Genomic DNA, 224,614 nt, shown 5'->3' on the forward strand with positions numbered 1-224,614 from the left:
CACACCTGGGTGCGCTTGCCGTTGAGCCGGACGGTGAGCGGCTTGGCGTGCCGCAGCGTGCGGGCCAGCGCGATCGCCGCCGAGGGCCACTTGGGGTGCTTCTCCTGCAGCTTTTCGCGCAGCCGCACCATCTCCGGGTACCCGCCGAGGCTCGCGGTGTTGACGAACCAGCGGTGGGCTTCGCCGTCGCCGCCTTCGACCTCGACCTCGCCCAGGTCGATGCCCACGGCGTTGCCGACCTCGGTCGCCGCGTCGGCGTCGGGCATCGAGCGGACGCCGACGTCGCGGGCGAAGTGGTTGAGCGTGCCGGCCGGGATCAGCGCCAGCGGCAGGCCGCGTTCGGCGGCGACCGACGCGACCGCGGCGACCGTCCCGTCACCGCCCGCGACGCCGAGCGCGCGGACCGTGCCCCGGCTGTCGATCTCGGCTTCGAGCTGGGCGTGCAGGTCCTGACCCGGGTCCGGGTTGATGATCTCGGCCTTCGGCCAGGCGTGCCGCGCGTCTTCGGTCGGGTCATGGCCGTCGACCCCGGAGTTCGGGTTGACCAGCACGAGCATGTCGTCGCCGTCGACCATCTCGGGGGCTTCCGCGTCGTGGGCGGTGCGGGCCGGGACGTCGTCGTGCAGGGGCCACCAGTGCCGCGTCGCCAGGCCAACGCCGACGCCGATGCCCAGCCCGACGCCGACGTCCGAAGGCCAGTGCACACCCGTGTGGACGCGCGAGTAGGCGACGGCCAGCGCCACCGGGATCACCGCGAGCCCGGCCCGGGGCGACTCCATCGTGACCGCCGTCGCGAAGGCGGCCGCGGACGCCGAGTGTCCCGACGGGAACGACGAGGACGTCGGCCGTTTCCGCAGGCGGCGGTGCATCGGCACCTCTTCTTCGGCGGGACGGCGGCGCGGGAACAGCGGCTTGCCGATCAGGTTGGCCGCCGCGCTGGCCCCGGCGATGGCGACGACCCCGCGCAGTGCCCCGCGGCGGGTCGCGCCTTGCTGCGCGGCGAGCACCGCGGCCACGCCCCACCAGAGGCGGGACTTGTTCGCCGATCTGGAGAGCGCCATCAGCGCGTCGTCGGCTCTCGTGGCCGGGAGGGCGGCACTGCGGCGCATCAGGGCGCGGTCGGTGCGGCCCACCCGCCGGAAGGCCTGGATGAGCTGGTGTGTCAAGGAGTCGCCTTCCCCGTGTCGTCAAGAGCAGTGCTCCAATCGTGCCTGAATCGGGGAGTTTTCACCGTCTGTGGCAGACCGGGGGCGTGTCGACGCCCGAACGGCGCACCGTCGGAGGGGGTGCAGCGCCTACTCTGGGGGGATGCAGCGGCGGATCTTTGGCATCGAGACCGAGTTCGGGGTCACGTGCACCTTCCACGGACAGCGCAGGCTCTCGCCCGACGAGGTGGCGCGCTACCTCTTCCGGCGAGTCGTGTCCTGGGGACGCTCCTCCAACGTGTTCCTGTCGAACGGCTCCCGGCTCTACCTCGACGTCGGCTCGCACCCCGAGTACGCGACGGCCGAGTGCGACGACCTGGTCCAGCTCGTCACGCACGACAAGGCCGGGGAGCGGATCCTCGAGGACCTGCTCGTCGACGCGGAGCGGCGGCTGGCCGACGAGGGCATCGGCGGCGACATCTTCCTGTTCAAGAACAACACCGACTCGGCGGGCAACTCCTACGGCTGCCACGAGAACTACCTGGTGACCCGCGCGGGTGAGTTCTCCCGCATCGCCGACGTGCTCCTGCCGTTCCTGGTCACCCGGCAGCTCATCTGCGGCGCCGGCAAGGTGCTGCAGACCCCGCGGGGCGCGGTCTACTGCCTGTCCCAGCGGGCGGAACACATCTGGGAGGGCGTCTCCAGCGCGACCACCCGGTCCCGGCCGATCATCAACACCCGCGACGAGCCGCACGCCGACGCCGAGCGCTACCGGCGGCTGCACGTCATCGTCGGCGACTCGAACATGGCCGAGCCGACGACGATGCTCAAGGTCGGCACGGCGAACCTGGTGCTCGAGATGATCGAGGCCGGCGTCCAGTTCCGCGACTTCACCCTGGACAACCCGATCCGGGCGATCCGCGAGATCAGCCACGACCTCACCGGCCGCCGCCAGGTCCGGCTCGCCGGCGGGCGCGAGGCCTCGGCGCTCGACATCCAGCGCGAGTACCACGCCCGCGCGGTCCAGCACGTCAAGGACAACGGCACGACCCCGGCGAACGAGCGGGTCATCGAGCTGTGGGGCCGGGCCCTGGAGGCGGTCGAGCAGCAGGACTTCAGCAAGATCGACACCGAGATCGACTGGGCGATCAAGCACCGGCTGGTCGAGCGCTACCGGCACAAGCACGACCTGGACCTCTCCAGCCCGCGCATCGCGCAGCTCGACCTCGCCTACCACGACATCCGCCGCGGCCGGGGCATCTTCGACCTGCTCCAGCGCAAGGGCCTGGTCCGCCGGGTCACCGACGACGGCGAGATCGAGGCGGCCAAGGACACCCCGCCGCAGACGACCCGGGCGAAGCTGCGCGGCGACTTCATCGCCGCGGCCCAGGCCGCCGGGCGCGACTTCACCGTCGACTGGGTGCACCTGAAGCTCAACGACCAGGCCCAGCGCACCGTGCTGTGCAAGGACCCGTTCCGCTCGGTCGACGAGCGCGTGGAACGGCTGATCAGCTCGCTCTAGTCCGGCCCCGCCCGCCCGGTGTTCCCTACGAAAGTCGCCGGGCGGGTGCGGCAGGATCTCCCGCATGCGTGTCGTGCTGCTCGTGCTCGCCCTGCTGGTTGCGGTCGCGGTTCCGGCGTCGGCGGGAGAGCGCCTGGCTCAGTGGGACCTCAAGCCGACTGGCGTGACCGCGCAGTTCCGCGGCCTGTCCGCGGTCAGCTCGCGGGTGGCGTGGGTCAGCGGCACCCAGGGCACGGTTCTGCGCACCACCGACGGCGGGGCGAGCTGGCAGGCCGTCGGCCCGCCCGGCGCGGAGACGCTGGAACTGCGCGACATCGAGGCGTTCGACGCCGACCACGCCGTGACCCTCTCGATCGGCCCCGGCACCGACTCGCGCGTGTACCGGACCGAGGACGGCGGCCGGCACTGGCGCCAGACGTTCCAGAACACCGACGCGGCCGCGTTCTACGACTGCCTGGCGTTCTTCGACCCGTGGCGCGGCCTCGCGATGAGCGACCCGGTCGACGGGAAGTTCCGCGTCCAGGCCACCTTCGACGGCGGCCGCAGCTGGCGGCCGGTGCCCGACAGCGGCTTCCCGCCCGCCCTGCCCGGTGAGGCCGGCTTCGCGGCCAGCGGGCAGTGCATCACCACCTCGGGTCCGTTCGACGCCTGGCTCGCCACCGGCGGCGGCGCGACCGCCCGCGTCCTGCACTCCGGCGACGGCGGCCGGCACTGGAGCGCGTCGGCCACGCCGTTGCCGAGCAGCCCGTCGGCCGGCGTGTTCGCGGTCGCGTTCCGCACCCCGCACCAGGGCGTCGCCATCGGCGGTGACTACGCGAACCCGACGGCGCCCGGCCCGGCCGTCGCGCTGAGCCGGGACCGGGGCCGCACCTGGAGCACCCCGGGGCAGTACCCGGCCGGCTACCGCTCCGGGCTGGCCTGGCGCGGCGGCACGGTGCTCGCGGTCGGCCCCGGCGGCAGCGACCTCAGCCCGGACGGCGGCCGGCACTGGACGTCGTTCGACACCGGCAGCTTCGACTCCGTCGACTGCGCCGGCGCGGCGTGCTGGGCCAGCGGCGCGCAGGGCCGCGTCGCACGCCTGAGCCGCTAGAGCACCTGGCCGGTCGGGCGGACCATGATCTCGTTGACGTCCACCGAAGGCGGCTGCGAGAGGGCGTAGAGCACCGCGCGGGCGATGTCGTCGGCGTGCAGGTGGGGCTTCTTGCGCTGTTCGTCGGTGAGGATGTCGGTGTCGGTGATGCCGGGGTTGATCAGGGTGACGCGCACGCCGGTGCCGACGGCCTCCTCGCGGATCGCCCCGGCCATTCCGGTGACCGCCCACTTCGTCACCGAGTACAGGCTCGCGTTGCGGATGTAGCGGCCCGCGACCGAACCGGTGAGCAGCAGGTGCCCGCCCGACTCCCGCAGCGCGGGCAGCGCGGCGCGGGCGGTGAAGGCCGCGCCGAGGACGTTCGTGCGGACCATCTCCTCCCACGCCCGCGGGTCGGGGTCGTCGTCGCCGAAGAACGACGTGCCGACGCCGATCCCGGCGTTGGCGAAGGCCGCGTCGAGCCGGCCGAACCGCTCGACGGCCCGGTCGACGGCGCCGGAGATGCCCGGCCAGTCGCCGACGTCGGCGCCGAGCGCGAGGGCCCGGTCTTCGCCCAGCTCGGCGGCCAGCGCCGCGACGGAATCGGCCTTGCGGGCGACGAGGGCGACCTTGAACCCGGACGCGGCGGCGAGGCGCGCGGTGGCGGCGCCGAGGCCGCGGGAAGCACCGGTGACGAGGAGAACGCGATCATCCATGCCACCCAGGCTAGGCAGGATTCCCCACGCACGCGCGGGGAGCTACTCTCCAACGGGAAGCACGGCAGGGGAGGTGGTCATGGCGGAACCGGAGCCCTACGACGCCTATCTCGCCGCCTGCCCCACCCGGAAGCTCCTCGACGAGATCGCCGGCAAGTGGGTCAGCCTGATCCTCGTCGCGCTCGGTGACGGCCCGCGGCGCTACAGCGACCTTTCGCGACGCGTCGCCGGGGTCAGCCAGAAGATGCTCACCCAGACCCTGCGGGTACTGGAACGCGACGGCCTGATCCACCGCGAGGTGACCGCGGCGGTGCCCGTCCGCGTCGACTATTCCCTTACGCCACTGGGGGAAAGCCTGCGTGCGCTGATGGCCGGGGTGAAGGACTGGGCCGAGGCCAACTTCGACTCCGTCGACGCCGCGCGGGCCGATTACGACGCGCGCACCCCGGACCTCACGATCGGGCCGGGCGGCGCGGGCTAGGCTCTACCGGGTGTCCACCGCACGCGCCGAACGGCTGGTCAATCTGGTGCTGGCCCTCCTGTCCACCCGGCAGTACCTCACTGCCGAGCGGATTCGCGCCATCGTGCCCGGATACGGCGACGCGGCCAGCGACGAGGCCTACTTCCGGATGTTCGAGCGGGACAAGACCGAGCTGCGCGAGCTCGGCATCCCCCTGGAAACCGGCCGCAACTCCGCCTTCGACGCGATCGAGGGCTACCGCATCGCCCGCCGCGACTACGAGCTCGGCGAGATCGACCTCGCGCCCGACGAAGCCGCCGCGGTCGCGCTCGCCTCGCGGCTGTGGGACTCGCCGGAGCTGACCGGGCAGGCCCAGGGCGCGCTGGTGAAGCTGCGTGCCGCCGGCCTGGAGGTCGACGACCAGGCGCCGACCGTCGTCGAGCCGCGGGTGCGCGCCGAACCGGCGTTCGGGCCGCTGCTGGCCGCGGTGCAGAACGGCCAGGCCGTGCGCTTCGAGTACCGCCGCAGCGGCTCGCCGGAACGCATCATGCGCACCCTGGAGCCGTGGGGCGTGGTGTCGTGGCGGGCCCGCTGGTACGTCGTCGGGCACGACCGCGACCGCGGCGCCACCCGCTGCTTCCGCCTCTCCCGCGTCACCGGCCAGGTCCGCCCGGTCGGCAAGCCCGGCGCGGTCCAGCGGCCCGAAGGCGTCAACCTGCTCAAGCTCGTGTCGGTGACGGGGGAGTCCGAGCCGGCGCCGGTGACCACCGCCCGGCTGTGGGTCGCCGACGGCCGGGCCGCCGGTGTCCGCCGCCGCGGCACCGTCCTCGGCCGGTCCACGATCGACGGCGAAGAAGGCGACCTCGTCGAGATCGGCCTCTACTTCCCGGAGTCGGCGGCCGACTGGATCACCGCGCAGGGCCCGGACGTCGTCGTGCTCGAACCCGACGTGCTGGCCAAGACCGTCCAGGACCGGCTCGAAGCCGTCGTGGCCCGGCAGGGGAGCAGCCGGTGAGCGGGTCGACCGACCGGATGCCGAGACTGCTCGCGCTGGTGCCCTACCTGCTGGCGCGCCCGGGCGTCCGCGTCGACGACGCGGCGCACGACTTCGACGTCTCGCCCAAGCAGCTGCGCAAGGACCTCGAGCTGCTGTGGATGTGCGGGCTGCCCGGCTACGGGCCCGGCGACCTGATCGACCTGTCCTTCGAGGGCGACACGATCGTCGTCACCCACGACGCCGGGATGAGCCGCCCGCTGCGGCTCACCGGCGGCGAGGCGACCGCGCTGCTCGTCGCGCTGCGGGCGCTGGCCGAGACGCCGGGCGTGGTCGACGGCGACGCCGTCCGCCGCTCGATCGCCAAGATCGAATCCGCCGCCGGGCAGGCCCAGCCGGCCGGGGTGGTCGTCGGCGGCGGGGTGCGCGAGGGCAAGAAGACCGCGCGGACCCGGGCCGAGGTCGCCCAGGCCCTGCAGGACGGGCGGGCACTGCGGATCCGCTACTACACGGCGTCGAAGGACCAGGTCACCGAGCGCACGGTCGACCCGATGCGGCTGCTGATCGTCCAGGCGGTCGGCTACCTCGAGGCCTGGTGCCGCCGCGCCGAGGGCGTCCGGCTCTTCCGGCTCGACCGGATCGACGAGCTGACCGTGCTCGACGAGCCGTCGCGGCCACCCGCGCACGCCCACCCCACCGACATTTCCGATGGCGTCTTCCGGGAACGTCCCGACCAGCGGGAGGCCGTGCTGGTGCTCGACCCGGACGCACGCTGGGTAGCCGAGTACTACCCGTGCGAGGAGCTCGACGAGCTCGACGGCGGCCGGCTCCGGATCCGGATGCGCTACGCCGACCAGTCGTGGATGGTGCGGCTCGTGCTGGGGCTGGGCGGAGAAGCGCTGGTCGAGAGCCCGGCGGACCTCGCGGCCGACGTCGGCCGCCGAGCCGCCGACGCGGTGGCCCGAGCCCGTCACCTTCCGTCAACCTGCGACCACTAGGCTGAGCGCGTGCCGTATTTGCCCACCATCGTCCTCCTCGCCGCCGGGCTGGTGCTGCTCGCCATCTTGCTGGTGCGGACCACTCGGGTCTTGCGTGGTTTCCGGCAGACCGCAAGCATGGTGGCTACGAACACCCAGGACCGGGCGGGGTTGCTCCGCGCTCGGTCGGCCGCGCTGCGCGTCGCGTTCGCGCAGCGCCGCCGGAAGCCGGAAAACCAGTAACATCGCTACGAGACGCAGATAGGAGGCCATCTTGTTCGCCAACGGTTTGCAAGGATGGCATTTGATCATCCTGGTTCTTCTCGTCGTCCTGCTGTTCGGGGCCAAGCGGCTTCCCGACGCGGCCCGGTCGATCGGCAAGTCCATGAAGATCTTCAAGGCCGAGACCAAGGACCTCGCGGGGGAGAACAAGCCCGCCGCGGAAGACGCCGTGGACGCCGAGACGAAGCAGATCACGCCGAAGCCCGCCGCGGCGCCGGCCACCGACCAGCAGGTCGCGGACCTGCAGCGGCAGCTCGACGAGCTGAAGAAGCAGCAAGCGGCCGACCAGCCGCAGAAGAACGCCAGCTGAGCGGCTAGCTCGCACCCGGTCCCTGGTCCACGGAGCGCGCCGAGCCCGGCGCGCTCCGCCGGACACCGACGAGAACGGAACATCCCGTGGCGGAACCCGCCTCCGGAAACGGTGCCAGCCGCCGGTCGAAGCGGCGCAAGCGCAGCCGTCGCATGAACCCCGACGGCACGATGACGCTCATCGAGCACATCTACGAGTTCCGCCGCCGGCTCGGCTACGCGCTGCTCGCCATCGTGATCGGCGGCATCTTCGGCTTCTTCTGGTTCGAGACGAAGCTCGGGCCGATCCCGTCGCTCGGTGACATCATGATCGGGCCGTACTGCCAGATCCCCTCGCAGCAGCGGCTCGCCGGCATCGACGGCTGCCGGTTGCTGCAGACGGTGCCGTTCGAGTCGTTCATGATCCGGTTGCAGGTCGGTGTGGCCGCGGGCGCGGTCCTGCTGTCCCCGGCCTGGCTGTACCAGATCTGGGCGTTCATCGCGCCGGGTCTGTACTCCAAGGAGCGCAAGTACGCGCTGACGTTCGTCAGCTTCGCTTCGGTGCTGTTCGCCGCCGGCGCGGTGCTCGCCTACCTGCTCGTCCCGCACGCCCTGGCGCTGCTGACCAGCTTCGGTCAGGACCAGTTCGTCACGGCGCTGACCGCGGACAAGTACATCTCGTTCATCATGTCGCTGCTGGTGATCTTCGGCGTCAGTTTCGAGCTCCCGCTGCTGGTGGTGATGCTCAACCGCGTCGGCGTGGTCAAGTACCGGCAGCTGAAGAAGTGGCGGCGCGGCATCGTGTTCGCGCTGTTCGTCTTCGCCGCCTTCGCCACGCCGGGCTCGGACCCGTTCTCGATGCTGGGCCTGGCCGGCGCGTTGACCGTGCTGTTCGAGGTCGCCATCCAGCTCGCCCGCCTGCACGACCGCAAGAAGGGCCGCCTGGCCGAGGACGAGGGCTGGGACAAGCTGGACGACGACGAAGCGGCGCCGTTCAACTACACGCCGAGCACGATCGACGACGAGCCGTCCACCCCGACCGCGTCCGGTGGCCGCTCGTCCGGCACCGACGACATCACGTAGTGGGGATCCACGCCGCGCTCGCCGTGCACCCGGCGTCGGGCCACGGCGCGGCGGCCCGCATCGCCGACACGGTCGCCGAGCGGCTCCGCACCGCGGTCGACCGCCTCGACGTCCTGGTCGCGAACACGGTCGAGGAGTCCCGCGAGCTGATGCGGACCTCCCACGACGCGGGTCTCGACGTCCTGATCGTCCTCGGCGGCGACGGCGCCGCCCACCAGGGCGTCCAGTTCTGCGCCAACCACGACGTCGCGCTGGGCCTGGTGCCGGCGGGCACGGGCAACGACTTCGCCCGCGCCCTCGGCGTGCCCGGCGAGCCGCTCCCGGCGGTCGACGCGCTGGTGGCGGCCTTGCGGTCCGGCGCCCGGCGGCGCATCGACCTCGGCCGCACCGGCGAGACGTGGTTCGCGACGGTGCTGTGCGCGGGGTTCGACGCGAGCGTCAACGAACGCGCCAACCGGATGCGCTGGCCGTCCGGCCCGCGCCGCTACGACGCGGCGATCCTCGCGGAGCTGGCGGCGTTCCGCCCGCGCCCGGTGGTGGTCGACACCGGCGCCGAGCGCCTGGAGCTGACGGCAACCCTGGTGGCGATCGGCAACACCCGCTTCTACGGCGGCGGCGTCCCGGTCTGCCCGACGGCCGACCCCGAGGACGGCGTCTTCGACGTGACGGTGGTGGGGGAGATGACCCGCCGCGGCCTGATCCGCATGCTCCCCGGACTGCGCACCGGCAAGCACCTGACGCACCCGGCGGTCCGGACGCTCCGGGCCCGCTCGGTGTCGCTGACGGGCAACAGCTGGCCCGCGTACGCCGACGGCGAGCCGCAGGGGGCGGTGCCGGTGACCGTCGAGTGCGTTCCGGGCGCGCTGACCGTCCTGGCCTGACGCTCGGGGGCGTTCAGCGCCGCTCGCAGCGGGCGGCGACCTGGCGGCGCCGAGGCCCGCCGGAGTTCCGGGCGTGCTGACCGTCCTCGCCTAACGCTCGTAGCCACCCGCCCGCGCGACCAGCTGCCGGAAGTGCGCCGGCGTCAGCAAGCGGCCCGCGTCGGTGAAGTACACGCCGCCGCAGCGGTGGCAGAACCAGCCCTGCTCCCACACCTGCTGCGCAGCCGGGACCCCTCGGCGCTGGCGGCGGTGCGCCCGCACCCGCCGGACGTACAGCCAGACCAGCACACCCGCGGCGACGTAGACGCACAGCGACGGCAACGAGATCAACGCGATCCCCAGTGCCTGCGACGCCGCGCCACCGGGCGGCGGGTCGTCGAACGACGACAGCGGCAGCGCCAGGAAACAGCTCCCCACCAGCGCCAGCGCGATCACCGCCGCCAGCAGGCCGCCGCTGCGGCGCGGGGGAGGGAAGGGGTCCAGCGACCGCGCCACCGCCGTCACCGAAACCCCGCTCACCTGACTGCGCGTGTACACCACCGCGTCCCCGGCCGGCACCGCCACCATCGGCCCCTGACCCCGGTAGAACGCGTGCCCGCCGTGGTACACCGCCGGCACGTGCTGCACCTGGTCGAGCTGCCCGCACTGCGGACACGGTCCGGTCATGCCCCTCCGACGCCGCCACCCCGGAACCGGTTCCCGGTGTATAACGACCTATACTGCGGCCGAGCGTGATGATCATCACGCCGGGACACAAGATCCCGAAACTGCGGGGACGGTCACGCCGCGTGCGAACTGTCGGGGGCATGTGGAACCCTGACGAGGTGGCCAGTAGCCCTTCTCCCTCCCCGGCCGAGGCCTATGCGGCCTCCTCGCGCCGTGGGAAGTACCCCCAGCTGACCCGCTTCGCCGCGGAGGCGTCCTTCGAGTTCGACGAGTTCCAGCTCCGCGGGTGCGAGGCCCTCGAAGGCGGTCACGGCGTGCTCGTCTGCGCCCCGACCGGGGCCGGCAAGACCGTCGTCGGCGAGTTCGCCGTGCACCTGGCGCTGGCCGAAGGCCGCAAGTGCTTCTACACCACGCCCATCAAGGCGTTGTCGAACCAGAAGTACGGCGACCTCGTGGCCCGCTACGGCGCCGACGCCGTCGGCCTGCTCACCGGGGACACCTCGATCAACGGCAACGCCCAGGTGGTCGTGATGACCACCGAGGTGCTGCGCAACATGCTCTACGCCGGGTCCTCGACGATCACCGACCTCGGGTACGTCGTGATGGACGAGGTCCACTACCTCGCCGACCGGTTCCGCGGCGCGGTCTGGGAAGAGGTGATCCTGCACCTGCCCGAGCACGTCCGCGTGGTCGGGCTCTCGGCCACCGTGAGCAACGCCGAGGAGTTCGGCGAGTGGCTCGTGGAGGTCCGCGGCGACACCACGGTCGTCGTCGACGAGCACCGGCCCGTGCCGCTGTGGCAGCACATGCTGGTCGGGAACCGGCTGCTCGACCTGTTCGCCGGCGAGGACGTGCACGCGCCGGGCGCCGAGCTGCGGATCAACCCGACCCTGCTGCGCCGCACCGAGGAGATCGGCCGGCAGTACGCGCCCGCGGGTTTCCGGAGCCCGCGGGGCCGCCGGGGCGCGCCCCGGATGCCGCGGTTCCGGCCGCCGTCGCGGGTCGAGGTCGTCGAGCAGCTCGACCGGGCCGGGTTGCTGCCGGCGATCGTGTTCATCTTCTCCCGCGCGGGCTGTGACGCCGCGGTGGGCCAGTGCGTGCGGTCGGGGCTGCGGCTCAACGGTCCCGGTGAGGTCGAGGAGATCCGCCGGGTCATCGAGGAGCGCACGGCCGACCTGCCGGAGGGCGACCTCGGCGTGCTCGGCTACTGGGAGTGGCGTGAGGCGCTCGAACGCGGCATCGCCGGGCACCACGCCGGGCTGTTGCCGGCGTTCAAGGAGACGGTCGAGGAGCTGTTCGTCCGGGGGCTGGTGAAGGTCGTGTTCGCGACCGAGACCCTCGCGCTCGGCATCAACATGCCGGCGCGCACGGTGGTCCTCGAGCGCCTGGTCAAGTACAACGGCGAAGCGCACGTCGACCTGACGCCGGGAGAGTACACGCAGCTCACCGGGCGGGCGGGCCGGCGGGGCATCGACGTCGAGGGGCACGCGGTCGTCGCGTGGCAGCCCGGGGTCGACCCGAAGCAGGTCGCGGGGCTGGCGTCGACGCGGACGTACCCGCTGCGGTCGTCGTTCCGGCCGGGGTACAACATGGCGGTCAACCTGGTGGCCCAGGTCGGCGCCGCGCAGGCTCGTGAGCTGCTGGAACAGTCGTTCGCGCAGTTCCAGGCGGACCGGTCGGTGGTCGGCACCGCGCGCCGGATCGAGCGGAACAAGGAAGCGCTCAAGGGGTACGCGTCCGCGGTGACGGGTGACTTCGAGGAGATGCTGGAGTACGTCGAGCTGCGCGCGAAGATCTCGACGCGGGAGAAGGCGTTGTCGCGGCAGAACACCGCGGTGCGCCGGGCCGGCACCGCCGAGTCGCTGGAGAAGCTCCGCAAGGGTGATGTGATCGCCGTGCCGGCGGGTCGCCGGGCCGGGCTCGCCGTGGTCGTCGACCCGGGGCTGGACCCGATCCGCGAGCCGCGTCCGGTGGTCGTGACCGAGGACCGGTGGTCCGGACCGCTGTCGGTGGCCGACTTCCCGGCGCCGGTGGAGGCGCTGGGCCGGATCAAGCTGCCCAAGCACATCGAGCTGCGGTCGCCGAAGACCCGCCGGGACATCGCTTCGACGTTGCGCAACGCCGGGATCTCGTTGCCCGGTCGGCAGAAGCGGCGCTCGGGGGCGAACGAGGACGGCGAGCTCGCCGCGCTGCGGCGGGCCTTGCGGGCGCACCCGTGCCACGGTCTGGCGGAGCGGGAGGCCAACCTGCGCTGGGTCGAGCGCTACCAGCGGCTCGCCGCGGAAACCCAGCAGCTGGAACGGAAAGTCGCGGCGACGACGCACTCGCTGGCGCGCGCGTTCGACCGGATCCTGGCGCTGCTGGGCGAGCGCGGCTACCTCGGGCCCGAGTCGGCCGGTGACGGCGAGGACCGCGTCACCGAGCACGGCCGGCGGCTGACCCGGCTCTACAGCGAGTCGGATCTGCTGGCCGCGGAGTGCATCCGCCACGGCGTGTGGGAGGGGCTGGGGCCGGCCGAGCTCGCGGCCGTCGTCTCGACGCTGGTCTTCGAGGCGCGGCGCGACACCGCGGGTGAGCCCCGGCTGCCCGGTGGTGCGGTGCCGGAGGCGTGGCAGGAGACCGCGCGGTTGTGGGTGGAGCTGACCGAGGACGAGCGGCGTCACCGGCTCGACCGCACCCGCGAGCCCGACGCCGGGTTCGCCTGGCCGGTCTACCGGTGGGCGCGCGGCGAGTCGCTGGAGAAGGTGCTCACCGCGGCGGAGGCCAACGGCCAGGAGCTGTCGGCGGGTGACTTCGTGCGCTGGTCGCGTCAGGTGATCGACCTGCTCGACCAGATCCGGGACGTGCTGGGCAAGGCCGACCCGGTGGGGGCGACGGCCGCGGAGGCGGTCAAGGCGCTGCGGCGTGGGGTGGTGGCCGCGGGTGCGGCGTGAACTCTCTGTTAGGCCTGCTCCAGACGGTGGAGGCAGAGCGCGTGGACACGTGTGCTCGGGTCCGACCTGTGGTTGGATCGCCTCGACACCGTGCGTACGCGGCTTGACGGCGGTTTCGGGGTGGAAAGCGACATGATCGAAGCAGGCGGAGGCAGACGATGAGCACGCCGTATGGCGGCAACGACCCACAGCAGCCCCAGTACGGGCAGCAGCCGGGCGGCGCGTATCCGCCCAGCGGCCCGCAGGAACAGCCGCAGTGGGGTCAGCAGCAGCCGCCTTCGTACGACCCGAACCAGCAGCAACAGCAGTGGGGCCAGCCGCAACAGCCGCAGTACGGGCAGCAGCCCGGCGGGTACACCCCGCCGCAGCAGCCGCAGTGGGGTCAGCAACCGCCGCCCTACGGGCAGCAGCCCGGTGGTGGCTACCCGCAGAGCGGCCCGCAGCAGCAGCCCCAGTACGGGCAGCAGCCGGGTGGCGGATATCCGCAGAGCGGTCCCCAGCAGCAGCCGCAGTACGGGCAGCAGCCGCCGCAGGGCCAGTACGACTACGGCCAGCAGCAGCAGTTCCCCGGCGTCGGCGCCCCGGAGGGGGAGAAGCCGGCGAAGTCCAAGAAGGGCCTGCTGATCGGCGTCATCGTGGTGGTCGTGGTCGTCGCCGTGGTCGGCGTCCTCGGCTTCGTGACGCCCGGGTTCTTCAAGACGCAGGTCTTCAACAACACACAGATGCAGACCGACGTGCAGAAGCTGCTGACCGAGACCTACAAGATCGAGGGCGTCACCAGCGTCACCTGCCCGGCCGAGCAGAAGGTCGAGGACGGTGCGAAGTTCGAGTGCACCGCGACCATCGCGGGCAAGCCGCAGCAGATCCCGATCACGGTGAAGGGTGACGGCGGGAACTACGAGGTTTCCCCGCCCGCGGCCAAGTAGCTCACCGCGAGATCCGGTCGCCGGGGATATCCGGTGGCCGGATCTCGGCGTTTCCGGAGATGATCCGAGGTATGAGCGACTTCGAGATCCGGACGCTGCGTACCGACGAGCACCGCGCCGCGAGCGACCTGTTCCGCACCACCGTGCACGCCCGGCCGAGCGACGACGCCGAGTGGGAACGTTTCGCGGGTGTGTACCAGGCCGGTTGGGCCGTCGGCGCGTTCGACCCGGAGCTCATCGGCACCGCCCGCTCCTTCGACGCCGAGCTGACGGTGCCCGGCGGCGCGCGGCTGCCGACGGTCGGGGTGACCGGCGTCGGTGTCCGCGCCGACCGGACCCGCCGTGGTGTCCTGCGCGCGTTGATGACCGCTCAGCTGGAGGACTTCAAGGCCCGCGGGGCGGTGTTCTCGAACCTGCTCGCGTCGGAGGCTTCGATCTACGGGCGGTTCGGCTACGGCCTGGCCACGCGGTGCCGCACCTACAGCGTCGACCGGCACCGCGCGCGGCTGCGCCCCGACGTCCCCCTGGACGGCGAGGTGGAGCTGCTGGAGCTGGAGCGGGCCCTGAAGGTCCTGCCCGATGTCTACGAGCGGATCGGGCACCGGCCCGGGATGATGACCCGGCCCGAGGTGCTGTGGCGGCTCTACGGGAACCACGCCCGGAAGGACCACCCGACGCTGAAGGCGCTCGTGCACCACGGCGCCGACGGGCCGGACGGCTACGCGACCTACCACGTCAGCGGTCAGCACACCTACCCGTGGACCAAGCAGCTGGAGCTGGTGGACATGTTCGCCGGCACGCCGGCCGCGTTCGCCGGGCTGTGGCGGTTCCTGCTGGGTGTCGATCTGGTCGACACGATCGTCGCGGAGGAGCGGGCGATGGACGAGCCCATCGAGCTGCTCCTGGCCGACCACCGGCGGTGCACGGTCGACCGGTTCGCCGACGAGCACTGGCTGCGGCTCGTCGACGTCGAGAAGGCGTTGCGCGGTCGCGAATACGGCCACGCCGACCCGGTCGTCGTCGAGGTCACCGACCCGCTGCTGCCGGCCAACAGCGGCGCCTACCGGATCACGCCCGATGGCGCCGAACGCACCGGCGAGCCCGCCGCGCTGCGCCTGGACGTCACGACGCTGGCGATGGCCTACCTCGGCACCTGGCGGCCCTCCGCGCTCGCGGACGCCGGCCGGATCGAGGTGCGCGACCCGGCGGCGGCGGTGGCCGCGGACCGGCTCTTCGCCACCCGCGTCGCGTCCTGGTGCGGCACGCACTTCTAAAACGGGATGCCCCGGGCCGGGACCAGACGGCAGGATCGGCGCCATGACCGACTTCGACGTCCGCCTGATCACCGACGAAGAGCGCCGCAGCACGTTCGACCTGCTCGGCCGCGCGCTGCACAGCAACCGGGTGAGCGACGAGACCTGGGCGCGGGTCGGGGACTCCTGGCCCGCGGCGCACAAGTTCGGGGCGTTCGACGGCGACGCGCCGATCGGGGTCGCGAGCTCCTTCGACACGGAGATCGCGGTGCCCGGGGGAGCGGTCGTGGGAGTGGCCGCGGTCGACGGCGTCGGCGTGCGCGCGGACCGGACCCGCCGCGGGGTGCTCACCGCGTTGATGGCGGCCCAGCTGGCGGACGTCGCCGCGCGCGGGGTCGCGCTGGCGGTGCTGCACGCGAGCGAGCCGACCATCTACGGCCGGTTCGGGTACGGCTCGGCCGCGCTCGGCAAGACGGTGCGGGTTGCCCGCCCGGCGGCGCGGCTGCACGAGCGCGTCCCGGCGAGCGGGGACGTCCGGATGCTGACCCCGGACGAGGCCGTCAAGGAGATCCCGGGCCTGTACCGGCGGATCGGGCTGCACCGGCCGGGCATGCTCGGCCGGCCCGACCTGTGGTGGCCGATCGCCCACGACCGGCACGTGGGCCCCGCGGGCAGCCACGTCGTGGCCGTCCACAGTGGACCTGACGGGGACGACGGCTTCGTCGTCTACGACACCGTCGAGCACCGGTCGTTGGACGCGCCGGACGAGGGCGCGGTGCTGAAGGTGCGCGACCTGCAGGCGGCCGGCCCGGTGGCGCGGGCGGCGCTCTGGCGGTTCCTGCTGTCGGTGGACCTGGTGTCGGCGGTGCACGCCCGGCACCGGCCGGTCGACGAGCCCGTGGCGGCGATGCTGACCGACCACCGGCACGCCCGCAGCCTCGACGTCGAGGACGACCTGTGGCTGCGGCCGGTCGACGTCGCCGCCGCGCTCGGCGCCCGCACCTACCGCACGGTCGGCCCGGTGGTGCTGGCGGTGACCGACCGGACCCTGCCGGCCAACACCGGGCACTACACGGTCGGCCCGGACGGCGCGGCCCGCACGGACACCGCGGCGGACCTCGCCCTCGACGTCGACACGCTGGGCATGCTCTACCTCGGGCAGTGGAGCGCGACGGCGCTGGCCCAGGCGGGTCGCATCGAGGTCCGCGACCCGGCGGCGGTGGCCCGGGCCGACGAGCTGTTCACCACGGTCGCCGCGCCGTGGTGCGGGACGCTGTTCTAGGCGCCGGGCAGGGCCTTGAGGAGCCGTTCGACCGAGTTGCCGAGGTTCCAGCGCTCGGCCAGCTCGGCGACGCGGTCCGGGTCCGCGGGGGTCGCCGGGACGGTGTCGGGGCGGGACTGCTCGACCGGCGCGTCCACCGCGACGCGCACGACCGTCGGTGCGACGGCCAGGTAGTCGGCCGCGTCGGCCAGGCGCAGGCGCGTCTTGAGCGGGACGCGGTTGTCGCTCGCGGCGGAGGCCTCCAGCAGTGCGTCCAGCGAGCCGAACTGGGTGATCAGCTTCGCCGCGGTCTTCTCGCCGATCCCGGCGACACCGGGCAGGCCGTCGGACGGGTCGCCGCGCATCACGGACATGTCGGCGTAGGCCGGGCCGGCGGTTTCGCGGGGCAGGCTGTAGCGCTCGGCGATCTCGGCCGGCCCGAGGACCTCGGCCTTCGCCCAGCCCTTGCCGACGTAGATGACCGACGCGGGGGAGGGCTCGGTGCGGACCAGCTGGAACAGGTCGCGGTCGCCGGTGATCACCTCGACCGGGATCTTCAGCTCGCGGGTGGCGAGGGCGCCGATGACGTCGTCGGCCTCGTAGCCGGCCGCCTCCGCGGTGGCGAACCCGAAGGCTTCGAGCAGCTCGAGGATGATCGGGACCTGCGGGGTGAGGGTGTCGGGCACCTCTTCGACGTCGGGGTCGCCGCCGCCGGTCTCCTCGGCGACGCGGTGCGCCTTGTAGCTCGGCAGCAGGTCGGTGCGGAACTTCGGCCGCCAGTCGGCGTCGAGGCAGCACACGAGCCGGGAGGGGCGCCGGTCGGTGAGGATCCGCGCGATGGTGTCGGCGAACCCGCGCACGGCGTTGACCTGCGTCCCGTCGGCGGCGCGCATCGAATCGGGCAGGGCGAAGAAGGAACGGAAGTACAGGCTCGCGGAGTCGAGCAGGGCAAGGGGTCCGGTCACCCGCACAGCCTGCCACGGCGGGCGGGCGCCGGCGGGCAAGCCACGCTAGGGAGGGGAGCGGTCGCCTGCTTCCGGTGGCAGCCGCGTCACCCGGCCCGGCATGTCGTGGCCCCACGCCGACGGGCTGCCACTCCCGTCCTACTAGGCTCGCCCTCATGTCGCGCCGTTCCCTCCACACGCCCGCCCCCGATGCCGCCGCTCTCCGTGCCCGCCTGGACCGGGCGCGTGCCGCCGCGGCCGCCGCGGACACCGACGCCCTGCTCATCGCGCCCGGCTCCGACCTGCGGTACCTGATCGGGCAGGCCGGTGGCTCCTTCGAGCGGCTCACCACCCTCGTGGTCCCGGCCGACGGCACGCCCGCGCTGGTGGTGCCGAAGCTGGAGGCGCCCGGGTACGCCGACGTCCCGGCCGAGGAGCTCGGCGTCGAGCTGCTGACCTGGGTGGACGGCGACGACCCGTACCAGCTGGTGGCCGACCGGCTGGGGAAGCCGGGCCGGGTCGCGGTCAGCGACTTCACCCCGGCGCTGCACGTCCTGGCGCTGCGTGCCGCGCTCGCGACCGCCGAGCAGACCCTGGCCGGCCCGGTCGTGCGGGAGCTGCGGATGCGCAAGGACGCCGCCGAGATCGCGTCGCTGCGGGACGCCGGCGCGGCCATCGACCGCGTGCACGCCCGCGTCCACGAGTGGCTGCGGCCCGGGCGGACCGAGGCGGAGGTCGGCGCCGACATCGCCGCGGCCATCGTCGAGGAGGGGCACGTCCAGGCGGACTTCGTGATCGTCGGCTCCGGCCCGAACGGCGCCAGCCCGCACCACGACGTCTCCGACCGCGTCATCGAGAAGGGTGACGTCGTGGTCGTCGACATCGGCGGTCCGCTGCCGGCCGGCTACAACTCCGACTCCACCCGCACCTACGCCGTGGGCACGCCGCGCGACGCCGACGTGGCCGAGACCTACGCGGTGCTGCAGCGCGCCCAGGCCGCCGCGGTGGCCGCGGTCGAGCCGGGTGTCACCGCCGAGGCCGTCGACGCCGCCGCGCGCGACATCATCGCCGAGGCCGGCTTCGGCGAGTACTTCATCCACCGCACCGGGCACGGCATCGGCCTCGACGTGCACGAGGAGCCCTACATCATCGCCGGCAACGCGCTGCCGCTGGAGCCGGGCATGGCCTTCAGCGTCGAGCCGGGCATCTACCAGCCGGGCCGGTGGGGCGCCCGGATCGAGGACATCGTCATCGTCACCGACAGCGGCGTCGAGTCCGTGAACAACCAGCCGCACGACCTCGTCGTGCTGGACGCATGACCCCCGGCGGCCTGGAGCCGCTGGACCAGGCCATCGTCCAGGAGCTCGCGGCCGACGGGCGGCGCAGCTTCACCGACCTCGCCGAGCGGGTCGGGCTGTCGGTGTCGGCGGTGCACCAGCGGGTGCGCCGCCTCGAGCAGCGCGGGGTCATCCTCGGCTACACCGCGCGGCTCGACGGCGAGCAGATCGGCCTGCCGCTGACCGCGCTCATCTCGCTGACGCCGAACGACCCGGCCGCGCCGGACGACTACCCGCAGCGGATCCAGCACATCAAGGAGATCGAGTCCTGCTACTCGGTCGCCGGCGACGAGTCCTACATCCTGCTGGTGCGCGTCCAGTCGCCGCTGGGGCTGGAGGACCTGCTGCGCCGGATCCGGGAGGCCGCGAAGGTGTCGACCCGGACGACGGTGGTGCTCTCCACGCCGTTCGAGGGACGTTCGCCGACGTTCTGACCCCGGCCGCACGCTGGTGTCAGCACAAGGGCACTGGTACGGTAAAAGGTATGGCAACACGTAAGGTGACTCTTTCGCTGGACAGTGGCGCCCTGGAATTCGCAGAGCGCGCCGCGAAAGCCCACGGAATCTCGGTCTCCTCCTGGCTGTCGAAGGCGGCCAGGCGCGAGGCGGTTCGCACCGGTTACACCCCGCAGCGGCCGGAGCCGGCCGTCGCGGACTCGGACGAGGCCGAGCGCGCCGCGGCGGAAAAGGATCTGCGTGCGCAGGGGTGAAGTCTGGACGTACCACCCCCCGACCGAACCGGCCCGGCACCGCACCGTCGTGCTGCTGTCCTCGGACGGGGTGAATGAGTCCGAGCGCCCCTGGCTGCTCGGCACCGAACTCCTCGAACGCGACCCGCAGGACATCCTCGGCGTCGCCATCGACGCCCGCTACTGGGTCTCGACGCTCAACCTGACCCGGCTCTACCGGCCCTGGTTCGACGAGCGGATCGCCGAGATCGACCAGGACGTCCAGGAACGCATCGACATCGCCCTGCGCGCGGCACTCGATCTTTGAGTGTATAACGCCCTATACCGCCCGGCGATGGTGTAAAAACACCAGTCCCACAAGCAAAACTTCCGCTTCAGAGGAGCGGAGGTTCAGCGGGCCACGACCTCCGGGGCCGCGTGCAGCTTCCCGTCGGCGCCCGCGAGGCAGGACGCGTTGCCGTCCTGGGCCGCGATGAACTCCGTCAGGCAGTTGGCGATGGCCGCGTGGCCGGCCGCGTTGGGGTGGAACGACTCCTGCAGCGCGTGGCCCGCCCGGTCGGCCTGGCCGAGGTCCGCCAGCTGCAGGGTGAGGCGGGTGAACCACTCCGTCGCCGGGTTCGCGCCGCCGCTGCACGCCTCGTGCTTCACACCGGCCTTGGCGAGGTCCAGGAACCGGGCGCCGGTCTCCCGGGCGGCCGTCTTCAGGCCGCCCGAGAGGATGCCGATGCCGGTCTGGGAGATCCACCGCAGGTCTTCGACGCGGAACGGGCAGCCGTTGAGGCTGCGCAGGTCTTCGGGTAGGTCCGGGCCGATGGGCGCGGCGTAGGACTGCAGGATCAGCTGGTAGTCCGCGGGCACGTACCCGGCCTGGGCGAGGACTTTCTTGACGTCCAAGACGGCCTTGGCGACCTTCGGCACCATCGCGTCCACTTTGGACTGCCAGGACTGCTTCAGCGCGGTGCTGCACGGCGGGCCGCCCGGGTTGAACCAGGCTTTGAAGCAGTCGGTGACCTGGTTGGAGAACTTGGGTTCGTCGTTGGCGCCGACGGCGATCACGACGGCGGCGACGCGGTGGTCCTTGACGAGTGCGGCGAGCTGTTGGGCCTGGGAGCCTTCGGTCCACTGCTTGACGTCTCCGAGGGCGACCTGTTCGGCGGGTGCGCCGGAGCAGGCGAGGTTGACGTGGGCGGTGATGCCGGGGGTGGCGATCTTGTCGACGAAGGCGTTGGGGGAGCGGTGGCACCAGTTGCCGCCCTGGCCGTTGGTGGTGGCGGTGTACTGGCCGGCGCCTTCGCCGGAGACGGTGCTGTCGCCCATCGCGACGACGGTGAGGGGGCCGGTGCCGGGTGGGCCTTGCCGGGGTTGGGGGCGGCCGGTCCGGCTTTCGGAGCCGAAGAAGACGAAGAAGCCGACCAGCAGGGCCACGCACGTGAGGACCAGTGCTCCCCAGTACCACCGAAGACGTCGCATCGCCGTCGATTCTACGGATGGGGTGCTCGGGTCAGGCGCCGATCTTCTTGATCAGCTCCGAGAGGTCCGCCACTTGGTCGGCGGGTGGTGCGGTGATTTCGACGGGGTCGCCCCAGTCGCGGTAGTCGGTGGTGCCCTTGACGGCCGCGTCGGCGGCCGCGGGTGGGAAGCCGGGGCTGAGGTCGATGGTGAAGCGCGCGGGGCGGTCGGCGGTGTCGAGCCAGAGTTCGGCGGGGAGCTTGGCGGTGACGGGTGGGGCGGGTTTGCCGTCGACGGGTGGCTGGGCGAACTCGGGGAAGAGGTCGGGTGCCCGGGCGGCGTCGATTTCGAGGCGGTAGTGGTTGGCGGGCTGGTCGCGCAGGGTGGTCTGGTTGGCGGAGACGATGCGGCCGGCTCGGTCGATTTCGGTGAGGGCGCGGCCGAGGTCGGGTAGTTCGGCGAGCAGGGGCACGGCAGCGGCGGCCATCTGGGCGTAGATGTCGGGGTTGTCGGGGTCGGTGCCGAGCCAGGGTTTGCCGGGGATCGCGGCTTGGCGGGGGTGGGTGTAGGTCTTCTTGCCGAGGACGCGGATTTCGGTGCCGTCGAAGGTCATCGTGAGGTTGCAGGTCTGGCCGTCGAAGCTGAGTGCGCCGGTGGAGCTCTTGCCGGTGGTGCCGAGGCTCGCGTCGATGGTGAAGGTGGCCGATGGTGCTTGGGCGATCGCGGTGCGGATGGCGGCGACGAGCTGTGCGGTGTCGGTCGCGGGGGCGGTGAGGGTCGGGCTGGGTGGGGGTGTGGGGCCGGGTGCGGGATCGCACGCGGTCAGCAGCAGGGCGGCCAGTGCGATGGTCGGTGCGGCTCTGCGCATGCGTCCCCTTCGGTGTCGGGTCCGGGGGACGGTAGCGGGCGGAGGTCACGTTCCGGGTGTGGTGTCCAGCCAGGTGCGCAGGAGGGCGACGAGGGACTTGGTGAGGGCGGTGGGGGCGAGTTCGCGGTCGTGGAGCCAGTGGCGGACCTGGTCGGCGGAGAGGGCGGCGAGCAGGACGTCGGCGGCGATTTCGGGGTCGGGTGCGCCGCCGGTTTCGAGCAGGTGGTGGCAGTGGCGTCGCCAGAGCGTGTGGGCGCCGGTGCGGAAGCGGGCGCCGGTGGTGGCGGTTTCGGAGAGCAGGACGAGGTCGAGGTGGTGGGTGAGGAAGGTGAGGTAGGCCTCGGTGAAGGCGGCGAGGCGGTCGGCGGGGGGTGCGCCGGGGCCCAGGGGTGGGGGTCCGGTGAGGAGGCGGTCCTGGAGTTCGCGTTCGCGTTCGTCGAGCAGGGCCATGGCGAGGCCGCCTTTGTCGCCGAAGCGGCGGTAGAGGGTGCCTTTGCCGACGCCGGCGGCGGCCGCGACGTCGTCCATGGTGACGGCGTCGACGCCGTGTTCGGTGAAGAGGGTTTCGGCGGCGGTGAGGGCGCGGAGGCGGTTGCGGGCGGCGTCGGCGCGTTCGCGGACGGGGGCGCCGAGGAGGGGGAGTTCGGTCGGCGTTGACGAAGCGGACTTGGGTCCGCTACGGTTCGAGGACATAAGCGGACTCTAGTCCGATTCTTGGTCCGGCGGAAGCCGACACCCTCTCGAGGAGCCTCGAAATGCCTGATCTGCTGCACATTTCCGCGTCGCCGCGCGGCACGGACTCCCAGTCGCTGCGCCTGGCAGCTACTTTCCTGGACACCTACCGCACCATCCACCCCGGCGCGGAGGTCGAGGAATGGGACCTCTGGGACGGCACGCTGCCGGCGTTCGGGCCGGCCGCGGCGCGGGCCAAGATGACCGTCTTCGGCGGCGGCACCCCGCAGGGCGAGGAAGCGGCGGCGTGGCAGGCCGCGCGCGACACCTTCGCCCGGTTCGACGCCGCGGACCGGGTGCTGTTCAGCGTCCCGATGTGGAACACCGGCGTGCCCTACATCCTCAAGCAGTTCATCGATGTCGTGTCCCAGCCCGGCCTGGTCTTCGGTGTCGACGCGGTGTCCGGGTACGAGGGCCTGCTCGCCGGTCGCGGCAAGCGCGCGGCCGTCGTGTACACGAGCGCGGTGTGGGGGCCGGGCCTCGGGCCGGAGTTCGGCACGGACTTCCAGGCGCCGTTCTTCACCGGGTGGCTGAACTGGACCGGCATCGACGACGTCACCGAGGTCCGCTTCCACCCGACGCTGACCGGGGACGCCGAGGAGCTGTCGCGGATCGCGCACGAGGCGGCTCGCGACGCGGCGAAGTCGTTCTAGCTGTATTGACCCGTGAGGTCGGGGACGCGGCTGGTGGGTGGTTTGCCGCGTGGTCGCGGTAGCGGGTGGCGGTGGTGACCGAGACCTGGAATCGGTCCGCGGCTCGCCGCCACGGCCACCCTTCGTCGAAACGTGTCGCGCTCCGTAGCAAACTTCGTGGTCAATACCTCTAGCCGGCTTCGGTGAGGTCGGTGGTGGCCGCGAGCCCGACGGCGAGGTCCACGAGTGCCGGCACGGCGGGGTTGTCGTTGCCCGGCAACCAGACCAGCTCGGTGCGGGCGACGTCGTGCTCGAGCGGGACGAACGCCACGCCGGTGCGTCGCAGGCTGTGGGACGAGCGGGTCAGGCGGGTGATGCCGACGCCGGCGGCGACGAGGCCGAGCAGTCCCTGCACGGTCGCGGCGCGTTGCACGACGTGCGGGGTGAAGCCGGCTGCGGCGAAGTCGGCGTCGTAGCTGCGGTGCCAGGGTTCCCAGCTGGTGCGCGGGGTGAGCACCCAGGGTTCGCCGGCCAGGTCGGCGAGGGTGAGCGAGGCGCGGGTGGCCAGGGGGTGCCCGGTGGGGAACACGGCGCAGACCTCTTCGGTGAGCAAGGTCCGTGACGTCAGGCCGTCGACCAGGGGTGGCCGGGTGAAGGCCAGGTCGAACCGGCCTTCGCGCAGGCCGTCGACGAGTTCGGCGATCGAGGCTTCGGCGGTGCTCACCTCGAGGTCGGGCAGCTGCTCGCGGACCGCGCGGACGACCGGTGGAAGCAGGTAGTTCGCCGTCGTGGTGAGGAACGCGAGGCGGACGCGGCCGATTTCGCCGCGCACGGCCCGGCCCACCGTGGCGACGGCCGCTTCGGCGCGGGCCAGGACCGCGCGGGCTTCGGGGAGGAACAGCTCGCCCACGGCGGTGAGACGGGCGCCGCGGGCGTCGCGGTCGAACAACCGTGCGCCGAGGGTGCGTTCGAGCACGGTGATCTGCTGGGAGAGGGACTGCTGGGCGATGTGCAGTCCGGCGGCGGCGCGGGTGAGGCTGGTTTCGTCGGCGACGGCGACGAAGTAGCGCAGCTGCCTCAGCTCGGGGGTCACAGGCTCCGACTGTAGCCCTGGGAGGAGATCGGTGTTGGCGGGCCGGTGGTGATCATCTGCAGGATAGGGGCAGGAAACCACTGGGAGGAACCCGAAGATGAGCAGGGTCTGGTTGATCACCGGCTGTTCTTCCGGCTTCGGCCGGGAGATCGCACTCGCGGCGCTGGCCGCGGGTGACCGGGTGCTGGCCACCGCGCGGCGGCCGGAAGCCTTGGCGGAGCTTCAGGAACGCGGCGGGGACCGGGTCCGCGTCGCGGCGCTGGACGTCACCGACGCCGGGCAGGTCGACGCGGCGGTGAAGAGCGCGCTCGAGGAGTTCGGGCGGATCGACGTCGTGGTCAACAACGCCGGCAACGGCTCGGTCGGCGCGGTCGAGGAGCTGACCATGGACGAGCTGCGGGCGCTGATGGAGGTGATGTTCTTCGGCGCGGTCGCGGTGACGAAGGCGGTGTTGCCGCACCTGCGGGCCCAGGGCAGCGGCACGGTGGTGCAGATCAGCTCGATGGGCGGGCAGCTGTCGCCGCCCGGGTACGGGGCCTACTGCGCGACGAAGTACGCGCTGGAAGGGATTTCCGAGGCGCTGGCGGCGGAGGTCGCGCCGTTCGGGGTGCGGGTGCTGATCGTCGAGCCGGGCGCGTTCCGGACGGAGTTCGGTGGTGGCCGCATGCACCGCTCCCGCACGATCGACGCCTACGCCGCGTCGACGTCGGGCACCCGGGACGCGGTCGAGGCGATGGACGGCACCCAGCCGGGCGATCCGGCGAAGGCGGCCGCGGCGATCGTGCGGGCCGTCGGCAGCGCGGACGCGCCGCTGCACCTCGCGCTGGGCGCGGACGCGGTGGAGGCGATCCGGGCCCAGCACGAGTCCCTGGCCGCCGACCTGGCGGCGTGGGAGGACATCAGCCGTGCGACGGCGCTGGGTTAGGCGGGGTCCTGCAGCAGGCCGAGGACGTTGCCGTCGGCGTCGGTGAAGGTCGCGACCAGGCGCCCGTTGCCGACGTCCTTCGGCTCGTCGGCGACCTTCGCCCCGGCGGCGGTCACCTCGGCGAGCTTCGCCTGGATGTCGGCGACCTCCCAGTAGGCGATCGGCGAGGTCATGCCGGAGTTCGGCACCAGCCCGATGTGCTGGCCCCCGGCGTCGTAGCCGACGTAGTAGGGCGAGTCGGCCTGGGGTTCGATGCCGAGCAGGGCGGTGTAGACGGCCTTGGCGGCGGCCAGGTCGGCGACGGGGTGCAGGACGGTCTTGATCCCCTGGGTGCTCATCGGTGCTCCTGAAGTCGGTGGTGCGGTACGCCGTTGACGGTATTCGCGGCGCGCTGACCAGCGCTTCTCGATTCCTGATCGGTTAGTCGAGCAGGGCGGTGAGCACGCCGTCCAGCAGCCGGACGCGGCGGTCGGCGATGCGGTGGACCTCGTCGTCGTGGGTTGCGACGATCACCGCGGCTCCTTCCTCCGCGCAGCGGCGCAGCAGCCGCAGCACGCGGGGTGTGCTGCCCGCGTCCAGGTGTGCCGTCGGCTCGTCGGTGAGCAGCACCCGGGGGCGGCAGGCGACCGCGCGGGCCAGCGCGACCCGTTGCTGCTGGCCGAAGGACACCTCCAGGGGGTAGCGGTCGCCGAGATCGCCGATGCCGAGTTCGTCCAGCAGGCCGGTGACGCGGTCGGCGATCTCGGTGCGGGACGGGCGTGGGACGTCGGAGCGCAGCCGCAGCGGGAGGGCGACGTTCTCGGCGATCGTCAGCTCGTTGGCGAGCCCGAGGGCCTGGGGCAGCACGGCGCAGGTGTGCCACGGCGGCGCGCCGCTGATCGGGACGCCGTCGAGCAGGACGCAGCCGGAGTCGGGGGAGTCGAACCCGCACAGTAGCGCCAGCAGAGCGCTCTTGCCCGAGCCCGAGCGGCCGGACACGGTGACGAGCTCGCCGGCGCCGACACGCAGCTCGAGCCCGCGCAGCACTTCGATGTCGCCGCTGGGGTGGGCGAAGCTGCGGCGCAGGCCGACGGCTTCCACGAGCGACTCGGTCATGGGCGCGGCTCCCGTTCTTCGATGCCTTCGAGGGTGCCCTTGTGCAGCCGGGCCACGCGCGCGCCGAGGTCGATGAGGCGGTCGTCGTGGGAGGCGACCAGGACCGCGAAGTCCTGGTCGACCAGGTACCGCAACGTGTCGAGCACGAGGTCGGCGGAGGCTTCGTCCAATTGGGACGTCGGTTCGTCGGCGAGGATCACCGTGGAGCGGGCGGCGAGGACGCAGCCGAACGCGAGGCGCTGCTGCTGGCCGCCCGAAAGCGCGGAGATCTTCCAGTCGCCGGTGCCGTGCAGGCCCAGCTGGCCGAGGATGTCCTCGGCGTTGCAGTCGGTTCCCGCGGCTTCGGCGGCGGCGCGGAGGTTTTCGGCCACCGACAGGTACCCGAGCAGGTTGTCGGCCGGGTTCTGGAACACCAGCCCCAGGTGGTGGCGGCGCAGCGCGCGTCGTTCGCGGTGCTTGAGCTTGCGGACGTCGGCGCCCTGGAAGGTCAGGGTGCCGCGGGCGGGCTGTTCGAACAGGCCGAGCACGCGCAGCAGCGTCGACTTGCCGGAGCCGGACGGCCCGGCGAGCACGGTCATGCCGCGGGCGGGCACGTCGATGCTGACGTCGTCGACGCCGGTGACGACTCCGGCCGGGGTCTGGTAGTCGACGCCGATGCCGCGCAGGGTGAAGATCGGTTTCTCAGGCACGGATCAGCTCCGCGGTCCGGGCGGTGCGCACCGAGCGCACCGCGATCCAGCCGGCCAGGCCCACCACGAGCACGCCGATGGCCAGCACGGTCAGCACGAACGGCAGCGGGTCGGGCAGTTCCGAGCGGGGCGCGAGGAACGTCGCCGGGTCGAACCGCGGCACCGACAGGCCCGCGACCGACAGCCCGCAGACCACGCCGACCACGATCGCCAAGCCGCTGAGCGCGCCCAGCTCCATGAGGTGGCTGGCCAGCAGCGTCCGCGGCCGCATGCCCATGCGCAGCACCAGCGCGCCGGCGAGGGCGTTCTGCCGCCGCCGGACTTCGACCGCGACGAGCAGAGCGAGGATCGCGACGACGCCGAGGACCGCGCCGAGCAGCGCCACGAAGGAGAACGTCCACGACACGACGAAGAAGGGCAGGCCGTCGAGGGCGGTTTCGCGGCTGACGCGGTTCGGGATGAACACGCCGGCGTTGCGCAGTGCGGTGGTCGCCTCGGCCATCGGTGCGGTGGTCAGCACGCTCCACTTGGGAATCCGGTCGAGCTGGGCGTGGGTGAGCGCGGTGCGGGAGACGACGTAGCCGGGTGAGGTGCCGATCATCGGGAACACCGAGACGTCGCCGACGACGTCGGCGTCACGCAGCCCGCCGGGCAGCTGAGTGGTCTGCTTGGCGGTGTGCCCGACGCGGATCACCGGGGTGCCGCGCGGGTCGGGCTGGGCGATCTTGCTCAGCAGGGCGTCGACGTCGCCGGTCGGGACGTGGTCGACCGCGGCGGCCGTGGCGAAGGTGGCCGGGTCGATCACGAGGACGACGCTGCCGGTGCCGGTCAGCTCACCCACGACGGTGCTGTTCCCGGCCAGTGCCGTGGGCATCGCGACGGTGCCCATGCCGATCGGGCTGTCGGTGTCGAGGCGGGCGTTGCTGCCGACGAAGATGGCCGACTTCGTGTCGAGGGCTTCTTCCTGGCCGCGGGCGATGCCGATGCCGGTGGCCAGCGTGCCGATCGCGAGGGTGCCGATGACGAGCACCCCGGTGACCGGGGCGCGGGCGCCGGCCAGCCGCCGGATCGCCAGCTGCAGGGCGGGGCGTGACCAGAAGCGGGCGCGGTGGGAGGCGTGCAGGGCGAGCCAGGCCAGCCGCGCGGTGAGCAGGCCGACGGTGAGCACGACGAACACCGGGTAGGTCAGGGCGAGCGGGTCGACCTGGGGTAATGGATTTCCGAGGCGGGAGCCGGTGCTGTAGTGGGCCAGGCGGGTCCAGCCGAGCCAGGCCATCCCCGCGGTGGCCAGCTCCCACGGGAAGTACGCGAGCAGCCGGACCCGGTTGCCCTTGCGCCGCACGCGGCCCAGTTCGAACTCGCGGTGCGCGCGGACCGCGACGACCAGCGCCAGCAGTCCCAGCGACACCAGCAGCACCGCGGCCGCGACGATCCCGGCCCGCAGTTCGGCCGCGGGGTCGGGGGCGCCGGGTGGGCCGTAGACCCCCAGCAGCAGCCGGGCCGCGGCGGCGCCGGCCACGCCGCCGAAGAGGATCGGCAGGCCCAGTTCGGCCACGGCGAGGCCGCCGAGTGCGCCCGGGCCGCTGCCGCGGGCCGAAAGCAGCCGCAGCTGCGCGTACCGGCGCTGGTACCACTGCAGGGCGACGGTGCCGAGGCCGGCGCAGCCGACCAGGACGCTGATCAGCGCCAGCGGCAGGATCGAGACGAACACGTTGTTCTCGGCCTGGTGGGCGATCTGCACCGAGCGCTCGAAGGTCGGGACGTCGGCGGCGACGAGGTTGCCGAGGCCCTGGGCGGTCAGGTCGGCGCGGACGTCGGCGACGAGGTCGTGGGAGCGCTGCAGCAGGTCGTCGGCCGCGCTGAGGGTCGTCGGCGCGGGCTCGTAGAACGAGATGTGGAAGTACTGCATTCTCGGCAGCCCGATGGCCTTGATCGCGTCGTCGAAGGTCTTCTGGTCGGTGGCGAAGACGATCGAGTCGATCGGGTCGTTGGCGAGGCGGTCCACGACCGCGCCGGACTGCTGCGAGCACCAGAACCGCGGCGGCGGGTCGAGCAGGTCGTGGTAGACGCCGGTGACCGTGCCGGGCAGGGCGACGCCCTGGATGCTCGGGTGCGTGCCGAGCTTGACGTGTTCGCCGTCGGCCAGGACGTTGCCCAGCCACCAGCCCGGCGCGCGGGTGCCCTGCTCCAGCGCCAGGTTGTCCAGGCCCACCTGGTCACGGGAGGCGAGCCGGACCTTGTAGCCCGGGCCGCCGTCGAACTTGGCGCCCAGGAACACGTTCGTGTACTGGCCGACGACGGGCGTGCCGAAGCCGTGCGCCGGCGCGTGGCGCCGGACGGCCTGGGTGAGTGCCGGGATGTCCTGGACCGGGATGTTGCCCTTGCCGAAGACCGGGCCGTAGCTGTCCGGGCAGGTGATCCCGCTCTGGTACGCCACCGTCGCGCCGCCGGCGGCCGAGGCCTGCAGGACCGCGGCGGTTCCGAGGAAACAGGCGAGCAGGGCGGTCACGGCCGCGACGATCAAGGTCAGCGGGCTGGATAGGGCGGCCTTCGGGGCCGCCCGCCACGGCTTGGTCACTCTGCGTTGTCCAATCTTCCCCCACATCACCCGCATGGACGCGCACGCTACCGGCAGACCCCAGTATGCGGCACGGGTTGGTGACGATCGTTGCTCACCCGCAGTATCCGGCGGCCCGCGCGCGGGGCGAGCAACCGCTGCGGCCATCCGGCCGGTTTAGTGGTCTAGACCTTGACGCATGGATTGGTCTGATCCAATCCTGAAGTCGTTCTCGCCGTGCACCGCCGCGGCACGGCCACCCGCCGGCACTGGAGCGCAAATGCGTCGACGCAGACCTTTCTCCCGATTGTCCGTTTTACTGGCCCTGACCGCGGTTTCCGCCGGAACCGCGGTCGCCGCGGCCGGCCCCGCCGCGGCCGCCACCCCGCTGCCCACCCACGTCTTCGCGCCCTACTTCGAAGCGTGGACCGGCGAAAGCCCGGCCGCGCTGGCCCAGCAGTCGGGCGCGAAACACCTGACGATGGCGTTCATCCAGGCCGCCACCAAGGGTTCCTGCACCGTCTACTGGAACGGTGACACCGGGATGCCGATCTCCAACGGCGTCTTCGGCTCAGACATCGCCACCATCCGCTCCCGCGGCGGCGACGTCATCCCCTCCTTCGGTGGCTACACCGCCGACAACACCGGCACCGAAATAGCCGACAGCTGCACCAATGTGGACTCCATCGCCGCGGCCTACGAAGCGGTGATCACCACCTACGACGTCCCCCGCCTCGACATGGACATCGAGGACAACTCACTCACCAACTCCGCCGGGATCGACCGCCGCAACAAGGCCATCAAGAAGGTCCAGGACTGGGCCGCGGCGTCCGGGCGGTCGCTGCAGATCTCCTACACCCTGCCCACCACCACCCACGGTCTCGCCGACAGCGGCCTCGCCGTCCTGCGCAATGCCGTCACCAACGGCGCCCGCGTCGACGTCGCCAACCTCATGACCTTCGACTACTACGACAACGCCGCCCACCAGATGGCCACCGACACCCAGACCGCCGCCACCGGCCTGGTCGGCCAGCTCGGCGCGCTCTACCCGGGCAAGACCCAGGCCCAGCTGTGGGCGATGGTCGGGGTCACCGAGATGATCGGCGTCGACGACTTCGGCCCCGCCGAAACCTTCACGACGTCCGACGCCGCCACCGTCTACAACTGGGCGGTCGCCAAGGGCATCAACGAAATCTCGTTCTGGGCCCTGCAACGCGACAACGGCAGCTGCCCCGGTGGGGCCGCCGCGGACAACTGCTCCGGCATCGCGCAGGACACCTGGTTCTTCAGCCACGCCTTCGAGCCGTTCACCGGCGGCACCAGCGTGCCCGGCAACGACTTCTCCCTCGCCGCGAACCCGTCCTCGGCCGCCCTCGACCCGGGCGGCTCGACCACCGCGACCCTCAGCACCGCCGTCACCTCCGGCTCGGCCCAGCAGGTGACCCTCTCGGTCACCGGCGCGCCCGCCGGCGTCACCGCGTCGGCCAGCCCGGGCACGGTCACCGCGGGCGGCACCGCGACCCTCTCGGTCAGCACGACGTCCGCGGCCGTCCCCGGCGTCTACCCGCTCACCGTGACCGGCGCCGCGGCCTCCGGCAGCCACAGCACCACCTTCACCCTCACCGTCAAGGGCACCCCGCCCGCGGGTGGCGTGGTCAACGGCGGCTTCGAAACCGGGGCGCTGAGTCCCTGGAGCGCCACCGGGGACGCGGTCGTCGCGTCGCCGGCGCACTCGGGCACGCACGCGCTGCAGGTCGTGCCGACGGCCTCGGCCACCCGTGAGGCGGCGCAGAACGTCACCCTCGCCCCGAACCACGCCTACACGCTCAAGGCGTGGGTGCAGGGCAACTACGCCTACCTCGGGGTCCGCGGCGGCGCCAGCGCCAGCACCTGGACCTCGAGCAGCGGCTGGACCCAGCTGTCGGTGCCGTTCACGACCGGGGCTTCCGGCGCGGTGACGGTGTACGTCCACGGCTGGTACGGCCAGAGCGCGCTCTACGCCGACGACTTCACCATCGGCTGATCGGTTACGACGGATGGCGGTGGCCCGGCTGCGCAACGTGGAGGTTGGCCGGGCCGCCGCGACCCGAAACACTCGCGGGGAGGATCTTTCGGTCGCCGCGCGAGGAGTCATCGATGCCGCACATCCCGCTGCACCCGGACCTGCCGGGCATCAGCGCCCTGTTCGACTACCGGCCCGAGACCGCCGTCCCGCTCGGACAGCTGGCCGAGGTGCTGCTGCGCGGCCCCAGCACCCTGACGGTCGGGGAACGCGAGCTGATCGCGGCGGTCGTGTCCAACGGAAACGAGTGCCGGTTCTGCACGGGCAGCCACGCCGCCACGGCGGCCGAGACCATCGAGGGCGGCCGCCCGGTCGTCGACGCGGCGTGTGCCGGGGTCGACGACGCGCCGGTGTCGGCGAAGGTCAAGGCCCTGCTGCGGATCGCGCTGGCGGTGCGCGAGAGCGGCCGCGCGGTCACCGACTCGCTCGTCGAGGCGGCCCGCGCGGACGGCGCGACGGACGTGGAGCTGCACGACACGGTGCTCATCGCGGCGGCGTTCTGCCTGTTCAACCGCTACGTCGACGGGTTGGGGACGGTGGCGCCGGAGGACCCGGCGGCGTACGTGGAGATCGGCAAACGGCTGGCGGCGGGCGGGTATGCGGGGATGGCGGGAGGGGAGTAGACCGCGTGGCCGCGGCTCAGGGCACCAGCACGATCCGGCCACCTGCCGACCCTTCGCCCTGCCGTGCCCACGCCGCGCCCGCCTCGGCCAGCGGGACGCGCTCGTAGTCGACCGTCAGCTCTCCCGCGATCGCGTGGCCCACCACCGTCAGCAGAGCCTCCCGGCGCTGGGCCGCGGCCAGCTCGTTGTTCGTGTAGCCGAGGATCCGCAACGACCGGCTGCGCAGCGTCGCCGAGTCCACCGGGCACACCTCGCCCGCCGAACTGCCCAGGTTCACCAGCCGGCCGCCCGGGCGCAACGTGCCCAGCGCCGCCGCGGCCGGGGCGCCGAACACCGGGTCCACGACCAGGTCCACCGGGTGGCCCGCCGCGTCCAGCAGGCGCTGGGTGAGCGTGTCGCCGTCCGGTTCGAGGCGGACCACCGCGTCCGCGCCCAGCCGGGCCGCCCGCTCCACCGCCGCCGCCGAACGGGCGCACGCGATCACGCGGCCGGCGCCGGCCAGCCGGGCCAGCTGCACCGCGGCCTGCCCGACCACCCCGCCCGCGCCCAGCACGAGCACCGTCTCGCCCGGCGCGAGCGTTCCTTTCCACGTCAACGACATCCACGCCGCCACCGCCGACAACCCCAGCGCCGCGACCAGTGTGTGGTCGGCGCGGGGCGGCAGGACCACCAGGTCGTCGGCGGCGACCGCCGCGTGCTCGGCCATGCTGCCGTCGCCCGGGAGCATGCCCGCGGTCGTGGCGAACCAGACCGGGGTGCCGGCCGGGCGGGTCGGCGTCGGCCGGGTCAGCACCCCGACGCCCTGGACGCCCGGCACGTACGGCGTCGCCGGCTCCCCGAAGTACGACGTGCCCGACGCGCACAGCAGGTCCAGCGGCGTGATCGGCGCCGCCGTGACGCTCACCGCGACCTCGCCGGGCCCCGGTTCGGGCTCAGGCCGGGCGGCCACCACCGGGACCTGCCCGGCCGCCCGGATCTCCGCCGCGCGCACCGCGGGTCACACGGGCTGCAGGACGAAGTCGTACCGCGCCTCGAGCCACGGCCCGGCCGACTCGCCGCCGTCGGGGGTCGGGCCCGGCTCGCGCGGCTCGAACGTCACCACCAGCTCCTGCTTGGTGCCGAACACGACGTCGCTGTCGAGGTACTGCGCGCCCTCCTGGAACAGGTGCGTGATCAGCGGCTCGTAGCCGGCCGCGTTGATCAGGAAGTGCACGTGCGCCGGCCGGAAGTGGGAGATGTCGGTGCCGCGGATCAGGTCGCCGACCGGGCCGTCCATCGGGATCGAGTAACCCTTCGGCGCGATCGTGCGCAGGCAGTAGGACCCGTCGGCGCGCGTCGCGTACTTCGCGCGCAGCCGGGCCTCGTCGATGTCGGCGATCTGCGACTCGTACGCGCCGTCCTCGTCGGCCTGCCAGACGTCGAGGATCGCCCCACCCACCGGCGAGCCGTCGAGACCGCGCACGGTGCCGGTGACGTAGAGCGGTGTGCCGGGCAGGCCGTCGGACATGTCGCCGCCGAACTCCAGCTCCGGCGAGCCGTCGATGTGGAACGGGCCCAGCACCGTGGCCGGGGTCGCCTTCGCGTCGAACGCGTGGTTCATCTGCACCACCAGCATGCTCAGGCCCAGCACGTCGGAGGCGAGGATGAACTCCTCGCGCTTGGCGTCGCTGATCTGCCCGGTGTCGGTGAGCCACCGCATCGCGGCCATCCACTCGGTCTCGCTGAGCCGCACCTCGCGGGCGAACGCGTGCAGGTGGCGCACGAGCGCGGCCATGACCTCCGCCGTGCGCGGGTCGTGCGCGCTCGACCAGCGCGCCGCGGCGAGCTCGGTGATGTTGTCCTCGGTGACCAGCTGCATCGGCGTTCCTCTCACGCTGGCGGGTCCGGCGGGACCGGCCGGTTGTTCAGGTCGACGGACAGGAAGATGTCGTTCGCGACCGGGTGCCGCAGCTCCTCGGCCAGCTGCCCGATCAACCCGGCCGTGCGGGCCAGCAACGCGAACCCGCGCAGCAGCTCCAGCGGCAGCCCGAGGTCGGCCAGCGCCGCCCCGCAGACCCCGGCGCCGTTGAGCGGCAACGTCTTGCCGAGCACCCGCGGGTGCACGCGGCCGATCGCGGCGAACAGCTCCAGGTGCGGGCCGCGCAGGCCTTCTTCGGCGGCGATCTCGAACAGCCGCCGGGTGCGCGGGTCGCCGTCCTTGTGCACGTGGTGCCCGAGCCCGGGGACGAACTTCCGCTCCGCGCGGCGGTTTTCGACGGTGGTGAGCGCGAGCGCGTCCCAGCCTTCGTCGTCGGTCGGCGGGGTGTCCACAGTGGTCAGGACGTCGTGCAGGAACCGGCCGCAGTCCTCGGTGACGCCCAGGAACCGCGACCCGCCACCCAGCAGCCCGGCCGCGAGCGCGCCCTGCACCGAGTCGGGGGCGGAGAGGTAGGTCAGCCGGGTGACGATCGCGGTCGGGGTGAACCCGTGGTCGGCCAGCGCGGCCAGCACCGCCTCGAACACCCGCGTCTCGCCCTTGCTCGGGCGGCGCTGGGTGGCCAGCCAGAACGCCAGCTCACCGAACCCGACCGTGCCCATCACGTCCTCGGCGAGGTCCTGGCCGAGCAGGGTGATCTTGTCCTTGGTGGACGATCCCAGCGCGGTTTCGTAGGCGTGGTCGGTCATGGCCCGTCCTCCGTCAGCCACGCGCGCAGCTGCGCGCCGTGTTCGTCGAGCTCCGGCGGCGGCAGCCGGTAGGTCGCGGGCGTCGCGGAGAACCGGATCGGGTGCCGTGTCGTGGGTACCGCCCGGTCGCCCTCGCCGACCTCGACGACCGGGTCGAGCCCGAAGCGTTCGGCCATCGCGAAACCGCCGTCGATGGTGTTGATCGGTCCACACGGGACACCGACCTCGGTCAGCGCGTCGAACCAGTCGACCGCGGTCCTGGTCTTGAGCCGCGCCACCAGGATCGGCCGCAGCTGCTCGCGGTTCTCCGTCCGGTCGGCGTTGCGGGCGAAGCGCGGGTCGGCCGGCACGTCCGGCAGGTCCAGCACCTCGCAGAGCCGGCGGAACTGCCCGTCGTTGGCCGCGGCGACGATCAGGTCGGCGTCCGCGGTGGGCAGCGGCTCGTAGGGGAAGACGCTCGGGTGCGCGTTGCCCATCCGGTAGGGGACCACACCGCCGGCGGCGTAGGCGGAGCTGTGGTTGACCAGGCCGGTCAGCGCCGAGGACAGGAGGTTGACCTCGACGTGCTGTCCTTCGCCGGTGGCGTCGCGGTGGCGCAGCGCGGCGAGGATGCCGATCACCGCGTGGTTGCCGGCCATCACGTCGAACACCGAGATCCCAGCCCGGTACGGCGGGCCTGCCGGGTCGCCGGTCAGGCTCATCAGCCCCGAGACGGCCTGCACCATCAGGTCGTAGCCCGGCACGTGCGCGCCCTCGCCGGAGCCGAACCCGCTGATCGAGGCGTACACCGTGGCGGGGTTGGCCTGGCGGACCGCGGCGAAGTCGAGGCCGTACTTGGCCAGGCCGCCGGGCTTGAAGTTCTCGATCACCACGTCGGCGCGGGTGGCCAGCTCGCGCGCGAGGGCGGCGTCGGTTTCGTCCCGCAGGTCGAGGGCGATGGAGCGCTTTCCGCGGTTGACGCCGAGGTAGTAGGTCGAGACGTCCCCGCGCACCGGCGGCATCCACGTGCGTGTCTCATCGCCCTGGGGTCCCTCGACCTTGACGACTTCGGCGCCCAGGTCGGCCAGCAGCATCGTGGCGTAGGGCCCGGCGAGCACCCGGGAGAAGTCCGCGACCAGCAGCCCGGACAACGGGCCGGCTGCGCTGTTGTCCACCCGGTTCCTCACTTCCTGTCCGTCTGACGGACGCTCGTCCGCAGTCTCCTCCCGCGTGTCCCGGTGGTCAAGACACCGCGGGCACGGTGACGTGCGGGACGGTGTCCAGCCGCGCGAAGTCCGCGCTGATCTCCCCGGCGGTCTGCAGCAGCAGCGGCAGGTGGTGCTCCAGCAGCCGCTCCACCGGCGTCTCCGCGGCGTGGCAGTTGACGTTGACCCCGGCGATCACCCGCCCGGACCCGTCCCGCAGCGGGGCGGCCACCGACCGGATGCCCAGCGCGAGCTGCTCGTCGGTCAGCGCCCAGCCGCGGGCGCGGACCTCACGCAGCTCGGCGTCGCGCTCGGCCCGCTCCGGCCGCCACCGCGGGACCAGGCCCGAGCGGGTCGGCTGGGCCAGCACCGCGTCCAGCTCGGCCGGCCCCAGCGCGGCCAGCTGGACCTTGCCCAGCGACGTCGGCAGCGCCGGGAACCGGGTGCCGATCTGCACCGTGAGCGCCACGATCTTCGGCACCGCCACCCGGGCGACGTAGACGATGTCCGAGCCGTCGAGCTGCGCGATCGAACACGACTCGTTCGTGCGCGCGACCAGGCGTTCCAGGTGCGGGCGCGCGACGTCCCACAGGCCCATCGAGCGCACGTAGGACACGCCGAGGTCCAGCACGCGCGGGGTGAGCGCGTAGCCGCGCCCGCCCGCGCGGACGTAGCCGAGCTCCTCGAGCGTCAGCAGGATCCGCCGCGCGGTCGGCCGCGCCAGGCTCGCCGCGGTGGCCACCTCGGCGAGCGTCATCTCCGGCTGCCCCGGCCCGAACGCGGTGATCACCTCGAGCCCGCGCGCCAGCGCTTCGATGAAGTCCGGGCCCGTTCCCTCGCGTGGCATGCGCGACCTCCCTCTCCCGTGGTCCCGCCCGCAGCGTAGCGGCGGGGATTGACACCGGCGCGGCGCTGGGCAAAGGTGACTCGACCCCACGAGTGTCCGTAGAGCGGACGAGTGTACGCAACCGGAGGCAGCCATGTCCGGATCGATCGTCCTGCGGGGCGGCACGGTGCTGACCCTCGACGACGCCCACCGGGTGCTGCCCGGCGAAGACGTCCTGGTCACCGGCGGCGAGATCGCCGCGATCGGCCCCGCCCTGGAAGTGCCCGCGGGCACGGAAGAGATCGACGCCGCGGGCGGCATCGTCATGCCCGGCATGATCGACACCCACCGCCACCTGTGGCAGACGGCCATGCGCGGCTATGGCGCCGACTGGACCCTCACGCAGTACTTCGTCTGGTACTACCTCGAATGGGGCAAGGTGTTCCGCCCCGAAGACATCTACGCGGGCAACGTGCTCGGCGCGTGGGAAGCACTCGAAGCGGGCGTCACGACCACGGTGGACTGGTCCCACGGCCTGCGCACCACCCAGCACGCCGACGCCGCGGCCGACGCGCTCGAAGCCGTGCCCGGCCGGTTCGTGCTGGCCTACGGCAACATCCAGGACGCCCCGGCGAACTGGACGGCCACCCCCGAGTTCCGCGACTTCGTCGCCCGCCGCACCGGCGGCGACCTGGGCTTCCAGCTCGCCTTCGACGTCACCGGCGACCCGGCCTTCCCGGAGAAGCCGGCCTTCGAGGTGGCGCGCGAGCTCGGCGTCCCGGTGACCACCCACGCCGGCGTCTGGGGCGCGACCGGTGACGACGGCATCCGGCTGATGCACGAGCACGGCTTCATGACCCCGGAAACCGTCTACGTGCACAGCGCGTCGCTCTCGGCGGACTCCTACCACCGGATCGCCGCGACCGGCGGGTCGGCGTCGGTCTCGACCGAAAGCGAGCAGAGCGCGGGCCAGGGCTACCCCTCCACCTGGGCCCTGCGCCAGTACGGCATCCCGGTGTCGCTGTCGATGGACACCTCGGTCTGGTGGAGCGGCGACCTGTTCTCGGCGATGCGCACCACCCTCGGCGCCGACCGCTCACGCGAACACCTCGAAGCCCACGCCAAGGGCGAGACCGTGACCCACGCGGCGCTGCGCGCCGAGCAGGTCGTGGAATGGGCCACCCGCGGCGGCGCGGCCGCGTTGGGCCGCACGGACATCGGCAGCCTCGAAGCCGGCAAGAAGGCCGACGTCGTGCTGCTGAAGAACGAGCACTCACCGGTGTCGTTCCCGCTGCTGAACCCCTACGGCCACGTGGCGTTCCAGGCCCAGCGCGGCGACGTCCACACCGTGCTGGTCGGCGGCGAGGTCGTCAAGCGCGACGGCCGCCTGGTCGGCGCCGACCTCCCGGCGGTCCGCCGCCAGGTGGAGTCGACGGTCGAGTACCTGCGTGCCCAGCTGGGCGAACAGGCGTGGCGGCAGGGGATGAACCCGGACGTCCCGGAGACGAAGATCCTCGACAACCCCTACACCTACACCGACTACCAGAGCGACTCCACCCACGGCGGCTGAGCCGCCGGCCTACCCCGGCTCGGCCAGCGGCTGGTCCCGGTAACTCGCCCCGAGACCACCGAGGGCCTGCACGTAGGCGTCACTGCCGAGCAGCCGGAAGCCGTCGTCGTCGGCGACGTCGTCGGGATGGCTCAGCGGCCAGTCGACGGTCTTGACGTTCCACTGCGCCTCCTCCACCTCGTCGCGCTCGCGGTTGTTGTACCGCCGTTCCGCCGCGGCCGCGGCCAGGTAGTCGCGGCTCTGGCGGCTCAGCAGAACGCCACCGAGCCACCGCGTGAAACCGGTCTTGGGCATCGCAACCTCCGTCAGGGTTCGGTCGAAGCCATGGCCAGGGGCCGGGTGCTGCCCACCGGCCGCACCGCCAGCCGCCGGTAGATCGCCGCCCGTTGCCACCAGATCGCGCAGATCGCCGCGGCGTGCAGCAGCGCGAACGCGACCAGCACCGACCACGGCCCGTCCGCGGTCCCGAACACGAACAACGGCACCGGGTGCTGGTGCACGACGTGCGAGGTGGTCAGCAGCAACAGGACACTGGCGAACATCGACAGCAGGAACGTCACCAGCGACGACAGCCGCGCGGTCAAGCTGCCTTCGAACAAGTGCGCCGACTTCGCCTCGAACCCCAGCCACGCCGCGGCCAGCCCCGGGAAAGCCAGCAGGAACGCGGCGATCTGCGTGTCGATGTCGTCCACATCGGACACCTTCGTCACGGTCCAGCCGACCGCGGCCACGATCGCCAGGCAGGCCAGCGCGGCGATCCCGGCGTGGCCGAGGGAACCGGGTGGCACCTCGAAGAACTTGACCTTCACCGTCAGCTTGTCGGCGTCACCTTGGCGCCCCAGCACCCGCAGGTCCCGGGTGTGGAAGTGGAAGTAGTGCTGGCCCCGCCGGCCACGCACCCGCCAGTGCGGCTTCTTCCGGCGCACCGCCGACGCCTCGGCGTCGATGTGGTCGGTGACGGCGGAGATGTCGAAGTCCCCGACGTAGAGGTTGCTGGCGGCGTTGATCGCCAGGTGGTAGCTCTGGCAGTAGGCGGCGTTGCGCGCGCTCACCGACAGGAACACCGGCCGCGTGCCCATCAGGAAGTGCAACCGGCTGCGCAACCCCCGCCGGCCGGTGACCTTGCCCAGCTCCAGATCGGGGATCAGGGTGTAGCCGTACTTGACGACATACCGGGCGCCGTCGCCGGGGATGGCCACCACGACCGCGTAGTTGAGCGACAGCTTCGAAACCAGCTCGACCGCCAGCCGCAGGAACCGGCGATCACCCCCGGGCGGGATCGCCAGCCCTTCGATCCGTTCGAGCACCTCCCGCCGGTGCGTCAGGTGGGCGGCGAACCGGCGCCGGAACGCGGCGTCGCTCTCCTCGCGTCGCGGCTCCGGCAGCCCGAACCGGACGATCTCCTCCAGCCCGTCCCGCTCGGCCCGCCGCGCCGGTTCGGACAGGTCCCCGGTGCCGAACGCGGCCAGCAGCAGCGCCCGCAACGTCTTCGCGACCAGGAGCCGGTACTCCACCTGCAACAGCCGGGGGATCGGCGTGCCCGAGGCGTCGGTGATGGTGAAGTGGTCGTACAGCTGGCCCTTCTTCGGCAGCGTGATCGCGACCAGCGCGCCGTCGCCGTGCGCCGCGGAGTGGCCGTTGCCGCTGACCGGCCACTGGTGGAACCGGCGGTCGAAGGAGAACTCGATCGACACCGACTTGCGCAGCGTCCGGTGGTCCGGGGTGTACTCGTCGGTGACCCCGCCGGCGCACCGCCGCCGGGGTCAGCAGCGACCACGCGAACTGCTGCAGGTGCTGGCCCGAGATGCCGTCCAGGTCGTTGCGCAGGTGCTTGGCCAGCTGCTCGACCGCACCCGCCTCCACGGTGCCGCCGAGGTTGCGCTTTCCCTTCGCCTCGGCGCTGCCGAGCTTGGTCGTGAACTGGTTGAGCAGCACGCCGGCGTAGAGCAGGACCGCGAACCCCAGCAGGACGAAGTAAAGCGGGCCGGGCAGGAGCTCGCGCCAGATGCCCAGGAAGACGACCAGCGGCCACGAGAAGAGGAAGAGGTAGCCCAACGCGCCCAGCAGGTGCGAGCGCGGGGACTCCGTCCGTCTTCGGTCCCCGGCCGGGGGTTCCGGTTCGGCCGGTTGCTCGCCGGCGTGCTCTTCGATCGGTGTCGTTGCCGTCATGCTCACCCTCCCGCGGATCGCGTGGGTCTGATGACGCCCGCGCCGGTGTGCTTGTTACGGTGCGCGGTCTCGGCCTGATCTCCGCCTGGCGGCTACCCGGTCACGTGCCAGTTTCGGGCAGCCCGCACTTGTTCCCGTCCTCCTCGACCGGCGCACCGCCGATGCCGCGATCCTCGGTTGGCACGCGCATCCGGATGGGCTCGTGTGACGCCTGCGGATCTTCCCCGGGTGCCGGTTGGCCGCGGCGGCGAGCGCGTGACGCTTCGAAGCGACCTCGTCGGGCACCACCGGTGACCGGACGGGCAGCCCGTTCCGGTGGTCGCGGCGGCCCGCACGCACGTCTCGACCTACCGGGCGGGGCACTGGTTCGGCGTCTCCTGGTCGTCCACAGTGGACCAGCGGCTCGAGGTCGACGACGAGCACGTCTGCTACTACTCACCCCTCGGCACGATCCTCGTCTACCCCCGCGGCGAGGGCACGCAGCTGCCGGTGGAAGGCGCGCGCTGGCGCTGGGGCTGATGAACTGCGGCACCACCTCGCAGTCCGCGGGTGGCGGGGACGCCCCGCCGACCCCGAAGGCCGGGCACGACGCCGGCAACACCGGCGGCAGCGCGGCGAAGCCCACGCCGCCCCCGGTGCCGCCGCGGAGCTCGAAACCGAAGATCACCCCGAAGCCCGGCGGCAAGCCGCCCGTGCCTCCCAAGCCGGGCGCGAAGCCGGGCAACACGGCGCCGGCGAGCAGCAAGCCGGCCCCGCCGCCGGTGCCGCCGAGGGACACGAAACCGAAGATCGAACCGAAGCCCGACACTCCGACCCCCGCGCAGCCGAAGCCCGATGCGGGCGGCGCGCCGGGCACCGCGGGCAACCCGGCGCCGAAGCCACCGGCAGGCAAGGCCGACTTCCACCAGCCGGGCCCGGGTGCGCCGAACAAGCTGCAGGGGGAGTACACGTTCAAGCCGGAGCCGCAGAAGATCGGCGGCAGCCAGTACGGCGACGTGACCCCGATGCAGGAGCACATCTTCCAGGGCGTGATCGACGACAAGATCGCGAAGTGGAAGCAGGACGGCCTGATGAACACCCCGGTGGACATCAAGGTCTACTACCCGCCGGGCTCCAACCAGCTCAAGCTGGCCGGCGACGGCCACCACACCTTCGCCGCGGCGATGGAGAGCGGCCGCCCGGTCAACCTCCAGCTGTGGAAGCAGCCCGGCGGCGGGTTGCCCAACCCGCAGACCAACTGGGCGGACACGACGCCGCTGCCGGGCAAGCCGACCGCCGGGCAGTGGCAGAAGTAGGGTCGCCGCGTGGCTCAGGTGTTCATCCAGCCGTCCTACGGCACCCCCGAGGCACGCCGCTACGGCGCCGCGACGCTCGACCGGGCCGTGCCGTTCCGGGACGCGCCACCGGCGGACCGGGTGCGGCTGCACCAGCTGCACCCGGACGGGCGGGCCCGGTTCTGGGGAGCCACGGAGAAGCACGACAAGCGGATGGCCACCGTGGCCACCGGCGACGTCGTCCTGCTCACCGGCGGCAAGCACGTCCGGGCGGTCGGCGAAGTGGGGCACAGCTTCCGCGCACCGGCCTTCGCGCGGCGGCTGTGGCAGCCGGAGCCCGGCAAGTGCGTGTGGAGCAACGTCTACAGCCTGCGGCGGTACCGGACGGTGGCGGTGCCCTACGAAGCGATCTGGGCGTTGCCCGGCTTCACCGAAGGGGACAACTTCATGGGGCTGCGGTTCCTGGACCCCGCCAGGTCCGCCGCCGTCCTGGCGCTGCTGGGCTGAACCGCGGCCGCGCCGGCTCAGCGGGAACCCGTTACCCCAGTTCCTTCAAGACAGCCTTCAACGGATCGTGGGGGAGCCGTCCCGGGTAGGTGGCGGCTTCGACCACGTCCGTGGCCTTGACGACCTTCACCTGGTCGAGCGGGACCCAGTAGACGCTCACCCAGGTCTTCGCCTCCACGTACCGACCACCACCCGACGGCTTCCTCGCGCTGAGCGGGACGATCTGCACAGCGGCCGAACCGTCGATGCTCAACCCGGTCCGGAGGATGACGACCTTCTTGTGCTGGTGCTTCATGATCTTGCCGACACTCATCGCTGCCATCAGGCGCCCCCTCCGGGTGGGATGAATCTCGCACCCTAGATTCACGCCGAGTGGTCGGCGAGGCCTGAATGGGGGAACCGTCACCGGTTCGAGGAGTGATCCGGGGTGGTCGAGACCGCCGGCCTCGACCACCCCACGGGCATCAGGGCCGGGGCTGGCCGGCCCACCAGGTCTGCCCGGCCTCGGGCAGCGTGGAGATCGGGTCGTAGTACGGGTACCGCCGCTGCAACGCCTCCGGGTCCTCCAGCTCGATCCCCGTCCGGTAGTTCTTCGTCCAGTAGGAGATCCCCAGCTCCCGGTCGTAGTCGGCCAGCTGGTGCACCCACCGCTTCCCGACGTAGGGGACGTCGCAGACGATGCGCGGCGTCGCGTATCCGGGCAGGTAGCCCATGATCGCGTGCTGCAGCTCCTGCGCCTCGTGCACCGAAACGCGCCAGTGCTCCGCGTTCGGGATCATGTCGCACATGTAGAAGTAGTACGGCAGGATGTTCGCTTCCCCCTGCAGCGCGAAGCACAGATCGAGCAGCGCCGCCGGCGTGGCGTTCACCCCGCGCATCAGCACACCCTGGTTGCGCACGTCGCGCACACCCACGTTCAGCGCCGTCTGGGCCGCCTCCGCCACCAGCGGCGTCACCGACTGGGCGTGGTTGACGTGAGTGTGGATCGCCAGGTTCACCCCGCGGCGCTGGGCCGTCACGGCGACGCGCTCGAGGCCCTCGACGACCTTCGGCTGGAGCCAGTGCTGGGGCAGCGCCGCCAGGGCCTTCGTCGCCAGGCGGATGTCGCGGACGGTGTCGATGTCCATCAGGCGCATCAGGAACGACTCCAGCTGCGGCCACGGCACGTTCGCCACGTCGCCGCCCGACACCACCACGTCGCGGACGCCCGGGGTCTTCTTCAGGTACGCGATCATCGCGTCCTGACGGTCGACCGGCTTGAGCGAGAGCTTGTGCTTCTCGACGGTTTCGGTGGAGTTGCCGACCAGGTCCATGCGGGTGCAGTGCCCGCAGTACTGGGGGCAGGTCGAGATCATCTCGGCCAGCACCTTGGTCGGGTAGCGGTGGGTCAACCCCTCGACGACCCACATCTCGGCCTCGTGCAGCGAGTCGCGCTCCGAGTGCGGGTGGCTCGGCCACGTGCCGTCGCGGTCGCTCTTCACCGGCAGCATGTAGCGGCGGATCGGGTCGGCGTAGAACGCCTCGGTGACCTTGGCCGGGTCCGTGCCGGCCGTCGGGGCCATCGTGTTGATCATCTGCGGCGGCAGCAGCATCGACATCGTCGCCAGCTCGCGCTGGTCGGCGAGCAGGTCGTCGTAGAAGCGCTCCTCCAGCAGGTCGCCCATCAGGGCGCGCAGCTGCTTGACGTTGCGGACGCAGTGCACCCGCTGCCACTGCGCGTCACGCCACTCGGCGTCGGTCACGTCGTGCCAGCCGGGGAAACGGCGCCAGTCGGGTTCCACCAGCTCGGCGCGGGCGTACTCGTAGGGCTGGTCGAAGGCGGCGGCAGGCGTCACAGGTTCCTGGATCGCAGTCACTTGTACTCCTAGTCGTCGGGAACGCGTAAAAATATCCTGTCATAACGTTCTCACGGAGTAAATCTTCCTGCGCGCTGGCGGGTCTTCCCCCAGGTGCAGTACGCCCGGCACGCGAGGGCAAACTCGGGGGTGTGACGGACGAACACACGACGCTCCTGCTCGGCGGGCGCATCTACACTCCCGCCGGCCCCGACACCACGGCCATGGCGGTCACCGGCGGCACCGTGGTCTGGGTCGGGCAGGACGCCCCGGCCCGCGCCCTGCACCCCGGCGCCGAGGTCGTCGACCTCGACGGCGCGTTCGTGGCGCCCGCGTTCGTCGACGCCCACGTCCACGCCACCGCCACCGGCCTGCACCTGACCGGCCTCGACCTCACCGGCGTCCACAGCGGCGCCGAGCTGCTGGCCCGCGTCCGCGACGCCGTCGTTCCCGGCCAGGTCCTGCTCGCCCACGGCTGGGACGAAAGCGCCTGGACCGACCCCCGGCTGCCCAGCCGCACCGAGCTCGACGCCGCCGCCGGCGGGGCCCCCGTCTACCTCAGCCGCGTCGACGTCCACTCGGCGCTGGTCTCCACCGCCCTGCTCGAGCTCGCCCCGGCCGCCCGCGACGCCGACGGCTTCGCCCCCGAGGGCCCGCTGACCCGCGCCGCCCACCACGCCGTGCGCGCGGCCGTGCGCGCCGCCATCACCCCCGAGCAGCGCGAACGGGCCCAACGCGCGTTCCTCGCCGAAGCCGCCGCCCGGGGCATCGTCAGCGTCCACGAATGCGCCGGCCCCGACATCTCCGGCCACGACGACCTCGCCGCCCTGCTCGACCTCGCCGGCCCGCACACCGCCGAGGTCGTCGGCTACTGGGGCGAGCTCGGCGCCGTCGAGGCCGCGAAGCAGCTCGGCGTCCGCGGCCTGGCCGGTGACCTGTTCGTCGACGGCGCCCTCGGCTCCCACACCGCCGCGCTGAGCGAGCCCTACGCCGACCACGACGGCTCCGGCGCGCGCTACCTCGACGCCCACCGCATCGGCGAGCACCTGGCCGCCTGCACCGAAGCCGGGCTGCAGGCCGGCTTCCACGTCATCGGCGACGCCGCCGTCACCGAAGTCGTCGAAGGCTTCCGCCTCGCCGAGAAGGAGGTCGGGCAGCGGGCGCTGGCCGCCCGCCACCACCGCCTCGAGCACCTGGAGATGGTCACCGCCGAGCAGGCGAAGCTGCTGGCCGGCTGGGGCGTGACCGCCTCGGTGCAACCACTGTTCGACGCGCTGTGGGGCGGCCCGGAAGGCATGTACGCCGAACGGCTCGGCGCGGACCGCGCGGCCGGGCTGAACCCCTTCTCGACGCTCGCCGCCGCAGGCGTCGTGCTGGCCTTCGGCTCCGACGCCCCGGTGACCCCGCTCGACCCGTGGGGCAGCGTCCGCGCGGGCGCCTACCACCGCACCCCGGGCGCGGGCCTGTCGCCGCGCGCGGCCTTCACCGCCCACACCCGGGCCGGGCACCGCGCCGCCGGCGTCAACGACGGGATCACCGGCAGCCTGGTGCCCGGCGCGCCCGCGCACTACGCGATCTGGGACGCCACCGACCTCGTCGTGGCCACCCCCGACAGCCGCGTCCAGCGCTGGTCGACCGACCCGCGCGCCGGCGTGCCGCCCCTGCCGCGCCTCGAGCCGGACGCGGCGTTGCCGGGCTGCCTGCGCACGGTGCGCGCGGGTGAAGTCCTCCACGACGCCATCACCTAGAGTTCTCAGGCGTGGCAGTCACCGTGGCGGACCCCGAACCGGGCGCCCCGCACCAACCCGCCCGCGTGCGGCGGTTCCCCCGTGCCTGGCTGCTGCGGCTGGCCGCGGCGCTGGTGTCCGGTTTCGCCTACTACCTGAGCTTCGCGCCGCGCCCGCTGTGGTGGCTCGCGCCGCTGGCCTTCGCCGGCTTCGCCTGCGTCCTGCGCGGGCGCACCTTCCGGGGCGCGTTCGGCTACGGCTTCGCGTTCGGGTTCGTCTTCTTCCTGCCGCTGCTGACCTGGCTGCTGGATTTCCTCGGCCCGGACTTCGGCCCGTGGCCGTGGCTGGGCCTGTCCTTCGCGCTGGCGCTCTACTACGGCCTCGCCGGCGGGCTCATCACCTGGGTGGCCCGGCTGCCGCTCGCGCCGCTGTGGGGCGCGCTGGTGTTCATCGCCCTGGAGACACCCCGCGCGTGGTTCCCCTTCGGTGGCTTCCCGTGGGGCCGGGTCGCCTTCAGCCAGCCCGAAGGCGCGTTCCTGCCGCTGGCCTCGATCGGCGGCGCACCACTGGTCGGCCTCGCCGTCGTCCTGAGCGGCTTCTGCCTGGCCGCGGTCGCCGCACGGCTCTGGAACGGCCGTGCGGCGCTCACGGCGGCCCTGCGGGCCCGGCGGACCGTGTTCGCCGCGGCCGGCACGCTGCTGCCGGTCGTGGCCGGGCTGGCGCTGTGGCCGACCATCGGGACCGGCGCCCAGGACGGCGAACGCACCATCGCGACCGTCCAGGGCAACGCCCCCGACATCGGCCTCGCGCTGCAGGGCGAGCGCGAGCTGCTGCGCCGCAACACCATCGCCGAGAGCGAGCGGCTGCTCGACGCCATCCACGCCGGCCAGGTCCCGAAGCCCGACCTGGTGCTGTGGCCGGAGAGCGCCACCACCGTCACCGGCCCCGACCCGCAGGTCGACCAGCTCGTCGCGAGCTTCGGCGTGCCCGCGCTGATCGGCGCGCTCTACGAGCTGCCCGACCGGCACCTGCAGAACTCCGTCATCGCCTGGGACCCGCACACCGGCCCGGGCCAGCGCTACGCGAAGCAGCAGCTGGTGCCCTTCGGCGAGTACGTGCCCGCCCGCAAGGTCGCCGAGCTCGTCACCCCCTTCCTCGACTCCGAGACCGTGGACATGGTCCCCGGCGACGGCGCGAACCAGGCCATCGCCATCGCGGGCACGAAGGTCGGGGTGTTCGTCTGCTACGAGGCCGCGTTCGACTACCCGGCCCGCGACGCCGTGCGCGACGGCGCCGAAGTGCTCGTGGTGCCGACCAACAACGCCTGGTACGGCGAGAGCGAGATGAGCCTGCAGCAGCTGGCGATGTCGCGGCTGCGCGCGGTCGAGCACGGCCGGGCCGTCGTGGTGTCCGCGGTCTCCGGGGTGAGCGCCGTGGTCGCCCCCGACGGGACGGTTACCAGCTCAACGGGCCTTTTCACCGCGGATTCCCTGGTCGGGCGCGTGCCGCTGCGGACGCAGACTACGCTGTCGGATCGACTCGGTGCGTGGACGGAGTACGGCTTGCTGGCACTGGCGATCGCCGGGGTGGCCGGCGGGCTCGTGCTCCGTTTTCGCACTCGGCGCGCCAGCGCCGGCACGGCAGGGGACACGGCGGACTGACCGCCGGGGATATCGGAGGAAACACGGATGTCGCAGGCGCCGCGGGGGGCCCGGGAAATCGAGCCGGTGCTGGTGGTGATCCCGACCTACAACGAGCGGGAGAACCTCGGCCCGATCTTGGATCGCCTGCACAAGGCACTGCCGGACGTGCACGTGCTCGTGGTGGACGACGGCAGCCCGGACGGCACCGGTGAGCTCGCCGACGAGCGCGCCGCCGCGAACGACCACGTCCACGTCATGCACCGCACCGAGAAGGCCGGCCTGGGCGCCGCCTACATCGCCGGGTTCCGGTGGGGGCTGGCGCGGGAGTACAACACGATCGTCGAGATGGACGCCGACGGCTCGCACGCGCCGGAGGACCTGCCGCGGCTGCTGGACGCGGTCGGCGACGCCGACCTGGCCATCGGCTCGCGGTACGTCCCGGGCGGCAGCGTGGTGAACTGGCCGCTCAAGCGGCAGGTCCTCTCGCGCGGCGCCAACCTCTACTCGCAGCTCGCGCTGGGCATGCGCACCCGCGACATCACCGCCGGGTTCCGCGCCTACCGCCGTCCGGTGCTGGAGAAGCTGGCGCTGGACGAGGTCAACTCGCACGGCTACTGCTTCCAGATCGACCTGACGCTGCGCACGGCCGACGCCGGGTTCGAGATCGTCGAGGTGCCGATCACCTTCACCGAGCGCGAGATCGGCGAGTCGAAGATGGACGGCTCGATCATCCGCGAGGCGTTCCTGCGGGTGGCCACCTGGGGTGCGGAGCGCCGCTGGCACCAGCTGCGCCGGCTGGTCAAGCGGGGCTGACCCGCGCGGTCACGATCGGCGAACGCGCCGCCCTGTGCGGCTTCGCAGGGGGACTCGCCGGGCGCACCTCGGCGTCGAACCGCGCCGCCGGTGTTCACTCATGCCGATTTCTCCTGTTCTCGGCCATCATGGGGCCGATGACGACCATCGTGGCCCTCCACGCCCACGCCGACGACCCCGTGCTGCTCAGCGGCGGCACCCTGGCCCGCGCGGCGGCCGACGGGCACCGGGTGGTGGTCGTCGTGGCCACCGACGGCATGTCCGGGGAGCACCCGAGCGCGCGGTGGGCCGAGCTGGAGGCCAGTGCCGCCATCCTCGGCGTCCGGCGCGTCGTGCACCTCGGGTACGCCGACAGCGGCCACGGACCCGAGCTGTACCCGGATCCGCCCGGCCGGCAACGCTTCGCCCGCGCGGATACCGAGGAGGCCGCGCACCGGCTCGCCGCGATCCTGCACGAGGAGAAGGCCGACCTGCTGCTCGGTTACGACGCCAACGGCGGCTACGGCCACCGCGACCACGTCAAGGTGCACGAGGTCGCCCGGCGCGCGGCCCGGCTGACCGGGACGCGGCTGCTGGAGGCCACGCTGCCGCGTGACTTCGCGTTGCGGTTCGTCCGGATCCTGCGGGCGCTGCGGATCCCGTTCGACTACGACGCCGAAGCGCTCGAGCACGCCTACAGCCCGGCGGCGTCGGTCACCCACCGGTTCGACGTGCGGCGATTCGCCGGGCGCAAGCAGGCGGCGCTGGCGGCGCACGTGTCCGACGTGCGGGGGAGCGGGCGGCTCGCGGCGGTGCTGCGGCTGCTGGTGTGGCTGCCGTCGCCGCTGTTCGCGGTGGTGGCGGGCCGGGAGTGGTACGTCGAGGTCAGGCCGGCAGGATCGGCACGCGCTCTGCAAGTTCCTGCACGTTCTCGGCGTCGGTGAGCACGCCGGCGACGTCACCGAAGGGCAGGACGCTGAAGCGGGACGCGGCGCCGATCTTCTCGGCGCTGGCCAGGACGTAGGTGTCGGCCGCGCGCCGGGCCAGCGTGCGCTTCATCGCGGCTTCGTCGGCGTCCCCGGTGGTGAGCCCGGCTTCGGGGTGGACGCCGGTGACGCCGAGCAGGAAGACCTCGGCGCTGATCGACTGGGCGGCCTCGGCCGCGGCGGCGCCGCAGGTGACCGCGGAGTGCCGGAACAGGCGGCCGCCGAGCAGGAAGACGTCGATGCCCGGGTGCTCGAGCAGGGCGACGGCGACGGTCGGGCTGTGCGTGACGACCGTGGCTTCGAGGTCTGCGGGCAGGGCTTTCGCGACGGCGAGGGTGGTGGTGCCGCCGTCGAGGATGACGGTCGAGCCGGGCCGGACCAGCTGCGCGGCGACCCGGGCGACCCGGTCCTTGCCGTCGACGGCGATGGCCGTGCGGCTCGCGTAGTCGGCGACGGCGGGGGAGACCGGCAGCGCCCCGCCGTAGACGCGCTGGCAGAGCCCGGCGGAGGCCAGGTCCCGCAGGTCGCGGCGGATGCTGTCTTCGGAGACGCCGAGTTCGGCCGCGACGTCCTTCGCCAGCACCTTGCCGTCGGCGGCCAGCCGGGCCAGCAGCAGTTCACGGCGTTCCCCAACCAGCATGCACGATCCTCCTTGTTGTTGCCGAGTCATGCACATTATGGTCGCGGCATGACCTCTTCGACAAGCCTGGACCGCAACCCCCGCGTCCGGATCACCGACGTCGAGCTGCTGTCGTCGGCCTGGTACGTCCTGCGCCGCACGACGTTCGACTACCAGCACCGCGACGGCACCTGGACGACCCAGCAGCGCGAGACCTACGACCGCGGCAACGGAGCCACGGTGCTGCTCTACGACCTCGCGGGCGGCACGGTGCTGCTGACCCGCCAGTTCCGCTACCCGGTCTACGTGAACGAGCACCCGGACGGCATGTTCCTCGAGACGGCCGCGGGCCTGCTGGACGCCGAGGACCCGGAGACGGCGATCCGCCGGGAGGCGGAGGAGGAGACGGGCGTGCGGATCGGCGCGCTGCAGCACGTGTTCGACGTGTACACGAGCCCGGGCTCGGTGACCGAGCGCCTGCACTGCTACGCGGCGCCGTACGACCCGGCCGACCGCGGCGCGGGCGGCGGCATCGCGGCAGAAGGCGAGGACATCGAGGTCCTGGAACTCCGGTTCGACGACGCGCTGAAGATGATCGAGACGGGCGAGATCGCCGACGCGAAGACGATCATGCTCCTGCAGTGGGCAGCACTGCACGGCCCGTTCCGCCCGACGCCGGGCTAGCACCCGGAGGGTCGGCTCACGTACCGGAAGGGTCGGCTCGCGCACCTGGACGGTCGGCTCACCAGCCGACCCCCTGGGCACGCCAACCGACCCTCCGGGTATGTGAGCCGACCCTCTGAGTACGGAAGAACCCCCGCGGGGGGAGGTCGCGGGGGTTCTTCGCGGTGGGAGCGTTGGCTACGGGCCGACGCTGGAGCGGGTTACGCGGACCGGGAGGTCCGCCGGCCCTTCAGCTCGGCGAGACGTTCGTTGAGCAGGTCCTCGAGCTCGGGGATCGTGCGCCGCTCGAGCAGCATGTCCCAGTGGGTGCGCGGCGGCTTGACCTTCTTCTGCTCGGGCTGCCCACCGTCGACGATCTCCGATTCGCTGCCGTGCAGCCGGCATTCCCAGACCGTCGGGATCTCGGCGTCGTCGGAGAACGGCACCTCGAACTCGTGGTTCTTGGGGCAGGCGTAGCGCACGGTGCGGCGTGGAGCGAGGTCGTGGTTGCGGTCGGTCTCGTAGCTGACCGCTCCCAGCCGGCTTCCACGAAGAACACGGTCGGCCATGTCGGGGGTCCTTTCAGTCAGCTCCGGGGTGGAGCCAGGGTGATGCTCACCCTATGCAACGACTTGGGGCCCCCGAGGATTCCCGGGACACCATGTCGTTGCTCACGATGAGCTGCGTCACCCAACGGCATCAGCTTCCTCTAGTAGGAGGCGTTTCGCGCTCCGGCGTGACGTCAATACGGCCTTCTTAGTGCTGATATCCCCCGGATGGGCTACTGGCACCGTCGTCAGGTCAACCGTAACTGACCGTGACGACCAGTTACGGGGCCCAAGTCACCCGATCGGAAGTGGCGGCGACACAATACCTGATAACGCACAGTAGCGTTTTCAGCCTCAAAACCGGCCAAAGCTGAAGATTCAACTACGGATTGTTCGGTATCTGCCACCACAACGGTGTCACCCTCACGCACCACCTCACCCTCGACGACCCGCGCGTTGAACCGCCCGGGCACCCCGCACCAGCACAACACCTCGACCTGAACCGGCTGCAACTCGTCCGCCAGTTCGAACAGGCGAGCGGCACCCGGGAACAACCGGCTCCGGAAGTCCGTCGCGATCCCGAAGCAGTACACGTCGATCTCGACCTCGTCGGCCAGCTCCGCCAGCTGGTCGACCTGCCCGGGGGAGAGGAACTGCGCCTCGTCCACCACCACGTAGTCCACGTGCTGCCCCCGCGACCACTCCTGCCGCACCAGCTCCCGCACGTCGGTGTCCTCACCGACCTCCACCGCCTGCCGGCTCAACCCGATCCGGCTCGAGATCCGCGGCGCACCCGACCGGTCGTGCCGCACCAGCACCAGCCCCCGCCGGCCCTGCCGCGCGTGGTTGTGGTCGATCTGCAACGCCAGGGTCGACTTCCCGCAGTCCATCGGCCCGTAACAGAACTTCAGCCTGCCCACCGGCGGCGTCCCGCGACGCGAACCGGCCGCGGGAACCGACGAGAGCGCATCGGTGGGATCAGGGCCGGCGGCCCGGTCGTTCAGCAAGGTCACGACGCCCGACCCTATCGGGGGGCCTACAGGACCTCCGGCGGGGTGTTGCCCGCGGCCACGATCGCCCGCCGCACCGGCACCAGCCACACCAGCACCAGCCCCGCCGCGAAGAAGATCACCAGCGCCACGATCGCCAGCCGGAACGACCCCGTCGCCTGCCCGACACCCGCGAACAGCAACGGCCCCAGCCACGACGTCCCCCGCTCACCCACGACGTAGAGCGAGTAGTACTGCGCGTCCTTGCCCGCCGGGATCATCTGGCTGAACAACGACCGCGACAACGCGTTCGTCCCACCCAGCACCAGCCCGATCCCCACCGCCACCGCCAGGAACTGCACCAGCTGCTTCGGCTGCACGAAGTACGCCCCGGCCAGCACCACCACCCACAGCACCAGGCTGCCCATGATCGTCTTCTTCGCCCCGACCCGCCGCGCCGCCAGCCCGTGCAACGTCCCACCCAGGTACGCCACGAACTGGATCACCAGGATCGTCACGATCAGCACCTCGTTGCCGAACCGCAGCTCGTCCTTCCCGTACTGCGCCGACACCGTCACCACCGTGTTGATCCCATCGGTGAAGACCAGGTAGCTGCCCAGGAAGGCCAACGTCAACGGGTACGCCTTCGCCGCCACGACCGTCTGCTTCAGCTCCGCGAACCCCGCACGCAGCACCGACCGCCCCGCCACGACGTCGACCGGCGTGTGCCGGCGGGGGAGCGCCCGCACGGCCGGAACGGTGAACGCCGCCCACCACAGCCCCGAAGTCAGGAAGCAGATCTGCACCGCGAGCCCCTGGCTCACTCCGAACGCGTCGTGCCCCAGGTAGAACCCCAGCTGCAACGCCAGCGCCAGCCCGCCACCCAGGTACCCGAACGCCCAGCCCTTCGCCGAGATGTCGTCCCGCTCGTCCGGCCCGCCGATGTCCACCAGGAACGAGTAGTAGACGACCAGCGAACCGCCGTACCCGATGTTCGCCACGATGAACAGCACCACGCCCAGCTGCCAGTCCGACCCAGCGAAGAAGAACATCGCCGCCGCCGCGACCGCGCCCAGGAACGCGAACCCACCCAGGATCCGCCGCTTGTTGTGGCTCCGGTCGGCCACCGCACCCGCGATCGGCAGCACCAGCACCTGCACCACCGTCGCCACCGACAGCAGGTACCCCCACACCGAACCGGCGGGGAAGTGCAACCCGAACAACGACACGTCGCAGTTGTTCAGCGTGTCCACGTGACCCGCCGCGTCCAAGCACGCACGGTCCCCGTTAAGGGTGATGTTCGACTTCGCGTCCTCGGCCGCGATCGAGCTCATCGACAGCGCGCCGAACACCGTCGTCGTCGACGAATAGAACGGTGAATTCGCCCAGTCGTAGAAATACCAGCCCCACCGCTCGCGCTTCGTCGAGCGCGTCCCGGCCAGCGTCATCCACGGCTCCTCGGTGTCAAGAACGTGCAGGTCAGCGCGGAGACTACTGGGCCGCCGCAGCCGCCGTGACCACACCACCGAAACCGTGTCCGGTTCGTCGCTTCGTGATCATCCGCCACTTCCGGGCGAATCACGGTCCGCCCCGCCCGGCGTGTCGCTGACAAAAGTGAAAGGTGTTTCGTGTGAGACTGGAGAGCGCAGTGTGTCCCTTGTGGTCAAAGGGACACACTCCTACTGTGCACGCATGATCCATTACCGGAGACGCACCGTCGCGAGAGCCCTGCTCCTCGCCCTCGCCGCCATGGGTCTGCAGCTCACCGTTCCCACCGCCGCCTCCGCCGACCCCGCCTCCAACGCCTGGGCCAAGCTCCGCATGTGCGAATCGAGCGGCCGCTACGCCACCAACACCGGCAACGGCTACTACGGCGCCTACCAGTTCGACCTCCCCACCTGGCGCAGCGTCGGCGGCGCCGGCCGCCCCGACCAGGCCGCCCCCGCCGAACAGGACTACCGCGCCCTCTACCTCTACCGCATGCGCGGCTGGCAACCCTGGCAGTGCGCCGGCATGCTCAAGCTCACCGGCGACGCCGACGCCCGCAGCAAGCGCGTCCCCAGCTACGCCGACTCCGCCTACATCGGCGGGGGACCGGCCCCCGCACCCACCCCACCCGCACCCGGCGGCCCCATGCCCGCCTGGCCCGGCGTCGTCTACGCCTACGGCGACTGCGCCGCCCCGCTCAAAGCCTTCCAGCTCCGCATGAACGCCTACGGCTACGGCTTCACCGGCACCGGCTGCTACTACGACAAAACGAGGACCGCCGTCCTCGACCTCCAACGCGCCAACGGCATCAAGGACAGCGGCCTGCTCGGCCCCAAGACCTGGACCGCCGCCTGGCAGGGCAAACCACCCCGCTGACCCCTCGTGAGTGGTTAGGGCGGTTAGAACCGCCCTAACCACTCACGAGGCCTGCGACTGCCCCCACTTGCCCCGCTCGAGCAGCACCTCACGCAACAGGTCCGGCCGATCCGTCACGATCCCGTGCACCCCCAGATCCAGCAACATCCGCATCTCCGCCGGATCATCGATCGTCCACGTGTGCACCTCGATGCCCGACCGCCCCGCCATCGACACGAACGCCTTGTCCACCACCCGCAACGCACCCTGCCGCACCGGCACCTGAGCCATCGCCCCCAGCACGAGCCGCCCCAACGGCAGCAACGGCAGCTTCCCCCGCACCCACAACGCGAACGCCGACCGCGGCCCCATCGCCGTCACCAGCTTCGGCCCCGCCAGCTTCCGCAACCGCACCAGCCGCGCGTCCGAAAACGCCGCCGCCGCCACCCGGTCGTGCGCACCCATCCGCTCCAGCACGTCCACGAACGGCTGCACCGCCCGGTCCGCCTTCACATCCACGTTGAACCGCGCGCCCGGCAGCTCCTCCAGCACGTCCTCCAACCGCGACAGCGGAGCCTCACCCCCGACCTTCACGTGCTTCAGCTGCGCCCACGTCTGCGACGCGATCAGCCCCGACCCGTCCGTCGTCCGATCCAAGCTCGGGTCGTGGTGCACCACCACCACACCATCCGCCGTCGCGTGCACATCCGTCTCCAGGTACCGGTACCCCTCGGCACACGCCCGACGAAACGCCGGCAACGAGTTCTCCAACCCCGCCAGCTCATCGAGGTGCCACCCCCGGTGAGCGAACGCACGGGGGAGCGGATCGGCCAAGTACGGGAACACCTGCATCCCCCAAGTGTGCCCTTCCGCTATGACCCCGGCATGAGCAACCGGTGGCCAGCTAGGGTCACCGGGGTGAGGGAAGCCGCCGAACTAGCCCAGCCCGCGCCCGTCGAACTCGTTCCGGGCCGCCGAGGCGCACCCCGCCACTGCGGCTGGTGCGGCCGCCGCCTCCCCGAAGGCGGCAACGTCGGCCGCCGACGCCGCTACTGCGGACAGTCCTGCCGCCAACGCGCCTACGAACGCCGCACCGCCCTCCAGCGCAGCGGCCTGCCCGAAGACGCCGTCGTCCTCTCCGACACCGAAATCGCCGCCCTCCAGGACCGCCTCTTCCAGCTCCGCTGCGCCGCCGAAGACATCGTCACCGCCACCCACGACGGCGCCGACCCCACCGAACTGCGCACCCTCGCCGACGAAATCGCCCGCGCCGCCAAGGACCTCGAACAACTCCGCTGACCCTCACCCCAACCCGTCCAACGCCCGGTACGTCCGGTTGCTCGCCGCCGCCGCACGCTGCTCACGACCCGTCGCCTCGATGTAGTTCTGACTCGTCGCCAAACTCGCGTGCCCCAGCAACGCCATGATCTCCGACGCCGTCGCGCCGTCCTCCGCCAACCGTGTCGCGAACGTGTGCCGCAACGCGTGCAGATTCGCCCCCACCGGCACCCGGTCGTGCAACCCCGCACCCCGATAACACGACTTCACCAGGTACTCCAGCGCACCCCGCCCGATCGGCTCACCCGCCCGATCCAGCAACAACGGCGAACCGGGGGAGAACCGCACACTCGGAAACCGCACCCGGCACGACTCCCGGTACCGCTCGATCAGCTCCGCCAGCACCGGCTGCACCGGAATCGACCGATCCCGGCTGCCCTTCCCCTTCACGTGCAACCGCAGCTCACCCGCACGCCCCACCAGCGACCTCGACGTCAACGCCCGCATCTCCGCCGCCCGCAACCCCGCCACCAACCCCAGCGCGATCACCAGCACATCCCGCTCCGGCCACGGGTCCCGCGCACGCCGCGACCCCGCGGCCGCCGCCGACAGCAGCTGCTCCGGGGTTTCCTCACCCCGCAACGGCTTCGGCGTCAACGCCGGCGTCCGCGGCCGCGCCACCGCACCCATCGGATTGCCCGCCAGCAGCCCGTCCGCCACGCAGAACGTCAGGAACTGGTTCCACGTCGACCAGGCCCGCAACACCGAGCTCTTCGCATGACCGTCCGCGAACACCCCGAACGCCGACCGCAGCGCCGGCCCGGTCAAGTCGGCCACCTCGAGGTCCTCGGCCGGACGGCCCAGCTCCGAAACCAGGAGAGTGGTGATCCCGGCCAGGTCCCGGCGGTAGGCGTCGGTGGTGTGCGGCGAGTCCTTGCGCGGCCGGCGCGCGGCGAAGAAGGCTTGCTGGGCCTCGGAAACCTTCATGTGGATCTTGTACCGCACAGCACCGACAGTTTTGCTCGCCGGGGTCCGTGACATTTCATGCATAATGGCAATTATGCATGAAATGTCGGTTTAGCCTGGTTTGGCCCTTCCGGGGGATCCAAGACTCCTGCGGAGCCGATTTCGGGCCCCGAGCCCCGCGGGTACGCGTCCGGCAGGGATGCGCACAGGTGTTCGAACGCCTGGATCGGCCATATGCGGGCGTCCGCCGAGGGGTGCTCGATGACATCCGTGAGCGAAACCTTGTCAGCCGGCCCGTGCGGCGGCCGTCTTGCGAACTCTAGTTTCGTCACCGTGACGTTTTTAGGTCGGGTGGCAGGGCGTCTGGTCGACGGCTCCAGGGGACGCTCCTGCGGCTCCCGGAAGGCATCCCCGGAGGCCTTTGACGCCTAGTGCTGGAGGAGGCTGCCGACAAACCTCAGGAGAAGCCGTTCTGGCGAAGCCGGCGAACGGACACTTCTACCGTCAGGCACGCCTTCTGTCACCCCTCTCGGCGTCTCGCTGCAGCGTGTCCCCAAGTGCCGATAATGTACATTATGTCAAGTAACGTCAGTGCCAGTCGCTGATCATCACGTCCCGCGGCGCCGGGGCACCCTCCCCGGTCTCCAGGAGCTGCTTGAGGCTCATCAGGTAGATCGCCCACTTCGTGCTGCAGTGGTGCATGAACTCGCCGGCCTCGCGCCAGCCTTCGTGCTTGAACAGGACGATCGTGTGGTCCGCGCGCTGTTCGATGTCCCACCGGATCGTCGTGCCGATCCACTCCGGTGGTCCGTCGACGACCTCCCAGCGGACGAGCCGGCCCGGGGCGAGTTCGGTGACCTTCATGTCGAAGCCGCCGGGGATGAAGCGGAACGCGATGACGCCGCCGGGTTCGGTGCCCCCCACGGTCTTTTCGGTCCACCAGCCGGAGAGGCCGTCGAGGGTGGTGAGTGCTTCGTACACCTGGTCCGGTGTGGACTCGCGGATGCCGATGCGGTGCAGGATGTCCATTTTCAGTCCTTCTTCTTCCGTTCGATGGTTTCGGCGATGCGCTTGATGCGCTGGAGGCGGGCGTCCCAGGTCTTGCCGACGTCGGCGAGCTGGGCGGCGGCGCGGGCGAGCTGGGTTTCGTCGACGTGGAACTGCTTTTCGCGTCCTTCGGGCCGGGCGTGGACGAGGCCGGCGCGGTCGAGGACGGCGAGGTGTTTGGCGACGGCTTGGCGGGTCACCGGGAGGTGTTCGCTGAGGCTGGTCGCGGTTCCCCCGCCTTGGCTGAGGAGCAGGTCGAGCATGCGGCGGCGGGTGGGGTCGCCGATGGCGGACCAGAGGTCGTCGTCGACGGCGGTGGTCACTGGCGGGCTCCCGCCTTGGCGGTGGTGGCGGGGATGCGGGGCAGGAAGTGGTCCCAGCCGCTGACGTGGTCGGCGTATTCGGCGGCGATCTTGGCTTCGTCCCAGCCGCGTTCGCGGAAGCCGGTTTCGGTCATCCGCAGGCGGGTGCCGGTGGCGGTGGGTTCGAGTTCGAAGACGACGAGGAACGAGTTGTCTTGGGTGGCGGTCTCCCCTTCGGCGTGGGTCCAGCGGAAGGAGAAGAGTTTCGGCGGGGTGGCGTCGACGACGGTGAACCCGACCCAGTTGCCGCCGAAGGCGATGCGGCCCGCTCCCCCGGGTTCGGCGGGGTATTCGGCTTCGTCGGGCCACCATTCGCGGACGTGTTCGGGGTTGCTGACGACGTCGAAGACGACTTCGGGGGGTGCTTCGATGTGGATTTCGCGTTCGAGTGTGCTGTGGTCCATGGGTGCTCCTCGTGCAACGTTTGGTTGCTCGTTACGGTAGCCGCGGTGACGGCGATGCGCAACCATCGGTTGCTTGAAGGTCGCGCTGGACCCACGCGACGTCGCGCCACTGCCCGTGCTTCCAGCCCACCCGCCGGTAGACGCCCGCGGGTGCGAAGCCGAGGGCGCGGTGCAGGCCGGCACTGGCTTCGTTCGGCAGGGTCATGCCGGCGAAGGCGCGGTGGAAACCCTGCTCCCGCAGTCGTTCGAACAACGTCTCGTACAGCGCGCGGCCGGCGCCGGTGCGGCGGCGGCCGCGTTCGAGGTAGATGCTCGTCTCGCAGGACCACTGGTAGGCGGCGCGGGTGGCGAACGGGTGGGCGTAGGCGAAGCCCGCCACTCGTCCTTCGTCTTCGAGGACGAGCCAGGCGTGGGCGCCGGTGATGCGGTGCGCCATGGTGTCGGCGGTCGGTGGTTCGGTTTCGAAGGAGATGACGGTGTCGGTGACGTATGGGGCGTAGAGGGCGGCGCAGGCCGCGGCGTCGCGTGGGGTGGCGTCTCGGATCATGGCTCATATGGTAGCCAAACCGAGTCGTATAGTATCCCGGGTTATGACCGATCCCCTGACTGCTCGCTTGGCCGCCACCGTGCACGCTGCCCGGACCGCACGGGGTTTGTCGGTGGCGGTGCTGGCCGAGCAGTCGGGGGTGTCGCGCGCGATGATCGGCAAGATCGAGCGGGGTGACGTGCAGCCGACGGCCGCGTTGCTGGCGAGGCTGTCGGCGGCGCTCGGGATGACGTTGTCGGAGCTGATCGCGCGGGCCGAGGGTGACGAGCGGCGGCTGGTGCGGGCTTCGGAGCAGCCGGTGTGGGTGGATCCGGACTCCGGGTACCGCCGCCGGGCGGTCTCCCCCGCGGGTGGCCGTCCGCTGGAGCTGGTGGAGGTCGAGCTGCCGGCGGGTGCGGAGGTGGCGCTGGCGGCGGGCACGTACGCGTTCCTGCACCAGCAGATCTGGGTGCTCGACGGGCACTTGCGGTTCGTCGAGGACACGGTGGTGCACGAGCTGGACGCCGGGGACTGCCTGCAGCTGGGGCCGGCGGCGGACTGCGTGTTCGTGAACCCGGGGCCGCTCCCCTGCCGGTACCTGGTGGCGTTGGTGAAGCGGGCCCCCTGAGCGGGTGATCCGGGGTGCCGTCGCGCGTGGGGGCGGTTAGCTTCGCGCGGTGCGTCGTCTGCGGAGGTTCTGGTACCAGTGTGCGGAGTTCCTGCTGGTGCTGCTGGGGTTGGGGTGGCTGGTCGCGCCGGAGGACACCGGGCTGGACGTGGTGTTCCTGCTGGCGTGGGACGTGCTGGCGGTGGCGGTGATCGTGACGCGGTTCCTGCGGATCCGGCGGTACCGGCTGGTGGGTGAGGGCGAGCCGACGTGGTTGCCCAGCCTGCTGGGCCGCCGGTCGAGTTTCGCGGCGACGGTGCTGGTGAGTGTCGTGGGGATGTCGGCCGGGGCGTTGATCCTGGTGGCGAACGGGATTGCCGAGGAGGACGACGAGTACGCGTTGGTGCTGCAGGTCTGTGCGGTGCCGGCGGTGCTGGCGGCGTGGATCCTGTTGCACTTCGGGTACGCGGACCGGTACGCGCACCTGCACTACCGGGCCGCTCCGGAGCCGGGGTTGCGGTTCCCGGGCGCGGAGCGGCCCAATCTGCTGGATTTCGCGTATTTCGCGTTCACCGTGGGGACGTCGTTCGCGACGTCCGATGTGGAGGTCCGGGCGCGGCCGATCCGGTACACGGTGCTGACGCACAGTGTGGTGGCGTTCGTCTACAACACGGCGATCCTGGGGATCGCGGTCGGTGTGGTCACCGGGAAATAGCGTCGACGCCGGTGAGTTCGGCCGAGAGGGTCCAGAGGCGGGCGGCTTCGGCCGGGTCGATGGCGTAGGCGCGGACGCCGGTGTCGCCGTCGGTGGTGACTTCGGCGATGTCGCAGTTCTCGAGGTAGACGCCGCCGTGGCCGTCGAGCTGGGGTGAGGTGGCGGCCCAGACCTGGGTGGCGGCGCCGGCTTCGGGGGTTTTGAACAGGTCGCTGGGGGTGCCGTGCTCGTCGATCCAGCCCTGGGCGATGAGCTCTTCGCGGGCGATGTGGCGGCCGAGGTTGGTCATGATGGCGCCGGGGTGCAGGGCGAAGGCGCGGATGCCGCGGTCGCGGCCGAGTGCGTCGAGGTGGACGGCGAACAGGACGTTGGCGGTCTTGGCCTGGCCGTAGGCGAGCCACTTGTCGTAGCCGGTGCGGAAGTGCGGGTCGGCCCAGCGGATGGGTGAGAAGTGGTGGCCGTTGGAGGCGACGGAGACGACGCGGGCGCCGTCGGCGATGGCCGGCCAGAGGTGGTTGACCAGGGCGAAGTGGCCGAGGTGGTTGGTGGCGAACTGGGCTTCCCAGCCGGGGCCGACGCGGGTTTCGGGGCAGGCCATGACGCCGGCGCTGTCGACGACGAGGGCGAGGCGGCGGCCGGTGGCGAGGAAGCGGTCGGCGAAGGCGCGGACGCTGCCGAGGACGGCGAGGTCGAGTTCGTCGATGGTGGTGTCCGGGATGCCGTCGAGTGCTTCCTCGGCGGTGGCGCGGCGGCGGGCCGGCACGAGGACGTGGGCGCCGGCGCTGGTCAGGGCGCGGGTGGTTTCGAGGCCGATGCCGGAGTAGCCGCCGGTGACGAGGGCGAGGGTGCCGGTGAGGTCGATGCCGTCGAGGACCTCCGCGGCGGTGCTGGTGGCTCCGAAGCCGGAGCCGAGCTTGTGCTGGGTGGTGGTCATGTCTTCGACGGTAGGAGCTGGAGTGCACTCCAGCGCAAGCCGGCGCGAGGGTGGAAAGGCGGTCCTCAGCGGAGGTTCAACGTCGCGACGGCGGAGTCGAGCCAGGCGGTGAGGAAGCGGTCCGGGGTGAGGTCGCCCGGGGTGTGTCCGATGAGGACGTCGAGGATCGGGTGGTAGGTCAGGGAGGCGACGAGCACCGCGGCGGTCGCTTCGGGGTCGGTGATGGTGGTCCTCCCCTGGTCTCGCAAAGTCGTGAGCCATTCGGTGCCGCGGCGGTAGACGGTGGCGAGGACGCCCTGCCACATCTGCTCGAACAGCTCCGGGAAGCCGGTGAACTCGCGGATCATCAGGCGGATGAGGTCGCGGTCGGCGGCCATGAAGGCCCAGACGACGTCGGCGAGGACGCGGAGGGCTTCGCGGGGGTCCTCGGGAAGCGATGTGGTTTCGGCGGTGCGGGCGGTGAGGCGTTCGAGGTTGTCGTGGACGGCGGCTTCGAGGAGGGCGGCTTTCGACGGGAAGTGCTTGTAGAGCGCGCCGGAGCCGGGGTGGAGGCCGCACGCGGTTTGGATGTCGGCGACGGAGGTCGCGTCGTAGCCGCGGGTGGCGAAGAGGTGGACGGCTTCGTCGAGGATGCGGCGTCGGGTGACGCCGGGGGTTGTCCGTGCCATAAGTGAGAGACTACTCTCTTTCTATGGTGGAAGTGACCGTGGAAGAGACCGTGTCGTGCTCGCCGGACGCCTTTCTCGCGCTGGTCATGGACCCGCGGCGGTACGCGGAGGTCGACCGCAAGCTGGGCCCGGTCGACTGGGTGCGCCGGGACGGCGACGTCACCGAGTTCCGGTTCCGCTCGAAGCTGCCGGGGTTCGGACCGGGGCCGAAGGTCGTGTCGCGGATGACGCTGACGCCGGGCGAGCGCGTGGACGTGCGCATCCCCGACCGGCGGGAGAACCGGCTGGCCCGGCGGCTCTCGACGTTCGAGGCGCGGTTCTCGTGCGTGCCGGTCGAGGGCGGGATCCGGGTGACGCGGTGGATCGCCTTCGGGTTCCCCGCTCCCCTGCGCTGGCTCGTGGAGCCGGTCCTGCGGCGGAAGCTGCCGGCTGACGTCGAAGCCGAGATCCGGGGCGTGAAGCGGCTGCTGGAGCGTTGACTGAAGCAATGAATCAGTGCTTCACTTCTTGACGTGCCCTACCGCCGCACCGCGAAGGTGCAGGAACGCCTCGACGCCCAACGCGAGACGATCGTCGCCGCCGCGACCGAGCAGCTGGCCGAACACGGCTACAGCGGCTGTTCCGTCGCCGCGGTCGCCGAGCGCGCCGGTGTCGCCGTCGGGAGCGTCTACCGGCACTTCCCCACCAAGGCCGACTTGGTCGTGCACGTGTTCCGGCAGGTCGTGACCCGCGAGGTCGAAGCGGTCCGGGCGGCGTCCGCGCGGCCGGGTGCACCCGCCGAACGGGTCCTGGCGGTGTTCGAAACGTTCGCCCAGCGCGCCCTGAAGGCGCCGAGGCAGGCCTACGCCCTGCTCGCCGAGCCGGTCGACGCGCTGATCGACGCCGAACGGCTCGAGTTCCGGCGGGCGTTCACCGAGGTCGTCGCCGAGCACGTGGCCGACGGCGTGCGGCAGGGCGCGCTCCCGGCCCAGGACGGCCGGCTGACCGCCGCCGCACTGGTGGGGGCCGCCGCCGAAGTCTTGATCGGCCCGTTGACCAGCGGCAACGCCGGTGATGTCGCCGAGCTCCGCACATTCGTCGTCCGCGCTCTAGGAGGTTCCGATGCCCGCCACGCATGAGGTCACCAACCAGGTCCCGCCGTTCACCGGCCACGACTTCGCGGACGACCCGGCGCTACTGGCCGGGCTCGAGCGAGCCGGCGCCGGCTGGGCCGCGGAGGAGGTGCACGAGCTGGGCCGGCTGGCCGGGAGCGAGCGCGCGCAGGAGTGGGGCCGGCTGGTCAACGAGAACGAGCCGGTGCTGCGCACCCACGACCGCTACGGGAACCGGATCGACGAGGTCGAGTTCCACCCGCACTGGCACGACCTGATGGACGTCGCGGTCTCCCACGGCCTGCACGGCACGCCGTGGCAGGACCCGCGCGAGGGCGTGCACGCGGCGCGGGCGGCGAAGTTCTACGTCTGGGGTCAGGTCGAGGCCGGGCACAGCTGCCCGATTTCGATGACGTACGCGGCGATCCCGGCGCTGCGGGCCAACCCGGAGCTAGCGGCGCGGTACGAGCCGCTGCTGGCCGCGACCGAGTACGACTTCGGGCTGCGCGAGCCGAGCACCAAGCGGGGCCTGATCGCGGGCATGTCGATGACCGAGAAGCAGGGCGGGTCCGACGTCCGGGCCAACACGACCACGGCGACGCCGAGCACCGAGGGCAGCTACACCCTCGTCGGGCACAAGTGGTTCACCTCGGCGCCGATGTCGGACATGTTCCTGACGCTGGCCCAGGCGCCCGGCGGGCTTTCGTGCTTCCTGCTCCCCCGCGTCCTGCCCGACGGCTCGCGCAACCCGATCCGGCTGCAGCGGCTGAAGGACAAGCTGGGCAACCGGTCCAACGCGTCCTCGGAGATCGAGTACGACAACGCCGTCGGCTGGCTCGTCGGCGAGGAGGGGCGCGGGGTGCGGACCATCATCGAGATGGTCAACAACACCCGCCTGGACTGCACGCTCGGCAGCGCGTCCGGGATGCGTCTCGGCGCGGTGCGCGCGGTCCACCACGCGACGCACCGGTACGCGTTCGGCAAGGCGCTGGTCGACCAGCCGCTGATGGCCAACGTGCTCGCCGACCTCGTCCTCGAGTCCGAGGCGGCGACGACGGTGGCGATGCGGCTGGCCGCGGCCGGTGACCGGCGGGACGACGAGCAGGAGCAGGCGTTCCGCCGGCTGGGGCTCGCGGTGTCGAAGTACTGGGTGTGCAAGCGGGCGCCGATGCACGCGGCGGAGGCGCTGGAATGCTTCGGTGGCAACGGCTACGTCGAGGAGTCGGGCATGCCGCGGCTCTACCGGGAGGCGCCGCTGTCGTCGATCTGGGAAGGCTCGGGCAACGTCGCCGCGCTGGACGCGTTGCGGGCCATGGGCAAGCAGCCGGAGTCGGTCGCGGCGTTCTTCGCCGAGGTCGAGCAGGCCGCCGGGGGTGACAGCCGGCTCGACGACGCGGTGGACCGCCTGCGCAAGGAGCTGACCGACCTCGACGCGATCGAGTACCGGGCGCGGCGGGTGGTCGAGGCGATGGCGCTGGTGCTGCAGGGCTCGCTGCTGGTGCGCCACGGCCACCCGGCGGTCGCGGACGCGTTCTGCGCGTCGCGCTTCGGCGGCGACTGGGGTATCGCGTTCGGCACGCTGCCGGCCGGGGTCGACACCGCGGCGATCATCGAGCGCGCGGCGGTGCGTTAGCGCCCGAGCGCGTCGAGGGCGCCGTCGACCGCGGCGGTCCTGAGCTCTTCGAGCGGGGCGTCGGGGAACTGCATGCAGACGTCCTGGAGGCCGCCCAGCGCGAGTACCGCGCGGGCGGCCTGGTCGAGCGTCGGGTCGGGGCCGCAGATCAGTTCGGTGAGGCGCTTGCGCCAGCCCAGCACCTTGTCGATGAGCCCGAGGTCGGCCAGCGTCGGCATCTCCGCCAGCAGCATGATCACGGGCGCGCGGTGGCGGTAGTTGAAGTCGAAGAACCCCTCGATGAGCTCCCGCACGGGGGTCTCGGCGCGTGCCTCCGCGGCGAGGATGAACTTCTCGCCGTCGTCGAGCAGTGGCTGGATGATGCTGCGGACGAGGTCCTCGCGCGACGGGAAGTGGTAGTAGAGCGCGGGTTTGGTGATGCCCAGCCGGTCGGCGATGTCCTGGAGGCTGGTGCGCTGCACGCCTTGGGTCGCGAACAGGTCGCGGGCGGCGTCCAGGATGCGTTGCTTGGTGTCGGAGGGCTTCGGCACGCGCCCAGCATAACTGACTTAACGATAGGTAAGGAATCGTGGTACAACTTACCTACCGTTAAGTCAGGGAGGTACTCATGCGGATTCTCGTCTCGGGCGCCAGCATCGCCGGTCCGGTGCTGGCCTATTGGCTGACCCGGCACGGCTTCGACGTCACCGTGGTCGAACGCGCCCCGCGGCTGCGCAAGACCGGCGGCCACGCCGTGGACCTGTTCCGGCCGGCCATGGACATCACCGAACGGATGGGCGTCCTTCCCCGCGTCGAAGCCGTCGCCACCGGCTCGACCAGGCTGACGCTGCACCGGGAGGGGGCACGCGGGCCGGTGCGGGTGGACCTGGCGAAGATCTTCCAGGCCGTCTCCGACCGGCACGTCGAGATCATGCGCGACGACCTCAGCGAGATCTACTACGACGCCGGCCGCGACGACGTCGAGTACCTCTTCGGCGACTCGATCACCGCCCTCTCCCCCGACGGCGAAGTCACCTTCGAGCACTCCGCGCCCCGCACGTTCGACCTCGTCGTCGGCGCCGATGGGCTGCACTCGAACGTGCGCCGGCTGGTGTTCGGCGAGGAATCCGGACTCACGAAGTTCATCGGGGCCTACCTGGCCGTGCTGTCGCTGCCGGACACGATCGGCCTCGCCGACGGCGAAACCGTCATCCACCTCGGCGCCGGCCGCACCGCGGGGTTCTACACCGCCCGCCACATCAGCGACGCCCGCGCGGTGTTCCTGTTCCGCCGCGACGAGCAGCTCGACTACGACCACCGGGACGTCCCGCGGCAGAAAGAACTGCTGCGGGAGGCCTTCGCCGGCATGCACCCCCATGTCGACGGCTGGCTGGCCGAACTGGCCGGGCCGGGCCCGTTCTACTTCGACTCGATCACCCAGCTGCAGCTGGAAAGCTGGTCACGCGGCCGAGTCACGCTGGTCGGCGACGCCGGCTACTGCCCCGGCCCGGCGGTCGGGGGCAGCACCAGCCTCGCGGTGCTGGGCGCCTACGTCCTGGCCGGCGAGCTGGCCGCGGCCGGCGGTGACCACGAACGCGCTTTCCCCGCCTACGAACGGGAAATGGCCGACCGGGTGCGCAAGAGCCGCGCCTTCGCCGAAGGCGCGGCGCGAAGCCTGATCCCGGCCACCCGCACCGGCGCCTGGGCGTTGGCCGGCGGCGGCCGGCTGATCTCGGCCCTGCCCGCGGGCCTGAGCCGGGCGTTCGCGAAGCTCACCACCAGCGGCGGCGCCCGGATGCACGACTCGATGCGGGTCAAGGACTACGCCGTCACACCCGTGGGCTGAGCCCGTCGGCGAGGACCGCGACCATCCGCTGGTTGAACTCCAGGTCCTCGCCGCGCACCGGCTGGCAGAGCAGGGCCACGGCGTGGAGCAGGTCCTTCGCGCTGACGTCGGCGCGCACCGCCCCCGCCGTGGCCGCCGCGCCGAGCAACGCGGCCAGGACCGGCTCCATCCGCGCCATGAAGTAGCCGGGCAACGCGTCGAACGCCGGGTCGCCCGAGTGCAGGGCGGTGGCCAGCCCGCGCTTGGTGCCCACCAGCGCGGTGTACCGCAGCAGCCACTTCCGCAGCGCGTCCCCGGGCCGGTGCTCGGCGCTCAACGCCGGTCCGGCGTCGGCCAGGACGTCGATCTCGCGCTGCAGCACGGCCGCGACCAGCTCCGCGCGCTGCGGGAAGTGCCGGTAGAGCGTGCCGACGCCGACTCCCGCCAGGTCGGTGATCTCCTTCGCGGGCGCGTCCACCCCCGAGGTGGCGAAGACGCGCTTGGCCGCTTCGAGCAGGGCGTCGACGTTGCGTTGCGCGTCGGCCCGGCGGCGGCGCGGGGCGGCGTTCTCGGTCACGACCCTCCTCGGCAGTTAAGCGGAAAGCCTTTCCGTATAGTTGTGGAAAAGCTTTCCGCTTAACTTTACCCGAGGAGCCCCCATGCGGTACCGCACCCTGGGCCGGACCGGCATCCAGGTCAGCCCGTACGCCCTGGGCACGCTGATGTTCGCGACCTCGATCGGCAACGCCGACCCGGCGGACTCCGCCCGTGTCCTCCACCGGGCCCTCGACGCCGGCCTCAACTTCGTCGACACCGCCGACGCCTACGGCGACTCCGAAGACGTCGTCGGCCAAGCGCTCAAGGGACGCCGCGACGACGTCGTGCTCGCCACCAAGTTCGGCCGCCCGGCCGGCCAGGACCCCAACCACCAGGGCGCCTCCCGCCGCTGGATCGTCACCGCGGTCGAGAACTCCCTGCGCCGCCTGGGAACCGACCACATCGACCTCTACCAGCTGCACCGCCCCGACCCCGGCACCGACATCGAGGAGACCCTCTCCGCACTCACCGACCTGCTGCGCAGCGGCAAGGTCCGCGCGATCGGCGCGTCCGGCACCCCGGCCTCCGGCATCGTCGAGGCCCAGTGGACCGCCGAACGCCGCGGGCTCACCGCCTTCCACACCGAACAGCCCGGCTACTCGCTGCTCAACCGCGGCATCGAGCGCGAAGTCCTGCCCACCACCCAGCGCTTCGGCATGGGCACCCTGGTCTGGGGCCCGCTCGGCCAGGGACTGCTCACCGGCCGCCGGCCCGCCGACCTGCGCCGCGCCGGCCTGGTCCGCCACCTCGGCGACGAGCACCGCCACGAGGTCGCCGGGAAGTTCGCCGCGCTCGCCGCGGAAGCCGGCCTGCCCCTGACCCACCTGGCGATGGCGTTCACCACCGCGCACCCCGGCGTGACCAGCGCCCTGCTCGGCGCCCGGACCCTCGCCCACCTCGAGGACCTGCTGGCCGGCGTGGACGTCACGCTCTCCGACGACATCCTCGACCGGATCGACGAGATCGTCCCGCCCGGCACCGACGTCGGCGTCCTCGACCAGGCCTACCAGCCCCCGGCCATGACCGACCCCGCGTTACGTCGCCGACGCGCCGCCTAGGACACCCGGTGCCGCTCGGCGGCCTCCTGGATCCCCGCGACGTACCGCGTCCACCACTCGGTGTCGCCGATGTCGTCATGGTCCTTGCCGGAGCGGCCGTCGATCAGCTCGCGGACGATGTCGGCGTGGCCCGCGTGGTGCGCCGTCTCGGCCGTCACCCGCACAAGCAGTGAGCCGAACGTCGTGGTCCGGCGCTCTTGCGGCCACCACGGGACCGACGCCGGCGCGTCCAGCGGCAGCTGCTCGATCGACTCGTCGGTGTGCCGCCACGCCGCCCGGTACAGCTCGACCAGCTCCTCGCGGGTCTGCTCCGCCGTCGCCCACATGTCCGCGCTGTCCCAGATCGAGCCGTCCGCCACCCACGGCAGCCGGATCGCCGACCGGCGGCCGACGCAGTCGCCGAGGTAACCGAACTCGCCACCGGCGACGTGTTTTACCAGGCCCAGTAGGTTGGTCCCGGTCGGTGTCATCGGACGGCGGACGTCGTACTCGCTCAGCCCGGACAGCGACGCGAGCAGGCTCTCGCGCCCCTCCTGCAAGTACCGGCGCAGATCAGCGGCAAGGGGTTCCATGCCCGCAAGCTAGCGGCGGGCACTGACAAAAATCGGCACCGACAAGAACCGGGCGGGCGCGCGGGGGAAGAGCCCTCGCGCGCCCGCACCCCCAGTGTCCCGGCGCGAAGCCGCCGTCACGGGTCAGGAGGCGGCAAGCCCCGCGCTGGATACCGCGGGTTTCAGCCCAGCAGCAGACCCGGGTCGGTCTCGGGCGGGCCCGAGGGCCACCACTGCCCGTCCTCCCGACGGTACGGGTGCCATCGACCGTGCCGATCCAGCCGCAGCTGCACGTCGCCGAGGGTGCAGTGGTTGCGCTCGAACACCGGTTCCTCCTCGGCCAGCGCCGCCCGGGCCGCCGCGATGACCGGCTTCGGCGGCGTCCACGCCGAGTCCAGGACCTCGAGACCCGCACGCCCACCGTGCGTCCACGCCGCGACCGCGCGCTCGAACTCGGCTCCCTCACCCAGCCGCGACGCCGCCTCGGGAAACGAAGCGGCCAGCCGGACGGTGTCGGCACGCCGCCCCGGCCACGGCTCGCCCGCCAGCACCGCCCGGGCCTGCGCCGCGGCATTGGCCGCCAGCACCGCGAAAGCCTCGGCCGGCACGCCGGGCGCGGCCGGGATCGACGGCGCCCCCGAAGGCCGGAACCCGGCCAGGTCCGGCAGCTCACCGGGCGTCCGGTCCCCGACCACGACGTCCTCGCGCGGCGCGGTGCGGCTTTCCAGCTCATCGAGGATTTCCCGTTCCCCCAGGCCCCGCATCAGCAACAGCACGAACGGGTCGGCGTCCAGCAGCCACGACGCCTGGAACGACAACGCCGCCGCGTGCTTGCACGGCAGCTCCCAGCCCGGGCAGTCGCACTCCGGGTCCAGGTCGCCGATTCCCGGCAGCAGGTGGACACCGGCGTCGTCGGCCGCGGCCACCAGGTCCGGCGGCATGTCCCGGTCCAGCAGCGCCGCCAGGTGCCCGGCCCGGGAAGCGACCCGGTCCAGGAACCGCGTCCAGTCCACTTCGGACAGCTCCGCCAGCCGCAGCTCGGTCCGGTACGGGCCGCCGTCGACGTCGTCGACCACCGCCGCGATCCGGCCCGGGCTCACCGTGATCGGCCCGACCAGCCCCGCCGCCGCGTACCGGCGCCCGGCCTTGAGCTGCCGCAGGTCCAGCGCCGTGTCCTCCATCGCGCTCAGCCACGCCCGGCCCCACCACGACTTCGCGAACCGCCCCCGCGCCGCGGCGGCCCCGAACGCGGGGAACCCGCGCACCCGCTCGTCACTCATCCGCGGCTCCTCAGCTCGACGAGCTCCGCGAGCTCGGTGTCGGTCAGTTCCGTCAACGCCGCCTCGCCACCGGCCAGCACCGCGTCCGCCAGCGCCCGCTTCTCCCGCAGCATCGCCGCGATCCGGTCCTCGACCGTGCCCTCGGCCACCAGCCGGTGCACCTGCACCGGGCGGGTCTGCCCGATCCGGTACGCCCGGTCGGTCGCCTGGTCCTCGACCGCGGGGTTCCACCAGCGGTCGTAGTGCACGACGTGGTCCGCGCGCGTCAGGTTCAGCCCCGTCCCGGCCGCCTTGAGCGACAACAGGAACACCGGCGCCTCGCCGTCCTGGAACCGCCGCACGAGCTCCTCGCGGCGGGGCACGGGGGTGCCGCCGTGCAGGAAGAGCGTCGCGATCCCGCGCGCGGCGAGGTGCTTCTCCAGCAGCCGGGCCATCGCGACGTACTGGGTGAACACCAGCACCGCGCCGTCTTCGGCCAGGATCGTGTCCAGCAGCTCGTCGAGCAGCTCCAGCTTCCCCGACCGGCCACCGGGCTCCTTGAGGTACTGCGCCGGGTGGTTGCAGATCTGCTTGAGCGCGGTCAGCAGCTTCACGATCCGCCCGCGCCGCGCGATCCCGTCGGCCGCGGCGATGCCGGCCATCATCTCCCGCACCACGGCCTCGTACAGCGCCGCCTGCTCCGGGCTCAGCGCCACCGGCCGATCGGTTTCGGTCTTGGCCGGCAGCTCCGGCGCGATCCCCGGATCGGACTTGCGCCGCCGCAACAGGAACGGCCGCAGCAACCGCGACAACCGCTCGGCCGCCGCGGGATCCCCGGCTTCGATCGGCTTCGCCCAGCGCCCCCGGAACTCGCTCAACGAACCGAGCAGGCCCGGCGCCGACCAGTCGAGGATCGCCCACAGCTCCGAAAGCGAGTTCTCCACCGGTGTGCCGGTCAGCGCCACCCGCGCCGCCGCCGGCACCAGCCGCAGCGCCTTCGCCGTGCCCGAGCGGTGGTTCTTGACGTGCTGGGCCTCGTCGGCGACCAGCAGCCCCCACCGCACCGCGGCCAGCGGCGCCGGGTCGGCGCGCAGCGTGCCGTAGGTGGTGAGCACGAACCCGGCCGGCTCCTCGAGCGAGCGGGCGGTGCCGTGGAAGCGCCGCACCGGCACCCCCGGCGCGAACTTCGCGATCTCACGCTCCCAGTTGCCCAGCAGCGAGGCCGGGCACACCACCAGCGTCGGCCCGGCCGCGCGGTGCAGGTGCAGTGCGATCAGCGTGACCGTCTTGCCCAGGCCCATGTCATCGGCCAGGCAGCCGCCGAGGCCCAGGCCGGTGACCGTCGCCAGCCACTGCAGCCCACGCAGCTGGTAGTCCCGCAGCGACGCGGCCAGCCCGGCCGGCGGCACCTCGGGCTCCGGCGGCGCGGACAGCCGGTCCTTCAACCGCGCCAGCCAGCCCTCGGTGACCACCTCGACCGGCTCGCCGTCGACCTCGGTGCTTCCGGTCAGCACGGCGCCCAGCGCGTCGACCGGCGTCAACGGCTTGAGCGTCCGCTCCCGCGCCTTCGCCGCCATGGCCGGGTCGACCAGCACCCAGCGGTCCCGCAGCCGCACCACCGGACGACGCGCCTCGGCGAGCGCGTCCAGCTCCGCCGCGGTCAGCACCTCACCACCCAGGGCCAGCTGCCAGTCGAACTCCAGCGCCCGGCCGCCGCCGAAGAACGACGGCAGGTCACCGGGCGCGTCACCACCGTTGACGACGGCGCGCGCGGTCAGCGAACCCGCCAGCTCGCCCGGCCAGTGCACGTCGATGCCCGCCGCCGCCAGCCGCGGGGCCGCGGCCGCGACCAGCTCGGTCACGTCGTCCTCGCCCAGCGTCAGCTCATCGGGCACCGCCGAGGTCAGCAGCGGGCTCAACGCCGGCCACACCTGCGCGCCGCGGCGCAACGCCAGCACGACGTCGATGCGCGCCCGCGGCCCGAACCGCCCGGTCTCCCACAGCTCCGCCGCGTCGGCGACCTGCCCCGGATCGGCGAGGCTGTGTACCTGCACCACGGCGTGGAAGCGACCGGTGTCGAATCCGTCCGGAGCTTCGACGCGCAGCGACACCCGGATGCCGGAGTCGAGCCCGGCGGCCAGCTCGTCGGCCCAGTCGCGCATCGCCTCGGCGCGCTGCGGCGCGACGGCGGCGAACAACCGCGTCCCGGCCGCCTTCGCCGCCGCCGGCGTGCGCGGCAGGGTGTCGGCGACGGCGTCGAGGAACGCCCGCAGCAGCGGCCCCGGCGCTCGCACCTCGGCCGGCATCGCGGCGGCGAGGTCCCGCAGCCACGCGGCCTCCGCCGGCTCCAGCGGCCCGACGCGCCAGGCGTCGTGCCCGGCCTCGGTGACGCCGGGCAGCAGCCGGCCCGCCTCGACCAGCCGCAGCGCGGCCCGCGCCGCGACCGCCCAGAACTCCTCCGGCCCGCTCAGCAGCTCCGGCAACCCGTCCACCAGGGACAGCTCGCGGCCGTCGATGACGAGACGGCCCGCCCGCGGCGGCTCACCCGGTGCGAAGTCGATGTTCAGTTCCCCAGCCTCCTGTATCGGCGCACGGACAGCGGCACGAACACCGCGAGCAGGACCAGCGGCCACACCACCGCCATCAGCACCGGGTGCGCGCTCACCCAGGACGTCCCAGCCGCCCCGGGGTTGCCGAACAGCACCCGCGCCGCCGTCACCGTGGAAGACAACGGGTTCCACTCCGCCACGGTTCCCAGCCAGGCCGGCATCGTCGAGGTCGCCACGAACGCGCTGGAGAGGAACCCGAACGGGAACTCCAGCGTCTGCGCGAGCGTCACCATCGCCGGGTCCGAGGTCAGCAGGCCCAGGTAGATCCCGGCCCACACCAGCGCCGTGCGCAGCAGGAGCAGCAGGACCAGCGCCGTGAACGTCTCGGCGAGGCTGCCGTGCGGGCGCCAGCCGACCGCGAACCCGCAGCCCAGCAGCACCGCCAGCGCGAGGACGGCGTTCACCAGGTCCGCGGCCACCCGCCCGGTGAGCACCGCCGAAGGCGCCATCGGCAGCGACCGGAACCGGTCGGTGACCCCCTTCGCGGCGTCGTCGAGCACCGCGATCATCGTGCCGGACAGCCCGAAGGCCATGGTCATCGCGAACATCCCCGGCATCAGGAACTCGCGGTAGGAGCCACCGCCCGGCACGCTCATCCCGCCGCCGAGCAGGTAGGCGAAGATCAGCACCATCAGGATCGGGAACGCCACCACGGTGACCAGCCGGGCCGGGCGCCGGGCGAGCTGTGCGAGGTAGCGCCCGGTGAGCGTCCAGCCGTCTTCCAGGGCCCATCTCATCGTGTCACCTTCCCGGTCAGCTCGAGGAACACTTCGTCCAGCGTCGGGTGCCGCAGCGCGACGTCGGCGAACGCCAGCTCGGTCGCGGCCAGCTCGCGCACGACGTCGGTCAGCGCCGAAGGCTCGGCCGGGGCGCTGACCCGCAGCTCGTCGGTGACCGGCTCGGCCCCGGTGACCCGGGCGAGCAACGCCGCCGCCGCGCCGAGCGCGTCCGGGTCGGTCAGCACCAGCTCGATCCGCGTCGCCCCGAGCGACCCCTTCAGCTCCGCCGGCGTGCCTTCGGCGATCACCCGGCCGTGCTCCACCAGGGAGATCCGGTCGGCCAGCTGATCGGCCTCCTCCAGGTACTGGGTGGTGAGCAGCACGGTCGTGCCGTCGGCGACCAGCGACCGGACCGCCCGCCACACCTCGGCGCGGCTGCGCGGGTCCAGCCCGGTCGTCGGCTCGTCGAGGAACAGCACCCGCGGGGTGGCCAGCAGCGAGGCGGCCAGGTCCAGCCGTCGTCGCATGCCACCGGAGTAGGCGGAGATCGGTTTCGACCCGGTGTCCGCGAGGCCGAAGCGCTCCAGCAGGTCGTCGGCCCGGCGGGTGGCCTCGCGGCGGCCGAGGTGGTGCAGCCGGCCGAACAGCACCAGGTTCTGCCGCCCGGACAGGACCTCGTCGACGGCGGCGTGCTGCCCGACCAGCCCGATCGAGGCGCGCACTTTCGCTGGTTCGGTGGCGACGTCGAACCCGGCCACGCGAGCGAGGCCGCCGTCGTGGCGCAGCAGGGTGGAGAGCACGCGGACCGCCGTGGTCTTGCCCGCGCCGTTGGGTCCCAGCAGGCCGTGCAGGGTGCCGGCCGGGACGGAGAGAGCGAACCCATCGAGGGCGTACGCGTCGCCGTAGCGCTTGCGAAGTCCCTCGGCGTGGATCTGCGGAGTCATCCCGCTCCTTATCTCTGTACTGTGTACGAAGAAAAGGTTAGCACAACTCTGTACAACGTACGGAAATTGGGTGGGCAGAATGACCGGCGTGGAGAACACCAGCGGCGACCCGCGCCGGACGATCGAGCTGCTCTGGGGTGTCTCCGGACCGCCGAGGCGTGGCCCGAAACCGAAGCTGACCACCGCCGACGTCGTCCAGGCCGCGGTCGCCCTCGCCGACGCCGACACCATCGACGCGGTCACCATCCGCGGCGTCGCCGACCACCTCGGCGTCTCCCCCATGTCCCTCTACACCTACGTGCCGGGCCGGGCGGAGCTGCTCGACCTGATGATCGACCACGCCCACGGCGAGCTGCCGGCCCCCGAACCCGGCCTCGGCTGGCGGGACGCGCTCACCGCGATCGCCCAGGACCAGTGGGAGCTCTTCCACCGCCACCCCTGGCTGCTGCAGGTCACCACCAGCCGCTCCGCGCTCGGCCCGCACAGCTTCGCCAAGTACGAACACGAACTGCGTGCCCTCGACGGCATCGGGCTCGACGACGTCGAGATGGACGCCGCGGCCGGCCTCGTGACCAACCTCGTCCGCGCCACCGCGCGCAGCTCGATCGACGCCGCCCGCCTGGTGCGCACCAGCGGCCTGACCGACGCCCAGTGGTGGGAGCGCGCCGCGCCGGTGCTGGCCGGCATCCCGGCCGCCGCCGCGGAGCACTACCCCATCGCCTCGCGGGTCGGCCAGGCCGCGGGCGAAACCCACAACGCCGCGGAAGACCCGGCCTACACCTTCCGCTTCGGCCTCGCCCGCGTCCTGGACGGCATCGAAGCGCTGATCTCAGAGCGTCAGCAGTAGCTTCGCCGGCCGCCACGTCCCGCCGTCGGGCGCGCGCGGCACGTCCCCGGCCAACGCCAGTTCCGGGAACCGCGCGAACAACGTCGAGAGCGCCACCTCCGTCTCCACCCGGGCGATCGACGCGCCGAGGCAGAAGTGCGGCCCGTGCGAGAACCCCAGCTGCGCCGGCCCGGAGCGCGTGACATCGAGACGGTCGGCGTCGGGGAACACCCGCGGGTCGCGGTCGGCGGCCACCATCGCCGCCGTCACCCGCTCGCCTTCGCGGATCACCGACCCGCCGATCTCGACGTCCTCACGCGCGAACCTCGGCGTCGTCAGCAGCTGCGGGCTGCAGAAGCGCATCAGCTCCTCGACCGCGCCCGGCCACAACCCGGGATCCGCGCGCAGGAGAGCGAGCTGGTCCGGGTGGCGCAGCAGGGCCTCGACGGCGTTGGCGATGAGGTTGACCGGCGTCTGCCCGGCCAGCACCAGGTGCCAGACCAGGGTGACCAGTTCGGTGTCGGTGAGCCGGTCGTCGTCCTCGGCCCGCACGAGGTCGCCGATGAGGTCGTCACCCGGCTCCTCGCGGCTGCGTGCCACGGCCTCGCGCGCCCCGTCGATGATCGCCGGGATCGCGGCGGCGAAGTCCGGGCCGGCCCCGCCGGCGACCGCGGCGCCGTACTCACGCCACTGTGGACGGTCGGCTTCCGGGATGCCGGTCAGCTCGCAGATGACGTCCATCGGCAGCGGCCGCGCGAAGTGCGGGATCAGGTCCACGACGCCGCCCGTGGGCAGCTGGTCGAGCAGCCGTTCGGTGAGCGTCACCAGCCGCGGGCGCAGCTGCGCGGCGCGCTTCGGGGTGAACGCCGGCGCGACCAGCCGCCGCAGGCGCAGGTGCTCGGGCCCGTCCTGCTCGGCCATCGTCCGCAGGTACTCCAGGCAGTGCTCGGGGATGCCCGGCGGCCGCAGGAAGCTCTCGGAGCGGACCTCGAAGCGGGGGTCGTTGAGCATTCCGCGCGCCTCGGCGTAGCGGGTCAGCGCCCAGAACGGGCCGAAGCCGGGGATCACCAGCTTCGCCACCGGGCTCACCTCGCGGGCCCGGTCGTAGGCCGTGAACGGGTCGGTCAGGACCTTGACGTCGGTCAGGTCGATCTCAGGGATCATCCAGCACTCCAAATGCTCACATCAGATGTTCTAATCATCTCAGTGGTCACGGTATCTTGATCCGCGACACCGCGGCAAGGAGGACGATGGTCAGGCTCAGCAGGGCGGAAACCCAGGAACGCAACCGCGCGAAGGTGCTCGCCGCCGCCCGCGACGAGTTCGCCGGCCGCGGCTTCCGCGACACCAAGGTCGACGTCATCGCCGAACGCGCCGAGCTCACCCGCGGCGCGGTCTACTCCAACTTCCCCGGCAAGCGAGCCCTCTACTTCGCCGTCCTGGCCGACCTCGCCGAACGCGCGCCCCGGCCCGCCACCCCGCCACCGGACCCCGGCGCCGCGGACGTGCTGGCCGCGTTCGCCCGCGCCTGGGTCGCCCGGCTCCCGCTGGCCACCGACAGCGAAAGTGAAGAGGCCCGCCTCACCCGCGACCTGCTGCCGGAAATCCTCGCCGACGAACACACTCGCCGGCCGTTCGCGCAGCTCATGCGCGTCAACGCGATCCTGCTCGGGCTCGCCCTCGAACGCCGCCGCCCCGGCCGCCGCCTGGTCCGTGTCGCCGAGGCCGCCCTCACGACGTTGCACGGCGCGAGCCAGCTCGCCGCGGCCGCGCCCGGCTTCGGCGAGCCCTTCCACATCGTCACCGCCTGCGCCGCCCTGCTGGAGCTGGACCTCGACGACGACTGGCCGGCGACCCCGCCGATCACCAGCCAGGCCCGGCCCGTCGCCGAGCCGTGGCGCCCACCCGAGGCGACCGACCTGCTGACCGGCCGGCCGTTCGCGCCCGGCGACGGCGTCATCACCGTCCTGGGCCTGCACCGCGCGTCGGCCTTCGAAGAAGCCGTCCGCGCCGGCGCCGACGTCACCACCGTGCTCGTCACCAGCGACCCCGGCGAGCTCGCGCCCCTGGCCCGCCTGGCGATCGCCGACCTGCGCACCTGCCTCGACCAGGCCGGCGCCCCCGACCCGCGGCCCCGGCTGCGGATCGCCGTCGACCCCACCGGCGAGCTCGCCGCGGCCGCCGGCGTCACCGCGGTCAGCGACGCCACCGAAACCGCCGTGCGCGTCGAAGGCGGCCGGATCGTCGCCCGCGCCGAAGGGTACGGCGCGTGTCACGCGGTGGCTGTCGGTCCCGGGCCCGGCCGTTCGTCGGGTGGGTGAACCGGCGGAAGGAGCAGCGGTGGACGTCGAGACCGCGGTCGCCGCGGCGTTCCGGGACGAGTGGGGCCAGGTCGTGGCCACGCTCATCCGGATCACCGGCGACTGGGACCTGGCCGAGGAGTGCGCCCAGGAGGCGTTCGCCCTCGCCCTGCGCACCTGGCCGCGCGACGGCGTCCCCCGGCGGCCCGGCGCGTGGCTGACCACCGCCGCCCGCAACCGCGCCACCGACCGGCTCCGCCGCGACGCCCTCGGCGCCGCCAAGCTCCGGGAGGCCGCCCTCATGCACGTCCCCGACGACCCCGCCAGTGACGACAGCGGTGTGCCGGACGACCGGCTGCGGCTCATCTTCACCTGCTGCCACCCGGCGCTGGCCACCGAAGCCCAGGTCGCCCTCGCCCTGCGGACACTGGCGGGGCTCTCCACCGCCGAGATCGCCCGCGCCTTCCTCGTCCCCGAAGCCACCATGTCCCAGCGGCTCGTGCGGGTGAAGCGCAAGATCCGCCACGCCGGCATCCCCTACCGCGTCCCGCCCGCGCACCTGCTGCCCGAACGCACCGCCGCCGTCCTCGGCGTGCTGTACCTGACGTTCAACGAGGGCTACTCCGCCAGCGCCGGACCCGACCTGCAGCGCCCCGACCTCGCCGCCGAAGCCGTCCGCCTCGCCCGCGTCCTCGCGCGGCTGATGCCCGACGAACCCGAAGCCCTCGGCCTGCTCGCGCTGATGCTGCTGCAGCACGCCCGCCGCGAAACCCGCGTCGGCCCCGGCGGTGCGCTCGTCCCGCTCGAAGAACAGGACCGCACCCGCTGGGACGCGAGCGAAATCGCCGAAGGCACCCAGCTCCTGGAGACGGCGCTGCGCCGCCGGCGCCCCGGGCCCTACCAGGTCCAGGCCGCCATCGCCGCCTGCCACGCCACCGCCACCCGGCCCGCCGACACCGACTGGGCCCAGATCGCCGGCCTCTACGGCGAGCTGCGCAAGTTCGTCCCCAGCGCCGTCGTCGAGCTCAACCGGGCCGTCGCGGTCGGCATGGCCGACGGCCCGCTCGCCGGGCTCGCCCTGCTCGACGCGCTGACCATGGACGGCTACCACCTGCTGCCCGCCACCCGCGCCGACTTCCTCCGCCGCCTCGGCCGCCACGCCGAAGCCGCCGAGGCGTACGCGACCGCGCGCGAGCTGGCGCCCACCGAAGCCGAACGCGCCTACCTCACCCGAAGAATCTCCGAGGTGGTGTCGGTCCCGGCCGGGCCCGTTCGTCGGTCGGGCGAACCACGATCTCCGGAGGAACGCCCATGACCACCCTCGCCGTCCCCGGCGCCCAGCTCACCTACGACGTCACCGGCCACGGACCCACGCTGCTGCTGGTCCCCGGCGGCCCCGCCGACGCCGCGGTGTTCACCGCGATCCGGCCGCTGCTGGCCGAAGACCACAGCGTCGTCACCTTCGACCCGCGTGGCCTCGGCCGCAGCCCCCTCGACGGCGAACCCACCGGCGACACCATCCGCGACCACGCCGAGGACATCCACCGCCTGCTCACCGAAGTCGGGCCGGCCGACGTGTTCGCCAACAGCGGCGGCGCCGTCACGATGCTCGAGCACGTCGTCCGCCACCCCGGCGACGTCCGCACGGTCGTCCTGCACGAACCCCCGGTCACCCGCTACGCGCCCGCCGGGGTCCTCAACGGCCCCGATATCCCGGCGTTGTTCCGCGACCAGGGCCTCGCCCCGGCCTTCGCCGCGTTCATGGCCACCCTCGGCATCGACCCCGCGCCGCCGCTGGACCCGCGCGCCGAAGGCAACTTCGCCTACTTCTTCGGGCACCTGATGGCCGCCACCGGCGCCTACGAGCCGGACCTCGACGCGCTCCGCACAACGTCCGCGCGGCTGGTCGTCGCCGTCGGCGCGAAGTCCGCCGGGCAGCTCGCCCACGAAACCGGCCGCGGGCTCGCCGCCGACCTCGGCCTGCCGGCCGAAGAGTTCCCCGGCGACCACGGCGGCTTCATCGCCGAACCGGACGCCTTCGCCGCGCGGCTGCGCGAAGCACTGGAAGGACACTGATGCGCTACCTGCTGATGATCGCCGGCGACGAAAACGCCGAAGAACACCAGTACGACGGGTGCGACGGCTGGGGCGAAGACCTGGCCCGCCGCGGCAAGATCCTCGGCGGTGGCGGCCTGCGCCCGCCCTCGGAAGCCACCACCATCCGCGTCCGCGACGGCGAGGTCCTGCTCACCGACGGCCCCTTCGCCGAAGCCAAGGAGCAGATCGGCGGCTACGTCGTCCTCGACTGCGAAGACCTCGACGAAGCCCTCGAGATCGCGGCCAAGCACCCCGCCGCGACCTACGGCAGTATCGAGGTCCGCCCGATCTTCGTCCCGGAGGAACCCTGATGCCGTCCATCGTGGACCGCCCGGCCCAGCCCTACGTCGCCGAACGCGCCACCCTCGGGATCGAGGAGTTCCCGCGCATCGCCGACCGGCTGCCACCGCTCATCGGCGCCCTCGCCGGGCACGGGATCGTCCCGGCCGGCGCGCCGTTCTTCCGCTACCGCGTCCTGCACCCCGGCATGCGGTTCACCGTCGAAGCCGGCGTCCCGATCGACGCCGGCTTCAGCCCGGAAGAGCCGGCCTTCCTCGGCGAGGTCCCCGGCGGGAAGTACGTCCTCGAAACCTACGTCGGCGCTCCCGACGGCCTGGCCGCCGCCACCGCGGCCGTCCTCACCTGGGGTGCCGGCGAAGGCCTCGCGTGGGACGTCACCGAAGGCCCCGACGGCGAGCAGTGGGGTGGCCGGCTGGAAGTCCTGCGCACCAACCCGCTCGAAGTGCCCGACCCCACCCAGTGGGTCACCGACCTGCTCTTCCGCCTCGCCGACTGATCAGCGGCGGGCGAGCACGGCCGCGACCAGGCAGCCGAACCCGGCCGTGCTCACCACCGCCCGCAGCACGTTCCAGCGCACCCAGACCGCCTCGAACGCCGCCCGGACCGCCGCGTAGTCGTCACCGCCGCTCTCGAGCGCGTTGTTCAGCGGGATGTTCACCGCACCGGTGATCACGATCATCGCCACCAGACACGCGAACCCGGCGATCACCCACGGCCGCGGCCCCGGGTTGAGGAAGATCGCCACCCCCGCCAGCACCGGCGCACCCAGGAACGTCAGCATGAAGACCGGGTTGACGATCGCGACGTTGATCCCGCGCATGCCCTCCACGAACGTCTTGTCGTCACCGCGCGCCAGCCCCGGCATCACCGAGCACGCGTAGGCGTAGAACAGCCCCGCGATCAACCCCGCCGCGACCAGCGCGGCCACCAGCACCACCGTCGACATCGGCCTCTCCTTCCCCGTCACCGCGCCCAGACCCCGGTCGCGGCCGCGTCCCGGGCGAAGTCGGCGAAATCCGTCGCCGGCCGGCCCAGCACCCGCTCCACGTCGTGCGTCACCGACTCGTTGCGCCCGTCGAGCACCCGGCCGAACAACTCCGTCAGCGCCTCCGCCTCGTCCTCGGGCACCCCGTACTCGACCGCCGCGGCCGCGTACTCCGCCACGGAAACCGGAACATAGCGGACATCGCGCCCGGACGCGGCCGAAATGTCGGCCGCGGCGTCGGCGAAGCTCAGCAGCCGCGGCCCGGTCAGCTCGTAGAGCCGGCCGGTGTGGCCGGGCTCGGTCAGCACCCGCACCGCGACGTCGGCGATGTCCCGGACGTCGAGGAACGGCTCGGTCACCGTGCCCGCCGGCAGCGCGACCTCGCCGCCGCGCACCGCGTCCAGCAGGAAGTGCTCGCTGAAGTTCTGCGCGAACCAGGCACACCGCAGCACCGTCCAGCCGGTGCCCGCCGCGGCCACGATCCGTTCGCACGCCTCGGCTTCCGGTTCGCCGCGCCCGGACAGCAGCACCAGGTGGCGGATCCCGTGCGCCACCGCGAGTTCGGCGAACGCGCGGATGTCGTCGGCCGCCCCGGGCACCACCAGGTCGGGGTAGTAGGTCAGGTAAACGGCGTCGACGCCCGCCAGCACCGGCGCCCACGTCGCGCGGTCGGCCCATTCGAACGGCGGCGTCCCGCGCCGCGACGTGATCCGCACGCCCAGGCCGCGCTCCCGCAGCCGATCCGCCACGCGGCGCCCGGTCTTGCCGGTGCCGCCCACCACCAGGAAGTTCGTTGTCATGCCAGAGAGTCAACCGGCAACCGGTGAGACTCTCCATAGTTCAGAGGCTCGATAGCATGTTCCATCGTCTACACTTGCTCGCATGGACCCGCTCGCCACGCTCCTCGACGGACCCCGCGCCCACGGCGCGTTCCTGCTGCGCTCGGTGCTCACCCCGCCCTGGTCGCTGCGCATCGAAGACCAGGCGCCGCTGACCGTCGTGTCGGTAGTGCGCGGGGAAGCGTGGATCGTGCCCGACGGCGGCGAAGCCGTGCTGCTCGGCGAAGGCGACGTCGCGATCGCCCGCGGCCCGGACCCGTACCTGGTCGCCGACCACCCAGCGACGCCACCGCAGGCACTCATCCTGCCCGGCCAGGAGTGCCGCACCCCCGACGGCGGGCACCTGTCCGCCTACGCCGACCTCGGTGTGCGCACCTGGGGCACCGGCGGTCCGGTCGTGCTGCTCACCGGCACCTACGGCATGGACGGCGAGGTCAGCAAGAAGCTCCTGGCCGCGTTGCCGGCCCTGATCGTGCTGCGCGCCACCGACTGGCCGACCCCCCTGGTCACGCTGCTCGCGGCCGAGATCGGCAAGGACGTGCCCGGTCAGGAAGCCGTCCTCGACCGGCTGCTCGACCTGCTGCTGATCGCCGCGCTGCGCGCGTGGTTCGACCGGCCCGACACCCACGCGCCCGCCTGGTACCGCGCCCACGACGACCCGGTCGTCGGGCAGGCGCTGCGGCTGCTGCAGCACCAGCCCGCCGAGCCGTGGACGGTCGCCAAGCTCGCCGCCAACACCGGCGTCTCCCGCGCCGCGCTGGCCCGCCGCTTCGCCACGACCGTCGGCGAGACCCCGATGGCCTACCTCGCCGGCTGGCGCCTCGCGCTCGCCGCGGACCTGCTGCGCCAGCAACCCGACGCCACCATCGGCGCGGTCGCCCACCAGGTCGGCTACGGCAGCGCGTTCGCACTCAGCACGGCGTTCAAGCGCGAGTTCGGCGTCAGTCCCCAGCGGTACCGGACGAGCTGATCGCGTCCAGCCGCGCGATCGCCTCGGCCGGCAGCGCCAGCTCCGCCGCGGCCAGGTTGTCCCGCAGGTGTGCCCGCGACGACGTGCCGGGGATCAACGCCAGCACCGGCGACCGCTGCAGCAGCCACGCCAGCGCCACCTGCTGCGGTGACGCGCCGAGCCGCGCGGCCACCGCGTCCAGCGCGCCGGCCTGCACCGGGGTGAAACCGCCGAGCGGGAAGAACGGCACGAACGCGATGTGCTCCCGTGTGCACCGCTCCAGCAGCGCGTCGTCCTGCCGGTGGGCCAGGTTGTAGAGGTTCTGCACGGTGACCACCGGCGCGATCGCCTGTGCCTCGGTCAGCTGCGCTGCCGACACGCCGCTCACGCCCAGGTGCCGGATCAGGCCCTCCTGGCACAGATCCGCCAGCACACCGAACATCTCCGCGATCGAGTCGCCGGTCGGCGTCTCGTGCCCGGGGGCACGCAGGTTCACCACGTCCAGCACGTCCACGCCGAGGTGTTTCAGGTTGTCGTGGACCTGGTCGATCAGCTGCTGCCGCCCGAGCGCCGGGAGCCACGCGCCGTCGGCGCCCCGGACCGCGCCGACCTTCGTCACCAGGTGCAACGATTCCGGATACGGGGAAAGCGCTTCGCGGATCAGCTCGTTCACCACGGCCGGGCCGTAGAAGTCGCTGGTGTCGATGTGGGTCACGCCGCGCTCGACCACCTCGCGCAGCACAGCGATGGCTTCGCCGCGGTCGCGCGGCGGGCCGAACACGTTGGGGCCGGCCAGCTGCATGGCGCCGTAGCCCAGGCGGGTGATCGTCAGGTCGTCGGCGAGGGTCAGGGTGCCCCCGGAAATGGCTGTCGTCATGACTCCAGCCTCGGCGCGGGCGCGGCGCGACGGGTACGTCCCGCTCATCCTGGGACTCGCAGGACCACCTCACGCACGCGAGCGCGTCGCTAGCCTGAAGCGGTGGAGAACGCACTGGGCGAATACCTGCGCGCCCGCCGCGACCAGGTGCGTCCCGAAGACGTCGGACTGGTCGCCGGCGACCGCCGCCGCGTCCCCGGCCTGCGCCGGGAAGAGCTCGCCCTGCTCGCCGGCATCAGCTCCGACTACTACCTGCGCCTCGAACAGGGCCGCGACCAGCACCCCTCCACACAGGTCCTCGACGCCCTCGCCGAAGCCCTCGGGCTCGACCCCGACGCCACCGCGCACCTGCACCAGCTCGCCCACCCCCGGCCCCGCAAGCCGCGGCCCCGCACCGAACGCGTGCCGGCCGGCATCGGCCAGTTGCTGTCCCAGCTGCCGATGCCCGCCTTCGTCACCGGCCGCCACCTCGACGTCCTCGCCGCGAACCCCCTGGCCATGGCGCTCTCACCGACGTTCGCGCCGGGCCGCAACGTCGTCCGCGGGCTGTTCCTCGACCCGGCCGACCGCGCACTGCACGTCGACTGGGACCGCGCCACCGCCAGCCTCGTCGGCGGCCTGCGCGAAAAGGCCGACCCCACCGACCCGCGGCTGACCTCGCTGGTCGGCGAGCTCTCGATCGGCAGCGACCGGTTCCGCACGCTCTGGGCCCGCGCCGACGTCGGTCACCGCCGAGACGGGACCAGCCACCTGAACCACCCCCAGGTCGGCGAGCTGCACCTGCGGCGCGAGAAGCTCGACCTCGCCCAGACCGAGGGGCAGCAGCTGGTCGTCCTGCACGCCGAACCCGGCTCGGACTCCGCCCGCGCGCTCGCGCTGCTCGGCTCGTGGGCCGTGACGGTCTAGGGCTTCAACGGCACAGAACTGTGCTCGTGCACGATCTTCCAGCCGGCCGCGGTCCGGCGGAACCCGGCGGTCGAACGCACCCACATCTCGACTTCAGTGCCGTCGACCATGGTGCCGCGGACCTCGAACAGGTAGTGCGCGAAGCCGACATCGCCGTCGGCCACCACTTCGAGGTCGCGGATCCGCAGCCCGATCTCGGACCGGTAGGCGTCGAACCACGCCGCCAGGCGCGCCCGCTCGGCGTCCCGGCCGGACTCCCGCACCGGCCCGAGCGCGTCGAACAGCGCCACGTCTTCGGCGAACTGCGCCACCAGCGCCTCGACGTCCTTCGCCGCCACGGCCGCGACCCGGGCTTCGATGACGGCGGCGATCTCGGCGGTCATCGCAGGGCCTCGCCCAGCCGGTCCAGCCATTCGCCCGTGCCCTGCTCCCGCCACGCCGGTTCCTCGGCGCCGTCGAGGAACGTGCCCTGCTCGGTGAGGACCAGCCGGGTCGCGTCGCCTTCGCCGACGAGCTCGACCGTGGTGACCGAGACCGTGGCGAGCGTCTTGCCGCCGCTGAGCGTCGTCGAGTAGACGATCCGCTGCTCCGGCACGATGTCGTGGTACGTGGAGACGACCGCCAGCGGCGTGCCGCCCGGGCCGGTGGCGTCGACGGTTTCGCGGCCGCCCACGCGGAAGTCCAGCTCGTGCTCGCCGGCGGGGACGAACCAGCGCCCCTTGGCCGCCGGGTCCGCCCAGACGGCGAACACCCGCGCCGGCGGGACCGGATAAGTGCGTTCGAGGGTGAAGGTGGCGTGCCTGACGGTCATGTCGTGCTCCCTTCCGAGGTGCCGGGCGGCTCGGCGAGGAAGTCGCCGAGCCGGTCGAGCCTGCTTTCCCACGCGGTGCGCTGACGACCCAGCCAGTGCTCACCGGCGCGCAGCAGCTCCGGTTCGAGCCGGCAGGTCCGCACCCGGCCGACCTTCTCCGAGCGCACGATCCCGGCGGCTTCGAGCACCTGCAGGTGCTGCACCACTGCCGCCAGCGACATGGTCAACGGCTCGGCCAGCTCGCTGACCGACGCCGGGCCACGCACGAGCCGCTCCACCAGCGCCCGCCGGGTGCGGTCGCCGAGGGCGCGGAACACCAGGTCCAGCCGCTCATGGTCAAGCATGTACTTAAGTATGCGCGGACCGGCCTAATAGTCAAGTAGTTACTTGAGTAATGCCGTGACCTGCGCCGGAAGCTCGGGAATGTCCCGCAGCACGGCGACGACCTTGGCCAATTCGCGCTCGGCGACGTCGGCTCGCGCCGTGCAGCCACGGAGTTCGGCACCCAGGTTCGTGGCGGTCTCGTGCATGGACCGCACGGTCTGTTCGTGCCCGGCCTGCAGCTCGACCAGCCGCTGGTCGAACCCGGCACGGGCCTGATCGAGGGCGGCTCGGTGGGCAGTGGCTGCCTCGGTCAGCTCCACACGCGCCGCGTCGAGCTTGCCGCCGGCGCTTTCGGCCCGAGCTTCGGCCGCGTCGAGCCGGCTTGCCGTCGCCTCGGCCCGCGCCTCTGCCGCCTCGGCCCGCGACGTCGCTGCCCGGCTGCGGCCCCGTTCGTCCTCCAGAGCCTCGCGGGTGGCGGCGAGTTCGGCGGTCACGGTGGCCAGCGCCGTCGCCCGCTCACCGGCGAGGGCGGCGGCGGTCTCGGCTCGCTCGGTGACGCGGGCGAGCTCGTCCCGGATCGCGGCCAGCTGCCCTTCGACCCGCTGCCGCTCCTGATGCGCCTCCCGCTGGGCACCCCGGGCGGCGTCCCGTTCCCGGACGGCCGCGGTCATGGCCTTCTCCGCGGCGGCCGCGCTCCGGCCGGCTTCGTCGGCCAGCTCCGCGGCTTGTGTGGCCTCGGCTTCGGCGAGTCCTCGGTGCCGGCGGTGTTCGTCGGCTTCGGCCAGGGCCGCGTCACGTTCGGCGAGCGCGGCGGCGGTCGTGGCTTCGAGCTGGTGGCGCAGCGTCGTGAGCGTCTCGACGAGCCCCCGGGCGGGTTCGAGCACCCGGTCGACCTGGCCGGCCAGCGCGGTGACGGCGGTGTCGTCGAGCTCGGTGTCGCTCTCCCGCAGCGACTCGGCGTCGGAGAGGACGGCCTCGGCGTCACGGCAGCTCAGGTTCCGCCGCCCCCAGGTCTTGCCGTCCTGGCAGAACCGAGCCCGGCTTCCCCGCCCTACCGCGGGTGGCAGCGGGGCTCCACAGCGGCGGTACTCGCAAATCCGGGCTTGACCAGCGTCTTCCGTCATGATCGAGACTCTATCAAAGCTTCTGATTAGAACTAGAAGCTACTGTCTTAAATCTAAAGATACGTAGACTAAGACTTGAGTTCGGATAAGGTTACATATCCAAACTCAGATGACGACAGGAGAACCTTGGGCGCGCAGGGGGTGAATTGAGGCCCAGAAAAACTAGGACCCCCTCCCGCGTCAACTCCGGGTTGACAGCGCGGCAAGCTTCCGCTCCAGCAGAGCCCGCTCAGCGGCATTCCGGGTCAGCCCGATCGCCACCGTGTAGGCCTCCGCCGCCTCCCCTACCCGGCCGACGCGGTCCAGGAGATCCGCGCGGATCGCGTGGAACAGCGGGAACCGCGCCAGCTCAAGGGCCTCCACCAGCGCCAACGCCGCGGCCGGCCCGTCGACCTCAGCAACCGCCACCGCGCGGTTCAACGCCACCACCGGCGTCGGCGTCACGCCCAGCAGCTGGTCGTAGAGCGCCTTGACCTGCGCCCAGTCCGTCGGCGCGTCGGTGTGGACCGCCTGGATCGCCGCCTGGATCTGGTACGGGCCCGGCTGGTCGCGACGCAGGCAGCGGCGGACGATCTCGTGCCCCTCGGTGATCAGCCCGGCGTCCCACCGGCCGCGGTCCTGGTCGGCCAGCAGCACCAGGTCACCGCCGGCGGACACGCGGGTCGCGCGGCGCGCGTCGATGAGCAGCATCAACGCCAGCAGGCCCCAGACCTCCGGCTCGTCGGGCATCAGGCCGGCCAGGACCCGCGCGAGCCGGATCGCCTCCCGGCACAGGTCGTCGCGAACGAGATCTTCGCCCGCGCTCGCCGTGTAGCCCTCGCCGAAGATCAGGTACAGCACACCCAGCACTCCCGAGAGCCGGGCCGGCAGGTCGGCGTCCTGCGGGACGCGGTACGGGATGCCCGCGTCACGGATCTTGTTCTTCGCCCGCACGATCCGCTGGGCCATGGTGGGTTCGGCGACCAGGAACGCGGCGGCGATCTCCGTGGTCGTCAGCCCGCCGAGCAGCCGCAGGGTCAGGGCCACCTGCGCGGGCCGGGCCAGCGCCGGGTGACAGCAGGTGAAGATGAGCCGGAGCCGGTCGTCGGGCACGGCGCCCTCCTCCACTGGCTCGGTGTCGGCGTGCAGCAAAGCGGCCTGGGCATGCTTGTCCTCGCGCGCGGCCTCCCGGCGCAGGCGGTCCACGGCCCGGTTGCGGGCGGTCGTGATGATCCAGCCCGCCGGGCTGGGCGGGAACCCCGCCTCCGGCCACCGCCGGACCGCCTCGGCGAACGCGTCCTGCACGGCCTCCTCGGCGACGTCGATGCTCCCGAAGATCCGCACCAGGACCGACACCGCGCGGCCGTACTCCGCCGCGAAGACGGCCTCGACGCTCATCCGGCGAACGGCCGGACCTCGACCGGCAGCGGGGCGACGGCGTCGGCGAGCCGGCTTCCCCAGGCCAGCGCCGCGTCGAGGTCGGGCGCGGTGATGATGGTGAACCCGCCGAGGTGCTCGCGGCCCTCGGTGAACGGCCCGTCGGTGACGAGGGTGTCGCCATCGCCGGCCCGCAGCACCGTCGCGGTCGACGGCGGGTGAAGCCCACCGGCGAATACCCAGGCCCCGGCGGCCTTCAGGTCGGAGTTGAGCGCGTCGAGCTTCTGCACGACGCCGTCGAGGACCTCCGGCGGCGGGGTCGGGCCGTCGGGCTGGTAGATGCTGAGCAGGTACTGCTTCACTTCGGCTCCTTTCGCGGTCTCGCCACTCATACGAACAACCCCCGGCCGGATCGACAGCGCTCGCGACGAATTCTCCGTGGACACCACTGGAAGGATCAAGACATAAGGATTCGCGCGTCCGACCACGACACGACGGTCACCACCCGCGGCACCCACGGCCCCGCGGTGCTGCTCGTCCACTCCCTCGGCCTCGACCGCCGGATGTGGGACCCGGTCCTGGACCGGCTGGCCGAGGGCCGCCGGGTGTTCGCCTACGACGTGCGCGGGCACGGTTCGGCCGCCGGCGCGCCGCTGCCGTTCACCATGCCCGCCACCGCGGCCGACCTCGTCGCCGTGCTGGACGCGCTCGAGCTCGACACCGCCCACGTCGCCGGGCTCTCGCTGGGCGGGGCGGTCGCGCAGACCGCCGCCGTCGCCGCCCCGGAACGCTTCGCCTCCCTCACGCTCATGGCCGCGCCCGACCGTCCGATGCCCGAAGCGTTCGAGGAGCGCGCCCGGATCGCCGAGACCGGTGGCATGGCGCCGCTGGTCGAGCCGACCCTCGAACGCTGGTTCACCCCGGACGCGCTCGCCGCCGACACCGACGGCGTCCGCTACGCCCGCGAGTGCGTCGCGACGTTCGACCCGGCCACCTGGGCCTCGATCTGGCGTGGCTACGGCGGCCTCGACGTGTACGAACGGCTGCGTGACCTCCCGGCGCCGGCGTTCGCGCTGGCCGGTGCGGCCGACGCGTCGATCCCGGTCGAGGGCATGGCCGCCATCGCCACGCGCGTCGGCGCGAAGTTCGCGGTCGTCCCCGGCGCCCCGCACATCCAGACCCTCGAATGCCCCGAAGCGGTGGCCGACGCCCTGGCCGGGTTCCTGCCCGCGGAGATCGACATCCCGTAACCTCGGCGCGTGCCCGAGCTCGAACCGGTGACCGACACCGCTGCCCTCAGCCCGGCGGACCGGCTCGCGCTCCTGGACCGGGCCGCGGCCCGGCACGTCGAGGAGCAGCGGCCGCCGAACACGCTCAAGGCCTACGCGCAGGATTGGCAGGTGTGGCAGGACTACACCGCCGAGGCCGGGATCCCGCCGCTGTCGGCGTCGATCGGGGCGCTGACCGGATTCGTGGTGTGGCTGGAACGCGGCCGCACCCTGCGCCCCGACGAGCGTGTGGTGCCCGAAGTGCCCGAGCGGGCCGCCCCGGCCGCGCCGTCGACGATCGAGCGGCGCCTCACCGGAGCGCTCGCCGGGCTGCGCCACCACAAGGTCGTCGTCGACCCCGAAGCGAGCCGCGCCGCTTGGCGGGCGTTGAAGGGCTACCGGCAGCGGCTGGCCCGGGAGGGGATCCAGCGCGGCCGCGGCAAGGCCACCATGGTCACCCTCGCCGATCTGCGGGCGATGTCACGAGCCTGCCCGGACACCCTCGCCGGCGCCCGCGACCGGGCGATGCTGCTGATCGGGTTCCCGATCGCCGCCCGCTGCTCGGACCTGGCGAACCTGCTGGTCACGGACGTGGCGCCGGTCGACGACCGGGGGCTGGCGGTGACCGTGCGGCACGGCAAGAGCACCGGCGACATGGTCGTCCCGCGCCGGGAGAGCCCCGACACCGACCCGGTGCGGGCGTGGCACGCGTGGCGTTCCGGCGCCGGGCTCACCGAAGGTCCGGCGTTCCGCCGCGTCGACCGGCACGGCAACGTCGGCGAGCCCGCGCTGAGCACGACCGGCGTCAACCAGATCCTCACCCGCGCCGGCGTCCGGGCGGGCCTGCCGTACCCGGTGACCGGGCACTCCCTGCGGTCCGGGTTCGCCACGGAGGCCCGCCGCGCCGGCGCCGACGACCTCGCGATCGCCGACCAGGGCCGCTGGGTGCGCGGCAGCCGGGCGCTCTACGAGTACATCCGCCGGGTCGACCAGTGGAACGACAACGCCGCGGGCGTGCTCGACCTCTGAGTCAGCCGGCCTCCAGGAAGGGCCGCACCTCGACCTTCCGGTGGCAGGCCTTCGACCCGGCGGTGGCGAGTGCCAGCGCGACATCGAGGTCGGGGGCCTCGATCACCCAGAACCCGGCGAGGAACTCCTTGGTCTCCACGAAGGGCCCGTCGGTGACGACCGCTTCCCCGCCCCGGTTGTCGATGACGGTGGCCGCGGCGGGCAGGGAAAGGCCACCGGCGAAGACCCAGTGTCCCTCGGCCTGGAGCCGCTCGTTGAAGACGTCGATCGCCGCCAGCTCGTAGTCGGTGCCGAGCTCGGTCTGGTCGTGGACCACGGAAATGAGGAACTGCATCCGAGGATCATGCCCGGTCAGGGCCGGGTCAGCCGCGCCCGGGTGGCGCCGACGACTTCGCCGTCCAAGCGGGCCAGCCAGCTGCCGCAGACGCAGCGCACGTAGTCGAGCCGGTGGGTGACGGGGCGGGCGGCGGTCACCGGGAGCTCGGTGAGCGGCCAGCCGCAGCGGGGGCAGCGGTGGAGGTTCATGCCCCGATCGTGGTGTAATGACTTAGTGCACTTCAACCCTTACGGCGGTCCGGCCGCGCTCGTGGCCGCCGACCTGGTGAACGCGGGCACCGCCGGCGAGCGGCTGGCCGGGATGGTCCGCAACGGCATGTCCATCGCCGCCCTGACCGAAGACGAGGCGGCCCGCATCGGCGCGTGGGCCGAACGGCTGCGGCCGGTGTTCGCCGCCGCTCCCGAGGAACGCCCCGACCTGGTGAACGACCTGCTCGCCGAGGCAGCGTGCCGGCCGTACATCACCTCGCACGACGGCAAACCCCCGCACCTGCACTACTCCGCCGAAGACGCCGGGCCGGTGGGCCGCGTCCGCGCCTACACCGCGGGCGGCCTGGCCCACCTCGTGTGCGAAGCCCCGGACCGGCTCGGCGTCTGCGGCCGCGAAGGCTGCGGCACCGCCTACGTCGACACGTCGCGCAACGGCCGCCGCCGCTTCTGCTCGACCCGCTGCGCGACGCGCGTCCACGTCGCCGACCACCGGGCCCGGCAGCTCACCGCTTGACCCGGCTCAGGCGAAGATCTCCGCCAGCCGGGCGGCCCACCCGCGTTCCTCGGCCGCGGCGTCGATGGGCGCGAAGTGGTGCCGGCCGACGCCGATCGGCCAGCCGAAGGCGTTGCGGCCGTAGAGCCGCAGGAGCGAGTGCTCGGTCCGGACGCCCACGAAACCCGCGGCCGCGTAGTCGACGACACCGCCGGCCGCGTGCTCGCCGACCTGGACGTCTTCGCGGATGCCGAGCGCCTTCTTCAGCCTGGTGAAGCCGTCGGCAGCCGCGGAGGACTCCGGGGCTTCGGTCATCGCGTAGGTGACTTCGCGGCCGGCGAAGTGCGCCAGGTACTCGCCGAGCGAGTGGTAGTAGAACGCCGTGTGGCGGCGGCAGGCGTCGTAGTTGGTGTCCCAGTCGTCGAGGAAGACGCCGCGGTGCGCGAACTTCAGGTACGTGCCGTCGCCGTCGGGCTCGAAGGTGTAGTCGAGCCGGTTGAACCAGTCGTCCTGGTCACAGCGCGTCGCGAAGTGCTCGTGGGGCCGCCACGCGGTGACTTCGCCGCCGTGGAAGGTCAGCCCGGTCTCCCGGCCGCCGACCCACGGCTCGTAGGTGATGGGCCAGGACCAGCTCCCGGCGTCGACGGTGATCGCCCGCCAGCACGCCGCCGGCGTCGCGGGGAGCCTGCCTTCGAACCCGACTTCGAATTCCTTCGTCATGCCTGGGCGTCATCCGGGGAGACGCGGATTCGACATCCCGGGGGAACGTTTTTCGCCCGCCAGGCGAGCACCGTCGGAGTGGGTGCGCCGCCCTCGGCGAACCGCTCGAACACCAGGCCCGCATCGAGGACGGCGTGCAGCAGCTCCGGCAGCGGCAGGTGGGTGGCGCCGACCTTGTCTCGCAGCCCCTGGTCGGTCCACGACGCCCTGGTCCAGCTGCGCTCGCGGTACCCGGGCCGGATGACGATCGCCCGCTCGTCGGACCGGTCGGCGAACCCACCGCAGAAGCACGGGTGCACGCCGACGTGCACGAACACCCCGCCGGGCGCCAGGACACGCGCCGCTTCGCGGAGCACGGCCGGGTAAGCGGGCATGTCGGTGTGCACCATGATCGCCGCGACGGCGGGCAGCGATCCGGTGGCGATCGGAAGCGCCGTGGCGTCAGCCCGCGCGACCGGTAGCCGGCCGGCGGCGTGCCGCAGCATCCCCGCCGAGACGTCCACGCCGAGCGGAGTCCGGCCGAGTGTGCGGATCGCCGCCGCGTGGACGCCGGTGCCGCAGCCGAGTTCGAGGCACGCCCCGGCGCCGGGACCGAGCAGCTCCCGGAGCGCGGCCCCGATCCCGAGCGGGTCGTCGCGCCTGGAGGTCGGGAACGTGGACTCGTACCAGTCGGCGATCGTGTCGTAGGCCGTCATGCTTCCGCTGTACCGGCGGCCGGCGGGGTGGGCCACGGATTCCGCGCCGGGCGGAATCCTCGCCGATCCGCGCTTGCTTAGACTGCTGACATGAGCAAGCGCTTAGTGGCCCTGGGGGACTCGTTCACCGAAGGCGTCGGGGACGACGACCCGGCCGCCCCGAACGGTGTCCGCGGCTGGGCCGACCGCACCGCCGAACAGCTCGCCGCCCGCGAGCCGGGCTTCCGTTACGCCAACCTCGCCATCCGCGGGAAGCTGATGCCGCAGATCCTCGGCGAGCAGCTCGAGCCGGCGCTGGCCATGGCGCCCGATCTCGTCACCCTCTACGCCGGCGGCAACGACCTGATGCGGCCCAAGGTCGACATCGACGCGCTGATGGACGACTACGAGGCCGCCATCACGAAGATCCGCGCGACCGGCGCCGAGCTGGTGCTGTTCACCGGGGTCGACGGGGTCGAGGACGCCCTGTTCCGCAAGATGCGCGGCCGGGTGGCGATCTACAACGAGTTCGTCCGCGCCATCGCCGTCCGGCACGGCGCGCGCCTGGTGGACATGTGGGCCATGCGGCAGCTGCGTGACCGGCGGTTCTGGGCGCCGGACCGGCTGCACCTCAACGCCTACGGCCACACCGAGGTCGCCATCGCCGTGCTGGCCGCGCTCGGCGTCGAGCACCCGCTGAAGGGCCACGAGCTCGGCCCGCGCGAGGTGCTCAGTCCGGCGGCCCGCCGCAGCCAGAACGTGCGGTGGGCGCGCGAGCACGCGCTGCCGTGGGTGCGCCGCCGGCTGCGGGGCGAGTCCTCCGGGGACACGCTCACCGCGAAGCGCCCGACACTGGAGCCGATCGGCTCAGCGCCGCTCCCCCGCTGACGGGCGGAGGCCGTCGAAGAGGATCGTCACGGCCCGGTCGCGCAGCCGCGCGTCCGGGCCCGCGTACTCGGCGGCCTTCGCCACCCCAATGATGATCGTGATCAGCTCACCCGGCACGAGGTCGTCGCGGACCGCGCCCGCGGCCTGCGCCCGGGACAGCAGCACCCCCAGCGAGCCGAGCAGCCGGGTGCCGATGTCGGACTTGGCGTGCTGCAGGGTCACCCCGGCCGCGGTGAGCGCTTCGAAGTAGGCGTTCTTCGCGCTCGACATCTCGATCCAGCTGGTGAGGAACGCGAAGAACGCGCCACCCGGATCGGCCGAGTCGGCCGCGACGACGGCTTCGGCCTCGGCGACGAACCGCTGCAGCCGCGCGACGAGCACCGCCTCCAGCAGAGCTTCCTTCGTCGGGAAGTGCCGGAAGACGGTGCCGATGCCGACCCCGGCCACACGGGCGACCTCTTCGGTCGGCGCGCCGGTGCCCTTGGCGGCGAACACGCTCTCGGCCGCCTCCAGCACGCGCGCCCGGTTGCGGCGGGCGTCGGCGCGCAGCGGTTTCGTGTCCGTGGGATCAGGGGCGGCGGGGCTCACCACTCGATCGTAACGGGGGCTCCTCGGCCAGGGTGTCCAGCAACCGGGCCAGCGCCCGCGGCACGTGGGAGCGCCAGCCGCCGCCCATGATCCGGCGGGAGACGCGCTGGAACTCGTCGTCCGGGTCGAACCCCTCGTGGCTGAGGAACAAGCGGGTACCCGTGCCTTCGGGCTCGAGGCGCCAGGTGACCGTCCACTGCGGACCCCAGCGGATGCTGAGCTTGCGCTCGGGCTCGACTTCGAGGACCTCGCACGCCACCGGGCCGCCGGCGAACCCGGCCGCGGGCACCGGCTCGGCCAGCAGCTCGAACCGGTGCCCGACCACGGGCTTGATGTCGTTCGGCATGCTGATCCAGCGCTCGAGCAGGTCCGGCTCGGTGAGCGCGCGCCACACCTTGGGGGGCGGGTGGGCGAGGAACTGGTCGACGTGGATCGCCCGAGGGTCGTCGTCGGTCACAGGTCCTCCTCGTCGAGCAGGTCACGCAGGTTGGCGAGCTTGCTCCGCCAGAACCGCTCGTACGGCGTGAGCCAGTCGGCGACCTCTTCGAGCGGGGCCGCGTCGAGCCGGTAGACGCGGTTGCGGCCCTGCCGCTGTTCGCTGACCAGGCCCGCCTCCCGAAGCACCCGGAGGTGTTCCGAGAGGCTGGGCCGAGCCATGTCGAACCGTTCGGCGATCGAGCCGGCGGCCATCGGCCCGGCCAGCAGCAGCCGCAGGACCTCGCGCCGCGCGGGGCTGGCGAGCGCGGCGAAGACGTCGTCGTTGACCGGCATCAGCTCGGCACGTTGCCGAAGTCGCTCGGCTCGAGCAGCCCGAGGACATGCCCGTCGAGGTCCTCGAACGACGTCGCGCGCCCCCACGGCCGGGTTTCCGGGTCGGCGACCTCGACGCCGGCCGCCCGCAGCGCGGCGACGTCGGTGTCGAGGTCGCTGGTCTGCAGCTGGAAGTGGCGCGGACCGGGTTCGACGCCGGTGACCCGCTGGTCGGTCAGCACCACGCCGGTCTGCGCGCCCTTCGGCGCGACCATCACGAAGTGGCCGCCTTCGGGCGTGCGGCGGTCGACGAGGGCTTCGAAGCCGAGCTTGCCGACGTAGAAGTCCCGCGCGCGGGCGTGGTCGGCGACCGGCAGGGTCAGGAACTGGACGTGGGTGATCGTCATGCCCGCGACAATACGTAGGAGATATCCTACATGTCAACGGGGGTGCCGAACCACCGCTCCAGCGCCGCCCGCAGTGCCTTCCGCTCGGTGTCGTCGGGCTCCACCGAGCTCGTCGCCCAGGCGACGTAGCCGTCGGGACGGACGAGCAACGCGGTCGCGTCGCCGTCAGCCTTGCCGGTGACCAGGTCGACCCGGTCGCTCCAGCCCCGCAGCGCGTCGCCGAGCGTTCCGGTGAAGTCCAGCAGCAACGGCCGGGCCGTCCGGGTCAGCTCGGCGAGCCGGGTGCCGTCGGTCAGCACCAGGTCCGGCGCCCACCGGCCGTCGAGCGGGTGGTCCGTGCCCGCCTCATAGCGGATGTCCGCGCCGGACATGAGGTCGGCGAGGTGGCGCACCGTGCTCGGCTGGCGCAGCAGCTCGCCGAACAGCTCACGCAGTGCCGTGACGTCCCGCCCCGGCGCGATCAGCGCGGACTGCGCCTGGGTGTGCATGACGACGCGCTCGGCGATCGGCCGCCGTTCGCTCTCGTAGGTGTCGAGCAGGCCGGCCGGCGCCGAGCCCCGCACGGCGGCGGCGAGCTTCCAGCCGAGCCCGACGGCGTCCTGCAGGCCGAGGTTGAGGCCGGGACCGCCGATCGCGGAGTGCACGTGCGCCGCGTCGCCGACCAGCAGCACGCGCCCCTCGCGGAACCGGTCGGCCAGCCGCGTGTTGCGGCCGCGCAGGCGCCGCAGCAGGTGCGGCCCGTCGCCTTCGGGCGGCCCGATCGGCAGGTCGTGACCGAGCACGCGGGCGATGCTCTCGCGCTGTTCGGCCAGCGTCATCGGGCGCTGGTCGTCGTCCTCTTCGCCGGCCCACTCCATCGTGGTGACCAGGGTGCCGGTGGGGAACGGCGCGTAGACGAACAGGCCGGTTTCGGTGCGGTAGTGGAAGAACGGCGGGATGACGCCGTGGCCGGGCACGCGCAGGCCGCCGCTGCCGGTGTCGACGAACCCGGCGGGCACGGTGGCGTTGGCGGTGCGGGAGATCGTGTGGTCTTCGGTGACGCCGGGGAAGCCGATGCCGGAGAGCTTGCGCGTGACGCTGTGGCCGCCGTCGGCGCCGACGAGGTAGCGGGTGGTGAGCGTGCCGGGTCCGGCCGGGCCGGTGTACTCGACGGTGACCGTGTCGGCGTCCTGGGTGAGGCCGGTCAGCTCGTGCCCGTGGCGGATCTCGACGCCGAGCTCGGCCGCGCGTTCGGCCAGCATCGCCGCGACGCGCCGCTGCGGCACGCCCAGGATGTGCAGCGAGTTCGGTTCGGCGAGGGTGAGGTCGAGCCGCAGCCCGCCGAAGACGAAGGCGGGTGCGGCCGGGCCGATCGGGCCCGCGAGACGCTCGTGCAGCCCGCGGCGGTCGAGCACCCGCACGACCTGGCCGACGAGCCCGTTGGCGCGGTTCTCCTCGGTGGGTTCGGGCAGCTGCTCCAGGACCAGCGGGTGGACACCGGCGAGGGCGAGTTCGCAGGCGAGCATGAGGCCGTTGGGGCCGGCGCCGGCGATGATGACGTCTTCCATGACGGAAACTCCTTGTGGTGGCGGAAAAGGGCAGGACGAACCGGCCCGGCGACCCGGCCGGGCGTGTGTCGGGTGGTTCAGCGGGGTTCGGGCAGACCGGCTTCGAGCCGGCCGAACACGTCACGCAGGAGCTCTTCCATCGGCCGCGGCGGGTCGGTGATGAGCCACTGCTGCATGATGACGCTCAGGGCGGTGCCGACGACTCCCGCGACGAGCCGCGGGTAGACGTCCGTGGCGGCGTCGGTGCCGGTGCGGTCGGCGACGACGGCCGCGATCTCGGCCTCGGCCGCGACGCCGGCCTTCTGGAACTCGCCCTGCAGCGCGGGTTCCGCGACCATGAGCCGGAGTCCTTCGATCCACGACTGCTCCGGCGGGAGCCCTTCGGTCACCGGCACGCCGAGGGCGAACCCGGAGAGCGCGGCCTGGGTGATCGCTTCCCAGATCGGCTCGCCGGCCGGGCGCTCGCGCAGCGCTTCGGCGATGGCGCGGGCCCGGTCGTGGTGGCGGGCGACGATCGCCTCGCCCTTGCTGCCGAAGTAGTTGCTGAACGTCCGGGTGGAGACGCCGGCTTCGGCGGCGATGTCCTCGATCCGGACGTTGTCCCAGCCGCGTTCGACCGTCAGGCGGATGGCCGCCCAGCTCAGCGCGATGCGCGTCTCCTGCTTCTTGCGCTCACGCAGTCCGTCCATGAGCCCACCATAGCCGAACTTGCCGAATCTGCAAAGTTGCCGAATCGGCAGGCTTTTGCGCGGCGGTTCATCACCGACCGGACGAGAATCCGGCCATCGATCGCCGAATTCGTCGACGAGCGTCACACTGTTGTGTGACATCAGTCACCGGAGGTGTTGCGAGATGGTCCTGGGCGACAACGGCGTCACTCACAAGGTCGAACCGGACAGTAAGTCCGGGAAAGTGCAAGTACGGCGTGCGGCGCTGGCGAGCTCGATCGGCACGACGATCGAGTGGTACGACTTCTTCCTCTACAACACCGCGGCGGCGTTGGTCTTCCCGCACTTGTTCTTCCCCTCATCGAGTGCGTACGCGGGGGCGATGCAGTCGTTCGCGACCTACGCGGTCGGGTTCGCCGCCCGCCCGGTCGGCGCGGCGATCTTCGGCCACTGGGGTGACCGGATCGGCCGCAAGGCGACGCTGATCGTCACCCTGCTGCTGATGGGCATCTCCTCCGGCGTGGTCGGGCTGCTGCCCGGCACGTCGGCGATCGGCTTCGCGGCCCCGCTGATCCTCGTGCTGCTGCGGCTGATCCAGGGCATCGCGATCGGCGGCGAGTGGAGCGGCTCGGTGCTGCTCGCGATGGAATGGGGCGATCAGAAGAAACGCGGGCTGCTCGGCAGTTTCGCGCAGATCGGCGTCCCGGTCGGGCTGGTGCTGGGCACCGGCGGCATGACGCTGCTGTCGGCGACCCTCTCCCCCGACGCGTTCGACTCCTGGGGCTGGCGGCTGCCCTTCCTGGCGAGCCTGGTCCTGGTCGCGGTCGGCCTGGTGATCCGGCTGAAGATCCTCGAGACGCCGATGTTCGCCAAGCTGATCGAGAACAAGCAGACCGCGCGCACCCCGGTGCTCGACGCGATCCGCCACCACTGGCGGGAGATCCTGCTCTCGGCCGGCGTGCGCTTCAGCGAGCAGATGCCCTTCTACCTGTTCACCAGCTACGTGCTGATCTACGTCGTCGCGCGGCACGAGTTCAGCAAGACGTTCGTGCTCAACGCGGTCCTCGTCGGCGCCGCGTGCGAGCTGGCGCTGATCCCGTTGTTCTCGGCGCTGTCGGACCGCATCGGCCGCAAGCAGGTGTACCTGGCCGGGGCGGTGTTCACCGGCGTGATCGCGTTCCCGTACTTCACGATCCTGGCGCACGGCAACCACGCGCTGGTGTTCGTCGCGGTCGTGGTGTCGTTCATCCCGCACGCGCTGCAGTACGGCCCGCAGGCCGCGCTGATCGGCGAGAGCTTCCCGACGCACCTGCGCTACGGCGGCGCGGGGCTGGGCTACCAGCTGGCGTCGGTGTTCGCGGGCGGGCCGGCGCCGCTGCTGGCGACGTGGCTGCTGCACCAGACCGGGACGCCGTACTCGATCTCGGGGTACATCATCCTGTCGGCCGTGGTCTCGGTGCTCTGCGTGATCTGGCTGAAGGACCGGTCGAAGGCCGACATCGACGACGTCAGCGTGTACCAGCGGACCTGACCGCCGCTCGTGGCAAGAAAAAGGGGGCCTCCCACCGGCTGGTGGGAGGCCCCCTTTTCCGTCGTGCGTCAGCGGCGCGGGCCCTGGGGGCCACCGAACGGCGGCTGCTGCGGGAACGGGCCGCTGCCCGGGTTCTGCGGGCCGTTGAACTGTCCCGGCGGCGGGGCCTGCGGCGGCGGGCCCTGGTACTGCCCACCCTGCGGCGGGCCGGCCGGCGGCTGCTGCGGCTGCGGCAGGGGCTGGCCGCTCTGCGGCGTCGGCGGCTGCTGCGGCGCCGGGGTGACCTCGGTGCCCTGCTCCACCTCCGGTTCCGGGTCCTGCTGGATCGGCCGCGGGATCGCCGGACGCGCGGGCGTGGACGGCGTCCCGATCGCGGGAACCTCCTGCCGCGCCACGGCCTCCGCCGCCGCGACCGCTTCGGCGACCTTGGGGTCGCTCTTGGTCTCGAACCAGCTCTCGACCTCTTCGTCGTCGAGCTCCGGCTTGTCCGGGACGTCGTCCTTCGGCGGCTCGTAGCGGAACACGCCGTCGTCGCCAGGGGCGCCGAGCGCGCGGGCGAAGCCCTCGAGGGCCTTGCCGTAGTCGCTCGGGATCATCCAGACCTTGTTCGCGTCGCCCTGCGCCATCTGCGGCAGTGTCTGGAGGTACTGGTACGCCAGCACCTCCGGCGTCGGCCGGCCGGCCTTGATCGCGGCGAACACCTTCTCGATCGCCTTCGCCTGGCCCTGCGCCTGCAGGTACCGCGCGGCGCGCTCACCCTGCGCGCGCAGGATGCGGGACTGCCGCTCGGCCTCGGCGGCGAGAATGGTGGCCTGGCGCGCACCTTCCGCGGCGAGGATCTGGCTCTGCTTCTGGCCTTCCGCCGTCTTGATCGCGGACTCCCGCTGGCCCTCGGCGGTGAGGATCATGGCGCGCTTCTCACGGTCGGCGCGCATCTGCTTTTCCATCGAGTCCTGGATGGACGGCGGCGGGTCGATCGCCTTCAGCTCGACGCGGGCGACGCGGATGCCCCAGCGGCCGGTCGCTTCGTCCAGGACGCCGCGCAGCTGGCTGTTGATCGAGTCGCGCGAGGTCAGCGTCTGCTCGAGGCTCATGCCGCCGACCACGTTGCGGAGCGTGGTGGTGGTCAGCTGCTCGACACCGACGATGTAGTTCGAGATCTCGTACACCGCGGCGCGGGAGTCGGTGACCTGGAAGTACACGACGGTGTCGATCGAGACCGTCAGGTTGTCCTCGGTGATCACCGGCTGCGGCGGGAACGAGACGACCTGCTCGCGCAGGTCGATCCGGGCGCGCACCTTGTCCAGGAACGGCACCAGGAAGGTCAGGCCGGGTGAGGCCACCGTGCGGAACCGGCCCAGCCGTTCGATGACCGCCGACTGCGCCTGCGGCACGACCATGATCGCCTTGGCTACCGTGATGATCACGAAGAGAGCCAGTAAGACGACCACGACGATCGCTACTGTGGTGGTCAAGAGATCTTCCCCTTACCTAGTACCATTCTTGCGCGGTTGACGGTGTTCCGGGCGCCGCGGGCGGGCGCACCTCGAGCTTCAGCTCCCGGGTGACGATGCCCCAGCGTCCGGTGGTGTCGTGCAGGACCGTCCACACTGTACGGTGCAGGTCCCCCGGTGCGATGACGGCGCGCTCGGCCGTGGTCAGGCTCGCTTCCTGCCGCAGCGCGGTGGTGGTCAGCTGGTCGATCGCGATCGCCGGGTTGCTGATTTCGTACGTCGCCAGGCGTGGGTCGGTGACGGCGAAAACGACCTCGAAGCCGATGAGGACTTCGCGGCCGTCGCCGGTCTCGACCGCGCGGGGCGGCGCGGACAGGATCTGGTCGCCGAGGTCGACGCGGGCCCGGACGGCGTCGGCGAACGGCGCCACGAAGTGCCGGCCGGGGCCGAGCACGACGCGGAACTTCCCGAGCCGTTCGATCACCGCGGCCCGGCCCTCGGGCACGACGACGAGTCCCAGGCTCACGGCTCGGCCGACACGACGGCAGTGGCGCCGGAGATCTCGACGACCGTGACGGACGTGCCGGGCTTGATCGGCTCGTGGTGCTCCGAGAGGCTGCGCGCCGACCAGACGTCGCCGGCCAGCTTCACCTGCCCGGCCTCGAAGTCCACTGTGGACACGACGACGGCGCGGGCGCCGATCAGGGCCTCGATGCCGGTGCGGTGCCCGGTCCCGGCCAGGAAGCGGCGCTTGAGCGCGGGCCGGACCAGCACGAGCATCCCGACCGAGGCGACGGCGAACACGGCGACGTCGATGAAGATGTTCCCGGTGAGCACGTCGGCTCCGGCGCCGAACAGCGCGCCGACACCCAGCATGATCAGCACGAAGTCGCCGGAGAGGACTTCCGCGATCATCAGGGCGATGCCGACGATCAACCAGACCACTGCCCATGCCATGGCGTAATGCTCTCAGAGAATGCCGGTTCGCACCGGCACAGTGACGGGACGTGACCTTCGCGTGACCTTGGACAAATCAGACATTCAGCCCTCTTCCGTCGGCTCGGTGACGAAGTCGATGAGCCGCTCCACGGCCCCGATGAGCGGGGTCTCGAGGTCGCGGAAACTGCTCACCCCACTCAGGACACGTTGCCAGCCTTCGAAAGGTTGCCCCCAGCCGAGCGCGTCGCAGATCCCCTGCTTCCACTCGGTGCCGCGCGGGATCTTCGGCCACGCCTTGATCCCGACCGCCTCGGGCCGCACAGCCTCCCAGACGTCGATGTAGGGGTGCCCGGTGACCAGCACGTTCTCGTCGTGCACGGCCTCGACGAGCCGCGACTCCTTGCTGCCGGGCACGAGGTGGTCGACGAGCACACCGAGGCGGCGGCCGGGCCCCGTGCCGAACTCGGCGATCCGGTCGGACAGCACGTCGACGCCGTCGAGCGGCTCCACGACGACGCCTTCGACGCGCAGGTCATGGCCCCAGACGCGCTCGACCAGCTCGGCGTCGTGCTTGCCCTCCACCCAGATGCGCGAGTCGCGGGCGACACGCGCCTTCAAGCCTTCGACCCGGACCGAGCCGGACGCCGAGACCCGGCGGACCGGCCCCTTGTCCGGGGCTTTGAACGGCACGAGCGTGACCGGCTTGCCCTCCAGCAGGAACCCGGCCGGGGCGAGCGGGAACACGCGGAGGCGGCCCTTGGCGTCTTCGAGCACGACGTTGCCGTACTCGATCTTCACCACCGCGCCGCAGTAGCCGCTGGCCGGGTCCTCGACGACCAGGCCGGGTTCGGCCGGGACCTCGGGCACCTTCTTGCGGCGCGGGCCGGCGAGCACGTCGTCATACGAGTGGGAGCGCACGACCAGGCAACCTAGTGGCCCGGAGTACCCCGGTGGGTCATGCCACGCCGGTCAGCGCGCCATCTCCAGCAGGGCATCGGTGAACGGCGTGTGCTCGCGACGGCGCAGCGGCGGGTGGGCGGCCAGCGGAGCCAGGGCGGCGCACCACGCCAGGGCTCGTTCGCGGTCGAGGCCGGGCAGGTGCGGGCGGAGCGCCTCGACGCCGTCGTCGAGCGTGCCGCCGGCGGCCAGCGGCAGGTAGAGCCAGTCCGCGAGGTCGAAGGCGGGGTCGCCGACACTCGGGCGCGGGTCGATGGCGACGACACCGCGGCTTGGGCCGGCGTCGAGGACGTTGCCCGGGTGCAGGTCACCGTGCACCACCGCGACCGGTCCGCCCTCGGCCAGGGCGAGGGCCCGGCTCCGGGCCCTCGCGAGGAGCTCGGGAGTCAGGTGCTCCTCGGCCGGCGAACCCGGAACGGTGCGCTCGGTGATGTCGTACATGAAGTTCACGCGGTCGGTCAGCGGCGGCAGATCGCAGGTGGGCGCTACCGAGTGCAGCTCGGTGAGCATGGCGCCGATCTCCGGCCACGGAACCTCCCGGTCACGCAGTTCGGTGCCGGGGACCAGGCCTTCGAGCAGGATGGCGCCGGCGCCGAGGTCGGCGTCGAGGACCTGGACCGCGTGGGAACACCCGGCCCACGCCCGCAACCCGGCGAACTCGAGCCGGGCGACCTCGGGGTCCGGGGTGAGTTTCAGGACCTGCAGGTCGCCGCCGGGACCGGTGCACAGCAGCGTGCGCCCGGTGTTGCCGGGCCGAGCCTCGCGGACTTCGAGGCCCCATCGCGTGGTCAGGTGCGCGACCAGGTCCGGGAGCGCGTCGCACCACGGTTCGGCCAGCTCCGCGCCGAAGCGGTCGGCCAGCCGGGCGCGGGCGGCGTCGTCGACTAGAACAGCGGCCACGGGATGGCGCGCCAGTCGTCGCCCGGCTCGGGGAAGATGCCTTCGGTCAGCAGCAGGTCGGTGCGTTCGGCCAGCGCCCGGATCTCGAACTTGGTGATGTGCTCCGAGAGCGTCTTGCCGAGGCCGCCGTCGATCTCCGAGCGCAGCTTGCGCAGCTTCTCCACGGTGTCCGGCGGCACCGGCTCGCCGATCCAGCCCCACAGCACCGTCCGCAGCTTCGGGTCGGTATGCAGGCAGATGCCGTGGTCGACGCCGTAGACGTTGCCGTCGACACCCGGCAGCAGGTGCCCGCCCTTGCGGTCGGTGTTGTTGACGACGATGTCGAGCGCCGCGAGGTCGCGCAGCCCGGTGTGGTCGGCGTGGGCCAGCACCGCGGGCTCGCCGAGGCGGTCGTGGGCGTGCAGCACGACCCGCCAGCCCTCGGGGACCTCTTCGGGCGGGAGCACTTCGACGACGTCGTCGTCGGTCGTCTCGACCCACAGCTGGACCATGCCGGGCCCGAACGGGCCGTCGCGCAGCACGGTCGGCGGGATGGCGCCGAGGCCGGCGGCGTCGGCGATGATCGCGGTGGCGACCTCGCGCCCGGCCAGCGTGCCGTCCGGGAAGTCCCAGAGCGGCCGCTCCCCCGACACCGGCTTGTAGACGACCCGGCCGGTGACGCCGTCGAGCTCGATGGCGCAGAACAGCGTCACGTTCGAGGCGTCGACCAGGCGGCCTTCGACGTCGATGCGGCCGTGGGTGACCAGCTCGCGGGACGCCGGGTCGGCCGGATCGGGGGTCGTGGCCATGGTCAGTCTTCGCCCGCGTCGGTCTCGCGGCGGTAGCCGTTCTGCCGGGGACAGATGTGCCCGTTCGGGTCGAGCGGCTCGCCGCACAGCGGGCACGGCTTGCGGCCGGCGTTGACGACGCGGTCGGCGCGCTCGGCGAAGGCCCGGGCGGCGGCCGGGGTGAGGAACACGCGGACGGCGTCCGGGCCTTCCTCGGTGTCGTCGAGCACGACCGTCTCGTCGACCTCGCCCTCGGTGATGGCGAGCAGCTCGATGACGACGGCGCTGCTGTCGGCGTCCCAGCCCAGGCCCATGGTGCCGACGCGGAACTCCTCCTCGACCGGCACGGTGAGGGGGTCGACGTCGACGAGGTCGTCGGGGACGTCCTCGGGCACGTCGGCGCCGAAGCGGCTGGCGACTTCCTCGAGCAGTGAGCTGAGGCGCTCCGCGAGGACGACGACCTGCTGCTTTTCGATGGTGACGCTGATGGTGCGCACGTCCTCGGAGGCCTGGAGGTAGAACGTGCGATCGCCGGGCTCGCCGACGGTGCCGGCGACGAACCGATCCGGCTGGCGGAAGACGTGGATTACGCGAGACATAGCGTGCTCGACCCTATGCCACGGACGCATGATCGGCATCCGCCGCCCCTGCTCCCGCGGGCCGCTAGCCTCTGAGGGTGTCTCGGATCTCGCCGTACGGAACCTGGTCTTCGCCCATCACCGCCGCCGAGGTGGCCGCCGCCGGTGGTGGCCCGCAGTGGCTCGACGTCGTCGGGGACGAGGTGTGGTGGGCCGAGGCGCGGCCGGGTGAGCAGGGCCGGGTCGCGCTGGTCCGGGCCCTGCCCGGCGGCGGGACGGAGGACGTGCTGCCCGCGCCGTGGAACGTCCGCAACCGGCTGCACGAGTACGGCGGGCGGCCGTGGGTGGTCCTCGGCGGTGGCGTGGTGGTGTTCACGCACTGGGCGGATCAGCGCGTGTACGCGCTGAGCGAAACCGGGGTCGCGCCGCTCACACCCGAGCCCGCGGAGCCCCAGGGCGTCCGGTACGGCGACCTGCTGCCCGGGCGGCCCGGCGAGGTGTTCGCTGTGCGTGAACGCGCGGTCGGGCCGCGCCCGGCCGACATCGAACGCGAGCTGGTGGCGATCGCGGTGGCCGGCGGCGCCGAGCGGGTGCTGGCCGCGAGCCACCACTTCCTGACCGCGCCGAAGCTCTCGCCGGACGGGCGGCACGCGGCGTGGTTCGGCTGGGACCACCCGGCGATGCCGTGGGACGGGACCGAGCTGTGCGTGGCGCCCGTGGCCGAGGACGGCTCGTTCGGGCCGCACCGGGTGCTGGCCGGCGGCCCGGACGTCTCGGTCTGCCAGGTGGAGTGGGAGACGCCCTCGGCGTTGCTGGCGCTGCTGGACCCGGACGGCTGGTGGAACCTGCACCGGATCGGGCTCGACGGCTCGGTGGCGAACCTGGCGCCGGTGGAGCGGGAGCTGGGCGGCCCGCTGTGGAAGGTGGGCTCGCGCTGGTTCGTCCCGCTCGGCGGCGGCCGGCACGCGGTGCTGGCGTCGGGGCGGCTGGCCGTGCTCGACGAGGCCGCCGGCTCGGTGACGCCGGTGGCCGGGGAGCTGACGGCGTGGTCGTCGACCGGGTTCGCCGCGCACGGCGCCGGGATCGCCGGGGTCGCGGGCGGCCCGGTCCGCGAAGCCGCGGTGGTCCACGTGGCGCCCGACGGGTCGGTGACCGACCTGTCGCCGCAGCCGGAGCTACCCGCCGCCTACCTGCCGACGCCCGAGGAGCACGTGCTCACGGCGGCCTCGGTGCCGGTGGTGCTGTACCGGCCGGCGAACCCGGACCACGCCGCGCCGGATGGTGAGCTGCCGCCGCTGCTGGTGCACGTCCACGGTGGGCCGACCGGGCAGCACCTGCCGATGCTGAGCCTGGAGCTGGCGTACTTCACCAGCCGGGGCATCGCCGTCGCGGCGGTGAACTACGGCGGGTCGACCGGGTTCGGGCGGGCCTACCGGGAGCGGCTGCGGGAGCAGTGGGGTGTGGTGGACGTCGAGGACTGCGTCGCGGTGGCCGACGCGCTGGTGGCGGCCGGTCTCGCCGACGGCGACCGGCTGGCGATCCGGGGCGGCAGCGCGGGCGGGTTCACCGCGGCGGCGTCGCTGACCACGACGAAGACCTACCGGGCGGGCACGGTGATGTACCCGGTGCTGGACCTGGCCGGGTGGACCGGCGAGGAGGGCGACACGCACGACTTCGAGTCGCGGTACCTCGACGGGCTCGTCGGCCCGCTGCCGGACGCGCGGCAGCGCTACCTCGAGCGGTCGCCGCTGGCGAACTCGGCGTCGCTGGCCGGGCCGGTGCTGTTCCAGCAGGGGCTGGAGGACAAGATCTGCCCGCCGGAGCAGGCGGACCGGTTCGTCGCGGGGCTGGCCGGGCGCGGCATCCCGTACGCCTACCAGCGCTTCCCCGGGGAGCAGCACGGGTTCCGGCAGGCCACGACGATCGTGGCGACGTTGGAGGCGGAGCTGTCGTTCTACGGTCAGGTGTTCGGGTTCGAGACGCCGGGTGTGGCGCGGCTGGAGCTGTCGCGGTGAGGCCGTCGAGGTTGCGGGCGGGTGACACGCTGGCGCTGGTGGCGCCGGCCGGGCCGGTGCCGGCGGACCTGCTGGAGAAGGCGTTGCCGGTGCTGCGTGGCTGGGGCGTCGAGGTACGGGTCGGGCCGTGCGTGCGGGCCACGCCGCAGGGGTACCTGTCCGGTTCGGACGCCGAACGGGCGGCGGAGTTCACCGAGGCGTGGCTGGATCCCGGCGTGCGGGGAGTCCTCGCGGCGCGGGGTGGTTACGGCGTGCAGCGGATGCTGGACCTGGTGGACTGGGCGGCGCTGAAGGAGGCGGGTCCGAAGGTGCTGGCGGGGTCGTCGGACATCACGGCGCTGCACCGGGCGGTGGACGTCCACCTGGGACTGTCCACTTTGTTCTCCCCGATGCCGGCGAGCGTGCTGTTCGACGACTTCGCGGTGGAGCACCTGCGGCGCGCGCTGTTCGAGCCGGAGCGGAACCTGGTGGTGCGCGGCGCTTCCCCGCTGGTCCCGGGCCGGGCGTCGGGGGTGCTGACGGGTGGCAACCTGTCGCTGCTGGCGGCGGGGATCGGCACGCCGGAGCAGGGCTCGGCGCGGGACGCGGTGGTGCTGCTGGAGGACGTCACGGAGAGCGTGTACCGGCTGGACCGGATGCTGACGCAGCTGCTGCGCAGTGGCTGGTTCGCGGGGGTGCGCGGCATCGTGCTGGGTTCGTGGGCGGCGTGCGGCGATCCCGCGGAGATCCGCGCGTTGCTGCTGGAGCGGCTGGGGCCGTTGGGGGTGCCGGTGGTCGAGGAGTTCGGGTTCGGGCACGTGGCGTCGTCGCCGACCTTGCCGCTGGGGGTGCCGGTGGTGCTGGACGCGGACCTGGGCACGCTGACCTTCGACGCCCCGGCGCTGACGTGACCCCGGACGAGGCCCGTTCACGGTTCGCGGCGGCGCGGGTGGCGCGGCTGGCGACCGTGTCGGCGGCGGGGGTTCCGCACTTGGTGCCGGTCACGTTCGCGGTGCGCGGTGACGTCGTGGTGTTCGCGGTGGACCACAAGCCGAAGTCTTCCGTGGCCTTGCGGCGGCTGCGCAACATCTCGGAGAACCCGGCGGTGTGTTTCCTGGCTGACGGATATTCCGAGGACTGGTCGGAGCTGTGGTGGGCGCGGGCGGACGGCGTCGCGCGGGTGCTGGAGCCGGGTGCCGCGCCGGTCTCGTGGCTGGTCGAGAAGTACCAGCAGTACCGGGAGCGGCCGCCGGAGCACGCGGTGGTGGTCACGGAGGTGCACACCTGGCGCGGCTGGACCGGGTCCTAGTCGCGCAGGAACTTCTCCGGGCGCCGCCAAGCGTCGATCAGGCCGAGCGGGTCCGGGCGCAGCAGTGACGCGGCCGAGTACAGGCTGGCCACCACCACCAGGGCGATGAACCACCAGTCGTACAGGGCCTGCTCACCAGTCGGGTAGTAGACCAGTGTCACGAACACCGACACCGCCACCACGACCGCCAGGTGCCGCGGCTGCCACTTGAACGCCGAAAGCAGCACGAAACCCCAGGTCAGGTACCACGGCAGGGTCGGCGGCATGAGGATCGCCACCGCCAGCAGCGAGATGCCCGCCCGGTAGACCGCCTCCGTGCCGCCGCCGCGGCCCAGCCACCACTGGCGGACGCCGAAGCCGATCAGCAGGAGCATGCCCGCCGCGCGGGCCACCGTCACGAACGGCGAGACCTGGACGTCCACGATCAGGTGGACCAGGTTGTAGAACACCTCGCCGATGCCGGTGGGGATGTTCAGCCAGTTCGCGATGAGCTGCGGGGCCTTGAGACCGGACCACCAGCCGAGGTTCAGCGAACCCAGGGAGATCCACGTGCCCGCGACGAACACCGGCAGGAACAGGCCCACCGAGGCCGCGCCGGCGCGCAGGAAGTTGCGGACCTTGCCCTCACCGGAGAGGTGGTTGGCCCACATCCAGACGATGAACGGCAGCGCGATCGCCGCCGTCGGCTTGATCAGCATGCCGATCGTCACCAGGACCACCGCGAGCACGTGCTTGCGCTCCAGCGCCGCGAGGACACCGATGGTGAGGAACGCCAGCATCATCAGGTCGTTGTGCGGGCCGCCGAAGAGGTGGATCACCATCATCGGGCTGGCCACCGCGAGCCACAGCGCCACCGGGAGCTTGCCGCCGAGGTGCTTGACCAGCCGCGGCAGCGCCCACAGCGTCCCCGCCAGCCCCACCAGCAGCACGACGCGCATGAGGATGACGCCGAGGATCATGTTGTCGCCGGTGGTGGCGACGACACCCTTCGAGATCAGCAGGAACAGCGGCCCGTACGGCGCCGGGGTGGTCTGCCAGAGCGGGTGGACGTTCTGCACGACGTTCGGCAGCACGTCCAGCTCGGCCGGTCCGTTGGCGTACGGGTCGAGCCCGTAGAGCAGCTGGGCGCCCTGGCCGAGGTAGGAGAACACGTCGCGGGTGAACAGCGGCGGCGAGATCAGCAGCGGCGCCATCCAGCAGCCGGCCGCGATCAGGATCGGGCGGCTGCCGATGCGCCCGGCCAGCACGTAGCGGCCGAGCCGGACCCACGCCCACACGACGAGCCCGAAGCCGGTGTAGAGGACGGCGTTGGCGAGCATGCGCCCGTGGCCGTAGCGGATCCACGAGAGCGGGCCGTGGCCGAGCACGGGGTCCTTGATCAGGATGCCGCCGGCGCCGAACGCGGCCAGCATGAGCAGGGTGCTCCCGACCGTGCCCATCGCGATCGTGCGGTACGGGAATCGCGAAGGCGTGAGGAGCCGCTCGGCCAGTCCGGTCGAGGGCTTCTGCGCGGGGTCGGTGGTGGTCGCCATTTCCGTTCGGAGGTTACACACTGCGCTCGGGCGGGGTTTCCGCAGTATCAGGTTTCGACCGTGCGACGCTGGGCGGTGCCGCCGGGCAGGGCGGCCAGCAGGGACTTCGTGTAGTCGTGCCGCGGGTCGAGTAGGACCTGTTCCACCGTCCCGGTTTCGACGAGCTCGCCGCGGTACATCACGGCGACGCGGTCGGCGATGTTCCAGGCCAGGCCCAGGTCGTGGGTGATCACCAGCGCGGCGAGGCCCAGCTCACGCCGCAGGCGCAGCAGGAGCCCGAGGATCTCCCCGCGCACGGAGGCGTCCAGCGACGCGACCGGCTCGTCGGCCACCACCACCGACGGCTCCAGGGCCAGCGCCCCGGCGATGACGACGCGCTGGCGCTGGCCGCCGGAGAGCTGGTGCGGCAGCCGGTCGGCGTACTTCTCCGCCGGCCGCAGCTCCGCGGCCTCCAGGGCGCGGTGGACGACCGCGCGCTCGTCGGCCAGCTTGTGGATCCGGGGCCCCTCGGCGACGGCTTCGTACACCGTGTGGGCCGGGTTCAACGCACTCGTCGGGTCTTGGAGCACCAGCTGGACCTGACGGCGGTAGGCCTTGAGGCCCGCGCCGGAGGCCGGCACCGGCTTGCCGTCGTAGCGGACCACGCCGGAGTCGGGTTTCTGCAGGCCGAGCAGTGTGCGGGCCAGCGTCGTCTTGCCGGAGCCGGACTGGCCGACCAGGGCGACGATCTCGTCGCGCGACACGGTGAGGTCGACGCCGGCGACGGCGTTGATCCGCTTGCCGGTGCGGTCGCGGAAGGACACGCGCAGGTTCTCCGCGGCCAGCAGCGGCTCCCCCACGACCCGGTCCGCAGGCTCGGGCGGCAGCGGGGTGCTGGTCGCGGGCGCGAAGCGCGACACGGGGTCGCCGACGGTCGGGAACGCCGCCGCGAGCGCTCTCGTGTGCTCGTGGCGAGGCGCGCCCATGACCTCGGCGCTGGGGCCTTCTTCGACGATCTTCCCGTCGTACATCACGGCGATGCGCTCGCAGGTCGAGGCGAGCACGGACAGGTCGTGGCTGATCATGATCAGGCCGATGTCCTGTTCGGCGACCAGCCGGGAGAGCAGGTCGAGGACCTGGGCCTGGACGATGACGTCCAGCGCGGTGGTGGGCTCGTCGGCGATGATCAGCCGGGGTGAGCAGGCCAGGGCCATGGCGATCATGACGCGCTGCTTCTGCCCGCCGGACAGCTCGTGGGGGTAGGCGCCGGCCCGGCTCGCGGGCAGGTCGACCTGGGCGAGCAGCTCGGCGACGCGGGCGTCGACGGCGGCGTCGGTGAGGGGCTTCCCGGCGGGCGGGTGCAGCCGCAGCGGCTCGGCGATCTGCTCGCCGATCCTGCGGACCGGGTTGAGCGCGTGCATGGCGCCCTGGAACACCACCGACGCCTCGGCCCAGCGGACCGCGCGCAGGCGGCCCCACTTCATGGCGGTGACGTCTTCGCCGTCGAGGACGATCTCGCCGGTGGTCTTCGCCGTGCGCGGCAGCAGGCGCAGCACGCTCATCGCGACGGTGGACTTGCCCGAGCCCGACTCGCCGGCGACGCCGAGGGTGCCGCCGGGGTCGAGGCTCAGGTCGACGCCACGCACCGCGGGGACGTCCTCGCCGCCGGTCTCGTAGGTGACGGCGAGGTTCTTCAGCTGTAGCAGCGGGGTGGTCACTTCTTCAACCTCGGGTTGAACACGGTCTCCAGGCCCCGGCCGACCAGGGTGAAGAAGAGGACGACGAGGACGATCGCGATGCCCGGCGGCAGCACGTTCCACCAGGCGCCGCGGCTGATGGCGCCGTTGTTGAGCGCGCTCTCCAGCACCAGGCCCCAGGTGACGGAGTTGGGGTCGCCGACGCCGAGGAACGACAAGGTGGCGTCGGCGATGACGGCGTTGCCGACCACGAGCGTCGTGTTGGCCAGGACCAGGGGCATCACGCCGGGCAGGACGTGCTTGCCGACGATGTGCAGGTGCCCGCCGCCGAGGGCGTGGGACCGCTCGATGTAGGGCCGGCTTTCGATGGTCAGCGTCTGCGCGCGGACCAGCCGCGCGGTGCTGGGCCAGGCGGTGAACCCGATCGCGATGATGATCGTGCCGACGCCCTTGGGCAGCACGGCCGAGAGCGCGATCGCGAGGATCAGCGACGGCAGGACCAGGAAGAAGTCGGTGAAGCGCAGCAGCGTCGCCGACACCCAGCCGCCGAAGTGCGCGGCGGTGATGCCGATGAGCGTGCCGATGACGACCGACAGCAGCGCGGCGGAGAACCCGACGAGCAGGGAGATCCGGCTGCCCCAGATGGTCATGAGCAGCACCGAGCGGCCGAAGTTGTCGGTGCCGAGCCAGAAGTCGCCGTTGGGTGGCGAGAGCGGCTGGCCGGTGGCCTTGGTGACGTCGAGGCCGCTTTGGTCGCTGATCAGCGGGAGCAGCAGCGCGACGAGCACGGTGGCGCCGAGCAGGACGAGCCCGACGAGCGCGGCGCGCTGGGCGGCGAACTCCTGCCAGGTCCGGGCGAGCGACGCGCGCCGCCGCGCCCACGCGATCTGCCGCGGTGTCTCGGCGGTGGTCATGAGGTACGCACCCTCGGGTCGAGCACGCGGTAGAGCAGTTCCGCGAGCAGGTTCATCAGCACCACCGCGCTCGCCAGCACGGTGAACACGCCTTGCAGCACCGGCAGGTCGGGGCCGTGGAGCGCGTCGTAGGTCAGCTGCCCGAGCCCGGGCCAGCTGAAGACGGCTTCGACGGTGACCGCGCCGGCGACGACCTGGCCGAACTGCATGAACACCAGCGTGGTGGTCGGGAGCAGGGCGTTGGGGACGGCGTGGCGGCGGCGGACGAGGTCGTCGCGCAGGCCCTTGGCGCGGGCGGTGGTGAGGTAGTCGGCGTTCATCTCCCCCAGCAGCGACGAGCGCATGATCAGCATGTACTGGGCGTAGAACACGGCCAGCAGCGTCACGCACGGCAGCACCAGGTGGTGCAGCACGTCGAGGGTCTGGGAGAGCACGTCGGGCGCGGCGTCCGGGGAGTGCATGCCGCGGCTGGGGAACAGGCCGTTGGTCAGCACGAGCAGCATCAGGCCGAGCCAGAACTGCGGGACCGACCAGAGGGTCAGCGCGATCCCGGTCTGGGCGCGGTCGAAGAAGCTGTCGCGGCGCCAGGCGGCGCGGATGCCCAGCCACAGGCCGATGACGACGGCGAGCACGGTGGCGCTGCCGACGAGCAGGATGGTCGGCCAGAGCCGCTCGGCGATCATGTCGGCGACCGGGCGGCCGTTGTTGAGCAGCCGGGACTCGCCGAGGTCGCCGTGCAGCAGGTTCCAGAAGTACTGGCCGAACTGGACGAAGATGGGCTTGTCGACGCCCATCTTCTCGCGCAGCTCGGCGATCTGCTGGGGGCTGGTGGCGCGGTCGCGGGTCATCGCCGCGACCGGGTCGCCCGGCAGCATCCGGAAGAGGAAGAAGAACAGCACGATCACCAGGACGATGCTGATGAGTCCTTCGATGACCTTCTTGAGGACGAACCGGGCGGTGCCGGTCCCGCCGCGGTGCTCGTCGGGGTCGACGAGCACCGCGGCTTGTTCGGGGGCGGTCATGCTTTACTCGCGGTCCTCGGAGGTCTTGTTGCGGCGGCTGATGATCACGACGCCGCCGATGATGATCACCAGGACGATCGCGCCGACGACGATCCACACGACGGTTCCGCCGCTGTCGCCGGAGTCGGCGCTCGCCTCGGAGCCGGCCGGGGTGGCGCCGTAGACGCCCCAGTAGCCGGTCTGCTCGAGGATCGCGCCCTTGGGCTGCGGCTGGGTGGTGAAGGCGGAGAACTTGTCGGAGCGGTAGGCCTCGAGCGCGTTCTGGTAGTCCAGCACGATCGTCGGGAACTGGCTGTAGAGCCGGGCCTGGGCCTGCTTGACGTAGTCCGCGCGCTTCGCGTCGTCGGTCTCGGTCAGCTGCTTCTTGTAGAGGTCGTCGTAGGCGGCGTCGCAGAAGAAGGTGTCGGTGCTGCCGCCCTTGCCGTCGGCGGAGGGACGCGCGGCGCAGGTGTGCAGCGAGAGCGCGTAGTCCGGGTCGGGGTTGGTGCCGTAGCCGCCGATGGCGAGGTCGTACTTGCCGGTGGCGGTGCGGTCGGACAGCTCGTCGTCGGAGACGAGGTCCTGCTTGACAGTGATGCCGATGTCCTTGAGCCAGCCGCTGACGTACTGGGCGACGCCCTGGTCGTAGCTGCGGTTGGAGTGCCCGGTCAGGCGCAGCTCCAGCTTCGCGCCGCCGGGGGCGGTGCGGACGCCGTCCGGGCCCTTCTTGTAGCCGGCCTGCTCGAGGGTGGTGTTGGCGGCGGCGAGGTCGAACTTGACCTTCTCGGTGTCGCTGGGGTCCCAGTGGTAGGCGCTGTAGATCGGGGGCACGACGCCGCCGCCGACCTGGCCGAGGCCCTTGAGCACCTTGTCCACCAGCGCCTGGGTGTCCACGGCCTGGGTGATCGCCTTGCGGACGTTGATGTCCTTGAGGACCGGGTTGCCGTCACCGATGGGGTTGTTCGAGCTGTCGGTGACGCCGAAGTTGAGCGAGAGCTCGTCGTAGCGGCGGCCGGGGGCGGCGTTGGTGGTGATGCCCTCCTGGCCCTGCAGCGCGGCGAACTGGTTGGGGTTGAGCCGGTTGATGACGTCGACTTCGCCCTGCTTGAGCGCGTTGACGGCGGCTTCGGTGTCCTTGAACTGCAGCAGCTGCAGTTCGTCGATCTTCGGGGCGCCGCGCCAGTAGTCCTTGTTGGCCTTGAGCTTGACGTACTCGTTCGGCTTGAACTCGGTCACCTGGAACGGGCCGTCGCCGACGCCGGCGACCTTGATCTCGTCGGTCGAGGCGGCCTTGAGGTCGGTGACCCCCTCCCAGATGTGCTGGGGCACGATCGGCACGTCGAGCAGGTTCATGTTGACCTGCACGGTCTTGGTCTTGATGACGAGGGTGGTGTCGTCGGGTGCGGTGACCGTCTCGAAGTTGCCCACGTAGTTGCCGTTGGCGGTGCGGGCGTTCTCGTCGCTGAGCATGCGGTTGAAGGTGAACGCCGCGTCCTTGGCGGTCACCGGCTGCCCGTCGCTCCACTTGACGCCGCTGCGGATCTTGAACGTCCAGGTCAGCTTGTCGGCCGACGGCGTCCAGGATTCGGCCAGCGCGGGCGAGGCCTCGGCCTTCTCGGCGTTCGGGACGGTCAGGAACTCGAAGGTGAACCGCCCGATCTGGGTCGAGGCGGCGAGCACGGCGGTGAACGGGTTCAGGTGGTCGATGCCGGTGGTCAGCGCGACCCGCAGGACCTTCCCCTGCTGGGCCTGGGCCTGCGCCGGCAGGGCGAGCGGGATCGCCGCCAGCGCCGCGGCGGCCAGCACCGCGCCCACGCGGCCGACTCTGCGTTGGAAATGCACCAAAAACCACCCCATCGTTCTCGCTGTGAGCCTCCCCAAGGACGAGAAGTAACCACATACCCCGACAACCGCGCAATATGTCGCCACCTCGGCAGGTGTCCGATCGTTACTAACCCGGCCAAAAGTAGGCCGGCCCTCGCGCGGTGCGTGCCACAGCTACGAAAGCCATCCGGCCGTGGCTGTGGTCGGGTTGGTAACCAGCGGCAGAGTATCGATCGAGTTCGATGACGCACCGTGATCGCGAGGGCGCGGGCGGGCTGGTTAGAGTGCCGGGCATGCGCATCATGGTCTCGGCGGACATGGAGGGCGCCACCGGCGTCACCTGGACCGACGACGTCGTGCCCGGTTCGCCGCAGTGGGACCGCTTCAGGCGGCTGTTCACCGGTGACGTCAACGCGGTGCTGGCCGGGCTGTGCGAGGCCGGGGCGAGCGACGTGCTGGTGAACGAGGCGCACTCCTCGCAGCGGAACCTGCTGCTGGAGGACCTCGACCCGCGGGCGCGGATGCTCACGGGGCGCCACAAGCCGCTGTCGATGATGCAGGGTGTCGACTCCGGTGTGGACGGTGTGGTGTTCCTCGGCTACCACGCCGGCGCCGGGTTCGACGGGGTGCTTTCCCACACCTACCTGGAGAACCAGATCACCGGGGTGTGGCTGGACGACGTCCCGGCGAGCGAGGGCCGGCTCAACGCGGCGATGGCCGCGGAGTACGGCGTACCGGTGTTGCTCGTTTCGGGTGACGACAAAACGTGTGACGACGCCCGCGACTACTCCCCGGAGGCGGAGCTGGTCCAGGTGAAGGAGTGCGTGAGCCGGTACGCGGCGATCTGCCTGCCCCCGGCCCGCACGGCGGAGCTGCTCACCGGCGCGGCGGCGGACTCGATGGCGCGGGCCGGGCGGGAGGAACGCCAGGTCGGGACGCACCGGATCGAGGTGGAGTTCGACGCGAGCCACCTCGCGCAGGCCACGGCGGTGATCCCGACGGTCGAGCAGATCGGCACCCGCCGAGTCGGGTTCGACGCGCCGAACATGACCGAGGCGATGAAGTGTTTCAAGGTCGTCACGGCGATCGCGGCGGGGGCGGTGCAGGGCATCTATGGCTGACGTCGTCGAGCTATGCGCGGACCTGATCCGGTTCGACACGACCAACCGCGGCGGCAACGACGCCCGTCCGGAGCGCCCGGCGGCGGAGTACGTCGCCGCGTTCCTGGACGGCCTCGGCATCCCGTCGCGGATCCTGGAGGCGGCGCCCGGGCGGGCCAGCGTGATCGCGCGCGTGCCGGGAACCGACCCGTCGCTACCGGCGCTGCTGGTGCAGGGGCACCTCGACGTCGTGCCCGCGGACGCGGCGGACTGGTCGGTGGACCCGTTCGCCGGCGAGGTCCGCGACGGCTGCCTGTGGGGCCGCGGCGCGACGGACATGAAGGACTTCGTGGCGATGGTGCTGGCCGCGCTGGCCGGCGGCCTGCGACCGCGGCGCGAGCTGGTGCTGGCGTTCGTGGCGGACGAGGAGGACCGCGGCGAGTGGGGCGCGCACTGGCTGGTGGCCGAGCACCCCGAGCTGTTCGAAGGGTGTGTCGCGGCGATCAGCGAGTCCGGTGGCTACACCTACCACGTCCCGGCGGCCGACGGCCGGAACGTGCACCTGTACCCGGTCGGCACGGCCGAACGCGGCACGGCCCACCTGCGGCTGACCGCCCGCGGCCGGGCCGGGCACGGGTCTCGCCCGAACGAGGAGAACGCCGTCACCCGGTTGGTGGGCGCGTTGCACCGGATTGCCGCGCATCGCTGGCCGGTGACGCTGACCCCGGCGGTGCGGGCGTTCCTGGAGCGGACCGGCGAGGCGCTGGGCGTGCCGGTGGACCTGTCCGATGTGGACGCGATGGTGGCGGCGCTGGGCCTGGCCGGTTCGCTGGTGCTGCCGACGATCCGCACCAGCACCACCCCGACGATGCTCGACGCGGGGTACAAGGTGAACGTGATCCCCTCGACGGCGACCGCGCAGGTGGACGTGCGGGTGCTGCCGGGCACCGAAGACGAGCTGTTCGCGGCGCTGGACGAGCTGCTCGGCGAGGGCGTGACGCGCGAGTTCGTCGCGCACCAGCCGCCGGTGCAGGCCCCGGTGGACTCGCCGTGGTTCGCTTCGATGGCCGCGGCGCTGCGGGCGGAGGATCCGGAAGCGGTCGTCGTGCCGTATTGCCTCGGGGGCGGGACGGACGCCAAGGCGTTCGCGCAGCTGGGGATCGACAACTACGGGTTCGCGCCGCTGTGGCTCCCGAAGGGGTTCCCGTACCGGGCGATGGCGCACGGGGTGGACGAGCGGGTGCCGGTGGAGGGTTTGCACTTCGGGACCCGGGTGCTGTCCCGGTTCCTGGCGGAGTGTTGAGGAACGTCGAGCCGGTGCCCCGTCGTCGACTTCGCCCACATCAGGTGTGGCTGATCGGCGTCCCGCTCAACCTGCTGCTGGCCATCCCGTGCGCCTACCCGGTCGCGTTCGCGATGCTGGGGGCGCAGGTCCTCGGGTGGGAGCTCGGGTGGGGCACGGCCGATCCCACCGTGGTCGACGACGGCGCGGGTTTCGCGATCGGCCTCGGCCTGGTCTCGATGGTGTTCGCCGGGCTGGTCGTGTTCGGCCTGAACGCGCTGTTCGCTTTCCGGGCACCACAGCTCAAGGCGGGCCGTTACTGGCTCGTGGCGGCGCTGCTGGTCGTGGTGCCCGGGGTCCTCTACTGGACTAACCGCTAGTCGAAGCGCACGACGAGTTTCCCGGCCGCCCGGTCGTCCTCCATGTACTGGTGGGCCTCGGCGATGTCTTCGAGGCGGAAGACCCGGTCGACGTTGGGCCGGTACACGCCGGCCTCGACTTCGCGGACTACCCGCTGCAGCACGGCGTTTCCCGCGCTGCCCTTGAGGGTGTCGCTGTGGAAGGCCGTCAGCTTGGTGCCGGACGGGATGTTCGCGATCGGCTCGAAGCCGGGGATGAGCCAGCCGCTCAAGGAGCCCGCCACGCACACCGTGCCGCCGGGGCGGACCTGGCGCAGGGAGTCGACGACGGTGTCGGCGCCGACCAGGTCCAGCACGTAGTCCGGTGTGCCGTCGGGGACGACGTGGTGGACTCCGGCCGCCGTGAGGGCCCCGTGCTTGGCCGGGTTTCGGGTGGTGGCGGTGACGTCGAGGCCGTGCCCGGCGGCGATCGACGCCGCGGCCAGGCCCACCGACGACGTCCCGCCGCGGATCAGCAGCCGGCCGCCCGGGGTGATGCCCAGCGTGTCGAGGGCGCCTTGCGCGGTCAGGTACGTCTCGGGCAGCGCGGCCAGCGTCTCCCAGGCCAGGGTGGTGGTGATCGGCATCAGCAGCGGGCTCGGCAGCAGCGCGTACTCGGCATACCCGCCGTCGAAGGCGCGGCCCATCTCCCCCATCACCGCCGCCACGGTGGTGCCTTCCGGCACGTCTCCCGAGGCCTCGACCGTGCCCACGCACTCGATGCCGAGCACGCGCGGGAACCGCACGCTCGGGGAATGTCCTTGCCGGGTCCGCAGTTCCGAGCGGTTCAGGCCCGCGCCCCGCACCCGGACCAGGCTCCAGCCGTCGCGGACCGCCGGCACCGGCAGTTCGCGGATCTCCAGCACTTCGGGGCCGCCGGCCCGGACGCAGACCGCCGCTCGCATCGTCTTGCTCATGCGTCCACTCTCACCGGGCCGGTGGCGGGCCGACCACCGGTAACATGCCAGGTTATGCCCATCGGCCGCCAATCCGAGCCGACGTCGAGGCTGTGGCCGACCGGCGGCGCCCACCTGTGGCCCTCGGGTGGCACGAGCCCGACGGATGCCCACGAGCGGGGACACCTCGTGTACGCCGCTCGTGGGGTGCTGTCCGTGCACACCGAACGGGGTACCTCGATCGTGCCGGCGAACCGGGTCGCCTGGACGCCCGCCGGGTGCCCCCACCGGCACCGCGCGCACGGCGACACCGACATGCGGATCGTGTTCCTGCCGCCGTCGCTGGCCCGGCTCGTCCCGGCGCACCCGGCGGTGTTCGTCGCCTCCGGCCTCGCCCGGGAGGTGCTGCTCGCCCTGACCGGTCCCGACGAGCCCGGGAAGGCCGCGAGCGCGCGGCTGCGCCGGGTCCTCGTCGACCAGCTGAGTGACGCCCGCGAGCAGCCGCTGCACCTGCCCGAACCGCGCGACGACCGGCTGCGGGCGCTCGCCCGGGTGCTCTACGACAACCCGGGCGACACGACCCCGCTGGCCGGGCTCGGCCAGGCGATCGGCGCCGGCGCGCGGACGCTGAGCCGGCTCTTCCACGACGAGCTGGGCATGACCTTCTACGAGTGGCGCACCCAGCTACGCCTCTGCCACGCGCTGATGCTGCTGGCCGAAGGCCACGACACCAGCCACGTCGCGCACGCCTGCGGCTGGTCCAACCCGAGCCAGTTCATCGCGGCGTTCCGTGCGGTCCTGGGCACCACGCCCGGCCGGTACCGCGCGGGTCAGCGGGTGAAGGTCGCCCAGTAGCGGCTGCCGTCGCGGATGGTCTCCAGGCTCGTCACCGTGACGCCGTCCTGGGCGACCAACTCGATCTCGGCGCGGCTGAACGGCCACGGCGGGCCCTGCCACGTCGCGACATCGGTGCTCTCCTCGGCGACTTCGGAGACGAGCAAGGTGCCGCCCGGGGCGAGGAACCCCGCCACCGACGCGATCGCCGTGGTGCGGAAGTCGCGGGGCATGGCCTGGATGTTGATGATCTCCACGACCAGGTCGAAGGCGTGGCGCCACTCCCCTGGCGGCTTCAGCAGGTCGGCGACCACGTAGTCCACTGTGGACTCCGGGAAGCGGGCGCGGGCGGCGGTGACCGCGGTCGGGGCGACGTCGAACGCCGTCACCGCCCAGCCGGCCCCGGCCAGCAGCTCCGGGTCGTCGCCGTGGGCACTGCCGACGACCAGCGCGCGGCGGCCGTCGCCGGGGTGGGCGCCGGCCCACGCGACCAGGTCGGCGTTGGGTTCGCCGCGCGTCCACGGCACGACGGCGTCGCCCTGCTCGGCGGCGGTGTAGAGCTGGTCGAACCACCGGGTGGGGTCGCCGTCGGCGAGGGAGGCGCGGGACAGGGTGCGGTCGGCGGGCTCCGGTGTCGTCATGATCGTGACCTTAGCGACGACCCCGGAGCCGCGTGACCGCTTTTACCGCGCGACCGGCCCCGAGAGCACGTAGAGCCCGTCGCCGGCCCAGTCGACGACGTCGTGCGGTGCTGACTTCGGCGGCGCCGGGCGGAAGTTGGCGGCGTCGTCGATGCTGCCGGTGCCGTCGTAGACCGCGCGCTGCGGGTAGGTGAACACCGGCCGGGTGCGGGTGACGTTCCCGGCCCCGTCACGGCCGGTGGCGGTCACCGCGGTGGGGGTGGTGCCGCGTTCGACCCAGGCGACCAGTTCGCGCAGCGGGTCGAACTCGGTGAGCGTCGTGCCGCCGCCGCAGTGCTTGAGCGACGGGACCATGAACAGCCGCGCGAAGTCCTGCGGGCGGCCGTGGGTGAGGCGCTGGTAGTAGTCGAGAGTGCCGGCCGGGGGGATGGCCTGGTCGGCGAAGCCGTGCCAGAGCACGAGCTTGCCGCCGCGGCGCTGGAACGCCGAGAGGTCGAGGCTCAGCGCGTTGTAGCGGGCGCCGACCGGGGTGAGCCGGTCGAACTCGCCGCGGGTGAAGGCGAAGTCGTCGACCTTCGCCGCCGGGGCGTCGATCGGGTAGCCGAGGTAACGCAGGTAGTTGTCGGCGAGGCTGCGGGCGAAGGAGACGCCGCCGGTCTCCGGCGTCGGGACGATCCAGCCGGCCCAGGCCAGTTCGGAGCCGGGTTGCTGGCCGCCCGGGTAGAGCAGGGTGCCGCGGGCGTCGGTGGGTGGCGCGTAGAGCTTGCGGACCACGCCCACCTGCGCGGGGGTGAGGCAGGCCGGGGTGTCGGGGCCGGCGCAGGTCAGCGTCGCGGGGTCGAAGTGGCAGGCACGCGGGTCGTCGAGCTGGCCGTCGGCGAGGCCGTCGAGGCGGTCGCAGGCGGCGACGACGGCGTTGTGCAGGGCGGACAGTTTCGCGGCGGTGAGGACGGGGCTGCCGTCGGCGCCGGCGTTCACCCGCGCGAGCCAGGTCTGGTAGACGCCGAGCAGCGGTCCCCAGTAGCCCGCGGGGGCGCCGGCGACGACGCCGTCGAAGTCGGCCGGGTAGCGCTGGGCGAGCAGGAGGCCTTCGCGGCCGCCGTCGGAGCAGCCGGTGAAGTAGGACTTGCGGGGTGGGGCGCCGTAGAACGCCTGGATGATCGCCTTCGAGGCGCGCGAGACGACGTGCGGGGCGCGGAATTCGAAGTCGTTGCGGGCGGCTTGGTCGTGTTCGCCCCAGCTGCCGTCGTCGACGACGGCGGGGGTGCGGCCGATGTGGCCGTCGTCGGTGGCGGCCACCGCGACGTCGCCGCCGTGGGGCAGGCCGCAGTCGGCGAAGGCGGGCGGGGTGAGCACGCCGCAGTAGGCACCGCAGCCGTACTGCAGGTAGCGCCCGGCGTAGGTCTTGGTGGGCAGGCGCAGCTCGAAGCGGACGGCGGGCTCGACGTAGCCCTGGACGCCGCAGTACTCGGGGCCGTCGCCGGTGACGACGGTGGCCGCGGTGACGTGGGTGGCGGCGCCCGGGAGGGTGAACCCGCGGACCAGGTCGGCGCAGGTGGTGACCGGCCGGACGGCGGATCCGGCGGGAGCGGCCTCCGCCGGCGCGGATCCGGTGGTGGCGAGCAGGAGTGTGGCCAAGGCGGCGAAGATCCGGAATGGTCGCATCGGTTCGGAGTTCCCCTCGGTTGTCCAGTTCTGGCCAGGTTTGCCGACCGGTCTTGACATCGATGTCACCCGCGCGTTTCGCTCTCTGGGCGCCGCCGGTCCCCCTGCCGTCGGTCCCCGTTCACCCTCCAGAGCTTGGAGCAACGATGCCCCGAAGCGCCAGACCGCCGGTTGCTCTCTTGGTGACCGCCGCTGTGGTCGCCGCCGGCCTGGTCGCCCTCCCCGCGGCCTCGGCCGCCGCCGAAGACGAAGCCCTGCCCGCCGACTTCTCCTCCTCCTTCGAGGCCGGTGACGTCCAGCCGACCTGGACCGATGCGGTCGACACCGACGCGGCGGGCAAGCCGCGCGCGTTCGGCGTCAACGGCGCGAACGGCACCGCCATCCCCGGTGACATCCGCGGCAAGGTCACCGAAAGTAGCGCAACCAGCGAGAACACCGACGGCGGCGAAGTGGTGTCGAACCTCTTCGACGGCACCACCGACACGAAGTGGCTGTCCTGGGACCCGACGGCGTCGGCTCAGGTCACGCTGTCCGAGCCGACGTCGATCACGCACTACGCGCTCTCCTCGGCCAACGACTTCGACGAGCGCGACCCCAAGGACTGGACGCTGCAGGGCTCCAACGACGCGAGCGCGTGGACGGACCTGGACAAGCAGACCGACCAGGCCTTCACCGCGCGGTTCCAGCAGAAGGACTACAAGCTGGCCGCCCCGAGCGCGGCGTTCAAGTACTACCGGCTCGACGTCACGCGCAACAACGGCGGCCCGATCCTGCAGCTCTCGGAGCTGCTGCTGGCCAACGACGACCCGGCGCCGCCGCCGCTGCCGAACATGCGCAGCTTCGTCGACTCCGGCCCGACCAGCGGTTACACGAACAAGAACCGGGTCGGCTTCACCGGCCTGAAGGCGTTCCGCTACTCGGGCAGCCAGACCGCGACCGGCCACGGCTGGTCCTACAACAAGATCTTCGACGTCGACGTCCCGGTCGTCGCCTCGACCGAGCTTTCGTACAAGGTGCAGCCGCAGTTCATCACCGGCGACCTGAAGTACCCGAGCACGAACGTCGCGATCGACCTGGCCTTCACCGACGGCACCTACCTGCGCAACCTCGGCGCGACCGACCAGTACGGCTTCCCGCTGACCCCGGAGGGCCAGGGCGCCTCGAAGGTGCTCTACGCCAACCAGTGGAACCTGGTGCGCTCGGCGATCGGGCAGGTCGCCAAGGGCAAGACGATCGACCGCATCCTGGTCGGCTACGACAACCCGAACGGCCCGGGCTCGCTGCAGGGCTGGCTCGACGACGTGAAGGTGTCGGCGACCCCGACGCCGCCCGCGAGCATCCGCCCGAGTGACAACGTGGTCACGACGCGGGGCACGATGGCCAACAGCACGTTCTCCCGGGGCAACAACTTCCCGGCGACGGCGGTGCCGCACGGGTTCAACTTCTGGACCCCGGTCACCGACGCCGGCTCGGGCAGCTGGCTCTACAACTACAGCACCCAGAACAACGCGCAGAACCTCCCGCAGCTGCAGGCGTTCAGCGTGAGCCACGAGCCGAGCCCGTGGATGGGTGACCGGCAGGCGTTCCAGGTGATGCCGTCCGCGGCCGCCGGGGTGCCGGACGCCAACCGCGACAAGCGGGCGCTGGCGTTCAAGCACAGCGACGAGGTCGCGCGGGCGCACTACTACGGTGTGCAGTTCCAGAACGGGATCAAGACGGAGATCACGCCGACCGACCACGCGGCGATGATGAAGTTCACCTTCCCGGGCGCGGACTCGAGCCTGATCTTCGACAGCGTCAACAACTCCGCCGGGCTCACCCTCGACCCCGCCACCGGCACGCTCTCGGGCTACACCGAGACCAACGTGTACGCGGGTGCGGGCCGGATGTTCGTCTACGCGACGTTCGACAAGCCGGTCACCGCGGGCGGCAAGCTCACCGGGCAGGGCCGCGACAACGTCACCGGCTACCTGCGGTTCAACGCCGGCGCCGACAAGACGGTGAACATGCGGATCGCGACGTCGCTGATCAGCGTCGAGCAGGCGAAGAAGAACCTCGCCATGGAGATCGCCCCCGCCGCGACGTTCGACACCGTGCGTGACGCGGCGCAGAAGGCGTGGGACGACCAGCTCAAGGTGATCGAGGTCGAGGGCGCGTCGAAGGACCAGCTCACGACGCTCTACTCGAACCTCTACCGGCTGTTCCTCTACCCGAACACCCAGGCGGAGAACACCGGCACCGCCGACAAGCCCGCGTACAAGTACGCGAGCCCCGTCTCGCCCAAGACCGGCACGGACACCGCGACCCAGACCGGGTCGAAGGTGGTCGACGGCCAGATGTACGTCAACAACGGATTCTGGGACACCTACCGGACGACGTGGCCGGCGTACTCGCTGCTGACGCCGGACGTGGCCGGGAAGATGGTCGACGGGTTCGTGCAGCAGTACCGCGACGGCGGCTGGATCGCGCGCTGGTCCTCCCCCGGCTACGCGGACCTGATGACCGGCACGAGCTCCGACGTCGCGTTCGCCGACGCCTACCTCAAGGGCGTCCGCAATTTCGACGTGAAGTCGGCTTACGACGCGGCGGTCAAGAACGCCACGGTCACCCCGCCGAACTCGGCGGTCGGGCGCAAGGGCCTGGACCAGGGCATCTTCCTCGGCTACACGCCCAACACCGCCAGCGAGGGCTTCTCGTGGGCGATCGAGGGCTACGTCAACGACTTCGGCATCGCGAACCTGTCGAAGAAGCTGGCCGACGAAGCCGCGCCGAACGACCCGCGCAAGGCGGAGTACCAGGAGAACTACGAGTACTTCACCAGCCGCGCCCAGCAGTACGTGAACCTGTTCGACCCGAGCGTCGGGTTCTTCCAGGGCAAGGACGCGAACGGCAAGTTCACCAAGACCAAGGACCAGTACGACCCGCGCTCGTGGGGCGGGGACTACACCGAGACCGACGGCTGGGGCATGGCGTTCACCGTGCCGCAGGACGGCAAGGGCCTGGCCAACCTCTACGGCGGTCAGGCGGGCCTGGCGAACAAGCTGGACCAGTTCTTCGCCGACCAGGAGACCGCCAACTTCCCGGGTTCCTACGGGGGCGTGATCCACGAGATGCGGGAGGCGCGGGACGTGCGGATGGGCCAGTACGGCCACTCCAACCAGCCGGCGCACCACCTGCTCTACATGTACGACTACGCGGGTCAGCCCTCGAAGACCCAGGCGAAGGTCCGTGAGGCGCTCTCGCGGCTCTACAACGGCGCCGAGATCGGCCAGGGTTACGCGGGCGACGAGGACAACGGCGAGATGTCCGCGTGGTACATCTTCAGCGCGCTGGGCTTCTACCCGCTGCAGATGGGCAGCCCGAACTACGCGATCGGGTCGCCGCTGTTCAAGAAGGCCACGATCCACCTGGCCGGCGGCAAGAACCTCGTGATCAACGCGCCGAAGAACAGCGCGAAGAACGTCTACGTCCAGGGCGTGAAGGTCAACGGCAAGGCGTACTCCTCGACGTCGCTGCCGCAGGACACCATCGCTCGCGGCGGGGTCATCGACTTCGACATGGGCCCGAACCCCTCGAACTGGGGCACCGGCCCGAACGACGCGCCGAAGTCGATCACCACGGGTGACGCGGTGGCGACACCGCTGCACGACGAGACCGGCGCGGGCAAGGGCACGCTGTCCACTTCGGACGGCTCCAACGCCGCCGCGCTGCTCGACAACACCTCGCGCACCCAGGCCGCCGTCACCGGCGCCCTGCAGTACCAGCTCAACAACACCGACGAGGCCGTCACGCACTACACGCTGACGTCCCAGACCGGTGCGGGTGACCCGAAGAGCTGGACGCTGAAGGGTTCCTACGACGGCAAGACCTGGGCGGTGGCCGACCAGCAGACGAACCAGGCGTTCAGCTGGCGGCAGCAGACCCGCGCGTTCAAGGTGGCCAACCCGGCGCACTACGCCTACTACAAGCTCGAAGTGACCGCGACCAGCACCGGCGCCCCGGCGCAGCTGGCCGAGTTCGAGCTGCTGGGCAAGCCGGACGCCTCCTGCACCCAGACGATCACGGGTGAGCGCAAGGGGCCGCTGTCGGTCTCGTCGGGCACGGTGTGCCTGCAGGACGCGACGGTGTCGGGTCCGGTGACGGTGTCCGGCGGCGCGTCGCTGGTCGTCCGCGGCGGTTCGATCAACGGACCACTCGCGGCGACCGGCGCGGGCCAGGTCGTGCTGAACCGCACGAAGGTCGGCGGTCCGGTGGCGATCACCGGGACGACCGGCACGGTGTCGATCGAGCTGACGAACGTCGGCGGCCCGGTCGCGCTGACCGGCAACCACGGGCCGGTGCTGACCTCGAGCACGGTCGGCGGCCCGCTGGCGTGTGCGGCGAACTCGCCGGCGCCGACGGATTACGACCTGCCGAACACCGTCCGCGGCCCGGCCGCGGGGCAGTGTGCGAAGATCTAGTCCCGTAGTTCAGTGGATGCCCTCCCCGCCGGCCCGGCGGGGAGGGCATCCTCGCGTCATGGAGTTCTTCTGCTACCACCGGGACCGGCCGGGTTCGGCTGCCCTGCGCCAGGAGCTGCTCGAAGCGCACTGGTCCTACATGGACCGGTTCCCGGGCATGATCGCGCGCGGCCCGACGTTCGACGGCGACGTCCCGACGGGCAGTGTGCACGTGCTGGACCTGCCGGACGTGGCGGCGGCGCGGGCGTTCGCGTTCGAGGAGCCCGGCTACCAGGCCGGCGCGTACCGGGACGTGCTGCTGCGCCGCTGGCACAACACGCTGGGCCGCACGATGTGGGACTTCCCGGGTGGGCGGACCGGCGGTGACCGGTACCTGGTCCTCGGGTTCGGGTCGGGCTCGCCGGTCGAGGTCGAGGGCGCGCACGACGAGCTGATCGCGTGCGGGCCACTGCTGTCGGACGACGGTGCGGCGTGGCTGGGGACGGCGGTGCTGCTGCGGGCGCCGGACGCCGACGCCGCGCGGGGCGTCCTGGCGCCGGGGCGGTATGCCGGGGTCGAGGTCCACCGTTGGCAGTTCGGCGGCCGCCCGAGCTGAGCCGCTCCGGTCGGTTGGCGTGCTCGGAAGGCCGGTAGGCGTGCTCGGGGGGTCGGTTGGCGTGCCTGGGCGGTCGGCTCGCGTACCTGGCGGGTCGGTCAGGGGCGGCGGAGTTCGGCCAGTGTCGTGGCGAGGGCGGGCGCGAAGGCGTCCACATCGGACTCGAAGCCGTGGTGGCCGCCGGGGAAGCGGGTGTAGCGGCAGGCCAGGTGCTCGGCCTGGACCCGCGCCGCCTGGTCGTGGCACGTGTCGCGGCTCTTCTCGCCCGCCGCCGTGACCACCGGGATGCCGCTGCGGCGGACCGCGTCCAGGTCCGGGGTGTAGAGCGCCATCGCCAGGAACTCGCGGGCCAGGAACGCGTCGGCCTCGGCCTGGTCGGCGAAGTCGGCCGGGTCGATGTCGGTCAGGGCCAGTGCCGCCGCGGTGCCGCGGCGGGCGTGGGTGGCGTGGACTTCGCGGGCGTGCGAGAGCCACTTCGGCGCGTCCGGCAGGAGCGTGATCGTCGGCGCTTCGTGCACGACCAGCTCGGTGACCAGGTCCGGCAGGTGGGCGGCCAGCTCGAACGCCACCGAGCCGCCGCCGCCCTGGCCGAACACCGCGGCGCGGGGTGCGCGGGGGCGGGCGGCGTGGATGATCGCCGCGGTGTCGCGGGCCTGCTGGCCCATGTCGAAGCCGGTGGCGCGGCGTTGCCGGTCGTAGGTGAGCACCGCGTGGCTGCCGGCGAGCCGTTCGGCGAGGCGGGTGTAGCGGGCGCCGTCGCCGCCGCGGCCGGCGATCAGCACCAGCAGCGGGCCTTCGCCGCGCAGTTCGTAGCGCAGTTCGGCACCCTCGTGCCGGACGGTGTGCGTGCTCAAAACCGGGCACCTCCCCCGCGTCGAGCCCACGCTACGCCGTTCGGCCGTTTACGGTGGGCGCATGTCCGACGGCGTGTTCTTCTCCTCCTTCGAAACCGGTGACCCGCAGCCGGTGGATCCCGCGCTGCGGGTGGGCAGCGGACCGGACCGCGCCCCCGCGGCCAAGGCGGGCGTCGGCTTCACCGGTGTCAAGGCGCTGCGCTACACCGAGCGGCCGCGCAGTGTCCTGTTCGAACTCGACGCACCCGTCACCGGGGACACCGAGCTGTCCTATGTGGTCTTCCCGGAGGCCGACGGCGAGGTCCCGGCCTACCACGCGACGCGGGTCAGCCTCGACGTCGAGTTCGCCGACGGCACGTCGGCCGGGTTCGCGCCGGTCGACGACAAGACGCTGTGGGTGGACCAGTGGAACCTCGTGCGCCGCCGGCTGGGGGCGTTCGCCGGGCGCCGGATCGCCCGGCTCGTGCTGCGCACCGACGCGCCCGGGGCGATCGCCGGGTGGGTCGACGACGTCCGCGTCGCCGAGCGCCCCGAGCCGGTACGCGACCCGGTCGACTGCGTCCGCACGACCCGCGGCACGCACTCCAGCGGCGAGTTCTCCCGGGGCAACAACTTCCCGGCCACGGCGGTGCCGCACGGGTTCAACTTCTGGACCCCGGTCACCGACGCCGGCGTGACCAACTGGATCTACTCCTACCACCGCCACAACGACGCGCAGAACCGCCCGGCGCTGCAGGCCATCGCCCTGAGCCACCAGCCGAGCCCGTGGATGGGCGACCGCCACACCTTCCACGTCATGCCCGGCACCGGCCCGGTCGAGCCGCACCGCCGCAAGCGCGCCCTCGCTTTCTCCCACGACGACGAGACCGGCTCGCCGCACCACTACGGGGTCCGGTTCGCCAACGGCATGACCGCCGACCTCGCGCCGACGTCGCACGCGGCGATCATGCGGTTCACCTTCCCGGCCAAGCACGGCTGGCTGCTGTTCGACAACGTCCGCAACCGCGGCCGGCTGCGGATCAACGCCGACACCGGTGAGATCAGCGGCTACACCCGGGTCCGCAGCCGGCTGTCGGCGGGCGCGCGCCGCATGTTCGTCTACGGCGTCACCGACGCGCCGGCCACCCGCGGGGCGAAGGTCCGCCGGCCGCCGTGGCGGCGCGTCGCGGGGTACTTCGAGTTCGACGGTCCCGACGCGACACTGCGGATCGCGACGTCGCTGATCAGCCTGGCTCAGGCCAAGCGCAACCTGGAGCTGGAGATCCCGGCCGGGACGACGTTCGAGCAGGTCCGGGACCAGGCGCGGGAGCTGTGGCAGGAGCAGCTCGGCCGGATCGAGGTGGAAGGCGCCACCGAAGACCAGCGGACCACGCTCTACTCGAACCTCTACCGGCTGTTCCTGTACCCGAACGCCGCGCACGAGAACACCCCGGACGGGATCCGGCACGCCAGCCCGGTGGTCCGGCGGCGGTGGCCGAGCACCCGCCGCCGCACCGGGGCGAAGGTGGTCGACGGCGAGCTGTACGTCAACAACGGCTTCTGGGACACCTACCGCACCACCTGGCCCGCGTACGCCCTGTTCACCCCGGAACACTGCGGCCGGATGATCGACGGGTTCGTGCAGCAGTACCGCGAGGGCGGCTGGATCTCCCGGTGGTCGTCGCCGGGGTACGCGGACCTGATGACCGGCACCAGCTCCGACGTCGCGTTCGCCGACGCCTACCTCAAGGGCGTCCGCGACTTCGACGTCGAGGCCGCCTACGACGCCGCGCTGAAGAACGCCACCGTCACCCCGCCGCACCGCTCGGTCGGACGCAAGGGCCTCGAGGAGTCGATCTTCCTCGGCTACACCCCCGCGTCGGTCCACGAAGGACTGTCGTGGACGCTGGAAGGCTGCGTCAACGACTTCGGCCTCGCCAACTTCTCGGCCGCACTTTCACGTGAAAGTGCCGGGTCGCGGGCGCGGATGTACGGCGAGTACGCCGCCTACTTCCGGGAACGCGCGAAGCACTACGTGCACCACTTCGACCCGAAGATCGGCTTCTTCCAGGGCCGCCACCGCGACGGGCGCCGCAAGTTCGGTCCCGAGGGCTACGACCCGGCCGCGTGGGGTGGCGACTTCGTCGAGACCAACGCCTGGAACACCGCCTTCACCGCACCCCACGACGGGCCCGGCCTCGCCGCCCTGCACGGCGGCCACGCCGGCCTCGAGGCCAAGCTCGACGAGTTCTTCGCGACCCCGGAGACCGGCCGCCGCCCCGGGGCCTACGGCGGGCTGATCCACGAGATGACCGAAGCCCGCGACGTCCGCATGGGCCAGTACGGCCACTCCAACCAGCCCTCCCACCACATCCCCTACGTCTACAACCTCGCCGGCGCGCCCGCGAAGGCCCAGCGCGTGGTGCGGGAGGTGCTGCGGCGGCTCTACCTCGGCAGCGACCTCGGCCAGGGCTACCCCGGCGACGAGGACAACGGCGAGATGTCCGCGTGGTGGGTGTTCAGCGCGCTGGGGTTCTACCCGCTGGCCGTCGGCAGCCCGCGCTACGCGATCGGGTCACCGCTGTTCGAAAAGGCGACCGTGCACCTGGGCGAGGGCCGGAAGCTCGTCATCAGCGCCCCCGGCAACACCGACGAGACCGTCTACGTCCGCGGCCTCACCGTCGACGGCGCACCGCACGAGGCCACCACGATCTCCCACGCCACGCTCGCCCGCGGCGCCGAGCTCGTCTTCGACCTCACCACCGAACCCACCGAGTGGGGCGCCCCGCCGCCACCCGCCGAAACCCCGGCCCCCCTCTCCGACCTCGCCGGCACCGCCACCAGCGAAGCCGCGAAGAGCGTCGACGCGCTGTTCGACGACACCACCCGCACCCAGGTCACCTTCAGGACCGCCACGCCGTCGATCGAGTTCACCGTCACCGGCGAACCCCGCGACGTCACGATGTACACGCTCACCTCCGGCGCCCACCGCGGCGACCCGAGCGCATGGGTCCTCGAAGGCTCCGACGACGGCGAAGCGTGGACCACCTTGGACGAACGGCGGGACGAGCTGTTCCGCTGGCGCCGGCAGACCCGGCCCTTCGTGCTCGCCACCCCGGCGGCACACTCGCGGTACCGGCTGCGGGTCACCGCGACCCGCGGCCGTCGCGCCACCCTCGCCCAGTGGGAGCTGCTCGCCCGATGAACCACTTCCGCACCGCCGCCCTCGACCGGCTGGCGGCGGCCGACCCCGGGCTGGTCCGGCTGCGGCTGGCCGGCTCCGCCGTCCTCGGCATCATCCTGGCCGTGGCCGCGCTGCTGCCCGCGCACCTGCCGCTGACGGTCATGCTGGTCGGCGCCGTCGCCGCGATGATGACCGCGTTCACCGTCAACGACCCCACCCCCGGCGGGCAGGCCGGGACGCTGGTGCTGGCGTTGCTGACCGGGGCGGCGTCGATCACCGTCGCGAGCCTCGGGTCCGCGTTGCCGCCACTGGACAGCGTCGTGTTCGTGCTGCTGATCTTCGTGGCGGTCTACGCCCAGCGCTTCGGCGCCCGCGGCACCGCGCTCGGCTCGATCGGCTTCTTCCTGTTCTTCTTCCCGATGTTCCTGCAGGCCCACCTGGCCCAGGTGCCGCAGCTGCTGGTGGCGCTCACGGTGGGGGTGCTGGCCAACGCCGTGGTCCGGTTCGTCCTGCTGCGGCACAACGCCGAGGCCGAGTTCCTGCGCGTGCGCCGGGCCTTCCGCGCCCGGCTCGGCGCGGTCGTGCGCGCCACCGAGGCCTACCTCGCCGTCAACGGCAGCGAGCGCACCCGCAAGCAGCTGCGCTCGGCGCTCAGCCGGCTCCACGAGTGCGTCCTGCTGATCGAGGACGCCGCACCCGACGTCGTCGACGCCCGTGCCGCCGACCGGCTGCGCCGCCGCGCCATCGAAGTCGAGCTCGCCGTGCAGTGGCTGGCCAGCACCGTCCAGCGCACCTGCTCCGACGAGCTGACCACCGAGGTCCGTGACGACCTCATCGCCCGGCTGGCCCGCTTCCGCGCCCTGATGGAACGCGACCCGCGTGAGCTCCCGCTGATCAGCCAGACCGGCGAGTACAGCCGGATGCTCGTCGAAGGCAGCCGCATCGACTCCCACGCCACGCCCGGCGACGGCGTCCGCAAGGCACTGGCCGAGCTGGCGCTGGCCGACGACCGCGCCCAGCGCGCCGCCGCGCCCGAGTCCACAGTGGATTCCGTCGAGGAGGACGACGAGGAGCCGACGCCGGCGTTCGCCTACGACAACCGCACGCGCAGCGCCATCCAGGCCGTCGTCGGCGGCGGGCTCGCCGTGCTCGGCGGCGAGCTGGTCTCCCACCAGCGCTGGTACTGGGCGGTGCTCACGGTGTTCGTCGTGTTCATCGGCGCCTCCAGCGCCGGCGCCACCTTCGTCAAGGGCGTCCGCCGCCTCGGCGGCACCCTGATCGGCATCCTCGGCGGTGTTCTGCTCTCGTTGCTGGTCTCCGGCAACACCCCGGCGACGCTCGCGCTGATCCTGGTGTGCGTGTTCGGGATGGTCTACACCGCCCGCGTGTCCCAGGTGGTGATGGCCTTCTTCATCACCAGCATGCTCGGGCTGCTCTACAGCATGCTCGGCACGTTCAGCGTCGAGGTGCTCTGGATCCGGGTGGCCGAGACGGCGGTGGGCGCCGCGGCCGGCATCCTCGCCGCGGTCGTCATCGTCCCGGTCCGCACCCGCTCGGTCATGCTCGACGACATCACCGCCGTGCTCGACGAGCTCGAGGAGTTCCTCGAGCACACCCGGGACCTCCTCGCCGGCGAGGAGAACGTCAACGTCATCGAGCTCTCCCGCGACCTCGACCGCGCCGTCGAACAGGTCCGCACCACCATCGAGCCGCTGACCCACCCGGTGAACCTGCGCAGTGCGCGGCGCGACTACGGCTGGCACGTGCTCACCACGCTGGAGACCATCGCCTTCCGGGCCCGCCACGTCGCCGCCCGCGCCCAGCCCGGGATGCTCGCCGGCCCCGACGCCGACCGCCTGCGCCTGTTCACCGGCCGGCTGCTGGCCAACATCGACGTGCTGCGCAAAGCACTCGACGCGCCGGGTGGCCCCACACCCGGCACGCTCGTGCGCGACGACGGCACCCCGGTCTCCGACCGCGTCGAGCAGGCCGAAACCCGGGCCGTCCTCTCCAGCCTCAGCCACCTCGACGAGGCCCTCGTCTCCCTCGGCCGGGTCTTCGACGTCCAGGCCACCGATCCGCGGACCCGGGTGAAGTAGACCGGCCGGGGCGGCGCGCCGGCGAGCCGCGCCGCCCCTCTCTCACCGTTTTCCGCTCACGGGCAGGACAACCACGCGAAGTGGTACACCGTGGTGATGCTGCCGTCGGTCGAGTCCATCGTGACGAAGCTCGTCGTCTTCTTCGGATCCGACGTCCCGGCCGCGGCCCGCAATTCCGTGTTGATATTCAAATTGCGTTCCTCGCCGCACGGCTTGAACACGATCGCGCCGACCTCGGTGGAATCCGTGAAATGCCAGTCGTCTTCGAACGGACCGGTCAGCGGGTGCTGGACGTACGCCGTCGGAGAATTACCCTGGAAATAGTAGTTCGCCCTTTCCAGGCCGGTCGCGCCCCGTTCCAGGTGCGCGAAACCGCGGTAGTCGGCCTGCGCGATTCCGTAGGTGAACCCCTGCGGGACGTGCACCCGCAGGCCGATCTGGCAGTTCTTCCTGGCGTCCAGCGGACCGGCGCCGACCCCGACCAGCGCCGTGTAGGTGCTGTAGGTCACGGTGAATGCCGTGTTGTCCTCGGAGACCGCGACGGCCGACGTGCCGGCCGGACAGCCCGTTCCATTGGCGTTCACGACGTCGATGACGATTTTGTCGGGCGGCGGAGGAGTGTTCCACGAATGCGGGGTGACCACAGAGGACAGCGCCATTACGGCAGCAACGACCGCAGACAGCATCGGAATCCTTCCCAATACATTCACATTGGGGACGGGGGCGTCGACCATGGTAGCGAAAGGATCATGGAAGCAAACCCCGCTGAACGGAGCAACGCGGCGTAGCCGTCCCACCACGCGGCAATACTCACGTTCCGACAAATCCCGGATATGCCATTCCCGGCGGTCGCGATAAATGATTGAGGAAAACGATTTCGCGCCCCGGGTACGCCCGTCGCGCGCGACGATCACCCCCGCGTCGTCCGGTCAGTCCAGTTGCCCGGCCACGCGCCCCAGCGTCTCGATCCCGCTCACCGGCCACGGCCCGGCGGTGATCACGACCGCGTGCTCGATGCCCCACTCCGCGAACTCCGCGCAGCGGCGCGCGAACTCCCCCGCCGGCTCACCCGGCGCCAGCCGCGTGCTGATCGTCTTCTCGATCTCGGCGTAGGGCCGCCCGATCTCCTCGCAGTGGCGCGCCAGCACGGCCAGCTTGTGCCGCACGGTCTTGCCGCCGTCGGGGACGTCGAAGACGTTGCACGCGTCGGCGTAGCGCGCCACCAGCCGCAGGGTCTTGCGTTCCCCGGCGCCGCCGATGAGCACCTTCGGCCGCCGCACCGGCAGCGGATTCCCGATCGGACGGTCGAGGCGGTAGTGCGCGCCCTCGAACGGCGACTCGTCCCCCGCCCACATCCGCAGCGCCAGCCGGATGGTCTCCTCCAGCCGCTCGAAGCGCTCGCCGACCGGGGGAAACGGCAGGCCCATGGCTCGCGCCTCGCCGTCGTGGTGGCCGGTGCCGATGCCGAAGCGGGCGCGGCCGCCGGAGAGGACGTCGAGGGTCGTGACGGCCTTGATCAGCAGCGCCGGCGGCCGGAACGTCACCGCCGAGACCATCGTGCCGAGCCCAAGCCTGCGGGTGCGGGCGGCGAGGAACCCCAGCGTCGTGTACGCCTCGAGCATCGCCGAGTCCGGGGTGCTGTTCGGGTCGGCCTGCAGCAGGTGATCGGCCACCCACAGGGTGTCCAGGCCGGCGTCCTCGGCCGCGGTGGCGACGGCCGCGAGCTCATCGGTGAGCCGGTCGGGCCAGGAGAAGTCGGTGACCCCGATGCTGAGCTTCACGACTGCCCCTTCGTCAGCAGCTCCATGTTGTGGCCGTCGGGGTCGGCGAAGTAGACGCCGCGGCCGCCGCCGGTGCCGCCGATCTCGCCGGGCCGCTCGTGGAACGGGTCGGCCCAGTAGGTGAGGCCGGCCTCGGCGATGCGGGCCAGCGCGGCGTCGAACTCGGCTTCGCCGACCAGGAACGCGTAGTGCTGCGTCGTGACGTGCTCGACCCGCAGGTAGTCGAGCGTGACGCCGTTGGCCAGCCGGATGGGCACGAAGGGCCCGTCGACCGGTTCGGTCGCCAGGCCGAGGATCCCGGCCAGGAACTCCGCCGACCGCTCCCGGTCGGTGACGCACACGATCGTGTGATTCAGTTCGACGCTCATCGCGGGTCACCCGCCGGGGCGAACGGCGGCGGGCCGCCGATCGCGCTCAGGTGGATGCCGGCCAGCCGCCAGTGGTCGTCCTCGCGCACCAGCACGTGGGTGGCGCGGAACCGGCCGTTCGCCGGGGTGCCCTGGTGCCGCGCGATCTGGTCGTGCACGCCGATCGCGATGGCGGTGTCGCCGAAGCCGCGGACCTCGACCTCGGCCCAGTCCAGCTTTTCGGTGACCAGCGCGCCGCTGCGGTAGCGGGCGAGCCACTGGTCGCGGTCCAGGACGAACCCGAGCGGGCCGACCAGGCGGAAGCCCTCGACGGTCAGCCCGGCCAGGACCTCGGTGTCGCCACGCTCTTCGGCCGCGGCCCAGACCCGGCCGAACTCGCGAACCTGCTCTTCGGTGCTCATCGTGCTCCCCTTCCGTTCGATGAGCACAACGTTAGATGTCTAACCATTAGATGTCAAACGCTTAGATCCCTCGGCTTCTGCGGTACGGTCCACCCGTGCCTCCACCACCGACCACCCCCATCGGCGTCGTCCTCGCCCGCACCGCCAAGACCGCCGGCCGCGCCTTCGACGCCGCCCTCGCCGCCGAGGGCGGCTCCCAGCCCATCTGGCAGATCCTCATCTCCCTCAAGACCAAGCCCGTCGCCAACCAGCGCGAACTCGCCGACGCCGTCGGCATCCAGGGCGCCACCCTCACCCACCACCTCAACGGCATGGAAACCACCGGCCTGGTCACCCGCCGCCGCGACCCCGACAACCGCCGCGTCCACCTCGTCGAGCTCACCGAACACGGCGAGCAGCTCTTCCACCGCCTCGCCACCGCCGCCATCGCCCACGACCAGCGCATGCGCACCGGCCTCTCCGCAACCGAGGTCGCCCAGCTCGCCGACCTCCTGCACCGGCTCGCCGCCAACGTCACCGACGACCCGTCCGCCCGATAGAACCCGCTACCCCGCCCCGGAAGACCGCCCTTCGGGCAACCGCTTGACGATCATTTCCCGCGGCCGCGATGGTCGGGATCATGACCGCACAGACCGCACCCCCGGCCACCACCACCGGCTGGACCCGCACCGGCGACCTGCCCTGGCCCCGCGCCTGGGACCACCTCCAAGAAGGCCCCGTCCTCCTCCACGACGGCCGCGTCCTCGCCGCCGGCGGCGGCGACAGCCGCGGCGCCCAGACCTTCGCCGACACCGCCCTCTACGACCCCGCCACCGGCCAGTGGACCGGCACCGGCCCGCTCACCACCAGCCGTCGCGGCCACACCCTCACCACCCTCGACGACGGAAGGGTCCTCGCCGTCGGCGGCGGCCACGGCCACCCGACCAGCCGGCCCTGGGCCCAAGCCACCGCCGAGCTCTACGACCCGGCCACCGGCACCTGGACCCCCACCGGCTCACTGCACCAGAGCCGCCTCGTCCACTCCGCCACCCTCCTGCCCGACGGCCGCGTCCTCGTCGCCGGCGGATCCACCGACCAGCCCCCGCACTTCGCCGACCTCACCACCGCCACCGCCGAGCTCTACGACCCCGCCACCGGCACCTGGACCCCCGCCGCCCCGATGCTCCACGCCCGCGCCGCCTTCCCCGCGGTCCTCACCCCCGACGGCCACGTCATGGCCATCGGCGGCAGCATCGACACCGGCAGCGACGTCGCCGGCATCACCTTCTGCGAGACCTACGACCCCGCCACCGACCAGTGGACCCCCACCGACCCCATCGGCACCCCCACTCAAGGCAGCAACAGCGGACTCGCCCGCGTCAACGCCCAAGCCGTCCCCCTCGACGACGGCTCGATCCTGCTCACCGGCGGCCACCAAGGCGGCCCCTTCCTGTGGGCCTTCTCCCCCTTCAGCCTCAGCGACACCGAACGCTTCGACCCCACCACCCGCCGCGGGGCCCCCGCCGCCCCCATGGGCATCGGCCGCGACCAGCACCGCCTGATCAAGCTCGGCTCCGGCCACGTCCTCGCCATCGGCGGCCTCGAATACGGCGGCTTCGACACCGGCTACCAGCACTCCGAGACCTACGACCCCGCCACCGGCCACTGGGGCCCACGCACCGGCCTGACCGTCCCCCGCGCCCGCTTCGGCGCCGTCCGCCTCGCCGACGACCGCGTCCTCATCGCCGGCGGCGCCGCCCAGCTCGCCGGCGCCAGCCCCACCGGCGACGACATCCTCATCACCAGCACCGATCTGTTCAGCTCCCCATCGATACCCCAATTTTTCGGGGGTCCGGGTGGCGGAGCCCCCGGCCCCGGGGGCGGAGCCCCCGGTTGTCACAGCGAGAGTGACTGGACGCACCCGGACGGCGACCACGAGGAGGGATAGGCTCCAGGCACTAGCCAAAGTCGTCTCAAGCTGGAGTACCGCAATGACCCAAGCCCCTGTCAACGTGACCGTCACCGGCGCCGCCGGTCAGATCGGCTACGCGCTGCTCTTCCGCATCGCATCCGGTCAGCTGCTCGGCCAGGACGTCCCGGTGAAGCTGCGGCTCCTCGAGATCCCGCAGGCGGTCAAGGCGGCCGAGGGCACCGCCATGGAGCTCGACGACGGCGCGTTCCCGCTCCTGTCCGGCATCGACATCTTCGACGACCCCAAGCAGGCCTTCGAAGGCGCCAACATCGCCCTCCTCGTCGGCGCCCGCCCCCGCAGCAAGGGCATGGAGCGCGGCGACCTCCTCGAAGCCAACGGCGGCATCTTCAAGCCCCAGGGCGAGGCCATCAACGCCGGCGCCGCCGACGACATCAAGGTCCTCGTGGTCGGCAACCCCGCCAACACCAACGCCCTCATCGCCAAGTCGCACGCCCCCGACGTGCCGGCCGACCGCTTCACCGCGATGACCCGCCTCGACCACAACCGCGCGCTCGCCCAGCTCTCCAAGAAGCTCGGCGTCCCCGTCACCGAACTCAAGAAGCTCGCCATCTGGGGCAACCACTCCGCCACCCAGTACCCCTCGGTCCAGCACGCCGAGGTCGGCGGCAAGGCCGTCGAGGTCGACCAGGCCTGGCTCGAGAGCGACTTCATCCCCACCGTCGCCAAGCGCGGCGCCGCCATCATCGAGGCCCGCGGCCTCTCCTCCGCCGCCTCGGCCGCCTCCGCCGCCATCGACCACGTCTACACCTGGGTCAACGGCACCCCCGCCGGCGACTGGACGTCCGCGGGCGTCGTCTCCGACGGCTCCTACGGCGTCGCCGAAGGCATCATCTCGTCGTTCCCGGTCACCGCCAAGGACGGCAAGTACGAGATCGTCCAGGGCCTCGAGATCGACGACTTCTCCCGCGCCCGCATCGACGCCTCGGTCGCCGAGCTCGTCGAGGAGCGCGACACCGTGCAGAAGCTCGGCCTCATCTGAGCCCGACACACGCACCCGCTGGGGCCACCGTCCAACCAGGACGGTGGCCCCAGCGCCGTCAAGCGCTCTTCAGCGGCCCAGCGACCCGGTACGTGCTCAGCAGCACACCCGACGGCGTCGGCGTCGTCCCCGCGAACTCCAACGTCTGCCCCGGCGTGCCCGCCGCGAACAACCGCTTGCCCGTGCCCACCAGCACCGGGTACACGACCAGCACCACCTCGTCCGCGAGCCCGTGCTCGAGCAACGCCGACGTCAGCGTCGAACTGCCCGTCACCACCAGCCCCGGCCCTTCCTGCGCCTTGATCGCCCGCACCCCCTCGACGAGATCCGGCCCGACCCCCTCCGCCGGCCCCCAGCCGAGATCCTCCGGGCGGTGCGTGACGACGTACTTCTTCGCCGCGTTGAGCCGATCCGCCATCGGCACACCCGACACCGTCGGCCAGAACCCCGCGAAGATGTCGTAAGTCCGCCGCCCCAACAGCAGGTCGAACCGCTCACCGTGCGCCGACAACATCAGCTCCGCACCCGCCGGCGTCCGGTACGGCCCGGTCCAGTCGGTGGACGGGAACCCGTCCCCGTCCACCGAGTTCTGGATCACACCGTCGAGCGACACGTGTTCGATGATCTTGAGCGTTCTCATCCCGCCAGCACCTCGTCCAGTTGGGGCATCGCGGCCCGCAGGCCCGCCTCCATGCCCGGAATCGTCGCTTCCATCGCCGCCACACTCGAAAACCGCGTCACACTCGTCATCCGCGAACCCGCCGCCGTCGTCTCGAAGACGAACGTCATCGCCATCGGCAGCTCCTCCGTGTCACCGTCGCCGTCCTCCGCTGCGAACGAGTCGATCGGGTCCACCGCCGTGAACCTCCAGGAGCCACTCCACTTCTCCCCGTCCGGCCCCGACAGGAAGTACTCCGCACGCCCACCGACCCGGAAGTCGTGGTGCGTGAACGTCGCCGGCGCGAACGGCGGCCCCCAGAACCGCTCCAGCTGCCGCGGATCCGCCCACGCCTCCCACAACCGGCGCTGGGACACCGGGAAGTCGGCCACCAACGTCAGCGTCAGCTGTTCGGGATCCTTGGTCACGGAGGTGACGGGCATCGTCAGTCTTCTTTCGTCAGCAGGACATCATCGAGCTGCGCCACCCGCTGGCGCCAAAGGGTTTCGAAGGAGTCGAGCAGCTCACCGGCCCGCCGGATCCGTTCCCGGTCCGTCGAAACCAGCTGAGCGCGGCCGTTCGCGCGCTTGTGGATCAGGCCCGCCCGCTCGAGCACCGCGACGTGCTTCTGCACAGCGGCGAAACTCATCTCGTAGTGCGCGGCCAGATCCGACACCGACGGCGTCTCCGCGATCGACCGCTTGAGGATGTCGCGACGCGTGCCGTCGGCCAGAGCGCGGAAGAGCTGGTTGAGCGACTCCTCACTCTCGTTCTCAAGTACAACCATGTGGTTGTACGTTAGCCGTCGCAAGCCACCTTGGCAACAACCACGACCTGACACCCCTCAGCCGGCGATGCCAGCACAGTGCCAGCCCGACGTGCGCACCCCACCAGCCACGCCCACCAAGCTCGCCCCCATGACGATCACCCTCGAACCCCACAGCACCGTGCTCTTCACCGGCGACTCGATCACCGACCTCTGGCGCCCCGACGGCGAAGACCGCTGCGGCTACCCGGCCCTCGCCGCCGGCCACTGGTGCTTCCGCCACCCCGACCGGCCCATCACCTGGCGCAACACCGGACACGCCGGCGACACCGTCCCCGACCTCGAAGCCCGCTGGCGCACCGACGTCCTCGACACCCACCCCGACGTCGTGTCCATCCTCGTCGGCGTCAACGACAACGGCCGGCACACCTTCGCCCCGAACACCCCCGCGACCTCCACCGACGAGTTCGCGGCCGGCTACGACCGCCTGCTCACCCCACTCGCCGACACGGGCACCCAACTGATCCTCATCGAACCGTTCCTCCTACCGGTCACCGGAGTCGTCCAAGCCGGAATCCACCGCGGAGACAGCGAAGAAGCCGTCCTCATCGACGACGCCGTACGCGAGGAATGGCGCGCCCGGCTCGACCCGAAGATCGACGCCGTCCGCGAGCTCGCCTCGCGGTACGACGCGCACCTGCTCGCCGCGGACCGCATGTTCGCCGAGCTGGCCGCGGCCGACGAACCGGAACGCTGGTCCGAAGACGGCGTGCACCCCACCCCGGCCGGCCACGCCGCTCTCGCGGACGCCTGGCTGAAGCTGGTCGCCTAGTCTTTGCGGTCTTTTGAGCATGGGCAACGCACCGCGGGCCGGGTTTTTCGAAACCCGGCCCGCGGTATAGGGCGTTATACAGTTGAGAAATCAGACTCCGTTGAGGCCGCGGCGAACCAGGAGGGCTTCGATCTCGGGGTCGCGGCCGCGGAAGCTCCGGAAGGCGTCCATCGGGTCGATGGATCCGCCCCGGCCGAGGAGGGTGCGGCGGAAGTGGTCGCCGTTCTCGCGGGTCAGTCCCCCGCTCTCGCGGAACCACTGGACCGTGTCGGCGTCGAGGACTTCGCTCCAGATGTAGGAGTAGTACCCCGCGCTGTAGCCGCCGCTGAAGATGTGGGCGAAGTAGGTGGTGCGGTAACGCGGCGGGATCGCCTCGACCGCGACGCCGGCCTTCACGAGCGCGTCGGTCTCGAAGCGCTGGACCTCTTCCACGCGGTCGTCGACGCCGAGGCGGTGCCACGCCTGGTCGAGCAGGGAAGCCGCGAGGTACTCGGTCGTGGAGAAGCCTTCGCCGTACTGCTGGGCGGCGAGGAGCTTCTCGACCTGGGCCTGCGGCAGCGCCTCGCCGGTCTCGTGGTGCTTGGCGTAGTTGGCCAGCACCTCGGGCCAGAGCATCCACATCTCGTTGACCTGGGACGGGTACTCGACGAAGTCACGCGGCACGTTGGTGCCGGAGAACGTCGGGTACCGGACCGACGAAAGCAGCGCGTGCAGGGCGTGCCCGAACTCGTGGAACGCCGTGACGACCTCGTCGAAGGTCAGCAGGGTCGGCTCCCCCGCCGGCGGACGGCTGACGTTGAGCACGTTGACCACGACGGTCTTGCGGTCCAGCAGCGCCGACTGGTCGACGAAGGTGTTCATCCAGGCGCCGCCGCGCTTGGCGTCGCGGGTGTAGAGGTCGAGCAGGTACAGCCCGAGCGGGGTGCCGTCGGCGTCGAACACCTCGAAGGTCCGGACCTCCGGGTGGTACTTCGGGAGGTCCGGGCGCTCGGTGAAGGTGAGCCCGTACAGCTTGGTGGCGGCGAAGAAGACACCGTCGGCGTACACGCGGTCGGCTTCGAAGTACGGCCGCAGGGCTTCGGTGTCGACGTCGAAGCGCTCACGGCGGACCTGCGCGGCGTAGTACGGCCAGTCCGACGGCCGCAGCGTCGCCCCCGGCACGTCGGCCTCCAGCAGCTGCTGCAGCTCGGCGGCTTCGGTGCGGGCGTTGGCGACCGCGGCCGGCGCCAGCCGCTCGAGCAGACCGGCCGCGGCTTCGGCCGTCTTCGCCGTCTCGTCCGCGATGACGTACGCCGCGTGGTTCGGGTAGCCGAGCAACGCGGCCCGTTCCGCCCGCAGGTGCGCGATCTCCGCGACGAGCGCGTTGTTGTCGTAGTCGTTGCCGCGGTTGCCCCGCGCCATCGACGCGGTGTGGATCCGCGCCCGGATTTCGCGGTCGCTCAACGTCTCCAGCGGCGACGCCTGGCTCGTCGGCAGGGTCAGGGTGAGCACGTACTTGCCGTCTTCACCGCGGGCCGACGCCGCTTCGGCCGCGGTGGCGACCGCGCCGTCGCCGAAGCCCGCGAGCTCCGCCCGGTCTTCGATGACGACGGCCAGCTCGTTGGTGTCCTTGAGCAGGTTCTGCTGGAACTTCGTCTGCAGCGTGGACAGCTGCCCGTTCAGCTCCCGCAGGCGGGCCTGCTCCGCCTCGCCGAGCCCGGCGCCCGCGCGGCTGAAGTCGAGGTGCCGCCGCTCCAGCAGCCGCCTCGACTCCTCGTCCAGGCCCAGCTCCCCGCGCCGCGCGTGCAGGGCGTCGATGCGGGCGAACAGCTTCGGGTTCAGGTGGATGGCGTCGTGGTGGGCGGCCAGCTTCGGCGCGAACTCCGCCTGGATGGCCTGGATCTCGTCGGTGCTGGTCGACCCGGACAGGTTGTAGAACACGCTCGCCACGCGGCTCAGCAGCTCGCCGGCGCGCTCGAGGGCCACGACGGTGTTCTCGAACGTCGGCTCGGCGTCCTGCGTGGCGATCTGCTCGATCTCCGCCGCGTGCTCGGCCAGCCCGGCCTCGAACGCGGGCCGGTAGTGCTCGTCGGCGATCCGGTCGAACGGCGGCAGGGCGTAGGGCAGTTCGCTGGGTGCGGCGAACGGGTTGTCCGGCGAAATCATCGGGGCAGGCTCCTGATCGGGTGCAACACTCGGTCCCGCCACCCTACGTGGTCCACCGGTGCCGATGTCAGCGCTTTCCGGAGGTGGCCAAGCTCACCGGCCGGTGGTACCGCCCACGACGGCGTCGCTGCTCGAAGCCGCCTTCCTGCCCCGCTTCGGCTTCGGCTCGGGCGGCACGATGCCCCGCAGGTCGCCGCCGTGGTCGTTGACCCGCATGACGAACGGCCGCGTCTCGGTGTAGCGCACGACCGAGATCGACGCCGGGTCGACGACGATCCGCTGGAACGCGTCGAGGTGCTGCCCGAGGGCGTCGGCGAGGATCGACTTGATCACGTCGCCGTGACTGCACAGCAGCCAGACGGCGTGGTCGCCGTGCTCGGCGGTGATCCGCCGGTCGTGCGCGCGGACCGCGGCCACCGACCGCGCCTGCATCGCCGCGAGCCCCTCGCCGCCCGGGAACACCGCCGCCGAGGCGTGCGCCTGGACGACCCGCCAGAGCGGCTCCTTGGCGAGGTGCTTGAGCTCCTTGCCGGTCCAGTCGCCGTAGTCCACTTCGGACAACCCGGGCTCGACGACCTTCTCGAGCCCGCGCGCGGCGGCCAGCGGCCCGACCGTCTGCTTGCACCGCAGCATCGGCGAGACGACGAGCCCCGACAGGGGCACGCCCTCCAGCCGCTCGACCAGCTTCTCCGCCTGGGCGCGGCCCGTGTCGTCGAGGTTGACCTTCGGCGACCGCCCGGCCAGGATCCCCGATCCGTTGGCCGTCGACTTGCCGTGCCTGAGCAGAATGACCGTACTCACACGCCCCACCCTACGTGGCGGCGATCAGTGGCTGACCGGGCCCGCGTTCGGGTCGAGCACCCCGGTGAAGATCAGCACGAACAGCAGCACGCCGAGCACCAGCCGGTAGACCACGAACGGCACGAAGCTGCGCTTCTTGATGTAGGCCATCAGCCAGGCGATCACCGCGTAGCCGACACCGAAGGCGACCAGCGTCGCGAGGATCGTCGGGCCCCACTGGGCCGGCACGCCGCCCGAGCCGATGTCCTTGAGCTTGTACACCCCCGAGCCGAACACCGCCGGCAGCGCCAGCAGGAACGAGTACTCCGCCGCCTCCGCGCGGGTGTAGCCCAGCAGCAGGCCCGCACTGGTCGTGCCGCCCGAGCGGGACACGCCGGGGATCAGCGCCAGCGCCTGCGCGAAGCCGAAGCCGAGGCCGTGCGGCACCGTCAGGTGATCCAGCGTCCGCTCCTGCTTCCCGACGCGGTCGGCGTAGAGCAGGATCAGGCCGAACACGATCAGCACGGTCGCGGTGATCCGCAGGTCGCGGAAGGCGCTGTCGATCTGGTCCTGCAGCAGCAGGCCGAGCACCACGATCGGCAGCGAGCCGACGATGATCAGCCAGCCGAGGCGGGCGTCCGGGTCCTGCCGCCACTCCTTCTGGTAGAGCGAGTAGAACCAGGCCTGCAGGATCCGGCCGATCTTCTTGCCGAAGTAGATGATCACCGCCAGCTCGGTGCCGATCTGCGTCACCGCGGTGAACGCCGCGCCCGGATCGTCCCAGCCGACGAGCGCCGCGACGATCCGCAGGTGCGCGCTCGAAGAGATCGGCAGGAACTCCGTCAGGCCCTGGACCAGGCCCAGCACCAAGGCTTCGAACCAGCCCACGTCAGGCCACCCCCGCCAGCTCGAGCGCCTCGACGGCGGTGCGCAGGGCGCCGGCCGGCTCCGGTGTGAAGGGCGACACCGACAGGGTCGTCACGCCGGCTTCGGCGAATTGGGTCATCTTCTCCGCGATCCGTTCCTTCGGACCCAGCAGCGACGTCGCGTCGAGGAACTCCAGCGGCACCGCCGCCATCGCCCCGGCGCGGTCGCCCGCCAGGTATTTCTCCTGCACGTCGGCGGCTTCGGCCGCGAAGCCCATCCGGCAGGCCAGCTGGTTGTAGAAGTTCTTCTCCCGGCTGCCCATGCCGCCGAGGTAGAGCGCCGCGTAACCGCGGACAGCGTCCGCGCACACCTTCCAGTCGTCCCCCGGGACGAGCGGCACGGTCGGGGCGACGTCGTAGCCGTCCAGGGTGCGGCCGGCCCGCTCGGCGCCGGCCCGCAGCTGCGCCAGCTGCTCCCCCGCGTGCGCCGGCGAGAAGAACACCGGCAGCCAGCCGTCGGCGATCTCGCCGGTCAGCTCCAGGTTCTTCGGGCCGATCGCGGCCAGGTAGAGCGGGATGTGCTTGCGCGCGGGCCGGACGGTCAGCCGCAGCGCCTTGCCCGGGCCGTCCGGCAGCGGCAGCGTGAAGTGCTCCCCTTCGAACTTGACCCGCTCCCGCCGCAGCGCCGAGCGCACGATCGAGGCGTACTCGCGGGTGCGGCCCAGCGGCGAGGTGAACCGCACGCCGTGCCAGCCCTCGGACACCTGCGGACCGGACACCCCCAGCCCGAGCCGGAACCGGCCGCCGGAGAGCGTGTCGAGGGTGGCGGCGGTCATCGCGGTCATCGCCGGGGTCCGGGCCGGGATCTGCAGCACGGCGGCGCCGACGTCGATCCGCGACGTGTGCGCCGCGACCCAGGTCAGCACGGTCACGGCGTCCGAGCCGTACGCCTCCGCGGCCCACACCACGGCGTAGCCCAGTTCGTCCGCTTGCTTGGCCAGCTCCAGGTTCGCGGGGTCGTTCCCCGCTCCCCAGTAGCCGAGATTCAGTCCGAGTCGCACGGGGCCAGACCCTAACGGGGGCCGTTGTGGGCGACACGACTCACCTTGGTCAGGTTCGCGAGCGGTCGCCCACTAGGCTCGGCGGTCGTGGAAAAGCGACTGCTCGGCCGGTCGGGACTGCGTGTCTCGCGGATGGCGCTCGGCACCATGACCTGGGGTGGCGACACCGACGCGGAAGAGGCGGCCGGCCAGCTGGTCGCTTTCGTCGACGCCGGGGGCACCCTGGTGGACACGGCCGACATCTACGGCGAGGGCGAGAGCGAGCGGGTCCTCGGTTCGCTGCTCGGTGACCTGGTGCCCCGCGACGACGTCGTCCTCGCCACCAAGGCCGTCGCCCGCCGCACCGACGGCCCCTTCGGCGGCGGCGCCTCCCGGGGCGCGCTGCTCACCGCGCTCGAGGGCTCGCTGAAGCGGCTGGGCACCGACCACGTCGACCTCTGGCAGCTGCACGCCTGGGACTCCTGCGTGCCGATCGCCGAGACGCTCGCCGCGCTCGAGTACGCCGTGACCACCGGCAAGGCCCGCTACGTCGGCGTCTCGAACTACGCGGGCTGGCAGCTGGCCACGGCCGCCGCCGGCGCCGCCGCGGTCGCCCCGATCGTCTCCACCCAGGTCGAGTACTCGCTCCTGGAGCGCGGGGTGGACCGCGAGGTCGTGCCCGCCGCCGAGCACCACGGCATCGGCCTGCTGCCCTGGGCGCCCCTGGGCCGCGGCGTGCTGACCGGCAAGTACCGCACTGGCACCCCGGCGGACTCGCGCGGCGCGAACAGCGCGTACGCCGGTTACGTCGAGCACCACCGCACCGACCGGGCCGCCCGCATCGTGCAGGCGGTGGCCACCGCGGCCGACGGGCTGGGCACGTCACCGCTGGCGGTGGCGCTGGCCTGGGTCCGCGACCGGCCCGGCGTGGTCGCGCCGGTGGTGGGCGCGCGGGACACCGGCCAGCTGACCGGGTCACTGACGGCGGAGGAGATCACCTTGCCGCCGGCCATTCGCTCGGCGCTCGACGACGTCAGCGCCATCGAGGTCGGCTACCCGGAGCGCTGGCCGCGCTAGGTGTCTGTTGGGTGACATGCACGTGACGGCAAGACGATCGTGGAGGATGCTGGTGGAGACCGTCCGTCGAGGGACACCTGGAGGCCGCAACGTGCGTCGGTTCGCCGCCGTGTCGTGGATCGCGATCCCGCTCGCCGGTGCGCTGGTGCTCTCGGGCTGCTCGTCGGCCAAGACCGACAACAGCGACGAGCTGCAGATCGTCGCGAACCCTGTCGCGGCGAAGCCGGTCGTCTCCCCCGCGGTGAGCGTGAAGCCCGCCGGTCAGGTGCTCGCCACCGGAGCGGTGTCGGCCCTCGCCGTGGCGCAGGGCACCTTGGTCGTGGCCCTCGCTCAGCCGCCTTCTTTGCAGCTGTACGACCTGAACGCGCTCGCGTCCCCGCCGGTGAATATGCCGTTATACGGCAAGGCGGAGAAGCTGACCGTGGCGCCGGGACGGGTCGAGATCGCCGAGCCCGCGCAGGGCGTGGTGCAGCAGCTGACCCTGCCGGACCGGAAGCTCACCGAGACGAAGACGGGCGGGCAGCCGGCGTCGAGCATCGCCTACGGCACCGACCGGCTGGTCGCGATGGGGGCGGCGAAGGACATCCAGGTGCTGCCGGCGGCGGGGCCGGCGCGGACGATCGGCGGGCAGCTCTACAGCGCCGACGACGTCATCGACACCGGGAAGGGTGTCGTGGTGCTGGACCGGCTGCGCACGGCCGTGTTCTCGGTCGACGTCGCGGCCGGGACGGTCGGCGAGGGCCTGCGCGCGGGCGACGGCGCGGCGAACGCGGTGGCCGACTCCTACGGGCGGGTGCTGGTGACCGACGCGCGGGCGGGCGCGCTGATCGCCTTCTCGGCGAACCCGCTGATCATGCGGCAGCGCTACCCGGTGCCCGGGGGCGCGTACGGGATCGCTTATGACGCGAAGCGGAGCCTGGCCTGGGTGACGCTGACGGAACGCAACGAAGTGGTCGGGTTCGACGTCCGTGGCGGCGAGCCTGTCGAGAAGTACCGGTTCCCCACCGTGCGCCAGCCGGACTCGGTCGGGGTGGACGACAGCAGCGGCCGCGTGATCGTCGGCTCGGCCGCCGGAGAAGGGACCCAGGTGATCCAGCCATGACAGCGGTCAGCGAGGCGGTGGTCGAAGGGGATTGGGAGTATCGCCGTCTGCACCTCCCCCCGGGTGTGTCCCGGCGTGCGGCGGCGACCCAGCTCTCCATCCACGCGGAGTTCGCGGGCTGGGAACTGCGCACGGTGCGGTTGTACGCCGACGGCACGCGGCGGGTGTGGCTGCGCCGGAAGCGGACGGCCCAGAGCCTGCCGGGCGCGCTACCGACCTGACCGCTTGATCTCGTATTCGACTTCGGTGTCGCCGTCGCCACCGGAGGCGAACTCGCGCACGAACGTCAACCCGGCGGCGGCCATCGTCGCGCGCGACGCGGTGTTCCCGGCCGCGGTCTGCGCGAAGACGCGGTCGAGGCCGAGGTCGGCGAAGCCGTAGCGGATCAGCCGGCGCGCGCCTTCGACGGCGTAGCCGCGACGCCAGCGGTCGCGCCGGAGCCGGAACCCGAGATCGGCTTCGCCCGCAACGGGCGGCTGGTCGGGTCCGTGCGGTGGCCTCAGCAGCCACCAGCCGACGAAGCCGGTCCCGGCGAGACCGGCCCAGTACCCGAGTCCCTCCCCCGCGGCGGCCAGCCGGCGCTCGTGCGCGGCTTCCGCCTCGGCCCTCGTCAACGCGCGACCGCCCAGGTGCTTCAGCACCTCGGGATCGGCGTCCAGCTCGACCGCCGCCTCGAGGTGCGCTCCGGTCAGCGGCACCAGCGTCAGCCGCTCGGTGTGCAGGACGGGCTGGTCGGCGGTCACCCGAACACGCGGTTCAGCCAGCCGGTCCACACTTTCTCCTCCGCCGCGGCGTCCGCGTCCGGTGCGAAGAGGTGGTGGGACGCGACCATCGGGCCGTGGAAGCCCCGCAGGAACCGGATCATCGCGTCCGCGGTCCGGATCCCCACCGCCTGGTCGTTCACCGCGTAGACGACGCCGCCGAGCGAGACCCGGTCGCCCTCGGCGGGCCGTGCGGCCAACCCCAGCTCCGCACCCAGCCGCGCCCACGCGACGTCCCAGTCCGCCACCGGCGGGCCGAACGCCGTGACCGGCACCGCCGGCCGCCCGGCGAAGTGCGTCACGTACTCGACCAGGGTGCGGAAGAACATCGCGCCGCCGGTGGTCATCGCTTCGAACTCGTCCTCCCAGTCGTCGCCCGGGAGGAAGCCGCTGGTCACGCAGCGGACCACCGAACTGCCGCCGTCGCGGCCCTCGATGAGGAACTCGTAGGCGATCGCACGCCCGTCCGGCGCGGGGTCGCTGCCGTAGACGAGCTTCTCCAGCGGGTCCCACTCGCGGATCCGGTACTCCGGCTCGTAGCCGCCGAACGCGCCGCGGATCACCCCGCCCGTGCCGCCCTCGACCTCGTTGCGGCCCATGAACCACGAGTCGATGCCCGGCCCGGTGGCGATGGCCGCCCAGACCTGCTCCGGCGTCGCGTCGACCTCGGAAGCTTCGGTCAGCTCGAACTCATGCCCCATCGACGGGCTCCTCGGGGATGCTCGGGTGGACGGCCACGACCACCCGGTGCGGGCGGCCCTTCTCGGCGGTTTCGTCGTGGTACTTCGCGACCAGGGTCGTGACGGCGGTGGCGAGCTCCTCGGCGAACGCGGCCCGGTCGGCGGCGGAGGCGAACCGCACCTCGCCGTCGAGGGCGAAGGTCGCCACGCGTTGCTTGGCCTTCGCGGCCCCGGTGATCAGGATGCCGACGTCGCGCACCAGCCGCCCGGCGACGGCCAGCAGCCAGCGGGCCGAGAGCCGGTCGGGCGACTGCGCCGGGTCCGGCTGCACCGCGCCCAGCGCGGCCGGCGAGATGACGTACGACGACGCCGTCGCCCGCATCATCCGCTCGGTCACGTTGCCCTTGCGCCGCTCCTCGACCAGCTCCACCAGTCCGTGCGCCTCCAGCGCCCGCAGGTGGTAGTTGACCTTCTGGCGCGGCAGGCCGACGCGCCCGGCGAGCATCGTCGCGGACGCCGGCTCGGCCAGTTCGGCCAGCAGCCGGGCGCGGATCGGGTCCAGCGACACCTCGGCCGCGGCCGGGTCTTCGATCACCGCCACGGAGAACATGTGCCCAGCATCCAGCCGAACACAGAAGTTGTCAAGAACGCTCGTCTTGTCGGTAGCTCGCGTTGACCAGCGCGACCACCCGCGGCAGCACCTGCGCCGCCGCCTCCAGCGGCACGACGTGCCCGACGCCCGGCAGCACCACGGCCGTCCCGTTCTCGAGCCCGCCGACCCACTGCTCGACGTCGGCCGCGCGCACGATCCGGTCCCGCTCCCCCACGATCGCCGTCACCGGAACGCCGCCGACCTGCGACAACGCCGCGTCCCTCGCGTAAGCGTCCAGCGCGGGCCGGAACAGCGACACCGTGTGCGGCCAGTTGCCGCGGATCATCTTCACGGTCAGCTCGACCAGGTCCGGCTCCGGGTCGTCGCCGAAGAGCCACCAGCGCAGGCCCGCGCTCACCGCCCGGCTCGTGTGCTCGCGCACGACGCCGTAGAGCTTCGAGCCGAGCACCGCTTCGAGGTCGCGGGCCAGCTTGCCCAGCGCGTTCGGCCAGGTCGCCGACACCTCGGTGGCCAGCGTGCCCGACGACGTCGCGAGCAGCGCCAAGCCCGACACGCGCGCGGCGAACAGCTCCGCGCGCCGCTGGGACAGCGACATGATCGCCAGGCCACCCATGTCGTGCCCGACCAGCACCACCCGCCCGGCCGGGACTTCGCGCTCGAGCAGCTCGGCGAGGTCGTCGCCGAGCTGCGCCATGGTCGCGGTGCCGCGGCGCGCCCGCCCGGACCCGCCGTGGCCGCGCTGGTCGTAGGTCAGCACGGCCACCGGCCCGTCGGCGGCGTCCGGCACCAGCGGCGCGATCCGGCCCCAGCTGCGCTGGTCGAGCGCGTAGCCGTGGACGAACACCACGGTCACCGGCGCGCCCGGGTCGCCCCTGCGCACCACCTGCAGGGACGTGCCGTCGGCGAGCGCGAACGCGGTCATCAGCTGGTGCGCAGGAACCGGTCCAGCACGCGGGTGCCGAACTTCAGCGCCTCGACCGGGACGCGCTCGTCGACGCCGTGGAACAGCGCCGAGAAGTCGAGGTCGGCCGGCAGCTTGAGCGGCGCGAAGCCGAAGTTCCGGATGCCGAGGTCCTGGAAGGACTTCGCGTCGGTGCCGCCGGAAAGCATGTACGGCAACGTCTTCGCGCCCGGGTCCTCGGCCAGCACGGCGGCGGTCATGGCGTCGACGAGCGCGCCGTCGAAGGTCGTCTCCACCGGCGGGAGCTCCATCCACTCCTTCTCGATGTCCGGGCCGAGCAGCTCGTCGAGCTCGCGGTCGAAGGCCTCCAGGCGGCCCGGCAGGATGCGGCAGTCGACCGCGGCTTCGGCGACCGACGGGATGACGTTCGACTTGTACCCGGCGGTGAGCATGGTCGGGTTGGCCGTGTCGCGCAGGGTCGCGCCGATCATCCGGGAGATGTTGCCCAGCTTGGCGACCGAGCCCTCGAGGTCGTCTTCGGGGAAGTCCCAGCCGGTGATCTCGGTGACGCCGGCGAGGAACTCCTTCACCGAGTCGGTCAGCACCAGTGGGAAGCGGTGGTTGCCGAGCTTGGCGACGGCTTCGGACAGCTTCGTGACCGCGTTGTCGCGGTGGATCATCGAGCCGTGCCCGGCGGTGCCGCGCACGCGCAGCTTCATCCAGCGGATGCCCTTTTCGGCGGTCTCGATCAGGTACGCGCGGACGTCGTCCTTGAGCGTGATCGAGAAGCCGCCGACCTCACTGATCGCCTCGGTGACACCCTCGAACAGCTCGGGCCGGTTCTCGACGAGCCACTGCGCGCCGTACTTGCCGCCGGCCTCTTCGTCGGCGACGAAGGCGAAGACGAGGTCGCGCGGCGGCACGACGTTGTTCAGCTTGTAGTGCCGGGCCAGCGCGAGCGCCATCCCGCACATGTCCTTCATGTCGACCGCGCCGCGGCCCCAGACGTAGTCGTCCTGGATCGCGCCGGAGAACGGGTGGACCGACCACTCCGACGGGTCGGCGGGCACGACGTCGAGGTGGCCGTGGATGAGCAGCCCGCCCCGGGACCGGTCGGCGCCTTCGAGCCGCACGATGACGTTGTGCCGGTTCTTCCCGCCCGACTCGACGTAGGTGATCTCGTAGCCGGCGTCGGTCAGCTTCTCCGCAACGTACTCGGCCGCGGCCCGCTCGCCGACCAGCGTGTCGGGGTCGCCGGTGTTGGTCGTGTCGATGCGGATGAGCTCGCTGGTCAGCGTGACGGCCTCGGCCGCGGCGGCTTCGATGGTGTTCGGTTCGGTCACCGGCCATTCCTATCATTCGCCGGGCCGGTACCGCCGTGTAGTCAGCCGCGGTCGAGCGCCGAGACCACCTCCGACACCGGACGCAGGTGCTGGTTCAGGATCCGCAGCGCCTCCTCGGCGTCGTGCGCGTCCAACGCCGCCGCCAGCGCCCGGTGCTCCGCGTCGATCACCGGCAGCCGCTCCGGGCGGGCCTCCATCGCGCGGACCGCGACCCTCTGCTGGCGCGAGCGCAGCGTGTCGTACAGCTCGGTCAGCACCGAGTTGCCCGCCGCGTTGACGATCGCGCGGTGGAACGAGCGGTCGAGCCCGGACACCGCGAACCAGTCGCGCGCCTGGCCGGCCCGCTCCATCTCGGCCATCAGGCCGGCCATCTCCGCCGGCGCGCCGGCCCGGGCCGCGCAGACCTCGGTGATCGCGTGGCCCTCGATCAGGCGGCGGCTCTGGTAGACCTCCTCCAGCTCGCGCGCGGTGACCGTGCGGACCTGGGCGCCCTTGCGCGGCAGCAGGCTGATGAAGCGCTCGGCCTCCAGGCGGTGGAACGCCTCGCGGACCGGGGTCCGGGACACGCCGACGACGCCCGACACCCAGTGCTCGTCCAGGAACCGGCCGCCTTCGAGCTCGCCCGCGATGATCCCGTCGCGCAGCCAGGCGTACACGCGCTCCCGGGCCGGGCCGGACGGTGCGCTGGTGGTCATGCCTCTCCCCTCGGTCGGAACCCAGCTTAGCGGCTGGACCGACAGATATCCATCGTGTATACACGGTGCACACAAAGACCGGAGCTACCGTCGTCAGTGCCGCAGGAGGTTCCCCGATGTCCCCAGTCCCCGCCGACCGGCGCTACGCCGTCTGGCTGTCCGACCCGTCGTTCGCGGCCGCCGAGATCGCCCGCGGCATCGGCTACGGCGCCGCGGTGCTCGACATCGAGCACGGCGCGTTCGACCTGGCCGACCTCGAGCGGTTCATCCCGTTCCTGCGCTCGATCGGCCTCGAAGTGCTCGCGAAGGTCCTCGGCCCGGAGCGCGGCCCGATCCAGCAGGCCCTCGACTTCGGCGCGGACGCCGTCGTCATCCCGCACGTCGAGAACGCGGCGCACGCCAAGGCCGTCACGGCGTTCGCGAAGTTCCCGCCGCTGGGTGACCGCAGCTTCGCCGGCGGGCGCACCACCGGTTACCGCGGCTTCAGCGACGAGTGGGTCACCGCGCAGGACCGCGGCACCCGCTGCCTGCCGATGATCGAGGACGCCGGCGCGATCGAGGACGTCGCCGAGATCCTGGCGCTGGACACAGTGGACGGTGTCTTCGTCGGGCCGTCCGACCTCTCGCTGCGTCGCGAACGGGGTGCCTACACCCGCGAGGAAGGCGACTTCGCCGATCTGAAGCGCGTCGCCGACGCCGCGCGCACCGCCGGCAAGCCGTGGGTGCTGCCCGCGTGGAGCCGCGAGGAGAAGGAGTTCGCCCTCGCCAACGGCGCCGGGCAGCTCGCCCTCACGATGCAGCACGGCGCGCTCGCCGCCGGCCTGACCGCGGCCTTCGAGGAGACCGCCTCACTCGCGAAGCAGGCGCAATGACGACCGCGGAGAAGACGAAGACCCGCACGGCGGGCCGCACGCGCTGGGCGATCGCCGGAGTGCTCGGCGTCGGGTCGTTCGTCAACTACGTCGACCGCGTCAACCTCTCCATCGCCGGCCCGGAGATGATGCGGGAGTTCCACCTCAGCGCGGCCCAGCTCGGCGTCGTCGCGTCGGCCTTCCTCTGGACGTACGCGGTCTTGCAGCTGCCGATCGGCGCGATCATCGACCGGATCGGCGTGCGCTGGGTGAACCGCGCGGCCGCGCTGCTGTGGGCGATCGCGTCGTTCCTGACCGCGGCGGCCGGCGGGCTCGGGCTGCTCATGGTGTCCCGGCTGGTGCTCGGCTTCGGCGAGGCGCCGACCATCCCGGCGGGCTGGAAGGCGATCGGCCAGTGGTTCCCGCGGTCCGAACGCGGCCGCGCCACGGCGATCTTCGACGGCTGCGCCAAGATCTCCAACGTCCTCGGCATCCCGGTGATGGCGTTCCTGGTGACGGCCTACGGCTGGCACGCCGCGTTCGTCTTCACCGGCATCCTCAGCATCGGCTACCTCCTGGTCTGGTGGCTGCTCTACCTGACGCCGAAGCAGGCCCTAGAACGCGGCCGCCTGTCCCCCGAGGAGTTCGCCTATCTGCGCGAAGGCGGCGCGGACGACGAAGACGCGCCCACGCCGAGTTCGCTGACCGGGCTCGGGCACTTGCTGCGCCGCCGCAAGACGTGGGGGCTCGCGCTCGGGTACGCGTCCTACACCTACGCCTACTACGTGCTGCTGACCTGGCTGCCCGGTTACCTGGAGAAGCAGTTCGGCGTGAAGCTGCTGGCCGGCGGCTTCTACACGATGATCCCGTGGCTGGTCGCGGTGCTCGCGCAGTTCCTCGTCGGCGGGATCGTGCTGGACCGGCTGATCGCCCGCACCGGCGACGAGACCAAGGCGCGGCGGATCGTGCTCGTCGTCAGCATGCTCGTTTCGCTGTCGGTCGCCGGTGCCGCCTACGCCGGGTCGGTCGCGGTGGCGCTGGTGTTCCTGTCGGTCGGCGCCGCCGGGCTGGCCGTTTCGGTGCCGGCCGGGTCCAGCATCGTCGCGGTCATCGCGCCCGAAGGCTGTTCGGGAACACTCGGCGGGCTGGTCAACTTCGTCGCCAACATGATCGGCATCGCCGCGCCGATCGTGACCGGCGCCGTCGTCGACGTGACCGGCTCGTTCGCCGGCGCGTTCCTCGTCACCGGCGTGGTGCTGCTCGCCGGGATCTTCTGCTACACGGTCGTGCTCGGCAAGCTCGACCGCATGCCCGCCGCTCCCCGGAAGGAACCCGCATGACGCACGTGGCCCTGGCGCAGTACGCGCCCGGCGAAGACAAGGCCGCCAACCTCGCGCTGATCACCAAGCTCGTCGCCGACGCGGCCGAGCGCGGCGCGCGGGTCGTGCTGCTGCCCGAGTACGCCATGTTCACCGCGCCCGCGATGGACCACCGGTTCGTCGACTCCGCCGAAGACCTCGACGGCGAGTTCGTGGCGGGCCTCCTCGCGCTCGCCGCCGAGCGGTGTGTCACGGTCGTCGGCGGCATGAACGAGCGCCTCGACGGCTCGCACATCTCGAACACCCTCGTCGCGGCCGGTCCCGGCGGTGTCAAGGCCCTGTACCGCAAGATCCACCTCTACGACGCCTTCGGCTTCCGCGAGTCCGACGTCGTGCGCGCCGGGGACATCACCGAACCGGAGACGTTCGAGGTCGACGGCGTCCGCTTCGGCCTCCAGACCTGCTACGACCTGCGCTTCCCGGAGGTCACGCGGCGGCTGGCCGACGCGGGCGCCGACGTCGTGCTGCTGCCGGCGGAGTGGGTGCCGGGGCCGCTCAAGGAGTACCACTGGAGCACGCTCGTCCGCGCTCGCGCGATCGAGAACACGCTCTACGTCGCCGCGGCGGGCCAGTCCGCGCCGACCGGGTCAGGTACGAGCATGCTCGTCGACCCGATGGGCGTGGTGGTCACCTCGCTCGGCGAGCAGACCGGTGTCGCCGTCGGGGAGGTGTCGCCGGAGCGGATCGCCGAGGTGCGGGCGAAGAACCCGGCGCTGGAGCTGCGGCGGTTCTCGGTGGTGCCCCGCTAGCGTCCGGTCCACTGTGGAGAACGGCGTTCGGCGAAGGCCCGCGGGCCTTCCCGGGCGTCGTCCGACCGCAGCACCTTTTCGTAGCCGGGCAGGCCCGAGCGCATCCGCGCGAAACCATCCTCAATGGACAGACCGGTGGTCGCCCGGCCGATCTCCTTGATCGCCGCGACCGCCAAGGGCGCCGACTCCGAGATCCGCGTGGCGAGTTCGACTGCGGCATCGACTTCGGTGCCACTCGGCACCACGCGGTTGACCAGGCCCCAGCGTGCCGCGTCGGCCGCAGTCAGGCGGTCACCGGTGAAGAGGAGTTCGTTCGCGATCGCCGCGGGTAAGCGTTTCGGCAGCCGGAGCACACCTCCGGAGTCCGGCACGATCCCCAGCCGGCACTCGGGCAACGCGAACTCGGCGTGCTCGGCCACGACGATCAAGTCCGCCGCCAGGGCCAGCTCGAAGCCACCGCCGAGGGCGAGCCCGTTGACCGCGGCGAGCACCGGCTTGTCGAGCGCGAAGAACTCGGTCAGCCCGGCGAAGCCGCCGTCGCCGTGGTCGGCGTCGACGCTCTCGTCCGCCTTGAGGTCCCAGCCGGCGGAGAAGAACCGCTCCCCCGCGCCCGTCACGATCCCGACCCGAGCCGAATCGTCGTCCCGCAGCCGCACGAAGGCGTCATACAGGGCTCGGCTCGTCGCGACGTCGATCGCGTTCGCCTTCGGCCGGTCGAGCGTGATCACCAGAACGGCGCCCGCCTGCGAAACACGTACGCTCATCGCGGGATCCCGATCGACCGGCCGGCGCCGTCCGGCCGCGCCAGCGGGGCGTGTGCCCGGGCGATGTCGGCGAGCTTCTCCCGCACCGCGTCCGGGATCGGCGCCGACCGCGCGGCGCCGATGTCGACGTGCACCAGCATCTGCTCGGCCGTGGCCAGCAGGCGGTCGTCGGCTTCGGCGACGACCCGGTGGAAGAAGTGGACGCGCTTCGTATCGTGGTCGAGCAGCTGGAGCGTGCAGCGCAGCCGGTCGCCCTCGGCGGCCTCGCCGAGGTGCCGCAGGTGGGTCTCGACGGTGTAGAGCGAGTGGCCCGTGGCGCGGTAGGCGTCGTCGATGCCGATCAGCCGGAAGAAGGCGTCGGAGTTGTCGCCGACGGCTTCGAGGTAGCGGGACTCGCTCATGTGGCCGTTGTAGTCGACCCACTCCGGCGGCACGCGGGTCCGGAACAGGCAGAGCGGTGCGTCGATCATCGGCGATCACCTCCCGGTGACCAGTGATATTGCGCTTCGACTGACTCATCAGTCAAGGATTGCGATTCTCGCAACGCGGGGTTACCGTCTCTCGGCATGGACGAAACCGCGGCGTTGCGGGACCGCATCCGCGGCCTGGTCAAGGCCATGCCGGGGGCGCAGCGGGAGTTCGCCGCCGCGATCGGGCTCGACGAGACGAAACTGTCCAAGGCGCTGACCGGCACCCGCCGGTTCTCGCCGCATGAACTGGTCCGCGTCGCCGAGCACTGCGGCGTCACGGTCAACTGGCTGCTCAACGGCAGCGACGACGCGGTCACCGTCACGGCGGTGCCCCTGCCGGCCGCGCGCCTGGTGAGCGACGACCCCGACCACCTCGCCCAGTCCGAACCCCGCCGCCGCATCCTCGAGACGGCGTGGACGCTGATCGCCGAACGCGGCTACCACAAGGTGCGCATCGCCGACATCGCCGAGGCGTGCGGCACGAGCGCCGCGACCATCCACTACCACTTCCCGAGCAAGACCGAAGTCCTCAACGAAGCGTTGCGGCGCAACGTGAAACTCGCGTTCGACCGCCAGGTCGCCGAGCTGCACGCCATAGAAGACGCGCACGATCGGCTTTGCCGGCTCGTCGAGCTGCAGCTGCCGACCGACGGCGTGCTGCGCGCGGAGTGGTCGGTGTGGCTGCAGGTGTGGAACGAGGTCGCGCTCGACCCGTCCTTCCGCTCGCTCTACACCGACTCGATCGACCGCTGGTACCGCACGATCGCGATGACCATCCGCACCGGCTGCGAACAGGGGGTCTTCGGCGTGGCCGACCCGGACGCGGCGACCACCCGGCTGACCGCGCTGATCGACGGCCTCGGCATCCAGGTGCTGACCGGCCGTCCCGGCAGCTCGGCCGAAAGCATGCGAGAACACCTGCACGACTTCATCGAAAGCTCGATCGTCAAGGGAGGCTCATGAACCACGAGGTCATCGTCACCTGTGCCCTCACCGGCGCCGGTGACACCGTCGGCCGGAGCCCGTACGTGCCCGTCACGCCCGCGCAGATCGCCGCGAGCGCCGTCGAGGCCGCCAACGCCGGGGCCGCGGTCGTCCACATCCACGTCCGGGACCCCGAAGACGGGTCGCCGTCGCGGGACGTCGCCCTCTACCGCGAAGTCGTGCGCCTGGTCAAAGAGTCCGGTGTGGACGTCGTCATCAACCTGACCGCCGGCATGGGCGGTGATCTGGTCATCGACCAGGAGGACCCGCTCAAGCCGGTGGACGGCACCGACCTCGTCAACGCGCTGGATCGCCTCCCCCACGTCGAGGAGCTGCTGCCGGACATCTGCACCCTCGACTGCGGCTCGCTCAACTTCGGCGAGGGCAGCCAGCTCTATGTGTCCACTCCGGACATGCTGCGGGCAGGCGCCAAGCGGATCCAGGAGCTCGGCGTCAAGCCGGAGCTGGAGATCTTCGACACCGGCCACCTCTGGTTCGCGGCCAAAATGGTCGAAGAGGGCCTGATCGACGCTCCCCCGCTGTTCCAGCTCTGCATGGGCATCCCGTACGGCGCACCCGTCGACCCCGGGCTGCTGCAGGCCATGGTCAACCTGCTGCCCGCTGGCGCGCAGTGGGCGTCGTTCGCGATCGGGCGGGACCAGATGCCGTGGGTCGCGCAGTCGGTGCTGCTCGGCGGGCACGTCCGGGTCGGCCTCGAGGACAACCTCTACCTGGCGAAAGGCGTGAAGGCCACCAACGGCCAGCTCGTGGAGCGCGCCGTCGGGATCGTCCAGGACCTCGGCGCGACGGTGGTAAGCGCTTCCCGCGCCCGTGAGATCCTCGGCCTGAAGGAGCGTGTGCATGCCTGAGACGGTCGCCTGCGTCGGCGCCGGCGTGATCGGTGGCGGCTGGGTCGCGCACTTCCTCGCCCAGGGCTTCCGCGTCCACGCCTGGGACCCGGCGCCGGACGCCGAAGCGAAGCTCACCCGGCTCGTCGACGCCGCTTGGCCGGCCCTCACCTCGCTGGGCCTGAAGGACGGTGCGAGCCGCGACAACCTTGTCGTCACCGCCACGCTCGCCGAAGCGGTCGCCGACGCGACCTTCGTCCAGGAAAGCGCCCCCGAAGACCTGCCCCTCAAGCAGAAGCTCCTCGCCGAGATCGACGCCGTCACCCCGGCCGGGATCGTCATCGCCTCCTCGACCTCCGGCTACGGCATGACCGACATGCAGGCCGACGCCGCCACGCCGGAGCGCCTGGTGGTCGGGCACCCGTTCAACCCGCCCTACCTGATCCCGCTGGTCGAGGTCGTCGGCGGCGAGCGCACCGAAGCCTGGGCCGTCGAGCACGCCGCCGAGTTCTACCGCCGCGTCGGCAAGACCGTGATCACCATGGACCGCGAGGTCCCCGGCTTCATCGCCAACCGCCTGCAGGAAGCGCTCTGGCGCGAAGCCCTGCACATGGTCGCGAACGGCGAGGCCACGGTCGCGCAGATCGACACCGCCATCACCGACGGCCCTGGCCTGCGCTGGCCGATCCAGGGCCCGATGCTCACCTTCCACCTCGCCGGTGGCGAGGGCGGCATGGCGCACATGCTCGACCACTTCGGCCCGTCGCTGCTCTCGCCGTGGACCCGGCTGGAAGCACCCGAGCTGACCCCCGAACTGCGCGACGCCGTCGTCGAGGGCTGCGAAGACGAAGCCGGGAGCCGCACGATCGCCGACCTCGTTGCCGAGCGCGACCGGGCGATCATCGCCATCCAACGCGCGGTCGAGGAGGCGCGTGATGGCTGAACTGTCCTACCGCGACACCGTCCGTCCGGAATGGATCGACTACAACGGCCACCTCTCCGAGCCGTACTACGTCCTGGTCTTCGGCGACGCGACGACGTTCCTGATGGACACCGTCGGCCTCGGCCCGAAGCTCAGCGGCTCCTCGCTGTACACAGTGGAGGCTCACGTCCGTTACCTGAGCGAAGTCGGCCCGGCCGCCGAACTGGCCGTCACGACGAGAGTGCTCGACGTCGGCGGCAAGAAAGTCCGGCTCTGCCACGAGATGCGCGTCGGCGAGGACCTCGTCGCCACCGAGGAGATCCTGGCCATCCACGTCACCGAGAGCAGAGCTTCGCCGCTCCCCGCCGACATCGCGGAGCGGCTGCGCGGCTACCTCAACCCGGTCCCGGACTACGCGGGGCGCGCCATCGCCTGATCAGAACGCCCGCTCCCACCGGAAGTCCCCACCATGGAAGAGCGATGCAGTCCCCTCACCCGGCGCGGGTTCCTCGCGGTCACCGGCCTCGCGCTGCTGGCCGCGGGCTGCGGCGCGACCTACGCCGCGCCCGTGCCGGCCGGACCGCCGAAGCCCGGTGGCCGGCTGCGCGTCGGCGTCACCGGCGGCGGCGCGTCCGACACCCTCGACCCGCACATCCCGGCGACCAACCCGGACATCGCCCGGGTGATCAACCTGTACGAGCCGCTGCTCATCCGTGACCACGACTACCGGCTGCAGCCCCTGGTCGCGCAGTCGCTGAAGGCGTCGCCGGACGCCCGGACGTGGACCGCCGTCCTGCGTGACGGCGTCAAGTTCCACGACGGCCGCCCGGTGACGCCGGCCGACGTCGTCGCGACGTTCAAGCGGATCATGGACCCGAAGGATCCCAAGAGCGGCGCGGCCGGGCTGACCATGCTGGCCGAGGTCGTGCCGAGCGGCGACCGGACCGTCGAGTTCCGGCTCAACACCCCGAACGCGGGCTTCGACGACCTGCTCGGCCAGTACTCGCTCGGCATCGTCCCGGCCGACTTCGACCTCAAGCGCCCGATCGGCACCGGCCCGTTCAAAGCCGGCTCGTTCACGGTCGGGCAGCAGAGCACGTTCACCCGCAACGAGCACTACTGGCGCCCCGGTCAGCCCTACCTCGACGAACTGGTGCTGATCAACTTCGCCGACGACGACGCCCGCATCAACGCCCTGCTGTCGTCGCAGGTCGACGCCATCGACCAGGTTCCGGTGGCGCTGGTCGACGTCCTGAACAGCGACCCGCGGATCCAGGTCCTCGCGGCCGAGACCGGCACCTGGCTGCCGTTCACCATGCGGGTCGACCGGCCGCCGTTCGACGACGTCCGGGTGCGCCAGGCCATGCGGCTGGTCGTCGACCGGGAGCAGATGATCAACCAGGTCCTCAGTGGACAGGGCCGGCTCGGCAACGACCTCTACGCGCCCTTCGACCCCGCGTACGCCAAGGAGCTCCCCCAGCGCAAGCAGGACATCGACGCGGCGAAGAAGCTCCTCGCCGAAGCCGGGCATTCCACTTTGGACGTCGAGCTGGTCACCGCGCCGATCCAGGCGGGCGCGGTCGAAGCGGCGCAGGTGTTCCAGCAGCAGGCCAAGGCCGCGGGCATCAACGTCAAGATCCGCAAGCTCGACACCACGACGTTCTACGGCGAGAACTACCTTTCCTGGGACTTCGCGCAGGACTTCTGGTACACCCGCAACTACCTGCCGCAAGTCGCGAACGGCTCGCTGCCGAAGTCGCCGTACAACGAGACGCACTGGCAGGACCCGGAGTTCATCGCCCTCGTCACCCGGGCCGGCTCCACAGTGGACCCGAACGCCCGCGCGGACCTGATCAAGCGGGCCCAGAAGATCGAGTACGAACGCGGCGGGCTGATCGTCTGGGGTTTCGTCAACCAGGTCGACGCCCACCGCAAGTACGTCGCCGGCCTGGTCCCGGACCGCACCGGGATCTCGCTGAGCGGCTACCAGTTCCGCAACGCCTGGCTCGGCACCGGCAAGGAGGCGTGAGATGACCCGCCTGATCCTGCGTCGCCTGCTCGTCAGCGTGCTGGTGCTCTGGGTGGTGTCCCTGCTGGTCTTCGTCGCGACGTTGCTGCTGCCCGGCGACCCCGCGCGAGCCATCCTCGGCCAGCAGGCCACCCCCGAGCGCGTCGCCGCGCTGCAGCACCAGCTGCACCTCGACCTGCCCGTGTGGCAGCGCTACCTCGACTGGCTCGGCGGTCTCTTCACCGGTGACCTCGGCACGTCGACGTCCACCCAGGGCCCGGTGACGGCTCTGCTCGGCGATCGCGTCTCGGCGTCGCTGGTGCTGCTGGTGGTCGCCGCGGTGCTGGCCACCCCGCTCGGGCTCGCCCTGGGCACGTGGAGCGCGATCCGCCGCGACCGCGCCACCGACCAGGCGATCTCCGGGATCAGCCTGGTGATCGCCGCGCTGCCGGAGTTCGTCATCGGCGTCGCGCTGGTCGTGCTGCTCTCCACGACGGTGTTCAAGATCTTCCCGTCGGTCACCATCACCGCACCCGGTGAGACGGTGTGGGACGAGCCCGCCCAGCTCGTGCTGCCGGTGCTCACGCTCGTGCTGGTGGTGACGCCCTACATCACGCGGATGATGCGGGCGACGATGAACGAGGTCCTCGACAGCGGATACGTCGAAATGGCCCGGCTCAAAGGCGTCCGGGAGCGGACGGTGCTGGTCCGCCACGCACTCCCGCACGCGATCGGCCCGGTCGCGCAGGTCGTCGCGCTGCAGCTGGCGTGGCTCGCCGGCGGGGTCGTGGTCGTCGAGTTCCTGTTCCGCTACCCCGGCATCGGGCAGGCCCTGATCGATGCCGTCGGCAAGCGGGACGTCGCCGTCGTGCAGGCGGTCACGCTGCTGATCGCCGCCGTGTACATCGTGGTGAACCTCCTGGCGGATGTCGTCGGCATCCTCGCCAACCCGAAACTGCGCACGGAGGCAGGCCGATGACCGCCGTCGAACTCCCCCGCACCGCCCCGCCGGACGCGCCCCCGGCCCGCTCGGGTGGCCTCTTCCGCACCGCGTGGACGTTCCCGAAGGCCAAGATCGGCGCGGTGTTGACGATCGTGGTGGTGCTCATCGCGCTGCTCGGGCCGTGGCTCGGGCCGGTGCTCACCGGGCACACCACGACCGACTTCGCCGGGAAGCCGTTCAAGCACGACGGCGTCTTCGGCACCGACGGCCTCGGCCGCGACGTGCTGACCCGCTTCCTCGCCGGCGGCACGACGTTGCTGCTCTACGCGGTGCTCGCGACCGCGCTCGGGATCGTGCTGGGCGCGTTGCTCGGCATGGTCGCCGGCTACGGCGGTGGCTGGCTCGACAGCCTGCTGATGCGCGGCAACGACGTGCTGCTGTCGTTCCCGCAGCTGGTCATCGCGCTGCTGGCGATCGCGGTGATCGGACCGGAGGGCTGGCTGCTGGTGCTGGTCATCGGCCTGACGCACGCGCCGCGCACGGCCCGCGTCGCGCGGCAGGCGACCGTCGCGGTGCGCGGGCAGGACTACATCCGCGCGGCCGAGATGTACGCCGTGCCGCGGTCGCGGATCCTGCTGCGCGAGATCCTGCCGAACATCACCGGCCCGCTCATGGTGGAGATCGGGCTGCGGCTGACCTACTCGATCGGCTACATCGCCTCGCTGTCGTTCCTCGGCCTGGGCATCCAGCCGCCCTCGGCCGACTGGGGCCTGATGATCAACGAGAACCGGATCGCGCTGGTCGTGCAGCCGTGGGGCGTGCTGCTCCCGGTGCTGGCGATCGCCGCGCTGACCGTGGGGACCAACCTGGTGGCCGACGCCCTGGCCTCGGCCGCCGCCGGACGGAAGCGGGAGGCGCACGCATGACCGCCGCACTCGAGGTCACCGGGCTCGCCGTGTCCACTGTAGCCGGATCGCCGGTGCTCACCGACGTCTCGTTCGCCGTCGCGCCCGGCGAAGTCCTCGCCCTCGTCGGCGAATCGGGCTCCGGCAAGACGACCGCCGGGCTGGCCGCGCTCGGGCACTTCCGCCGCGGGCTGGCGGTGGCCGGCGGGCAGGTCACCGTGGCCGGCGTCGACGTGCTGTCGCTGGACGCCGCGGCCCGACGGCGGCTGCGCGGCAGCACGGTCGCCTACATCCCGCAGGACCCGGCGCTGTCGCTCAACCCGGCGTTGCGGATCGGGCTGCAGATCGCCGAGGTCCTGGAGACGCACGGGTACGAGGGCTCGGTCGACGAACGCGTCGGCTCGGTGCTGGCCGAGGTCGGGCTGCCCGCGGACGCGGCGTACCGGCGCCGGTACCCGCACCAGCTCTCGGGCGGGCAGCAGCAGCGCGTCGGCATCGCGATGGCGTTCGCGTGCCGGCCGGCCGTCGTGGTCCTGGACGAGCCGACGACCGGGCTGGACGTCGTCACCCAGGCCCTGGTGCTGAAGACGGTCCGGGCGCTGACCGCCGAACACGACGTCGCGGCCCTGTACATCACCCACGACCTCGCGGTGGTGGCCGAGATCGCCGACCGCGTCGCGGTGATGTACCGGGGCGACATCGTCGAGTGCGGCCCGGCGGCGACGGTGCTGCGGACGCCGTCACACGCCTACACGCGGCGGCTGCTCGACGCAGTGCCGGATCCCGACGCCGCTTCCGCGCCACCGCCGCCGGAGGACCCGGTGCTCGCGACCCGGGACGTGTCCGTCTCCTATGGACAGCACGTGGTGCTGCGCGGGGTCGACGTCTCGGTCGCGCGGGGTGAGTGCCTGCTGCTGCTCGGCGAATCCGGGTCCGGGAAGACGACGTTGTCGCAGTGCATCGCGGGGTTGACCGCCGCCTACTCGGGGACGGTGTCGCTGGCGGGCACCAGCCTGGCCGTCTCGACGCGGCAGCGGTCCGACGAGCAGCGGCGGCGGATCCAGTACGTCTTCCAGAGCCCGTTCTCCTCGCTGAACCCGCGCAAGACGGTGGCCCAGTCGATCGAAGTGCCGTTGACGCGGCTGACGTCGCTGTCGCGGGCCGAGCGCCGCGCGCGGGTCGACGAGATGCTCGACCGCGTCCGGCTCGGCCGGGCGCTGGCCGACCGGTTGCCGGACCAGCTCAGCGGCGGCGAACGGCAGCGGGCCGCCATCGCGCGGGCCTTGGTGACCACGCCGGACGTGCTGGTGTGCGACGAGGTGACGTCCGCGTTGGACGTTTCGGTGCAGGCGACGATCGTCGAGCTGCTCGGCGAGCTGCGCCGGGAGCTGGGCATGGCGATGCTGTTCGTCACGCACAACATCGCGCTGGCCGGCGAGGTCGCGGACCGGATCGCCGTGCTGCAGGGCGGCGCGATCGTCGAGGAGGGACCGGTGCGGGACGTGCTGGACGCGCCATCGCACGACTACACGCGGGAGCTGCTGGCCGCGACCCCGCGCCTGTGAAGGGCACGGTGGCGCCGGGGTTCGAGCCGGTGCGCGACGCGTTCGCTTCCGTGCTGGACAGGACGTCGGGCGGGGCGGCGTTCTGTGTCGTCCGGCGAGGCGAGGTGCTGGCCGAACTGTGGGGCGGGCCGGGGTGGACGCGGGACACCCTGGTCGTCCTGTTCTCCGGCACCAAGGGTGTGGTGGCGACGCTGATGGCGTTGCTGCACGCCCGCGGGCAGCTCGACCCGCTCTCGCCGGTCTCGCGGTACTGGCCGGAATTCCCTGACGGAGACGTCTCGCACGTGCTGTCCCACACCATCGGGCTGCCGTACGTCGAGGCCGAGGTGTCCTTTCTGGACAACGCGGCCAACGCCGCCGCCCTGGCCACCCAGCGTCCCTTGTGGACACCCGGCACCCGGGTCGCCTACCACGCGGCGACCTACGGGTACCTGTGCACCGAGCTGGTCCGGCGGGTGACCGGGCGGCCGGTGGGCGAAGTGCTGCGGTCGCTGCTGGGCGACGTCGACATCCACCTCGGGACACCGCCGTCGCTGGACCGCCGGGTGGCACGGCTGACACGGTCGCCGGACTACCGGATCAGCACGTTCCTGACCGATCCGGAGCGGCGGCGGATCGTCGAGAAGATGTACCGCGGGTTCTTGGACACCGAGACGATCAACTCCGCGGCCTACCGCCGCGCCGAGCTGGCCGCGGGCGGCGCGACCGGGACGGCGGCGGCGATGGCGCGGCTGTACGACCGGATCTGCGCCGGCCTGGTCCCCGCACCGGTGCTCGAAACGGCGACCCGGACGTGGTCGTCGGGAATCGACGCGATCAACGACCGTCCCGTCCACTTCGGACTCGGGTACGAGCTTCAGGACGCCCTCGGCACGTACGGCCCGGCGCCGGTGGCGTTCGGCCACTCGGGCGCGGGCGGCGGGCGCCACGGCGCGTGGCCGGCGGAAGAGCTGGGGTTCTCGTTCACGACGAGTGAGCTGCAGCCGGAGGACGTGGACGACCGGGGCGCGCAGTTGCCTGAAGGCGCTCGGCAGCTGCCTCTGACCCACGCCCCGAGCGCCCCAATGTGGCCTTGGTTGCGTCTGACGCACCGAAGGCCGCCTTGGGTGCGTCTGACGCACCGAAGGCCACATTGGGGCGCTCGGTACTGGGTTGCCCGAAAGGCCGGTGTTGCTGCCTCGACGTTGATAATACGTATCACTCTCTTGACCTGCTCCACGGGGCCGTGCGACCGTCGCCGCATCAGAGACCTCGAAGGAGCGGTCATGACCCTCACCCGACGCGGCCTGCTGGCCGGCGCCGCCGCCCTCGGCGCGGGCGCGCTGGTCCCCGCCACCGCCGCTGCCGCACCGGCCGGCTTCCCCGACTACCGCTACCAGCGCCTCGCGCTGGTCAAGAGCAAGCTGCGCTACAACCCGACCGGTGAGCTGATCTTCCCCTGCGTCCGCGGCACGAAGGGCCGCATCCCGAACGCGCTCGCCGCGTACTACCTCTACTACGCCCCGCACGACGCGCCGGGCGGGATCTGCCTGGCCTACGCGAACTCCCTCGACGAGGAGTTCACCGAGTACGCGGGCAACCCGATCATCAAGAACACCTGGCCCGGCCAGTACTCGGTGAGCCACGTGTCCTCGCCGCACGCGCTGTGGAACGACGACGTCAACCGGATCTACCTGTACTTCCACGGCGAGAACCAGGTCACGCGCCTGGCCAGCGCCGCCGACGGCATCCACTTCAGCTACGAGAAGGAAGTCCTCTCGACACGGCTGCAGCCGGCGGGCACCACCGAGACGTCGTACGCGCGGGTGTTCCGCCAGGACCTGCCGTCGAAGAACGCCCGCTACGTCATGGTGTTCATGCTCAACAACACCACCAACCACCGGGACATCGGCTGGGGCTGGTCGGCCGACGCGTTGAACTGGACGTTCTCCCAGACGCCGCTCGTGCGGCACACCGACGTCGGCGCGAACGACATCGGCGGCCCGCACCTGCTGTACCGGAACAACAGCACGTACGTCGTGTACAACACGGACATCGCCCACGGCGGCAAGCTGATGATCACCGAGGTCGGCAACGACTTCTCGAAGCGCAACCACCTCGGCGTCTTCCACACCCCGCTCGCCGGCGCCCCGGACAACGGCCGGTCCGCCGCCCCGAGCTTCGGCACCTACCAGGGCCGGGAGTACATGATCTACGAGGCCGGCGAGCGGCTGGCCGGCAACATCGCCATCGCCCGCGCGGGCTGAGCGCGGGTGGCAGGATGCGGCCATGCGCTCCTTGCCCCTCGACGGCGTCACGGTCGTGTCCTGCGAACAGGCGGTCGCCGCGCCGCTGGCCACCCGGCACCTGGCCGACCTCGGCGCCCGGGTGCTCAAGATCGAGCGCCCGGGCAGCGGCGACTTCGCCCGTGCCTACGACGAGACCGTGCACGGCCAGTCCAGCCACTTCGTCTGGCTGAACCGGTCGAAGGAGAGCGTCACGCTCGACCTCAAGAGCGACGCCGCGGCGCCGGTCATGGCGAGCCTGCTGGACCGGGCCGACGTGTTCGTGCAGAACTTCGCGCCCGGCGTCGCGGAACGGCTCGGCCTCGGCGCGGCCGCGCTGCGTGAGACGCGGCCGAGGCTGATCACGTGTTCGGTGTCGGGCTACGGCTCGAGCGGCCCCTACCGCGACGCGAAGGCGTACGACCTGCTCATCCAGTCCGAGGCCGGGCTGGTGTCGGTGACGGGCACCGCGGACGAGCCGGCCAAGAGCGGCATCCCGGCGGCCGACATCGGCGCCGGGATGTACGCGTTCTCCGGGATCCTGTCGGCGTTGTACGACCGGGAGCGCACCGGGCTCGGCACCGAGCTGGAGGTCAGCCTGTTCGACTCGCTGGTCGAGTGGATGGGCTTCCCGCTCTACTACGCGGGTTACGGCGGCACGCCGCCGCCACGGGCCGGCACGAGCCACCCGGCGATCGCGCCGTACGGCACCTTCGCCGCCGGCGACGGGACCGAGATCGTGCTGGCGGTGCAGAACGAACGCGAATGGGCGGCGTTCTGCGAACACGCCGTCGAGCGGCCGGACTGGGTCACCGACGAGCGGTTCGCCACGGGCAGCGCCCGCGTCGCCCACCGGCCGGCCTTGGAGCAGGAGATCGACGGGATCTTCGCCGGCCTCACCGGCGACGAGCTCCAGGTGCGGCTGCGCCGGGGCCGCATCGCCCACGCACGCCGCCGCGACCTGCCCGACGTGCTGGCCCACCCCCAGCTGACGGCCCGCGACCGGTTCACTTCGGTGCCGACGCCGGGCGGCCCGATCCGCGCCACGCTGCCGCCGATCACGCTGCCCGGCCGCGCGGCGCGGATGGACCCGGTCCCGGCACTGGGCGAGCACACGGACGAGGTGCTGACGGAGTTCGGCTTCGACGCGGAGACGTTGCGGCGTCAGGGCGTGGTCTGAGGCCGTAAGGGAATTGCGGGAGTAAGGGATCCGCGCCCGGCGCGGGTGTGCGCGTTCACCCGATGCGGCGGCGGTCCCCTCAGGACGAACGTAGGTGTCCTCGGACGAAGAAGTGAGGACACATGCGAGGCGACTGGATCTACGACTGGGTACGGGTGGAGATGGAGTACCGCGCGGGGCCGGCGCCGGCGGTGCGCCGCGAACGCCCGGCGGCCCGCCACTGGACGACGCTGTGGGCGGGCTTGTTCACGAGCCACAGCCGGACGGAGGTGCGGGCGGGCACGACCGCGGCAGGCTGCTGACGGCGCTCACCGCGCGGCGGGGCCTCCGACCGGGCCTGCCGGACCGGCCAGCACGCGGAAGTGCGGGCGGGCGCATCCGACCGCGCCGGGCCAGCGCCCCGCCAGCCCGGCCAACACAAGGAGGTGCCGGCGGGCACCCCCAACGCAGCCAGCCGACCGCACCGGCGATCACCGCACGCCGGGCGCCCAGGCCCGCCCGGCCGAACCAGCTCAGCGCCCCACCAGCCCGGCCAACGCCCGCCCCAGGTGCTGGCGCAGCTCGGCTTCCGCCGCGTCCCCGTCCCCCGACGCGATCACCTCCAGCAGTCGCCGGTGCTCGACCGCCAGCTCGCCCGGGTCCGGGTACGAGCCGCGCAGGCGGGCCAGGCACAGCTGCATCTCCTCCTGCAGCGGCGGGTAGATCCGGCTCAGCCGGGGACTGCCCGCCGCCTCCACCAAGGCCAGGTGGAACGCCGTGTGGGCCACGACCCGCTCGCTCCAGCCCGCCGACGGCGGCAGCGCCTCCAACTCCGCGAGCGCCGCCGCGACCGCCGTCAACGGCCGGCCGCCCGTGGTGATCAGGCGGGCCGCCGTGAGCTCCAGGGGCAGCCGGACGGTGAACAGGTCCCGCACGTCGTCGTCAGTGAGCAGGGGCACCCGCAGCGAACGGCCGGCGGAACGCTCCACCAGGTGCCGGGCCACCAGCTCCTGCAACGCCGAGCGCACCGTCGGGCGCGCCACCTCGAACGTCGTCGCCAGGCCCTGCTCGGTCAGCGGCGTGCCCGGCGCGAGCTCGCCGCTGAGGATCCGGCGTCGCACCTCCGCGACCAGCGCGTCGCGCGTAGTGGTCGTCTGCAGGATCATCGGGCCGCGTGCACCCGCTCGACCGTCGCGACCAGGTCGTCGAGCCCGGGCCGGACGGCGTCGGCGATCGCCGGGTCGTGCGGGTCGGCGTGCCGGTTGACCCACACCCGCGGGATGCCGAGCGCCTGCGCCGGCACCATGTCGTGGAAGTGGCTCTGGGCGACGTGCACCCAGTTCTCGCGCGTGGCGTCGAACGACTCGGCGAACCGCGAGAAGTGCGCGTGCCCGGGCTTGTACGAGCCGACGTCCTCGGCGGTGACGATCGCGTCGATCGGCACGACGAGCCGACGCTGGGTCTCGCCGATGAGGTCGCGGTCGCAGTTGGTCAGCAACGCGAGCCGCCAGCCCGCGTCCCGCAACCCGGCGAGCGCCGGCCGCACGTCGGCGAACACCGGCCAGTACGGCAGCCCGGTGCCCAGCACGGACGCGTCGTCGGGCACCAGGTCGAGCCCGGCCTCGGCCGCGGTCCGGCGCAGCGACTCCGCGAGCACCTCCCGGTACCGCCGCGCTGGTTGTTCGGCCTGGACCTGCGGTTCGAAGCGGTTGTAGACCTCCAGCAGCTCGGCGCCGCGGCCGGGGAACAGCAGCTCGATCCCGGTCGCGATGCCGTGCCGCCAGTCCACCAGCGTGCCGAAGCAGTCGAACGTCGCCCAACGAGTCATACCGTCAGACTGCTAGACGGTTATACCGAACGCAAGACGTGCGTGGCGAGGAACTCCACGAGCGCCGGGTTCACCTCGTCCGGGTGGGTGTAGCTGAGGAAGTGGGCACCGCCGTCGACGACGACCAGGGGCTCGGCCGCGGGCAGCGCGTCCGCCAGCTCCGCGGCCCGCTCCACCGGGTACGCGAGGTCGGCCGAGCCGTGCAGCACCAGGGCCGGGCACGCGATCTCACCGACCCGCGAAAGGACCGGGTCCCGGTCGACGAGCGCGCTCATGGTCAGCGTCAGCTGCTCGGGCGGCACCGACCGCCAGCGCTCCTTCCACTCGTCGACCGGGAAGCCCCCGAAGCAGATCTGCGCGACGCCGTCGAGGACCTCCGGCGGCGCGCCACCGGTCACCCACGCGTCCAGCACCGCGCGGTACCCGGCCGCGACGGCCGGGTCCTCCGCGGCCGCCGACGTCCCGAGCACGGCGAGCGCCGTCACCCGCGCCGGTGCCAGCAACGCCATCCGCAACGCGACGAAGCCGCCCTGGCTCGTCCCGACGACGGCGGCGCCGGCGACGCCGAGGTGGTCGAGCACGGCCAGGACGTCCCGTGCGACGTCCCAGTAGTCGAACGGCCCGGCGGCGGGCGTGCCGCCGTGGCCGCGTTCGTCGACCGTGACGCACCGGTAGCCGGCGAAGGCGGCCAGCTGCGGCTCGAACATCCGGCCGTCCATCAGGAAGCTGTGCAGCAGCACGACCACCGGGCCGGGCCCGCCGTGGTCGGTGTGAGCGGGAAGCGTCATCGGTCCTCCGAACGAGTCGTCGGCCGGCGGACCGGCCCACCGCGATGATCGCACCGATCTCGATCACCCCCAGTCCGGCGGCTACCGGCGCGGTCAGCACCGGCGCGACCTCCAGCGCTCACACAGGACCAGCCCGATCGCGCCGAGGATCGCGGCGGCGCCGGCGCCCTTGACCGCCGCCGCCGGGAAGTCCACCTCAACTCGGCTGGACGGTGACCGACTGCCCCGGCCGCAGGCTGATCACCCGGCGCCACTTCCCCGCGCGCACCTCCGTCCGGGTCCCGCCGACGCTCCGGATCACCGCGCGGGACACCTTCCCGTCGCGCCACGACAGGTCGACCTCGAACCCGCCGCGCGCGCCGATCCCGGTCACCCGGCCCGAGCGGGCCCACGCCGAGGGCAGCGCGGGCAGCAGCTCCAGCACTCCCGGCCGCGAGTAGAGGAGCATCTCCGCCATCGCCGCCGGGGCGCCGAGGTTCGCGTCGATCTGGAAGATCGTGTAGCTGCCCTGACTGTACATGTCGAAGAAGTTCGGCGCGGTCCCGTTGCCGTTGGCGACCGACGGCCGCAGCACCGTGAGCAGCAGCTGGTAGGCCTTGTCGGCGTCCTTCAGCCGCGCCCAGCACGCCGACCGCCACGCGCACGCCCAGCCGTAGCTGTCCATCCCGCGGGCGGTCAGCAGCTCCCGGACCCCGCCGAGCAGCTCCGGCGGCGCCGTGTCGGCGGCGATCCGGTCGCCGGGGAAGAAGCCGATCAGCGGGGACAGGTGCCGGTGCGTGGTCTCGCCGAGGTTGTCCGGCGACATCCACTCCTCGAGCCAGCCGGTCGTCGGGCTCACCTTCGGCAGGTAAAGCTGCTTCTGCAGCCCGCCGATCCGGTCGCCATAGGCCCGGTCGCGGCCCAGGACCGCGACGGCTTCGCGATAGTGCTCGAACAGGTCCCAGACGATCTCCTGCGAGTACGTGTTCCCGCGGGTGTCCTGCGGGCCGTGCTCGGGTGACCAGTCGTGGTCGTCGACGAGCACCTCGCGGCCGTCGACCGTCATCGGGACCAGCCGCGCCGCCCAGAATTCGGCCGCACCCTTGAGCAGCGGGTAGATCCGCGCGAGGTACGCCTTGTCCTGGGTGAACGCGTAGTGGTCCCACAGCGAGTTGCACAGCCACGCGTTGCCGCCCGGGTGCCACCACCAGCCGGAGCCGCCGTAGATGTTCGTCGAGAACGCGATCGCCCAGCCGGCGACCTTGCCGCTGGTGTTCCGGAACCGGTTGCGCGGGTCGTTGAACAGGCGCTTCGTGCTGTCCGTCCACACGGGAAGCTGCGCGAGGCAGTAGTCGGCCAGGGCAGTGAAGCTCCCGGGCAGCGCCGCGCGGTCGGCGAGCCAGTAGTTCATCTGCAGGTTGATGTCGGTGTGGTAGTCGCTCATCCAGTCCGGCGTGTTGTTGTTCTGCCACAGCCCTTGCAGGCCCATCGGCAGCCCGTCGCGCGAGCCGGTGATCGTCAGGTACCGCCCGAACTGCAGGTAGCTCGCCTCCAGTTCGGGGTCGGGCGCCGCCGGGTCGTCGTGGCGGGCCAGCAGCCGCGACCACGTGTCGAGCGCGCGCTTCGCCGGCGGCGACTGCCCCAGGTCGACGGTCATCCGGTCGTAGAGCCGCCGGTAGTCGGCGACGTGCGTGGCCAGCAGCGCGCCGCTTCCGGCACGCAGGGCCTTCGCCGCCTTCTGCTTCGCCAGCGCCGAGGGATCGAGCGACGCGTCGAGGAACTTCCGGGTCGCGTCGGGCACGTAGTTCGTGCCGCCGCTCACGACGATGACGACGTCCCGGCTGCCGCTGAACGTCGTCCCGCCGGTCACCGTGCACGCGTACTTCAGGCCGTTGGCGAAGGTCCCGGTGAACGCCGTCGCGCCGGACATCGGCTCGCCGCGGGTGGGCTCCAGCGAAACGGACCCGGTGACGGGCCCGCCGCTGAGCCGGATCACCACGACGTCGTCGGGATGGCTCGCGAAGTACTCCCGGCGGTACCGGACGCCCTGGTGCCGGTAGGTGATCACGACGACGCCGTTGCTCAGGTCGAGCGTGCGGCGGTAGTCCGTGACGCCGGTGTGCGCGGGCACCGAGAGCCGCACCTTCGCGAGCAGCCCGAGGGTGCCGAACTTCTCGCGCTCGTACGGGAACTGGCCGTCGTCCTCGAGGACGTCGTTGGCGCCGCCGGTCCACAGGGACGCGTCGGCGAGGTAGAGGAAGTCGGCGGCGGGGTCACCGCCGACGAGGGCACCGATCCGACCATTGCCGATCGGCAGGCCTTGTTCGATGATCTTGTCCTCGGCGGCGGCCGCCGGGTACCAGAGGGTGGTCGCCCGCCCTTCCGGGACGAGGTCCGCGCCGGCCGGGCGGATGACGTCCGCGCTGGCAGTGAAGGCGGGAACGCCACTGAGGGCGACTCCGGCGCCGACCGCGCCACCGAGCTTGAGGAAGGTGCGGCGAGAGGGAGGGTTCGACATGTCGGATCCGTTCGGCGTTGAAGGCGGGACCGGCGTGCAGCCCGCCAAACATATGACCTATCCGGAACCGAGGTCAAGATTCTTCGTAATTAATCCGATTACATACGATCGCGCCCGGTCAGGTACTCGCGGAACGTGAGCACGCCTTCGCGGTGCCCGGGCGCCAGGTGACCGCCGTCGGCGTAGGCCCGGAACGTCTCCCCCGGCACCTTCAGCGGCACGATCCGCCGGAACCGCCCGCTCGCCTCGCCGACTGCCTGGGCCAGCTCGGTCGCCGTCAGGATCTCCGGGCCGCCGAAGTCGGCCACCCGGCCCGCCGGGTCGGCCAGCGCCAGCGCCGTCAGCCGGCGGGCGACGTCCCGGACGTCCACCGGCTGGAACGAGATCCGCGGCACGGGCACCACCGGCAGCCGGGTGGCGCCGGCCAGGAGACCACGGACCAGGCCGTGGAACTGCGTGGCCCGCTGGATCGTGTACGGCAGCCCCGAGGCGGCGAAGAACTCCTCGGCTGCGTGCTTGGCCCGATAGTAGCCGAGCGGGACGCGGTCGACGCCCACGATCGAGACGTAGACGATGTGCGGCCCGCCCGCCCAGCGCGCCGCTTCGACGAGGGTGCGCGCCAGCTGCGTCTCCCGGCCGAAGAAGTCGGTGGCGCAGTGGACGACGACGTCGACCCCGGCCACCGCGCTGTCGATGCCGCGCCCGGTCCGCAGGTCGCCGGGGACGGTGTCCGGCCCGGCCTTGCGGCTGAGCACACGGACCTCCTCCCCCGCCGCCCGCAGGCTCTCGACGACGGGCCTGCCGAGCTGTCCGGTGCCGCCGGTGACCAGGATCCGCACGAGCCGCCTCCCGCCGTGAAAGCCGTCCAGGCCACCTTACGGGCGTTGATCGCCCGCAAGGTGGCCTCTTCCGGAATCAGCTTCGGTTGATGGTGAACGTGCTCGTCGTGTTGCGGATGTCCTGGTCGTTGTCGCTCAGCGTCAGCCCGGTGAACGTCGCCGAGCCGACCGCCGGGCCCTGGCCCGGCTCCGGCAGCTCGTTGACCCAGATCCCGATCCCCGACTTGGCGTCGAAGGCGTCACCGCTGCGGTGCGCCCCGGTGATCGACACGTTCGTCAGCACCGTGTCCTGGACCGGGTTCTGCGGTTGCCCGCCGACGTAGTTGGTCTGGAACATGATGCCGCTGTAGGTCGGGCTCTGGATGTCCACATCGGACACCCGGATGCCGCGGAACTCCTTGGACGCGGAGAACAGCCAGATCGCCGGGAAGGTCTGCTGGCCCCAGAAGTGGCCGCCGTCCCGGACGAGCGAGGCGTTCTGGACCGTCGTCGGCTGCGGCCCGAACCCGAGGAACGGGTAGCCGAAGTCGAGCGAGCTGATCGTGATCGCCGCGTACGTCAGCGTGTCCGCGATGTAGAGGTTGCGGAAGGTGTTGTTGTACCCGCCGTAGACCGCCAGCCCGGCCGCGCGCCACGGGGTGAGCGAGGTCAGGTTCTCGAACACGTTGTCGTACTGGTTGCCCTGGTTGATGTCCGTGGCGGCGAACAGCGCGAAGCTGTCGTCACCGGTGGACCGGGCTTCGTTGTTGGTGACGTGGTTGCCGGTGCTCCCGTTCGTGAGGTTGACGCCGTCGGCGAAGGTGTCGCGGATCCGGGAGTTCTTGATCGTGGTGTTGTCCACATTGGTGCCCCAGACCATGACCACCTGGTGCTCCACCCAGATGTTGTCGATCGTCAGGTTCGCGACGTTCGTCAGGTTGAACACCTTGCCCGGGCCGTCGATGCGCGAGGTGTAGTTGCCGAACACGGCGAACCCGCTGAACGTCGACCCGTTCGCGCTCGACTGGACGTCGATGCCGATGTCGCTGTTCTCCTGGCCCGAAGGTGCGGAGAACTTCGTGAACCACGGCCCGGCGCCGGTGACCGTGACGGCCTTGCCGTAGACGTTCAGCTTGCTCGACAGCGCGTAGTTCCCGGCCGGCAGGTAGACGCCGGTGAGCGTCGTGTCCTGGCGGACCTTGTCGAGTGCGGCCTGCACGTCCTGCTGGGTGAACCCGGCCGGCGTCGCGAAGTGCGCCGGGTCGGGGTTGGCGACCGCGGTGGCCTGCTCGAAGTTCACGAAGTCGATCGCGTAGTTCGTGCTGTTGGCCGCGTCCTTCTGCAGCTTGATCTTGTGCCCGGCGGGCACGGTGGTGCCGAGCATCGCGCTGGCTTCGTCGTAGATGTGCCGCTGCCCGGCGCCCGGCGAGTTGCCCGGACCGGTTTCGGCGCCGTAGAGCCACGCGTAGTGCGAGGTCAGGTCGATGGCCTTGAGGAACGTGCCGTCGACGTAGACGTTCAGCGTGGAGTTGATGCCACCGCCACCGGCCGAGTCCGGGATGGAGAAGCGCGTGACCAGGGTGTTCGTCGACGCGCGGGTGGTGAACTCCACCGACGAGCCGGTCGAGTTCAGCGTCACGGCCTTGCGGCCCGACGCCTCGCCCGCGAGGTCGCCGATGGTCCGGTTCGGCCCGACGACGGACGCGCCACCCGCGACGACACCGTCTTCGGCCTCGTACATGTCGTAGGGCATGTTCGCCCCACGGCCGACGAACAGCGCCTGCGTGCTGGTGTTGTTCGCCTGCTTCACCGGCAGCTCGTTGGCGTCGTTCGCGACGACCGTCTTGACGGTGTACTTGCCGTTGGCCGCGGTCCAGGTGCCGACGGTCACCGGCGCCGCGGTCGTCCCCGCGGCGATGGCACCCGTGTACGTCCCGCTCAGCGTCTTGACGACGGTGCCGTTCTGGTCGGCGATCGTCACCGTGACGCCGTGGGCGCCGCCCGCGCTGGCCACCGTGCCCTGGTTGCGCAGGGTCGTGGTGAACGTGACCGTGTTGCCCGCGGACGGGTTGCCCGGCGACCAGGCGGTGGCCGCGACGAGGTCGGAGCTCTGCACCGGGCTGACGACCAGCGCCGTCGAGGCGGTGTAGGAGTTGTTGGCCTCGTTCTGCTCGATGACGGCGTTGGCCTCGTCGACCTTCGCGGTGACCTGGTAGCTGCCCGCGTCCCGGGTGCCGATGTTCGCCGACACCGTCGTCGACGCCCCCGCCGCCAGCGCGCCGACGTTCGCGGTGCCGACCTTGGTGGTGCCCAGGTAGAGGTTGACGTTCGTCGCGCCCGAAGCGGCCGTGCCGGCGTTGCGGACGGTCGCCGACGCGGTGATCGCGTCGGTCTCGACGGGGTTCTGCGGCGACCAGGACACACCCGAGATCGTCAGGTCGGGGTTCGGCGCCGGGACGCCGAAGACCTGGAACTCCGCGGCCTGCGCGCCGCCGGCGCCGGAGTTGGCCGTGACGCGCAGGCGGACGTCGGCGGCCCGGCCGCTCAACGGGATGGTCACGGTGTTGCCGGTGGCCGGGCTGAAGCTGTAGGTCTGCGCCGCGGACAGCGTGGTGAACGCGGTGCCGCCCTGGTCACGGCCTTCGACGGCGATCGTCTGGGTCCGCGGCCCCCAGGACGCGTCGGGGTTCAGCTTGACGACCACCTGGTTCAGGTCGGCGTTCGCACCCAGCGCGACGGTCAGCAGGTTGGGGTAGGTCCCGCCGCCGCCTTCCCAGTACGTCGTCACGGAGTTGTCGTTGGCGTTGGCCGCCACGAACGAGAACTCCGTCGAGGACGCCGTGATCGGCTTGCCCAGCGCGAGGTTCGTGCCGGCCTGGGTGCCGTTGCGGGTCACGGTGTTGCTGTTCCCCGACTGGTTGCCGGCGGCGTCCTTGGCGCGCACGTAGTACGCCACGGTCGCGCTGTCCGGCTGGTTGTCGGTGTAGGTCAGGACGTTCCCGGCGACGCTGCCGCGGAGCTGGCCGTTGGCGTAGACGTCGTAGCCGGTGACGCCGGTGTTGTCGGTCGAGGCGGACCAGGTCAGCCGGATCTGGCCGCTCGCCGGCGAGGTGTAGGCGAGGTTGCCGGGCGCGGACGGCGGCTGGGTGTCGCCGCCGGCCGGGCCGTGCACCTCGAACTCCGAGAGCTGCCCGGCGGGCCAGCCGGTGTTGGCGCTGATGTTCAGCCGGACGTACCGGGTGCTCCCGGTGACGTCGACGGTGACGGTGTTCCCGGTCGCCGGGTCGAAGCGGTAGCCGGCCGAGGGCTTCAGGTCGCTGAAGCTCGTGCCGTTGGTGCTGCCTTGGACGCTGAAGGTCTCGGTGCGGGCTTCCCAGTTCGAGGGCAGCTTGAGGACCAGCTGCGCGACGGTGGAGGCCGTCCCGAGGTCCGCCTGGATCCACTGCGGGAACTGGTTGTTCGTGCTTTCCCAGTAGGTGGCCTGGTTGCCGTCGCCGACGTTCGCGGCGGGGTATTCGCCGAGCTGGCTGCTGGCGGTGTAGGTCGCGGAGGCGGCTTGGGCGGCGGCCTGGACGGCCGGCACGGGCGCGGCGGCCGGGGCGGCGCTCGCGGCCACCGCGGGTGTGGCCAGGAGGAGGGACAGGGCGGCGTAGGTCGCCGCGCGCGACAGGAGTCGCTTCATGCTCATGGGTTCCTCGGATCCGGGGAGGAGGGGAGACAGCCGAACGGCAAGACCAGGGAACGGGACACGCGCGGACCGGGTCCGGGGGCGCACGCGGGCAGCACGGGACAGCCGTCATGGGCACCTCTTCGCTGAGGAGCTGGGCGGGATCTTCCTGACGTCTGCCGCGATTTCTCGCTCAGCTGTCAGGTTCTTGCACTGATTCGTTCAAGAGTTACCGTGACGGGGGTCTCAAGTCAACGCCCAAACGTCGAAAAGGCCTCCTCGCGGGGGATGCGAGGAGGCCTTTCCGGGGTGGGTCAGGAGTGGACGGCGCCCAGTCGGATCGCCTCGGTCCCGGGCGCGTTGACCGGCTCGCCGCAGTGGGCGCAGACGGTCGCCGGCCGCAGCACCTCACCGCAGGCGTGCCGCCATAGCGTGGGGGGTTCGCCCTGGTGGACGTACTTGTCACCCCAGGCCATCAGGCCGAGCAGGATCGGCTGGAGCGCGCGGCCGGCTTCGGTCGGGTAGTACTCGTGCCGCGGCGGGTGGGCCTCGTACTGGATCTTCTCGAGCACACCCGCGTCGATGAGCTTGCGCAGCCGCGCGGCCAGGATGTCGCGGCTCGCGCCGGTGTTCTCGGCGATCTGGTTGAACCGCCGCTCCCCCAGCATGATCTCGCGCAGCGCGAGCAGGCTCCAGCGTTCGCCGACGACCTCGAGGGCCTCGGCGACCGAGCATTCGCGACCACGCCGGACCATGCCGCCTCCCTGGGATTGAAAATCCAACCTAGCACGTCAAGCCCTGTGACCTGGCAGACAAGCGAGTTGTGGAATCCAACTCACCCGGCGTATACCGAAGGCATCCCCGATCTGCGAGGAGGCAGACGCCATGACGGACGCGGTGATCGTCGACGCGGTACGGACCCCGATCGGCAAGGGCAAGCCGAACGGCACACTGGCCGGGGTGCACCCGGTCGACCTGCACGCCCACGCGCTCCGCTCGCTCGTCGAGCGCACCGGCGTCGATCCCGCCCGGATCGACGACGTGATCAGCGGCGCCGTCGGCCAGATCGGCGAGCAGAGCATGAACACCGCCCGCTGGGCCCCGCTGGCCGCGGGCCTGCCGGAGTCGGTCCCGGCGGTGACCGTCGACCGCCAGTGCGGCAGCAGCCAGCAGGCCGTGCACTTCGCCGCGCAGGGCGTCCTGGCCGGCGCGTACGACGTCGTGCTCGCCTCCGGCGTCGAGTCGATGAGCCGGGTGCCGATGGGCAGCCAGGTGGCCGGGCGCGACCCGTTCGGCACGCAGGTCGCCGCGCGCTACCCCGACGGCCTCGTGCCCCAGGGCATCAGCGCGGAGCTGATCGCCGCGAAGTGGGGCTTTTCCCGGGCGCAGCTCGACGAGTTCTCCGCCGAGAGCCACCAGCGGGCGGCGAAGGCGTGGGCCGACGGGAAGTTCGCGGGCGAAGTCGCGCCGCTGAAGGCGCCCGGACCCGGCGGCGTACTCGTCGACGTCACGACTGACGAGACGGTCCGGCCGGGCACCACGCCGGAGATCCTCGCCGGGCTCAAGCCGGCGTTCCGCGCCGACGTCTGGGAGCAGCGGTTCCCCGACCTCGGCTGGCACGTCACCGCGGGCAACTCGTCGCCGATCAACGACGGCGCCGCCGCCCTGATGATCACCAGCGCCGAGACGGCGAAGGCGCTCGGCCTGCGGCCGCGGGCCCGGATCCACAGCTTCGCCGTCGTCGGCGACGACCCGCTGTACATGCTCACCAGCGTCATCCCGGCCACCCGCAAGGTCCTCGACCGCGCCGGGCTCAGCGTGTCGGACATCGACGCCTTCGAGGTCAACGAGGCGTTCGCGAGCGTGGTCCTCGCCTGGCAGGCCGAGATCGGCGCGGACCTGGCGAAGGTGAACGTCAACGGCGGCGCGATCGCGCTGGGCCACCCGCTCGGCGGCAGCGGCGCCCGCCTGGCGACGACACTGCTGTCGGTGCTGGAGCAGACCGGCGGCCGCTACGGCCTGCAGACGATGTGTGAGGCGGGCGGCCTCGCCAACGCGACCGTCATCGAGCGCCTGGACTGACTCGCCAGGTACTCCCGCAGCGCCGCCACGGCTCCCCCGGGATCCGCGGCGGCGACCGGGAAAACCTCGTCGTAGCCGGCCGCGAGCAGGTCCGCGCGCGGGCGGTCCAGGCGGCCGCCGAGCACGACCGGCAGCCCCGCCAGCGCCGGGTCGGCACGCACGCGGCGCAGCACGTCGAGTCCCGGGGCGCCCTGGGTCGTGGACAGCACCAGGCAGCCGGGCCGCGCGCGGCGGCAAGCCCGCAGCGCCTCGGTCGTCACGTGCACGGTGTGCCCCTCGCGTTCGAGGACCACCTGCAACGCCACGAGGCTCCACGCGGCCGCGTCCAACCCGGACAGCACGATCTCCACCCCGGGCAGATCCGCGAACCCGCCGGGAAATACGTCAGTCTTCGGGTGGCTCTTCGACGCCGTCGCGCTCGGCCCACTCCAGCAGCGGGTCGAGCGAGAACACGGCCTTGTCGATGCCCGCGTGGAGGTCGCCCAGCTCGGCGAAGCGGGCGGGGACGGTCGCGATGGTGAAGTCGCCCGGCTCGACGTCGTCGATCTCCTCCCACCGGATCGGCGTCGACACCGTGCCTTCCGGGTTGCCGCGGACCGAATAGGCACTGGCGATCGTGTGGTCGCGGGCGTTCTGGTTGTAGTCGACGAACAGCAGCCGCGGGTCGCGGTCCTTGCGCCACCAGGTCGTCGTGACGTCGTCCGGGGCCCGGCGTTCGACTTCGTGCGCGAAGGCCAAAGCCGCGCGCCGGACGTCCTTGAAGCCCCAGTCCGGTTCGATCCGGACGTAGATGTGCAGGCCGCGGCCGCCGGAGGTCTTGGGCCAGCCGACCGCGCCCAGCTCGTCGAGGATCTCGTGGGCCACGTGGGCGACCCGCCGGACGCGGTCGAAGCCGCAGTCGGGCATCGGGTCGAGGTCGATCCGCCACTCGTCGGGCTTTTCGGTGTCGGCGCGCCGGGAGTTCCACGGGTGGAACTCCACTGTGGACATCTGCACGGCCCAGGCGACGTGGGCCAGCTCGGTGACGCACAGCTCGTCGGCGTGCCGGTTGTAGCGCGGGAAGGTCACCCGGACGGTCTCCAGCCACGGCGGCGCGCCGTTCGGGACCCGCTTCTGGTGCACCTTCTCCCCCGCCACCCCGGACGGGAAGCGGTGCAGCATGCACGGCCGCTCGCGCAGCGCGTTCACGATGCCGTCGCCCACCGAGAGGTAGTAGTTGACCAGGTCGAGCTTCGTCTCGCCGCGGGCCGGGAAGTAGACCCGGTCCGGGTTCGAAATCCGCACTGTGTGCGGCCCAACTTCCAGCTCGACCGCCGCCGACTTCTGCGCCATACACTGACGCTAGCCCAAATCCGCCGATACCGTGGGGATCATGAGCCTGCCGACGGACGGTCACGTGCACACGGAATGGTCGTGGGACACCGTCACCGGGTCGATGATCGGCTCGTGCGAGCGGGCGCTCGAGCTGGGCCTGCCGTCGGTCGCGTTCACCGAGCACGCCGACCTGACCCCGTGGCTGATCCCGGAGCCGGTCCGGCCACTGCTGCCGGACCACTTCCGGGTCCGGTTGCGCCCCGACGGCGTCCTCGAACCGCCGGACCTCGACGTTCCGGGTTACCTGGCCTGCGTCGCGGAGTGCCGCGACCGGTTCCCGGACCTCAAGATCCTGTCCGGCGTCGAGCTGAGCGAACCGCACTGGCACCGCGACCGCGCCGACGCCCTACTCGAAGCCCACGACTTCGACCGCGTGCTCGGCTCCGTGCACTCCCTGCCCGAGGGCGGGCACCACCACGAGCTCACCGTCATCTCGGGCCGCCCACCCGGCGACGTCCTGCGGGCCTACCTCGGCGAAGTGCTCGGGCTCGTCGAATCGACAGCGGACTTCGCGGTGCTCGCCCACATCGACTACGCATTGCGCGCCTGGCCCGGCGAAGGGCCGCCGTTCGTCGCGGAGGACTTCGAAGACGAGTTCCGCACGGTGCTGCGCGCGCTCAAGGCGAGCGGGCGGGCACTGGAGGTCAACACCAAGGTGCCGCTGCCGGGCGAGGTCGTCCGGTGGTGGTTCGACGTCGGTGGTGAGGCGGTCGCCTTCGGCAGCGACGCCCACGAGCCCGGCCTGGTCGGGCACGGGTTCGCCGACGCCGCCGCGTTGGTCGAGGCGTGCGGCTTCCGCTGCGGCCGGACACCGCACGACTTCTGGCGCCGCTGACCCCGGCACTTTCACGTGAAAGTGCCGCTGAACCTCACGGGCGGAGCAGCACCTTCGTCCAGCCGTCTTCCCGGCGGTCGAACTTGTCGTAGCCCTCGACGGCCTGCTCCAGCGTCAGCTCGTGGGAGACGAGGAACGACGGGCTGGCCTTGCCGGCGATGATCAGGTCCCGCAGCATCCGGTTGTAGCGCTTGACCGGCGCCTGGCCGGTGCCCATCTGCTGGCCCTTCATGAAGAAGCTGCCGAAGTCCCAGCCGATCCGGCCCTGCTTGGCGCCCTCGTTCGCGGCGCCCGGGTCGTCGGGCAGGTAGACGCCGACCACGCCGATGCCGCCGGTCGAGCGGACAACCTGGACGAGGTTGTCCAGCACCAGCTCCGGGTGCTCTTCGCCGCTGTGGTCGTGCGCCTGGTAGCCGACCGCCTCGACACCCCGGTCGACCCCCGCGCCGCCGGTCGCGGCGAGGATCTGCTCGACGGGATCGGCCTCCGACAGGTCGATCGGCTGCGCGCCGATCTTCTCGGCCATCGCCAGCCGGTCGCGTTCCTTGTCCACGACGTACACCTCGGACGCGCCGCGGATCACCGCGCTGTGCGCCGCCATCAGCCCGACCGGGCCGGCGCCGAACACGGCGACGCGATCACCCGGCAACATCCCGGCCAGCTCGGTGCCGTGCCAGCCGGTCGGGAAGATGTCCGAGAGCATGGTGAAGTCATTCTCGTGCTCCGTGCCCGCGGGCAGGTCCAGCAGGTTGAAGTCCGCCCACGGCACCCGCAGGTACTCGGCCTGGCCACCGGCGTAGGGACCCATGTTGGCGTACCCGTACGCGGCGCCGTCCACGCCGTCGGTCGGGTTGGCGCGCAGGCAGAACGACGTCCAGCCGGTCTCGCAGTGGTGGCACGAGCCGCAGGCGATGTCGAACGGCACCGAGACCCGGTCACCGACCTTCATCCGGTTCACCCCGGCGCCGACCTCGACGACGAACCCCATGTTCTCGTGGCCGAGCACCTTGCCTTCCTCGACGTTGGTGCGGCCTTCGTACATGTGCAGGTCGGAGCCGCAGATGTTCGGCTGCTCGATCGTCGGCTCCGGCACGTCGGTCACCTCGACGTCGCGCGGACCCCGGTACACCACTGCCTTCATGCGCTCCTCCTGGTCCGGTTCCCCCTCTCGCAACCGGCTACCCGCGGTGCGCCCCGTTAAGCGTCAGGCCAGCGCGTGCCGTCCGTGCGTGCGGACCTCGGCGCTCTGGTCCAGCAGCCGGGCCGCGACCCGGCCGATCGCCGCGTCCAGCTCGGCGCGGTTGCCGGTGCCCCAGTCGCCGAGCCGCGAAGCCAGCCAGTCGTGCCAGGCGCGGACGACCTTGCCGAACTCCTCGCGTCCGGCGTCGGTCAGCTCCCAGCCGTCCCGCGTGTAGTGCAGGTGGCCGGTCAGTTCCAGGCGGTTGAACGCCGGCTCCAGCACCGGCGCCGGGACGCCGAAGTACTCGCCGATCGCCTTGAGCGTCGCCGGCTCGCCGCGGCGGTGTCGCAGGTGGACCTGCAGCAGGCACCAGATCCCGCCCTCGTCGAGGTCACTGCCCGCGCGTTCGACGATCGCGGGGGCGACCTTGCGGCGTTCGCGGAAGAACAACGTCGCGACCGCGCGTTCCAGCTCGCGGTCGTCGGTGCGGGCCTCGGGCATCGCGAAGCCGTCGCCGAGGTCCGGGGCCGCCGCGCGGGCCGTGTCGCGCAGCGGGACCTCCTTGAGGAAGAACGCCAGCGCGAAGGCGACCAGCCCGACCGGCGCCGCGGCGAGGAACACGACGTGCAAGGAGTCGCTGTAGGCCTGAATCACCGGCTTCGAGACGGCGTCGGGCAGCGCGTGCAGGGCGGTGGGCACCTGCACCGCCCGCGGGTCGACCCCCGGCGGCAGCGGGTGGGCCGCCAGCGCCGCGGTCAGGTTCGGCGTCAGCTGGTTCGCGTAGACCGTGCCGAAGATCGCCGCGCCGAACGAGCTGCCGATCGAGCGCAGGAACGTCACGCCCGAGGTCGCGACGCCCAGGTCGGCGTAGTCGACGGTGTTCTGCACGGCGATGGTCAGCACCTGCATGCCCAGCCCGATCCCGAGCCCGAGCACGGCCATGTAGGCCGACGCCTCCCAGAAGCCGGTGTCGCTGTCCAAGCGGGAGAGCAGGTAGAGCCCGATCGTCATGCCCGCGGCACCGACCAGCGGGAAGATCTTGTACCGGCCGGTCCTGCTCACCGCGTTGCCCGCGGCAATGGACGCGACGAGCAGCGCCAGCACCATCGGCAGCAGCCGCACCCCGGACGTCGTCGCCGACGTGCCCTGGACGTACTGCATGTAAGTGGGCAAATAGGACAACGCGCCGAGCATCGCGAACCCGACGACGAAGCTCATGATCCCGCCGACCGTGAACACCGGGTTGCGGAACAGCCGCATCGGCAGCATCGGCTCCTTCGCCCGCAGTTCGACGAAGACGAACGCGGCCAGCAGCACCACCGAGCCGATCGCCATCCCGATGATCGTCGGCGAGCCCCACGCGTACTGCGTGCCACCCCAGCTGGTGACGAGCGTCAGGCCGGTCGCGGCCAGGCCGATGAGCAGGATCCCGGCGTAGTCGATCACCGGCTTGATCGCCGCGCGCGCGTTCGGCATCGCCGAGGACGCGACGATCAGCACCACGATGACCAGCGGGATGTTGACGTAGAACGCCCACCGCCACGACAGGTGGTCGACGAAGAACCCGCCGAGCATCGGCCCTGCCACCGTCACGACGCCGAACACCGAGCCGAGCACGCCCTGGTACTTGCCGCGCTCGCGCAGCGGGACGACGTCGGCGATCAACGCCGTCGAGGTGACCATCAGCCCGCCGCCACCCAGCCCCTGCACCGCGCGCCAGACGATCAGCCACACCATGCTGTCGGCGAACCCGGCGCAGAACGACCCGACGCCGAACACGATCACCGACAGCTGGAACATCAGCTTGCGGCCGAAGAGGTCGCCCAGCTTGCCGACCACGACCGTCATGATCGTCTCGGCCAGCAGGTAGGACGTGACCACCCAGGACAGGTGCCCGGCCCCGCCGAGGTCGCCGACGATGGTGGGCAGCGCGGTGCCGACGATGGTCTGGTCCAGCGCGGCCAGCAGCATTCCCAGCAGCACCGCGCCGAACACGGCGTTGACCCGCGCCTTGCTCAGCGGCACCGGTCCTGGCTCGTGGGTGACCTCCGCGGTGGCCGTCATCTCCGCACCCTCCTGGCTCGGCCTCCGAGGCTAGTGCGCGCCGTCCACTGTGGATAGCCACCCGTTCCGGTGGTCCCGGCCGGTCAGAGGGTCCAGCGCGCCCGCGGTGGCGATTCGAGGACGAGCTCGCCGTCGACGGCCGCGGCGATCTCCTCGGGGGTCCAGACCTCCCGGTGCAGCACGGGCCGGATGATGGCGGGCTGCCGGACGGCGTGCAGGTGCCCGTCCGCGAGCCGGAGCACCTGCCCGGTGACCCCGGCCGAGAGGTCGCTGAGCAGGTAGGTCACCAGCGGCGCCACCCGCTCCGGCGGGTGCGCGTCCGGGTTGCCGCGCGGGTCGGCGGCCATCAGCCGGGTCCAGGCGATCGGGCTGACGGCGTTGACCCGCACCCCGCGCCCGGCCAGGTCGGCCGCCCATGAGTAGGTCATCGACGCCACCGCGCCTTTCGACGCCGAGTAGGCGGCGGCGCCGCGTTGCCCGATCATGGACCCCGAGGTCACGTTGACGATGACACCGTTGCCCTGGGCCACCATCACCTCGGCGGCCGCCGTGCCGCAGTGGAGCGGGCCGAGCACGTTGGTCTCGACCAGGGCGCGGGTCCGCTCGGCGTCGTCGTCCTCCCACGGCCGCGCGTGGTAGCCGACGGCGGCGTTGTTCACCAGGCCGTCGAGGCGGCCGAAACGGTTGCCGCACAACGTGATCAGCCCGCGGGCGTAGTCCGCGTCGGCCACCGAGCCGACGCTCGCCACCGCGGTGCCGCCGGCCGCCTCGACCAGGGCGGCGGTCTCGTGCGCCGGTTCCGCGTCGACGTCGTTGACGACGACCGCCGCGCCGTGGTCCGCCGCGTGCCGAGCGAAGGCCCGGCCCAGTCCGCGGCCGGCGCCGGTGATCACGACGACCCGGCCGTCCAGCAGGCTCATGCGCGCGACAATGTCACCAAGAACGGACGGAAGCCACGGTTTTCGTAGAATGCGAGCGCGGTTTCGTTGCGCGCGTACGCGCTCACCGTGACTTCGTTCGCCCCGCGGTCCCCGGCCCAGGTGAGGAACGCGTCGACCAATTCGCCACCGACACCTTCGCGACGCCGTTCCGGCGCGACCCGCATGCTTTCCAGCTGGGCCCGCACGGCGCCCGGGCGCAGCTCGTCCGGCGGCAGCAGCCGGCCGATCAGGTGGCCGGCGCCGTCGCCGGCGAGCAGGCACAGGCAGTCGGGGTCCTGGACCCGGCCGGTGTAGTAGACGAGACCTTCGCGAGCCGGCCACCCGGTGTCCAGGAACGGGTCGCGGCTGCCGCCGTCTTCGACGAACAGCGCCGCGGCCGACTTGATGAGTTCCGGGACGTCTTCGGCGACACACACGGAAACAGTCATACCCAGCACCGTAACCTCGGCCCATTTCATTGTAAATTTCGGCTTTCAGAATTTCACGTGGGCGAGGCTCTCCAGCGCGAGCTGTTCCAGGTGCCCGGCCGCGGCGGCACTTCCCCCCGCCGCGTGGAACGACGCCGCCACCGTCTCCGCCGCCCGGCGGTAGGACGGCTCGGTCAGCACCTCCTCGACCGCCGCGGCGACGCGGCCGGCGTCCGCCCGGCCGAAGCGCAGCCGGACGCCCGCGCCGGCCGCCACCACCTGGGCCGCCACGATCGGCTGGTCGTCGCGGATCGGTGCCACCACCAGCGGCAACCCGTGCCAGAGCGTCTCGCAGACGGTGTTGTGGCCCGCGTGGCACAGCACCGCGTCGACCCGGGTCAGCAGCGGCAGTTGCGGGACCTGCGGGCGCACCAGGACGTTCGGCGGGACGTCGCCGAGCACGCCGCCCGGGTCGGCGATCACCGCGCGCGCGGGCAGCCCGGCGAACGCGGCCGCCGCCGCGGCGAGGAACCCCGCGCCCGCTTCGGTGTTGGCCGTGCCCAGCGAGACCAGCACGGTCGGGCGGAGCGGGTCGAGCCACTCCCACGGAAAGTCCGTTGTGGACGGACGCGAGCCCAGCGCCGGTCCGACGAGCCGCACCCGTGGCGGGAGCGTGGCCGCGCCGAGCAGTTCGCGGGTGGTGAAGGCCAGCACGCCGTGCGGGGAAAACCGCGGGTCCGCCGAGCCGCGGCCGCCGGCGATCCGCGTCCGCAGGTCCGCGACCAGCGAGCCGACCCACTCCGCGACCTTCGGCATCCCGGCGAGCGGGTCCACCAGCTCGGCCGAGGTCGACGCCGAGGTCACCCACGGCAGGCCGCGGGCTTCGGCCAGCAGCCCGCCGGCCAGCGCCTGCTGGTCGGCGACCACCACGTGCGGGCCGAACGCGTCGATGGCCGCGCCGACCCCGGGCGCCATCGCGTCGGCCAGCGGGACGAGGAAGTCCTGCCAGAGGAACCGCAGCGCGGCGGGTCCCTTGAGCTCGGGTGGCCGGGCGGGGGCGCCGGGCGGCAGGCCGCAGGAGAACACGAGCGCGTCCGGGCCGGCCAGCTGCCACAGCAGCTCTTCGTGCCCGGCCCAGGCGACCTCGTGCCCGCGCGCGGCGAGCTCGGCCGCCACGCCCGCGGCCGGGTTGACGTGCCCGACCAGCGGCGGGACCACGAACAGGAACCGGGCCACTACCGCACCCGGGCCGGGACGCGCGAGGTGTCGCGGACCCACTCGAAGATCAGCTCGATCACCTCGGCCGTCCGCTCGACCAGCACCGAGTGGCCCTGATCGGGCAGCACGACGCAGCGGCAGCGGTCCAGGTGCGACTCGAAGTGCGGGACCTGCGCGGCGAGCCCGGAGTCGCCACCGAAGATCGCGAACACCGGGCAGCGCACCGCCGAGAGGTCGGCCGCGATCGTCGCGCTGCGGGGGACGTCGTCGGCGATCGTGGTGGTCTGCAGGATCTTGTTCGCCGCCTTGGACAGCCGGGCGGTGTGGGCGCCGTGGTTCTCGGCGATCCAGCCGATGACCTCGTCGATCGCCAGCCGGGTCTTCGCGTCGGCGAGGCCGTCGGCCATGTGCCGCGTCCACTCTTCGGTCGGCGGCTCGCCTTCGATGACGACGACGCTCGCGACCCGGTCGGGCCGGGCGGCGGCCAGCCCGAACGCGACCGAGGCGCCGAAGGAGTTTCCCACAACGTGCACCGGGCGCGTGATCCCGGCCGCGTCGAGGACCGCGACGAGGTCGCCGACGAACTGCTCCAGGTGGTAGCCGGCGGTCGGCCGGGTTGTGCGGCCGTGCCCGCGCAGGTCGTACATCAGCACGTCGAGACCCTGTTCGGCGAACGCCGGGCCGAGGGTGAAGTAGTAGCTGGCGAGGCTGTCGGTGAGCAGGCCGTGGACGCAGACGACGACCGGCGCGTCCCCGTCGAGCGGCACGTCCGGGGTGAGCCGCTGGACGTGCACGTCCAGCTCACCCGCGCGGAGCCGGCTCACGCGCTCGCCCGCAGCGAGGTCACGATGTGCCCGACGAGCTCGCCGACGGTCAGCGCGATGATCTCGTCGAGGTCGCGCTCGGCGATGAAGGTCGCGAAGTTGACGCGGTCGCCGTAGTGCTCGCGCAGCTGCCCGGACAACGCCACCAGGTCGACGCTCTCCAGCTCGAGGTCGTCGTGGAACGTCGTGTCCATGGTGATCTCGGCGTCGTCCAGCCCGTACTCCTCGAGCAGCTCACGCAGCATTGCGGCGACCCGGGCGAGCACAGTCACCTCGTCAGCGGCCGTGGTCTCGATGCTCATTCCGCGGTCTCCTTCGTCTCTTCGGTCCAGGCGACGACGTAGCGGCGGGGCGGGTGCGCGACATCCGCGCACCGGACGCGGTGGTCCCGCCCGGCGGCGCGGACGGTGAGCTCGGCCGCCCCGGCCGCGACGACCTCGAAGTCGCGGGGCTCGCCCCGCAGGCCGGTGCCGAGCAGCTTCGCGACGGCTTCCTTCGCGGTCCAGAACCGGGCGAACCAGCGCTCCGGGTCACCGGCCAGGCTCGCGAACAGGGCCTGCTCGCCCGCCCCGAGCGCGGCGTCCACAGTGGACCCCGAGCGGGCGGCGACCTCTTCGACGTCGATGCCGCACGGCCCGTGGCGGGCGATCGCCACGCCGACTTCCCCGCGGTGCGCCACCGAAACCGTCAGCGGCGGCAGCACCCGGCCGTACGCTCCGGTCGCGAACGGACGGCCGGCCTCGTCGTTGCCGATGCGCAGCTCGGCGGGGAACATCTCGGGCTCGCCCCCGGCCCAGAGGAACTGGCGGACGGCGTCCTTGGCGGCGATCCGCCCGAGCAGCCACTGCCGACGGCCGCGCGGCGGGCGGTGTTCGTAGGCGTCGCGTTCGGCGCCGGCGAGGTAGTTGCGCATGATCAGCTCACGGGTGGCCAGGTCCGGCCACTGCTCGCGCACCAGCGCCCAGCCTCCCGGCTGCTCCTTCGACAGCGTCGAGCGCTCGGGGGTCCGGTCGGCTTGCCGGACGTCCGGGGTGCTGTCGAACCGGCGGTCGCGCCAGCCGGTGAACTCGGCCCAGACCCGGCCTCGGTGGACGAGCTGCATGTCGGCGTCGAGGAACTCTTCGGTCAGCGAGGTGATCTTGACCAGGCACTCCAGCCGCTCCCCCGGCGCCGGGTGCGGGCCGTGGAACCGGATCTCCCGCATGGCGACCGGGAAGACGGTGGTGCGGTCGGTCAGCCGGGACATGATCCAGTAGCCGAGGACCTGGCCGACGTTGTCGAGCAGGGCACCCGGCGCGGCGGGCGTGGTCAGCACGGCCCGCGCGTGCCGGTCGCCGACCGCGGTCAGCTCGGTGACGCCCTGGAAGCGCGGACCGTGGAACATCCAGCGGTCGGCGTACAGCTCGGCCGCGGTCGTCGCCGGCACCTGCTCGGTTTCCGCGGCGAACCGCCACGGCGCGGGTGCGTCCGCCGGGTAGGCCGGAGCGAGCTCGACGACGGCTTGGGAGTAGCCGTCGAACGCGGCCAGCACCCGGTCGGCGCCCCTCGGCCGGACGCGCACCGGCACGGTGACCGCCGGGACGGCCGTGATCCACTGGGTCAGCCGGACGTCGTGCACGGCGACCGCGCGCCGCCCGGGCGCGGCCTGCTCGGCGAAGCCCATCAGGTGATCGATCACCGTGGTGGCCGGCACCACCGGCCAGCGGTCGCCGGGGTCCGCCTGCGGTGGCTGCTTGAAGAAGCAGTGGTCGAGCAGGTACGGCATCGTCTCGATCGAGACGTCGAGGGTCGTGTCGAGGTCCTTCGGCGCCGGGAGGCGGCGAGCCGGTCCGGAGAGCACTGTGGACGCGAGCGCGGCGGTGTCCTCCAGCAACGCGGCGAACTCCGCGGCGAGGGGCCCCTTACCGGCCAGGTCACCCACGGTGGAGGGCCGGGTGGCCGGCAGCGCGATGCGTGCGCGGACCTGCTCGTCCAGCGAGATCAGGCGGCCGCCGAGGTCGAGCTTGACCGCCCTCGACGCGCTCTGGCGTTCGCCGGGCAGGCGGGCGAAGTCGGCGTCGAGCCCGTCTGTCCACAGCGCGGTGGCGACACGGCGCAGCTGCGCGAGCCCGGGACGCTGTGCCGAATGGGCGGCGACGACCAGGTGGTCTTCGCCGTGCAGGGTGTCCCCGACCAGGGAGCCGAGCTGACCCGCACCGAGCTGGACGAACGCGCGGAAGCCGGCGTCGTGCAGGGCTCGCACGAGCGGGCGGAACCGGACCGGCTCCAGGAGGTGCCGGACGAACAGCTCGCGGACGTCGGCTTCACCGGCCGGGTACTCCGACACGGTGGTCGCCGACCAGAGCGGCGGCTTCGGCGGGTGCAAGGTGAAGCGCGCGGCCGCTTCGCGGATCGGGCCGAGGTACGGCCGCAGCATCGGGGTGTGGAAGCCGGAGCGGAACGGCAGCACCTGCGCGACGATCCCGGCGTCGCGGAACCGCGCGACGAGCGCGTCGACCTCGGCGGCCGGGCCGCAGATCATGGCCTGGTGGGGCGAGTTGTCGTGGGACAGCACGACGTCCTCGCGCCCGGCCAGGGCGTCGAGGACGCTCGCCGCGGAGGCGCCGACCGCCGCGAACGCGAGACCCGGCACCACCAGCGCGTCCGGGTCGAACCCGGTGAGGAAGGCGTCGACCTCGTCCTCGGCGTACACCCCGGCGACCGCCATCGCGGTCCACTCGCCCAGGCTGTGCCCGGCGACCGCGTCCGGCTCGACGCCGAGCCGGCCCAGCGCGGTGTGGAGCAGGCGGCCGAGTTCGAACACGGCGGTCCCCTGGCGGCCGACGTCGCCGATCTCGACGTCGGCGTGCCGCCAGGGCAGGCCGAAGTGGCGGGCGACGTCGCCGCAGTTCAGCGCGAGCTCCGACTCCAGGCCGGGGAAGACGAAGGCGAGCTTCCCGCCGCCGGGGCCGAGCAGCGGCCGGTCGGTGAACCAGACGTCGTTGCGGCCCCGCCACGGCTTCCCCCGCCCGACCGCCTTGCGGGCCAGGGCCAGCCGCTTCTCCGTCGGGTCGACCACGCCGAGCCGGACCGGACCGTCGCCGGTCGCCGGTTTGCCGGGCCGGTCGAGCAGGTCGCGGAGCTCGTCGACCGAGCGCGCGGCGAGCCGCAGCACGCGTTCGGGCTCACGCACCACGACCGGCGGGACGTGGCTCGGCGCTTGCTCCAGCACGACGTGGGCGTTGATGCCGCCGAAGCCGAACGCGTTCACCCCGGCCCGGCGCACCGGCGCGTCCCACGGCTTGGCGCTGTCCAAAGTGGAGAACCGGGTCTTCGCCAGCGCCGGGTGCGGGTCGTCGCAGTGCAGGGTCGGCAGCAGGACACCGTGGTGCACGGCGAGCGCCGCCTTGACGAGCCCGGCGATCCCGGCGGCGGGCATGGTGTGCCCGATCATCGACTTCACCGAGCCGAGCACCGCCGCGCCGGCACGGCCGAAAACCTCTACCAGGGTCGCGAGTTCGGCCGCGTCACCGGCCGGGGTCGCGGTGCCGTGGGCTTCCAGGAGCCCGATCGAGTCCGGGTCGGCCGGATCCAGTCCCGCGGTGGCCCACGCCTGGCGGACCGCGCGGACCTGACCACCGGAGTCCGGGTTGGCCAGGCTCGCGGTGCGCCCGTCGGAGGCGACGCCGGTGCCGGTGATCACGGCGTAGACGCGGTCGCCGTCCCGCTCGGCGTCGGCGAGACGCTTGAGCACGACGACACCGGTGCCCTCGCCGATCAGGACACCGTCGGCGTCGCGGTGGAAGGGCCGGATGCGCTCGGTCGGCGAGAGCGCGCCGAGCTGGGTGAACACGCTCCAGAACGTGATGTCGTGGCAGTGGTGCACGCCGCCGGCGAGCACGACGTCGCAGCGGCCGCTCGCCAGTTCCGACACGGCGTGGTCGACGGCGATCAGCGAGGACGCGCACGCGGCGTCCACTGTGTACGCCGGGCCGCGCAGGTCGAGCCGGTTGGCCAGCCGGGACGCGGCCAGGTTGGGCACCAGCCCGATCGCGGACTCCGGCGCTTCGGGGCCGAGCTGGTCGGTGAACGCCTGCCGGACCGCGTCGAGCCGCTCCTCGCCCAGTTCCGGCAGCAGCTCGCCGAGGGTGCGCACGAGCTGGCTGGCGGTGCGGACGCGCTGGTCGAGGCGGACCAGCCCGGGCGTCAGGTAGCCGCCGCGGCCCAGCACGACCCCGACCTTCGCGCGGTCGGCGGGCAGCCGGTCCGGCCCACCCGCGTCGGCGACGGCCTGGGCGGCCACGCGCAGCGCGATCAGCTGGTCGGGTTCGGTGGTGGACACGGAGTTCGGCATGATCCCGAACCCGGTGACGTCCACTTCGGCCAGTTCGTCGACGAACCCGCCGCGGCGGCAGTAGACGCGGTCCGCGCGCCGCTCGTCCGGCGCGTAGTGCGTGCCGTCCCACTTCTCGGGCGGCACCTCGGTGATGGCGTCGACACCGCCGACGAGGTTGCGCCAGTACGCCGCCAGGTCCGGGGCGCCGGGCAGCAGCACCGACATCCCGACGATGGCGACGCGCATGTCCGTCACCACCCCGAGGCGGTGTAGACGACCGCGGTCGTGTCGGGGCGGCCCCACGCCAGTTCGCGCAGCAGGGCGAGGGTGCCTTCCTCGGGGTCGATCAGGGCGATGCCGCGGCGGGCGTAGTCACGCATGAGCTCGGGGGTGACCATGCCACCGTTCGGGCCGGTCGGCGCCCAGGGTCCCCAGTGGACGGTCACCGCCCGGCCGGCGGGCCACTGCCGGCCGAGGGTTTCGAGCGCGTCGTTCGCGGCGGCGTAGTCCGCTTGGCCACGGTTGCCGAGGGTGGCGGCGATGCTGCCGAAGAGCACGACGAACTTCGGCTCGTCCGGCAGGTCCGCGGTCGCCTCCAGGAGGGTCCGGGCGCCGTCCGCTTTGGTGCCGTAGACGCGGGCGAACGACTCGGGCGTCTTCTCGGCGACGAGCTTGTCCTCGATCACGCCGGCGGCGTAGACGATGCCGTCGAGGCGGCCGTGCTCGGCGTGGATCTCCTTGACGGCGCGGTGCACGGCTTCGGCGTCGAGGATGTCGACGGACTGGTAGCGCGCCGCCCCGCCGAGCTCGCGCAGAGTGGCCCGGACCTCGCGTTCGCCTTCGATCCGCCGGACGGCCCGTTCGATCTCGGCGGGGACGGTCAGCCCGCCCGCGATGAGCGCGGCACGCAGGTCCTTGGCCGACGCGGCCTGGGGATATTCGTCGTCGGCGGCGGGCACGGGCGTCCGGCCGAGCAGTTCGATCCGGCAGCCCGCGGCGGCGGCCAGGCCGGCGGCGAACCGGGCGGTGATGCCCCGGGCGCCGCCGACGAGCAGCACGACGGAGTCGCGGTCGAGACCGAGCGCGGCGGCTTCGGCGGCGCCGTCACCGGCCGGCCCCGCGCCACTGCTGCCGAGCAGGCCGAGGCTCTCCTCGGTCATCCGGAAGCCGCGGCGGGCACCACCGCCGACCCGGACCACCGGTTCCCGGTCCACAGTGGACAACTCGGCGACGAACGCGGCGGCCTGCGCGTCGACGCCGGCGGCCGGCTCCAGTTCGACCACGCGGGCCCAGGTTTCGGGGTACTCACGAGAGATGCTGCGGTAGAAGCCGCGCAGGCCTTCTCCCGGGCCCGCGGTGAGCAGCCACCTCGGGTTCTCGGCCAGGGCCGAACGGTACTTCGTGAAGTCGGCGGGCAGCGCCGGGCCGGCGTCGGGGTCCGGTAGGTGGAGCACGCCGTCGACTTCGATCTCGTCGACGACGGTCGCACCCAGCGCGGTGAGCTTGGTCTGTACGGCCTCGGCCAGCGGGCCGTGGCCGAGCAGGCGGAACCTGCGCCCGGCGACGTCCGGGACTTCGGCGGGCGCGAGGTCGAACGGGGTCATGACCAGCCGTTTGGGCGCGATGATGACCGGCGCTTCAGCGGTTTCCACCACAACCGGCGCCGCGGGCGCACCGCCGATCAGGTCGGCGATCGCCGCGGCGGTCCGGGCCTTGGCGAACTCCTCGACGTCACCACCGGCCAGCCCCAACCGCGACGCCAGCTCACCCGCGATCTCCGCCCGCTTGATCGAGTCCACACTCAAATCAGCCTCAAGATCGAGATCCGGCTCGATCATCTCCACCGGATACCCGGTCCGCTCCCCGATCACGCTCACCACGGTCTCCAGCACCGAGGCCGCCGGCGGCTCCACCCCGATCAGCTCGGCGATCGCCGCGGCCGTCCGGGCCTTCGCGAACTCCTCGACATCACCACCGGCCAGCCCCAACCGCGACGCCAGCTCACCCGCGATCTCCGCCCGCTTGATCGAGTCCACACTCAAATCAGCCTCAAGATCGAGATCCGGCTCGATCATCTCCACCGGATACCCGGTCCGCTCCCCGATCACCTCGACCACGGTCTCCAGCACCGAGCGCCCCAATGTGGCCTTCGGTGCGTCAGACGCACCCAAGGCGGCCTTCGGTGCGTCTGACGCAACCAAGGCCACATTGGGGCGCATTGGCGCCGGCGCGGAGCTGCCCAGGAAGCCCAGGAGGACGTCGCGCTGGGCCGCGATCATCTCCCGGCTCGTCTTCAGGAAGTCCGCCACCATCTCCTCGGACGACGACGAAGGCGCCGGCGCCGGGGCCGAAAGGCCGAGGGAGACTCGGGAAGCCGGGTGGAGGGCGTCCGCCGGGATGGTGCCGTCCGCCGTCCGGAGCAGGTGGCCGTCGACCGTCCACCCGGGACGCTTCGGCCGCGGCGCCGAAGCCGCGTCGACAGCGTCGCGACCGCGGAACAGCCAGCCCGTCTCGATCCGCACCCCCGACACCGCCAGCTGCGCCAACGCCGCGAGGAAGCCCGGCACCCCACGACGTCCCGGCTGCTCGAAGCCGACCGTCCGATGGGGGCGGTCACCGAGGATGGCGCCGACCTGCCTGGCCAGCACCGCACCCGGCCCGGCCTCGACGAACACCCGCGCCCCGGCCGCGTACATCGCCTCGACCTGCTCGACGAACCGGACCGGCGAGCCCACCTGCGCCGCCAGCTCGCCGCGGATCTCGTCCGGATCCGCCGGGTACGGCCCCGCGGTCCGGTTGCCGTACACCGGGACGGCGGGCCGCACGACGCCGATCGCGTCCAGGGCCCGGCCGAACTCCTCGCCCGCCGCGGCCACCAGCGGGCTGTGGAACGCACACGCGACCGAGATCCGCTTGGCGCCGAGCCCGGCCTCGCGCAACCGCAGCACCGCCGCGTCGACGTCGGCCGTCGGCCCGGAAATCACCGTCTGCCGCGGTGAGTTGTGGTTCGCCAGGACCACAGTGGACGCACCGAGCACCGCCTGCACGTCCGCGGCCGGCGCGGTGACCGCCGCCATCGCGCCCGGGTCCCCAGCCGGGACCGCGTCGAGGATCGCCGCGGCCCGGGCGTGGCTGGCGTGCAGCAGCGCTTCGGGGGTGAAGGTCCCGGCCGCGGCCAACGCCGTCAGCTCGCCGTAGCTGTGCCCGCCGACCATCGCGGGCCGGACACCGGCGCGGGTCAGCAGCCGGAACGCGGCCAGCCCGGCCAAGCCGAGCGCCGGCTGGGCGACCCGGGTGTCCGTGACGCACTCCGCGAGCGCCTGGCGCGCCGGCTCCCCGAACACCGCCGGCCCGAACACGACATCGGCGGTCGGCGCGTCCAGGCGCAGGTACCGCTGCAGCTCGGGAAAGGTGACGAACAGCTCGGCGAACATGCCCGGCCGCTGGCTGCCCTGTCCCGGGAACAGCAGCGCGACCTCGCCGGGCTCGGCATCGTCCGCGCGGAACACCCCGGGCGTCTCCCGGCCGGCCAACGCGTCTCGCAGCTGTGCCACCAGTTCGTCCACAGTGGACGCCACGACCGCGAGCCGGACCCGGCCGCCCGCCTCGGCGCGCCGGGACGCGCTCAGCGCGAGGTCCCGCAGCCGCCACGGCTGCCCTCCCGCCGGGACGTCCGAGGCCAGCGCGAGCAGCGCGTGCGCGGCGGAGTCCGTGGTGAAGGTGAACAGCTCGGCGGGCCACGCGTCGCCGGTCTGGGCGGGTGGCACGTCGTCGTGGGCGGCGAGCACGACGTGGAAGTTCGTGCCGCCGAAGCCGAACGCGCTGACCCCGGCGAACCGGTCCGCGGCCGGGGTGGTCCACGGCTGCGCGGCCGACTGGAACACGAACGGGCTGGTCGAGCCGTCCCACGCCGGGTTCGGCGACGTGAGGTGCAGCGTCGGCGGCTTGACGCCGGTGTGCAGCGCGAGCGCGGTCTTGATCAGCCCGGCCAGGCCCGCGGCGCACTTCGTGTGCCCGATCTGGGACTTCACCGAGCCGATCGTGCAGCCGCCCGGCGCGGCGCCGGCCTCGGTGAACACCTTGGTCAGCGTGCCCAGCTCGGTCCGGTCCCCGACCACCGTCCCGGTCCCGTGCGCCTCGACCAGCCCGACGCGCGCGGGCGACACCCGCGCGTTGCGGTAGGCGCGGGTCAACGCGGTGTGCTGGCCCTCCGGCCGGGGCGCGGTGAGGCCCAGCGCGCGGCCGTCCGATGCCGCGCCGACGCCCTTGATCACGGCGTACACGCGGTCGCCGTCGCGTTCGGCGTCGGCGAGCCGTTTCAGTGCGACGCAGGCGACACCTTCGCCGAGGGCGATGCCGTCGGCCGCGCTGTCGAACGTCGCCGACCGCCCCGTCGGCGACAGCGCATGCGCCGACGCGAACAGCAAATAGTCGTTGATCCCGTTGTGCAGATCCGCGCCACCACACAACACCAGATCGCTGGTCCCGGCGGTCAGCTCCTTGCAGGCGACGTCGACCGCGGTCAGCGACGAGGCGCACGCGGCGTCGACGGTGTAGTTCGCGCCGCCCAGGTCGAGCCGGTTGGCGATCCGCCCGGCGATGACGTTGGCCAGCACGCCCGGGAACGAGTCCTCGGTGATCCGCGGCAGGCGTTCGTCCAGTTCGGCCGGGAGTTCGCCCACATAGGACGGCAGCACGGTGCGCAGGCTCATCGCGTTCGACAGGTCGCTGCCGGCCTCGGCGCCGAAGACCACCGACGTCCGGGCGCGGTCGAACGCGCGGTCTTCGTAGCCGGCGTCGGCGAGCGCGCGGTGCGCGGCCTCCAGGGCGAGCAGCTGCACCGGTTCGATGCTGGCCAGCGACGACGGCGGGATGCCGTACTTCAACGGGTCGAAGCCGATCTCGGGCAGGAACCCGCCCCAGCGCGACGGCGTCTTCTCGCCTTGGCCCTGCGCGTCGTAGTACAGCGAGGTGTCCCAGCGCTGGGGCGGGACTTCGGTGACCGCGTCGGCGCCGGCCAGCACGTTCGCCCAGAACGTCGCCAGGTCGGGGGCCTGCGGGAACATGCAGGCCATGCCGACGATCGCGATGTCGAGCGGCTCGGGCGCCGGAGGTTCGGGCGCCGAAACCCCGAACGCGGCGGCCCGCTCGCGCAGGAACGCGTTCGCGCCCTCGCCGACGGCGTGGTGCAGGTCGGCGATCGTCGTCACCGCCGAGCGCAGCACCGCGACCTCGCCCGCCATGAACATGCCCTCGGCCAGCTGCCGATCCTCGCTGACGTCCCGCAGTTCGGCGCCGTCGCGTTCGATGCCCTTGCTGGCCAGCCGCAACCGGCCGACATTGAGCTGTTCCAGCCGCTCCCAAGCGTCGCGGCTCGGCACGCCCGCTTCGGCAAGCCCGGCCTTGATCGCCGCGTACTCCGTGGTGAACGGGCTGCGGACGCAGCGGGTGGCGTGCCCCGGCGCGGTTTCGAGAAGATCGGTGTGCTCGGCGCCGAGCAGCTCGCGCTGGAACAGCGGCAGCACCGCCCCGGCCTCGACCGCCTCGCGGGTGAAGAGGTAGGCGGTGCCCATCAGCACGCCGATCGCGGCACCGCGCGCGGCGACCGGTGCGGCGAGTGCGGCGACCATCGCGGCCGACCGCTCGTCGTGGATCCCACCCGCGAACAGAACTTGAACGTCGGCATCCGGGAAGTCGGCGAGCACGCCGAGCTGCGCCTCCCACAGCGGGAAGCTCGTGCGCGGTCCGACGTGCCCGCCGCATTCCGAGCCTTCGAAGACGAACTTGCGCGCCCCGGCTTCGAGGAACTGCTTCAGCAACCCCGGCGACGGGACGTGGAGGAACGTCGAAATCCCGGCGGCCTCGAGCGCCGCGGCCTGCGCGGGACGGCCGCCGGCGATGATGGCGTGGGTGGGCCGCAGCTCCCGGATCACCTCCAGCTGCGAGGCTTTCACCTCTTCCGCGGCGAACCCGAGGACCCCGACACCCCACGGCGCGTCCCCGACGGCGTCGCGGGTCCGCTCCAGCACATCGCGGGTCTGCTCCGGGCCGGACAGGGCCAGCGCGATGAACGGCAGAGCCCCGCCCGCGGCGACCTCGGCGGCGAACGCGGGCTGGTCGCTGACCCGCGTCATCGGTCCCTGCGCGATCGGCAGCTCCGTCCCGAACGCGTGGTTGCCCGGTCCCAGCACCGGGATTTCCGCGCGGAGGGCATCGCCGATGGCGTCGGAGAGGCCACGCACCGCCGCGGTGACCGTGCCCCAGCGGTCGCGGAACCGGGTGGCGAGGAAGACGTCCTGGCCGGCTTCGACCGGCTCGACGCCGTGGCGCGTGAGCAGCCGGACGCCGTCCACGACCGCCGTTTCGGAACCGTCCAGGCCGCTGACCGCGAAGGTGAGCGCCGCCGGGAGCTCGGCTTCCGGCAGCAACGCGAGCTGGGTGTCGAGCACGACCCCGGCCGCGCCACCGGCGACCGCGGCCGCGGCGGTGTGCGGCCCGATCCCGCCCGCGGCCCAGACGCCGACGTCGAGCGCGTCGTCCGCGAGCAGGGCCTGGAGCAGCACGAACGTGCTCAGCTCGCCGACCCGGCCGCCGCATTCGTGCCCCCGGGCGATGAGTCCGTAAGCGCCGCCGGCGACGGCCCGCGCGGCCGACGCGCGCGAGGTCACCTCGGCCAGCACGCGCCGGCCCGGGAAGTCGCGCGCGGTGCACGACGAGTCTTCGGTCAGCAGAACCGTGGTCGCCGCCTCCGGCAGGTCGGCGCCGGCGTGCGACAGCCGGACGCCGAACTCCGGCACGTGCCACTCGCCGAGCAACGCGAGCTCGTCGGCGGCCGCGCCGCCGGTCAGGTCCAGCACGCCCAGCCCGCCCCCGCGCGCGGCGGCCGCGACAGCGCGGGCCGAAGGCCACCGCAGGGGCGACACCGCGACGACCGGCGCCGGTTCGCAGTCGGCTTTCGAGACACGCATGGGAACTCCCGCTATGCACGAAAGGGTGATGGGCAACGGGGTGTACTTAAGCGGGTTCATCCCGTTCCGTCAACAACCCACCATGATTTCGTCGCGACCGTTCAGAAAATTCGGGATCGACCAGCGCGAGGACGCAAGAATTTAACGTGTACGTCATGTACCACCGGCTGGGAGCAGTCGAGCGGAGCTGCCCGGGAGGTGATCAGGTGGCGGCCGGACCACCCGGCACCTGCGGTCCGGCTGCCACACACCCCCGGATGGGGCAAGCCTTCTCACCCGGTGGACGCAGTGTCACTGACCACATCGGACCACACCGTTCGACTGGGCCGCCGTTTCCGGCACACCACCGGAAAGTGTCGTCGCGGTGAAATCGACGACACCGGAAAACCGGCTCGCAACAAAACGAACAATGGCATTCCGGAAGTTCTGCCGACCATTCACCCGGCACTTTTACCCGCAGCCGAAAGTAGTGCCCGGGAAATCCGCGGCCGGGCCGGCGCCCCCCGCAAGTCCACTGTGGATTCTGCCGGGCACCGGGATTCCTCGTGCTCACACGACCCGCCCCCGGCCGGATGCGAGCCATCCGGCCGCCGGGACACCGCTCATCAGCGAGTACGACTCCCGGTATTCGACCGGACACCATCGGTGCGGCCGAACGCGAGTTCGCCAAGAATTTTCCACTCTCCCGTGACAGATTTTCCTGAGAAGAAGCTGAATCTGTTTCGCATACTTGCCGGTAACCTTAGACAGATCGTCTATACTTCGACCATCTGTCCAGCCGTGGAGGTGGTCGTGCAGTACTCCTACGTCGACGAGCGCTCAGGAAGGCGCTACCCGGGTGACCCGCTGCGGTGGCGGGGTGACGACGGCGCCCCGCTGACCGTCGAGCCGATGCCCGGCCTGCGTCCGGGCGACGTCGACACCGGGGTCCGGTCGCTCTGGCGGTACCGCGCCGCCCTGCCGGGCGACCTGCGCCCGGTCTCGCTCGGCGAAGGCTGCACGCCACTGGTCCCCCGGCCTTGGGGTGCCGCCGAGGTGCGGTTCAAGCTCGAATGGTTCAGCCCGACCGGCAGCTTCAAGGACCGCGGCTCGAGCGTCATGGTCTCCGCGGTGGCCGGCGCCGGCGCGACGGAGCTGCTCGAGGACAGCTCCGGCAACGGCGGCTCGTCGGTGGCGGCCTACAGCGCGGCAGCCGGCGTCGCGGCGACGGTCCTGGCCCCGGAAGGGACGTCGCCGGCGAAGGTGCTGCAGACCCGCGCGTACGGCGCGACCGTCGAGCTGGTCCCCGGGACCCGCGACGACACCGCCGCCGAGGCGGTGCGCCGGTCGGCGGAGACGACCTACGCGAGCCACAACTGGCACCCCTTCTTCCTGCAGGGCACCAAGACACTGGCCTACGAGCTGTGGGAGGACCTCGGCTTCCGCGCCCCGGACGCGATCGTGACGGTCGCCGGCGCCGGCAGCATCGTCCTGGGCTGTGACCTGGGGTTCGGCGAGCTCCTCGCGGCCGGGTCGATCACCCGCCGACCGCGGCTGCTGGTGGCTCAGCCCCGCAACTGCTCCCCGATCGACGCGGCGGTCCACGACCGGCAGCCGCCGCCGTTCGCCCCGACGGTCGCGGAGGGCACGGCGATCCGGCAGCCGGTGCGGCTGCCGGAGGTGGTCGCGGCGATCCGCCGCTCGGGTGGCGACACGGTCGCGATCGAGGAGGACGCCATCGCCGCGGCCGCCCGCCGGCTGGCATCGCTGGGCCTCTACGCGGAGCCGACGAGCGCGACCGCCGCGGCGGCGATCGACGTGTTCCGCGAGCGCGGTGCGATCCGCCCGGGCGAGACGACGGTCGTGGTGCTCACCGGCTCCGGCCTGAAGGCGCCGGCCATCCTCGGGAAGCTGATCGGATGACCCCGGCCGAGGACGAGCTGCTCCTGCGCGAGACCGAGAAGATCGCCCAGGCCATCGGCCGGATGTTCCCGGGCCTGTGCGAAGTGGTCCTCCACGACCTGCGCGACCCGGCCCACGCCGTCCGCGCGATCGAAGGCGGCCTGTCCGGGCGCGCCGTCGGCGACCCCGCGACCGAGCTGGGCCTGGCCCGGATCGCCGACCCCGGCTTCCCCGACGTCCTGCAGAACTACCCGAACCGCTTCCCCGACGGCCGGCCGGCGAAGAGCACGTCGATCGGGATCCGCAACTCGGGCGGGGAGTACGTCGCGGCCCTGTGCCTCAACCTCGACGTCTCCCTGCTCGGGTCCGCGGCCCACGCCTTGACCCGCCTCACCCGCACCGACGAGCCGGCGCCATTGACGGAGTCCCTGCGCGCCCGCACGGGCGACGAGCTGCGGACGCTGGTCGAGGACTACGCGACCGAGCGCGGCCACACCCCACGCAGCCTGCCGGCGGCGGGGAAGAAGGACCTCGTCCGGTCGTTGAAGGAGCGCGGGTTCCTGGAGCTGAAGCACGCGGTGCCGACCTTGACCGACCTGCTCGGCATTTCGCGGGCCAGCGTTTACAACTACCTGCGCTGACTCAGAAGATCGACCAGCCGGTCAGCGTGGTGAACCGGTCCAATGCGGACACTCCCGCGACGGAGTTGCCCCGCGCGTCCAGGCCCGGGCTCCACACGCACACCGCGCACCGGCCCGGGACCACCGCGACGATGCCGCCGCCGACGCCGCTCTTGCCCGGCAGCCCGACGCGGTAGGCGAACTCGCCCGCCGCGTCGTAGGTGCCGCACGTCAGCATCACCGCGTTGATCCGCTTCGCCGCGCTGAGCTCCAGCAGCCGGGAGCCGTCGTTGCGGACGCCGTGGCGGGCCAGGAACAACGCCGAGCGGGCGACGTCCGCGCAGCTCATCGCGATCGAGCACTGGCGGACGTACTGGTCCAGCACCGACGGCACCGGGTGGCGCATGTTGCCGTAGGAGGCCATGAAGTAGGCCAGCGCGCGGTTGCGGTCGGCGTGCCCGGCTTCCGACGCGGCCACCTCCGGGTCGACGTCGATGTCCGGCCGGCCGGACTCTTCGCGGAGGAAGGACAGCAGCGCCGTCACCGCGTCGCCGTGCCGCGCGAGCTCGTCGGTCACCACCAGGGCACCGGAGTTGATGAACGGGTTGCGCGGGATGCCGTCTTCGTGTTCCAGCTGCACCAGTGAGTTGAACGGGTCGCCTGACGGCTCGCGGCCCACGCGCGCCCAGACGCCGTCGCCGCGGGAGAGCACCAGCGCGAGAGTGAACACTTTGGACATGCTCTGCACCGAGAACGGCCGCCGCCAGTCGCCCACGCCGTGCAGGCCACCGTCCACTTCGGCCACCGCCATGCCGAACCGGTGCGGCTCGACCCTGGCCAGGGCGGGGATGTAGTCCGCGACGGCGCCGCGGCCGACCTCGGGCGCGACGTCGCCGGCGATCCTGTCCAGCAGCGCCGCGAGGTCCACGGCCGTAGCCTAGAAGCAGCGCGGGCCCGGCCGCGCGGCACCCCTGTCAAATCGAAACCGGGCAACAGCGGGAAAAACTGGCAGTGATCTCCCGCACACCTTAAGTCTTCCTTATGGTGCTTGGTGACTTGCCGCACAACCTCTAGCGTCCGTGAACCATGGATTCCTCGCTCGTCACCGAAAAAGGTGAAAGCTACTCAAAAGCACTGGGCAACCGCCAAGTGCAGATGATCGCCATCGGCGGCGCGATCGGCGTCGGGCTGTTCCTCGGCGCCGGCGGCAAGCTCCACCAGGTCGGCCCGTCGCTGGTGCTCTCCTACGCCCTCTGCGGGGTGGCCGCCTACTTCGTGATGCGCGCGCTCGGCGAGCTCGTCCTGCACGAGCCGAGCTCCGGCAGCTTCGTCACCTACGCGCGGAAGTTCATCGGCCCGTGGGCCGGTTTCGCGTCGGGCTGGATGTACTGGGTGAACTGGGCGATGACCGGGATCGCGGAGATCACCGCGGTCGCGATCTACGTGCACAAGTGGCTGCCGGACGTGCCCCAGTGGATCACCGCGCTGGTCGCCCTCGGCGTGCTGCTGGCGGTGAACCTGCTGAGCGTCAAGCTGTTCGGCGAGCTGGAGTTCTGGTTCTCGGTGGTCAAGGTGCTGGCCATCGTGGTCTTCCTGGTCACCGCGATCGGCCTGGTGCTCACCAGCGCCGACATCGGCGGCACCCCGGCCGGCGTGCACAACCTGACCGACCACAGTGGATTCTTCCCGGCGGGCGTCGGCATCGCGCTGATGACGCTGCAGGCGGTCATCTTCGCCTACTCGGCCATCGAGGTCGTCGGCATCGCGGCCGGCGAGACCAAGGACGCCCGCAAGGTGCTGCCCAAGGCGATCAACGGCGTGGTGTGGCGGATCGGCGTGTTCTACGTCGGGTCCGTGCTGATGCTGGCGATGCTGCTGCCCTGGCCGTTCTACAATGGCGACGAGAGCCCGTTCGTCACGGTGTTCAGCCGCCTGGGGATCCCGGGCATCGGCGACGTGATGAACGCGGTCGTGCTGACCGCGGCGCTCTCCAGCGTCAACTCCGGGCTCTACTCGACCGGCCGCATCCTGCGTTCGCTGGCCGAGAAGGGCGAGGCGCCCTCGTTCGTCAGCCGGATGAACTCCCGCCACGTGCCCTACGGCGGCATCATGTTCACCTCCGTCGCGTACCTGCTCGGCGTGGTGCTGAACTACCTGGTGCCCAAGGACGCCTTCGACATCGCCATCGCGATCGCCTCGCTCGGCGTGATCACGACGTGGGCGACGCTGGTGATCTGCCAGATGCGCCTGCGCCAGGCCGCCCTGCGCGGCGAGCTGGAGCGGCCGTCGTACCGGATGCCGTGGGCGCCCTACTCGGGCTGGGCGACGCTGGCGTTCCTGGCCCTGGTGGTGGTGCTGATGGGCTTCTCCGACGGCGCCGAGAAGATCGCGTTCTACTCGATCCCGGTGCTGGTGATCGTGCTGGCGGTCGGCTGGCGCGTGATCTCGAAGCGGCGCGAACGCACCCCGCTCGGATAGCCCGCCGGCCCGGAAGGGTCGACACGCGTGCTCCCGGAGCCGACACGCGTGATCGAGGAGACGACACGGCGCGCCGAGCCGTGTCGACCCGCCGATCACGCGTGTCGACCCGCCACTCACGCGAGTCGACCCTTCCATCACGAGCCCGCCGGCCGCGGGCGGGCATACTCGACGGATGTCCTCGAGCACCGAACCCCGGCGTGTGACGATCCACGACGTCGCCCGCTCGGCCGGGGTGTCGCGGCAGACCGTGTCGCGGGCGCTGAACGACAAGGCCGAGATCGACGGCTCGACCAAGCAGCGCGTGCTCGACGCCGCCCGGGCGCTCGGCTACCGGCCGAGCCGGTTCGCCCGCGGCCTCGTCCGGCCGGACACCACCACCATCGGCCTCGTCGTGCCGGACCTGCTCAACCCGTTCTTCACCGAGGTCGCCGCCGGCGCGCTGGCGGCGGCCCGGTCCCGGGGCTGGCACGTCGTCGTCTACGACACCGCCGCCGACGCCGAGCAGGAGCTCACCACGCTCCGGGTGATCGGCGCCCAGGTCGACGCGGTCGTCGGCTACTTCGACCGGCCCGAGGCGGACATCGACCGGTTCACCGCCGGCATCCCCGTGGTGCTGATCGGCCGCGAACCACGCACCCCGCGGTTCAGCGGCATTTCCATCGACGGCGAGGACGGCGTCCGCGAGGCCGTCGCCCACCTCGTCTCGCGCGGGCACCGGCGGATCGGGATGCTCGACCACGACCACCGCCCCGGGCCGGGTGTCCGCCGCGAGTGGTTCCTGCGGGCGGTCGCCGAGCACGGCCTGGCCGTCGCGCCCGGGTGGATCACCGGCGCGGAACAGACCGTCGACGGCGGCGGCGCGGCGCTGGCCACCCTGCTCGCCGCGCACCCGGACGTCACCGCCGTGTTCGCCTTCAACGACGTCATCGCCATCGGCGCCCTGCGCGAGGCCCGCCGGTTCGGCCTGCGCGTGCCGGACGATCTCGCGGTGATCGGCTTCGACGGGCTGGCACTGGGCACGCTGGTCGAGCCCGAGCTCTCCAGCGTCGCGATCGACACCCGCGCGCTCGGCGCGCTCGCCGTCGAGCAAGCCGCCCGGCTCGTGACCGGGGCCGCGCCGCTCGAACCCGCCGAGCTGGTCGTCCGCGCCGCCCTCCACCTGCGCGAATCCGCCTGATCCCTTGACACCCCTGGCCGCCGCCGAGCACACTTCCGGACGTCCCGTGAACGTTCACGGGAGCGTTCACGGCCGTGGGAGGACTCCTTGTCGTACGTCGAAGACCCGGGCCCCGGCCACGGCTCGGTGCCCCCGCGCGCGGCCTTCCGCTCCGACGCCCCTTCGCTGTCGCTGAATGGCACCTGGCGGTTCCGGCTCTCCCCCGGCCTCGCCGCGGCGCCCGACCCCATCGACGTCGACGACACCGGGTGGGACGAGCTGCCGGTGCCCTCGCTCTGGCAGCTGCACGGCCACGGAAAGCCCGCGTACACGAACGTCCACTACCCGTTCCCGGTCGACCCGCCGCACGTGCCGTCGGAGAACCCGACCGGCGACCACCGGCGGCGGTTCGACCTGCCCGCGTCCTGGCCGGCCGGGTCCGCGCTGCTGCGCTTCGACGGCATCGACTCGTGCGGGCGGATCTGGCTCAACGGCACCGAGCTCGGCGTCACGAAAGGCAGCCGGCTGCCGTCGGAGTTCGAAGTCGGCCCGCTGCTGAAGCCGCGGGACAACCTTCTGGTCGTGCGCGTGCACCAGTGGTCGGCCGGCAGCTACCTCGAGGACCAGGACATGTGGTGGCTGTCCGGGATCTTCCGCGATGTGACGCTCCTGGCGCGCCCGGCGGGCGGGATCGGCGACTACTGGCTGCACGCGGACTACGACCACACCACCGGGCTCGGCACCCTGCGCGTCGACGCGGATCCGGACGTCGTGCTGGACATCCCGGCCCTGGGCGTCACGGGGCTTCCGGCCGGTGAGACGCGGGAGCTGCCGGTCGAGCCGTGGAGCGCGGAGACGCCTCGGCTGTACGAGGGCACACTGTCCACTGTGGCCGAACGCGTGCCGGTGCGGATCGGCTTCCGGACGGTGTCCATCGAGGACGGTCAGCTCAAGGTCAACGGCCGCCGCCTGCTGCTGCGCGGGGTGAACCGCCACGAGCACGACCCGCACACCGGCCGCGTCGTGTCGCGCGAGACCGCGCTGGCCGACGTGCTCCTGATGAAGCGGCACCACATCAACGCCGTCCGGACCAGCCACTACCCGCCGGACCCGGCGTTCCTGGAGCTGTGCGACGAGTACGGGCTCTGGGTCATCGACGAGTGCGACCTCGAGACCCACGGCTTCGGGCCGCTGGGCTGGGAGCGCAACCCGAGCTCCGAGCCGATGTGGGCCGAGGCCTACCTCGACCGCATGCGGCGCACGGTGGAGCGGGACAAGAACCGGCCCAGCGTCATCCTGTGGTCACTGGGCAACGAAAGCCACACCGGGGAGAACCTGGCCCGGATGGCGGAGTGGGCGCGCGAGCGCGACCCGTCCCGGCCGGTGCACTACGAAGGCGACTACGACTGCTCCTATGTGGACGTCCACAGCCGCATGTACGCCTCGCCCGAAGAGGTCGAGCGGATCGGCAAGCTCGAGGACGACAACGAGCGCCGCCGCGACCTGCCGTTCGTGCTGTGCGAGTACGCGCACGCGATGGGCAACGGGCCCGGCGGGCTGCTGGAGTACCGGGAGCTGTTCGAGCGGTACCCGAACTGCCAGGGCGGGTTCGTCTGGGAGTGGATCGACCACGGCCTCGCGGCGCCGGGGCACTTCGCCTACGGCGGCGACTTCGGCGAGCCGCTCCACGACGGCAACTTCGTCGTCGACGGGCTCGTCTTCCCGGACCGGACCCCGTCGCCGGGGCTGGTCGAGTTCGCGAAGATCATCGAGCCGGTCCGGATCGAGGCCGGCGCCTCGGGCCTGCGGGTGTCGAACCACTACGACTTCGTCTCGACCGAACACCTGACCTTCACGTGGGTGCTCGAGGACGAGGGAGTCGCCGTCGCCGAAGGTGTTCTCGATGTGCCGACCCTCCATTCCGGACAGAGCGGCTCTGTTCCGCTGCCCGCGTTGCCCCCGACCGGCGGCGAGTCGTGGCTGACGATCTCGGCCTCGCTCGCTTCGGCGACGTCGTGGGCGCCCGCCGGGCACGTCGTCGGCTGGGGCCAGCTGCCGGTCTCGCCGGCGGCCACCCGGAGTCCCGCGCCCTCGCGCGGGCCGGTGTTCCGCACCGCGGATCGGCTGCTGCTCGGCGCCGGCGAGTTCGACCCGGCGACGGGCACACTGACCACGCTCGGCGGGCACGCCGTGCGCGGGCCGCGGCTGGACGTCTGGCGCGCGACCACCGACAACGACCGCGGTTCGTCACCCGGCGAGTCCGATGCCTCGCAGTGGCTCGCGGCGGGCCTGCACCGGATGCAGCACCGGGTGATCGAGGTGAACGCCGACGGCGACGAGCTGCTGGTGCGCACCCGGGTGGCGCCGGCGGCACAGCCGTTCGGCCTGTTCGCGGACTACACCTGGACGGCGTTCGACGACGGCCTGCGGCTGCGCGTCGAGGTGACGCCGGACGGCTACGCGGGCACGCTCCCCCGCCTCGGCCTGACGATGGCGGTCCCGGCGGCGTTCGGCTCGGTGGAGTGGTTCGGCGCCGGCCCCGGCGAGGCTTACCCGGACAGCCGCCAGGCGGTGCGCGTCGGCCGCTTCTCCAGCAGTGTCGACGGCCTGCAGACGCCGTACGTGTTCCCGCAGGAGAACGGCAACCGCACGGCGGTCCGCTGGGCGCGCCTGACGGCTCCGGACGGCGCCGGTCTCCAGCTCGACGGCGACCCGGCGTTCGACTTCACGGCCCGCCGCTGGGACGCGGCCGCGCTGGAGGCCGCGCGGCACACCGACGACCTCGTCTCCGGCGACCTGGTGCACGTGACGCTCGACGTCGCCCAGCACGGCCTCGGCTCGGCGGCGTGCGGGCCCGGGGTGCTGCCGCGGTACCGGCTCTTCGCGCGGAAGACGTCCTTCACGCTCCGGTTCCGGCCCCTGGCGGGTGGTGTCGCAAATTGAGACCGGCGGGGCGCGCCGGATGCGGTGTCGTAGAGGGCATGGCCCCCTCCACGACGACGCCGTCGAGTGCCCGCCTGCTCACCACGCCCGGCGCGCTCGGCCTGGGCGACCTCGTCGCGATCTTCGACGACCTGCAGTTCACGCTCAAGTGCTGTGAACGGCTGGTCGCGGAGCTCTCGCGGCCGCGGCTCGACGCCGTGCTGATCGAGGCGCTGTGGGTGTCCGCGCTGAACTCCTACGCGCGGTGCTTCCGCGCCGGGGACCGCGGCCTGGGCCTGACCGTCGAGGACGTCAAGGCCACCGGTGTGCCGGGTGAGGTCGCCGAGTGGCACGAGCTGCTCGGCCGGATCCGCGACTTCTCGATCGACGGGCCGGTCAACCCGCGCGAGAGCTACTCGGTGGGCGTCTCACAAACCCCGGACGGCGAGGCTTCCGGTGTGGTCATCACGTCGGCGCCGCGGCCGCTCGTGGACGACGTCACGGTCCGCCAGACCGGGCGGCTGGCCTTCGAGCTGAGCCGGCTGGTCGACGAGCGGATCAAGGCACACCAGGAGAAGGTGTTCGAGGCGGCGGCGCGGCTGAGCCCGAAGCAGCTCGGCGCGCTGCCCACCATCGAGGTCAGCGCCGAGTCTCAATAAGTCTCATTAATGTGTCTCATTATTCGACGCCCGGCAGGTGCCGGTAGATCGTCGCGCGGGAGACGCCGAGCGCGGTCGCGATGTCGGAGGGCGCGTGCCCGGCCTCGTAGAGACGCTGGGCCGCCTCGATCGTCTCGGGGCTCATCACCGTCGGCCTGCCGCGACGCCCGCGGGACTTGACCTCGGGTTCCGGGCCCCCGAACAGCCGGTCGACGCCGTCGAGGACCGCGGCACGCAGCTCGTCGGCCGGGGCGTCGGCGAACAACACCACCGGGTCGCTGAGCATCGCGATCGCCTGTGCCGCGCGGACCCGGCCGGCCAGGTCCGCGTCCGGGCCCGCGACCAGGACGTTCGCCTTCAGCATGCTGTCGCGGAACCGCGTGAAGACCGTCGTGGACGCGGTCAGCCCGAGGTCGCGCAGGTTCATCCGGAGCAGGTACCGGTGGCCGAGCCAGACGTCGACGAGCCCTTCGATCGCCGCCATGCGCGGGTCGGGCGCCTCCGCGGCCTTGGCCATCGTCGCTTCGAGGTCGTCGAGCAGGGGTTCGGCCAACGCCGTCACGATGTCGGCCTTGCCGGGGAAGTGGTACAGCACCGCGGTCTTGGTCACGCCGACGCGCTCGGCCAGCTCCCGGATCGACGTCGCGTGGAAGCCGCGTTCCGAGAACTCCTCCAGCGCCGCGTCGAGGATCTTGGCGCGGGTGTCGTCCGTCATCCCCCGAGCCTAGCGGCTTGCCTGACCGATGGACAGGAGCGTACGGTCGACACTGACCGATGGTCAGGACCTTGATGGGGGTACACGATGACCGAGCAGACCGTACTGATTTCCGGCGCCGGGGTCGCCGGGCCGACGCTGGCCTATTGGCTGGCCCGCGCGGGCTTCCGGCCGACCGTGGTCGAACGCGCCGCCGGGCTGCGCTCGAGCGGCAGCCCGGTGGACGTGCGCGGGCCGGCCGCACGCGTCGCGGAGCGGATGGGCATCACCGGGAAGCTGCGCGAAGCGAGCACTGACGCCACGTCGCTGACGTTCGTCGACGACGCCGGGCGGCGCACCGGCCACGTCCCGATGGGCGCGCTCGGCAGCAGCGAAGACATCGAACTGCCCCGCACCGACCTCGCGGCGATCCTGCACGAGGCGGCGCGCGAGGACGCGGAGTTCGTCTTCCACGACTCGATCACCGAGCTGCACGAGGACGCCGGCGGTGTCGACGTCACCTTCGAGCGGGGCGCGCCCCGCCGGTTCGACGTCGTGATCGGCGCGGACGGCCTGCATTCGGCGGTGCGGCGGCTGGCGTTCGGGCCGGAGCACGGGTTCGTCGAGCACATGGGCGTGTACATCGCGACACTGCCGCTGACCTCACCGCCGGCCGATCCGGCGTCGATCGTCATGTACAACTCGCCGGGGCGTGCGGTCGCCGTCCACCCGTCACGCGGCCGCGGGATCGCGGCGTTCATGTTCCGCGCCGACGCGGTCCCGGGGTTCGACCACCGCGATGGCGCCCTGCACAAGCGCATGCTGGCGGCGGCGTACGCCGGGGCGGGCTGGCGGGTGCCGGAGCTGCTGGCGCGGGTGCGGGAGGCCGACGACCTGTACCTGGACTCGGTGAGCCGGGTCCGGCTGGACCGCTGGTCGACGAACCGGATCGTGCTGGCGGGCGACGCGGCGTCGTGCGTGTCCCTCTTCGGCGACGGGTCGACCCTGGCGATGGCGGGGGCGTTCACGCTGGCCGAAGAGCTGGGCCGCACCCCGGCGGACGTTCCGTCGGCGTTCGCCCGCTACGAGGAGGCGCACCGGAAGCTGGTGGAACCGAAGCAGCGCAACGTCTCGACGGCGGCGGCTCTGCTGATCCCGGCCACCCGCGCCGGTTTGGCGGCCCGCAACTTCGGTACGCGCCTGCTGCCACTGGTGTCGGCGGCCCGCCGGCTGGTGCCGGCCTGACCGAGCGCCGTCAGGCTCGGAGCATCGGCGGGTACAGCAGCTCCGCCTTCCCGCGCCGGTACAGCTGGGCCGGCCGGCCGCCGTCGCGGGTCGTCGTGCGGCCGGTCGGCTCCAGCAGCCCCTCCGCTCCGGTCACCTTGCGGTGGAAGTTGCGCGGATCCAAGCGCGTGTCCCACACCAGCTCGTACACCCGCCGCAGCTCCGCGACCGTGAACTCCGGCGCGCAGAACGCCGTTCCCAGCGGCGAGTACTCCAGCTTCGCGCGGGCCCGCTCCAGGCCGTCGGCGAGGATCCGGTCGTGGTCGAACGCCAGCCGCTCCGCCGACAGCGACCGCACCGGCGCCCAGCGGGCCTCCGCGGCGTCGGTGCCGGCCAGCGGTGCCGGCAGGTCCGGCGCCAACGCCAGGTACGCCACCGTCACCACCCGCATCCGCGGGTCCCGGTCCGGGGCGCCGTAGCCCGCCAGCTGTTCGATGTGGACGGTCCCCGGCGCCAGGCCCGTCTCCTCGGCCAGCTCCCGCCGCGCCGCGTCCGACAGGTCCTCGTCCTGCCGGACGAACCCGCCCGGCAGCGCCCACTCCCCCTCGTAAGGCTCGACGCCGCGACGCACCACCAGCGCGCACAGCTCCTCCCCGGTCAGGGTGAGCACGACGAGATCCACGGTGACGGCGAACGGCGGGTGCCCCATGCCACGACTCTAATCGTCACCTTGACGATTAGCCAGCGGGCCGCATATCGTCACAACGACGATAAGAGGAGGGCTCATGGCCGACATCGACCGCCGCTTCGGGTTCCGGCACCTGCGGGGCGCACCCACCGTGCACATCCGCCACTACCGCCGCGGCAAGCTCGCGCACGACGGCGTCGGGCTGTCGTTCTGGTACCGGCCGCTCACCGCGGTCGTCTCGGAAGTCCCGGTCGACGACCGCGAGCTGCCGCTGCTGTTCCACGCACGCACCGCCGACTTCCAGGACGTCACCGTCCAGCTCGCGCTCACCTTCCGGATCCAGGACCCGGCGCTGGCCGCCCAGCGGATCGACTTCTCCATCGACCCGGACACCGGACGCTGGAGAAGCGACCCCCTGGCCCAGATCAGCGGGCTGCTCACCGAGAACGTCCAGCAGTACGCCGTCGAGGTCCTGACCCGCATCGACCTCGCCACCGCGCTGGTCGACGGCGTGAGCGCGGTCCGAGACCGGATCCGCGCCGGCCTCGCCGAGGAGGACACCCGGCTCGCGCAGACCGGCTCGGCCGTCCTCGACGTCCGCGTCGTCGCCATCCGGGCCGAGCCGGAGGTCGAGAAGGCCCTGCAGACGACCGCGCGCGAGAAGGTCCAGCAGGAGGCCGACCGGGCGACCTACGAACGGCGCGCGCTCGCCGTCGAGCGCGAGCGCGCCATCAGCGAAAACGAGCTGCAGAACCAGATCGAGCTCGCCCGCCGGGAAGAGCAGCTGCTCGCCCAGCGCGGCGCGAACGCCCGGCGCCAGGCCGAGGAAGCCGCGGCGGCGAACCGGATCGAGACCGAGGCGCAGGCCTCGCGCCAGGAACGCCTGACGCTCGTCGAAGCCGACGGCAAGCGAGCGCTCGGCGAGGCGGAAGCCGCCGGGGAGGCCGCGCGGCTGGCGGCCTACCGCGACCTGCCCGAAGGCGTGCTCACCGGCCTGGCGCTGAAGGAGCTGGCCGGCAACCTGCCGCAGATCGACAGCCTCACAGTGACGCCGGACCTGCTCGCCCCGCTGCTGACGAAGCTGGGCGTGCGGTCGTGAGCCTCGCCCCGCGCGTCGTGCTCGTCCACCGGCGCACCGAGCTCGACGAGCTCCTCGCCCGCCACGGCACCCGCGGCCAGGCGGAGTTCTTCCTGCGCACGCGCGGGCGCGACCTCACCGAGGTCGCCGAGGCGGACGCCGCCGTGCGCGCGGCGCTCGCCACGGCGTCGGCGGCGATCCCGCTCGACTGGCGCCGGGGCGAGGTCGAACGGGGCGATCTCGACCGGTTCCTGTTCACCCCGGAGGACGTCGTCGTGGTGGTCGGCCAGGACGGCCTGATCGCCAACGTGGCCAAGTACCTCGACGGCCAGCCGGTGATCGGCGTGACGCCCGGCGCGCCCGGCGTCCTCGTCAAGCACCCGGCGGCCGCCGTCGCGGACCTGGTCCGGTCCACTCGGGACGTCGAGCACCGGACGATGGCCGAGCTCACCGCCGACGACGGCCAGCGGCTGCTCGCGCTCAACGAGATCTACCTGGGCCACGCCGGACACCAGACGGCCCGCTACCGGCTGGGGGTCGGTGGCGGGCGCCCGGAACGCCAGGCGTCGTCGGGGATCCTGGTCGGCACCGGCACCGGCGCCACCGGCTGGTGCGGGTCGGTGTGGCGGGAACGCCACAGCGGCCTGCGGCTGCCGGCGCCCGGCGAGGCCCGGCTGGTCTGGTTCGTGCGCGAGGCGTGGCCGTCGCCGCTGACCGGCACCGAACACACCGAGGGTGAGCTGACGAGGACGCCGCTGACCGTCGAGGTCGAATCCGACCGGCTGGTCGCGTTCGGCGACGGCCTCGAGACCGACACCGTCGCGCTCACCCGCGGCCAGACCGCGACGTTCGTCCCGGCCGCGAAGACTGTCCACTTGGTCCGGTGACCGGCCGGGACACAATGCGGCAACGTTGTCACATTCACGAACACCCGCGGTCACAATGATCTCCTCGCCGAAGATCGAAGGTGGCCGGGATGACGTGGGTGGTGTGGGTGCTCGCCGCGGTGGTGATCGCCGTCGCCGGGTTCGGGGCGGTCGCCGTGCCCCGGTGGCGGGAGCGCGACGAGCGCCGGCGGATCGCCTGGTCGGCCGCGCGGGCGGCGATCGACAGCGCCGCGGTCAGCCGCGACGCGGCGGCCGCGCACCTGCCCGAAGCCGAACAGTCGCTGACCCGGGCGGAGACCATCGCGGCCGCCCACGGCGGTGTGCGCGCGGCCAAGGCCGCCGAGGAGCACGCCCGCCGCGCCGACGCGCTCTGGCAGGCCGCCCGTGACTAGGCGGTGGCCGGAGGCGCTCCGGTGGACCCTGCTCGCGGTGGCCGTCGCGGTGCTGGTGACGTTCCTGCTGGTGCAGAAGCAGAGCACCGACGTCAGCTACGGGCAGGCGCCGCCCGCGGCCGACCCGATCCCGGAAGGCTCGGCCGGCGAGCTCAGCGGCGCGACCGTCCCCTCGGCCGAGCAGCTCTCGGCGATGGTCAAGGACTCCCCCGTCGTCCGGCTCCCGGGCGCGATCGCGACCTGGGACCAGAAGGTCGTCGACGCGGCGGCGGGCAGCGGGGGCGTCCGGATCATCGCGGCGCCACCCGGACTGCCCAAGGACCTCCGCGACCGGGTGCGCGACGTCGGCGACACGACGGTCCGCGTCCTCGGCACCGAAGTCAGCGGCGGGATCTACTCGGTCTCCCCCGACCGCGCGGCCGAGTGGATCCGCCAGTTCGCCACCGGCGACGTCACCGAGCCGCTGGCCACCCTGGTCTCGCACCTGAACCACCAGCCGGAGGCGCAGGACGGGCCGCCGCTCGCGCGTCGCGACCCGACGGCGGACGAACTGGCGACCGTGCGCACAGCGCTCCGGAGCACCGGCCGGTACTTCGCGCCCGGGACGACCGTGAAGGACGTGCCGGCGACGACGGCCGCGTTCTCCGGCGCCCAGCCGCTGTACGTCGTGCTGCCGCAGCAACCGGCCGGTGGGCCGATGGTCCACTTCGGACCGGCGCTGGCCCGGGAGTTCCCCGGCCGCCCGGTCGTCGCGGTGTACGGCTCGTGGGTCGAATACGACGGACCGTCGGCCGCGGAGTTCGCCGACGTGGCGACCGCCAGCTTCTACGGCCAGTTCGGCGACCGGCTCAGCCAGTACGCCTACCCGCAGGGCAACGTCCTGAACGCCTGGCTGAACCGGGTCACGGCCATCCGGTACGCCGGGTTGTTCGACCGCCCGCTGCCCTACACGCCGTTCGACCCGCTGCGCGTCGCGCTGCCCGCGCTGCCGTGGCTGTTCGCCGCCTGCGCCGCCGGGTTCCTCGTCCTGTCGGCCCGCCAGGTGCGGCGGCCCGCGCGAGCAGTCCGGACACCCGCGCGGCTGGCGGGTCTCACCGCGCTCGCCGTGGAGGTCTCCGGGCTCACCGACGGCGTGTCGGCCGCGTCGCTCACCCGCGGGATCACCCAGCTGACGGCCGCACGGGAAGCGTTCGACGACCGGTTGCCGGACAAGCACGTCCAAGAGCTGCTCGACCGGGCGGAGTCCGAATTGGACACGACGGCGGAGCTGCTGGGCCGCGCCGACTACCGGCCGGCCGCGTTCTTGCGGGGGAGGCTGGTGTGAAGCGGTTCTTCGGCAGCGCGTTCGGCGTCGCGGTGCTCGGCTGCCTGGTGCTGGCGGGCTGGGCGGTGTGGTCGGCGGGGGTCTTCGACGCACCCGTCGCCCAGCAGCTGCGGACGTCGTCGGTGTACGCCGCGCCCGGCGTCGCGATCGACCAGGCCGCGGCGGAACGCGTGATCGGCAACCGGCGGCTCGTTGTCGCCTTCCTCGAGCCGGGCGCGGACCTGAGCGACGCCTGCGACAGCCTGACCGGCGCGACCGACGGCACGCTGGGCCTGCTGCTCAGCCGCGACGGCGACGACTACCAGAAGTACGGCTGTTCCCGGTTACCCGGGTACGACGACGAGAACTTCGGCAAGGCCTACGTCGCGGAGTCGATGATCGGCAACGGCCTCGACGGGTTCACCGACCGCCCGGTGGACGCGCTCAAGGTCGCAGTCGTCAACTACGACCTGCTGGTGCGCTCGGGCGCGATCCCCGACGGCGGCCGCACAGTCAGCCCGTCGCTGCCCCGGTACCTCATCGCCGCGGCCGCCGTGCTCGTGGTCCTCCTGGGCTCGGCCGGGCTGTACCTGGCCGCGCGCCGGACCGCCCGGGTGGCGCTCGACCGCCGCGAGCGCCGCGACGCGGAGGCGGACGAGCGGGCGGAGCTGGCGGCGGTCGCCGCGGTGCTGGCCCAGCAGATCATCGACCTGGACCGGCGGTTCGCGCGGGAGAAGGGCAAGACCAAGTTCACGCGCGGCTACCGGCACCTGGTGTCGGACTACGCGAGCCTGCTGCCCCAGCTCGACGGCGAACCGCCGCAACTGCGCGCCCGGGCCGACGAGCTGCTGGCCCGGGCGCGGAAGCTGGCTCAGGTGCCGTAGCGGGACTTCACGATCGACGGCGTGTCGAGGTTGTGGCCCGCGTCCATGCTCTGTGCGAGCCGCAGGTACTGGCCTTCGGCCCACATCAGCGGTCCCGCGCTGCCCGTCGGGCGGCCGAGGCCGAAGCAGCCGACGTCGGCGCGGTCCCAGACCTGCTCGGGGACGAAGTACCCGTCGTTGGCCGAGTCCGCCATCGACTTCAGGTACACCGCGCCCGACCGGCCGTTCGCGAGCTCGTACTGGCCCCGCTCCCCCGACAGCACCGGCCACAGCCGCCCGAAGCGCTGACTGCCGTTCGCCGGCCAGCCGGTGCAGTTCGCGGTGCTTTCGCCGTAGTTGTCGTGCGGGTAGCGGTGGAAGTAGACGTCGCCGTTGGGCAGGGTCACCTGCATCGCCGAGTTGCCGTCGGACGCGGCGGCCGTCGGCGCGACCGAGTTCGCGATCGTCGGGTCGTTCGCCGGGCGGATGCCGAGGCGGACCAGGTCGAGGAAGCCGAAGTCGGTGACGTCGTGTTCGTAGAAGCAGCCTTCGTCGAAGCAGATCGTCGCAGTGTCGTTCGGGTTTCCGGCGCGGTCGAGGCGTTCGTAGTAGGTGTGACCACCCCAGTAGCCGGACGTCGTGACCGTCCAGCCGGCCAGGGAGTTGCGCCAGGAGTCCGCTGTGGACTCCCAGGTCGTCGCGCTCGCCGGGTCGCCGTTGGCGCGGGCGATCGCTCCGGCCGCGATCAGGCCGGCGATCTCCGCCGCCACCGATGACGGGGACTTGCCGTACTGCTCCTCCCAGCGTTCCGTCGTGTCCGGGCCGGTTGTCACGATGTGGTTCGCTGTCGTCTTGACCTTGGCGTAGGTCGAGGCGTCGGTCAGGCCGGTCAGCCAGGCCAGGAGGATCGCGTCGGCGTCCTGGTCCAGTTGTTCGCAGCAGCCCAGCTGCTGGGCGGTCGCCCCGGTGACACCGGAAACCGGGCTGTAGCGGGGGAACGAGCCCGCCGGGTACGTCGTGCCGTCGCCCGCTGTCGGGCTGCCGATCCATTGGGAGTTCCAGAGGAACTGGGCCATGCGCTTCGCCTGGGCGCTGTCTCCGGCCGCCAGGAGGCCGGTGGCCTGCTGGTAGAGGTCGCGGCCCCAGACTCGGTGGTAGCCGTCGTTGAGGTGGTCGCCGTTCGTGAAGTCGCCCCATGGTGTCGACAGGCTCGCGACGCTCGCGCCCGGGTGTTGCTTGTCCTCGGCCGTCTTGAGCGCCATCGCTGCCACGTAGTAGGCGCGGCGGCGTTGCGTGTCTCCCGAGACGCTTGCCGGGGCGGGTTTCAGGCTGCCCACGTAGGCGTTCCAGCCGCTGCGGTAGTTCGTTGACAGTGTGGTGAAGCCGGTGCTCAGTGACCCGGTGGCGTTCGACGTCGCTGCCGCGGTCGTCGCGCCGTAGCCGAGGGCCGCGGTGAACGTCGTGTCCGTGCCGACCGGGATCTGTCCGCATTGGACCACGTTGCCCGTGCCCGCGATGTTGTCGAACTGGTTGTTCAACGTCTTGTCCGCGCGGAGGTCGCTCAAGCAGTCGCTGGCCGCTCCGCTGTAGCCGTTGTCGTGTGCGGTGAAGCCGGTTGAGACTCGCAGTGCCGACACCACTGTTGTGGCCGTGCCGCCGAAGAGCGTCTCGGTGCCGCTGGCGACGAGGCCGGTTCCGTCCCACCAGGCGTTGTCGTTCGCGCCGCCGCCCGCCATGGACGGGTTGGCCAGGAGGTACAGCTTGTAGCTGCCGCCGTCGAGGGACTGGAAGCGGGTGTTCGTGACCAGTGTCGCTCGGGCCGGGTCGGTGACGTAGTTCGTCGTGATCCGGTACTTGCCGCTCTTCGCCGTGTTCGTGACCGTGTACTGCAGGGCCTTCTCGTCCGGCATCGTGACCGCGTGGTTCGTCGCGTCGCGTTCCAGGTCCACGAAGGTCGTTCCGTCGGTGATCACGTACTGCATGTCCTGCATGTTCGGGATGTCCGCTCGGGGGTAGAAGACCTCCGATGTGATGCCGTTCGCCAGGGTGAACCACACTGGGCTTGTTGTCGTCGTCGACGTTCCCAGGCCCGACTTGTTGCCCGTTGCCCAGGATGCTCCGCTGCCGCAGCAGTCCGTTGCCGTGCCCGTTGCCTGGGCTGTTCCCGGGAGTGCGGCGGCTAGGAGGATTCCTGCTCCTGTGCAGGCCAGGACGGCTTTCCACCTGATCATCTCGGGCCTCCGGCGGCTTTGTTGTTGGTCGCAACATATTGGGCCCTTGCTTGGTGTCAGGCAATGTCCGATCGGACTTTATCGATTCAGCCCTCATGCTGTCGGCTCTTTGGTTCCGGCACCCCGAAGTCTGATTGTGACTACGGCCGGCAGCACCGCGTCAAGGCGGGAAAGCGTGCCTTGACCCGGCGTTGCCGGCCGTGTTCTGGCTTCGGATCGGGGTTGCGGGGAGGTCTGGGTTTCCCTGGGGTCGGGTTGTCTTTGAGCCAGACCTTTTCTTGCCTTATGCGTTCGCTATGCGGTCCAGCCACTCCGCCAGCAAGACTCGCTCCGCCTTCGTCAGTGTCGTTGCGCCGTCCAGTCCTGCTCTTAGTGCGATCGCTCGCTCTGGGAGGTTCGAGCCTGCCTGCTCCGGCTCTCCCGTCAGGATTCGGCTCATTACCGTCTCCCTTGCCGTTGCCGAAAGCTCCGGGTCTCGTTCCGCCTCCGGGGCTGCGATCAGGGCCAGCACTACGCCCATTCCCGTGGCGTGGACCAGTTTTGCCGCGCGGTCCACGCTCACTCGCAGCCGGCCCGCCTCCGCTACGCGCTCCACGATGCTTCGCAGCATCGACTCCGCTTCCCTTGCCGCTGGTGACGTGCGGCCCGGGCGGGCGTCGCCGTACATCAGCACGTAGAACTCCGGCTTCGACAAGCCGAACTCCATGTGCAGGTCCCAGCCGCGGCGCAGGTCCTCCACCGCGTCACCCGTCGAGCCCAACGCTCGCTTGCTCGTCAGGTACTCGTCGAAGCCATACGCCGCCACCGCGTCCAGCAAGCCGTCCTTGTCGCCGAACAGCCGGTACAGCGCCGGGGGCTGGACGCCCGCCGCCGCGCTCACCGCTCGGGTCGACAGACCGTCGCGGCCCTCTGCCGCCAGCAGTGCCGCCGCCGCTTCGAGGATTCGCTCGCGGGTGTCCGTCGCCGTCTTCGTCGCCATGGTTCCGATGGTAACAAAACCTCGGTAGCGTCTGTTCGACCTGTGTCGAGCTGACCGACGGCCCCGGCCGGATCAGCTCGACAGCGAGAAGTGGTCGATCGCCACGCGGTGGGCCAGGCGACGTAACAACGGGGCCGCGTCCGCCATGCAGCGGGCCGGGTCGGGTTCCAGGTCCGTCAGCGCGTACGCCGCCGAGATGCCCGCCGCGGCCAGGTCCACTGAGGACAGCTGACAGCGCCCGGCCACCGCGACGCAGGGGATGCCCTTGGCCGCCGCGGCCCGGGCGACACCCGCCGGGGCCTTGCCGGACAACGTCTGCCGGTCCAGGGAACCCTCGCCGGTCACCACCAGCGCCGCCCCGGCCAGGGCCGCGTCGAACCCGAGCAGGTCGAGCAGCAGCTCGATGCCCGGGCGCATCCGGGCGCCCAGCGCCGCCATCGCGGCGAAACCCACTCCCCCGGCCGCGCCGGCGCCCGGACGCTCGGCGAAACGTGGCCCGACGTGCGCCGCCCAGTGCCGCAACGCGGCGTCGAGCGTCTCGACGTCGTCCGGGGACGCACCCTTTTGCGGGCCGTAGACGACCGCCGCCCCGCGCAGCCCGTACAGCGGGTTGTCCACGTCGCTCGCCAGCTCGAAGTCCACTCCGGACACGTCCAAACCGGACAGGTCGAGCGTGGTGAGCCGGGCCAGCGCCGCGCCGCCGAACGGGAGCTCCCGGCCGGCGTCGTCGAGGAGGCGGGCGCCCAGTGCGGTCAGCAGTCCCGCGCCGCCGTCGGTGCAGGCGCTGCCACCCACGCCGAGGACGATCCGGCGGCAGCCCGCGCGGATCGCCGCCGCGATCACGTCGCCGGTCCCCACGCTGGTCGCGTCCAGCGGTGCGGGTGCGCCCGGCAGCCGGTGCAACCCGGACGCCTCGGCCAGTTCGACGACCGCGGTGTCGCCGCGCACCGCGTAGCAGGCCGTCACCAGGGCGCCGGTCGGGCCCCGCGCCGGGACCCGCACGCGCTGGAACCCGGCGGCGACGGCGGCGTCGACCGTGCCGTCGCCGCCGTCGGCCACCGGAAGCGTCTCGACGTCGAGCTCGGGGTGGACGTCGGCGAGGCCGGTGGCCACCGCCGACGCCACCTCGGCCGCGGTCAGCGACCCCTTGAACTTGTCCGGCGCGACCAAGACCCTCACACGGCCGCCTTGTACGCCCGCCAGTCGCCGATTTCCGTGATGTCCCGGAGGGCGACGTGCGAGGTGTACGGGCGGCGCAACAGCATGGCGAACGCCGAGCTGCCGTCCGCCAGCTCCACCACACCCAGCTCGAGCTCGTGCGGCTCCGAAGGGAGAACCTTGTCCCGCAGGTCGTCCAGTGAGACGTCGTACACCTCGCCGACCACCGCCGCGCCGCCGTGCGACACCGGGTACAGCGCCGGGCACTGCTCGCCGACGGCGTAGAACCGGTACTTCGGCGCGGTCTCCGCGGTCGTGACGAACGGCGAGCCGGCCAGGAGGTGGTGCAGTGGCTCGCCGCGCATGGCGCCGCCGTTGAAGAACATCAGGGTCACCAGGATCTCCTTAGCGGAAGAGGGCTTCGACGCCGTCCACGGCGAAGTACACCGCGAACACCAGCGCCAGCAGGGAAAGCAGCCAACCGGCCTCACGCCACTTGCCGCGGCCGATCTTGATCAGCACGAACGCGATCAGGCCCGCGCCGACGCCGTTGGTGATCGAGTAGGTGAACGGGATCAGCGCCGCGGTCAGGAACACCGGGATCGTGTAGTCCGGGTCGTGCCACGGGATGTGCCGGCACTGGGCGACCATCATGCCGCCGATGACCACCAGCGCGGGCGCCGCGGCCTGCGCCGGCACGACCCCGGCGAGCGGGGTGAACAGCAGCGTCCCGGCGAACAGCAGACCGGTGACGACACTCGCGAGCCCCGTCCGGGCGCCCTCGCCGACGCCGGCCGCGGACTCCAGGAACACCGTGTTCGGCGACGACCCGGTGACACCGCCCGCGATCGCGCCCGCGCCGTCGACCAGCAGGATCCGGCCCATCCGGGGCACCTTGCCGTTCTTCGACAGCCCGGCCTCGTCGGACACGCTGGTGATGGTGCCCATCGCGTCGAAGAAGCCGGACAGCACCAGCGTGAACAGGAACACCGTCGCCGCGAGCGCCCCCGCCGACGCGAAGCCGCCGAACAGGTCGATGTGGCCGAAGAGCCCGAAGTCGGGAGCGGCGACGACGTGGTCGGGCAGGGCCGGCGTAGTGAGGCCCCAGCCGCCGACGCCGAACGCCTGGTGCAGCACCACGGCGAACACGGTGGCGACCCCGATGCTGATCAGCACCGCGCCCGGGACCTTCCGGGCCATCAGCACGATCATCAGCAGCAGGCCGAAGCAGAACACCACGATCGGCCAGCCGTGCAGGTGCCCGCTCGCCCCGAGGCGCACCGGGACCGTGGTCTGCGCCGAGTCCGGCATCCGGGTCACGAACCCGGCGCTGACCAGCCCGACCAGGGCGATGTAGAGCCCGATCCCGACGGTGATCGCCATCTTGAGCGGTCGTGGGATGGCGTTCATGATCCGTTCGCGCACCCCGCTGACCGCCATCAGCACGATGCAGACACCTTCGAGCACGACCAGCCCGAACGCCTGCGCCCAGGTCATCGACGGCGCCATCTGAAAGGCGACGATGCCGTTGATGCCGAGCCCGGCGGCCAGCGCGAGGGGCGCGTTGCCGACGACGCCCATCAGGATGGTCATCACCGCCGCGGCCAGCGCGGTCGCCGTGGTCACCTGCGCCGCGGACAGCCGGGCGCCGGTGATGTCGGCGGAGGCGCCGAGGATGAGCGGGTTGAGCAGCACGATGTAGGCCATCGCGACGAACGTCGTGACACCGCCGCGGACTTCGCGGCCGATCGTGGACTGCCGGGCGCGCAGCTCGAACAGCTTGTCGAGCAGGGATCGGCGCTGGGGTGGTTCGGGTACTTCGTCGAGGTCGGGCTCGTGGATTTCTACCTGGGTCATGCGTCCTGCCCTTGCCGGTGGGTGTGCTCGGCCAGGCCGAGGCACAGCGCCGTGCCTGGGCGAGCGGGACGTTCGGTTCGGTTGTGCTCCGGTCAGCTGGCCTTGTGGGTCAGAAGTCGGCGGGTCAGTAGTCGGTGCGGTCGGCCTTGTCGAGCCAAGCCGCGAAGGGGGCGAAACCGTCCTTCGTGGACAGTCGCGTCACGGGTACCGTCCACGTTTCGCGCGGACGGTCGAAGAGTTCGTAGAAGACGCGGTCGTCGAAGCCGGCCTTGGCCGCGTCGTCGCGGTCGGCGGCGAAGAGGACCTTGTCCACGCGCGCCCACAGCGCCGAGGACAGGCACATCGGGCACGGCTCGCAGCTGGAGACGAGCACGCAGCCGTCGAGCTTGAACGTGCCGAGCGCCTGACAGGCCGCGCGGATCGCGACGACTTCGGCGTGCGCGGTCGGGTCGAGGTTCGCGGTGACGCGGTTGACACCGGTCGCGACGACCTCGCCGTCCTTCACTACCAGCGCGCCGAACGGGCCGCCGCCGTTGGCGACGTTCGTCTCCGCGATGCGGATGGCTTCGTCGAGCCAGTCCTGCTCGACGGAAATCGACGTGGTCATCTCAGACTCCAGTGATGTGCTCGGGGCGGATCGGGACGCGCGGCAGCTCGAGGCCGGTGGCCGCGCGGATGGCGTTGGCGATCGCGGGCGTCGCCGAGATCGTGGGTGGCTCGCCGACGCCGCGGACGCCGTAGGGGGCGTGCGGGTCCGGCCGCTCGATGACGTCGACGCGCATCGGGGGCATGTCGAGGATGGTCGGGATGAGGTAGTCGGTGAACGACGGGTTCCGCACCTTGCCGTCCTTGACCAGGATCTCCTCCATGACGGCGAGGCCGAGGCCCTGGGCCGAGCCGCCCTGGATCTGGGCGACGACGGCGTCGGGGTTCATCGCCTTGCCGACGTCCTGGGCGCAGTCGAGCTGGACGACCTTGACCAGGCCGAGGTCCAGGTCGACGTCGACCACGGCCCGGTGCGCGGAGAAGCCGTACTGGACGTGGGCGTCACCCTGCCCGGTCTCGGGGTCCAGCGGGTAGGTCGGGCGGTGGTGGAACTCGCGGGTCTCCTCGATCGCGGTGTCGCCGAGCAGGTCCGCCAGGTCCGCGACGACTTCGCCGTCGGCCGCGACGACCTTGCCGCCGACCAGGGACATGCCTTCGGCAGGCCGCCCGAGCCGGGCGTAGACGGCCTCGGCGACCGCGCGACACGCGTTGCGGACCGCGCC

At 72.1% G+C, this 224,614-nt stretch carries 221 protein-coding genes (2 of these 221 only partly in view); 98 read left to right on the forward strand and 123 right to left on the reverse strand.

Going from position 1 to position 224,614, the window contains the following annotated elements; all coding sequences use genetic code 11:
* Window positions 1–1,109 carry the 5' portion of a bifunctional phosphatase PAP2/diacylglycerol kinase family protein gene (locus M8542_RS05325; protein ID WP_372508495.1) on the reverse strand. The gene continues 316 nt to the left of window position 1, outside the view, so the window shows 1,109 of its 1,425 coding nt (coding positions 1–1,109); it begins with the start codon at window positions 1,107–1,109; its stop codon lies beyond the left edge, outside the window.
* A gap of 199 nt (window positions 1,110–1,308) precedes the next feature.
* Here M8542_RS05325 and pafA point away from each other — a divergent pair, with 199 nt between their 5' ends.
* A complete protein-coding gene (pafA, locus tag M8542_RS05330; RefSeq protein WP_257918855.1) occupies window positions 1,309–2,667 on the forward strand; it encodes a Pup--protein ligase in 1,359 nt (452 codons plus the stop codon).
* Between the two features lie 64 nt (window positions 2,668–2,731).
* The gene (locus M8542_RS05335; RefSeq protein WP_257918856.1) at window positions 2,732–3,757 is read left to right on the forward strand and encodes a WD40/YVTN/BNR-like repeat-containing protein; all 1,026 of its coding nucleotides are present in this window, start codon (window positions 2,732–2,734) and stop codon (window positions 3,755–3,757) included.
* Here the strand turns inward: M8542_RS05335 and M8542_RS05340 are convergent.
* Complete coding sequence (locus tag M8542_RS05340; RefSeq protein WP_257918857.1) at window positions 3,754–4,452, reverse strand: SDR family oxidoreductase; 699 nt, start codon at window positions 4,450–4,452, stop codon at window positions 3,754–3,756. The genes M8542_RS05335 and M8542_RS05340 overlap by 4 nt on opposite strands.
* 79 nt (window positions 4,453–4,531) lie before the next feature.
* Between M8542_RS05340 and M8542_RS05345 the strand changes: the two genes are divergently transcribed.
* The 7 genes from M8542_RS05345 to M8542_RS05375 all read left to right on the forward strand — a co-directional run bounded on the left by M8542_RS05345 (window position 4,532) and on the right by M8542_RS05375 (window position 9,417).
* Complete coding sequence (locus M8542_RS05345; protein WP_257918858.1) at window positions 4,532–4,933, forward strand: winged helix-turn-helix transcriptional regulator; 402 nt, start codon at window positions 4,532–4,534, stop codon at window positions 4,931–4,933.
* A gap of 10 nt (window positions 4,934–4,943) precedes the next feature.
* Window positions 4,944–5,927, forward strand: coding sequence for a helix-turn-helix transcriptional regulator (locus tag M8542_RS05350; protein WP_257918859.1), 984 nt, complete (start codon window positions 4,944–4,946; stop codon window positions 5,925–5,927).
* Window positions 5,924–6,904, forward strand: coding sequence for a helix-turn-helix transcriptional regulator (locus M8542_RS05355; protein ID WP_257918860.1), 981 nt, complete (start codon window positions 5,924–5,926; stop codon window positions 6,902–6,904). The genes M8542_RS05350 and M8542_RS05355 overlap by 4 nt, the downstream gene beginning before the upstream one ends.
* A gap of 9 nt (window positions 6,905–6,913) precedes the next feature.
* Window positions 6,914–7,126, forward strand: coding sequence for a bacteriophage holin (locus M8542_RS05360; RefSeq protein WP_257918861.1), 213 nt, complete (start codon window positions 6,914–6,916; stop codon window positions 7,124–7,126).
* Between the two features lie 31 nt (window positions 7,127–7,157).
* The gene (gene tatA / locus M8542_RS05365) at window positions 7,158–7,475 is read left to right on the forward strand and encodes a Sec-independent protein translocase subunit TatA (protein ID WP_257918862.1); all 318 of its coding nucleotides are present in this window, start codon (window positions 7,158–7,160) and stop codon (window positions 7,473–7,475) included.
* A gap of 86 nt (window positions 7,476–7,561) precedes the next feature.
* Window positions 7,562–8,536, forward strand: a complete 975-nt coding sequence (tatC, locus tag M8542_RS05370) for a twin-arginine translocase subunit TatC (protein ID WP_257918863.1) — start codon at window positions 7,562–7,564, stop codon at window positions 8,534–8,536.
* Window positions 8,536–9,417 carry a diacylglycerol/lipid kinase family protein gene (locus M8542_RS05375; protein WP_257918864.1) on the forward strand — a complete coding sequence of 294 codons (882 nt, stop codon included), beginning with the start codon at window positions 8,536–8,538 and terminating at the stop codon, window positions 9,415–9,417. Before tatC ends, M8542_RS05375 begins: the two co-directional genes overlap by 1 nt.
* A 90-nt stretch (window positions 9,418–9,507) precedes the next feature.
* On the opposite strand, the gene M8542_RS05380 is transcribed toward M8542_RS05375, so the two are convergent.
* On the reverse strand, window positions 9,508–10,083 hold the full coding sequence (locus M8542_RS05380; RefSeq protein WP_257918865.1) for a hypothetical protein: 576 nt from the start codon (window positions 10,081–10,083) through the stop codon (window positions 9,508–9,510).
* 140 nt (window positions 10,084–10,223) lie between these two features.
* On the opposite strand from M8542_RS05380, the gene M8542_RS05385 reads away from it, so the two are divergent.
* The 4 genes from M8542_RS05385 to M8542_RS05400 all read left to right on the forward strand — a co-directional run bounded on the left by M8542_RS05385 (window position 10,224) and on the right by M8542_RS05400 (window position 16,477).
* Window positions 10,224–13,016, forward strand: a complete 2,793-nt coding sequence (locus M8542_RS05385) for a DEAD/DEAH box helicase (protein WP_276585968.1) — start codon at window positions 10,224–10,226, stop codon at window positions 13,014–13,016.
* 158 nt (window positions 13,017–13,174) lie between these two features.
* Window positions 13,175–13,942 (forward strand): DUF4333 domain-containing protein, encoded by a 768-nt coding sequence (locus M8542_RS05390; RefSeq protein ID WP_257918866.1) that lies wholly within the window; start codon window positions 13,175–13,177, stop codon window positions 13,940–13,942.
* A 71-nt stretch (window positions 13,943–14,013) separates the two neighbouring features.
* Window positions 14,014–15,216, forward strand: coding sequence for a GNAT family N-acetyltransferase (locus tag M8542_RS05395; RefSeq protein WP_257918867.1), 1,203 nt, complete (start codon window positions 14,014–14,016; stop codon window positions 15,214–15,216).
* Between the two features lie 43 nt (window positions 15,217–15,259).
* Window positions 15,260–16,477 carry a GNAT family N-acetyltransferase gene (locus tag M8542_RS05400; RefSeq protein ID WP_257918868.1) on the forward strand — a complete coding sequence of 406 codons (1,218 nt, stop codon included), beginning with the start codon at window positions 15,260–15,262 and terminating at the stop codon, window positions 16,475–16,477.
* Here the strand turns inward: M8542_RS05400 and M8542_RS05405 are convergent.
* Entirely contained in the window at window positions 16,474–17,421 is a 948-nt protein-coding gene (locus M8542_RS05405; RefSeq protein ID WP_257918869.1) for a 5'-3' exonuclease, read from the reverse strand. The two genes, M8542_RS05400 and M8542_RS05405, sit on opposite strands and share 4 nt — an antisense overlap.
* 155 nt (window positions 17,422–17,576) lie before the next feature.
* Here M8542_RS05405 and M8542_RS05410 point away from each other — a divergent pair, with 155 nt between their 5' ends.
* From M8542_RS05410 to M8542_RS05425, 4 genes are read left to right on the forward strand one after another with little or no spacing between them, the layout of a single operon-like run.
* A complete protein-coding gene (locus M8542_RS05410) occupies window positions 17,577–18,719 on the forward strand; it encodes a M24 family metallopeptidase (protein ID WP_257918870.1) in 1,143 nt (380 codons plus the stop codon).
* On the forward strand, window positions 18,716–19,171 hold the full coding sequence (locus tag M8542_RS05415; RefSeq protein ID WP_257918871.1) for an Lrp/AsnC family transcriptional regulator: 456 nt from the start codon (window positions 18,716–18,718) through the stop codon (window positions 19,169–19,171). Before M8542_RS05410 ends, M8542_RS05415 begins: the two co-directional genes overlap by 4 nt.
* A 50-nt stretch (window positions 19,172–19,221) precedes the next feature.
* The gene (locus tag M8542_RS05420) at window positions 19,222–19,446 is read left to right on the forward strand and encodes a hypothetical protein (RefSeq protein ID WP_257918872.1); all 225 of its coding nucleotides are present in this window, start codon (window positions 19,222–19,224) and stop codon (window positions 19,444–19,446) included.
* A complete protein-coding gene (locus tag M8542_RS05425; protein ID WP_257918873.1) occupies window positions 19,433–19,732 on the forward strand; it encodes a hypothetical protein in 300 nt (99 codons plus the stop codon). Before M8542_RS05420 ends, M8542_RS05425 begins: the two co-directional genes overlap by 14 nt.
* Window positions 19,733–19,815: 83 nt before the next feature.
* Here the strand turns inward: M8542_RS05425 and M8542_RS05430 are convergent, their stop codons facing one another.
* From M8542_RS05430 to M8542_RS05440, 3 genes are read right to left on the reverse strand one after another with little or no spacing between them, the layout of a single operon-like run.
* Window positions 19,816–20,895 (reverse strand): GDSL-type esterase/lipase family protein, encoded by a 1,080-nt coding sequence (locus M8542_RS05430; RefSeq protein WP_257918874.1) that lies wholly within the window; start codon window positions 20,893–20,895, stop codon window positions 19,816–19,818.
* A 31-nt stretch (window positions 20,896–20,926) separates the two neighbouring features.
* Window positions 20,927–21,742, reverse strand: a complete 816-nt coding sequence (locus M8542_RS05435) for an SCO4651 family lipoprotein (RefSeq protein WP_257918875.1) — start codon at window positions 21,740–21,742, stop codon at window positions 20,927–20,929.
* A gap of 45 nt (window positions 21,743–21,787) precedes the next feature.
* Window positions 21,788–22,435: a TetR/AcrR family transcriptional regulator gene (locus M8542_RS05440; RefSeq protein WP_257918876.1), complete on the reverse strand. Its 648-nt coding sequence runs from the start codon at window positions 22,433–22,435 to the stop codon at window positions 21,788–21,790.
* A gap of 62 nt (window positions 22,436–22,497) precedes the next feature.
* Between M8542_RS05440 and M8542_RS05445 the strand changes: the two genes are divergently transcribed.
* On the forward strand, window positions 22,498–23,127 hold the full coding sequence (locus M8542_RS05445) for an FMN-dependent NADH-azoreductase (protein WP_257918877.1): 630 nt from the start codon (window positions 22,498–22,500) through the stop codon (window positions 23,125–23,127).
* Window positions 23,128–23,296: 169 nt separating this feature from the next.
* Here M8542_RS05445 and M8542_RS05450 read toward each other — a convergent pair whose 3' ends face one another.
* Window positions 23,297–24,199, reverse strand: a complete 903-nt coding sequence (locus tag M8542_RS05450) for a LysR family transcriptional regulator (protein ID WP_257918878.1) — start codon at window positions 24,197–24,199, stop codon at window positions 23,297–23,299.
* A 97-nt stretch (window positions 24,200–24,296) separates the two neighbouring features.
* Between M8542_RS05450 and M8542_RS05455 the strand changes: the two genes are divergently transcribed.
* Entirely contained in the window at window positions 24,297–25,124 is an 828-nt protein-coding gene (locus tag M8542_RS05455) for an oxidoreductase (RefSeq protein ID WP_257918879.1), read from the forward strand.
* Here the strand turns inward: M8542_RS05455 and M8542_RS05460 are convergent.
* The 4 genes from M8542_RS05460 to M8542_RS05475 all read right to left on the reverse strand — a co-directional run bounded on the left by M8542_RS05460 (window position 25,121) and on the right by M8542_RS05475 (window position 29,486).
* A complete protein-coding gene (locus M8542_RS05460; RefSeq protein WP_257918880.1) occupies window positions 25,121–25,462 on the reverse strand; it encodes a VOC family protein in 342 nt (113 codons plus the stop codon). The genes M8542_RS05455 and M8542_RS05460 overlap by 4 nt on opposite strands.
* A gap of 82 nt (window positions 25,463–25,544) precedes the next feature.
* Window positions 25,545–26,219: an ABC transporter ATP-binding protein gene (locus tag M8542_RS05465; RefSeq protein WP_257918881.1), complete on the reverse strand. Its 675-nt coding sequence runs from the start codon at window positions 26,217–26,219 to the stop codon at window positions 25,545–25,547.
* Window positions 26,216–26,908, reverse strand: a complete 693-nt coding sequence (locus tag M8542_RS05470) for an ABC transporter ATP-binding protein (protein ID WP_257918882.1) — start codon at window positions 26,906–26,908, stop codon at window positions 26,216–26,218. Before M8542_RS05470 ends, M8542_RS05465 begins: the two co-directional genes overlap by 4 nt.
* Window positions 26,901–29,486: an FtsX-like permease family protein gene (locus M8542_RS05475; RefSeq protein WP_257918883.1), complete on the reverse strand. Its 2,586-nt coding sequence runs from the start codon at window positions 29,484–29,486 to the stop codon at window positions 26,901–26,903. The genes M8542_RS05470 and M8542_RS05475 overlap by 8 nt, the downstream gene beginning before the upstream one ends.
* Window positions 29,487–29,772: 286 nt before the next feature.
* On the opposite strand from M8542_RS05475, the gene M8542_RS05480 reads away from it, so the two are divergent.
* Window positions 29,773–31,488, forward strand: a complete 1,716-nt coding sequence (locus M8542_RS05480; RefSeq protein ID WP_257918884.1) for a glycosyl hydrolase family 18 protein — start codon at window positions 29,773–29,775, stop codon at window positions 31,486–31,488.
* Between the two features lie 113 nt (window positions 31,489–31,601).
* Window positions 31,602–32,150 (forward strand): carboxymuconolactone decarboxylase family protein, encoded by a 549-nt coding sequence (locus M8542_RS05485; protein ID WP_257918885.1) that lies wholly within the window; start codon window positions 31,602–31,604, stop codon window positions 32,148–32,150.
* 16 nt (window positions 32,151–32,166) lie between these two features.
* On the opposite strand, the gene M8542_RS50270 is transcribed toward M8542_RS05485, so the two are convergent.
* The 5 genes from M8542_RS50270 to M8542_RS05510 form a co-directional block, all read right to left on the reverse strand.
* Entirely contained in the window at window positions 32,167–33,141 is a 975-nt protein-coding gene (locus M8542_RS50270) for a quinone oxidoreductase family protein (RefSeq protein WP_257918886.1), read from the reverse strand.
* A 6-nt stretch (window positions 33,142–33,147) separates the two neighbouring features.
* Window positions 33,148–34,008 (reverse strand): dioxygenase family protein, encoded by an 861-nt coding sequence (locus M8542_RS05495; RefSeq protein WP_257918887.1) that lies wholly within the window; start codon window positions 34,006–34,008, stop codon window positions 33,148–33,150.
* An 11-nt stretch (window positions 34,009–34,019) separates the two neighbouring features.
* Entirely contained in the window at window positions 34,020–34,814 is a 795-nt protein-coding gene (locus M8542_RS05500) for a citryl-CoA lyase (RefSeq protein WP_257918888.1), read from the reverse strand.
* On the reverse strand, window positions 34,811–35,968 hold the full coding sequence (locus M8542_RS05505; RefSeq protein ID WP_257918889.1) for a CaiB/BaiF CoA transferase family protein: 1,158 nt from the start codon (window positions 35,966–35,968) through the stop codon (window positions 34,811–34,813). Before M8542_RS05505 ends, M8542_RS05500 begins: the two co-directional genes overlap by 4 nt.
* A 67-nt stretch (window positions 35,969–36,035) precedes the next feature.
* Window positions 36,036–36,845, reverse strand: coding sequence for an IclR family transcriptional regulator domain-containing protein (locus M8542_RS05510; protein ID WP_257918890.1), 810 nt, complete (start codon window positions 36,843–36,845; stop codon window positions 36,036–36,038).
* Window positions 36,846–36,978: 133 nt separating this feature from the next.
* Between M8542_RS05510 and M8542_RS05515 the strand changes: the two genes are divergently transcribed.
* On the forward strand, window positions 36,979–38,394 hold the full coding sequence (locus tag M8542_RS05515) for an amidohydrolase family protein (protein ID WP_257918891.1): 1,416 nt from the start codon (window positions 36,979–36,981) through the stop codon (window positions 38,392–38,394).
* Window positions 38,395–38,403: 9 nt separating this feature from the next.
* On the opposite strand, the gene M8542_RS05520 is transcribed toward M8542_RS05515, so the two are convergent.
* Together M8542_RS05520 and M8542_RS05525 are read right to left on the reverse strand one after the other, a co-directional pair.
* A complete protein-coding gene (locus M8542_RS05520) occupies window positions 38,404–38,688 on the reverse strand; it encodes a hypothetical protein (protein WP_257918892.1) in 285 nt (94 codons plus the stop codon).
* Between the two features lie 11 nt (window positions 38,689–38,699).
* A complete protein-coding gene (locus M8542_RS05525; protein ID WP_257918893.1) occupies window positions 38,700–40,088 on the reverse strand; it encodes a hypothetical protein in 1,389 nt (462 codons plus the stop codon).
* A gap of 790 nt (window positions 40,089–40,878) precedes the next feature.
* Between M8542_RS05525 and M8542_RS05530 the strand changes: the two genes are divergently transcribed.
* The 3 genes from M8542_RS05530 to M8542_RS05540 are packed head-to-tail and all read left to right on the forward strand — an operon-like array spanning window position 40,879 to window position 42,344.
* Complete coding sequence (locus tag M8542_RS05530) at window positions 40,879–41,082, forward strand: DUF6531 domain-containing protein (protein ID WP_257918894.1); 204 nt, start codon at window positions 40,879–40,881, stop codon at window positions 41,080–41,082.
* Window positions 41,082–41,858, forward strand: a complete 777-nt coding sequence (locus M8542_RS05535; RefSeq protein ID WP_257918895.1) for a hypothetical protein — start codon at window positions 41,082–41,084, stop codon at window positions 41,856–41,858. Before M8542_RS05530 ends, M8542_RS05535 begins: the two co-directional genes overlap by 1 nt.
* 9 nt (window positions 41,859–41,867) lie before the next feature.
* A complete protein-coding gene (locus M8542_RS05540; RefSeq protein WP_257918896.1) occupies window positions 41,868–42,344 on the forward strand; it encodes a hypothetical protein in 477 nt (158 codons plus the stop codon).
* 31 nt (window positions 42,345–42,375) lie between these two features.
* Here M8542_RS05540 and M8542_RS05545 read toward each other — a convergent pair whose 3' ends face one another.
* Together M8542_RS05545 and M8542_RS05550 are read right to left on the reverse strand one after the other, a co-directional pair.
* Window positions 42,376–42,666, reverse strand: a complete 291-nt coding sequence (locus tag M8542_RS05545; RefSeq protein WP_257918897.1) for a hypothetical protein — start codon at window positions 42,664–42,666, stop codon at window positions 42,376–42,378.
* A 142-nt stretch (window positions 42,667–42,808) separates the two neighbouring features.
* Window positions 42,809–44,200, reverse strand: a complete 1,392-nt coding sequence (locus tag M8542_RS05550; protein ID WP_257918898.1) for a KamA family radical SAM protein — start codon at window positions 44,198–44,200, stop codon at window positions 42,809–42,811.
* 131 nt (window positions 44,201–44,331) lie between these two features.
* On the opposite strand from M8542_RS05550, the gene M8542_RS05555 reads away from it, so the two are divergent.
* The 4 genes from M8542_RS05555 to M8542_RS05570 all read left to right on the forward strand — a co-directional run bounded on the left by M8542_RS05555 (window position 44,332) and on the right by M8542_RS05570 (window position 49,285).
* On the forward strand, window positions 44,332–45,927 hold the full coding sequence (locus M8542_RS05555; protein ID WP_257918899.1) for an amidohydrolase: 1,596 nt from the start codon (window positions 44,332–44,334) through the stop codon (window positions 45,925–45,927).
* Window positions 45,928–45,938: 11 nt separating this feature from the next.
* Window positions 45,939–47,567: an apolipoprotein N-acyltransferase gene (gene lnt / locus M8542_RS05560; RefSeq protein WP_257918900.1), complete on the forward strand. Its 1,629-nt coding sequence runs from the start codon at window positions 45,939–45,941 to the stop codon at window positions 47,565–47,567.
* Between the two features lie 27 nt (window positions 47,568–47,594).
* Entirely contained in the window at window positions 47,595–48,362 is a 768-nt protein-coding gene (locus tag M8542_RS05565; RefSeq protein WP_257918901.1) for a polyprenol monophosphomannose synthase, read from the forward strand.
* Window positions 48,363–48,499: 137 nt separating this feature from the next.
* Window positions 48,500–49,285 carry a PIG-L deacetylase family protein gene (locus tag M8542_RS05570; RefSeq protein ID WP_257918902.1) on the forward strand — a complete coding sequence of 262 codons (786 nt, stop codon included), beginning with the start codon at window positions 48,500–48,502 and terminating at the stop codon, window positions 49,283–49,285.
* Here the strand turns inward: M8542_RS05570 and M8542_RS05575 are convergent.
* On the reverse strand, window positions 49,227–49,967 hold the full coding sequence (locus M8542_RS05575; protein ID WP_257918903.1) for a DeoR/GlpR family DNA-binding transcription regulator: 741 nt from the start codon (window positions 49,965–49,967) through the stop codon (window positions 49,227–49,229). The two genes, M8542_RS05570 and M8542_RS05575, sit on opposite strands and share 59 nt — an antisense overlap.
* 48 nt (window positions 49,968–50,015) lie before the next feature.
* Between M8542_RS05575 and M8542_RS05580 the strand changes: the two genes are divergently transcribed.
* A complete protein-coding gene (locus M8542_RS05580; protein WP_257918904.1) occupies window positions 50,016–50,630 on the forward strand; it encodes an NUDIX domain-containing protein in 615 nt (204 codons plus the stop codon).
* 200 nt (window positions 50,631–50,830) lie between these two features.
* Here M8542_RS05580 and M8542_RS05585 read toward each other — a convergent pair whose 3' ends face one another.
* The 3 genes from M8542_RS05585 to M8542_RS05595 all read right to left on the reverse strand — a co-directional run bounded on the left by M8542_RS05585 (window position 50,831) and on the right by M8542_RS05595 (window position 53,594).
* The gene (locus M8542_RS05585; RefSeq protein WP_003081521.1) at window positions 50,831–51,178 is read right to left on the reverse strand and encodes an RNA polymerase-binding protein RbpA; all 348 of its coding nucleotides are present in this window, start codon (window positions 51,176–51,178) and stop codon (window positions 50,831–50,833) included.
* 227 nt (window positions 51,179–51,405) lie between these two features.
* Entirely contained in the window at window positions 51,406–52,170 is a 765-nt protein-coding gene (locus M8542_RS05590; protein WP_257918905.1) for a thymidine kinase, read from the reverse strand.
* A 23-nt stretch (window positions 52,171–52,193) separates the two neighbouring features.
* Window positions 52,194–53,594, reverse strand: a complete 1,401-nt coding sequence (locus tag M8542_RS05595; protein ID WP_257918906.1) for an MFS transporter — start codon at window positions 53,592–53,594, stop codon at window positions 52,194–52,196.
* Between the two features lie 244 nt (window positions 53,595–53,838).
* Here M8542_RS05595 and M8542_RS05600 point away from each other — a divergent pair, with 244 nt between their 5' ends.
* Window positions 53,839–54,510, forward strand: a complete 672-nt coding sequence (locus tag M8542_RS05600; protein WP_257918907.1) for a transglycosylase family protein — start codon at window positions 53,839–53,841, stop codon at window positions 54,508–54,510.
* Between the two features lie 42 nt (window positions 54,511–54,552).
* On the opposite strand, the gene M8542_RS05605 is transcribed toward M8542_RS05600, so the two are convergent.
* Complete coding sequence (locus tag M8542_RS05605; RefSeq protein WP_257918908.1) at window positions 54,553–55,341, reverse strand: glycerophosphodiester phosphodiesterase family protein; 789 nt, start codon at window positions 55,339–55,341, stop codon at window positions 54,553–54,555.
* Between the two features lie 66 nt (window positions 55,342–55,407).
* Between M8542_RS05605 and M8542_RS05610 the strand changes: the two genes are divergently transcribed.
* Window positions 55,408–55,788 (forward strand): hypothetical protein, encoded by a 381-nt coding sequence (locus M8542_RS05610; RefSeq protein ID WP_257918909.1) that lies wholly within the window; start codon window positions 55,408–55,410, stop codon window positions 55,786–55,788.
* Window positions 55,789–55,791: 3 nt separating this feature from the next.
* Here M8542_RS05610 and M8542_RS05615 read toward each other — a convergent pair whose 3' ends face one another.
* From M8542_RS05615 to M8542_RS05635, 5 genes are all read right to left on the reverse strand, one after another.
* A complete protein-coding gene (locus M8542_RS05615) occupies window positions 55,792–56,772 on the reverse strand; it encodes a tyrosine-type recombinase/integrase (protein ID WP_257918910.1) in 981 nt (326 codons plus the stop codon).
* Between the two features lie 549 nt (window positions 56,773–57,321).
* On the reverse strand, window positions 57,322–57,762 hold the full coding sequence (locus M8542_RS05620) for an SRPBCC family protein (protein WP_257918911.1): 441 nt from the start codon (window positions 57,760–57,762) through the stop codon (window positions 57,322–57,324).
* 2 nt (window positions 57,763–57,764) lie between these two features.
* The gene (locus tag M8542_RS05625; protein ID WP_257918912.1) at window positions 57,765–58,103 is read right to left on the reverse strand and encodes an ArsR/SmtB family transcription factor; all 339 of its coding nucleotides are present in this window, start codon (window positions 58,101–58,103) and stop codon (window positions 57,765–57,767) included.
* Window positions 58,100–58,546, reverse strand: coding sequence for an SRPBCC domain-containing protein (locus tag M8542_RS05630; RefSeq protein WP_257918913.1), 447 nt, complete (start codon window positions 58,544–58,546; stop codon window positions 58,100–58,102). Before M8542_RS05630 ends, M8542_RS05625 begins: the two co-directional genes overlap by 4 nt.
* Before the next feature lie 31 nt (window positions 58,547–58,577).
* A complete protein-coding gene (locus tag M8542_RS05635) occupies window positions 58,578–59,093 on the reverse strand; it encodes a GNAT family N-acetyltransferase (RefSeq protein WP_257918914.1) in 516 nt (171 codons plus the stop codon).
* Window positions 59,094–59,136: 43 nt separating this feature from the next.
* On the opposite strand from M8542_RS05635, the gene M8542_RS05640 reads away from it, so the two are divergent.
* Both M8542_RS05640 and M8542_RS05645 read left to right on the forward strand, forming a co-directional pair.
* Entirely contained in the window at window positions 59,137–59,700 is a 564-nt protein-coding gene (locus M8542_RS05640) for a helix-turn-helix domain-containing protein (RefSeq protein WP_257918915.1), read from the forward strand.
* Window positions 59,701–59,749: 49 nt separating this feature from the next.
* Complete coding sequence (locus M8542_RS05645; RefSeq protein ID WP_257918916.1) at window positions 59,750–60,394, forward strand: DUF1345 domain-containing protein; 645 nt, start codon at window positions 59,750–59,752, stop codon at window positions 60,392–60,394.
* Here the strand turns inward: M8542_RS05645 and M8542_RS05650 are convergent.
* Together M8542_RS05650 and M8542_RS05655 are read right to left on the reverse strand one after the other, a co-directional pair.
* A complete protein-coding gene (locus tag M8542_RS05650; RefSeq protein ID WP_257918917.1) occupies window positions 60,381–61,328 on the reverse strand; it encodes an SDR family NAD(P)-dependent oxidoreductase in 948 nt (315 codons plus the stop codon). The two genes, M8542_RS05645 and M8542_RS05650, sit on opposite strands and share 14 nt — an antisense overlap.
* 65 nt (window positions 61,329–61,393) lie before the next feature.
* On the reverse strand, window positions 61,394–61,996 hold the full coding sequence (locus M8542_RS05655; protein ID WP_257918918.1) for a TetR/AcrR family transcriptional regulator: 603 nt from the start codon (window positions 61,994–61,996) through the stop codon (window positions 61,394–61,396).
* A 23-nt stretch (window positions 61,997–62,019) separates the two neighbouring features.
* On the opposite strand from M8542_RS05655, the gene M8542_RS05660 reads away from it, so the two are divergent.
* Genes M8542_RS05660 through M8542_RS05670 form a run of 3 tightly spaced genes read left to right on the forward strand, consistent with a single transcriptional unit; the run spans window position 62,020 to window position 64,720 of the window.
* Window positions 62,020–62,475, forward strand: a complete 456-nt coding sequence (locus M8542_RS05660; protein WP_257918919.1) for an SRPBCC family protein — start codon at window positions 62,020–62,022, stop codon at window positions 62,473–62,475.
* A 33-nt stretch (window positions 62,476–62,508) separates the two neighbouring features.
* Window positions 62,509–63,114 carry a TetR/AcrR family transcriptional regulator gene (locus M8542_RS05665; RefSeq protein ID WP_257918920.1) on the forward strand — a complete coding sequence of 202 codons (606 nt, stop codon included), beginning with the start codon at window positions 62,509–62,511 and terminating at the stop codon, window positions 63,112–63,114.
* Window positions 63,098–64,720, forward strand: a complete 1,623-nt coding sequence (locus M8542_RS05670) for an acyl-CoA dehydrogenase family protein (protein ID WP_257918921.1) — start codon at window positions 63,098–63,100, stop codon at window positions 64,718–64,720. Before M8542_RS05665 ends, M8542_RS05670 begins: the two co-directional genes overlap by 17 nt.
* Here the strand turns inward: M8542_RS05670 and M8542_RS05675 are convergent.
* Entirely contained in the window at window positions 64,717–65,250 is a 534-nt protein-coding gene (locus tag M8542_RS05675) for a TetR/AcrR family transcriptional regulator (RefSeq protein ID WP_257918922.1), read from the reverse strand. The genes M8542_RS05670 and M8542_RS05675 overlap by 4 nt on opposite strands.
* A gap of 77 nt (window positions 65,251–65,327) precedes the next feature.
* Between M8542_RS05675 and M8542_RS05680 the strand changes: the two genes are divergently transcribed.
* Window positions 65,328–66,545, forward strand: a complete 1,218-nt coding sequence (locus M8542_RS05680) for an FAD-dependent monooxygenase (protein ID WP_257918923.1) — start codon at window positions 65,328–65,330, stop codon at window positions 66,543–66,545.
* Here the strand turns inward: M8542_RS05680 and M8542_RS05685 are convergent.
* On the reverse strand, window positions 66,529–67,101 hold the full coding sequence (locus M8542_RS05685; protein ID WP_257918924.1) for a TetR/AcrR family transcriptional regulator: 573 nt from the start codon (window positions 67,099–67,101) through the stop codon (window positions 66,529–66,531). The genes M8542_RS05680 and M8542_RS05685 overlap by 17 nt on opposite strands.
* Before the next feature lie 82 nt (window positions 67,102–67,183).
* On the opposite strand from M8542_RS05685, the gene M8542_RS05690 reads away from it, so the two are divergent.
* On the forward strand, window positions 67,184–68,179 hold the full coding sequence (locus M8542_RS05690) for an aldo/keto reductase (protein WP_257918925.1): 996 nt from the start codon (window positions 67,184–67,186) through the stop codon (window positions 68,177–68,179).
* Here the strand turns inward: M8542_RS05690 and M8542_RS05695 are convergent.
* The 5 genes from M8542_RS05695 to M8542_RS05715 all read right to left on the reverse strand — a co-directional run bounded on the left by M8542_RS05695 (window position 68,176) and on the right by M8542_RS05715 (window position 74,261).
* Window positions 68,176–68,751, reverse strand: coding sequence for a DinB family protein (locus tag M8542_RS05695; protein WP_257918926.1), 576 nt, complete (start codon window positions 68,749–68,751; stop codon window positions 68,176–68,178). The genes M8542_RS05690 and M8542_RS05695 overlap by 4 nt on opposite strands.
* A gap of 161 nt (window positions 68,752–68,912) precedes the next feature.
* Window positions 68,913–70,010, reverse strand: a complete 1,098-nt coding sequence (locus M8542_RS05700) for an SWIM zinc finger family protein (RefSeq protein ID WP_257918927.1) — start codon at window positions 70,008–70,010, stop codon at window positions 68,913–68,915.
* Window positions 70,007–72,481, reverse strand: a complete 2,475-nt coding sequence (locus M8542_RS05705) for an SCO1167/SCO6262 family helicase (RefSeq protein ID WP_257918928.1) — start codon at window positions 72,479–72,481, stop codon at window positions 70,007–70,009. The genes M8542_RS05700 and M8542_RS05705 overlap by 4 nt, the downstream gene beginning before the upstream one ends.
* Window positions 72,482–72,552: 71 nt before the next feature.
* Window positions 72,553–73,335, reverse strand: a complete 783-nt coding sequence (locus M8542_RS05710) for an ABC transporter permease (protein ID WP_257918929.1) — start codon at window positions 73,333–73,335, stop codon at window positions 72,553–72,555.
* Window positions 73,332–74,261 carry an ATP-binding cassette domain-containing protein gene (locus M8542_RS05715; RefSeq protein WP_257918930.1) on the reverse strand — a complete coding sequence of 310 codons (930 nt, stop codon included), beginning with the start codon at window positions 74,259–74,261 and terminating at the stop codon, window positions 73,332–73,334. Before M8542_RS05715 ends, M8542_RS05710 begins: the two co-directional genes overlap by 4 nt.
* Window positions 74,262–74,340: 79 nt before the next feature.
* On the opposite strand from M8542_RS05715, the gene M8542_RS05720 reads away from it, so the two are divergent.
* Entirely contained in the window at window positions 74,341–75,108 is a 768-nt protein-coding gene (locus M8542_RS05720) for a TetR/AcrR family transcriptional regulator C-terminal domain-containing protein (protein ID WP_257918931.1), read from the forward strand.
* On the opposite strand, the gene M8542_RS05725 is transcribed toward M8542_RS05720, so the two are convergent.
* Window positions 75,091–76,251 carry a cytochrome P450 family protein gene (locus M8542_RS05725; protein ID WP_257918932.1) on the reverse strand — a complete coding sequence of 387 codons (1,161 nt, stop codon included), beginning with the start codon at window positions 76,249–76,251 and terminating at the stop codon, window positions 75,091–75,093. The genes M8542_RS05720 and M8542_RS05725 overlap by 18 nt on opposite strands.
* Before the next feature lie 86 nt (window positions 76,252–76,337).
* Here M8542_RS05725 and M8542_RS05730 point away from each other — a divergent pair, with 86 nt between their 5' ends.
* From M8542_RS05730 to M8542_RS05750, 5 genes are read left to right on the forward strand one after another with little or no spacing between them, the layout of a single operon-like run.
* A complete protein-coding gene (locus M8542_RS05730; RefSeq protein WP_257918933.1) occupies window positions 76,338–77,408 on the forward strand; it encodes a TetR/AcrR family transcriptional regulator in 1,071 nt (356 codons plus the stop codon).
* Window positions 77,409–77,427: 19 nt separating this feature from the next.
* Window positions 77,428–78,702 carry an RNA polymerase sigma factor gene (locus tag M8542_RS05735; RefSeq protein WP_257918934.1) on the forward strand — a complete coding sequence of 425 codons (1,275 nt, stop codon included), beginning with the start codon at window positions 77,428–77,430 and terminating at the stop codon, window positions 78,700–78,702.
* Window positions 78,699–79,463, forward strand: coding sequence for an alpha/beta fold hydrolase (locus M8542_RS05740; protein ID WP_257918935.1), 765 nt, complete (start codon window positions 78,699–78,701; stop codon window positions 79,461–79,463). Before M8542_RS05735 ends, M8542_RS05740 begins: the two co-directional genes overlap by 4 nt.
* Window positions 79,463–79,795 carry a YciI family protein gene (locus tag M8542_RS05745; protein ID WP_257918936.1) on the forward strand — a complete coding sequence of 111 codons (333 nt, stop codon included), beginning with the start codon at window positions 79,463–79,465 and terminating at the stop codon, window positions 79,793–79,795. Before M8542_RS05740 ends, M8542_RS05745 begins: the two co-directional genes overlap by 1 nt.
* Complete coding sequence (locus M8542_RS05750; protein WP_257918937.1) at window positions 79,795–80,280, forward strand: GyrI-like domain-containing protein; 486 nt, start codon at window positions 79,795–79,797, stop codon at window positions 80,278–80,280. Before M8542_RS05745 ends, M8542_RS05750 begins: the two co-directional genes overlap by 1 nt.
* Here M8542_RS05750 and M8542_RS05755 read toward each other — a convergent pair whose 3' ends face one another.
* Window positions 80,281–80,730: an anthrone oxygenase family protein gene (locus M8542_RS05755; RefSeq protein WP_257918938.1), complete on the reverse strand. Its 450-nt coding sequence runs from the start codon at window positions 80,728–80,730 to the stop codon at window positions 80,281–80,283.
* A gap of 17 nt (window positions 80,731–80,747) precedes the next feature.
* Window positions 80,748–81,569: a Rossmann-fold NAD(P)-binding domain-containing protein gene (locus M8542_RS05760; protein ID WP_257918939.1), complete on the reverse strand. Its 822-nt coding sequence runs from the start codon at window positions 81,567–81,569 to the stop codon at window positions 80,748–80,750.
* A gap of 82 nt (window positions 81,570–81,651) precedes the next feature.
* On the opposite strand from M8542_RS05760, the gene M8542_RS05765 reads away from it, so the two are divergent.
* A complete protein-coding gene (locus M8542_RS05765; RefSeq protein WP_257918940.1) occupies window positions 81,652–82,578 on the forward strand; it encodes an AraC family transcriptional regulator in 927 nt (308 codons plus the stop codon).
* Here M8542_RS05765 and M8542_RS05770 read toward each other — a convergent pair.
* Complete coding sequence (locus M8542_RS05770; RefSeq protein WP_257918941.1) at window positions 82,550–83,434, reverse strand: oxidoreductase; 885 nt, start codon at window positions 83,432–83,434, stop codon at window positions 82,550–82,552. The genes M8542_RS05765 and M8542_RS05770 overlap by 29 nt on opposite strands.
* A gap of 102 nt (window positions 83,435–83,536) precedes the next feature.
* Between M8542_RS05770 and M8542_RS05775 the strand changes: the two genes are divergently transcribed.
* The gene (locus M8542_RS05775; protein WP_257918942.1) at window positions 83,537–84,340 is read left to right on the forward strand and encodes a helix-turn-helix transcriptional regulator; all 804 of its coding nucleotides are present in this window, start codon (window positions 83,537–83,539) and stop codon (window positions 84,338–84,340) included.
* Here the strand turns inward: M8542_RS05775 and M8542_RS05780 are convergent.
* The 6 genes from M8542_RS05780 to M8542_RS05805 form a co-directional block, all read right to left on the reverse strand.
* Window positions 84,337–84,723 carry a YybH family protein gene (locus M8542_RS05780; protein WP_257918943.1) on the reverse strand — a complete coding sequence of 129 codons (387 nt, stop codon included), beginning with the start codon at window positions 84,721–84,723 and terminating at the stop codon, window positions 84,337–84,339. The two genes, M8542_RS05775 and M8542_RS05780, sit on opposite strands and share 4 nt — an antisense overlap.
* Window positions 84,720–85,151, reverse strand: coding sequence for an SRPBCC family protein (locus tag M8542_RS05785; protein ID WP_257918944.1), 432 nt, complete (start codon window positions 85,149–85,151; stop codon window positions 84,720–84,722). The genes M8542_RS05780 and M8542_RS05785 overlap by 4 nt, the downstream gene beginning before the upstream one ends.
* Window positions 85,148–85,495 (reverse strand): ArsR/SmtB family transcription factor, encoded by a 348-nt coding sequence (locus M8542_RS05790; RefSeq protein ID WP_257918945.1) that lies wholly within the window; start codon window positions 85,493–85,495, stop codon window positions 85,148–85,150. The genes M8542_RS05785 and M8542_RS05790 overlap by 4 nt, the downstream gene beginning before the upstream one ends.
* 39 nt (window positions 85,496–85,534) lie before the next feature.
* Entirely contained in the window at window positions 85,535–86,599 is a 1,065-nt protein-coding gene (locus tag M8542_RS05795; RefSeq protein ID WP_257918946.1) for a coiled-coil domain-containing protein, read from the reverse strand.
* 180 nt (window positions 86,600–86,779) lie between these two features.
* Window positions 86,780–87,976, reverse strand: coding sequence for an RNA polymerase sigma factor (locus M8542_RS05800; RefSeq protein WP_257918947.1), 1,197 nt, complete (start codon window positions 87,974–87,976; stop codon window positions 86,780–86,782).
* Window positions 87,973–88,317 carry a YciI family protein gene (locus M8542_RS05805; RefSeq protein WP_257918948.1) on the reverse strand — a complete coding sequence of 115 codons (345 nt, stop codon included), beginning with the start codon at window positions 88,315–88,317 and terminating at the stop codon, window positions 87,973–87,975. The genes M8542_RS05800 and M8542_RS05805 overlap by 4 nt, the downstream gene beginning before the upstream one ends.
* 165 nt (window positions 88,318–88,482) lie before the next feature.
* Between M8542_RS05805 and M8542_RS05810 the strand changes: the two genes are divergently transcribed.
* Together M8542_RS05810 and M8542_RS50275 are read left to right on the forward strand one after the other, a co-directional pair.
* Complete coding sequence (locus M8542_RS05810; protein WP_257918949.1) at window positions 88,483–89,205, forward strand: alpha/beta fold hydrolase; 723 nt, start codon at window positions 88,483–88,485, stop codon at window positions 89,203–89,205.
* Between the two features lie 9 nt (window positions 89,206–89,214).
* Window positions 89,215–90,252, forward strand: coding sequence for a site-specific integrase (locus M8542_RS50275; RefSeq protein ID WP_257918950.1), 1,038 nt, complete (start codon window positions 89,215–89,217; stop codon window positions 90,250–90,252).
* 1 nt (window position 90,253) lies between these two features.
* Here M8542_RS50275 and M8542_RS05820 read toward each other — a convergent pair whose 3' ends face one another.
* The gene (locus M8542_RS05820; protein WP_257918951.1) at window positions 90,254–90,586 is read right to left on the reverse strand and encodes a YciI family protein; all 333 of its coding nucleotides are present in this window, start codon (window positions 90,584–90,586) and stop codon (window positions 90,254–90,256) included.
* 17 nt (window positions 90,587–90,603) lie between these two features.
* Window positions 90,604–90,777 carry a hypothetical protein gene (locus M8542_RS05825; RefSeq protein ID WP_257918952.1) on the reverse strand — a complete coding sequence of 58 codons (174 nt, stop codon included), beginning with the start codon at window positions 90,775–90,777 and terminating at the stop codon, window positions 90,604–90,606.
* A gap of 25 nt (window positions 90,778–90,802) precedes the next feature.
* Here M8542_RS05825 and M8542_RS05830 point away from each other — a divergent pair, with 25 nt between their 5' ends.
* Entirely contained in the window at window positions 90,803–91,312 is a 510-nt protein-coding gene (locus M8542_RS05830; protein ID WP_257918953.1) for a CGNR zinc finger domain-containing protein, read from the forward strand.
* A gap of 6 nt (window positions 91,313–91,318) precedes the next feature.
* Here M8542_RS05830 and M8542_RS05835 read toward each other — a convergent pair whose 3' ends face one another.
* A complete protein-coding gene (locus M8542_RS05835; RefSeq protein WP_257918954.1) occupies window positions 91,319–92,011 on the reverse strand; it encodes an SRPBCC family protein in 693 nt (230 codons plus the stop codon).
* Window positions 92,008–92,706: a class I SAM-dependent methyltransferase gene (locus M8542_RS05840; RefSeq protein WP_257918955.1), complete on the reverse strand. Its 699-nt coding sequence runs from the start codon at window positions 92,704–92,706 to the stop codon at window positions 92,008–92,010. Before M8542_RS05840 ends, M8542_RS05835 begins: the two co-directional genes overlap by 4 nt.
* Before the next feature lie 90 nt (window positions 92,707–92,796).
* On the opposite strand from M8542_RS05840, the gene M8542_RS05845 reads away from it, so the two are divergent.
* Window positions 92,797–93,573 carry an SGNH/GDSL hydrolase family protein gene (locus tag M8542_RS05845; protein WP_257918956.1) on the forward strand — a complete coding sequence of 259 codons (777 nt, stop codon included), beginning with the start codon at window positions 92,797–92,799 and terminating at the stop codon, window positions 93,571–93,573.
* On the opposite strand, the gene M8542_RS05850 is transcribed toward M8542_RS05845, so the two are convergent.
* The 6 genes from M8542_RS05850 to M8542_RS05875 all read right to left on the reverse strand — a co-directional run bounded on the left by M8542_RS05850 (window position 93,553) and on the right by M8542_RS05875 (window position 97,554).
* A complete protein-coding gene (locus tag M8542_RS05850; protein WP_257918957.1) occupies window positions 93,553–94,161 on the reverse strand; it encodes a TetR/AcrR family transcriptional regulator in 609 nt (202 codons plus the stop codon). The two genes, M8542_RS05845 and M8542_RS05850, sit on opposite strands and share 21 nt — an antisense overlap.
* Entirely contained in the window at window positions 94,142–94,618 is a 477-nt protein-coding gene (locus M8542_RS05855) for an SRPBCC family protein (RefSeq protein WP_257918958.1), read from the reverse strand. The genes M8542_RS05850 and M8542_RS05855 overlap by 20 nt, the downstream gene beginning before the upstream one ends.
* A complete protein-coding gene (locus M8542_RS05860) occupies window positions 94,615–94,932 on the reverse strand; it encodes a metalloregulator ArsR/SmtB family transcription factor (protein ID WP_257918959.1) in 318 nt (105 codons plus the stop codon). The genes M8542_RS05855 and M8542_RS05860 overlap by 4 nt, the downstream gene beginning before the upstream one ends.
* Window positions 94,932–95,318: a VOC family protein gene (locus tag M8542_RS05865; RefSeq protein ID WP_257918960.1), complete on the reverse strand. Its 387-nt coding sequence runs from the start codon at window positions 95,316–95,318 to the stop codon at window positions 94,932–94,934. The genes M8542_RS05860 and M8542_RS05865 overlap by 1 nt, the downstream gene beginning before the upstream one ends.
* 26 nt (window positions 95,319–95,344) lie before the next feature.
* Entirely contained in the window at window positions 95,345–96,865 is a 1,521-nt protein-coding gene (locus M8542_RS05870; protein WP_257918961.1) for an FAD-dependent monooxygenase, read from the reverse strand.
* Window positions 96,866–96,942: 77 nt separating this feature from the next.
* Window positions 96,943–97,554: a TetR/AcrR family transcriptional regulator gene (locus M8542_RS05875; RefSeq protein WP_257918962.1), complete on the reverse strand. Its 612-nt coding sequence runs from the start codon at window positions 97,552–97,554 to the stop codon at window positions 96,943–96,945.
* A gap of 163 nt (window positions 97,555–97,717) precedes the next feature.
* On the opposite strand from M8542_RS05875, the gene M8542_RS05880 reads away from it, so the two are divergent.
* Window positions 97,718–99,064 carry an MFS transporter gene (locus M8542_RS05880; protein ID WP_257918963.1) on the forward strand — a complete coding sequence of 449 codons (1,347 nt, stop codon included), beginning with the start codon at window positions 97,718–97,720 and terminating at the stop codon, window positions 99,062–99,064.
* Between the two features lie 68 nt (window positions 99,065–99,132).
* Here the strand turns inward: M8542_RS05880 and M8542_RS05885 are convergent, their stop codons facing one another.
* From M8542_RS05885 to M8542_RS05915, 7 genes are all read right to left on the reverse strand, one after another.
* Window positions 99,133–100,464, reverse strand: coding sequence for an SPFH domain-containing protein (locus M8542_RS05885; protein ID WP_257919234.1), 1,332 nt, complete (start codon window positions 100,462–100,464; stop codon window positions 99,133–99,135).
* Window positions 100,465–100,555: 91 nt separating this feature from the next.
* Window positions 100,556–101,044, reverse strand: a complete 489-nt coding sequence (locus tag M8542_RS05890) for an SPFH domain-containing protein (RefSeq protein WP_257918964.1) — start codon at window positions 101,042–101,044, stop codon at window positions 100,556–100,558.
* Window positions 101,041–101,475: an NfeD family protein gene (locus M8542_RS05895; protein WP_257918965.1), complete on the reverse strand. Its 435-nt coding sequence runs from the start codon at window positions 101,473–101,475 to the stop codon at window positions 101,041–101,043. Before M8542_RS05895 ends, M8542_RS05890 begins: the two co-directional genes overlap by 4 nt.
* A gap of 84 nt (window positions 101,476–101,559) precedes the next feature.
* Window positions 101,560–102,375 carry a DUF3097 domain-containing protein gene (locus tag M8542_RS05900; RefSeq protein WP_257918966.1) on the reverse strand — a complete coding sequence of 272 codons (816 nt, stop codon included), beginning with the start codon at window positions 102,373–102,375 and terminating at the stop codon, window positions 101,560–101,562.
* Window positions 102,376–102,426: 51 nt separating this feature from the next.
* A complete protein-coding gene (locus tag M8542_RS05905; protein WP_257918967.1) occupies window positions 102,427–103,314 on the reverse strand; it encodes an aminoglycoside phosphotransferase family protein in 888 nt (295 codons plus the stop codon).
* On the reverse strand, window positions 103,299–104,102 hold the full coding sequence (locus tag M8542_RS05910) for an SCO1664 family protein (RefSeq protein ID WP_257918968.1): 804 nt from the start codon (window positions 104,100–104,102) through the stop codon (window positions 103,299–103,301). Before M8542_RS05910 ends, M8542_RS05905 begins: the two co-directional genes overlap by 16 nt.
* 2 nt (window positions 104,103–104,104) lie before the next feature.
* Window positions 104,105–104,680 (reverse strand): DUF3090 domain-containing protein, encoded by a 576-nt coding sequence (locus tag M8542_RS05915; RefSeq protein ID WP_257918969.1) that lies wholly within the window; start codon window positions 104,678–104,680, stop codon window positions 104,105–104,107.
* Window positions 104,681–104,757: 77 nt separating this feature from the next.
* On the opposite strand from M8542_RS05915, the gene M8542_RS05920 reads away from it, so the two are divergent.
* From M8542_RS05920 to M8542_RS05930, 3 genes are read left to right on the forward strand one after another with little or no spacing between them, the layout of a single operon-like run.
* A complete protein-coding gene (locus M8542_RS05920; protein ID WP_257918970.1) occupies window positions 104,758–106,674 on the forward strand; it encodes a prolyl oligopeptidase family serine peptidase in 1,917 nt (638 codons plus the stop codon).
* Window positions 106,671–107,564: a S66 peptidase family protein gene (locus M8542_RS05925; protein WP_257918971.1), complete on the forward strand. Its 894-nt coding sequence runs from the start codon at window positions 106,671–106,673 to the stop codon at window positions 107,562–107,564. The genes M8542_RS05920 and M8542_RS05925 overlap by 4 nt, the downstream gene beginning before the upstream one ends.
* Complete coding sequence (locus tag M8542_RS05930) at window positions 107,561–107,962, forward strand: TIGR03668 family PPOX class F420-dependent oxidoreductase (RefSeq protein WP_257918972.1); 402 nt, start codon at window positions 107,561–107,563, stop codon at window positions 107,960–107,962. Before M8542_RS05925 ends, M8542_RS05930 begins: the two co-directional genes overlap by 4 nt.
* Here the strand turns inward: M8542_RS05930 and mptB are convergent.
* From mptB to M8542_RS05955, 5 genes are read right to left on the reverse strand one after another with little or no spacing between them, the layout of a single operon-like run.
* Complete coding sequence (gene mptB, locus M8542_RS05935) at window positions 107,959–109,494, reverse strand: polyprenol phosphomannose-dependent alpha 1,6 mannosyltransferase MptB (protein WP_257918973.1); 1,536 nt, start codon at window positions 109,492–109,494, stop codon at window positions 107,959–107,961. The genes M8542_RS05930 and mptB overlap by 4 nt on opposite strands.
* Window positions 109,495–109,541: 47 nt before the next feature.
* Entirely contained in the window at window positions 109,542–111,191 is a 1,650-nt protein-coding gene (gene nikE / locus M8542_RS05940) for a nickel ABC transporter ATP-binding protein NikE (protein WP_257918974.1), read from the reverse strand.
* Window positions 111,188–112,084, reverse strand: a complete 897-nt coding sequence (locus M8542_RS05945) for an ABC transporter permease (RefSeq protein ID WP_257918975.1) — start codon at window positions 112,082–112,084, stop codon at window positions 111,188–111,190. The genes nikE and M8542_RS05945 overlap by 4 nt, the downstream gene beginning before the upstream one ends.
* Window positions 112,081–113,106: an ABC transporter permease gene (locus M8542_RS05950; protein WP_257918976.1), complete on the reverse strand. Its 1,026-nt coding sequence runs from the start codon at window positions 113,104–113,106 to the stop codon at window positions 112,081–112,083. Before M8542_RS05950 ends, M8542_RS05945 begins: the two co-directional genes overlap by 4 nt.
* A gap of 3 nt (window positions 113,107–113,109) precedes the next feature.
* Window positions 113,110–114,942 carry an ABC transporter substrate-binding protein gene (locus tag M8542_RS05955; protein ID WP_257918977.1) on the reverse strand — a complete coding sequence of 611 codons (1,833 nt, stop codon included), beginning with the start codon at window positions 114,940–114,942 and terminating at the stop codon, window positions 113,110–113,112.
* A 260-nt stretch (window positions 114,943–115,202) separates the two neighbouring features.
* On the opposite strand from M8542_RS05955, the gene M8542_RS05960 reads away from it, so the two are divergent.
* Genes M8542_RS05960 through M8542_RS05970 form a run of 3 tightly spaced genes read left to right on the forward strand, consistent with a single transcriptional unit; the run spans window position 115,203 to window position 117,671 of the window.
* Window positions 115,203–116,030, forward strand: a complete 828-nt coding sequence (locus M8542_RS05960) for a M55 family metallopeptidase (RefSeq protein ID WP_257918978.1) — start codon at window positions 115,203–115,205, stop codon at window positions 116,028–116,030.
* Entirely contained in the window at window positions 116,023–117,312 is a 1,290-nt protein-coding gene (locus tag M8542_RS05965; protein ID WP_257918979.1) for a M20/M25/M40 family metallo-hydrolase, read from the forward strand. The genes M8542_RS05960 and M8542_RS05965 overlap by 8 nt, the downstream gene beginning before the upstream one ends.
* 14 nt (window positions 117,313–117,326) lie before the next feature.
* Window positions 117,327–117,671 (forward strand): hypothetical protein, encoded by a 345-nt coding sequence (locus tag M8542_RS05970; protein WP_257918980.1) that lies wholly within the window; start codon window positions 117,327–117,329, stop codon window positions 117,669–117,671.
* Here M8542_RS05970 and M8542_RS05975 read toward each other — a convergent pair.
* On the reverse strand, window positions 117,668–118,606 hold the full coding sequence (locus M8542_RS05975; RefSeq protein WP_257918981.1) for a zinc-binding dehydrogenase: 939 nt from the start codon (window positions 118,604–118,606) through the stop codon (window positions 117,668–117,670). The two genes, M8542_RS05970 and M8542_RS05975, sit on opposite strands and share 4 nt — an antisense overlap.
* Before the next feature lie 54 nt (window positions 118,607–118,660).
* Here M8542_RS05975 and M8542_RS05980 point away from each other — a divergent pair, with 54 nt between their 5' ends.
* Window positions 118,661–119,440: an AraC family transcriptional regulator gene (locus M8542_RS05980; RefSeq protein WP_257918982.1), complete on the forward strand. Its 780-nt coding sequence runs from the start codon at window positions 118,661–118,663 to the stop codon at window positions 119,438–119,440.
* On the opposite strand, the gene M8542_RS05985 is transcribed toward M8542_RS05980, so the two are convergent.
* Entirely contained in the window at window positions 119,416–120,060 is a 645-nt protein-coding gene (locus M8542_RS05985; RefSeq protein WP_257918983.1) for a class I SAM-dependent methyltransferase, read from the reverse strand. The genes M8542_RS05980 and M8542_RS05985 overlap by 25 nt on opposite strands.
* Window positions 120,061–120,102: 42 nt before the next feature.
* On the reverse strand, window positions 120,103–121,725 hold the full coding sequence (locus M8542_RS05990; protein ID WP_257918984.1) for a tannase/feruloyl esterase family alpha/beta hydrolase: 1,623 nt from the start codon (window positions 121,723–121,725) through the stop codon (window positions 120,103–120,105).
* A gap of 146 nt (window positions 121,726–121,871) precedes the next feature.
* Here M8542_RS05990 and M8542_RS05995 point away from each other — a divergent pair, with 146 nt between their 5' ends.
* On the forward strand, window positions 121,872–126,185 hold the full coding sequence (locus M8542_RS05995; RefSeq protein WP_257918985.1) for a GH92 family glycosyl hydrolase: 4,314 nt from the start codon (window positions 121,872–121,874) through the stop codon (window positions 126,183–126,185).
* Window positions 126,186–126,243: 58 nt separating this feature from the next.
* Window positions 126,244–126,780 carry a YciI family protein gene (locus M8542_RS06000; protein ID WP_257918986.1) on the forward strand — a complete coding sequence of 179 codons (537 nt, stop codon included), beginning with the start codon at window positions 126,244–126,246 and terminating at the stop codon, window positions 126,778–126,780.
* Window positions 126,781–126,878: 98 nt separating this feature from the next.
* Here M8542_RS06000 and M8542_RS06005 read toward each other — a convergent pair whose 3' ends face one another.
* A complete protein-coding gene (locus tag M8542_RS06005; RefSeq protein WP_257918987.1) occupies window positions 126,879–127,634 on the reverse strand; it encodes an alpha/beta fold hydrolase in 756 nt (251 codons plus the stop codon).
* Between the two features lie 61 nt (window positions 127,635–127,695).
* On the opposite strand from M8542_RS06005, the gene M8542_RS06010 reads away from it, so the two are divergent.
* Window positions 127,696–130,818 carry a GH92 family glycosyl hydrolase gene (locus tag M8542_RS06010; RefSeq protein WP_257918988.1) on the forward strand — a complete coding sequence of 1,041 codons (3,123 nt, stop codon included), beginning with the start codon at window positions 127,696–127,698 and terminating at the stop codon, window positions 130,816–130,818.
* A complete protein-coding gene (locus M8542_RS06015) occupies window positions 130,815–132,896 on the forward strand; it encodes an FUSC family protein (RefSeq protein ID WP_257918989.1) in 2,082 nt (693 codons plus the stop codon). Before M8542_RS06010 ends, M8542_RS06015 begins: the two co-directional genes overlap by 4 nt.
* A gap of 56 nt (window positions 132,897–132,952) precedes the next feature.
* Here M8542_RS06015 and M8542_RS06020 read toward each other — a convergent pair whose 3' ends face one another.
* The 4 genes from M8542_RS06020 to M8542_RS06035 all read right to left on the reverse strand — a co-directional run bounded on the left by M8542_RS06020 (window position 132,953) and on the right by M8542_RS06035 (window position 135,446).
* Window positions 132,953–133,555 carry a DUF4360 domain-containing protein gene (locus M8542_RS06020; protein WP_372508496.1) on the reverse strand — a complete coding sequence of 201 codons (603 nt, stop codon included), beginning with the start codon at window positions 133,553–133,555 and terminating at the stop codon, window positions 132,953–132,955.
* 270 nt (window positions 133,556–133,825) lie between these two features.
* A complete protein-coding gene (locus tag M8542_RS06025; RefSeq protein WP_257918990.1) occupies window positions 133,826–134,677 on the reverse strand; it encodes a TIGR03560 family F420-dependent LLM class oxidoreductase in 852 nt (283 codons plus the stop codon).
* Window positions 134,674–135,045 carry a VOC family protein gene (locus M8542_RS06030; protein ID WP_257918991.1) on the reverse strand — a complete coding sequence of 124 codons (372 nt, stop codon included), beginning with the start codon at window positions 135,043–135,045 and terminating at the stop codon, window positions 134,674–134,676. The genes M8542_RS06025 and M8542_RS06030 overlap by 4 nt, the downstream gene beginning before the upstream one ends.
* Window positions 135,042–135,446: a nuclear transport factor 2 family protein gene (locus M8542_RS06035; RefSeq protein ID WP_257918992.1), complete on the reverse strand. Its 405-nt coding sequence runs from the start codon at window positions 135,444–135,446 to the stop codon at window positions 135,042–135,044. The genes M8542_RS06030 and M8542_RS06035 overlap by 4 nt, the downstream gene beginning before the upstream one ends.
* Window positions 135,447–135,541: 95 nt before the next feature.
* Between M8542_RS06035 and M8542_RS06040 the strand changes: the two genes are divergently transcribed.
* From M8542_RS06040 to M8542_RS06050, 3 genes are all read left to right on the forward strand, one after another.
* Window positions 135,542–135,985: a MarR family winged helix-turn-helix transcriptional regulator gene (locus tag M8542_RS06040; RefSeq protein ID WP_257918993.1), complete on the forward strand. Its 444-nt coding sequence runs from the start codon at window positions 135,542–135,544 to the stop codon at window positions 135,983–135,985.
* A gap of 80 nt (window positions 135,986–136,065) precedes the next feature.
* Entirely contained in the window at window positions 136,066–137,373 is a 1,308-nt protein-coding gene (locus M8542_RS06045) for a Kelch repeat-containing protein (protein ID WP_257918994.1), read from the forward strand.
* Window positions 137,374–137,416: 43 nt separating this feature from the next.
* Window positions 137,417–138,397, forward strand: coding sequence for a malate dehydrogenase (locus tag M8542_RS06050; protein WP_257918995.1), 981 nt, complete (start codon window positions 137,417–137,419; stop codon window positions 138,395–138,397).
* 58 nt (window positions 138,398–138,455) lie between these two features.
* On the opposite strand, the gene M8542_RS06055 is transcribed toward M8542_RS06050, so the two are convergent.
* Genes M8542_RS06055 through M8542_RS06065 form a run of 3 tightly spaced genes read right to left on the reverse strand, consistent with a single transcriptional unit; the run spans window position 138,456 to window position 139,842 of the window.
* Window positions 138,456–139,037, reverse strand: coding sequence for a dihydrofolate reductase family protein (locus M8542_RS06055; RefSeq protein WP_257918996.1), 582 nt, complete (start codon window positions 139,035–139,037; stop codon window positions 138,456–138,458).
* Complete coding sequence (locus M8542_RS06060) at window positions 139,034–139,498, reverse strand: SRPBCC family protein (RefSeq protein WP_257918997.1); 465 nt, start codon at window positions 139,496–139,498, stop codon at window positions 139,034–139,036. Before M8542_RS06060 ends, M8542_RS06055 begins: the two co-directional genes overlap by 4 nt.
* Before the next feature lie 2 nt (window positions 139,499–139,500).
* Window positions 139,501–139,842, reverse strand: a complete 342-nt coding sequence (locus M8542_RS06065) for an ArsR/SmtB family transcription factor (RefSeq protein WP_257918998.1) — start codon at window positions 139,840–139,842, stop codon at window positions 139,501–139,503.
* Window positions 139,843–139,972: 130 nt separating this feature from the next.
* Between M8542_RS06065 and M8542_RS06070 the strand changes: the two genes are divergently transcribed.
* Window positions 139,973–140,653 (forward strand): SGNH/GDSL hydrolase family protein, encoded by a 681-nt coding sequence (locus M8542_RS06070; RefSeq protein WP_257918999.1) that lies wholly within the window; start codon window positions 139,973–139,975, stop codon window positions 140,651–140,653.
* Window positions 140,654–140,743: 90 nt separating this feature from the next.
* Here M8542_RS06070 and M8542_RS06075 read toward each other — a convergent pair whose 3' ends face one another.
* The 4 genes from M8542_RS06075 to M8542_RS06090 form a co-directional block, all read right to left on the reverse strand.
* A complete protein-coding gene (locus M8542_RS06075; RefSeq protein WP_257919000.1) occupies window positions 140,744–142,798 on the reverse strand; it encodes a M3 family metallopeptidase in 2,055 nt (684 codons plus the stop codon).
* 93 nt (window positions 142,799–142,891) lie between these two features.
* Entirely contained in the window at window positions 142,892–143,599 is a 708-nt protein-coding gene (locus M8542_RS06080; RefSeq protein WP_257919001.1) for a histidine phosphatase family protein, read from the reverse strand.
* Window positions 143,600–143,623: 24 nt separating this feature from the next.
* On the reverse strand, window positions 143,624–144,466 hold the full coding sequence (locus M8542_RS06085) for an undecaprenyl-diphosphate phosphatase (RefSeq protein ID WP_257919002.1): 843 nt from the start codon (window positions 144,464–144,466) through the stop codon (window positions 143,624–143,626).
* 1 nt (window position 144,467) lies between these two features.
* Complete coding sequence (locus M8542_RS06090; protein ID WP_257919003.1) at window positions 144,468–145,505, reverse strand: LLM class F420-dependent oxidoreductase; 1,038 nt, start codon at window positions 145,503–145,505, stop codon at window positions 144,468–144,470.
* Between the two features lie 87 nt (window positions 145,506–145,592).
* Between M8542_RS06090 and M8542_RS06095 the strand changes: the two genes are divergently transcribed.
* The 3 genes from M8542_RS06095 to M8542_RS06105 all read left to right on the forward strand — a co-directional run bounded on the left by M8542_RS06095 (window position 145,593) and on the right by M8542_RS06105 (window position 147,884).
* Entirely contained in the window at window positions 145,593–146,561 is a 969-nt protein-coding gene (locus M8542_RS06095) for an aldo/keto reductase (RefSeq protein WP_257919004.1), read from the forward strand.
* 91 nt (window positions 146,562–146,652) lie between these two features.
* Complete coding sequence (locus M8542_RS06100) at window positions 146,653–147,663, forward strand: YncE family protein (protein WP_257919005.1); 1,011 nt, start codon at window positions 146,653–146,655, stop codon at window positions 147,661–147,663.
* On the forward strand, window positions 147,660–147,884 hold the full coding sequence (locus M8542_RS06105; RefSeq protein WP_257919006.1) for a DUF5703 family protein: 225 nt from the start codon (window positions 147,660–147,662) through the stop codon (window positions 147,882–147,884). Before M8542_RS06100 ends, M8542_RS06105 begins: the two co-directional genes overlap by 4 nt.
* On the opposite strand, the gene M8542_RS06110 is transcribed toward M8542_RS06105, so the two are convergent.
* Genes M8542_RS06110 through M8542_RS06135 form a run of 6 tightly spaced genes read right to left on the reverse strand, consistent with a single transcriptional unit; the run spans window position 147,873 to window position 152,656 of the window.
* Window positions 147,873–148,406 carry a GNAT family N-acetyltransferase gene (locus M8542_RS06110; protein WP_257919007.1) on the reverse strand — a complete coding sequence of 178 codons (534 nt, stop codon included), beginning with the start codon at window positions 148,404–148,406 and terminating at the stop codon, window positions 147,873–147,875. The genes M8542_RS06105 and M8542_RS06110 overlap by 12 nt on opposite strands.
* Window positions 148,403–149,125, reverse strand: coding sequence for an SRPBCC family protein (locus tag M8542_RS06115; protein WP_257919008.1), 723 nt, complete (start codon window positions 149,123–149,125; stop codon window positions 148,403–148,405). Before M8542_RS06115 ends, M8542_RS06110 begins: the two co-directional genes overlap by 4 nt.
* Window positions 149,115–149,714: an ArsR/SmtB family transcription factor gene (locus M8542_RS06120; protein ID WP_257919009.1), complete on the reverse strand. Its 600-nt coding sequence runs from the start codon at window positions 149,712–149,714 to the stop codon at window positions 149,115–149,117. The genes M8542_RS06115 and M8542_RS06120 overlap by 11 nt, the downstream gene beginning before the upstream one ends.
* A 31-nt stretch (window positions 149,715–149,745) precedes the next feature.
* Complete coding sequence (locus M8542_RS06125) at window positions 149,746–150,639, reverse strand: alpha/beta fold hydrolase (RefSeq protein WP_257919010.1); 894 nt, start codon at window positions 150,637–150,639, stop codon at window positions 149,746–149,748.
* Window positions 150,639–151,961: a M20/M25/M40 family metallo-hydrolase gene (locus tag M8542_RS06130; protein WP_257919011.1), complete on the reverse strand. Its 1,323-nt coding sequence runs from the start codon at window positions 151,959–151,961 to the stop codon at window positions 150,639–150,641. Before M8542_RS06130 ends, M8542_RS06125 begins: the two co-directional genes overlap by 1 nt.
* Window positions 151,962–152,002: 41 nt before the next feature.
* Window positions 152,003–152,656 carry a GntR family transcriptional regulator gene (locus M8542_RS06135; RefSeq protein WP_257919012.1) on the reverse strand — a complete coding sequence of 218 codons (654 nt, stop codon included), beginning with the start codon at window positions 152,654–152,656 and terminating at the stop codon, window positions 152,003–152,005.
* 116 nt (window positions 152,657–152,772) lie between these two features.
* On the opposite strand from M8542_RS06135, the gene M8542_RS06140 reads away from it, so the two are divergent.
* From M8542_RS06140 to M8542_RS06150, 3 genes are read left to right on the forward strand one after another with little or no spacing between them, the layout of a single operon-like run.
* Window positions 152,773–153,528, forward strand: coding sequence for an HpcH/HpaI aldolase family protein (locus M8542_RS06140; protein WP_257919013.1), 756 nt, complete (start codon window positions 152,773–152,775; stop codon window positions 153,526–153,528).
* A complete protein-coding gene (locus M8542_RS06145; RefSeq protein WP_257919014.1) occupies window positions 153,525–154,847 on the forward strand; it encodes an MFS transporter in 1,323 nt (440 codons plus the stop codon). Before M8542_RS06140 ends, M8542_RS06145 begins: the two co-directional genes overlap by 4 nt.
* Window positions 154,844–155,635, forward strand: a complete 792-nt coding sequence (locus tag M8542_RS06150) for a carbon-nitrogen hydrolase family protein (RefSeq protein WP_257919015.1) — start codon at window positions 154,844–154,846, stop codon at window positions 155,633–155,635. Before M8542_RS06145 ends, M8542_RS06150 begins: the two co-directional genes overlap by 4 nt.
* Here the strand turns inward: M8542_RS06150 and M8542_RS06155 are convergent.
* Together M8542_RS06155 and M8542_RS06160 are read right to left on the reverse strand one after the other, a co-directional pair.
* Window positions 155,632–156,399: an enoyl-CoA hydratase-related protein gene (locus M8542_RS06155; RefSeq protein ID WP_257919016.1), complete on the reverse strand. Its 768-nt coding sequence runs from the start codon at window positions 156,397–156,399 to the stop codon at window positions 155,632–155,634. The genes M8542_RS06150 and M8542_RS06155 overlap by 4 nt on opposite strands.
* Window positions 156,396–156,869, reverse strand: a complete 474-nt coding sequence (locus M8542_RS06160) for a thioesterase family protein (protein WP_257919017.1) — start codon at window positions 156,867–156,869, stop codon at window positions 156,396–156,398. The genes M8542_RS06155 and M8542_RS06160 overlap by 4 nt, the downstream gene beginning before the upstream one ends.
* Before the next feature lie 96 nt (window positions 156,870–156,965).
* Here M8542_RS06160 and M8542_RS06165 point away from each other — a divergent pair, with 96 nt between their 5' ends.
* The 11 genes from M8542_RS06165 to M8542_RS06215 all read left to right on the forward strand — a co-directional run bounded on the left by M8542_RS06165 (window position 156,966) and on the right by M8542_RS06215 (window position 168,790).
* On the forward strand, window positions 156,966–157,832 hold the full coding sequence (locus M8542_RS06165; protein ID WP_257919018.1) for a TetR/AcrR family transcriptional regulator: 867 nt from the start codon (window positions 156,966–156,968) through the stop codon (window positions 157,830–157,832).
* Window positions 157,829–158,722, forward strand: coding sequence for a beta-keto acid cleavage family enzyme (locus M8542_RS06170; RefSeq protein ID WP_257919019.1), 894 nt, complete (start codon window positions 157,829–157,831; stop codon window positions 158,720–158,722). Before M8542_RS06165 ends, M8542_RS06170 begins: the two co-directional genes overlap by 4 nt.
* Complete coding sequence (locus tag M8542_RS06175; RefSeq protein WP_257919020.1) at window positions 158,715–159,644, forward strand: 3-hydroxyacyl-CoA dehydrogenase NAD-binding domain-containing protein; 930 nt, start codon at window positions 158,715–158,717, stop codon at window positions 159,642–159,644. The genes M8542_RS06170 and M8542_RS06175 overlap by 8 nt, the downstream gene beginning before the upstream one ends.
* Window positions 159,637–160,059 (forward strand): thioesterase family protein, encoded by a 423-nt coding sequence (locus M8542_RS06180; protein ID WP_257919021.1) that lies wholly within the window; start codon window positions 159,637–159,639, stop codon window positions 160,057–160,059. The genes M8542_RS06175 and M8542_RS06180 overlap by 8 nt, the downstream gene beginning before the upstream one ends.
* 33 nt (window positions 160,060–160,092) lie before the next feature.
* On the forward strand, window positions 160,093–161,652 hold the full coding sequence (locus M8542_RS06185; RefSeq protein ID WP_257919022.1) for an ABC transporter substrate-binding protein: 1,560 nt from the start codon (window positions 160,093–160,095) through the stop codon (window positions 161,650–161,652).
* Between the two features lies 1 nt (window position 161,653).
* Window positions 161,654–162,610: an ABC transporter permease gene (locus tag M8542_RS06190; RefSeq protein WP_257919023.1), complete on the forward strand. Its 957-nt coding sequence runs from the start codon at window positions 161,654–161,656 to the stop codon at window positions 162,608–162,610.
* Window positions 162,607–163,500, forward strand: a complete 894-nt coding sequence (locus M8542_RS06195; RefSeq protein ID WP_257919024.1) for an ABC transporter permease — start codon at window positions 162,607–162,609, stop codon at window positions 163,498–163,500. Before M8542_RS06190 ends, M8542_RS06195 begins: the two co-directional genes overlap by 4 nt.
* Entirely contained in the window at window positions 163,497–165,044 is a 1,548-nt protein-coding gene (locus tag M8542_RS06200) for an ABC transporter ATP-binding protein (protein ID WP_257919025.1), read from the forward strand. Before M8542_RS06195 ends, M8542_RS06200 begins: the two co-directional genes overlap by 4 nt.
* The gene (locus M8542_RS06205; RefSeq protein WP_257919026.1) at window positions 165,041–167,290 is read left to right on the forward strand and encodes a serine hydrolase domain-containing protein; all 2,250 of its coding nucleotides are present in this window, start codon (window positions 165,041–165,043) and stop codon (window positions 167,288–167,290) included. The genes M8542_RS06200 and M8542_RS06205 overlap by 4 nt, the downstream gene beginning before the upstream one ends.
* 22 nt (window positions 167,291–167,312) lie before the next feature.
* Window positions 167,313–168,488, forward strand: a complete 1,176-nt coding sequence (locus tag M8542_RS06210; RefSeq protein WP_257919027.1) for a CaiB/BaiF CoA transferase family protein — start codon at window positions 167,313–167,315, stop codon at window positions 168,486–168,488.
* 122 nt (window positions 168,489–168,610) lie between these two features.
* Window positions 168,611–168,790 carry a hypothetical protein gene (locus M8542_RS06215; RefSeq protein ID WP_257919028.1) on the forward strand — a complete coding sequence of 60 codons (180 nt, stop codon included), beginning with the start codon at window positions 168,611–168,613 and terminating at the stop codon, window positions 168,788–168,790.
* A 210-nt stretch (window positions 168,791–169,000) separates the two neighbouring features.
* Here the strand turns inward: M8542_RS06215 and M8542_RS06220 are convergent, their stop codons facing one another.
* From M8542_RS06220 to M8542_RS06250, 7 genes are all read right to left on the reverse strand, one after another.
* Window positions 169,001–169,633 carry a GntR family transcriptional regulator gene (locus M8542_RS06220; RefSeq protein WP_257919029.1) on the reverse strand — a complete coding sequence of 211 codons (633 nt, stop codon included), beginning with the start codon at window positions 169,631–169,633 and terminating at the stop codon, window positions 169,001–169,003.
* Complete coding sequence (locus tag M8542_RS06225; protein ID WP_257919030.1) at window positions 169,630–170,295, reverse strand: HAD family hydrolase; 666 nt, start codon at window positions 170,293–170,295, stop codon at window positions 169,630–169,632. Before M8542_RS06225 ends, M8542_RS06220 begins: the two co-directional genes overlap by 4 nt.
* A 20-nt stretch (window positions 170,296–170,315) precedes the next feature.
* Complete coding sequence (locus tag M8542_RS06230; RefSeq protein WP_257919031.1) at window positions 170,316–171,083, reverse strand: alpha/beta fold hydrolase; 768 nt, start codon at window positions 171,081–171,083, stop codon at window positions 170,316–170,318.
* Window positions 171,084–171,279: 196 nt separating this feature from the next.
* Window positions 171,280–173,580 carry a glycosyl hydrolase family 95 catalytic domain-containing protein gene (locus M8542_RS06235; RefSeq protein ID WP_257919032.1) on the reverse strand — a complete coding sequence of 767 codons (2,301 nt, stop codon included), beginning with the start codon at window positions 173,578–173,580 and terminating at the stop codon, window positions 171,280–171,282.
* A 98-nt stretch (window positions 173,581–173,678) separates the two neighbouring features.
* Window positions 173,679–174,419, reverse strand: a complete 741-nt coding sequence (locus tag M8542_RS06240) for an SDR family oxidoreductase (RefSeq protein WP_257919033.1) — start codon at window positions 174,417–174,419, stop codon at window positions 173,679–173,681.
* Between the two features lie 76 nt (window positions 174,420–174,495).
* Complete coding sequence (locus tag M8542_RS06245) at window positions 174,496–178,086, reverse strand: discoidin domain-containing protein (protein ID WP_308210240.1); 3,591 nt, start codon at window positions 178,084–178,086, stop codon at window positions 174,496–174,498.
* A 293-nt stretch (window positions 178,087–178,379) separates the two neighbouring features.
* A complete protein-coding gene (locus M8542_RS06250; protein WP_257919035.1) occupies window positions 178,380–178,820 on the reverse strand; it encodes a winged helix-turn-helix transcriptional regulator in 441 nt (146 codons plus the stop codon).
* Window positions 178,821–178,950: 130 nt separating this feature from the next.
* Here M8542_RS06250 and M8542_RS06255 point away from each other — a divergent pair, with 130 nt between their 5' ends.
* Window positions 178,951–180,147, forward strand: a complete 1,197-nt coding sequence (locus tag M8542_RS06255) for a thiolase family protein (protein ID WP_257919036.1) — start codon at window positions 178,951–178,953, stop codon at window positions 180,145–180,147.
* On the opposite strand, the gene M8542_RS06260 is transcribed toward M8542_RS06255, so the two are convergent.
* Both M8542_RS06260 and ligD read right to left on the reverse strand, forming a co-directional pair.
* Window positions 180,078–180,488, reverse strand: coding sequence for a response regulator (locus M8542_RS06260; protein WP_257919037.1), 411 nt, complete (start codon window positions 180,486–180,488; stop codon window positions 180,078–180,080). The two genes, M8542_RS06255 and M8542_RS06260, sit on opposite strands and share 70 nt — an antisense overlap.
* A 43-nt stretch (window positions 180,489–180,531) precedes the next feature.
* Complete coding sequence (gene ligD, locus M8542_RS06265; RefSeq protein ID WP_257919038.1) at window positions 180,532–181,479, reverse strand: non-homologous end-joining DNA ligase; 948 nt, start codon at window positions 181,477–181,479, stop codon at window positions 180,532–180,534.
* 40 nt (window positions 181,480–181,519) lie between these two features.
* Here ligD and M8542_RS06270 point away from each other — a divergent pair, with 40 nt between their 5' ends.
* Window positions 181,520–182,356 carry a PHP domain-containing protein gene (locus M8542_RS06270; RefSeq protein ID WP_257919039.1) on the forward strand — a complete coding sequence of 279 codons (837 nt, stop codon included), beginning with the start codon at window positions 181,520–181,522 and terminating at the stop codon, window positions 182,354–182,356.
* A 34-nt stretch (window positions 182,357–182,390) separates the two neighbouring features.
* On the opposite strand, the gene M8542_RS06275 is transcribed toward M8542_RS06270, so the two are convergent.
* The 9 genes from M8542_RS06275 to M8542_RS06315 form a co-directional block, all read right to left on the reverse strand.
* On the reverse strand, window positions 182,391–183,497 hold the full coding sequence (locus tag M8542_RS06275; protein WP_257919040.1) for a glutathione-independent formaldehyde dehydrogenase: 1,107 nt from the start codon (window positions 183,495–183,497) through the stop codon (window positions 182,391–182,393).
* Between the two features lie 63 nt (window positions 183,498–183,560).
* Window positions 183,561–185,600 carry an MDR family MFS transporter gene (locus tag M8542_RS06280; RefSeq protein ID WP_257919041.1) on the reverse strand — a complete coding sequence of 680 codons (2,040 nt, stop codon included), beginning with the start codon at window positions 185,598–185,600 and terminating at the stop codon, window positions 183,561–183,563.
* Between the two features lie 83 nt (window positions 185,601–185,683).
* Window positions 185,684–186,520, reverse strand: a complete 837-nt coding sequence (locus tag M8542_RS06285; protein ID WP_257919042.1) for an SDR family NAD(P)-dependent oxidoreductase — start codon at window positions 186,518–186,520, stop codon at window positions 185,684–185,686.
* A complete protein-coding gene (locus tag M8542_RS06290) occupies window positions 186,517–186,969 on the reverse strand; it encodes a GNAT family N-acetyltransferase (protein WP_257919043.1) in 453 nt (150 codons plus the stop codon). The genes M8542_RS06285 and M8542_RS06290 overlap by 4 nt, the downstream gene beginning before the upstream one ends.
* Window positions 186,970–187,014: 45 nt before the next feature.
* Complete coding sequence (locus tag M8542_RS06295; RefSeq protein ID WP_257919044.1) at window positions 187,015–188,184, reverse strand: glycosyltransferase; 1,170 nt, start codon at window positions 188,182–188,184, stop codon at window positions 187,015–187,017.
* A complete protein-coding gene (locus tag M8542_RS06300) occupies window positions 188,184–188,990 on the reverse strand; it encodes an alpha/beta fold hydrolase (RefSeq protein ID WP_257919045.1) in 807 nt (268 codons plus the stop codon). Before M8542_RS06300 ends, M8542_RS06295 begins: the two co-directional genes overlap by 1 nt.
* Window positions 188,987–189,292 (reverse strand): acyl carrier protein, encoded by a 306-nt coding sequence (locus M8542_RS06305; protein WP_257919046.1) that lies wholly within the window; start codon window positions 189,290–189,292, stop codon window positions 188,987–188,989. Before M8542_RS06305 ends, M8542_RS06300 begins: the two co-directional genes overlap by 4 nt.
* Entirely contained in the window at window positions 189,289–193,551 is a 4,263-nt protein-coding gene (locus tag M8542_RS06310; RefSeq protein ID WP_257919047.1) for a beta-ketoacyl synthase N-terminal-like domain-containing protein, read from the reverse strand. Before M8542_RS06310 ends, M8542_RS06305 begins: the two co-directional genes overlap by 4 nt.
* A gap of 5 nt (window positions 193,552–193,556) precedes the next feature.
* The gene (locus M8542_RS06315) at window positions 193,557–200,273 is read right to left on the reverse strand and encodes a type I polyketide synthase (RefSeq protein ID WP_257919048.1); all 6,717 of its coding nucleotides are present in this window, start codon (window positions 200,271–200,273) and stop codon (window positions 193,557–193,559) included.
* A gap of 780 nt (window positions 200,274–201,053) precedes the next feature.
* Between M8542_RS06315 and M8542_RS06320 the strand changes: the two genes are divergently transcribed.
* Window positions 201,054–202,175 (forward strand): threonine synthase, encoded by a 1,122-nt coding sequence (locus tag M8542_RS06320; protein WP_257919049.1) that lies wholly within the window; start codon window positions 201,054–201,056, stop codon window positions 202,173–202,175.
* Window positions 202,172–202,795 (forward strand): helix-turn-helix transcriptional regulator, encoded by a 624-nt coding sequence (locus M8542_RS06325; protein WP_257919050.1) that lies wholly within the window; start codon window positions 202,172–202,174, stop codon window positions 202,793–202,795. The genes M8542_RS06320 and M8542_RS06325 overlap by 4 nt, the downstream gene beginning before the upstream one ends.
* Window position 202,796: 1 nt before the next feature.
* Here the strand turns inward: M8542_RS06325 and M8542_RS06330 are convergent, their stop codons facing one another.
* Window positions 202,797–203,702 carry a glutaminase gene (locus tag M8542_RS06330; protein WP_257919051.1) on the reverse strand — a complete coding sequence of 302 codons (906 nt, stop codon included), beginning with the start codon at window positions 203,700–203,702 and terminating at the stop codon, window positions 202,797–202,799.
* 158 nt (window positions 203,703–203,860) lie between these two features.
* On the opposite strand from M8542_RS06330, the gene M8542_RS06335 reads away from it, so the two are divergent.
* From M8542_RS06335 to M8542_RS06350, 4 genes are all read left to right on the forward strand, one after another.
* Window positions 203,861–205,252 carry an amino acid permease gene (locus tag M8542_RS06335; RefSeq protein ID WP_257919052.1) on the forward strand — a complete coding sequence of 464 codons (1,392 nt, stop codon included), beginning with the start codon at window positions 203,861–203,863 and terminating at the stop codon, window positions 205,250–205,252.
* Between the two features lie 175 nt (window positions 205,253–205,427).
* The gene (locus M8542_RS06340) at window positions 205,428–206,432 is read left to right on the forward strand and encodes a LacI family DNA-binding transcriptional regulator (RefSeq protein WP_257919053.1); all 1,005 of its coding nucleotides are present in this window, start codon (window positions 205,428–205,430) and stop codon (window positions 206,430–206,432) included.
* Window positions 206,433–206,519: 87 nt separating this feature from the next.
* Window positions 206,520–209,354, forward strand: coding sequence for a glycoside hydrolase family 2 TIM barrel-domain containing protein (locus tag M8542_RS06345; RefSeq protein ID WP_257919054.1), 2,835 nt, complete (start codon window positions 206,520–206,522; stop codon window positions 209,352–209,354).
* Between the two features lie 38 nt (window positions 209,355–209,392).
* Complete coding sequence (locus tag M8542_RS06350; RefSeq protein WP_257919055.1) at window positions 209,393–209,992, forward strand: hypothetical protein; 600 nt, start codon at window positions 209,393–209,395, stop codon at window positions 209,990–209,992.
* 19 nt (window positions 209,993–210,011) lie between these two features.
* On the opposite strand, the gene M8542_RS06355 is transcribed toward M8542_RS06350, so the two are convergent.
* The gene (locus M8542_RS06355; protein WP_257919056.1) at window positions 210,012–210,707 is read right to left on the reverse strand and encodes a TetR family transcriptional regulator; all 696 of its coding nucleotides are present in this window, start codon (window positions 210,705–210,707) and stop codon (window positions 210,012–210,014) included.
* An 87-nt stretch (window positions 210,708–210,794) separates the two neighbouring features.
* On the opposite strand from M8542_RS06355, the gene M8542_RS06360 reads away from it, so the two are divergent.
* Window positions 210,795–211,931 carry an FAD-dependent monooxygenase gene (locus M8542_RS06360; protein ID WP_257919057.1) on the forward strand — a complete coding sequence of 379 codons (1,137 nt, stop codon included), beginning with the start codon at window positions 210,795–210,797 and terminating at the stop codon, window positions 211,929–211,931.
* Window positions 211,932–211,941: 10 nt separating this feature from the next.
* Here the strand turns inward: M8542_RS06360 and M8542_RS06365 are convergent, their stop codons facing one another.
* Entirely contained in the window at window positions 211,942–212,619 is a 678-nt protein-coding gene (locus M8542_RS06365) for an NUDIX hydrolase (protein ID WP_257919058.1), read from the reverse strand.
* Between the two features lie 76 nt (window positions 212,620–212,695).
* On the opposite strand from M8542_RS06365, the gene M8542_RS06370 reads away from it, so the two are divergent.
* From M8542_RS06370 to M8542_RS06390, 5 genes are all read left to right on the forward strand, one after another.
* The gene (locus tag M8542_RS06370) at window positions 212,696–213,697 is read left to right on the forward strand and encodes an SPFH domain-containing protein (protein ID WP_257919059.1); all 1,002 of its coding nucleotides are present in this window, start codon (window positions 212,696–212,698) and stop codon (window positions 213,695–213,697) included.
* Window positions 213,694–214,563, forward strand: coding sequence for an NAD(+)/NADH kinase (locus M8542_RS06375; RefSeq protein WP_257919060.1), 870 nt, complete (start codon window positions 213,694–213,696; stop codon window positions 214,561–214,563). The genes M8542_RS06370 and M8542_RS06375 overlap by 4 nt, the downstream gene beginning before the upstream one ends.
* A gap of 89 nt (window positions 214,564–214,652) precedes the next feature.
* Window positions 214,653–214,955 carry a DUF6403 family protein gene (locus tag M8542_RS06380; RefSeq protein ID WP_257919061.1) on the forward strand — a complete coding sequence of 101 codons (303 nt, stop codon included), beginning with the start codon at window positions 214,653–214,655 and terminating at the stop codon, window positions 214,953–214,955.
* Entirely contained in the window at window positions 214,948–216,279 is a 1,332-nt protein-coding gene (locus M8542_RS06385) for a hypothetical protein (protein WP_257919062.1), read from the forward strand. Before M8542_RS06380 ends, M8542_RS06385 begins: the two co-directional genes overlap by 8 nt.
* On the forward strand, window positions 216,276–217,142 hold the full coding sequence (locus M8542_RS06390) for a hypothetical protein (protein WP_257919063.1): 867 nt from the start codon (window positions 216,276–216,278) through the stop codon (window positions 217,140–217,142). Before M8542_RS06385 ends, M8542_RS06390 begins: the two co-directional genes overlap by 4 nt.
* Here M8542_RS06390 and M8542_RS06395 read toward each other — a convergent pair.
* From M8542_RS06395 to pucD, 7 genes are all read right to left on the reverse strand, one after another.
* Window positions 217,130–219,352 (reverse strand): glycoside hydrolase family 15 protein, encoded by a 2,223-nt coding sequence (locus M8542_RS06395; protein ID WP_257919064.1) that lies wholly within the window; start codon window positions 219,350–219,352, stop codon window positions 217,130–217,132. The two genes, M8542_RS06390 and M8542_RS06395, sit on opposite strands and share 13 nt — an antisense overlap.
* Window positions 219,353–219,635: 283 nt before the next feature.
* Window positions 219,636–220,331, reverse strand: coding sequence for a TetR/AcrR family transcriptional regulator (locus M8542_RS06400; protein WP_257919065.1), 696 nt, complete (start codon window positions 220,329–220,331; stop codon window positions 219,636–219,638).
* A 72-nt stretch (window positions 220,332–220,403) separates the two neighbouring features.
* Window positions 220,404–221,510 (reverse strand): glycerate kinase, encoded by a 1,107-nt coding sequence (locus M8542_RS06405; RefSeq protein ID WP_257919066.1) that lies wholly within the window; start codon window positions 221,508–221,510, stop codon window positions 220,404–220,406.
* The gene (locus M8542_RS06410; RefSeq protein WP_257919067.1) at window positions 221,507–221,884 is read right to left on the reverse strand and encodes an allophanate hydrolase-related protein; all 378 of its coding nucleotides are present in this window, start codon (window positions 221,882–221,884) and stop codon (window positions 221,507–221,509) included. Before M8542_RS06410 ends, M8542_RS06405 begins: the two co-directional genes overlap by 4 nt.
* Before the next feature lie 10 nt (window positions 221,885–221,894).
* Window positions 221,895–223,346 carry an NCS2 family permease gene (locus M8542_RS06415; RefSeq protein WP_257919068.1) on the reverse strand — a complete coding sequence of 484 codons (1,452 nt, stop codon included), beginning with the start codon at window positions 223,344–223,346 and terminating at the stop codon, window positions 221,895–221,897.
* 124 nt (window positions 223,347–223,470) lie between these two features.
* A complete protein-coding gene (locus M8542_RS06420; protein WP_257919069.1) occupies window positions 223,471–223,953 on the reverse strand; it encodes a nucleoside deaminase in 483 nt (160 codons plus the stop codon).
* Window position 223,954: 1 nt separating this feature from the next.
* A protein-coding gene (gene pucD / locus M8542_RS06425; RefSeq protein ID WP_257919070.1) for a xanthine dehydrogenase subunit D crosses the window boundary here: on the reverse strand, window positions 223,955–224,614 show its final stretch. The gene runs 1,632 nt beyond the window's last position; 660 of the gene's 2,292 nt are visible here — the last part of the coding sequence; its start codon lies off the right edge, out of view; it ends in the stop codon at window positions 223,955–223,957.

Source organism: Amycolatopsis iheyensis, from assembly GCF_024703995.1.
Lineage (GTDB): Bacteria > Actinomycetota > Actinomycetes > Mycobacteriales > Pseudonocardiaceae > Amycolatopsis > Amycolatopsis iheyensis.

Coding starts and splice junctions, on each gene's coding strand:
- M8542_RS06310 (WP_257919047.1), bottom strand. CDS start 193,551: ATGCGCGTCGCCATCGTCGGGATGTCGGTGCTGCTGCCCGGCGCCCCG.
- M8542_RS05620 (WP_257918911.1), bottom strand. CDS start 57,762: ATGGACATCCTGCACCGCATCGGCATCCGCGAGTCCACACCGGACCAG.
- M8542_RS06360 (WP_257919057.1), top strand. CDS start 210,795: ATGACCGAGCAGACCGTACTGATTTCCGGCGCCGGGGTCGCCGGGCCG.
- M8542_RS05895 (WP_257918965.1), bottom strand. CDS start 101,475: ATGGCATGGGCAGTGGTCTGGTTGATCGTCGGCATCGCCCTGATGATC.
- M8542_RS05460 (WP_257918880.1), bottom strand. CDS start 25,462: ATGAGCACCCAGGGGATCAAGACCGTCCTGCACCCCGTCGCCGACCTG.
- M8542_RS06125 (WP_257919010.1), bottom strand. CDS start 150,639: ATGACCGCGTTCGCGCTCGCCGACGGCACGTCCCTGCAGGTGGTGCGC.
- M8542_RS06280 (WP_257919041.1), bottom strand. CDS start 185,600: ATGACGGCCACCGCGGAGGTCACCCACGAGCCAGGACCGGTGCCGCTG.
- M8542_RS05975 (WP_257918981.1), bottom strand. CDS start 118,606: ATGAGCAAGACGATGCGAGCGGCGGTCTGCGTCCGGGCCGGCGGCCCC.
- M8542_RS05660 (WP_257918919.1), top strand. CDS start 62,020: ATGGTGGAAGTGACCGTGGAAGAGACCGTGTCGTGCTCGCCGGACGCC.
- M8542_RS05335 (WP_257918856.1), top strand. CDS start 2,732: ATGCGTGTCGTGCTGCTCGTGCTCGCCCTGCTGGTTGCGGTCGCGGTT.
- M8542_RS05820 (WP_257918951.1), bottom strand. CDS start 90,586: ATGCAGTTCCTCATTTCCGTGGTCCACGACCAGACCGAGCTCGGCACC.
- M8542_RS05500 (WP_257918888.1), bottom strand. CDS start 34,814: ATGACCGACCACGCCTACGAAACCGCGCTGGGATCGTCCACCAAGGAC.
- M8542_RS05910 (WP_257918968.1), bottom strand. CDS start 104,102: ATGGCCACGACCCCCGATCCGGCCGACCCGGCGTCCCGCGAGCTGGTC.
- M8542_RS05760 (WP_257918939.1), bottom strand. CDS start 81,569: ATGACAACGAACTTCCTGGTGGTGGGCGGCACCGGCAAGACCGGGCGC.
- M8542_RS06050 (WP_257918995.1), top strand. CDS start 137,417: ATGACCCAAGCCCCTGTCAACGTGACCGTCACCGGCGCCGCCGGTCAG.
- M8542_RS05595 (WP_257918906.1), bottom strand. CDS start 53,594: ATGACGCTGGCCGGGACGCGCTCGACGAAGCGCGAGCGGTGGGGCTGG.
- M8542_RS05785 (WP_257918944.1), bottom strand. CDS start 85,151: ATGACCGTCAGGCACGCCACCTTCACCCTCGAACGCACTTATCCGGTC.
- M8542_RS06370 (WP_257919059.1), top strand. CDS start 212,696: ATGGCCGACATCGACCGCCGCTTCGGGTTCCGGCACCTGCGGGGCGCA.
- M8542_RS06015 (WP_257918989.1), top strand. CDS start 130,815: ATGAACCACTTCCGCACCGCCGCCCTCGACCGGCTGGCGGCGGCCGAC.
- M8542_RS05485 (WP_257918885.1), top strand. CDS start 31,602: ATGCCGCACATCCCGCTGCACCCGGACCTGCCGGGCATCAGCGCCCTG.
- M8542_RS06350 (WP_257919055.1), top strand. CDS start 209,393: ATGGCCCCCTCCACGACGACGCCGTCGAGTGCCCGCCTGCTCACCACG.
- M8542_RS05415 (WP_257918871.1), top strand. CDS start 18,716: ATGACCCCCGGCGGCCTGGAGCCGCTGGACCAGGCCATCGTCCAGGAG.
- M8542_RS06020 (WP_372508496.1), bottom strand. CDS start 133,555: ATGGCGCTGTCCTCTGTGGTCACCCCGCATTCGTGGAACACTCCTCCG.
- M8542_RS06055 (WP_257918996.1), bottom strand. CDS start 139,037: ATGAGAACGCTCAAGATCATCGAACACGTGTCGCTCGACGGTGTGATC.
- M8542_RS05545 (WP_257918897.1), bottom strand. CDS start 42,666: ATGGCAGCGATGAGTGTCGGCAAGATCATGAAGCACCAGCACAAGAAG.
- M8542_RS06045 (WP_257918994.1), top strand. CDS start 136,066: ATGACCGCACAGACCGCACCCCCGGCCACCACCACCGGCTGGACCCGC.
- M8542_RS05790 (WP_257918945.1), bottom strand. CDS start 85,495: ATGCTTGACCATGAGCGGCTGGACCTGGTGTTCCGCGCCCTCGGCGAC.
- M8542_RS05745 (WP_257918936.1), top strand. CDS start 79,463: ATGCGCTACCTGCTGATGATCGCCGGCGACGAAAACGCCGAAGAACAC.
- M8542_RS05865 (WP_257918960.1), bottom strand. CDS start 95,318: ATGACGATCACCCACGTCCAGTTCCTGACCCTGCCGGTCGCCGACCAC.
- M8542_RS06150 (WP_257919015.1), top strand. CDS start 154,844: ATGACGCACGTGGCCCTGGCGCAGTACGCGCCCGGCGAAGACAAGGCC.
- M8542_RS05990 (WP_257918984.1), bottom strand. CDS start 121,725: ATGCGACCATTCCGGATCTTCGCCGCCTTGGCCACACTCCTGCTCGCC.
- M8542_RS06030 (WP_257918991.1), bottom strand. CDS start 135,045: ATGAGCGTCGAACTGAATCACACGATCGTGTGCGTCACCGACCGGGAG.
- M8542_RS05510 (WP_257918890.1), bottom strand. CDS start 36,845: ATGCCACGCGAGGGAACGGGCCCGGACTTCATCGAAGCGCTGGCGCGC.
- M8542_RS05960 (WP_257918978.1), top strand. CDS start 115,203: ATGCGCATCATGGTCTCGGCGGACATGGAGGGCGCCACCGGCGTCACC.
- M8542_RS05840 (WP_257918955.1), bottom strand. CDS start 92,706: ATGACGGCCTACGACACGATCGCCGACTGGTACGAGTCCACGTTCCCG.
- M8542_RS05520 (WP_257918892.1), bottom strand. CDS start 38,688: ATGCCCAAGACCGGTTTCACGCGGTGGCTCGGTGGCGTTCTGCTGAGC.
- M8542_RS06355 (WP_257919056.1), bottom strand. CDS start 210,707: ATGACGGACGACACCCGCGCCAAGATCCTCGACGCGGCGCTGGAGGAG.
- M8542_RS05400 (WP_257918868.1), top strand. CDS start 15,260: ATGACCGACTTCGACGTCCGCCTGATCACCGACGAAGAGCGCCGCAGC.
- M8542_RS05600 (WP_257918907.1), top strand. CDS start 53,839: ATGATCCATTACCGGAGACGCACCGTCGCGAGAGCCCTGCTCCTCGCC.
- M8542_RS05950 (WP_257918976.1), bottom strand. CDS start 113,106: ATGACCGCCCCCGAACAAGCCGCGGTGCTCGTCGACCCCGACGAGCAC.
- M8542_RS06415 (WP_257919068.1), bottom strand. CDS start 223,346: ATGACCCAGGTAGAAATCCACGAGCCCGACCTCGACGAAGTACCCGAA.
- M8542_RS05880 (WP_257918963.1), top strand. CDS start 97,718: ATGGTCCTGGGCGACAACGGCGTCACTCACAAGGTCGAACCGGACAGT.
- M8542_RS05720 (WP_257918931.1), top strand. CDS start 74,341: ATGACCGGCGTGGAGAACACCAGCGGCGACCCGCGCCGGACGATCGAG.
- M8542_RS06225 (WP_257919030.1), bottom strand. CDS start 170,295: ATGACTCGTTGGGCGACGTTCGACTGCTTCGGCACGCTGGTGGACTGG.
- M8542_RS05535 (WP_257918895.1), top strand. CDS start 41,082: ATGAACTGCGGCACCACCTCGCAGTCCGCGGGTGGCGGGGACGCCCCG.
- M8542_RS06195 (WP_257919024.1), top strand. CDS start 162,607: ATGACCGCCGTCGAACTCCCCCGCACCGCCCCGCCGGACGCGCCCCCG.
- M8542_RS05875 (WP_257918962.1), bottom strand. CDS start 97,554: ATGGACGGACTGCGTGAGCGCAAGAAGCAGGAGACGCGCATCGCGCTG.
- M8542_RS05740 (WP_257918935.1), top strand. CDS start 78,699: ATGACCACCCTCGCCGTCCCCGGCGCCCAGCTCACCTACGACGTCACC.
- M8542_RS06135 (WP_257919012.1), bottom strand. CDS start 152,656: ATGACCACCAGCGCACCGTCCGGCCCGGCCCGGGAGCGCGTGTACGCC.
- M8542_RS06010 (WP_257918988.1), top strand. CDS start 127,696: ATGTCCGACGGCGTGTTCTTCTCCTCCTTCGAAACCGGTGACCCGCAG.
- M8542_RS06200 (WP_257919025.1), top strand. CDS start 163,497: ATGACCGCCGCACTCGAGGTCACCGGGCTCGCCGTGTCCACTGTAGCC.
- M8542_RS05825 (WP_257918952.1), bottom strand. CDS start 90,777: ATGAACCTCCACCGCTGCCCCCGCTGCGGCTGGCCGCTCACCGAGCTC.
- M8542_RS06220 (WP_257919029.1), bottom strand. CDS start 169,633: ATGATCCTGCAGACGACCACTACGCGCGACGCGCTGGTCGCGGAGGTG.
- M8542_RS05380 (WP_257918865.1), bottom strand. CDS start 10,083: ATGACCGGACCGTGTCCGCAGTGCGGGCAGCTCGACCAGGTGCAGCAC.
- M8542_RS05435 (WP_257918875.1), bottom strand. CDS start 21,742: ATGCGCAGAGCCGCACCGACCATCGCACTGGCCGCCCTGCTGCTGACC.
- M8542_RS05780 (WP_257918943.1), bottom strand. CDS start 84,723: ATGACCGCCGAGATCGCCGCCGTCATCGAAGCCCGGGTCGCGGCCGTG.
- M8542_RS05605 (WP_257918908.1), bottom strand. CDS start 55,341: ATGCAGGTGTTCCCGTACTTGGCCGATCCGCTCCCCCGTGCGTTCGCT.
- M8542_RS05630 (WP_257918913.1), bottom strand. CDS start 58,546: ATGGACCACAGCACACTCGAACGCGAAATCCACATCGAAGCACCCCCC.
- M8542_RS05885 (WP_257919234.1), bottom strand. CDS start 100,464: ATGGTCGTGCCGCAGGCGCAGTCGGCGGTCATCGAACGGCTGGGCCGG.
- M8542_RS05800 (WP_257918947.1), bottom strand. CDS start 87,976: ATGAGCGTCGAGGCCGTCTTCGCGGCGGAGTACGGCCGCGCGGTGTCG.
- M8542_RS05655 (WP_257918918.1), bottom strand. CDS start 61,996: ATGGCACGGACAACCCCCGGCGTCACCCGACGCCGCATCCTCGACGAA.
- M8542_RS06315 (WP_257919048.1), bottom strand. CDS start 200,273: ATGCGTGTCTCGAAAGCCGACTGCGAACCGGCGCCGGTCGTCGCGGTG.
- M8542_RS06070 (WP_257918999.1), top strand. CDS start 139,973: ATGACGATCACCCTCGAACCCCACAGCACCGTGCTCTTCACCGGCGAC.
- M8542_RS06105 (WP_257919006.1), top strand. CDS start 147,660: ATGACAGCGGTCAGCGAGGCGGTGGTCGAAGGGGATTGGGAGTATCGC.
- M8542_RS06115 (WP_257919008.1), bottom strand. CDS start 149,125: ATGGGGCATGAGTTCGAGCTGACCGAAGCTTCCGAGGTCGACGCGACG.
- M8542_RS05980 (WP_257918982.1), top strand. CDS start 118,661: ATGCCCATCGGCCGCCAATCCGAGCCGACGTCGAGGCTGTGGCCGACC.
- M8542_RS06000 (WP_257918986.1), top strand. CDS start 126,244: ATGGAGTTCTTCTGCTACCACCGGGACCGGCCGGGTTCGGCTGCCCTG.
- M8542_RS05765 (WP_257918940.1), top strand. CDS start 81,652: ATGGACCCGCTCGCCACGCTCCTCGACGGACCCCGCGCCCACGGCGCG.
- M8542_RS05585 (WP_003081521.1), bottom strand. CDS start 51,178: ATGGCCGACCGTGTTCTTCGTGGAAGCCGGCTGGGAGCGGTCAGCTAC.
- mptB (WP_257918973.1), bottom strand. CDS start 109,494: ATGGCGACCACCACCGACCCCGCGCAGAAGCCCTCGACCGGACTGGCC.
- M8542_RS05695 (WP_257918926.1), bottom strand. CDS start 68,751: ATGGAACCCCTTGCCGCTGATCTGCGCCGGTACTTGCAGGAGGGGCGC.
- M8542_RS06185 (WP_257919022.1), top strand. CDS start 160,093: ATGGAAGAGCGATGCAGTCCCCTCACCCGGCGCGGGTTCCTCGCGGTC.
- M8542_RS05945 (WP_257918975.1), bottom strand. CDS start 112,084: ATGACCACCGCCGAGACACCGCGGCAGATCGCGTGGGCGCGGCGGCGC.
- M8542_RS05690 (WP_257918925.1), top strand. CDS start 67,184: ATGCGGTACCGCACCCTGGGCCGGACCGGCATCCAGGTCAGCCCGTAC.
- M8542_RS06305 (WP_257919046.1), bottom strand. CDS start 189,292: ATGAGCATCGAGACCACGGCCGCTGACGAGGTGACTGTGCTCGCCCGG.
- M8542_RS05835 (WP_257918954.1), bottom strand. CDS start 92,011: ATGACGAAGGAATTCGAAGTCGGGTTCGAAGGCAGGCTCCCCGCGACG.
- M8542_RS05385 (WP_276585968.1), top strand. CDS start 10,224: ATGTGGAACCCTGACGAGGTGGCCAGTAGCCCTTCTCCCTCCCCGGCC.
- M8542_RS05465 (WP_257918881.1), bottom strand. CDS start 26,219: ATGACCGAGTCGCTCGTGGAAGCCGTCGGCCTGCGCCGCAGCTTCGCC.
- M8542_RS06335 (WP_257919052.1), top strand. CDS start 203,861: ATGGATTCCTCGCTCGTCACCGAAAAAGGTGAAAGCTACTCAAAAGCA.
- M8542_RS05965 (WP_257918979.1), top strand. CDS start 116,023: ATGGCTGACGTCGTCGAGCTATGCGCGGACCTGATCCGGTTCGACACG.
- M8542_RS05725 (WP_257918932.1), bottom strand. CDS start 76,251: ATGATCCCTGAGATCGACCTGACCGACGTCAAGGTCCTGACCGACCCG.
- M8542_RS05770 (WP_257918941.1), bottom strand. CDS start 83,434: ATGACGACAGCCATTTCCGGGGGCACCCTGACCCTCGCCGACGACCTG.
- M8542_RS06120 (WP_257919009.1), bottom strand. CDS start 149,714: ATGTTCTCCGTGGCGGTGATCGAAGACCCGGCCGCGGCCGAGGTGTCG.
- M8542_RS06245 (WP_308210240.1), bottom strand. CDS start 178,086: ATGAGCATGAAGCGACTCCTGTCGCGCGCGGCGACCTACGCCGCCCTG.
- M8542_RS05710 (WP_257918929.1), bottom strand. CDS start 73,335: ATGAGATGGGCCCTGGAAGACGGCTGGACGCTCACCGGGCGCTACCTC.
- M8542_RS05575 (WP_257918903.1), bottom strand. CDS start 49,967: ATGCTGGTTGGGGAACGCCGTGAACTGCTGCTGGCCCGGCTGGCCGCC.
- M8542_RS05730 (WP_257918933.1), top strand. CDS start 76,338: ATGGTCAGGCTCAGCAGGGCGGAAACCCAGGAACGCAACCGCGCGAAG.
- M8542_RS05870 (WP_257918961.1), bottom strand. CDS start 96,865: ATGGAAGACGTCATCATCGCCGGCGCCGGCCCCAACGGCCTCATGCTC.
- M8542_RS05795 (WP_257918946.1), bottom strand. CDS start 86,599: ATGACGGAAGACGCTGGTCAAGCCCGGATTTGCGAGTACCGCCGCTGT.
- M8542_RS06165 (WP_257919018.1), top strand. CDS start 156,966: ATGGACGAAACCGCGGCGTTGCGGGACCGCATCCGCGGCCTGGTCAAG.
- M8542_RS06190 (WP_257919023.1), top strand. CDS start 161,654: ATGACCCGCCTGATCCTGCGTCGCCTGCTCGTCAGCGTGCTGGTGCTC.
- M8542_RS06340 (WP_257919053.1), top strand. CDS start 205,428: ATGTCCTCGAGCACCGAACCCCGGCGTGTGACGATCCACGACGTCGCC.
- M8542_RS05670 (WP_257918921.1), top strand. CDS start 63,098: ATGCCCGCCACGCATGAGGTCACCAACCAGGTCCCGCCGTTCACCGGC.
- M8542_RS06255 (WP_257919036.1), top strand. CDS start 178,951: ATGACGGACGCGGTGATCGTCGACGCGGTACGGACCCCGATCGGCAAG.
- M8542_RS06145 (WP_257919014.1), top strand. CDS start 153,525: ATGACGACCGCGGAGAAGACGAAGACCCGCACGGCGGGCCGCACGCGC.
- M8542_RS05845 (WP_257918956.1), top strand. CDS start 92,797: ATGAGCAAGCGCTTAGTGGCCCTGGGGGACTCGTTCACCGAAGGCGTC.
- M8542_RS05755 (WP_257918938.1), bottom strand. CDS start 80,730: ATGTCGACGGTGGTGCTGGTGGCCGCGCTGGTCGCGGCGGGGTTGATC.
- M8542_RS05420 (WP_257918872.1), top strand. CDS start 19,222: ATGGCAACACGTAAGGTGACTCTTTCGCTGGACAGTGGCGCCCTGGAA.
- M8542_RS06175 (WP_257919020.1), top strand. CDS start 158,715: ATGCCTGAGACGGTCGCCTGCGTCGGCGCCGGCGTGATCGGTGGCGGC.
- M8542_RS05995 (WP_257918985.1), top strand. CDS start 121,872: ATGCCCCGAAGCGCCAGACCGCCGGTTGCTCTCTTGGTGACCGCCGCT.
- M8542_RS05515 (WP_257918891.1), top strand. CDS start 36,979: ATGTCCGGATCGATCGTCCTGCGGGGCGGCACGGTGCTGACCCTCGAC.
- M8542_RS06325 (WP_257919050.1), top strand. CDS start 202,172: ATGACCCCGGCCGAGGACGAGCTGCTCCTGCGCGAGACCGAGAAGATC.
- M8542_RS05410 (WP_257918870.1), top strand. CDS start 17,577: ATGTCGCGCCGTTCCCTCCACACGCCCGCCCCCGATGCCGCCGCTCTC.
- M8542_RS05955 (WP_257918977.1), bottom strand. CDS start 114,942: ATGGGGTGGTTTTTGGTGCATTTCCAACGCAGAGTCGGCCGCGTGGGC.
- M8542_RS05430 (WP_257918874.1), bottom strand. CDS start 20,895: ATGCGACGTCTTCGGTGGTACTGGGGAGCACTGGTCCTCACGTGCGTG.
- M8542_RS06160 (WP_257919017.1), bottom strand. CDS start 156,869: ATGATCGACGCACCGCTCTGCCTGTTCCGGACCCGCGTGCCGCCGGAG.
- M8542_RS05700 (WP_257918927.1), bottom strand. CDS start 70,010: ATGAGTGACGAGCGGGTGCGCGGGTTCCCCGCGTTCGGGGCCGCCGCG.
- M8542_RS06285 (WP_257919042.1), bottom strand. CDS start 186,520: ATGAGCCTGCTGGACGGCCGGGTCGTCGTGATCACCGGCGCCGGCCGC.
- M8542_RS06275 (WP_257919040.1), bottom strand. CDS start 183,497: ATGAAGGCAGTGGTGTACCGGGGTCCGCGCGACGTCGAGGTGACCGAC.
- M8542_RS05345 (WP_257918858.1), top strand. CDS start 4,532: ATGGCGGAACCGGAGCCCTACGACGCCTATCTCGCCGCCTGCCCCACC.
- M8542_RS05445 (WP_257918877.1), top strand. CDS start 22,498: ATGCCTGATCTGCTGCACATTTCCGCGTCGCCGCGCGGCACGGACTCC.
- M8542_RS05440 (WP_257918876.1), bottom strand. CDS start 22,435: ATGTCCTCGAACCGTAGCGGACCCAAGTCCGCTTCGTCAACGCCGACC.
- M8542_RS06380 (WP_257919061.1), top strand. CDS start 214,653: ATGACGTGGGTGGTGTGGGTGCTCGCCGCGGTGGTGATCGCCGTCGCC.
- M8542_RS06270 (WP_257919039.1), top strand. CDS start 181,520: ATGAGCCTGCCGACGGACGGTCACGTGCACACGGAATGGTCGTGGGAC.
- M8542_RS05915 (WP_257918969.1), bottom strand. CDS start 104,680: ATGTCTCGCGTAATCCACGTCTTCCGCCAGCCGGATCGGTTCGTCGCC.
- M8542_RS05395 (WP_257918867.1), top strand. CDS start 14,014: ATGAGCGACTTCGAGATCCGGACGCTGCGTACCGACGAGCACCGCGCC.
- M8542_RS05495 (WP_257918887.1), bottom strand. CDS start 34,008: ATGCAGCTGGTCACCGAGGACAACATCACCGAGCTCGCCGCGGCGCGC.
- M8542_RS06060 (WP_257918997.1), bottom strand. CDS start 139,498: ATGCCCGTCACCTCCGTGACCAAGGATCCCGAACAGCTGACGCTGACG.
- M8542_RS05340 (WP_257918857.1), bottom strand. CDS start 4,452: ATGGATGATCGCGTTCTCCTCGTCACCGGTGCTTCCCGCGGCCTCGGC.
- M8542_RS06365 (WP_257919058.1), bottom strand. CDS start 212,619: ATGGGGCACCCGCCGTTCGCCGTCACCGTGGATCTCGTCGTGCTCACC.
- M8542_RS05750 (WP_257918937.1), top strand. CDS start 79,795: ATGCCGTCCATCGTGGACCGCCCGGCCCAGCCCTACGTCGCCGAACGC.
- M8542_RS05640 (WP_257918915.1), top strand. CDS start 59,137: ATGACCGATCCCCTGACTGCTCGCTTGGCCGCCACCGTGCACGCTGCC.
- M8542_RS05580 (WP_257918904.1), top strand. CDS start 50,016: ATGACCTCTTCGACAAGCCTGGACCGCAACCCCCGCGTCCGGATCACC.
- M8542_RS05860 (WP_257918959.1), bottom strand. CDS start 94,932: ATGCCGGTCAACGACGACGTCTTCGCCGCGCTCGCCAGCCCCGCGCGG.
- M8542_RS06215 (WP_257919028.1), top strand. CDS start 168,611: ATGCGAGGCGACTGGATCTACGACTGGGTACGGGTGGAGATGGAGTAC.
- M8542_RS05715 (WP_257918930.1), bottom strand. CDS start 74,261: ATGACTCCGCAGATCCACGCCGAGGGACTTCGCAAGCGCTACGGCGAC.
- M8542_RS05635 (WP_257918914.1), bottom strand. CDS start 59,093: ATGATCCGAGACGCCACCCCACGCGACGCCGCGGCCTGCGCCGCCCTC.
- M8542_RS05390 (WP_257918866.1), top strand. CDS start 13,175: ATGAGCACGCCGTATGGCGGCAACGACCCACAGCAGCCCCAGTACGGG.
- M8542_RS06290 (WP_257919043.1), bottom strand. CDS start 186,969: ATGACTGTTTCCGTGTGTGTCGCCGAAGACGTCCCGGAACTCATCAAG.
- M8542_RS06140 (WP_257919013.1), top strand. CDS start 152,773: ATGTCCCCAGTCCCCGCCGACCGGCGCTACGCCGTCTGGCTGTCCGAC.
- M8542_RS05985 (WP_257918983.1), bottom strand. CDS start 120,060: ATGACGACACCGGAGCCCGCCGACCGCACCCTGTCCCGCGCCTCCCTC.
- M8542_RS06075 (WP_257919000.1), bottom strand. CDS start 142,798: ATGATTTCGCCGGACAACCCGTTCGCCGCACCCAGCGAACTGCCCTAC.
- M8542_RS06210 (WP_257919027.1), top strand. CDS start 167,313: ATGCGCTCCTTGCCCCTCGACGGCGTCACGGTCGTGTCCTGCGAACAG.
- M8542_RS06395 (WP_257919064.1), bottom strand. CDS start 219,352: ATGATCAGGTGGAAAGCCGTCCTGGCCTGCACAGGAGCAGGAATCCTC.
- pafA (WP_257918855.1), top strand. CDS start 1,309: ATGCAGCGGCGGATCTTTGGCATCGAGACCGAGTTCGGGGTCACGTGC.
- M8542_RS06180 (WP_257919021.1), top strand. CDS start 159,637: ATGGCTGAACTGTCCTACCGCGACACCGTCCGTCCGGAATGGATCGAC.
- M8542_RS06065 (WP_257918998.1), bottom strand. CDS start 139,842: ATGGTTGTACTTGAGAACGAGAGTGAGGAGTCGCTCAACCAGCTCTTC.
- M8542_RS05680 (WP_257918923.1), top strand. CDS start 65,328: ATGCGGATTCTCGTCTCGGGCGCCAGCATCGCCGGTCCGGTGCTGGCC.
- M8542_RS06250 (WP_257919035.1), bottom strand. CDS start 178,820: ATGGTCCGGCGTGGTCGCGAATGCTCGGTCGCCGAGGCCCTCGAGGTC.
- M8542_RS05570 (WP_257918902.1), top strand. CDS start 48,500: ATGACGACCATCGTGGCCCTCCACGCCCACGCCGACGACCCCGTGCTG.
- M8542_RS06035 (WP_257918992.1), bottom strand. CDS start 135,446: ATGAGCACCGAAGAGCAGGTTCGCGAGTTCGGCCGGGTCTGGGCCGCG.
- M8542_RS06420 (WP_257919069.1), bottom strand. CDS start 223,953: ATGACCACGTCGATTTCCGTCGAGCAGGACTGGCTCGACGAAGCCATC.
- M8542_RS05455 (WP_257918879.1), top strand. CDS start 24,297: ATGAGCAGGGTCTGGTTGATCACCGGCTGTTCTTCCGGCTTCGGCCGG.
- M8542_RS06400 (WP_257919065.1), bottom strand. CDS start 220,331: ATGGCGACGAAGACGGCGACGGACACCCGCGAGCGAATCCTCGAAGCG.
- M8542_RS06235 (WP_257919032.1), bottom strand. CDS start 173,580: ATGTCGAACCCTCCCTCTCGCCGCACCTTCCTCAAGCTCGGTGGCGCG.
- M8542_RS05565 (WP_257918901.1), top strand. CDS start 47,595: ATGTCGCAGGCGCCGCGGGGGGCCCGGGAAATCGAGCCGGTGCTGGTG.
- M8542_RS06170 (WP_257919019.1), top strand. CDS start 157,829: ATGAACCACGAGGTCATCGTCACCTGTGCCCTCACCGGCGCCGGTGAC.
- ligD (WP_257919038.1), bottom strand. CDS start 181,479: ATGGCGCAGAAGTCGGCGGCGGTCGAGCTGGAAGTTGGGCCGCACACA.
- M8542_RS06155 (WP_257919016.1), bottom strand. CDS start 156,399: ATGAGCGTACGTGTTTCGCAGGCGGGCGCCGTTCTGGTGATCACGCTC.
- M8542_RS05650 (WP_257918917.1), bottom strand. CDS start 61,328: ATGACCACCACCCAGCACAAGCTCGGCTCCGGCTTCGGAGCCACCAGC.
- M8542_RS06230 (WP_257919031.1), bottom strand. CDS start 171,083: ATGACGCTTCCCGCTCACACCGACCACGGCGGGCCCGGCCCGGTGGTC.